This window comes from Actinomyces weissii (genome assembly GCF_016598775.1).
GTDB classification, from domain to species: Bacteria; Actinomycetota; Actinomycetes; order Actinomycetales; family Actinomycetaceae; genus Actinomyces; species Actinomyces weissii.
This window is the reverse complement of record NZ_CP066802.1, coordinates 979,407-1,210,092: the sequence shown is the minus strand read 5'-3', so window position 1 is coordinate 1,210,092 and position 230,686 is coordinate 979,407. Positions and strand designations below refer to the sequence as shown.

The 230,686-nt window shown below is 71.5% G+C and carries 187 protein-coding genes, 7 tRNA genes, 3 rRNA genes, 1 other RNA gene and 1 pseudogene (1 of these 199 running past the window's edge); 45 read left to right on the top strand and 154 right to left on the bottom strand.

Annotated features, from left to right (window positions below):
- From ruvX to JG540_RS05000, 5 genes are all read right to left on the bottom strand, one after another.
- A protein-coding gene (gene ruvX / locus JG540_RS05020) for a Holliday junction resolvase RuvX (RefSeq protein WP_234042919.1) crosses the window boundary here: on the bottom strand, window positions 1–402 show its 5' portion. The gene continues 93 nt to the left of window position 1, outside the view; only the first 402 of its 495 coding nucleotides appear in the window; the start codon lies at window positions 400–402; its stop codon lies off the left edge, out of view.
- Window positions 399–3,107, bottom strand: a complete 2,709-nt coding sequence (alaS, locus tag JG540_RS05015) for an alanine--tRNA ligase (protein WP_200277783.1) — start codon at window positions 3,105–3,107, stop codon at window positions 399–401. The genes ruvX and alaS overlap by 4 nt, the downstream gene beginning before the upstream one ends.
- A 162-nt stretch (window positions 3,108–3,269) precedes the next feature.
- The gene (rpsD, locus tag JG540_RS05010) at window positions 3,270–3,893 is read right to left on the bottom strand and encodes a 30S ribosomal protein S4 (protein ID WP_200277781.1); all 624 of its coding nucleotides are present in this window, start codon (window positions 3,891–3,893) and stop codon (window positions 3,270–3,272) included.
- Window positions 3,894–4,087: 194 nt separating this feature from the next.
- Window positions 4,088–4,927 carry a sulfite exporter TauE/SafE family protein gene (locus JG540_RS05005; protein WP_200277770.1) on the bottom strand — a complete coding sequence of 280 codons (840 nt, stop codon included), beginning with the start codon at window positions 4,925–4,927 and terminating at the stop codon, window positions 4,088–4,090.
- The gene (locus JG540_RS05000) at window positions 4,917–6,365 is read right to left on the bottom strand and encodes a replication-associated recombination protein A (protein WP_200277768.1); all 1,449 of its coding nucleotides are present in this window, start codon (window positions 6,363–6,365) and stop codon (window positions 4,917–4,919) included. The genes JG540_RS05005 and JG540_RS05000 overlap by 11 nt, the downstream gene beginning before the upstream one ends.
- 60 nt (window positions 6,366–6,425) lie before the next feature.
- On the opposite strand from JG540_RS05000, the gene JG540_RS04995 reads away from it, so the two are divergent.
- Window positions 6,426–8,726 (top strand): MMPL family transporter, encoded by a 2,301-nt coding sequence (locus JG540_RS04995; protein WP_200277766.1) that lies wholly within the window; start codon window positions 6,426–6,428, stop codon window positions 8,724–8,726.
- Between the two features lie 308 nt (window positions 8,727–9,034).
- Here JG540_RS04995 and JG540_RS04990 read toward each other — a convergent pair whose 3' ends face one another.
- Complete coding sequence (locus JG540_RS04990; RefSeq protein ID WP_200277764.1) at window positions 9,035–9,652, bottom strand: L-threonylcarbamoyladenylate synthase; 618 nt, start codon at window positions 9,650–9,652, stop codon at window positions 9,035–9,037.
- Window positions 9,653–10,193: 541 nt separating this feature from the next.
- Between JG540_RS04990 and JG540_RS04985 the strand changes: the two genes are divergently transcribed.
- Window positions 10,194–10,514 (top strand): hypothetical protein, encoded by a 321-nt coding sequence (locus JG540_RS04985; RefSeq protein WP_200277760.1) that lies wholly within the window; start codon window positions 10,194–10,196, stop codon window positions 10,512–10,514.
- A gap of 772 nt (window positions 10,515–11,286) precedes the next feature.
- On the opposite strand, the gene aspS is transcribed toward JG540_RS04985, so the two are convergent.
- From aspS to JG540_RS04960, 6 genes are all read right to left on the bottom strand, one after another.
- Complete coding sequence (aspS, locus tag JG540_RS04980; RefSeq protein ID WP_200277758.1) at window positions 11,287–13,071, bottom strand: aspartate--tRNA ligase; 1,785 nt, start codon at window positions 13,069–13,071, stop codon at window positions 11,287–11,289.
- Between the two features lie 104 nt (window positions 13,072–13,175).
- Window positions 13,176–13,850 carry a DNA-directed RNA polymerase II gene (locus tag JG540_RS04975; protein ID WP_200277756.1) on the bottom strand — a complete coding sequence of 225 codons (675 nt, stop codon included), beginning with the start codon at window positions 13,848–13,850 and terminating at the stop codon, window positions 13,176–13,178.
- 75 nt (window positions 13,851–13,925) lie between these two features.
- The gene (locus tag JG540_RS04970) at window positions 13,926–14,678 is read right to left on the bottom strand and encodes a hypothetical protein (RefSeq protein ID WP_200277755.1); all 753 of its coding nucleotides are present in this window, start codon (window positions 14,676–14,678) and stop codon (window positions 13,926–13,928) included.
- Window positions 14,679–15,275: 597 nt separating this feature from the next.
- Window positions 15,276–15,692, bottom strand: a complete 417-nt coding sequence (locus tag JG540_RS04965) for a YbjN domain-containing protein (protein WP_200277753.1) — start codon at window positions 15,690–15,692, stop codon at window positions 15,276–15,278.
- A gap of 118 nt (window positions 15,693–15,810) precedes the next feature.
- A complete protein-coding gene (locus JG540_RS10585) occupies window positions 15,811–15,939 on the bottom strand; it encodes a hypothetical protein (protein ID WP_267977952.1) in 129 nt (42 codons plus the stop codon).
- A 16-nt stretch (window positions 15,940–15,955) separates the two neighbouring features.
- The gene (locus JG540_RS04960) at window positions 15,956–16,282 is read right to left on the bottom strand and encodes a hypothetical protein (protein WP_200277751.1); all 327 of its coding nucleotides are present in this window, start codon (window positions 16,280–16,282) and stop codon (window positions 15,956–15,958) included.
- Between the two features lie 443 nt (window positions 16,283–16,725).
- On the opposite strand from JG540_RS04960, the gene JG540_RS04955 reads away from it, so the two are divergent.
- Window positions 16,726–19,371 carry a DEAD/DEAH box helicase gene (locus JG540_RS04955; RefSeq protein WP_200277749.1) on the top strand — a complete coding sequence of 882 codons (2,646 nt, stop codon included), beginning with the start codon at window positions 16,726–16,728 and terminating at the stop codon, window positions 19,369–19,371.
- Between the two features lie 95 nt (window positions 19,372–19,466).
- On the opposite strand, the gene JG540_RS04950 is transcribed toward JG540_RS04955, so the two are convergent.
- From JG540_RS04950 to JG540_RS04935, 4 genes are all read right to left on the bottom strand, one after another.
- Window positions 19,467–21,197 carry a GTPase gene (locus tag JG540_RS04950; RefSeq protein ID WP_200277747.1) on the bottom strand — a complete coding sequence of 577 codons (1,731 nt, stop codon included), beginning with the start codon at window positions 21,195–21,197 and terminating at the stop codon, window positions 19,467–19,469.
- On the bottom strand, window positions 21,194–22,942 hold the full coding sequence (locus JG540_RS04945; RefSeq protein WP_200277738.1) for a dynamin family protein: 1,749 nt from the start codon (window positions 22,940–22,942) through the stop codon (window positions 21,194–21,196). The genes JG540_RS04950 and JG540_RS04945 overlap by 4 nt, the downstream gene beginning before the upstream one ends.
- A gap of 36 nt (window positions 22,943–22,978) precedes the next feature.
- Window positions 22,979–24,376: a histidine--tRNA ligase gene (gene hisS / locus JG540_RS04940; RefSeq protein WP_200277727.1), complete on the bottom strand. Its 1,398-nt coding sequence runs from the start codon at window positions 24,374–24,376 to the stop codon at window positions 22,979–22,981.
- Between the two features lie 183 nt (window positions 24,377–24,559).
- Entirely contained in the window at window positions 24,560–25,360 is an 801-nt protein-coding gene (locus JG540_RS04935) for an MBL fold metallo-hydrolase (protein WP_200277726.1), read from the bottom strand.
- 105 nt (window positions 25,361–25,465) lie between these two features.
- Between JG540_RS04935 and JG540_RS04930 the strand changes: the two genes are divergently transcribed.
- On the top strand, window positions 25,466–26,086 hold the full coding sequence (locus tag JG540_RS04930) for a class I SAM-dependent methyltransferase (RefSeq protein ID WP_200277724.1): 621 nt from the start codon (window positions 25,466–25,468) through the stop codon (window positions 26,084–26,086).
- A gap of 232 nt (window positions 26,087–26,318) precedes the next feature.
- The gene (locus JG540_RS04925; protein WP_200277722.1) at window positions 26,319–27,977 is read left to right on the top strand and encodes a DUF349 domain-containing protein; all 1,659 of its coding nucleotides are present in this window, start codon (window positions 26,319–26,321) and stop codon (window positions 27,975–27,977) included.
- A gap of 96 nt (window positions 27,978–28,073) precedes the next feature.
- Here the strand turns inward: JG540_RS04925 and JG540_RS04920 are convergent, their stop codons facing one another.
- From JG540_RS04920 to JG540_RS04810, 23 genes are all read right to left on the bottom strand, one after another.
- A complete protein-coding gene (locus JG540_RS04920) occupies window positions 28,074–28,661 on the bottom strand; it encodes a hypothetical protein (protein ID WP_200277720.1) in 588 nt (195 codons plus the stop codon).
- A gap of 49 nt (window positions 28,662–28,710) precedes the next feature.
- Window positions 28,711–31,041, bottom strand: a complete 2,331-nt coding sequence (locus tag JG540_RS04915; protein ID WP_200277718.1) for a RelA/SpoT family protein — start codon at window positions 31,039–31,041, stop codon at window positions 28,711–28,713.
- Between the two features lie 129 nt (window positions 31,042–31,170).
- A complete protein-coding gene (locus JG540_RS04910) occupies window positions 31,171–31,719 on the bottom strand; it encodes an adenine phosphoribosyltransferase (RefSeq protein ID WP_200277716.1) in 549 nt (182 codons plus the stop codon).
- Window positions 31,716–32,819: a protein translocase subunit SecF gene (secF, locus tag JG540_RS04905; protein WP_200277715.1), complete on the bottom strand. Its 1,104-nt coding sequence runs from the start codon at window positions 32,817–32,819 to the stop codon at window positions 31,716–31,718. The genes JG540_RS04910 and secF overlap by 4 nt, the downstream gene beginning before the upstream one ends.
- Window positions 32,816–34,855 carry a protein translocase subunit SecD gene (gene secD / locus JG540_RS04900; RefSeq protein ID WP_200277713.1) on the bottom strand — a complete coding sequence of 680 codons (2,040 nt, stop codon included), beginning with the start codon at window positions 34,853–34,855 and terminating at the stop codon, window positions 32,816–32,818. The genes secF and secD overlap by 4 nt, the downstream gene beginning before the upstream one ends.
- Before the next feature lie 36 nt (window positions 34,856–34,891).
- On the bottom strand, window positions 34,892–35,248 hold the full coding sequence (locus JG540_RS04895) for a preprotein translocase subunit YajC (protein ID WP_325133434.1): 357 nt from the start codon (window positions 35,246–35,248) through the stop codon (window positions 34,892–34,894).
- Between the two features lie 186 nt (window positions 35,249–35,434).
- Window positions 35,435–36,472 carry a Holliday junction branch migration DNA helicase RuvB gene (gene ruvB / locus JG540_RS04890; protein WP_200277711.1) on the bottom strand — a complete coding sequence of 346 codons (1,038 nt, stop codon included), beginning with the start codon at window positions 36,470–36,472 and terminating at the stop codon, window positions 35,435–35,437.
- Window positions 36,465–37,088, bottom strand: a complete 624-nt coding sequence (gene ruvA, locus JG540_RS04885) for a Holliday junction branch migration protein RuvA (RefSeq protein WP_200277709.1) — start codon at window positions 37,086–37,088, stop codon at window positions 36,465–36,467. Before ruvA ends, ruvB begins: the two co-directional genes overlap by 8 nt.
- A gap of 143 nt (window positions 37,089–37,231) precedes the next feature.
- A complete protein-coding gene (locus JG540_RS04880; RefSeq protein ID WP_234042971.1) occupies window positions 37,232–37,810 on the bottom strand; it encodes a crossover junction endodeoxyribonuclease RuvC in 579 nt (192 codons plus the stop codon).
- A 102-nt stretch (window positions 37,811–37,912) separates the two neighbouring features.
- Window positions 37,913–38,677 (bottom strand): YebC/PmpR family DNA-binding transcriptional regulator, encoded by a 765-nt coding sequence (locus JG540_RS04875; protein ID WP_200277707.1) that lies wholly within the window; start codon window positions 38,675–38,677, stop codon window positions 37,913–37,915.
- 166 nt (window positions 38,678–38,843) lie between these two features.
- The gene (locus JG540_RS04870) at window positions 38,844–39,467 is read right to left on the bottom strand and encodes an NUDIX hydrolase (RefSeq protein ID WP_200277705.1); all 624 of its coding nucleotides are present in this window, start codon (window positions 39,465–39,467) and stop codon (window positions 38,844–38,846) included.
- Between the two features lies 1 nt (window position 39,468).
- The gene (locus JG540_RS04865) at window positions 39,469–40,686 is read right to left on the bottom strand and encodes a PrsW family intramembrane metalloprotease (RefSeq protein ID WP_234042918.1); all 1,218 of its coding nucleotides are present in this window, start codon (window positions 40,684–40,686) and stop codon (window positions 39,469–39,471) included.
- Entirely contained in the window at window positions 40,683–41,306 is a 624-nt protein-coding gene (locus JG540_RS04860) for a hypothetical protein (protein WP_200277703.1), read from the bottom strand. Before JG540_RS04860 ends, JG540_RS04865 begins: the two co-directional genes overlap by 4 nt.
- A 5-nt stretch (window positions 41,307–41,311) precedes the next feature.
- A complete protein-coding gene (locus JG540_RS04855; protein WP_200277701.1) occupies window positions 41,312–42,499 on the bottom strand; it encodes a glycosyltransferase family 4 protein in 1,188 nt (395 codons plus the stop codon).
- Complete coding sequence (locus JG540_RS04850) at window positions 42,496–43,545, bottom strand: phosphatidylinositol mannoside acyltransferase (protein ID WP_200277699.1); 1,050 nt, start codon at window positions 43,543–43,545, stop codon at window positions 42,496–42,498. Before JG540_RS04850 ends, JG540_RS04855 begins: the two co-directional genes overlap by 4 nt.
- Window positions 43,542–44,201, bottom strand: coding sequence for a phosphatidylinositol phosphate synthase (pgsA, locus tag JG540_RS04845; RefSeq protein ID WP_200277697.1), 660 nt, complete (start codon window positions 44,199–44,201; stop codon window positions 43,542–43,544). The genes JG540_RS04850 and pgsA overlap by 4 nt, the downstream gene beginning before the upstream one ends.
- Window positions 44,202–44,234: 33 nt before the next feature.
- Window positions 44,235–44,840 (bottom strand): HIT family protein, encoded by a 606-nt coding sequence (locus tag JG540_RS04840; protein WP_200278115.1) that lies wholly within the window; start codon window positions 44,838–44,840, stop codon window positions 44,235–44,237.
- A gap of 19 nt (window positions 44,841–44,859) precedes the next feature.
- Window positions 44,860–46,881 (bottom strand): threonine--tRNA ligase, encoded by a 2,022-nt coding sequence (gene thrS, locus JG540_RS04835; protein ID WP_200277695.1) that lies wholly within the window; start codon window positions 46,879–46,881, stop codon window positions 44,860–44,862.
- A 160-nt stretch (window positions 46,882–47,041) separates the two neighbouring features.
- Entirely contained in the window at window positions 47,042–48,097 is a 1,056-nt protein-coding gene (locus JG540_RS04830) for a lipid II:glycine glycyltransferase FemX (RefSeq protein WP_234042917.1), read from the bottom strand.
- A gap of 101 nt (window positions 48,098–48,198) precedes the next feature.
- A complete protein-coding gene (gene cuyB / locus JG540_RS04825; RefSeq protein WP_200277692.1) occupies window positions 48,199–48,912 on the bottom strand; it encodes a cysteate racemase in 714 nt (237 codons plus the stop codon).
- Window positions 48,909–50,252 (bottom strand): carboxylate--amine ligase, encoded by a 1,344-nt coding sequence (locus tag JG540_RS04820; protein WP_200277691.1) that lies wholly within the window; start codon window positions 50,250–50,252, stop codon window positions 48,909–48,911. The genes cuyB and JG540_RS04820 overlap by 4 nt, the downstream gene beginning before the upstream one ends.
- A gap of 91 nt (window positions 50,253–50,343) precedes the next feature.
- Window positions 50,344–50,418: transfer RNA gene (locus tag JG540_RS04815), tRNA-Val, on the bottom strand.
- A 1-nt stretch (window position 50,419) separates the two neighbouring features.
- Window positions 50,420–50,492: transfer RNA gene (locus tag JG540_RS04810), tRNA-Gly, on the bottom strand.
- Window positions 50,493–50,696: 204 nt separating this feature from the next.
- On the opposite strand from JG540_RS04810, the gene JG540_RS04805 reads away from it, so the two are divergent.
- Together JG540_RS04805 and JG540_RS04800 are read left to right on the top strand one after the other, a co-directional pair.
- The gene (locus JG540_RS04805; protein ID WP_200277690.1) at window positions 50,697–51,296 is read left to right on the top strand and encodes a DUF3000 domain-containing protein; all 600 of its coding nucleotides are present in this window, start codon (window positions 50,697–50,699) and stop codon (window positions 51,294–51,296) included.
- Window positions 51,293–52,570: an HRDC domain-containing protein gene (locus tag JG540_RS04800; protein ID WP_234042916.1), complete on the top strand. Its 1,278-nt coding sequence runs from the start codon at window positions 51,293–51,295 to the stop codon at window positions 52,568–52,570. Before JG540_RS04805 ends, JG540_RS04800 begins: the two co-directional genes overlap by 4 nt.
- Window positions 52,571–52,651: 81 nt before the next feature.
- Here JG540_RS04800 and pflA read toward each other — a convergent pair whose 3' ends face one another.
- The 4 genes from pflA to dxs form a co-directional block, all read right to left on the bottom strand.
- Window positions 52,652–53,530 carry a pyruvate formate-lyase-activating protein gene (pflA, locus tag JG540_RS04795; protein ID WP_200277689.1) on the bottom strand — a complete coding sequence of 293 codons (879 nt, stop codon included), beginning with the start codon at window positions 53,528–53,530 and terminating at the stop codon, window positions 52,652–52,654.
- 23 nt (window positions 53,531–53,553) lie between these two features.
- Window positions 53,554–53,802, bottom strand: a complete 249-nt coding sequence (gene grcA2, locus JG540_RS04790) for an autonomous glycyl radical cofactor GrcA2 (RefSeq protein ID WP_200277688.1) — start codon at window positions 53,800–53,802, stop codon at window positions 53,554–53,556.
- 56 nt (window positions 53,803–53,858) lie between these two features.
- Window positions 53,859–55,982, bottom strand: coding sequence for a pyruvate formate lyase family protein (locus JG540_RS04785; RefSeq protein WP_200277686.1), 2,124 nt, complete (start codon window positions 55,980–55,982; stop codon window positions 53,859–53,861).
- A 225-nt stretch (window positions 55,983–56,207) separates the two neighbouring features.
- A complete protein-coding gene (dxs, locus tag JG540_RS04780) occupies window positions 56,208–58,196 on the bottom strand; it encodes a 1-deoxy-D-xylulose-5-phosphate synthase (protein ID WP_200277684.1) in 1,989 nt (662 codons plus the stop codon).
- A gap of 216 nt (window positions 58,197–58,412) precedes the next feature.
- Here dxs and JG540_RS04775 point away from each other — a divergent pair, with 216 nt between their 5' ends.
- The 5 genes from JG540_RS04775 (at window position 58,413) to JG540_RS04755 (ending at window position 65,213) form a co-directional block, all read left to right on the top strand.
- A complete protein-coding gene (locus JG540_RS04775) occupies window positions 58,413–60,422 on the top strand; it encodes an alpha/beta hydrolase family protein (RefSeq protein WP_200277682.1) in 2,010 nt (669 codons plus the stop codon).
- Window positions 60,419–62,308, top strand: coding sequence for a chloride channel protein (locus tag JG540_RS04770; protein ID WP_200277681.1), 1,890 nt, complete (start codon window positions 60,419–60,421; stop codon window positions 62,306–62,308). Before JG540_RS04775 ends, JG540_RS04770 begins: the two co-directional genes overlap by 4 nt.
- 273 nt (window positions 62,309–62,581) lie before the next feature.
- The gene (locus JG540_RS04765) at window positions 62,582–63,331 is read left to right on the top strand and encodes an ABC transporter ATP-binding protein (protein WP_200277679.1); all 750 of its coding nucleotides are present in this window, start codon (window positions 62,582–62,584) and stop codon (window positions 63,329–63,331) included.
- Between the two features lie 35 nt (window positions 63,332–63,366).
- Window positions 63,367–64,647 (top strand): hypothetical protein, encoded by a 1,281-nt coding sequence (locus JG540_RS04760; RefSeq protein ID WP_200277676.1) that lies wholly within the window; start codon window positions 63,367–63,369, stop codon window positions 64,645–64,647.
- Window positions 64,644–65,213 (top strand): hypothetical protein, encoded by a 570-nt coding sequence (locus JG540_RS04755; protein WP_200277675.1) that lies wholly within the window; start codon window positions 64,644–64,646, stop codon window positions 65,211–65,213. Before JG540_RS04760 ends, JG540_RS04755 begins: the two co-directional genes overlap by 4 nt.
- 100 nt (window positions 65,214–65,313) lie before the next feature.
- On the opposite strand, the gene JG540_RS04750 is transcribed toward JG540_RS04755, so the two are convergent.
- The gene (locus tag JG540_RS04750; protein ID WP_200277673.1) at window positions 65,314–65,817 is read right to left on the bottom strand and encodes a hypothetical protein; all 504 of its coding nucleotides are present in this window, start codon (window positions 65,815–65,817) and stop codon (window positions 65,314–65,316) included.
- Window positions 65,818–65,925: 108 nt separating this feature from the next.
- Between JG540_RS04750 and JG540_RS04745 the strand changes: the two genes are divergently transcribed.
- The 3 genes from JG540_RS04745 (at window position 65,926) to sucB (ending at window position 70,749) form a co-directional block, all read left to right on the top strand.
- A complete protein-coding gene (locus JG540_RS04745; RefSeq protein WP_200277665.1) occupies window positions 65,926–67,512 on the top strand; it encodes a leucyl aminopeptidase in 1,587 nt (528 codons plus the stop codon).
- A 175-nt stretch (window positions 67,513–67,687) separates the two neighbouring features.
- Window positions 67,688–69,061: a dihydrolipoyl dehydrogenase gene (gene lpdA / locus JG540_RS04740; RefSeq protein ID WP_200277663.1), complete on the top strand. Its 1,374-nt coding sequence runs from the start codon at window positions 67,688–67,690 to the stop codon at window positions 69,059–69,061.
- Between the two features lie 32 nt (window positions 69,062–69,093).
- The gene (gene sucB / locus JG540_RS04735) at window positions 69,094–70,749 is read left to right on the top strand and encodes a 2-oxoglutarate dehydrogenase, E2 component, dihydrolipoamide succinyltransferase (protein ID WP_200277661.1); all 1,656 of its coding nucleotides are present in this window, start codon (window positions 69,094–69,096) and stop codon (window positions 70,747–70,749) included.
- 251 nt (window positions 70,750–71,000) lie between these two features.
- Here the strand turns inward: sucB and JG540_RS04730 are convergent, their stop codons facing one another.
- From JG540_RS04730 to JG540_RS04720, 3 genes are read right to left on the bottom strand one after another with little or no spacing between them, the layout of a single operon-like run.
- Window positions 71,001–71,975 (bottom strand): Clp protease N-terminal domain-containing protein, encoded by a 975-nt coding sequence (locus JG540_RS04730; RefSeq protein WP_200277659.1) that lies wholly within the window; start codon window positions 71,973–71,975, stop codon window positions 71,001–71,003.
- A complete protein-coding gene (locus tag JG540_RS04725; protein WP_200277657.1) occupies window positions 71,972–72,220 on the bottom strand; it encodes a hypothetical protein in 249 nt (82 codons plus the stop codon). The genes JG540_RS04730 and JG540_RS04725 overlap by 4 nt, the downstream gene beginning before the upstream one ends.
- Before the next feature lie 45 nt (window positions 72,221–72,265).
- The gene (locus tag JG540_RS04720) at window positions 72,266–74,110 is read right to left on the bottom strand and encodes a protein kinase domain-containing protein (RefSeq protein ID WP_200277655.1); all 1,845 of its coding nucleotides are present in this window, start codon (window positions 74,108–74,110) and stop codon (window positions 72,266–72,268) included.
- An 89-nt stretch (window positions 74,111–74,199) separates the two neighbouring features.
- Here JG540_RS04720 and lipB point away from each other — a divergent pair, with 89 nt between their 5' ends.
- The 7 genes from lipB (at window position 74,200) to JG540_RS04685 (ending at window position 81,436) form a co-directional block, all read left to right on the top strand.
- Window positions 74,200–74,883, top strand: coding sequence for a lipoyl(octanoyl) transferase LipB (gene lipB / locus JG540_RS04715; RefSeq protein ID WP_200277653.1), 684 nt, complete (start codon window positions 74,200–74,202; stop codon window positions 74,881–74,883).
- Window positions 74,884–74,941: 58 nt separating this feature from the next.
- Window positions 74,942–76,024 carry a lipoyl synthase gene (gene lipA, locus JG540_RS04710; protein WP_200278102.1) on the top strand — a complete coding sequence of 361 codons (1,083 nt, stop codon included), beginning with the start codon at window positions 74,942–74,944 and terminating at the stop codon, window positions 76,022–76,024.
- 46 nt (window positions 76,025–76,070) lie between these two features.
- Window positions 76,071–76,793, top strand: coding sequence for a DUF4191 domain-containing protein (locus JG540_RS04705; protein ID WP_200277651.1), 723 nt, complete (start codon window positions 76,071–76,073; stop codon window positions 76,791–76,793).
- 225 nt (window positions 76,794–77,018) lie between these two features.
- Window positions 77,019–78,443: a type I glutamate--ammonia ligase gene (glnA, locus tag JG540_RS04700; protein WP_200277649.1), complete on the top strand. Its 1,425-nt coding sequence runs from the start codon at window positions 77,019–77,021 to the stop codon at window positions 78,441–78,443.
- Between the two features lie 204 nt (window positions 78,444–78,647).
- A complete protein-coding gene (locus JG540_RS04695; RefSeq protein WP_200277647.1) occupies window positions 78,648–79,589 on the top strand; it encodes an ABC transporter substrate-binding protein in 942 nt (313 codons plus the stop codon).
- Window positions 79,590–79,652: 63 nt separating this feature from the next.
- Window positions 79,653–80,630: an amino acid ABC transporter permease gene (locus tag JG540_RS04690; RefSeq protein WP_234042913.1), complete on the top strand. Its 978-nt coding sequence runs from the start codon at window positions 79,653–79,655 to the stop codon at window positions 80,628–80,630.
- On the top strand, window positions 80,627–81,436 hold the full coding sequence (locus JG540_RS04685) for an amino acid ABC transporter ATP-binding protein (RefSeq protein WP_325133415.1): 810 nt from the start codon (window positions 80,627–80,629) through the stop codon (window positions 81,434–81,436). Before JG540_RS04690 ends, JG540_RS04685 begins: the two co-directional genes overlap by 4 nt.
- Window positions 81,437–81,563: 127 nt before the next feature.
- Here JG540_RS04685 and JG540_RS04680 read toward each other — a convergent pair whose 3' ends face one another.
- The 3 genes from JG540_RS04680 to glnA (JG540_RS04670) all read right to left on the bottom strand — a co-directional run bounded on the left by JG540_RS04680 (window position 81,564) and on the right by glnA (JG540_RS04670) (window position 87,250).
- The gene (locus JG540_RS04680; RefSeq protein ID WP_200277646.1) at window positions 81,564–82,217 is read right to left on the bottom strand and encodes a histidine phosphatase family protein; all 654 of its coding nucleotides are present in this window, start codon (window positions 82,215–82,217) and stop codon (window positions 81,564–81,566) included.
- 95 nt (window positions 82,218–82,312) lie between these two features.
- Window positions 82,313–85,918 (bottom strand): bifunctional [glutamine synthetase] adenylyltransferase/[glutamine synthetase]-adenylyl-L-tyrosine phosphorylase, encoded by a 3,606-nt coding sequence (locus tag JG540_RS04675; RefSeq protein WP_200277644.1) that lies wholly within the window; start codon window positions 85,916–85,918, stop codon window positions 82,313–82,315.
- Between the two features lie 9 nt (window positions 85,919–85,927).
- On the bottom strand, window positions 85,928–87,250 hold the full coding sequence (glnA, locus tag JG540_RS04670; protein ID WP_200277643.1) for a type I glutamate--ammonia ligase: 1,323 nt from the start codon (window positions 87,248–87,250) through the stop codon (window positions 85,928–85,930).
- A gap of 205 nt (window positions 87,251–87,455) precedes the next feature.
- Here glnA (JG540_RS04670) and panB point away from each other — a divergent pair, with 205 nt between their 5' ends.
- The 4 genes from panB (at window position 87,456) to JG540_RS10580 (ending at window position 91,235) form a co-directional block, all read left to right on the top strand.
- Window positions 87,456–88,364 (top strand): 3-methyl-2-oxobutanoate hydroxymethyltransferase, encoded by a 909-nt coding sequence (gene panB / locus JG540_RS04665; RefSeq protein ID WP_200277642.1) that lies wholly within the window; start codon window positions 87,456–87,458, stop codon window positions 88,362–88,364.
- A gap of 25 nt (window positions 88,365–88,389) precedes the next feature.
- Complete coding sequence (locus tag JG540_RS04660; protein ID WP_200277641.1) at window positions 88,390–88,875, top strand: hypothetical protein; 486 nt, start codon at window positions 88,390–88,392, stop codon at window positions 88,873–88,875.
- 18 nt (window positions 88,876–88,893) lie between these two features.
- Window positions 88,894–89,784: a type I methionyl aminopeptidase gene (map, locus tag JG540_RS04655; protein ID WP_200277640.1), complete on the top strand. Its 891-nt coding sequence runs from the start codon at window positions 88,894–88,896 to the stop codon at window positions 89,782–89,784.
- A 155-nt stretch (window positions 89,785–89,939) separates the two neighbouring features.
- On the top strand, window positions 89,940–91,235 hold the full coding sequence (locus JG540_RS10580; RefSeq protein ID WP_200277639.1) for a hypothetical protein: 1,296 nt from the start codon (window positions 89,940–89,942) through the stop codon (window positions 91,233–91,235).
- Window positions 91,236–91,351: 116 nt separating this feature from the next.
- Here JG540_RS10580 and rnpB read toward each other — a convergent pair.
- An RNA gene (gene rnpB, locus JG540_RS04645) (RNase P RNA component class A) lies at window positions 91,352–91,731 on the bottom strand.
- 94 nt (window positions 91,732–91,825) lie between these two features.
- Here rnpB and JG540_RS04640 point away from each other — a divergent pair.
- Window positions 91,826–92,620: a YaaA family protein gene (locus JG540_RS04640; protein WP_234042912.1), complete on the top strand. Its 795-nt coding sequence runs from the start codon at window positions 91,826–91,828 to the stop codon at window positions 92,618–92,620.
- Window positions 92,621–92,775: 155 nt separating this feature from the next.
- Here the strand turns inward: JG540_RS04640 and JG540_RS04635 are convergent, their stop codons facing one another.
- From JG540_RS04635 to JG540_RS04620, 4 genes are all read right to left on the bottom strand, one after another.
- Window positions 92,776–93,516 (bottom strand): zinc ribbon domain-containing protein, encoded by a 741-nt coding sequence (locus JG540_RS04635; RefSeq protein ID WP_200277635.1) that lies wholly within the window; start codon window positions 93,514–93,516, stop codon window positions 92,776–92,778.
- A gap of 42 nt (window positions 93,517–93,558) precedes the next feature.
- Window positions 93,559–94,434 carry a Nif3-like dinuclear metal center hexameric protein gene (locus JG540_RS04630; protein WP_200277633.1) on the bottom strand — a complete coding sequence of 292 codons (876 nt, stop codon included), beginning with the start codon at window positions 94,432–94,434 and terminating at the stop codon, window positions 93,559–93,561.
- 78 nt (window positions 94,435–94,512) lie between these two features.
- Window positions 94,513–94,594, bottom strand: a tRNA-Leu gene (locus JG540_RS04625).
- A gap of 23 nt (window positions 94,595–94,617) precedes the next feature.
- Window positions 94,618–94,708, bottom strand: a tRNA-Ile gene (locus JG540_RS04620).
- 224 nt (window positions 94,709–94,932) lie between these two features.
- On the opposite strand from JG540_RS04620, the gene JG540_RS04615 reads away from it, so the two are divergent.
- Entirely contained in the window at window positions 94,933–95,892 is a 960-nt protein-coding gene (locus tag JG540_RS04615) for a DUF5996 family protein (protein WP_200277627.1), read from the top strand.
- A 63-nt stretch (window positions 95,893–95,955) separates the two neighbouring features.
- Here the strand turns inward: JG540_RS04615 and JG540_RS04610 are convergent.
- Both JG540_RS04610 and JG540_RS04605 read right to left on the bottom strand, forming a co-directional pair.
- Window positions 95,956–96,031: transfer RNA gene (locus JG540_RS04610), tRNA-Val, on the bottom strand.
- Window positions 96,032–96,063: 32 nt separating this feature from the next.
- Window positions 96,064–96,177, bottom strand: a pseudogene (locus JG540_RS04605) (DUF3052 family protein); the annotation flags it as partial.
- A 226-nt stretch (window positions 96,178–96,403) separates the two neighbouring features.
- Here JG540_RS04605 and JG540_RS04600 point away from each other — a divergent pair.
- The gene (locus JG540_RS04600; protein WP_325133408.1) at window positions 96,404–97,933 is read left to right on the top strand and encodes a catalase; all 1,530 of its coding nucleotides are present in this window, start codon (window positions 96,404–96,406) and stop codon (window positions 97,931–97,933) included.
- 232 nt (window positions 97,934–98,165) lie between these two features.
- Here the strand turns inward: JG540_RS04600 and JG540_RS04595 are convergent, their stop codons facing one another.
- From JG540_RS04595 to JG540_RS04585, 3 genes are all read right to left on the bottom strand, one after another.
- On the bottom strand, window positions 98,166–98,780 hold the full coding sequence (locus JG540_RS04595) for a hypothetical protein (RefSeq protein ID WP_200277625.1): 615 nt from the start codon (window positions 98,778–98,780) through the stop codon (window positions 98,166–98,168).
- Between the two features lie 80 nt (window positions 98,781–98,860).
- Window positions 98,861–98,933: transfer RNA gene (locus JG540_RS04590), tRNA-Val, on the bottom strand.
- A 32-nt stretch (window positions 98,934–98,965) separates the two neighbouring features.
- A complete protein-coding gene (locus JG540_RS04585; protein ID WP_200277624.1) occupies window positions 98,966–99,370 on the bottom strand; it encodes a DUF3052 domain-containing protein in 405 nt (134 codons plus the stop codon).
- A 296-nt stretch (window positions 99,371–99,666) separates the two neighbouring features.
- On the opposite strand from JG540_RS04585, the gene aceE reads away from it, so the two are divergent.
- The 6 genes from aceE to JG540_RS04555 all read left to right on the top strand — a co-directional run bounded on the left by aceE (window position 99,667) and on the right by JG540_RS04555 (window position 107,331).
- Window positions 99,667–102,420, top strand: a complete 2,754-nt coding sequence (gene aceE / locus JG540_RS04580) for a pyruvate dehydrogenase (acetyl-transferring), homodimeric type (RefSeq protein WP_200277623.1) — start codon at window positions 99,667–99,669, stop codon at window positions 102,418–102,420.
- 264 nt (window positions 102,421–102,684) lie between these two features.
- The gene (locus JG540_RS04575) at window positions 102,685–103,362 is read left to right on the top strand and encodes a hypothetical protein (RefSeq protein ID WP_200277621.1); all 678 of its coding nucleotides are present in this window, start codon (window positions 102,685–102,687) and stop codon (window positions 103,360–103,362) included.
- A gap of 124 nt (window positions 103,363–103,486) precedes the next feature.
- Complete coding sequence (locus JG540_RS04570; protein ID WP_200277619.1) at window positions 103,487–104,671, top strand: PucR family transcriptional regulator; 1,185 nt, start codon at window positions 103,487–103,489, stop codon at window positions 104,669–104,671.
- The gene (locus JG540_RS04565; RefSeq protein WP_200277617.1) at window positions 104,652–105,686 is read left to right on the top strand and encodes an ACP S-malonyltransferase; all 1,035 of its coding nucleotides are present in this window, start codon (window positions 104,652–104,654) and stop codon (window positions 105,684–105,686) included. Before JG540_RS04570 ends, JG540_RS04565 begins: the two co-directional genes overlap by 20 nt.
- Before the next feature lie 159 nt (window positions 105,687–105,845).
- Window positions 105,846–106,094 carry an acyl carrier protein gene (locus JG540_RS04560; RefSeq protein ID WP_200277615.1) on the top strand — a complete coding sequence of 83 codons (249 nt, stop codon included), beginning with the start codon at window positions 105,846–105,848 and terminating at the stop codon, window positions 106,092–106,094.
- A gap of 4 nt (window positions 106,095–106,098) precedes the next feature.
- On the top strand, window positions 106,099–107,331 hold the full coding sequence (locus tag JG540_RS04555) for a beta-ketoacyl-[acyl-carrier-protein] synthase family protein (RefSeq protein ID WP_200277614.1): 1,233 nt from the start codon (window positions 106,099–106,101) through the stop codon (window positions 107,329–107,331).
- A gap of 64 nt (window positions 107,332–107,395) precedes the next feature.
- Here JG540_RS04555 and JG540_RS04550 read toward each other — a convergent pair whose 3' ends face one another.
- From JG540_RS04550 to JG540_RS04535, 4 genes are all read right to left on the bottom strand, one after another.
- Window positions 107,396–108,328 carry a DUF7916 family protein gene (locus JG540_RS04550; protein WP_200277613.1) on the bottom strand — a complete coding sequence of 311 codons (933 nt, stop codon included), beginning with the start codon at window positions 108,326–108,328 and terminating at the stop codon, window positions 107,396–107,398.
- A gap of 36 nt (window positions 108,329–108,364) precedes the next feature.
- Window positions 108,365–108,865, bottom strand: a complete 501-nt coding sequence (locus tag JG540_RS04545; RefSeq protein WP_200277612.1) for a DUF3145 domain-containing protein — start codon at window positions 108,863–108,865, stop codon at window positions 108,365–108,367.
- Between the two features lie 899 nt (window positions 108,866–109,764).
- A tRNA-Asn gene (locus JG540_RS04540) sits at window positions 109,765–109,839 on the bottom strand.
- 91 nt (window positions 109,840–109,930) lie between these two features.
- Window positions 109,931–110,506, bottom strand: coding sequence for a hypothetical protein (locus JG540_RS04535; protein WP_200277611.1), 576 nt, complete (start codon window positions 110,504–110,506; stop codon window positions 109,931–109,933).
- Window positions 110,507–110,570: 64 nt separating this feature from the next.
- Between JG540_RS04535 and def the strand changes: the two genes are divergently transcribed.
- Entirely contained in the window at window positions 110,571–111,062 is a 492-nt protein-coding gene (gene def, locus JG540_RS04530) for a peptide deformylase (RefSeq protein WP_200277610.1), read from the top strand.
- A gap of 266 nt (window positions 111,063–111,328) precedes the next feature.
- On the opposite strand, the gene dnaG is transcribed toward def, so the two are convergent.
- Entirely contained in the window at window positions 111,329–113,359 is a 2,031-nt protein-coding gene (gene dnaG, locus JG540_RS04525; protein ID WP_200277609.1) for a DNA primase, read from the bottom strand.
- 41 nt (window positions 113,360–113,400) lie between these two features.
- Window positions 113,401–114,693 carry a deoxyguanosinetriphosphate triphosphohydrolase gene (locus tag JG540_RS04520; RefSeq protein ID WP_200278092.1) on the bottom strand — a complete coding sequence of 431 codons (1,293 nt, stop codon included), beginning with the start codon at window positions 114,691–114,693 and terminating at the stop codon, window positions 113,401–113,403.
- A 393-nt stretch (window positions 114,694–115,086) separates the two neighbouring features.
- Between JG540_RS04520 and JG540_RS04515 the strand changes: the two genes are divergently transcribed.
- Window positions 115,087–116,100 (top strand): LacI family DNA-binding transcriptional regulator, encoded by a 1,014-nt coding sequence (locus tag JG540_RS04515; protein ID WP_200277608.1) that lies wholly within the window; start codon window positions 115,087–115,089, stop codon window positions 116,098–116,100.
- A 13-nt stretch (window positions 116,101–116,113) separates the two neighbouring features.
- Here JG540_RS04515 and JG540_RS04510 read toward each other — a convergent pair whose 3' ends face one another.
- Together JG540_RS04510 and JG540_RS04505 are read right to left on the bottom strand one after the other, a co-directional pair.
- Complete coding sequence (locus JG540_RS04510) at window positions 116,114–117,340, bottom strand: glycerate kinase (RefSeq protein ID WP_200277606.1); 1,227 nt, start codon at window positions 117,338–117,340, stop codon at window positions 116,114–116,116.
- Window positions 117,337–118,728: a dipeptidase gene (locus JG540_RS04505; RefSeq protein ID WP_200277604.1), complete on the bottom strand. Its 1,392-nt coding sequence runs from the start codon at window positions 118,726–118,728 to the stop codon at window positions 117,337–117,339. The genes JG540_RS04510 and JG540_RS04505 overlap by 4 nt, the downstream gene beginning before the upstream one ends.
- A 40-nt stretch (window positions 118,729–118,768) precedes the next feature.
- Here JG540_RS04505 and JG540_RS04500 point away from each other — a divergent pair, with 40 nt between their 5' ends.
- Window positions 118,769–119,386, top strand: coding sequence for a DUF3043 domain-containing protein (locus JG540_RS04500; protein ID WP_234042911.1), 618 nt, complete (start codon window positions 118,769–118,771; stop codon window positions 119,384–119,386).
- A 64-nt stretch (window positions 119,387–119,450) separates the two neighbouring features.
- Here the strand turns inward: JG540_RS04500 and JG540_RS04495 are convergent, their stop codons facing one another.
- Window positions 119,451–120,497, bottom strand: a complete 1,047-nt coding sequence (locus JG540_RS04495; protein WP_200277602.1) for a quinone-dependent dihydroorotate dehydrogenase — start codon at window positions 120,495–120,497, stop codon at window positions 119,451–119,453.
- A 213-nt stretch (window positions 120,498–120,710) separates the two neighbouring features.
- On the opposite strand from JG540_RS04495, the gene ypfJ reads away from it, so the two are divergent.
- Window positions 120,711–121,616, top strand: a complete 906-nt coding sequence (gene ypfJ / locus JG540_RS04490) for a KPN_02809 family neutral zinc metallopeptidase (RefSeq protein ID WP_200277600.1) — start codon at window positions 120,711–120,713, stop codon at window positions 121,614–121,616.
- Window positions 121,617–121,696: 80 nt separating this feature from the next.
- Here the strand turns inward: ypfJ and JG540_RS04485 are convergent, their stop codons facing one another.
- From JG540_RS04485 to pheS, 42 genes are all read right to left on the bottom strand, one after another.
- Window positions 121,697–123,226, bottom strand: coding sequence for a polyamine aminopropyltransferase (locus tag JG540_RS04485; RefSeq protein ID WP_200277598.1), 1,530 nt, complete (start codon window positions 123,224–123,226; stop codon window positions 121,697–121,699).
- Between the two features lie 53 nt (window positions 123,227–123,279).
- Window positions 123,280–123,543: a DUF350 domain-containing protein gene (locus tag JG540_RS04480; protein WP_234042910.1), complete on the bottom strand. Its 264-nt coding sequence runs from the start codon at window positions 123,541–123,543 to the stop codon at window positions 123,280–123,282.
- A gap of 4 nt (window positions 123,544–123,547) precedes the next feature.
- Complete coding sequence (locus JG540_RS04475; protein ID WP_200277597.1) at window positions 123,548–124,309, bottom strand: hypothetical protein; 762 nt, start codon at window positions 124,307–124,309, stop codon at window positions 123,548–123,550.
- Window positions 124,306–124,650: an adenosylmethionine decarboxylase gene (gene speD, locus JG540_RS04470; protein WP_200277596.1), complete on the bottom strand. Its 345-nt coding sequence runs from the start codon at window positions 124,648–124,650 to the stop codon at window positions 124,306–124,308. The genes JG540_RS04475 and speD overlap by 4 nt, the downstream gene beginning before the upstream one ends.
- Window positions 124,651–124,783: 133 nt before the next feature.
- Entirely contained in the window at window positions 124,784–126,106 is a 1,323-nt protein-coding gene (locus tag JG540_RS04465) for a lysophospholipid acyltransferase family protein (RefSeq protein WP_200277595.1), read from the bottom strand.
- Between the two features lie 17 nt (window positions 126,107–126,123).
- Window positions 126,124–127,035: a phosphatidate cytidylyltransferase gene (locus tag JG540_RS04460; RefSeq protein WP_200277594.1), complete on the bottom strand. Its 912-nt coding sequence runs from the start codon at window positions 127,033–127,035 to the stop codon at window positions 126,124–126,126.
- Between the two features lie 9 nt (window positions 127,036–127,044).
- Entirely contained in the window at window positions 127,045–127,686 is a 642-nt protein-coding gene (locus JG540_RS04455; protein WP_200277593.1) for a CDP-alcohol phosphatidyltransferase family protein, read from the bottom strand.
- Between the two features lie 249 nt (window positions 127,687–127,935).
- Window positions 127,936–128,469 (bottom strand): flavodoxin family protein, encoded by a 534-nt coding sequence (locus JG540_RS04450; protein WP_234042909.1) that lies wholly within the window; start codon window positions 128,467–128,469, stop codon window positions 127,936–127,938.
- Window positions 128,470–128,578: 109 nt separating this feature from the next.
- Entirely contained in the window at window positions 128,579–129,436 is an 858-nt protein-coding gene (locus tag JG540_RS04445; protein WP_200277592.1) for a MerR family transcriptional regulator, read from the bottom strand.
- Window positions 129,437–129,523: 87 nt separating this feature from the next.
- Window positions 129,524–129,922, bottom strand: a complete 399-nt coding sequence (locus JG540_RS04440) for a metal-sulfur cluster assembly factor (RefSeq protein ID WP_200277590.1) — start codon at window positions 129,920–129,922, stop codon at window positions 129,524–129,526.
- Window positions 129,923–130,018: 96 nt separating this feature from the next.
- Window positions 130,019–130,489, bottom strand: coding sequence for a Fe-S cluster assembly sulfur transfer protein SufU (gene sufU / locus JG540_RS04435; protein ID WP_200277588.1), 471 nt, complete (start codon window positions 130,487–130,489; stop codon window positions 130,019–130,021).
- Between the two features lies 1 nt (window position 130,490).
- Window positions 130,491–131,831, bottom strand: a complete 1,341-nt coding sequence (locus tag JG540_RS04430) for an aminotransferase class V-fold PLP-dependent enzyme (protein WP_234042907.1) — start codon at window positions 131,829–131,831, stop codon at window positions 130,491–130,493.
- Window positions 131,832–131,940: 109 nt separating this feature from the next.
- A complete protein-coding gene (sufC, locus tag JG540_RS04425; RefSeq protein ID WP_200277584.1) occupies window positions 131,941–132,690 on the bottom strand; it encodes a Fe-S cluster assembly ATPase SufC in 750 nt (249 codons plus the stop codon).
- Window positions 132,691–132,744: 54 nt separating this feature from the next.
- On the bottom strand, window positions 132,745–134,010 hold the full coding sequence (gene sufD / locus JG540_RS04420; RefSeq protein WP_200277582.1) for a Fe-S cluster assembly protein SufD: 1,266 nt from the start codon (window positions 134,008–134,010) through the stop codon (window positions 132,745–132,747).
- Window positions 134,011–134,091: 81 nt separating this feature from the next.
- The gene (gene sufB / locus JG540_RS04415) at window positions 134,092–135,528 is read right to left on the bottom strand and encodes a Fe-S cluster assembly protein SufB (protein WP_200277580.1); all 1,437 of its coding nucleotides are present in this window, start codon (window positions 135,526–135,528) and stop codon (window positions 134,092–134,094) included.
- Window positions 135,528–136,262: a helix-turn-helix transcriptional regulator gene (locus JG540_RS04410; protein WP_200277578.1), complete on the bottom strand. Its 735-nt coding sequence runs from the start codon at window positions 136,260–136,262 to the stop codon at window positions 135,528–135,530. The genes sufB and JG540_RS04410 overlap by 1 nt, the downstream gene beginning before the upstream one ends.
- 183 nt (window positions 136,263–136,445) lie before the next feature.
- Complete coding sequence (locus JG540_RS04405; protein WP_200277576.1) at window positions 136,446–137,114, bottom strand: NUDIX domain-containing protein; 669 nt, start codon at window positions 137,112–137,114, stop codon at window positions 136,446–136,448.
- 68 nt (window positions 137,115–137,182) lie between these two features.
- Window positions 137,183–138,313 (bottom strand): glycosyltransferase family 4 protein, encoded by a 1,131-nt coding sequence (locus JG540_RS04400; protein ID WP_200277574.1) that lies wholly within the window; start codon window positions 138,311–138,313, stop codon window positions 137,183–137,185.
- Window positions 138,310–139,950 (bottom strand): murein biosynthesis integral membrane protein MurJ, encoded by a 1,641-nt coding sequence (gene murJ, locus JG540_RS04395; protein ID WP_200277572.1) that lies wholly within the window; start codon window positions 139,948–139,950, stop codon window positions 138,310–138,312. The genes JG540_RS04400 and murJ overlap by 4 nt, the downstream gene beginning before the upstream one ends.
- On the bottom strand, window positions 139,947–140,843 hold the full coding sequence (locus JG540_RS04390) for a hypothetical protein (RefSeq protein ID WP_200277570.1): 897 nt from the start codon (window positions 140,841–140,843) through the stop codon (window positions 139,947–139,949). The genes murJ and JG540_RS04390 overlap by 4 nt, the downstream gene beginning before the upstream one ends.
- A 5-nt stretch (window positions 140,844–140,848) precedes the next feature.
- The gene (locus tag JG540_RS04385; protein WP_200277568.1) at window positions 140,849–141,859 is read right to left on the bottom strand and encodes a copper transporter; all 1,011 of its coding nucleotides are present in this window, start codon (window positions 141,857–141,859) and stop codon (window positions 140,849–140,851) included.
- Between the two features lie 43 nt (window positions 141,860–141,902).
- Window positions 141,903–143,105: a putative cytokinetic ring protein SteA gene (gene steA, locus JG540_RS04380; RefSeq protein ID WP_234042966.1), complete on the bottom strand. Its 1,203-nt coding sequence runs from the start codon at window positions 143,103–143,105 to the stop codon at window positions 141,903–141,905.
- A 2-nt stretch (window positions 143,106–143,107) separates the two neighbouring features.
- The gene (gene recN, locus JG540_RS04375; RefSeq protein ID WP_200277566.1) at window positions 143,108–144,886 is read right to left on the bottom strand and encodes a DNA repair protein RecN; all 1,779 of its coding nucleotides are present in this window, start codon (window positions 144,884–144,886) and stop codon (window positions 143,108–143,110) included.
- On the bottom strand, window positions 144,883–145,944 hold the full coding sequence (locus tag JG540_RS04370) for an NAD kinase (RefSeq protein WP_200277564.1): 1,062 nt from the start codon (window positions 145,942–145,944) through the stop codon (window positions 144,883–144,885). The genes recN and JG540_RS04370 overlap by 4 nt, the downstream gene beginning before the upstream one ends.
- Window positions 145,937–146,800, bottom strand: coding sequence for a TlyA family RNA methyltransferase (locus JG540_RS04365; protein WP_200277556.1), 864 nt, complete (start codon window positions 146,798–146,800; stop codon window positions 145,937–145,939). Before JG540_RS04365 ends, JG540_RS04370 begins: the two co-directional genes overlap by 8 nt.
- Window positions 146,801–146,803: 3 nt before the next feature.
- Entirely contained in the window at window positions 146,804–146,926 is a 123-nt protein-coding gene (locus tag JG540_RS10575) for a hypothetical protein (RefSeq protein ID WP_267977951.1), read from the bottom strand.
- Window positions 146,927–147,213: 287 nt separating this feature from the next.
- Entirely contained in the window at window positions 147,214–148,278 is a 1,065-nt protein-coding gene (locus tag JG540_RS04360) for an HAD-IIA family hydrolase (RefSeq protein WP_200277554.1), read from the bottom strand.
- Entirely contained in the window at window positions 148,275–150,029 is a 1,755-nt protein-coding gene (locus JG540_RS10660) for a hypothetical protein (RefSeq protein ID WP_325133391.1), read from the bottom strand. Before JG540_RS10660 ends, JG540_RS04360 begins: the two co-directional genes overlap by 4 nt.
- Window positions 150,030–150,139: 110 nt before the next feature.
- Window positions 150,140–150,256 (bottom strand): 5S ribosomal RNA (rrf, locus tag JG540_RS04350).
- Between the two features lie 121 nt (window positions 150,257–150,377).
- Window positions 150,378–153,523, bottom strand: a 23S ribosomal RNA gene (locus tag JG540_RS04345).
- A gap of 361 nt (window positions 153,524–153,884) precedes the next feature.
- Window positions 153,885–155,417: ribosomal RNA gene (locus tag JG540_RS04340) — 16S ribosomal RNA — on the bottom strand.
- The 16S, 23S and 5S rRNA genes sit together here, the layout of an rRNA operon.
- Before the next feature lie 562 nt (window positions 155,418–155,979).
- A complete protein-coding gene (gene tyrS, locus JG540_RS04335) occupies window positions 155,980–157,242 on the bottom strand; it encodes a tyrosine--tRNA ligase (protein ID WP_200277552.1) in 1,263 nt (420 codons plus the stop codon).
- A 127-nt stretch (window positions 157,243–157,369) separates the two neighbouring features.
- Window positions 157,370–157,663, bottom strand: a complete 294-nt coding sequence (locus tag JG540_RS04330) for a PIN domain-containing protein (RefSeq protein ID WP_200277550.1) — start codon at window positions 157,661–157,663, stop codon at window positions 157,370–157,372.
- Window positions 157,664–157,761: 98 nt separating this feature from the next.
- The gene (locus JG540_RS04325) at window positions 157,762–158,010 is read right to left on the bottom strand and encodes a hypothetical protein (protein ID WP_200277548.1); all 249 of its coding nucleotides are present in this window, start codon (window positions 158,008–158,010) and stop codon (window positions 157,762–157,764) included.
- Window positions 158,011–158,144: 134 nt separating this feature from the next.
- Window positions 158,145–158,801, bottom strand: coding sequence for a DNA-3-methyladenine glycosylase (locus JG540_RS04320; protein WP_200277546.1), 657 nt, complete (start codon window positions 158,799–158,801; stop codon window positions 158,145–158,147).
- 4 nt (window positions 158,802–158,805) lie between these two features.
- On the bottom strand, window positions 158,806–160,335 hold the full coding sequence (gene argH, locus JG540_RS04315) for an argininosuccinate lyase (protein WP_200277544.1): 1,530 nt from the start codon (window positions 160,333–160,335) through the stop codon (window positions 158,806–158,808).
- Window positions 160,336–160,412: 77 nt separating this feature from the next.
- The gene (locus tag JG540_RS04310) at window positions 160,413–161,834 is read right to left on the bottom strand and encodes an O-antigen ligase family protein (RefSeq protein WP_200277542.1); all 1,422 of its coding nucleotides are present in this window, start codon (window positions 161,832–161,834) and stop codon (window positions 160,413–160,415) included.
- A gap of 199 nt (window positions 161,835–162,033) precedes the next feature.
- Window positions 162,034–163,257, bottom strand: a complete 1,224-nt coding sequence (locus JG540_RS04305) for an argininosuccinate synthase (protein ID WP_200277540.1) — start codon at window positions 163,255–163,257, stop codon at window positions 162,034–162,036.
- 56 nt (window positions 163,258–163,313) lie between these two features.
- Window positions 163,314–163,880 (bottom strand): arginine repressor, encoded by a 567-nt coding sequence (locus JG540_RS04300; RefSeq protein WP_200277538.1) that lies wholly within the window; start codon window positions 163,878–163,880, stop codon window positions 163,314–163,316.
- A gap of 331 nt (window positions 163,881–164,211) precedes the next feature.
- Window positions 164,212–164,703 (bottom strand): flavodoxin domain-containing protein, encoded by a 492-nt coding sequence (locus tag JG540_RS04295; protein ID WP_200277536.1) that lies wholly within the window; start codon window positions 164,701–164,703, stop codon window positions 164,212–164,214.
- 248 nt (window positions 164,704–164,951) lie between these two features.
- Window positions 164,952–167,609 (bottom strand): phenylalanine--tRNA ligase subunit beta, encoded by a 2,658-nt coding sequence (gene pheT / locus JG540_RS04290; protein WP_200277534.1) that lies wholly within the window; start codon window positions 167,607–167,609, stop codon window positions 164,952–164,954.
- A 1-nt stretch (window position 167,610) separates the two neighbouring features.
- Complete coding sequence (gene pheS / locus JG540_RS04285; RefSeq protein ID WP_200277532.1) at window positions 167,611–168,696, bottom strand: phenylalanine--tRNA ligase subunit alpha; 1,086 nt, start codon at window positions 168,694–168,696, stop codon at window positions 167,611–167,613.
- 1,068 nt (window positions 168,697–169,764) lie between these two features.
- On the opposite strand from pheS, the gene JG540_RS10655 reads away from it, so the two are divergent.
- On the top strand, window positions 169,765–171,531 hold the full coding sequence (locus JG540_RS10655; RefSeq protein ID WP_200277523.1) for a PTS transporter subunit EIIC: 1,767 nt from the start codon (window positions 169,765–169,767) through the stop codon (window positions 171,529–171,531).
- Window positions 171,532–171,673: 142 nt separating this feature from the next.
- Here JG540_RS10655 and JG540_RS04270 read toward each other — a convergent pair whose 3' ends face one another.
- The 8 genes from JG540_RS04270 to hisH form a co-directional block, all read right to left on the bottom strand.
- Window positions 171,674–172,516, bottom strand: coding sequence for a TrmH family RNA methyltransferase (locus tag JG540_RS04270; protein WP_200277522.1), 843 nt, complete (start codon window positions 172,514–172,516; stop codon window positions 171,674–171,676).
- A gap of 26 nt (window positions 172,517–172,542) precedes the next feature.
- On the bottom strand, window positions 172,543–172,740 hold the full coding sequence (locus JG540_RS04265; protein ID WP_200277521.1) for a hypothetical protein: 198 nt from the start codon (window positions 172,738–172,740) through the stop codon (window positions 172,543–172,545).
- A gap of 111 nt (window positions 172,741–172,851) precedes the next feature.
- A complete protein-coding gene (gene rplT, locus JG540_RS04260) occupies window positions 172,852–173,232 on the bottom strand; it encodes a 50S ribosomal protein L20 (RefSeq protein WP_200277520.1) in 381 nt (126 codons plus the stop codon).
- Window positions 173,233–173,259: 27 nt separating this feature from the next.
- Entirely contained in the window at window positions 173,260–173,454 is a 195-nt protein-coding gene (gene rpmI / locus JG540_RS04255; protein WP_111836873.1) for a 50S ribosomal protein L35, read from the bottom strand.
- A 91-nt stretch (window positions 173,455–173,545) separates the two neighbouring features.
- Window positions 173,546–174,415, bottom strand: coding sequence for a translation initiation factor IF-3 (infC, locus tag JG540_RS10315; RefSeq protein ID WP_267977959.1), 870 nt, complete (start codon window positions 174,413–174,415; stop codon window positions 173,546–173,548).
- A gap of 450 nt (window positions 174,416–174,865) precedes the next feature.
- Window positions 174,866–175,639 (bottom strand): SseB family protein, encoded by a 774-nt coding sequence (locus JG540_RS04245; RefSeq protein WP_200277519.1) that lies wholly within the window; start codon window positions 175,637–175,639, stop codon window positions 174,866–174,868.
- Entirely contained in the window at window positions 175,636–176,382 is a 747-nt protein-coding gene (priA, locus tag JG540_RS04240; RefSeq protein ID WP_200277518.1) for a bifunctional 1-(5-phosphoribosyl)-5-((5-phosphoribosylamino)methylideneamino)imidazole-4-carboxamide isomerase/phosphoribosylanthranilate isomerase PriA, read from the bottom strand. The genes JG540_RS04245 and priA overlap by 4 nt, the downstream gene beginning before the upstream one ends.
- 83 nt (window positions 176,383–176,465) lie before the next feature.
- Window positions 176,466–177,104, bottom strand: coding sequence for an imidazole glycerol phosphate synthase subunit HisH (gene hisH, locus JG540_RS04235; RefSeq protein WP_200277517.1), 639 nt, complete (start codon window positions 177,102–177,104; stop codon window positions 176,466–176,468).
- Between the two features lie 162 nt (window positions 177,105–177,266).
- Here hisH and JG540_RS04230 point away from each other — a divergent pair, with 162 nt between their 5' ends.
- Window positions 177,267–178,223 (top strand): polysaccharide deacetylase family protein, encoded by a 957-nt coding sequence (locus JG540_RS04230; RefSeq protein WP_200277516.1) that lies wholly within the window; start codon window positions 177,267–177,269, stop codon window positions 178,221–178,223.
- Between the two features lie 160 nt (window positions 178,224–178,383).
- Complete coding sequence (locus JG540_RS04225; protein WP_325133377.1) at window positions 178,384–180,051, top strand: serine/threonine-protein kinase; 1,668 nt, start codon at window positions 178,384–178,386, stop codon at window positions 180,049–180,051.
- Window positions 180,052–180,205: 154 nt separating this feature from the next.
- Here the strand turns inward: JG540_RS04225 and JG540_RS04220 are convergent, their stop codons facing one another.
- The 34 genes from JG540_RS04220 to JG540_RS04055 form a co-directional block, all read right to left on the bottom strand.
- Window positions 180,206–181,006 carry a hypothetical protein gene (locus JG540_RS04220; protein WP_200277506.1) on the bottom strand — a complete coding sequence of 267 codons (801 nt, stop codon included), beginning with the start codon at window positions 181,004–181,006 and terminating at the stop codon, window positions 180,206–180,208.
- Window positions 181,006–181,605: an imidazoleglycerol-phosphate dehydratase HisB gene (gene hisB, locus JG540_RS04215; protein WP_200277504.1), complete on the bottom strand. Its 600-nt coding sequence runs from the start codon at window positions 181,603–181,605 to the stop codon at window positions 181,006–181,008. The genes JG540_RS04220 and hisB overlap by 1 nt, the downstream gene beginning before the upstream one ends.
- Complete coding sequence (locus JG540_RS04210; protein ID WP_234042905.1) at window positions 181,602–182,729, bottom strand: histidinol-phosphate transaminase; 1,128 nt, start codon at window positions 182,727–182,729, stop codon at window positions 181,602–181,604. The genes hisB and JG540_RS04210 overlap by 4 nt, the downstream gene beginning before the upstream one ends.
- Before the next feature lie 257 nt (window positions 182,730–182,986).
- The gene (locus tag JG540_RS04205; protein WP_200277500.1) at window positions 182,987–184,765 is read right to left on the bottom strand and encodes a cation:proton antiporter; all 1,779 of its coding nucleotides are present in this window, start codon (window positions 184,763–184,765) and stop codon (window positions 182,987–182,989) included.
- A gap of 139 nt (window positions 184,766–184,904) precedes the next feature.
- The gene (hisD, locus tag JG540_RS04200; RefSeq protein WP_200277490.1) at window positions 184,905–186,260 is read right to left on the bottom strand and encodes a histidinol dehydrogenase; all 1,356 of its coding nucleotides are present in this window, start codon (window positions 186,258–186,260) and stop codon (window positions 184,905–184,907) included.
- Window positions 186,261–186,514: 254 nt separating this feature from the next.
- A complete protein-coding gene (locus tag JG540_RS04195; RefSeq protein WP_234042904.1) occupies window positions 186,515–188,026 on the bottom strand; it encodes a Tat pathway signal sequence in 1,512 nt (503 codons plus the stop codon).
- Window positions 188,027–188,099: 73 nt separating this feature from the next.
- Window positions 188,100–190,076 carry a DUF2334 domain-containing protein gene (locus tag JG540_RS04190; protein WP_234042903.1) on the bottom strand — a complete coding sequence of 659 codons (1,977 nt, stop codon included), beginning with the start codon at window positions 190,074–190,076 and terminating at the stop codon, window positions 188,100–188,102.
- Between the two features lie 2 nt (window positions 190,077–190,078).
- Window positions 190,079–191,272, bottom strand: a complete 1,194-nt coding sequence (gene wecB, locus JG540_RS04185; RefSeq protein WP_234042902.1) for a non-hydrolyzing UDP-N-acetylglucosamine 2-epimerase — start codon at window positions 191,270–191,272, stop codon at window positions 190,079–190,081.
- 20 nt (window positions 191,273–191,292) lie between these two features.
- On the bottom strand, window positions 191,293–191,991 hold the full coding sequence (locus tag JG540_RS04180; RefSeq protein WP_200277489.1) for a hypothetical protein: 699 nt from the start codon (window positions 191,989–191,991) through the stop codon (window positions 191,293–191,295).
- Window positions 191,988–193,370: a glycosyltransferase family 2 protein gene (locus JG540_RS04175; protein ID WP_200277487.1), complete on the bottom strand. Its 1,383-nt coding sequence runs from the start codon at window positions 193,368–193,370 to the stop codon at window positions 191,988–191,990. Before JG540_RS04175 ends, JG540_RS04180 begins: the two co-directional genes overlap by 4 nt.
- The gene (locus tag JG540_RS04170; RefSeq protein WP_200277485.1) at window positions 193,367–195,712 is read right to left on the bottom strand and encodes a right-handed parallel beta-helix repeat-containing protein; all 2,346 of its coding nucleotides are present in this window, start codon (window positions 195,710–195,712) and stop codon (window positions 193,367–193,369) included. The genes JG540_RS04175 and JG540_RS04170 overlap by 4 nt, the downstream gene beginning before the upstream one ends.
- A 163-nt stretch (window positions 195,713–195,875) precedes the next feature.
- Window positions 195,876–199,478 carry a DNA polymerase III subunit alpha gene (gene dnaE / locus JG540_RS04165; protein WP_200277483.1) on the bottom strand — a complete coding sequence of 1,201 codons (3,603 nt, stop codon included), beginning with the start codon at window positions 199,476–199,478 and terminating at the stop codon, window positions 195,876–195,878.
- Between the two features lie 131 nt (window positions 199,479–199,609).
- Window positions 199,610–200,200 (bottom strand): GNAT family N-acetyltransferase, encoded by a 591-nt coding sequence (locus tag JG540_RS04160; RefSeq protein ID WP_200277481.1) that lies wholly within the window; start codon window positions 200,198–200,200, stop codon window positions 199,610–199,612.
- A gap of 212 nt (window positions 200,201–200,412) precedes the next feature.
- Window positions 200,413–201,333: an RluA family pseudouridine synthase gene (locus JG540_RS04155; protein WP_200277479.1), complete on the bottom strand. Its 921-nt coding sequence runs from the start codon at window positions 201,331–201,333 to the stop codon at window positions 200,413–200,415.
- Complete coding sequence (gene lspA / locus JG540_RS04150; RefSeq protein WP_200277477.1) at window positions 201,330–201,998, bottom strand: signal peptidase II; 669 nt, start codon at window positions 201,996–201,998, stop codon at window positions 201,330–201,332. The genes JG540_RS04155 and lspA overlap by 4 nt, the downstream gene beginning before the upstream one ends.
- Before the next feature lie 161 nt (window positions 201,999–202,159).
- On the bottom strand, window positions 202,160–202,768 hold the full coding sequence (locus JG540_RS04145) for a DivIVA domain-containing protein (protein ID WP_200277475.1): 609 nt from the start codon (window positions 202,766–202,768) through the stop codon (window positions 202,160–202,162).
- Window positions 202,769–203,153: 385 nt separating this feature from the next.
- The gene (locus JG540_RS04140; protein WP_200277474.1) at window positions 203,154–203,441 is read right to left on the bottom strand and encodes a YggT family protein; all 288 of its coding nucleotides are present in this window, start codon (window positions 203,439–203,441) and stop codon (window positions 203,154–203,156) included.
- A gap of 19 nt (window positions 203,442–203,460) precedes the next feature.
- Complete coding sequence (locus tag JG540_RS04135; protein ID WP_200277473.1) at window positions 203,461–203,907, bottom strand: cell division protein SepF; 447 nt, start codon at window positions 203,905–203,907, stop codon at window positions 203,461–203,463.
- A 106-nt stretch (window positions 203,908–204,013) separates the two neighbouring features.
- The gene (locus JG540_RS04130; protein ID WP_234042901.1) at window positions 204,014–204,748 is read right to left on the bottom strand and encodes a polyphenol oxidase family protein; all 735 of its coding nucleotides are present in this window, start codon (window positions 204,746–204,748) and stop codon (window positions 204,014–204,016) included.
- 13 nt (window positions 204,749–204,761) lie between these two features.
- A complete protein-coding gene (gene ftsZ / locus JG540_RS04125; RefSeq protein WP_200277471.1) occupies window positions 204,762–206,078 on the bottom strand; it encodes a cell division protein FtsZ in 1,317 nt (438 codons plus the stop codon).
- A 166-nt stretch (window positions 206,079–206,244) separates the two neighbouring features.
- Window positions 206,245–207,153, bottom strand: a complete 909-nt coding sequence (locus JG540_RS04120; RefSeq protein ID WP_200277470.1) for a cell division protein FtsQ/DivIB — start codon at window positions 207,151–207,153, stop codon at window positions 206,245–206,247.
- Complete coding sequence (gene murC / locus JG540_RS04115; RefSeq protein WP_200277469.1) at window positions 207,153–208,697, bottom strand: UDP-N-acetylmuramate--L-alanine ligase; 1,545 nt, start codon at window positions 208,695–208,697, stop codon at window positions 207,153–207,155. Before murC ends, JG540_RS04120 begins: the two co-directional genes overlap by 1 nt.
- 24 nt (window positions 208,698–208,721) lie before the next feature.
- Window positions 208,722–209,948 carry an undecaprenyldiphospho-muramoylpentapeptide beta-N-acetylglucosaminyltransferase gene (gene murG, locus JG540_RS04110; RefSeq protein WP_200277468.1) on the bottom strand — a complete coding sequence of 409 codons (1,227 nt, stop codon included), beginning with the start codon at window positions 209,946–209,948 and terminating at the stop codon, window positions 208,722–208,724.
- A complete protein-coding gene (locus JG540_RS04105) occupies window positions 209,935–211,191 on the bottom strand; it encodes an FtsW/RodA/SpoVE family cell cycle protein (protein ID WP_200277467.1) in 1,257 nt (418 codons plus the stop codon). The genes murG and JG540_RS04105 overlap by 14 nt, the downstream gene beginning before the upstream one ends.
- A gap of 17 nt (window positions 211,192–211,208) precedes the next feature.
- A complete protein-coding gene (gene murD, locus JG540_RS04100) occupies window positions 211,209–212,690 on the bottom strand; it encodes a UDP-N-acetylmuramoyl-L-alanine--D-glutamate ligase (RefSeq protein WP_200277465.1) in 1,482 nt (493 codons plus the stop codon).
- The gene (gene mraY, locus JG540_RS04095; RefSeq protein ID WP_200277464.1) at window positions 212,687–213,775 is read right to left on the bottom strand and encodes a phospho-N-acetylmuramoyl-pentapeptide-transferase; all 1,089 of its coding nucleotides are present in this window, start codon (window positions 213,773–213,775) and stop codon (window positions 212,687–212,689) included. Before mraY ends, murD begins: the two co-directional genes overlap by 4 nt.
- A complete protein-coding gene (locus JG540_RS04090) occupies window positions 213,772–215,235 on the bottom strand; it encodes a UDP-N-acetylmuramoyl-tripeptide--D-alanyl-D-alanine ligase (RefSeq protein ID WP_200277462.1) in 1,464 nt (487 codons plus the stop codon). Before JG540_RS04090 ends, mraY begins: the two co-directional genes overlap by 4 nt.
- Window positions 215,232–216,839 (bottom strand): UDP-N-acetylmuramoyl-L-alanyl-D-glutamate--2,6-diaminopimelate ligase, encoded by a 1,608-nt coding sequence (locus JG540_RS04085; protein ID WP_200277460.1) that lies wholly within the window; start codon window positions 216,837–216,839, stop codon window positions 215,232–215,234. Before JG540_RS04085 ends, JG540_RS04090 begins: the two co-directional genes overlap by 4 nt.
- A 93-nt stretch (window positions 216,840–216,932) precedes the next feature.
- Window positions 216,933–218,720, bottom strand: a complete 1,788-nt coding sequence (locus JG540_RS04080) for a peptidoglycan D,D-transpeptidase FtsI family protein (protein ID WP_200277458.1) — start codon at window positions 218,718–218,720, stop codon at window positions 216,933–216,935.
- The gene (locus JG540_RS04075) at window positions 218,717–219,247 is read right to left on the bottom strand and encodes a hypothetical protein (RefSeq protein WP_200277456.1); all 531 of its coding nucleotides are present in this window, start codon (window positions 219,245–219,247) and stop codon (window positions 218,717–218,719) included. Before JG540_RS04075 ends, JG540_RS04080 begins: the two co-directional genes overlap by 4 nt.
- A complete protein-coding gene (gene rsmH / locus JG540_RS04070; protein WP_200277454.1) occupies window positions 219,244–220,404 on the bottom strand; it encodes a 16S rRNA (cytosine(1402)-N(4))-methyltransferase RsmH in 1,161 nt (386 codons plus the stop codon). Before rsmH ends, JG540_RS04075 begins: the two co-directional genes overlap by 4 nt.
- Before the next feature lie 291 nt (window positions 220,405–220,695).
- Entirely contained in the window at window positions 220,696–221,127 is a 432-nt protein-coding gene (mraZ, locus tag JG540_RS04065) for a division/cell wall cluster transcriptional repressor MraZ (RefSeq protein WP_200277452.1), read from the bottom strand.
- Window positions 221,128–221,716: 589 nt separating this feature from the next.
- A complete protein-coding gene (locus JG540_RS04060; protein WP_200277451.1) occupies window positions 221,717–222,100 on the bottom strand; it encodes a DUF3040 domain-containing protein in 384 nt (127 codons plus the stop codon).
- 279 nt (window positions 222,101–222,379) lie between these two features.
- On the bottom strand, window positions 222,380–223,606 hold the full coding sequence (locus JG540_RS04055; protein ID WP_200277448.1) for a DNA polymerase IV: 1,227 nt from the start codon (window positions 223,604–223,606) through the stop codon (window positions 222,380–222,382).
- A gap of 169 nt (window positions 223,607–223,775) precedes the next feature.
- Here JG540_RS04055 and JG540_RS04050 point away from each other — a divergent pair, with 169 nt between their 5' ends.
- A complete protein-coding gene (locus tag JG540_RS04050; RefSeq protein ID WP_200278073.1) occupies window positions 223,776–224,546 on the top strand; it encodes a spermidine synthase in 771 nt (256 codons plus the stop codon).
- A gap of 70 nt (window positions 224,547–224,616) precedes the next feature.
- Here JG540_RS04050 and JG540_RS04045 read toward each other — a convergent pair whose 3' ends face one another.
- A complete protein-coding gene (locus JG540_RS04045; RefSeq protein WP_200277446.1) occupies window positions 224,617–225,540 on the bottom strand; it encodes a PAC2 family protein in 924 nt (307 codons plus the stop codon).
- Between the two features lie 333 nt (window positions 225,541–225,873).
- On the opposite strand from JG540_RS04045, the gene JG540_RS04040 reads away from it, so the two are divergent.
- A complete protein-coding gene (locus JG540_RS04040; RefSeq protein ID WP_200278071.1) occupies window positions 225,874–228,360 on the top strand; it encodes a HelD family protein in 2,487 nt (828 codons plus the stop codon).
- A 285-nt stretch (window positions 228,361–228,645) separates the two neighbouring features.
- Window positions 228,646–230,571: an AMP-binding protein gene (locus JG540_RS04035; RefSeq protein WP_200278069.1), complete on the top strand. Its 1,926-nt coding sequence runs from the start codon at window positions 228,646–228,648 to the stop codon at window positions 230,569–230,571.
- Window positions 230,572–230,686: the final 115 nt, after the last annotated feature.

Sequence of the window (230,686 nt, the reverse complement as noted above, 5' to 3'; positions counted from 1 at the left end):
CGCCGCAGCCTGGTCGACCACGGAACGGAATGACCTCTCGTCAAGTCCTGCACCGTGCAGCGCCTGGTGGGCGCTCACGGTAGACAGGCGCTCGTCCACAAGCCTCACGGTGACTGGTGCCACCGTGTCCGCCAGGGCCTGGGCCCAGCCTCTTGCGTCCTTGGTAGAGCCTGTGCTTTTTCCCTGAAGGTTGGTTGGGAGTCCAACAACTACTTCTATAGCACGGTACTCCTCCACCAGGTCCGCTGCCTCGTCTACGTCGGCACCGTAACGGTCCCGCTTAATAGTCCGCACAGGTACCGCGAGGATGGCCTCAGCGTCGCAGCGGGCCACACCGACCCGCACCTTACCGACGTCGAAGGCCAGCCGCACCCCCGGCCTGAGACCGGAGCCTGCGCTCACGCGGTGAGCTCCTGGGCGACGGCGGCCAGCGCCTGCGCGACCTTGGTGGGGTCCTGTCCGCCCCCCTGGGCCAGGTCCGGCTTGCCGCCGCCCCCGCCGCCCAGGACCTTGGCGGCCACCCGCACCAGGTCACCAGCCTTGGCGCCGGCCTTGCGGGCGGCGTCGTTGGTGGCCACCACCACCACCGGGCGCCCCCCGGTCACGCCCGCCACCACCACGACGGCAGCCTGGCCCTCACCCAGGCGGGCACGGGCGTCCAGCACCACGGCCCGCAGGGCGTCGGCGTTGGAGACCTCGCCCAGGTTGGCGCTGGCCAGCCGGTAAGCGCCAGCCTGCACGGCCCCGGAGACGATCTCGGCGGTGCGAGCGCCCAGGGCCGCCTGCTCAGCGGCCGCGAGCCTCTTCTCAGCCTCCTTGAGGCGGGCCAGCAGGCCCTCGATGCGCTCCGGCAGCTCGGCGGGGCGGGCCCCCACCATGCTGGACAGCTGCGAGACCAGGGCGTGCTCCTTGTGCTGGAAGCGGTAGGCGCTGTCGGCCACCAGGGCGTCCAGGCGGCGCACCCCCGAGCCGATAGAGCCCTCCCCCAGCAGGGCCACCCGGCCGATGTGCCCGGTGTAGGGCACGTGCGTGCCACCGCAGAGCTCCTTGTCAAAGTTGTCACCGATGGTGACCACGCGCACCTGGGTTCCGTACTTCTCCCCGAACAGGGCGATTGCCCCGGCCTGGCGAGCCTCCTCCAGGCTCATGACCTCGGTGGTCACCGGCAGGTCCTCCGCCAGCTTCTCGTTCACCAGGGACTCGATGCCGTCCACCTGTGAGCCAGTCAGGGCCGAGCCGTGCCGGAAGTCGAAGCGCAGCCGGGCCGGGGAGTTCTCCGAGCCGGCCTGGGTGGCCTCCGGGGAGACGACCTGCCGCAGCCCGGCGTAGACCATGTGGGTGCCGGTGTGCGCCCGGGCGATAGCCAGGCGGCGCACGGAGTCGATCTGGGCGTAGGCGCGGGCGCCCACGGTGGCGGTGCCCTCGGTCAGGGTGCCGCGGTGCACGAACAGGCCCTTGAGGGGCGCCTGCACGTCGTGCACCTCGATCACGGCCCCGTCCGCCAGGCGGATGGTGCCGTGGTCGGCCAGCTGGCCGCCCATCTCGGCGTAGAAGGGGGTGCGGTCCAGGACCACCTCGACCTCTACGGGGGCGGTGACGGCCGGGACAGCCACGCCGTCCACCAGCAGCGCGGCCACGCTGGCGTCGTCCACGGCGTGCTCCGTGTAGCCCAGGAACTCGGAGCCGCCGCCCATCTCCTTGGCGACCTCCTGGAAGACCCGCACGTCGGTGTGCCCGGTCTTCTTGGCGCGGGCGTCGGCGCGGGCGCGCTCCTTCTGCTCGTTCATGAGCGCGATAAAGCCCTGCTCGTCCACGGAGACGCCCTGCTCGGCGGCCATCTCCAGGGTCAGGTCGATCGGGAAGCCGTAGGTGTCGTGCAGGGTGAAGGCGTCCTTGCCGCAGACCACCGCCTGGCTGCCACCCGCCTGCTTGGCCTTGGCGACGGCGGTGTCCAGGATGGTGGTCCCGGCGGCCAGGGTCTTGCGGAAGGCGTCCTCCTCGCCGTAGGCGACGTCGCTGATCTGTGCCCAGCGCTCGTCGAGCTCCGGGTAGGACAGGCGCATGACGTCCTTGGAGGCGGTCAGCAGGGTGGGCAGGGCGGCCTCCTCCACGCCCAGCAGGCGCATGGAGCGCACCGCCCGGCGGATCAGGCGGCGCAGCACGTAGCCACGGCCGTCGTTTCCGGGCCGCACGCCGTCGCCGATCAGCATCAGGGCGCTGCGCACGTGGTCAGCCACCACGCGCATGCGCACGTCGTCCAGGTAGGCGGCCCCGGCGGAGGGACCGGCCGCCCCCAGTCCGTAGGTCTTGCCGCTCATGTCCTGGGCGGCGGCGATGACGGGGAAGACCTCGTCGATCTCGTACATATTGGGCTTGTCCTGCAGCAGGAAGGCGATGCGCTCCAGGCCCGCGCCGGTGTCGATGGCGGTCTGGTCCAGCTTGCCGACCAGCTCGAAGTCGTGGCCCTGGCCCTCACCCCGGATGAACTCGTCGAAGACCAGGTTCCAGATCTCCAGGAAGCGGTCTCCCTGGGTGTCCACGACCGGGCCGCCGTCGGGGCCGTACTGGGGGCCGCGGTCGTAGTGGATCTCGCAGCAGGAGCCTGCCGGGCCCGGCTGCCCGGTGGACCAGGAGATCTCCTCGAAAGGCAGCTTCTGCACGTGGCTGGGGTCCAGGCCGATGTTCCTGGTCAGGTAGTCCCAGGAGACCTGGTCCTGCTCCCAGATGGTCATCCACAGGCGGTCGCCGTCCAGCCCGTAGCCGCCCTGGGACTGGGGGGTGGTGAGCAGCTCCCAGGCGTACTGGATAGCCCCCTCCTTGAAGTAGTCCCCGAAGGAGAAGTTGCCGTTCATCTGGAAGAAGGTCCCGTGCCGGGTGGTCTTGCCGACGTTGTCGATGTCGTTGGTGCGGATGCACTTCTGCACGCTGGCGGCCCGGGGCCAGGGGGCGGGCTCGGTGCCCAGGATGTAGGGGATGAAGGGCACCATCCCGGCCACGGTGAACAGGATAGAGGGCTCTGGGGAGATCAGGGACACGGAGGGGCGGATCTCGTGGTCCTTCGCGGCAAAGAAGTCTAGCCAGCGGGTACGGATCTCTGAGGTGCGCATGTATGTCCTCGGCTTGGGCCCGCTCTTGCGGGGCGGGGGGTGGCTGGTGGTGCCGCGGCGGCGGCTGGGTCCTTCAGGGCTGAGGCTACTACCGCCTCCGGGCGCTGGAACACGTGGCGCCCCGAGCCGGTGACCGGTCGGGGCGCCACGGCGCTTGCTAGGTCAGCGCGAGTAGTACTCGACGACCATCTGCACGTCGCAGGTGACGGGGACCTCAGCCCGCTTAGGACGGCGCACCAGGGTGGCGGTGAGCTTCTCCAGCTCGACCTTCAGGTACTCGGGAACGGGCGGCAGCACGTCACGGTGGGCGCCGGCGGCGGCCACCTGGAAGGGCACCATCACCTGGGAGCGGGGGCGGACCTGGATGGTCTGGCCGGGCTTGACGCGGAAGGAGGGCCGGTCCACGACCTTGCCGTCAACCATGATGTGGCGGTGCACGACGTCCTGGCGGGCCTGGGCGATGGTGCGGGCGAAGCCGGAGCGCAGCACGAGGGCGTCCAGGCGCATCTCCAGCAGCTCGACCAGGGACTCACCGGTCAGGCCCTTCTCGCGGCGGGCCTCCTCGAAGACGCGCTGGAGCTGGGCCTCGCGGATGCCGTACTGGGCGCGCAGGCGCTGCTTCTCCTTGAGACGGATCGCGTAGTCGGACTCGGTGCGGCGGCGGGCGCGGCCGTGCTCACCGGGGCCGTAGGGGCGCTTCTCGAAGTAGCGCACAGCCTTGGGGGTGAGCGGGATGCCGAGGGCGCGGGAGAGGCGGACCGTGCGGCGGGCGCGGGCGTTTGCCATAGCGTTCTTCTTTCCTGTCGGAGTGTTCGCACGCCGCGGGCCTGGTGCACGCGGCGCGGGGTCAGCCTGCTTGGGCCTGGACCCCAGGAGCCACCTGGTCCGGCTGAGCGGGCCCAGGCAACTCGGGAACTGTACCGGCAAGCGTGGTGCCAGGGCGAGCCGCGACGCCCTGGTGTGAGCCGAAACTCACGGCCTCAGGGGGTGGGGACGTGCTGGCTCCGGGCGGCCCGCCGCTCGCGCCGGGCCCGCCGCAGGGTGGAGACGGCCACCCACACCAGGAACAGGCTGAAGAGCCGGCTGCCCTGGACGGGAGTCAGGTAGGTGGCCAGGGCGGTCCCCAGGGGGGCGGTGGCCACCGCGGCAGCCCCTACCAGGACCCCTGCCCGCAGGTCCGCCAGGCCGTGGCGCAGGTTGGTCCAGGTGCCGGTGACCGCGGTGGGGAGCATGACCAGCAGGGAGGTGCCGCGCGACAGCAGGTCGCCCAGGCCCACGGCCAGCTCCAGTCCGGGGACGATGACGCTGCCGCCACCGACCCCCACCAGCCCGGCCATCACGCCCGAGAGCAGCCCCACCCCCACCAGGGCCAGGCCCCGGGGCAGGTCCAGCACCAGGACGGCATCGCGCTCCGGCACGTGCAGCTGCTGGAGCACCACCACGAGCGCCACGAAGCCGATCAGCACCCAGGGCAGCACCCGGCTGCTCAGGCGCCGCAGTAGCCAGGCCCCCGCCTGCGCGCCCAGCAGCGCCCCGGGCACCAGCAGCAGCGCGGAGACCAGGGACACCTGGCCCTGGGCACCGTAGCTGAGGGCGCCGACGGCGGCGGTGACCACGATGGCGGCCAGGGAGGTGGCAGAGGCCCGGCGCTGGTCCATCCGCAGCACGGAGATCAGGGCCGGGACTATCACCAGGCCGCCGCCCACGCCGAAGAGCCCGGAGAGCAGCCCGGCCCCGGCTCCGGTGAGGGCCACCAGCAGGGTGCGCCACCAGCGGGGCCGCCCGGCGTCGTCAGCTGCGGCTACCGTCTCAGCACCCATGAGGCTCGTCCTGGCTGGCGGCGCCCTGACGGGGTTCCTCGGGGCGGGGCGCCGGCCCGCCGGCAGGGGGCGGATCCAGGTGGAGGAGCTCCCGTACCGCCTCCATCCGTTCTGCGAGCCGCCGCTCGTGCCCGTTGCCGCTGGGCTCCCAGTAGCGGGCCCCTTGCAGCCCCTCCGGCAGGTACTCCTGGGCCACGACGCCGTGGGGGTAGTCGTGGGGGTAGAGGTAGCCCACGCCGTGACCCTGCTCCTTGGCGCCGGGGTAGTGGGCGTCGCGCAGGTGCGGGGGCACCGGCCCAGCCTCTCCCGCCTGCACGTGCCGCAGGGCTGCCTCGATGCCCCGGATCACGGAGTTGGACTTGGGTGCCGTGGCCACCGCCAGGGCCGCCTGGGCCAGCACTATGCGGGCCTCGGGCATGCCGATCAGGGCGACGGCCTGCTGGGCGGCCACCGCGGTGCCCAGCACCGTGGGGTCGGCCAGGCCCACGTCCTCGGCGGCCTGGATGGTGATGCGACGGGCCACGAAGCGCGGGTCCTCCCCCGCGGCGAGCATCCGGGCCAGGTAGTGCAAGGTGGCGTCCGGGTCCGAGCCCCGCATGGACTTGATGAAGGCGCTGATGACGTCGTAGTGCTGGTCCCCGGCCCGGTCGTAGCGCACGGCGGCCACGTCCGCGGCCCGCTCCACGTCCTCCAGGGTGACCGGGGCGGGCTCCTGGGACAGCGGGCCCGCGGCCGCCTGAGCGGCCCCGGCGGCCGCCTCCAGGATAGTCAGGGCCTTGCGAGCGTCGGCACCGGCCAGGCGCACGATCTGCTCCCGGACCTGCTCGCCCATACTTACGGCGCCGCCCAGGCCCCGCTCGTCGGCCACGGCCCGCTCCAGGAGGGTACGCACGGCGGCGGGCTCCAGCGGGTGGAGGGTCAGCAGCAGGGAGCGCGACAGCAGGGGCGAGACCACCGAGAAGCTGGGGTTCTCGGTGGTGGCAGCCACCAGGGTCACCCAGCGGTTCTCCACCCCCGGCAGCAGGGAGTCCTGCTGGGTGCGGCTGAAACGGTGCACCTCGTCCACGAACAGGACCGTCTGCTCACCGCTGGACACCAGGCGGCGCCGCGCCTCGGTCACCACCTGCCGGATGTCCTTGACCCCGGCCGTGACCGCGGAGAGCTCCACAAAGCGCCTGCCACTGGCCCGGGCCACCAGGTAGGCCAGGGTCGTCTTGCCGGTGCCGGGAGGGCCCCACAGCACCACGGAGGCGGCTCCGGAGCCAGGCTGCTCGGCGGCGGGCTCCACGAGGCGGCGCAGCGGGGAGCCCGCACCCAGCAGGTGGTCCTGCCCCAGGACCTCCTCCAGGTAGGTGGGCCGCATACGCACCGCCAGAGGGGCGTGCGCGGTACTAGGCACGCCGTGGTCGTCCGTGCCCAGAGACTCAAAAAGGTCCATGCGAGCGAGCCTACCCGGATAGCTGCAACACACCTGTCCAGCAGGTGGGACAATATCCTCATGCTGGCATGGTTGTCGCGTCGTATCGTGAAGGACGCCTGGTACGTCGTCGGGACGTGGGCGGCGGTGACAGCCGTCCTGGCCACCCTCTCCCTGACCGGGGTGGGCGGGGGCGGCCTGTTCGAGCGCCTGCACGCCGGGGACGTGCTGGTCTCCGGCTACTCTAGCGCTGAGGGCCAGCAGGTGCTGGACTCCCTGACCGGCGACGGCGTAGCGGTCACCCTGCTGGTCACCGGGGTGGATATCAGCACCCCGCAGCAGCAGGAGGCGGTGGCCCAGGCCCTGGGTCCCGCCCACAAGGACCTCAAGGAGCTGGTGGGCTCCACGAACGTGCTGGACCCTTTCGTAGTGCCGGGGATGCTGGCCGAGCCGGCGGCGCAGGCGCTGGCCTCCACCGCGCTGGACGGCTTCCTGATCGTGGCCACGGTCAACCCCAACGGGCCGGAGGTGGCCGCGCCGGGTGACCACAAGTACGACAAGGAGGTCGAGCGCCTGGTAGCCAAGGTCTCGGAGCGCCTGAACCAGGTGCCGCAGGACCTGGCCCCGGTGGCCCCGCAGGCCACGGGCACCGTGTCCTACGCCGAGCTGGTGGCCGCTACCTTGAACGAGCAGGTGGAGCAGGACCTGGTGCACGGCGAGGTCGTGTCCCTGCCGCTGGCGCTGCTGGTGATGGTCCTGGTCTTCGGGGGCTTCCTGCTGGCGGGCATGCCCCTGGTGGGGGCGCTGGCCACGATCGGCTGCTCCCTGGGCATCATGCTGTTCCTGAGCCACCCCCTGGACCTCCAGTCCTTCGTGGTCAACATCGTCTCGGTGATCGGACTGGGCCTGTCCATCGACTACAGCCTGCTGATCACCTCACGATTCCGGGAGGAGCTGTGCCGGGAGGAGGGCCCCGGGCAGGCCGGGGCTCCCAGCCCGGGCGGGCCGCGCCGTCGGCGCACGGGCCGCCACGACCCCCGGCTGGCCGCCTGCCTGGAGGCGACCTTGTCCACGGCTGGCCGCACGGTGCTCTTCTCCGCCCTGACCGTGGCGATCTGCCTCCTTGGCCTGCTGCTCCTGCGGCCCCAGGTGCTCCGCTCCATCGGCCTGGCGGGCGTGGCGGTGGTAATGGTCTCGGTGCTGGTGGCCCTGACCCTGGTACCGGCCCTGCTGGCGCTCGCCGGTGACAGGCTGCGGCACCCGAGCCTCCTGTCCCGGGTCCCGGGCCTGGGCGCCTTGCAGCAGCACCTGGGTGACGTGGGTCAGGAGGAGGGGGTCTTCTCCCGGCTGGCGCGGCGGGTGCACACGCACCCGTGGGTGGTACTGGTCAGCTGCCTGGTGCTCCTGGTCCTGATGGCGGCCCCGCTGAGCCACCTGCACCTGCTGTCCTCCAAGGAGGACCTGCTGCCTGCCGGATCCCAGCAGCGCGCCTACCTGGACATCCTGGAGCAGAGCTACCCGGCGGCTCAGCAGCCTGACGCGACCATCGTCCTGGCCGGGGCCGGGGAGAACGTGCTGGCCTTCGTGAACGACTCGCTAGCCTCGGCCCCCGGCGTGACCCGTGTGCTGCAGATCGCTACCGCCGGCAGGTACACGGTGCTCTACCTGGACCTGGAGGGCAGGCCCGGCTCGGTCACTGCGGAGGAGGCGGTGCGCGCGGTGCGCGAGACCACCCCGCCGGTGCAGATGTGGGTCACCGGCCAGGCCGCCAACCAGGTGGACTTCAAGCAGGCCGTGGTCGACGGCGCCCCGCTGGCGATCACCCTGGTGGTCTTGGCCACCTTCCTGCTGCTGTTCTGGATGACGGGATCGCTGCTGGTACCCCTCAAAGCCCTGGTCATCAACGCCATCTCCTTGATGGCCTCCCTGGGCGTGCTCACCTGGGTCTTCCAGGACGGTTACGGTGCCAGCCTGCTGGGCTTCACCCCGATCGGCGGGGTGGAGACCTACGTGGTGGTGACGGCGGTGGCCGTGGGCTTCGGGCTGGCCATGGACTATGAGGTGTTCTTGCTCAGCCGTATCAAGGAGTACTGGGACGCCGGAGCGGACAATGACCAGGCGGTGGAGCTGGGGCTGCAGCGCTCGGGGCGGATCGTGACCTCCGCAGCACTGATCATGGTGCTGGTGTTCGTCGGCTTCGTGTCCGGCGAGCTGCTGGTGGTCAAGCAGATAGGCATGGCTATGGCGATTATCGTGGCCCTGGACGCCACCTTGGTGCGCATGCTGCTGGTGCCCGCGACCATGACCCTGCTGGGCGAGTGGAACTGGTGGGCTCCCGCGCCCCTGCGTGAACTGCACGAGAAGTACGGCCTGAAGCACTGAGCCCAGGGCGCCATCGCCTGGGTTAGGGCGTCCGGGCTATAGGCAGACCACCGCTCAGGCGGGCGTAGCGCAGGCCTCTGCCCCACCTCCCCCACCGGCAGCCGTCCACTGCCCCACGAGCAGCCGCCCGAGCGGGCACGGAACAGGTGTCTGCCTACCCCTCCCCTACCACCGCCCCACGGCCAGCCCTCGGGCAGGTGTGGAGCCAGGGCCTGCAGGCAGGACCTCAGCCAGGGCCAAGCGGCCCGGGGCCTCGGGGCCCGACTGAGGTGTCAGAGCGGCCCGAGGCCTAGGGACTGGCTGTAGGGCTAGAGCAGGCCGACGTCCCCCGCCCCTTGGCGCACGACCTCCGGCAGGTCCGCGGTCAGGTCCACCACGGTCGTGGGCTCGGTGGAGGTCACCGGCCCCTCCACAACGACGTCGATCAGGTGCCCCAGGGAGTCCTCGATCTCCCAGCCGCTGGTCTGCGGCTGCTCGTCGCCAGGGCGCAGGAAGGTGGAGGAGAGGATCGGCCCCCCGAAGCCGGCCAGCAGGGCCTGGCTGATGGTGTGCTGGGGGATGCGCACCCCCAGGGTGTGCTTCTTGGGGTTCAGGCTCATGCGCGGCACCTCCTTGGTGCCCTTGAGGATGAAGGTCCAGGGGCCGGGGGTCAGGCGCTTGATGAGCCGGAAGGCGTTGTTGCCCACGATAGCGATCGGGCCGACCTGCCCGAAGTCCGCGCAGACGTAGGTGAAGTCGTGCTTGTCCGAGAGCTGGCGGATGGCCCGGATACGGTCCAGGCCGGACTTGTTGCCCGGTGCGCAGGCCAGGGCGTAGCCGGAGTCGGTGGGGTAGGCGATCAGTCCGCCGTCGCGCAGGGCGGTCACCACCTTCTCAACAAGACGAGGTTGCGGGTTGTCCGGGTGGATCTCCAGGTAGCGTGACATGCCTCCATTGTGCGCCAGGTCGCAGGCAGTGCGCAGAGATACCGGCCGACGGTTTCTGGCGACCTCCGCGCGTGCGGCCGGTCAGGCACCTGGCCTCGCCGACGGCGCAGCCTCTGGGGCGCCCGCACGGCACCCTCCCCACCCGTGGAGCCCACCTCGGGGCTTGAGGTGATAACGGCTGGTTGCCCCCGCACAGCCCACCTGACGGGCCGGCCCTGCGCCTGGCCCAGCTGGCGGGACGGTTCCACGCCTGCGGTTACCTGCCCCGTCAGGCCACCTCCCGGCGGACACCCAGGTCCCGCGATTCCTGTCCGCGCCGCCAACGCTCCCCGACCGTGGGCCCTGGCCGTGCGCTAGCGCACCAGAGAGCCACAGAACGATTATCAGTTACGTTATCAAATGCATTCGAGAATGATATTCATGCATTCTTCGCAGCACTGAGAAACATTTTCATGTTTGCCAAAAAGTAATACTCGCACCTATTCTTCAAAAGAATCACCTGCCGCCCCGAACTGGGGCAGGAACCCAGAGGAGTGAGCACATGAGCACCACCACGCACCGTCCCGCTGAGGCCCACAGCCACACCCACGGCCCCGACTGCGGGCACCTGGCCGTCATCCACGGCAACCACGTGGACTACATCCACGACGGCCACGCCCACCACGAGGACAACGGCCACTACGACGAGTGCGACACCTGCCAGTGCGCCCACTGCACGGACGCCTGCGCCGTGTGCGACTGCGTGGACTGCAGCTGCCCGACCTGCAACCACAACGTCTGCTCCTGCGAGCACTGCGAGGACAGCTGCTCCTCCTGCAGCTGCGCAGACTGCAGCTGCCAGACCTGCACGCACGCCGCCTGAGTCTCAGCTCCTCTGAGAACCTCCGGGGTCCGGAACCTGCTGGTTCCGGACCCCGTCGTCTTATATGTCTGTCGTCTCTTCCTGCTGGCCCGGTCCGTCCTGGAAGACCACGGGTTATCGGTGTGAATGTGTGTGGTTAGGGTTTGGTAGGGGTTGGTGTGGTCGTGCGGACCGGTGTTGGCTAGGTCGGGTGGGCGGGGGCTGTCCCGGGGGCACTTTGTGGCGCCCGTCTTGGTCTGGTGGGTCTTGTGGTGCCTGGGTGGGCGCGTTTTGTCACTGGTGGAGGCTTAGAGCACTTCCCTGGTTCTGGGGTGGGGGAGCTTTTGGCTTGATTCCGCGGTGGTTGAAGGTTCAGCAGACGATGTCAGGGCTTCTAACCCTCCGCCAGTGACAGCCCCCGCGCTGCCCAGCCCACCAGGGGCGGCCAGGGCCACAGGCCCCGGCGGCGTGTGGGCCGTGATGGGCCCGCCAGGCGGACCAGGCGTTCTAGTGTCGCGTACCGCACAACGCGGCCTGTTAACGCGAGGCAGACTGAACCACATGTCCCAACCCGATAAACTCCGGCCTTCCCCTACTACCTCAACGAAAAAACCCAATCACACACATACACGCCGATAACCCACGACCACGCCGTGGCCGCCAAGCCCCCGCCCCAAGCAGCAGGACCAGCCCGCTGACCCGCGCTATGACTGGTAACGCTGGTGCCCCGGCCCCCCCCTTGCGGGAGTGACCGGGGCACCAGGGGCGCAGCAGGGCTCAGGCCTTGGCGGGCTCAGGCCTGGGCCTTGGTCTCCTCCGGCTTGGCGTCCACACCGGCCTCCTTGCGCTGCTCCGAGGTGATCGGCGCCGGGGCCTCCGTCAGCGGGTCAAAGCCCCCACCGGACTTGGGGAAGGCGATCACGTCGCGGATGGAGTCCGCACGGGTGAGCAGGGAGACGATCCGGTCCCAGCCGAAGGCGATGCCGCCGTGGGGCGGGGCCCCGAACTTGAAGGCGTCCAGCAGGAAGCCGAACTTCTCCTGCGCCTCCTGCTCGCCGATCCCCATGACCTTGAACACCCGCTCCTGCACGTCCCGGCGGTGGATACGTATAGAGCCGCCACCGATCTCGTTGCCGTTGCAGACGATGTCGTAGGCGTAGGCCAGGGCGCTTCCGGGGTCGGTGTCAAAGCTGTCCAGGCACTCCGGCTTGGGCGAGGTGAAGGCGTGGTGCACCGCCGTCCAGGCAGACTTGCCCAGGGCCACGTCGCCGTCGGCCTTGGCCTCCGCCGAGGGCTTGAACAGGGGGGCGTCCACCACCCACACGAAGGACCAGGCGTCCTCGTCAATGAGCCCGCAGCGCTTGCCGATCTCCAGGCGGGCGGCCCCCAGCAGCGCCCGGGAGGCGTCCACGGACCCGGCAGCGAAGAAGATGCAGTCGCCGGGCTGGGCGCCGGCAGCCTGGGCCAGGCCCGCGCGCTCCGCCTCGGTGATGTTCTTGGCCACCGGGCCGCCGAGCTCGCCGTCCTCAGCGACGGTGACGTAGGCCAGGCCCTTGGCACCACGCTGCCTGGCCCACTCCTGCCAGGCATCAAAGGTGCGGCGGGACTGGGAGGCGCCGCCGGGCATGACCACGGCACCCACGTAGGGGTTCTGGAACACCCGGAAGGTGGTGTCCTTGAAGTACTCGGTCAGGTCCACCAGCTGCAGGTCGAAACGCAGGTCGGGCTTGTCGGAGCCGTACCTCTCCATAGCCTCCGCGTAGGTGATGTGCGGGATCGGCGTGTCCAGCTCGTAGCCGATCAGCGCCCACACCTCCTTGAGGACGTCCTCGGCCACCGCGATCACGTCCTCCTGGGTCACGAAGCTCATCTCGATGTCGAGCTGGGTGAACTCAGGCTGCCGGTCGGCACGGAAGTCCTCGTCACGGTAGCAGCGGGCGATCTGGTAGTAGCGCTCCATGCCCGCCACCATGAGCAGCTGCTTGAACAGCTGGGGGCTCTGGGGCAGGGCGTACCAGCAGCCGGGGGCCAGGCGTGCGGGCACCAGGAAGTCACGCGCCCCCTCAGGGGTGGAGCGGGTCAGGGTCGGGGTCTCGATCTCCACGAAGTCGTGCGCACCAAGCACCTTGCGGGCCGCCTGCGAGACCTGGGAGCGCAGCCGGATCGCGTGCTGCATCTTGGAGCGGCGCAGGTCCAGGTAGCGGTACCGCAGGCGCGCCTCCTCCCCCACCTGCCCGGAGTCCTCGGCGTGGTCAGAGACCTGGAAGGGCAAGGGGGCGGCGGTGTTGAGGATCTCCACCTCGGAGACGACGACCTCGATCTCTCCGGTGGGCAGGTTCGGGTTGGCGTTGCCCTCCGGCCGGGCGCAGACCTGGCCCACGACCTTGAGGACGTACTCGGCACGCAGGTCGTGGGCGACCTCCTCCCGGATCACCACCTGGGAGATGCCCGAGGCGTCACGCAGGTCGATGAAGGCGACGCCACCGTGGTCACGACGGCGGTCCACCCAGCCGGTAAGGGTTACTTCCTGGCCGATGTCCGCTGCCCGCAGGGAGCCGGCGGTACGGGTTCGCAGCATGGTGCTGTGTCCTTCCCTTGGGGGCACTGAGCCGGTGCCCGGCGGGGCGCACCGCGAGACGGGCGGGCACCGCAGGCGAGTCTAGCCCGGCGCCGCGCCAGTACTCACCGCTCCCCCGCACCGGGGCTGCGCCCTGACTCAGGACCGGCAGCCGTCCGCCGCCGACGCAGCAGCACGACGGCGAGACCCCCGCCACCGGACAGCAGGACAGCGGCAAGCAGCAGCGCCAGAGGCAGCCCAGGCCCGTGCTCCTCCACCGGCACCGGTGGCGCCGTGGCCGCGTCTGGGAGCCCGCTGGCAGCCGGGCTCCGCTGCCCGGCGGAGGAGCCGATCACGGTGACCTCACCCACCGTGAAGAAAGGAGACTTGTTGCTCACGGGGCCCGCCCCGGGAGGCGCGGTGGAGCTTCCCGGCACCCCTGGCCCAGGCCCCTCCTCCACCGTCCTGGTGCGGAAGCGTAGCCAGTGCGGACCCAGCCCGATCAGCTTGGGCAGCTCCAGGGTGCCGGAGGCGGTGCCGTCCTGGCCGACCACCAGGTTCGTGAGCACCTGCGTGTCGACGTCGTCAAGCAGCACCTCCACCTGTGCCCCGACGGGAAAGCCGCTCAGGGTGTAGCGCAGGGTCCCGCCCCTGGCAACCGTGGAGGGGCTCACGGTGGAGGCTGTGCCCGTGGTGGAGTCCTGCTCCTGGGCCCGGGCTGGCGGCCCCGGCAGGCAGGTGGCCACCACGAGCAGGGAGAACAGGGCGGTCACGGCCAGCGCCGGTAGCCCGCTCGTCATGCGGGCTCGCACAGACGCCCGGTCGAGCCACCTGGGTCCCAGGTGCCGGATGAAGCGCATCGGGCGCAGTTCCCCTCAAAGCCCGCCGACCGCACGCGGGCGGGTGAGGAACACGAAACCACCAGTCCCGGCTACCAGCACCCCGGCGGCGCAAAGCAGCAGCCAGTCACCGCTGCCCATCCCGTTGTCCGGCTCAGCGGCGCCGACCACCGGAGCGAACGCGCCGCCCTCATCTGCCTGGTTCTCCTCGGAGATCTCCAGCTGGGCCCAGCCCAGCAACGCACCAGCGCTGTTGACCACCGCCAGCTTGTAGGAGCCAGCCTCCATGCCGCTGATACTGATGACCACCGAGCGCTCACCGCTGACCTCCAGCCAGCCTGAGTCCTTGGCCTCCGGGTAGGTGAACACGGAGACCCACTCCTTGGGCCTCACCTCGGAGGAGGGGAGGTAGAGAGTAACCTCGTCACCCTGACGCCCCCCAGAGACAGACCCGGCGTTGTCCTTGGTCAGCTGCTCAGCCGAGCTCACTGGGGGCACCGGGGCCTTGGCGGGCCGCCCGTCCGTGCTGGTGGCGGCAGCGGAGGCGCTGGGGCTGCTGCTCGCTGGGTTGCCTGCGCGCACGGGGCGGGAGGCCTCGTCATCGGAGTCGTCCTGCGCCCTAGCCTCCTGCGGTGCAGGCGGTTGCGTCTCGACGGCGACAGGCTGCTGCCCGGAGCCGCTGCCGCCAGGCGCGTCAGCCACGTCCCGGCCGGGGATGACCTGGACGCGCCGGTTACCCGTGGAGCCGGAGGCCGACGGAGCGGAGGGCTCTACAGATGGCGTAGGCACCGGGCCGGTGCCAGGCGGGTCCTGCGGGGCAGGCTCCGTCGTAGCGCCGGGCGTCTCTGAACGACCAGGAGCCTGGCTCTGCGTGGGCGGGGCCGGGTCCTGCGGGACTGCATCACCTTGCTGGACCTCGCTGATCAGCTGCGAAGGCGTATGCGTGTCCTCACCCGCGACCGGATCCAGGTCTCCGGCGAGCACGGTAGCCACAGGGGTGCCAAAGCCATTGGTGGCGTCGGCCGGGGCAGCGACCGCGCCTCCGCTAGCCAGTAGACCAAAAGCGAACAGGCCCACGGCGCCAGCAAGCCGCACCGGACAGCGCAGCCGTCGCGACGGCGTCCGCAGTTCCTCTGTGTAGCTCTGGCCGTTGGGCATATGGGTGACCGTTCTCGTCAGGTACATCTGCCAGATCAGTGTCCGGGAGCGCGTAGCACCGGCACCGTCCTGCGAACATCCTAGCGGCGAAATGCCGTTATGCCCTATCTGTGATGAAACTGATGTCGACCAAGGCATCACCCTGGCAGGTCCCTGGGACCGGGGCCCCGGCCGGAGCGGGCCCGCGCAGGCCCCTACCGGAATGCCCGCACAGTAAGGCCAGCCCTCCTAGGAGTGCAGGCCGAGCCGGTCACGGAAGTCGTTAAATGCCTGGACGCAGTACAGCACGGCGTCCTCAATCTGCAGCTCCAGCTGCTGGTCCGTGACACCTGCCTCCCAGTCCACGGCCAGGTGGGCACCTATTAGGAAGGTCTGCTCAGCGTCCTCGTTGTCCGTCCAGAAGCACTGCGGCCACAGGTGCCCACGGTGCCGCTCGTCGATAGCGAAGCGGGCCTCATCCAGCAGGGACTTGGGGATGGGCTCCATCATCAACCCCGTCACGTTAAGCACCTCGTCCTGCGGTCCACGCAGCATGACGCATATGACGACGTCCTCTTCCACGCGGAACTGGAAGTCTCCGTCGTCATTGTACTGGCCCCGCCAGCCCTCGGAGACGAGCAGCCTAGCCAGACGCTCCCGGCTCAAGGGAGAGGTGCACGGGCCCTGGGGGGGAGCCGGCTGGCAGCGGTCCCCCACCGGCTGCGGGCGTACCAGCCTGCTCAGGGCGGTTACGGCGTGTAAACCAAGACATGATCTGTCCCTTTCAGCGCCCCAGGGCCTGGTCCAGAGAGTCGAAGAGCCCCAGCACCGCCCTTATCACGCTGTCGATCTGATGGAGGATCTGGGTATCCGTGGCGCCGTGCTCATAGTCGACGCCGTGGCTGCCGACCACCCGGATGAGGCCGTTGTCATTTATCCGGTAGAAGCCCTTGTACCAGGGGGAAGCGACGGTTCGAGTCGTCGATGACCTCCCGCACCTTCTCCAGGTGCACCGCGCTCACGGTGCCGGGGTAGTCGGCCCGCACCTCCAGCGCCTCCCGGTCGTCCCCCTGGAGCAGGAAGTAGAAGAACACCCGGTTCCAGTCACCCCCCCCCAGCCGCCTGGCTGAGTCGATGAAGAACACGTCACCGCGCTGCTTGAGCAAGCCCGCGATCCGCTCCACCGACAGCGGCGTGAGCACCTCCGGCCTAGCCGCCGGACCCCCGTCGCCAGTACCAGCCTGATCTTGCCGCATGGCCCTCACCTTCCGCCAAGCAGGCCCAAGTAGCTGTAGGGCCGCCGCAGGCAACCTGGCCGCCAGGCCTAACCGTCAGGACGGGGAGGCCGGGCCTGGGCCCGGTGTCCCGCCACCCGGCGGCCCGGGCCGCCTACTGGCAGGACGGTCCGGGCCTGGGAGACCCATCTCACCTGTGACGCGTTGCGCCAGCGCCCTGCCGCATGCCGCCGTCCCGTAGGCTCCCACCAGGAGCGAACCGCGTCCTAGGAACCCCGTTCGGGTCCCGGCCAGGTCTGTGGCCGGACCCGTGAGTCTGTACGTACAGCCCGCGCACCCACCAAGGTAGCCCGGGCGGGAGTGTGGCGGGGCCGGTGCGGCAAGAGCGGCGGGCGAGAGGCCCGCCCCCACACTCCGCGAGCAGCCCCACCCACGTGCTGGGGCAAGAACGGGAATACCTGAATATGACTAACTCCGCACACGCGTCCGAGCAGGCGGGGCGCCAGGCCGCCGCCCACGACGGCTCCCCCCTGAGCCTGGACGAGCTCTTCAACGCCGAGCTCGGCGCCACCCCCGCCTCCCCCCAGGACTTCAGCACCCCTGAGTCCGCCGACAGCCCCGCCGACCCCGCCGACCTGGAGCACGAGGACGAGGCCGACGACGTCGAGACCAACGCCCCCGAGATGGACCCGGAGGACGAGGACCCGGCCGAGGAGGCCGACGATCTCGACGAGGACACCGACGAGGAGGACGTGGACGGCCACGCCGCCTTCCTGGACGACGGTGAGGAGGACTCCCCCGAGCCCACCCAGCCCGCCGAGCCGACCTTCGCCGACCTGGGCCTGCCCGCCGACCTGCTGCGGGCCGTGACCGACATGGGCTTCACCACCCCCACCCCCATCCAGCGCGAGGCCATCCCGGTGCTCGTCTCCGGCCGTGACGTCGTCGGCGTGGCCCAGACCGGCACCGGCAAGACCGCGGCCTTCGGCCTGCCCCTGCTGGACGCGGTGGAGGCCCGCAACGGTGCCGTGCAGGCCCTGGTGCTCGCCCCCACCCGCGAGCTGGCGCTGCAGAGCGCGGAGGCGATCACGGACATGGCCCAGCGCTCCCGCGGGCTGGACGTGGTGGCCGTCTACGGCGGCGCCCCCTACGGCCCCCAGATCGGGGCCCTGAAGGCTGGTGCCCAGGTGGTCGTGGGCACGCCAGGCCGTGTGATCGACCTGATCGAGAAGGGGGCTCTGAGCCTGGACGAGGTGTGCTTCTTCGTCCTGGACGAGGCCGACGAGATGCTGCGCATGGGATTCGCCGAGGACGTGGAGACCATTGCCGCCTCCCTGCCGCAGGAGCGCCGCACCGCCCTGTTCTCCGCCACCATGCCCCCGGCCATCCAGGCGGTGGCCCGCCAGCACCTGACCGACCCGGTGCACGTGGAGGTCTCCCGCCAGGCCTCCACGGTGGACACCGTCCACCAGACCTATGCCGTGGTGCCCTTCCGTCACAAGATCGGCGCGGTCTCCCGCGTGCTGGCGGTCACGGAGGCCCAGGCCGCGATCGTGTTCGTGCGTACCAAGTCCACCGCTGAGGACGTGGCTATCGAGCTGGCCGGGCGGGGCATCCAGGCCGCGGCCATCTCCGGGGACGTGCCCCAGCGGGAGCGCGAGCGCCTGGTGGAGCGCCTGCGCGCGGGTACGCTGGACGTGCTGGTGGCCACCGACGTGGCCGCCCGCGGCCTGGACGTGGACCGGATCGGCCTGGTGGTCAACTTTGACGTGCCCCGGGAGGCGGAGGCCTACGTGCACCGTATCGGCCGCACGGGCCGGGCGGGCCGCCACGGAGAGGCCGTGACCTTCCTGACCCCCAAGGAGAAGGGCAAGCTCCGCCAGATCGAGCGCCTGACCGGCACCCGGCTGGAGGAGATCACCCTGCCCTCCCCCGCCGACGTCTCCCAGCACCGGGCCCGCAAGCTGCTGGAGCGGGTGACCGCCCGCCTGGAGCGGGGCCGCCTGCAGATGTACACCGAGCTGGTGGCCGCCAAGGCCGAGGAGCTGGAGGTGGAGGTCTCCCAGATCGCCGCCACCCTGCTGGCCCTGGCCGTGGGTGACGAGGGCCCCCGTACCCGGGAGGAGCGCAAGGACGAGCCGCGTCAGCGGGTGCGCCGGGAGGAGACCGTGGACGCGGAGGGGACCTTCGTGTCTGCCTCCTTCGAGGGGGGCCGGGAGCGGCGGGAGCGGCCTGAGGGCAAGCCGGGCGCGGCCCGGGGCGGCCGCCGCCACGAGGACGGCACCGGCACTACCTACCGGGTGGAGGTCGGGCACCGCGACCGGGTGCTGCCGGGCGCGATCGTGGGGGCCATCGCCAACGAGGCGGGTATCTCCGGCTCGGAGATCGGGCGCATCGACATCCTGCAGTCCTTCTCCCTGGTGGAGGTGCACACTCCCTTGAGCCAGGAGCAGCTGGACCGGCTCCGCCACGCCACCTTCGGGGGCCGCGAGCTGCGTATCCGGGTGGACCAGGGTCCGGGTCACGGCGGTGACAACGAGGACAACGCGCCCTCGCAGTTCGCCGGTGAGCGCGCTGGGCGGCCCCGCGGCCAGGGTGGCTTCCGCGGTGAGCGCGACGGCGAGCGCGGCGGCTTCCGCGGCGGCCGCGACGGCGGGCGCGGCAACCGGGGTGACCGGGACTTCGGCGGCGAGCGCGGCGGCCGTGACGGCGGCCGTGACTTTGGTGGCGGCCGGGGTGGTTTCCGCGCTGGTCGCGACGGCGAGCGCGGCGGCTTCCGGGGTGGCCGGGACTTCGGCGGCGCGCGCGATGGTGACCGTGGTGGCTTCCGCGGTGAGCGCGACGGCGGGCGTGGCTTCGGCGGGGATCGTGAGGGCGGCCGGGGCGGCTTCCGCGCTGGTCGCGGCGGCGAGCGCGGCGGCTTCCGCGGCGGCCGTGACGGCGGCGGCGAGCGCGGTGGCTTCCGCGGGAGCCGTGACGGTGGGCGTGACTTTGGTGGCGGCCGGGGCGGCTTCCGTGGCGGTCGTGACGGCGGCCGGGGCTTGCGGGGTGACGGCAAGGGCTTTGGCCGCCCGGGCGGCAACCGGCAGGGCCGCGGCGACCGCTGGTGAGCCGCTCCCCCTGCGCTAAGGGCTAGCAGGCCGTAGCACGCGCGGGCCCCACCTGTTTTCCAAGGTGGGGCCCGCGCCTGTGCCTGCCAGGACTGTCAGCTACGCAGATCCCGGATGGTGCGCACCAGCTCGTCCCAGGCCCGCAGCTCCTCCAGGAGCGGCATGACCACGGTCTGCTCCACGGCCCCGTCCACCGCCTCTCCCAGCCGGGAGCGGATCCGGCGGGACAGGCGCCGTGAGGCCAGCCGGGCCAGCCAGGTGCCGCCCAGGGCCAGTACGGCCCCCAGCAGCAGCCCAGTCCCCAGCAGCAGCGTCGGGTAGGGCAGTCGTCCCAGCACAGGGGGCGCGACCTCGATCAGCAGGTAGCTGCGCACCAGGTGCAGGCCCCCCAGCCAAAGGCCCCCGGTGAGCGCGGTCAGCAGGCAGAGCCACTGCAGGGTGTTGGCCGCTGCCCACCAGCCGGGCCTCCTGCCGCTGTCCAGGTCGGTGCGCACCACGGCGCGGTCCAGGGCGTCAGGCAGCGTCAGGGCCCGCTGGTCGGAACGGGCCACGGCCTCCGCGGCCCAGCTGGCTGGAAGGGGAGCCACCGCTGCGGCGGCGCAGTTGTGGGCGCTGGTACGCAAGGCCCCGGCGGCAGCCGCCGAGGCAGCAGGCAGGGAGGAGCGGCCTACGACGCCGTCGCTCCCCTCCGCCTCTGCGGACCGAGCCGCCCGCAGGTCCGTGAGCAGGTGCAGGGCGCGCAGCGGGTCCTGCCGCAGCCGGGCCAGCCAGCGCAGCGGGATCCAGCCGACCCGGGCCTGGGCGCTGCGGCGGTAGGACCCGCCCACCGCCTGGCTTACCAGGTCCACGGAAGCGGCCACCCGGGCGGCCCGGCGCAGGCTGTCCCACCTGGGGTCGGTGGCCACCTCCGAGGACAGGTCCTGCGGGTTGACCGACACCGTGTCCAGCCCCAGCTCCTGGCTGGTGCGCACCGCCCAGTGGCGCACGTCGGCAGCCAGGCGCTCGTCGCGGGCCTTACGGGCCTGGGACACCTGGGCGATCTGCTCCCGCAGCCGCTCCAGTCCCTCACCGGTGCGGGCACTGACCGCCAGCAGCGGCACCTCGCCCAGGCCCTCGCTGACCAGCAGGCGCCGCAGGTCCGCCAGCACCGGCTCCCGGTCCGCGGGGCTGAGACGGTCCACCTGGTTCAGGACCACCAGGGTGACCCGGGCGTGCTCCCGCAGCTGGGCCAGGAAGCCCTGGTGCACCAGGGCGTCGGCGTACTTCTCGGGGTCCAGCACCCACACCAGCACGTCCACCAGCTGGACCATGCGCTCCACGACGGCCCGGTGCCCGCGGCTGTCTGAGTCCATGTCCGGCATGTCCAGCAGCACCGTGCCCTCCCCCAGGGCGGCGGCGGGCGCGGCGTGGACCTCGGAGCGCTCATGCACCTCCAGCCAGTCCAGCAGGGCGGCAGCCTCCTGCACGGGGATGCCTGAGGTCACCGGCAGGGCGGCCAGGGGCTCGGTGGTGGTGGGCCGGGTGACGGCGGTGCGCGCCACCTGCTGGCCTAGCAGGGCGTTGAGCAGGGAGGACTTGCCGGAACCGGTGGCCCCGAGCAGGGCGGTGACGGTCAGGGACGGGGCCAGGCGCCGACGCTGCCCCGCCCGCTGCGTGATCCTCTGCGCGCCCTCCAGGTGCGGCGCCTCCAGGAGGCCCTGGCCCAGCTCGCTGACGCGGGCCAGCTGCCACAGCGCCCGGTCCAGGCCGGTGGCCGGGGCGGGGAGCGTGGCGCTCTCCGGTCTGGGACGCGCCCCCGAGGGCGACCCCACGGGCAGTACGGTCACGACGCCTCCCAGTCTCTCAGGGCCTCCAGGCCGGCGGTCGCGGCCGCCACGGCCGCGGAGATCTCCTCGCTGCTGGGCGTCACCGGTGGCAGGGCCTCCTGGAACACCGTGCGCTGCTGCTCCAGCAACGTGCTCCAGCGGGCCTGCAGGTCCTTACGTGCCTGCTGCGCCAGGGTACGCATGGCCTGGTCACCGAAGACCGCCTCCAGGACCTTCTGGGCCAGGACCGCGGTACCGCCCGCTATCCCCACCTCCCCGCCGGTGAGCCCACCGGTGTAGGCGAAGACGGTGACCATCAGGGCCACGCCCACGCCGTTGACGCCGTAGGACAGGATCCTCGCGGTCAGGCGCCGCTCAGAGCCCTCTGCACGCACCAAGCCCAGCACGTCGTCCTGCCACTGGCGCACCAGCTCCGCGGCGCTGTCACTGAGGGCCTGCGCACCCGGCAGGCCGGACACGGCCACGGTCAGGGCGTAGGGTGCGGTGGCCTCACGCCGCCAGGCCCGCTCGGTCTCCAGGGCCGCCCGCTGGCACTCCGCCACCACCAGGGCGGCCAGCTGGTCCTCGATGGCGGAGCTGACGGCCTGTGAGGGGGCTGGCCTGCCTCGCAGGGCGTTGCCCAGGCGGTCCCGCAGCCAGCCGACCCGGCTCTCCAGGGCGCGCAGCAGCTCTCCGGTGCCCACGTACTCCTGCCAGCGGGCGAGCACCTCGCCGCGCAGCATAGCGCCGTCGGCCGTGGCAGTCTGCAGCCTCTGGCCCGCCTCCTGGTGGTACTCGGTGGCCAGGTGGGCCAGGTGAGCGGCGGCCCGGTCCTGCTCCGTGACCTGGGCGGCTACCTCCTGGGCGCTGGCCAGGGCGGCGGTAAGCGCCCCCTGGGCGGTGCGCCGGGCCACGGCGTGGCGGGCGGCGGCGTCGGCAGCCAGCTGGTGCAGCCAGCCGCGCAGGGGCGCCACCAGCTGGTCAGGTAGGAAGCCCTGCGTGTCCAGGGTGCTCTCCGCCACCTGGAACACCGGGGCCTGGGCCAGTCCCGCCTCCGCCAGACGACGCCGCAGGTCCGCCTCCACCTCCTGGCCCGCACCGGGCGGCACCCGGTCCAGGACGACGGCCACCAGGATGTCGCGCCGGGCGGCCTCCCGCAGGTGGTCCCAGGGCACGGCGTCGGCGTAGCGGGCGGCGGTGGTCACGAAGACCCACATGTCGGCACTGGCCAGCAGCGTGCCCGCCAGGGCCCGGTTCTCCTCCACCACCGAGTCGACGTCGGGGGCGTCCAGCAGCGCCAGGCCAGCAGGCAGGGCGGAGCAGGGGCGCAGCTCCACCTCCCGGGGCGTGACCTGCCCGGCCGGGGTGGGTGGGGCACCCTCGGGCACGCGGACGCGCGCCAGGGATCCCAGCACCCGGTCGTTGTCGAACCAGGGGGCGTCGTCCGGGGCGTGGAGCAGCAGGGGCCGGCGGGTGGTGGGCCGGATCGCAGAGGAGGCAGCCACGTGCGCGCGTACCAGGGAGGAGACCAGGGTGGACTTGCCTGCCCCGGTGGAACCGCCCACCACCGCCAGCAGGGGGGCGTCCAGGCTGTCCAGGCGGGGCAGCACGTAGTTGGTCAGCTGGTCGGACACGGCCTGGGCACTGGCTCTGGCCTGGGCGGCTGCGGGCAGGGCGTAGGGCAGCCTGGTGGCCGCCAGCAGGTCACGCAGGGCGGCCACCTGTTGGGCGGCGTGGGCTGCCGCCGGAAGCTTCTCAGGGCTCACGTACTATCTCGCTCTTGTCCAGCGCCTCGCGGCGGCTCAGGGGGTCTGGGGACGGGCCCGCAGACGGGGTGCCAGGTCGGTGGGGTCCGCGGGGGTCCAGGTAGCGGCCTCGGCCTCCACCTGCTCGCCGGAGCGGATGTCCTTGACGGAGTCTGCGGCGCCCTCCGGGCCGGGGAACCAGACGAAGGGGATACCACGCTTGTCGGCGAACCTTATCTGCTTACCGAACTTGGCCGCCGTGGGGGCGGTCTCGGCGCTGATCCCCCGGGCGCGCAGCGCGTCGGCCACGGCGTCTGATTGGGAGCGGTGCTCCTCGTCCGTGACGGCCACGAGCACGGCGGTGGGCACCGCGCGGCTCACTTCGACGACGCCGTCGGCGAGCACGCGCGAGAGCAGGCGGGACAGGCCGATGGAGATACCCACGCCCGGGAAGGTGCGTCTGCCGTTGGAGGCCAGGTTGTCGTAGCGGCCCCCGGAGCAGACGCTGCCCAGGTCGTGCGCCCCGGCCATGAAGGACTCGTAGACGGTGCCCGTGTAGTAGTCCAGGCCGCGGGCGATCTTGAGGTCCGCGACCACGGCCCCGGGGCGACGGCGGCCCGCCGTGGCGATCAGGTAGGTGAGCTCGTCCAGCCCGGTGAGGAGCAGCTCGGTGGGCTCGGCACCTTCCAGGGCTGACAGGACGGCGTCACTCACCTGCTGGGGCTCGGTGCCCTGGATGGTGGCCAGGCGCAGGGCGGCGGCTGCCTGCTCCGGGGTGGTGCCCACCGTGTCCACCAGCTCGGCGGTGACGGCCTGGGGGCCAGTCTTGTCCAGCTTGTCCACGGCCCGCAGCACCTCGGCGAGCTGTGCGTCCGGGATCCCGACGGCCTGGTAGAAGCCCTGGGCGACCTTGCGGTTGGACACGTGGATGGTCACAGGCGGCACCGGCAGGGCGCAGAGGGCCTCGTGCATGATGAGCGGCGCCTCCACGTCGTAGTGCAGCGGCAGCCCGCCGTCGCCCACGACGTCGATATCCACCTGGTAGAACTCGCGGAAGCGCCCCTCCTGGGGCCTCTCGCCGCGCCAGACCTTCTGGATCTGGTAGCGCTTGAAGGGGAAGGTGAGTGTGCCGGCGTTGTCCACCACGTAGCGGGTGAAGGGCACGGTCAGGTCGAAGTGCAGGCCCAGCTGCTTGCCCGGGTCGGTCTCGGCGGGCTCGTTCGGGTCGGCCTGCAGGCGGGAGAGCAGGTAGACCTCCTTGGAGGTCTCCCCCTTCTTGGTGAGCTGGCTCAGGGGCTCCACGGCGCGCGTCTCGATCCCGCTGAAGCCGTGCAGCTCGAAGGTGCGGCGCAGGGTGTCAATGAAGTGCTGCTCCACCAGACGGCCTGCGGGGAGCCACTCAGGGAAGCCGGAGAGTGAGGACTGAGCCATGCGTGCCTGTGCCATGTGCCGCATTGTGTCACGTCGGCACGAGCGGGCCACCTGCTGGGAGACAGATCGGGGCGTGCCCCTGGCCACGCTGCCCGCTCCGACCCCACTGCCTGCACTGTTGTCGTTGACTGCTCTGCCGGAGCTGCCCACCCCGCCCCGGTCTCAGCGACGGCGTCGGGCGGCCGCGGCTGCTGGCGGGCCTGCCGCTCAGCCGCGCTCCCCGCCACGCACCTTGGCCTCAGCCAGGTAGGGGTTGCCGTGGTGCTCGTGCTCCATGGTGGTCGCGGCCCCGTGCCCGGGCAGCAGCACCGTGGCCGGGTCCACCACGGAGGCCAGCAGCCGCAGGGTGGCCCACATCTGGTACTGGTCCCCACCGGGCAGGTCGGTGCGGCCCACGCTGCCCTTGAAGAGCACGTCCCCGGACAGGCTCACCAGGTAGTCCCGCTCGGGGACGTTGGCGGGGTCGTCCAGGACCTCGGCCTCGAAGAGCAGGTGGTTGTCCCCCAGGTGGGCGTTGAGGAAGAACATGGTGGAGCCCTCGGAGTGCCCGGGGGCGGCCAGCGCCTGGATGGCCACGCCTGCCACCAGCTCGACCGCCTGCCCGAAGCCCTCCGCCGGGAAGGGGCGCACGTCCTCAGGCCGTAGCCAGGGCGTGCCCGCCATGTCCGCGAAGCCCATGCCGGAGGCGCGGATGCCGGTGGTGGCGTCCGGGTCCTCCAGGCGGTAGAGGTCCGGCTCCGGGATGTACACCGGCACGCGGCTGCTGCCAGGGACCAGGCGGGAGCCGACCGCGACGTCGATGAGGCGCTGGGCGTCCCAGACGTGGTCGGCGTGCCCGTGGGTGAGCAGCACCGCCCCCAGGCTCAGCTGGTTGGAGCGCAGCAGCGCCAGGGCACCGCGGGCCGCCCCGGCACCGGGGTCGACGACGAGGGCAGGCTGGCCGGGCCCGGCGGCCAGGACGTAGCAGTTGGCTCCGAATACGGCGGCGACCGTGCGCTCAAGGATCATGGGGCCAGCCTACCGGTGCCAGCCCGGGCAACGTTTGGGTCACAGGTACCGAACCATGTGTTAACGGCACTGTTCTGGGACCATAACCCTGGTCACGATGGCGGCATGACGATCGCGCTGTCCTCCACCAGAGGCTTCGACCTTCCCTTCGTCGCGCCTGCCAGCCGGGGCCTGAGCCTGCCGGTGCTCAGTCTCAGCCAGGGGCGGCTGCAGCAGTGGGCGCTGGAGGCTGCTGCCGTAGAGCCCACCGACCGGCTGCTGAACCTCGGTTTCGGTGGGGCCGGGGCGGTGCGGCGTATCCTCAGGCTCACCAGCGCCCAGGTCACGGCCTTTGACAGCAGCCCGGCTGCGCGAGAGCTGACCCGGACCCTGAACCGTGCGGCCCTCCGCTCCGGGCGCCTGCGGCTGGCGGAGGGCACGGTGGAGATGCTGCCCTTCCGCTCCCGCAGCTTTGACGTGGTGACGGCCTTCGAGGTCGTCCAGGGCTGGCCCAGCCTGGCCACCGGCCTGCGGGAGGCCCGTAGGGTCCTGGGCAAGGGTGGCCGGCTGGTCATTGCCAACGAGCGCACGCTTGCCACCGGGACGGCCCTGGCGGAGACCGGGCAGGGCCCGCTGCTGCCGGACACTGACGCGCTGATCGCCCTGTGCCAGCGCATCGGCTTCCGCCGGGTGAGCGCTGAGCGCCACGAGCGCAAGGGCTGGCTACGGCTGGTGGCCGTGGGCTGAGGCCCGGGCAGCCTGCCAGCCGACAGCCTGCCCGGACTGCTGCCAGGACCAGGTCACGAGCGGCACTGCCCAGCGAGGACCGGCTGGCTGACGGCTGCCTTGGTGCCGTGTAGCACGTAGACTGACGCCCACCTCCGCCTTCCGGCGGGGGCCACCCACCACCCGGCCAGCAGGCTGGGCGAGAACGGAAAGCGCGTCGGCGCCAACCCCGTCAACCTCGAAGGAGCACACAGTGTCTGAGCAGTCGCAGCACACCCCTGAGGCTCGTACCCTCAATGAGGACGCAGCCAGCACCACCACCCCCACGGACACCCTGACCGAGCAGACCAGCCCGGAGCCCACGGCACAGGCCGCGGAGCCGGTAAGCACCCCAGACGCCGCAGACCAGTCCCCCGCTGGTGAACCCGCCACGGAGCCAGCCGCTGAGGCGCCCGCCCCCGCTCCTTCCGACGCCGCTCCACAGGAGCCTCCCACCGGCCCGACCGCCGTGCAGGAGCCGCTGGCGCCAGAGTCGGCTGACGGCCCCAGCGCCCCGGCTGCCGCAGACGCCGAGGCCGCGCAGCCCGCTGCCCCCGCCGGCGAGAAGGCCCCGGTGCCTACCCCCAGCGCCGTGCCGACCCCGGTGGAGCCCGCCATCGACCCGGAGGAGGCCATGGCGGCCGCCAAGTGGGGCCGGGTGGACGGTGAGGGCAAGGTCTACGTGCAGGACAACGGTGAGGAGCGCGAGGTCGGGCAGTTCCCCGACGCGCCGGTGGCTGAGGCCCTGGCCTTCTACGTGCGCCGCTTCCTGGACCTGAAGGCCACCATCGACCTGTTCGCCACCCGCCTGCCGCAGCTGAGCGTCCGCGAGATCGACACCACGGTGAAGTCCATTGAGGAGTCCCTGGTCGCTCCGGCCGCCGTGGGTGACCTGGACGGCCTGCGCGCCCGTTTCACCGCCCTGCGGGAGGTCGCCGCTGAGCGCCGGGAGGCGGTCTCCGCCGAGCGTGCCGCCGCCAAGGAGCAGGCCCTCAAGGACCGCACCGCTATCGTCGAGCGGGCGGAGGCCATCAGCGAGCAGGACCCGGCCCGCACCCAGTGGAAGACCTCCGGGGCCGAGCTGCGGGACCTGCTGGAGCGCTGGAAGGAGGCCCAGCGTCGTGGACCGCGCCTGGACCGCCCCACTGAGGACGGCCTGTGGAAGCGCTTCTCCCACGCCCGCACCACCTTTGACCGCCACCGCCGCCAGTTCTTCTCCGAGCTGGACTCCAAGCAGGCTCAGGTCAAGGCCGCCAAGGAGGCCCTGATCCGCCGGGCCGAGGAGCTCTCCTCCTCCACCGACTGGGGCACCACCTCCGCCAGGTACCGCGACCTGATGGAGGAGTGGAAGAAGGCCGGACGCGCCTCCCGCAAGGAGGACGACGCCCTGTGGGCCCGCTTCCGGGCGGCCCAGCAGGTGTTCTTCGACGCCCGCCGCGCCAAGGACGAGGCCACCGACGCCGAGTTCGCTGAGAACCTGAAGGTCAAGGAGGCGCTGGTCGCCAAGGCGGAGGCCCTGCTGCCCATCAAGGACGTCAAGGCTGCCAAGAAGGCCATGCGCCCCATCCAGGACGCCTGGGAGGAGGCGGGCCGGGTCCCGCGGGCGGCGGTGCGCCGGATCGAGGGCCGGATGCGGGCCGTCGAGGACGCCATCCGTGAGGCCGAGAACGCCGAGTGGCGCCGCACCGACCCGGAGACCAAGGCCCGGGCGGAGGGGCTGGCCGGACAGCTGGAGGACTCCATCGCCGGCCTGGAGAAGGACCTGGCCGCCGCCCAGGCCGCTGGCAACACCAAGAAGATCGCGGAGGCGGAGGCGGCCCTGACCGCGCGCCGTGCCTGGCTGGAGCAGGTGCGCCAGTCCGCTCGCGCCTGACCCCCCGCCCGCCCCGACCGGCGGGTACGCTGCGCCGTCACCTCACCGGGGTGGCGGCGCAGCGTCTTGCCGCCCCGGTAGCCGAACCGTGGCCCGCTACCGGTACAGCTGGTGCACCAGGTGCTCCACCCGGTCGCGCCCACTCACCTGCGCCCCCACGCAGTGGCTGGCACAGTTGTAAAGCTCCCGCGCCCCCACCCCGGCCGCCTGGGCCGCCAGCAGCGCCGCCACCGCCCGGGCCGGTGGTCCCAGGCGGGCCACGTCCACCGCCGCCCGGGCCAGGGTGCAGCAGGGCACCTTCCCCAGCCGCACGGTATCGCTCTCCGGCAGCCGCCCCTGGTGCACCAGCAGGTCGCGGCGGCGCCCGGTGTGTCCTGGCCAGATGGCCTCCAGGACCTGGGGCGGTGCCTGCCCTGTGTGCACCCACAGGGCGCTGGCGCCGTAGACGGTGGCCCCCGTTGGCAGGCGCGGCCACAGGCAGCGGGCCCGGCCAGCGGGGCTGGACAGCAGGTCCCGGGGCACCATCTTGCCCAGCACCTGGGCGCACAGCCGCTCGTCCAGGCCCCGGCAGCGCAGCAGCGCCAGCTCCTGGTCAGACAGCTGCTCCACCACCGGCTCCAGCGGCCGGGGCTCCAGCCAGGCCAGGGCCGCGCTGGAGAACTGGGGGCGTCGTCGTGTGCTCACCACTACATCGTGGCAGGTGGGCGCGCGCCGTAGGGGGCCTGTGGACAGCTCAGGAACGCTGCTTGCGTGAGGTGGTGGAGGCGCGGTGGGCCTCAAAGACGCCGTCGATACGGCGCAGGTTCGCCAGGGTGTGGTCCAGGTGCCCGGGCTCGGCCAGCTCCACCACGAAACGGCCCACCACCACCCGGTCCCGGCTGGTGCCGATATTGGCACTGACCATGTTCACGTGGTTGTCCGCCATGACCCGGGTGATGTCCGCCAGCAGGCCGCCACGGTCCAGGGCCTCCACCTCGATCTGTACCAGGTAGGCGGCCTGGGCGTGGTCGGCCCAGTGCACGGCGATCATGCGCTCCGGCTCGGCCTGCAGCTGCTCCACGTTCTGGCAGTCGGTGCGGTGCACGGAGATGCCCGAGCCCCGGGTGACGAAGCCGACGATCGGGTCCCCCGGCATAGGGGTGCAGCAGCGGGCCAGCTTTACGTAGAGGTCTCCGGCGTTCATGCCCTCCACCACGACGCCGCTGTCGCCGCTGCGCGCAGCGTGCCGGCTGCTGGGGGTGAAGGTGGGCAGGACCGCCTCCGCCAGGGTCTCCTCGGCCCCGGCCTCGCCACCCATGGTGGCCACCAGGGTCTGAACCACGTGCTGGGCGGAGACGTGCCCCTCCCCCACGGCCGCGTACAGGCCGTCGATATCCCCCTTGTCCAGGGTCTTGGCCACGTTCATCAGGGTCTCGTGGCTCATCAGGCGCTGGATAGGCAGGTCCTTCTTGCGCATGGCACGCGCGATCTGGGCCTTGCCCTCCTCAATGGCCTCCTCCCGCCGCTCCTTGGAGAACCACTGGCGGATCTTGTTGCGGGCCCGCGGGGAGCTGACGAAGGACAGCCAGTCCCGTGAGGGGGCCGCGGACACCGACTTGGAGGTGAAGACCTCCACGGAGTCGCCGGTCTCCAGGTGGGAGTCCAGGGGCACCAGGCGGCCGTTTACCCGCGCCCCCACGGTGCGGTGCCCCACCTCGGTGTGCACGGCGTAGGCGAAGTCCACCGGGGTCGCGCCGGAGGGCAGCACCATGACGTCGCCCTTGGGGGTGAACACGTAGATCTGCGTGCCGGTCATCTCGAAGCGCAGGGACTCCAGGAACTCGGCCGGGTCCTGGGTCTCCCGCTGCCAGTCCACCAGCTGGCGCAGCCAGCCGAGCTCGGCCTTGTCCGCCTTCCCGGTGCCCTGGCCCAGTGGCGAGGGCCCGGAGGCGTTGGGGTCGGCCTTGTACTTCCAGTGGGCGGCTACCCCGTACTCGGCCCGACGGTGCATCTCGTGGGTGCGGATCTGGATCTCCACGGGCTTTCCGCCCGGACCGACCACGGTGGTGTGCAGGGACTGGTACAGGTTGAACTTCGGGACGGCGATGTAGTCCTTGAAGCGTCCGCTCATTGGGGTCCAGCGGGAGTGCAGGGAACCGAGCACGGCGTAGCAGTCCTGGATCGTGTCCACAATGACCCGCACGGCCACCAGGTCGTAGATGTCGTCGAAGTCCTTCCCCCGCACGATCATCTTCTGGTAGATGGAGTAGTAGTGCTTAGGCCGGCCGGTGACCGTGCCCTTGATCTTGTTGACCCGCAGGTCCTCCTCGATCTGCAGGCGCACCTGGCGCAGGTACTCCTCCCGGGCGGGTGCCCGCTCCGCCACCATGTGCTCGATCTCGGCGTAGACGCCGGGGTAGAGCGCCTTGAAGGAGCGGTCCTCCAGCTCCCACTTGATGGTGTTCATGCCCAGGCGGTGGGCCAGAGGGGCGTAGATCTCCAGGGTCTCCTTGGCCTTGCGGGCGGCGTTCTGGGCGGAGACGTACTTCCAGGTGCGGGCATTGTGCAGCCGGTCCCCCAGCTTGATGACCAGCACCCGGATGTCCTTGGACATGGCCACGATCATCTTGCGCACGGTCTCGGCCTGGGCGGCGTCACCGTACTGGAGCTTGTCCAGCTTGGTCACGCCGTCTACCAGCAGGGCGATCTCCTCCCCGAAGTCGGCCCGCAGCCGGTCCAGGGAGTAGCTGGTGTCCTCCACGGTGTCGTGCAGCAGGGCGGCTGCCAGGGTCTGGGAGGTCATGCCCAGCTCGGCCAGGATCGTGGCCACCGCCACCGGGTGGGTGATATAGGGCTCGCCGGACTTGCGCATCTGCCCCTCGTGGGCGGTGCTGGCCACCTCGTAGGCGCGCACGATCAGGCTGGTGTCGGCCTTGGGGTGGTTGGCCCGCACGGCCCGCAGCAGCGGCTCGATAGCCGGAGGCGTGGAGTGCCCGCGGGAGCCGAACCAGGCCAGGCGGCTGCGCACCCTGGACCCAGGAACGACTGTCTCGGCGGTGCCGGTGGTGCTCGTGGAGTCCGTCATTCCCGCATCATATAGCCCGGCCTGCCTGATGTACCCGAGCCGGAACCCACCAGCCGGTGTCTTCCAGGAAAGATGCTGCTCCGGGGCGCAACTCAGGCAGGGCGCCCCGGAGCAGGAGCCGGGCAGGGCTCAGTAGGAGACGACGCAGTCGACCTCTACGTCACCAAGGCGGGCGCGTCCACCGAGCTCCTGGAGCTCCAGCAGCATGCATACTGCAGCCACCTGAGCCCCGGCCTGCTCGATCAGGTCTATGGAGGCGCGGGCGGTGCCCCCGGTGGCCAGCACGTCGTCGATCACCAGCACCCGGGAACCGGGACTGACCGAGTCGGGGCGCAGCTCCATGCGGGCAGTGCCGTACTCCAGGGAGTAGTCCTCACCAATCACCGGGCCCGGCAGCTTACCGCCCTTGCGGATGGTCAGCATGCCGATGCCCAGCCGTACCGCCAGGGGGGCGGCCAGGATGAAGCCGCGCGACTCCAGGCCGGCGACGGCGTCGATACGCCCCTGGTAGCACTCCGCCAGGCCCTCGATCAGGGAGGCGAAGGCCGGGCCGTTGGCCAGCAGCGGGGTGATGTCCCGGAACAGCACCCCCGGCTCGGGGAAGTCGGGGATCTCCCGGATGTTGGCCAGCAACAGCTGGGTCAACCGGGCAGGCAGCCTACGGGGGGCTTGGCTCATGAGCGCTTCTTCTTCCGCTTGGGCTGGGCAGAGACGCCCAGGTGGTGGCCGGGTCGCAGTGGAGCGGCGGCGGGGGCCGCAGCCAGGGCCGCCACAGCCTCCTGGTCGCCGTCCAGCTCGGCAATCCTCCGGGCCCGGGCCCCGGCCACCTGCGCGGCCTGCTCGGTGATGACCTTCTCACGGGAGCGCAGGTCCACCAGCAGCGGGGTGGCCAGGAACACGGAGGACAACGTCCCGGCAATCATACCGATGAACATGGTCAGGGCGATGTCCCGCAGGGTACCCGCCCCCAGGATGATGGCCCCGACGAACAGCAGCGAGGCGACCGGCAGCACACCCACCACGGAGGTGTTGATGGAGCGGACGAAGGTCTGGTTGACCGCCAGGTTGGCCAGCTCTGCGTAGGTGGAGCGGCTCTGGGCCTGGAAGCCAGACGTGTTCTCCCGGATCTTGTCAAAGACCACCACCGTGTCGTACAGCGAGTAGCCCAGGATGGTCAGCACGCCGATTACGGTGGCGGGGGTGACCTCAAAGCCGGAGACCACGTACACGCCCATGGTGATCACCACGTCGTGGCACAGGGCCAGCAGGGCGGCGGCCGCCATCTTCCAGGTGCGGAAGTAGGCCCAGATCAGGCCGCCGACCAGCAGGAAGAAGATCACCAGGCCGCGCACGGCCTTGCTGGTGACGTCCCCTGACCAGGTCGGGCCGATCGTGGTGGCGGAGATCTCGGCGGGGGTGACGCCGTAGGCGGTGGCCAGCTCCTCAGAGAGCTGGTCCAGCTGGGGCTTCTCCAGGGAGCTGGTCTGCACCCGCACCGAGGAGGATCCCATGGTGGTCACGGAGGAGCCAGCCGAGTAGCCGCCCTTGGAGATGACCTGGTTGGCGGGTCCCTCAGAAGGGTTCGCGATGCCGGTGACGGTGACCTCCGAGCCGCCCTTGAAGTCGATACCGGGGTTCAGGCCCACCAGGCCCAGCAGGGCGAAGGAGCCTAGCACCACCAATGAGGCCACGGTGTACCAGATCCGCCTCTTAGCGACGAAGGGGATCGAGGTCTTGCCGGAGTAGAGCTCGTTTCCGAGCGCTGCCAGTGACTTCATGCCTGTGCACCGTCCTTTCCGTTGGCGGAACCGGCCTCTAAGGCGTCGTCCCCTGCCGCGCGCACGGCGGCCCGGCGCTCCTGCGCCTTGCGGCGGGCCAAGGAGCCGGTAACCGCCTCAGCCACGGCCTGGCGGCCCTTGCCGTAGGCCGCAAGGCTGTCCGCCCCCAGGCGCTCCGGGTCCAGGCCGGAGAGGCGGTGCCCCTCCCCGAAGAAGGCGAAGCGCAGGATGAAGACCATCATCGGGTGGGTGAACATGAAGATGACCAGCAGGTCCACCACGGTGGTGACCCCCAGGGTGAAGGCGAAGCCCTGCACCCCACCGACGGCCAGGAAGTACAGCACGACGGCGGCCACCAGGTTGACCGAGTCGGAGACCACGATGGTCTGGCGCGCGTGGCGCCAGCCCTCGTCCACGGAGGCCCGCAGCGTGCGGCCGTGGCGCACCTCGTCACGGATGCGCTCGAAGTAGATGATGAAGGAGTCCATGGTGATACCGATTGACACGATCAGGCCCGCCACGCCCGCCAGGGACAGGCGGTAGCCGATCGACCAGCTCAGCAGCGCGATCACCACGTAGGTGATCAGGGCGGCCACCAGCAAGGAGGCCACGGCCACGACCGCCAGGCCCCGGTACTGCCAGGCCAGGTAGACAATGATCAGCAGGAAGCCGATCAGCCCGGCGATCAGGCCGTTGCGCAGCTGCTCGGTGCCCAGGGTGGCGGAGATCTGCTGCTCCGACTGGACCGTGAAGGTCAGGGGCAGGGAGCCGAAGGACAGCTGGTTGGCCAGGTTGTTGGCCCCGACCTGCTTGAACCCGCCAGAGATCTGCACGCGCCCGTCGGTGATGCCGGTGGTGACCCCCTCGGCGAAGCCGGAGGCCATGATGGTCAGACCGTCCAGGACGATGGCGAACTGGGCCTTCTCACTGCTGTGGCTTGGCGGGACGGCCTGGGGCTGGCCCTGGGCGGACTGGTTCTCGACCTTGGCCTGCTCCCGGAAGGCGACCAACCGCTGGGAGACCTCCGCGAAGGTCTGGGTGCCCTGGTCGTTGAACTCCAGGTTCACGACCCACTTGTTGGTGGTCTGGCCCTGGCTGGTGGTCTCCAGGCCGGACTGGGCGTTCTTGATCTCGGTGCCCGCGATGTCGGCCGGCCCCAGCACGTAGGTGGTGCCGGTGCCCTCCTTGTCGCAGGAGATCACCGCCTTGGTCGGGTCCTGGGTCCCGCCCTTGAGGTTCTCCTCCGCCGTGCAGTCCATCATGTAGGCGTCGTAGAGCAGCTGCTCGGTCAGGGCGGCGTCAGAGGAGCTGTCCTGGCTGGTGGCGGGCAGCGGCGTGTCCGTGACCTGCCCGTCGCCGTCGGCGTCCGCGTACTGGGTGGCGACCTGCTCCGCCGTGAGGGTGGGTACCTCGGTGGGGACGGACGGCGTAGCGGCCGGGTCCACCGCCTGCTCCGTGGCCTGCTCAGCAGGCTGTTCCGTGGCCTCCGCCTCCGCAGCGGCCTCCGGGCTGGCCTCGGACGTGGCCTCCGGGCTGGGAGCCTCGGTGGGCTGAGCGGCACTCTCCGTGGCCGGGGCGCTGGCAGCAGCGGAGGCGGCCTGGGCGGCGAGCTGGTTCTGGGCCTCCGCCACCTGGACGGCCGAGCCGTGCAGGATACGCAGCACGGGGCGGAAGTACAGGACGGCGGAGGTGCGCACCAGCTCCAGGGTCTCCGGGCTCGGCCTGCCGGGCAGGGAGACGACGATGTTCTGCCCGCCCTGCCGGGAGATCTGGGCCTCGGCCACACCGGAGGCGTCCACGCGCTGGCGGATGATGCTGATGGCCTGGTCCACGTCCTTCTCGGAGATCTCCGAGCCGTCGGTGGTGGTGGGCGTCAGGATGATCTGGGTGCCCCCCTCCAGGTCCAGGGCTAGGCCCGGGGTGAAGGAGGTGCGGCTGGTGCTGCTCCCGTAGGCCAGGAGCCCGTAGGCCAGGGCGACCACGATCAGCAGGGCCGTGATCACACGGCCCGGGTACTTCAACTGTTTGGTGGACACGGAGTCCCTTCCTGGTTCTCTTGCGGGCCGGGCCGGTCAGGCCTGCGGCTCGTCGGCCTCAGTGTCTTTGGGGACGTCAGCCTGCTCCAGGCTGCTCGTCTCCTCCTCCTCAGCGGCGGCAAAAGGTGGCTGCTCGGCGCCGAGGAGCGCCCGCTTGTGCCACAGCGTCTCGTCTCCCAAGGGCGTGGCGAGGGTGACGACGTCGCCGTCGACCTCGACCAGCTTGCCGTAGAAGCCGGAGTGGGTGCGCACCCAGGTGCCGGGCACCAGCGCCTCCTGCAGGCGCCGGTCCTGCTCTGCCTGCATCTTCTCCTGCTGGCGCTTGGCCATACGGGTCATGAGGAAGAAACCACCACCCATGACGACTAGCATGACGATAAGCGTGGGATCCATTTTGGGCACACCTCTGGTTGGGAACGTGACGGTTGGAGTCTAGGCCACCTTGGGGCCGCTACTGCTACCACGCCCGTTTTCAGGTGCACACGTAAGGCAAACCACATCCCACCGTGTCCTGGCGCGGCTACCGGCGGGACCGCCCGCAGCGTCTGCACGCACCGGCACAGCGCACCGGGCGGGCGCTCAGCCGAAGAGCATCCCCTCGCGGGGGGCCTCCAGCCCCAGGTGGGCGTAGGCAGCGGGGGAGGCGGCCCGGCCCCGGGGGGTGCGCACCACCAGCCCCTCACGCACCAGGTAGGGCTCAGCCACCGTCTCCACCGTCTCCGGCTCCTCCCCCACGCTCACGGCCAAGGTGGTCAGCCCCACCGGACCACCTCCGAAGCGGGTGCACAGGGCCTCCAGGACCAGCCGGTCCAGCCGGTCCAGCCCCAGGGCGTCCACCTCAAAGACCTCCAGCGCCCCCTGGGTGGCGGCCAGGTCCAGCCTTCCGGGGGCCCCGTGGACCTGTGCCCAGTCCTGGACGCGCCGCAGCAGCCGGTTGGCTATGCGGGGCGTGCCCCGGGAGCGGCGGGCCAGCTCCTGGGCGGCCTGCGGCTCCAGCCCCACCCCCAGCAGCCCGGCCGAGCGGCTCAGGATCCGGGTGAGCTCACCAGGACCGTAGTAGTCCAGGTGGCCGGTGAAGCCGAAGCGGTCGCGCAGCGGTGCAGGCAGCAGGCCCGCCCGGGTGGTTGCCCCCACCACGGTGAAGGGCGGCAGGGTCAGGGGGATAGAGGTGGCGCCCGGTCCCTTACCGACCACGATGTCCACCCGGTAGTCCTCCATGGCCAGGTAGAGCATCTCCTCCGCGGTGCGGGCCAGCCGGTGGATCTCGTCGATGAACAGGACGTCGCCCCCCTCCAGGGAGGAGAGGATGGCGGCCAGGTCCCCGGCGTGCTGGATCGCCGGGCCGCTGGTCAGGCGCAGGGAGCCCTCCACCTCCGCGGCGATGATCATGGCCAGGGTGGTCTTGCCCAGGCCGGGCGGGCCGGACAGCAGCACGTGGTCAGGGGTGGCCCCCCGCGCGATGGCCGCCCGCAGCACCACGGAGAGCTGGCCGCGCACCACCTCCTGGCCGATGAAGTCCTCGAGGCGCTTGGGGCGCAGCGCCGCCTCCGAGGCCCTCTCCGCCTCGTCAGCGCCGGGGCCCACCACCCGCGCCGGAGCCTGCTCCCACTCAGCCACGTCGGCCCCCTCCTAGCAGGCGCAGTGCGGCGCGCAGGAGCTCGGGCACGCCCAGGGTGGAGCCTTCCGCGGTGCCCTCCACCTCAGCCACCGCCTGGGTGGCTGCCGCCTCGCTCCAGCCCAGCTGCACCAGGGCGGCGACGACGTCGGGGTTGGCGCTGCCCGCGGCAGCCTGGTCGGCGGCGGGCACCACCGGGGGCAGCTCGCCGCCACGCACCGCCCCCAGCTTGTCACCGACGTCGATAATCACCCGCTGTGCCCCCTTGGGGCCCAGGCCCGGCACGCGCTTGAGTGCCGCCACGTCCTGGCTGGCGATGATCCGGCGCAGCGAGTCCGGGGTGTGGACCGCCAGCATCGCCAGGGCCAGCTTGGCCCCCACGCCCTTGGCCCCGAGCAGCACCTGGAAGCAGTCACGCTCATCTACCTCAGCGAAGCCGTAGAGGGTCAGGGAGTCCTCCCGGACGATCAGCTCGGTGTAGACCTGGGCCTCCTGCCCCACCTGCAAGCCCGCCAGGGTGGTGGGGGTGGCCAGGACCCGCAGCCCCACACCACCGACCTCGATGACGGCGGCGCTGAGGCTGAGGTCCAGCACCTTGCCACGCAGTGAGGAGATCATGGGTGTCCTTAGCCTTCCAGTTGTGACTGCCAGTGCCTGCCGGTACCTGCGGGCAGGACCCGCCTGGGCCAGCCGCTACTGGGACCGGCGCCAGCCCCACCAGGCACCACCCTAGTCGAACATATGTGCGAACTGTAGCAGGCTCAGGGGCTACGACGGCGGAGACGGCGCGGGTCCACGGCGCCGGTGCGGCGGGCGGCGGCCTGGGCGGCCGCCCACTGCTGCTGGGCGGGGGTGCGGGCGCTCGCGCGCACGGCCCCTCCGGCTGAGACCATCTCCGTGATCCCGTCCGCGCCGGTGCCCCCGCCCCGCCAGCCGTGGCAGATGGCCTGCGCCAGGGCGTCAGCGGCGTCGGCAGGCCGGGGCGGCTCCGTCAGGCCCAGGATCCGCTGGACCATGGCCTGCACCTGGGCCTTGCCCGCGGTGCCGGAGCCGGTCACGGCGGCCTTGGCCTCGGAGGGGGTGTGCTGGGCGACCTCCAGGCCCGCCCGGGCCCCGGCCACCATCACCACGCCCATCACCTGGGCCACGCCGATCACCGAGCGCAGGTTGTCCTGCGCGAAGACCCGCTCCACCGAGACAGCGTTGGGCCCCAGGCGGGCGATCCAGTCCTCCAGGGCCTCGGCCACGGCCAGCAGGCGCAGCTCTGGGCTGGTGTGCGGCGCGGTGCGCACCACCCCGACCTCCACCAGGCGCGCCCGGCGCCGGGAGTCGATGTCCACGCAGCCCAGGCCGCAGCGGGTCAGGCCGGGGTCCACTCCCAGGACCCGCAGCCGGCTCACGGACACACGGCTAGAGGCTGGCACGGCAGCGACCCGGCAGGCTCAGTCCTCCTCGGACTCCAGGGCAGCGGCGACCTCGGCGGAGACTTCCACGGAGGTGAAGACGTTCTGCACGTCGTCCAGGTCCTCCAGGGCGTCGATCAGGCGCATGACCTTCCTGGCGCCCTCCAGGTCCACCTCCACCTTGGTGGCGGCCACGAACTGGGACTCGGCCGACTCGTACTCCATACCGGCCTCGGTGACGGCCTGGCGCACCGCCACCAGGTCCGTGGGCTCGCAGATGACCTCGAAGGACTCCGGGCCCTCCACGACCTCCTCGGCGCCCGCCTCCAGGACCGCCATCAGGATGGTGTCCTCGTCAATGCCCTCCGCCTTGGCGATCTCCACGATGCCCTTGCGGCTGAAGTTGTAGGCCACCGAGCCGGGGTCGGCCAGGTTGCCGCCGGTGCGCGTGAAGGCCACCCGCACGTCAGAGGCCGCCCGGTTGCGGTTGTCGGTCAGGCACTCCACCAGGAAGGCCACCCCGGCTGGCCCGTAGCCCTCGTACATGATGGTCTGCCAGTCGGCGCCACCGGCCTCCTCGCCGGAGCCACGCTTGACGGCACGGGTGATGTTGTCGGCCGGGACGGAGTTCTTCTTGGCCTTCTGGATCGCGTCGAACAGGGTCGGGTTGCCAGCCGGGTCGCCGCCGCCGGTGCGGGCCGCGACCTCGATGTTCTTGATCAGGCGCGCAAAGAGCTTGCCCCGCTTGGCGTCGATCGCGGCCTTCTTGTGCTTGGTGGTGGCCCACTTAGAGTGCCCCGACATATGTCCTCCTGGCTCTAGATCGTCTTGCGCCCGCCCGGGACGCCTCGCTGCCACCGTCGGCCGGGCCCGGCTGACGGAAAACCTCGGCAATCCTAACGCCCGGCTCCGCCCAGGCTAGAACCGCAGCCGCCTGGGCCCCGCCGGGCCGCGAGAGCCTGGACACGTCTCAGTCCTCCTCCACCATCCGGTGCAGCCGCCCGTCCCAGCCCTCCAGCAGCTGGCGGGCCAGGGCAGGCAGGTTCCGGGGGTAGACGGTCAGCCCGGTGGCCACGGCGGCGTCCAGCTCCTCCAGGCTCCACCAGCGCAGGGAGTCCAGCACCTCCCGCTCCTGGGCGGTCCACCCCGAGCGGTCCAGCTGGCCGTCCTCCCCCTGGAGCTCGTCCGCCTGCCGCACGTCCTGGCCCTCCAGGCGCACCAGGTAGTAGAGCTCGTTCTGCCGGCAGGTGACCAGGTTGAACTCGAAGCGTGAGGAGCGCTCCAGCACCGGACCGTGCAGCTGCTCCGGGCGCAGGCCCAGGCCCGTCTCCTCTAACAGCTCCCGGCGGGCCCCTTCCAGGGGGCTCTCTCCGGGCAGCAGGCCCCCACCAGGGGTGAAGGCCCAGCAGTGGGCGGCGTCGCCGAAGTCGTGGCCCTCCACCAGCAGGATCGCGGGCTCCGGGACGGTGCGCAGGGCGATGACCCGGGCGGCCTCCCGCGCGGGCAGGCCCTCATGGTTCAGCCGCCACTCCTGGGGATCCAGGAGCTCGCGCCAGTTGTCGGGCACCCTCCCCGGAACGGCTCCACAGGTCATCTCAGGCCCGTCCCTGGTAGACCTGGCGGGCGTAGACCACCCGGTCCAGCAGGGCGCGCTCTTGTTGCTGGAAGCTGGCCTCAGCGTGTCCCTGCATGGCCCGACGGCGCAGGTTGGCCAGCTCGGAGGCGGCCTTCTGGAAGTCCTGCATCGCCTGCCCCTGGCGTGGCCCCAGCCTGTTGGCCCAGGTGCGGGCCAACCTCCTGCCGCTGAAGGTGGAGAGCATATCGATCTCAGCCGGCACGAACCAGCCAGAGCCGGCGTAGTCCAGCAGGCGCAGCCGCAGGGTCTTGCGCTCCGCGGCGCGCAGGCCCACCACCAGGCCCACGAAGCCGAAGAACAGCGGCACCTCCACGAAGAAGTAGGTGGACAGCGGGTTGGAGGAGACCACCCCGTTCCAGAAGGCGTGCATGCCTATCGCCCCGGCCAGCCCCAGGGGGGTCATCCACACCCAGGCCTGGCGGGAGCGCATGGTGGCGCTAACCCCTAGGGCCAGGCCGGTGCTGGCGGTGAACATGATGTGCGCGAAGGGCGAGGCCACCCCGCGCAGCACGAAGGTCAGCAGGATCGTGTCCTGGTACCTGACGAAGTACAGGATGTTCTCCGCAAAAGCAAAGCCCGCCGCGGTCACCGCCGCGTAGACCACCCCGTCCACCGGGCCGTCAAAGTTGCGCCGCCAGATCAGGAAGATCAGCAGCACCCCCAGGCCCTTGGTGGCCTCCTCGATCACGGGGGCGGAGATCACGGCGGAGAAGGACTGGGCGTCGAAAGGGTCGCCGGTGGCCCCGTAGGCCAAGGCGGAGGCGGTGGTGTTGACCACGATCGAGACCACCGTGCTGACCCCGGCCCCCCACAGGAAGGCGGTCAGCAGCAGCCCGAAGGGCTCCGGCTCCCAGCGGTCCACCCAGATCACGGAGCCCAGCACCACGGCCAGGGGGATCAGGGCCAGCAGGGTGGGCAGCAGCAGCCCCAGCGCCCCACCTGCCTGGGAGGCGATGAGCCACAGCACCCCCAGCAGGCCAGCGCCCCCGAGCAGGGTCAGTCCGTAGCGGGCGTAGTCGCTGCGCCGGGACTGGGCGATGGCCCCGGGCTGTATCCAGGACACTGAGCTCTCGTAGCTGATGCGCTCCGCCTGCGCGGTAGCCAGCCCCAGGGCCTGTCCCTTGGGGGTGTATCCGGGCCGGGGCGCCCAGCCGTCTCCAGGTCTCAACATGCTCATGGTCTCTCCTCAGGCGCAGGGACGCAGCTGGGGGCGGTCTCGTCGTCGACGTCGAAGGTGCCGGGGCTCGGGGCGTGGCCAGCCAGGTGCAGCAGGCGCACGTCCCAGTCCGCGCGGATCCGTATGGTCTCAGACACGTGCGTGTCGTGGAAGCGGCGGGCCAGCATCAGCCGGTAGCAGCTGCGGTCCAGGTTGGCCAGGGCGGCCTCCGCCACCAGGTCCCCGGCCAGCTCGGCGCGGGTCTCGGCGTCCACCACGGTGCGCAGCACCCGGGACAGGTCGGACTCTACCTGGGCCCGGCTGCGGTCCTGGCCCGCGGGGCCGCTGGCGGCGCGCGGCTCCGGGTCCAGCCCGTCGTCGACCACGGGCGCCTCGCAGGACAGCGCCTCGCGGGCGGCCTCCGCCAGCAGCAGGCCGGAGGCCGGGTCCAGGACCCCGGCCCCCACCAGGTCCAGGGCGGCCTGGGCGCGGTGCACCAGCTGGGCCTCCAGGGTGGCCCGGGCCCCCAGGACCTGGCGGTGCAGGCGGTCTACCCGCAGGGCCTTGGCGTACAGCAGCCAGCCCAGCAGGGACAGCGCCAGCACCACGGCGAGGACTACGGCAGCGGTTGTGGAGAGCATGGTGGTCAGTCCTGCCAGGTTTCCCGCAGGCGCCCCAAGGCGGTGCGCTGGCCGGGAGCCAGGCAGACACGGGTGTGGGCGGTGGACAGGGCCATGTCGTAGACGTCCAGCACCGCGTCAGTGACGGCGGACCAGTCGTAGCGTCCCACGACGGCGTCGGCGGCCTCCTTGCGGGCCTGGGAGGCGGGCAGGTCGGTGACGGTCTGGACGATGACGCGCGCCAGGTCGGCGCTGTCCTCGTTGCGGAACAGTGCCCCGTAGCGGCCCTGCCCCAGCACGTCGGAGAAGGCCTTGAGGTCGGAGGCCACCACGAAGGCCCCGGCGGCCATGGCCTCCACCAGCACGATGCCGAAGGACTCTCCCCCGGTCTGGGGGGCCACGTAGCAGGTGGCGGAGGCCAGCAGCGCCGCCTTCTGGGTGTCGGAGACCCCGCCCAGGAAGACCACGTGCTCGCCGTAGCGGGCCAGGGCCTCCCGGCTGCGCTCGGCCTCCCCCCGCCCGGCGATCAGGAAGCGTGCCCCGGGCACCTGCTCCAGGACGGCGGGCACGGCGGCGGCCAGCACGGGCAGGCCCTTGCGCGGCTCGTCCAGGCGGCCTAGGAAGGCGATGGTGGGGGCCTCCGGGCTGCCGGTGAGCGCCGGGTCCACCTGGGCGTCCCGGAAGGGCTGCACGTAGACACCGTTGGGGATGACCACCGCGTCCCCGCCGTGGTACTGGATGAGGGTGCGCCGGGCCTCCTCGGACACGGCGATCCGGGCAGTGAGCTTCTCCATGAGCGGCACGACCGCCGGGGAGAGCAGCTCGCGGGCGTAGGAGCGGTCCATCGCGGCGTGGAAGGTCCCCACCACGGGGCCTACGGCGGCCTGCAGGGCCAGCATCCCGACGCTGGGGATGATGGGCTCGTGTATGTGCAGCAGGTCGAAGTCGCCCTCAGCCAGCCAGCGGCGGGTGGCCCGCATGGCCCGGGTGCCGAAGCTGAGCCGGGCCACGGAGCCGTTGTAGGGGATGGAGACCGAGGCACCGGCGCTGGTGAACCACTGGGGCAGGTCGGCCAGGGCGGACTCGGAGGAGACGGGAGCGAGCACCTGCACCTCGTGCCCACGGCGCCGCAGCTCACCAGCCAGGTCCATGACATGGACCTGCACCCCGCCGGGGGCGTCAAAGGAGTAGGGACAGACGATCCCGATCCTCATACGGCTCCCTCCTGCCGAGGGCCTGCTGCCCCGCTGACGGGGCCAGGGTAGCGGTTGCCGGGGGCCGCCTGCTCCTGGGCGTGGCGGCGGGCCAGCCGCTGCTGGTCCAGGTCGGCGGTGAAGACCGCCTGCAGCATGTGCCAGTCCAGGGGGTGGGCGGCCAGCAGCGGGGACACCACCCGGGCCCAGGCACGGGTGTGGGCAGCCACCTGCTCCCGCCCGCGCAACCCGGCCGGGGCGGGAACTCCCCGGACGGTGAGCACCACGCCCCAAGGGCTGCCCGCCCGCCGACGCCGTTCCCCGGTGAGCCGCTCGTAGTGCATGGTGCCGGTGTACAGGGGCAGGTCCAGCCGCTGGGCCAGGGCAGCGGGTCCGGCGGCACAGCGAGCCGGGTGGCCGCACAGCTCCACCTCCACCCCGGCACTGGACAGGTCGCGGTCAGCGAGCAGGGGGACCACCAGGTGCTCGCCCCGGGAGCGGGCCTGCTGGAGCTCGTGCACCAGCTGGTCGAATACCCGCTGGCCGTGCTGCTGCCCGATGATCCGCACCCCCAGGGACTGCCGGAAGGCCAGGAACTGCGCAAAGAGGTCTGCGGGCTCCAGCTTCTCGGCCACTGTCAGCACGGGGGCGAGCTCCTGGACGGCCCAGGCGGCGGTCAGGTCCCAGTTGCCCGTGTGGGTCAGGGCGACGACGACGCTGCCGCGCCGCAGGTCCTGGCGGAGGTGGGGGTCCAGCTCGGCGCGCAGCCGGTGGCGCAGCTGCTCCGGCTTGAGCGAGGCCAGGGTGAAGGCCTCGTAGAAGTAGCGCAGGTAGGAACGCATGGCGGCCCGTGAGGCGCGGCGCAGGGCGCCGTCGGACTGCGGGGGCATGATGCGTGCCAGGTTGCGTTCCAGCTGGCCCACGCCCGGCTCTCCCCCGCGCAGGCGGTGCAGCGCCCAGGCGGCGTCGGCCCCCAGGTTGAACAGGCCCCGCCCCACGGGCGCGGGCAGCCGCCCCAGGTGCCGCCAGGCCAGGCGGTAGGCGTCCTGGACACCGGGGCGTCTCACCGGGCCGCCTCCTGTGCCGCAGGCGCCTCCGGGGCCTCGCGGGCGTCGAGCTGCCGCTTGGTGGTGGCCACCCGCTGGACCACGGTCACCAGCGAGCCCGCAGCCACCAGGCCCAGGGCGGCGGTAAGCACCCAGCTGGGGGCGCCCAGGCCCACCGCCACCACCCCGACGGCGGCCACGACCAGCCGGTCGGTGCGCTCAGCCACCCCTACCGCGGCGCTGGCCCCCAGGGACTCGGCCTTGGCGCGGGTGTAGGAGACCACCTCGGCGAGCACCACGCTGGCCAGGGCCAGGGCCAGGGTGGTGGTGCGCAGCGGGCCCGCCTCCAGGTGCAGGGCCGCCCAGGCGGCCAGGGAGCCGAAGATGGCGCCGTCGGCTACCCGGTCCATGGTGGAGTCCAGGAAGCCACCGAACACCGAGGTCCTGCCGGTGGCCCGGGCCAGGATCCCGTCAAAGGAGTCCCCCGCCACCGCCAGGGCCAGCAGGCCGGTGCCCAGCAGGAAGCGCCCCTGGGGCAGGGTGGCCACAGCGATCGAGACGGTGAGCACCGTCCCGGTGACCGTGAGCATGTTGGGGGTGACCCCCAGCCGGGCCAGGGCCAGGGCGGGCCGGGTGAACAGGGCCTTGGTGAGGCTGCGTCCGTGCTGTCCGAGCATGTTCTGGGATCACCTTCCTCAGGGGGTGCGGGCTCAGTGGCTGCTGCTGGGAGCCTGGTCCCAGGCCTGGGCGAGCAGCTCGCGCTGCTCCCCCAGCAGCTGGGGCACCGGTTTGGTCCTGCCGATCAACGGCATGAAGTTGGCGTCCCCGGTCCACCGGGGCACGACGTGCTGGTGCAGGTGGGCGGAGATACCCGCCCCGGCCACCTCCCCCTGGTTCATGCCCAGGTTGAAGCCGTGGGGGTGGGCCACGTGCCGCACCACCTCCATGGCCCGGGCGGTCAGCACCCCGATCTCGGCGCGCTCCTGCACGGTGGCCTGGGTCCAGTCCGGGAAGTGCCGGTAGGGGCACACCAGCAGGTGGCCGGTGTTGTAGGGGTAGAGGTTCATCAGCACGTAGGCGCTCTCCCCCCGGTGCACCACCAGGGCCTCCTCGTCGGCCCTACCCGGGGCCGCGCAGAACGGGCACTGGGAGACGGAGGCGTCCTTGGGCTTGTCCTGCCCCCCGATGTAGACCATGCGGTGCGGGGTCCACAGGCGGCCGAAAGGCTCCGGGGCCTGCGGGTGCTGGAAGGGCAGCTCCACCCGCACGCCGTCCACCACGGCCCCCTGGAAAGGGGCCGTACCGGCTGCGGGCACGGCACCGGGTGCGGGCTGCTCAGTCACGGCTGAGCTTCTCCCCCGCCGGGTCGTTGACGCGCTCAGCCACCACCCGGGCGATATGGGCCACCGCCTGCGCCACGGGCACCCCGTTGGCCTGGCTGCCGTCACGGAAGCGGAAGGAGACGGCCCCGGCCTCGACGTCCTCCCCGCCCGCGATCAGGGTGAAGGGCACCTTGTCCTTGGCGGCGTTGCGGATCTTCTTGCCGAAGCGGTCGTCGGAGTGGTCGGTCTCCACGCGCAGGCCCTGGGCACGCAGCTGGGCGGCGACCTCGTCCACGTAGCCGTCGAAGGCCTCCGCCACGGGCACCAGGCGCACCTGCACCGGGGCCAGCCAGGCGGGGAAGGCCCCCGCGTAGTGCTCGGTGAGCACGCCGATAAAGCGCTCCAGGGCCCCGAACTTGGCGGCGTGGATCATGACCGGCCGCTGGTGGCTGCCGTCGGCGGCGGTGTACTCCAGGCCGAAACGCTCGGGCTGGTTGAAGTCGTACTGGACGGTGGACATCTGCCAGGTGCGGCCGATCGCGTCCTTGGCCTGGACCGAGATCTTGGGCCCGTAGAAGGCGGCGCCGCCCGGGTCGGCGACCACCTGCAGCCCGTGCTCGGCCGCACACTGCTGCGCGATCTCCTCCAGGATGCGGGTGGCGCTGTCCCACTGCTCGTCGGTGCCGATGAACTTCTCCTTCTTGCGGCCGTCCTCGTCCCGCGTGGAGACCTCCAGGTAAAAGTCGTCCAGGCCGAAGTCCGCCAGGAGGGTCAGCACAAAGCTCAGCAGGTGGCGCACCTCGTCGGGGGCCTGCTCGGGCGTGCAGTAGGAGTGGGAGTCGTCCTGGGTGATGGAGCGCACCCGGGTCAGGCCCTGCAGCACCCCGGACTTCTCGTTGCGGTAGACGGTGCCGAACTCGAAGAAGCGCAGGGGCAGCTCCCGGTAGGAGCGTCCCCGGCTCTTGAAGATCAGGTTGTGCATGGGGCAGTTCATGGCCTTGAGGTAGTAGGCCTGACCGTCGTCGTCCATGGGCGGGAACATGCCATCGGCGTAGTAGGGCAGGTGCCCGGAGGTGTGGAACAGCCCCTCCCGGGAGATGTGGGGGGTGCCCACGTACAGGAAGCCGTTGTCAACGTGGGCCTGGCGCACGTAGTCCTCCATGACCCGCTTGAGCACACCACCCTTGGGGTGGAAGACGGGCAGGCCCGCCCCCAGCTCCTCGGGGAAGGAGAACAGGTCCAGCTCGGCGCCCAGACGGCGGTGGTCGCGGCGCTCGGCCTCCTTGAGGCGCTCCTGGTAGGCCTTGAGGTCCTCCTTGCTGGCCCAGGCGGTGCCGTAGATGCGCTGCAGGGAGTCGCCGTTCTGGTCACCCTTCCAGTAGGCGGAGGAGAACTTGGTCAGGGCAAAGCCCTGGCCGATGTGCCGGGTGGAGGGCAGGTGGGGGCCGCGGCACAGGTCCTTCCAGGCCACGGTGCCGTCGCGGCGCACGTTGTCGTAGATGGTCAGGCCGCCAGCCCCCACCTCCACGCTGGCGGAGGCCTCTGCGCCCTGCCCCTTGGTGGTGATGAGCTCGAGCTTGTAGGGCTGGTCGGCCAGCTCGGCCCGCCCCTCCTGCTCAGAGATGTCGCGCCGCCGGAAGGTCTGGCCCTCCTTGACGATGCGCTTCATGCGCTTCTCGATCTCGCGCAGCAGCTCGGGGGTGACGGCGTCGATCCCCCCGAAGTCGTAGTAGAAGCCGTCGGTGATGAAGGGGCCGATGCCCAGGTTCACCTCCGGGAAGACCTCCTGGACGGCCTGCGCCATCACGTGGGTGCAGGAGTGGCGCAGGATCTCCAGGCCCGTGGGACTGGACAGGGTGATGGGCTCGACGGCGGCCCCGGCCGGCAGCTGCCGGGACAGGTCCCAGGGCTCGCCGTCCACCCGCATGGCCACGACCTCACGGTCGGTCTCAAAGAGCTCGGTCCCGGTGGTGCCCGGCGTGACCTGGCGCGGGACGCCGTCGAGGGTGATGTTCATGCTGGGCTGCTCAGCCATGCGGGTGCTCCTTGTGCTCTTGACCTCCCGGGGCTGTACGGGTGCCCCGGGTCGGCCTGAGTCTACCCGCCTGCTAGCGCCGTCCTGCTCTGCCGCCTGCCCTACCGGCAGGCAGCCAGAGCGCGCTGGCGCCCCGAGCGGCACCGGCCCGGCCTGCGCCTCAGCGCAGCACGCGCTCTCTGAGCCCACGGGCCAGGTCACGGCCCTTCTTGGCGGCCAGCAGGCCCTGGTACAGGGCCGGGCGCACGGGGACGTCCCAGGCGCCGTCGACCTCAGTGGGGTGCTGGGCGTAGCGGCGCTTGTACTGGCCCACCGTGTAGAGCTCGGGCACGCGGGCCGAGTCCGCCCCCATCAGGTCCATGCCGCGGAAGCCCTCCTGGGCCAGCTGGCAGGCCACCCACCAGTCCAGGGCCTCGGCAGCCCGGAACTTGCGGGACTCGTTGGAGGAGGCTCCGTAGGGCACCACCGCGTCCTTGCCCACGGTGGTCACGATGTCCCAGGCGTGGGGCACGCCGTCCTTGCGCAGCACGAACAGGCGGGCGTGCTCGGGTCCCAGGGCGTTCAGGAAGCTCCAGTAGGTCTGCATGGGGTGGGCGCTGAAGCCGTCCCGGCGGGCGGTCTCGGCCAGCACCTCGTATACCTCCGCGAACTCGGCGCGGCTCAGGCCGGTCTCCTCCGCGATGGTGCAGCCCGCCTCCTGCGCGACCCGCTGGGCGCGGCGCACGCCCCGGCGGCCGTCCCGCGGCATGGCGTCACTGATCGCCTCAGGGGTCTTGCCGCTCAGGTCGATCACGTAGGTGCGGTCGTAGGTGATGGTGCTGGCCAGCTCGTGCAGGTCCGGGGCCTGGTAGCGGGCGTGCATGCGGATAAAGACCACGGAGGGCTCGCGGCGGCGGACCTCCTGGACCAGCAGACGGCGCAGGTGGGCCTCCCGCTGCGGGGACTGCTCCCGGAACCAGGTGGGGCCGTGCTTGGCCCACAGGAAGTGGCTGCCGCCCAGCTTGTAGGGGTACAGGGCGATGGTGGCCACCGCCTTCTCCCCCTCCTCGTAGAGGTAGCGGCCCCACACGGGGCGCCCCTGGCTGCGCTCGAAGCGCTCCCAGGCCTCGGTCTGCTCGATCGCCACCGGCGTGCAGCCGGCCGCGATGCGCATCTGCTTGGCGTCCACGCGGCGCAGGGTCTCGGTCCGGTCCGCGGTCTCAGGGTTGGTCCCCACGTCATCCTCCGATGCCTTGGTTCTGGTTCTGTAAGAGCCTAGCGGGCTCGGGCGGCTCAGGCCTGCTGAAGGCGGAGCGCCCTGGGAATGCTGCGGGCGGGTCAGGCCAGCTCGCAGCCGCACTCCAGCACGGTACGGCGTGCCAGGGCGGCCAGGGAGTCCACCACCTGCCCGGAGTCGGCCCCGTACCGGGAGCACAGCACGGACAGCTCGGTGCAGCCGGTGACGACGGCGTCGGCCCCGGCGCCCAGCAGCACCTCCACGCAGGCCATGAGCTCCTGGCGGGGCACCGGCCGCCCCACCTTGACGCCCTCGTAGATCATGGCCATGACCCGGGCCTGGGTGGTCTCGTCCGGCACGAGCACCTCCAGCCCCGCCTGCGCGGCGGCGTCGTGGTAGACGCGCGAGCTGAGCGTGCCGTCGGTGGCCATGAGCCCGATCCGGCGGGCCTGGGGCAGGCGACGGCGCACCTCAGCCAGGGTCTCCTCGACGATCGAGAGCACGGGGATGCTCACGGCCTGCTCGACCGCGCCCAGGAACCTGGAGGCGGTGTTGCAGGGGATGACGATGAACTCCGCCCCGGCCGCCTCCAGCCGCCGGGCGTCCGCCGCCATGACCGGGGCCGGGGAGGGGCCCCGCCCCAGGATGGCGGCGGTGCGGTCCGGGGTGGAGGAGCGCTGGGTGACCACCAGGTCCGCGTGCTCCTGCTCCACCCGGGCCACCGTGCGGGCGGCCACCATGCTCATGAACTCGATGGTGGCCAGCGGACCGAGGCCGCCCAGGACCCCGGCCGTGCGACGCTGCCTGACGCTCACTGCGCCTCCTTCCGCTCCCGACGCGCCTGCCCCAGGGGGTAGAAGCGGTGGAAGCGCCTGTACTGGTTGAGGGTGGACAGGGTCATGTACCAGGCCCGGGCCAGGTCCTGGCGCCGGGCCCCGGCCCAGACCTTGACCAGGGGGTTGCGGACCTGGCCGCTGAGCAGGGAGGCCAGCATGGCCAGGCGCACGCCGTGCCCGTAGGCCAGGGCCAGCGCCACCGGGACCACCAGGTACAGGCCGCGCCGGTCGGTGCGCAGCTCCAGGTGCTGGCCGCCCTCACCGACCCAGTCCTCCACCAGCAGCTCCACGGGGTTGGTGCCCGAGACGTTCAGGTAGTAGTTGGAGCGCCCCAGCCGGGGGTTGAGCTCGAAGACGTGCCCGGCGCCGTCGCGCGGGTCCACCTTGATGTCGAAGTTCGCGTAGCCCACCCAGTCCAGGCGCTCCAGCAGGCGGCCCACCTGCTGCCCGACCTCCCCCGGCTCCAGCCCGGTGCGGATCACGGCGGGGTTGCCGCGCAGGCGCGGGTCGTGCTCCTCGATCACCGAGTGCCCGTAGGAGCACAGGCGCAGGCGGCCGGCAGTGTCCCGGTAGGAGGTGAGGATGCGCATCTGGTTGTCGGAGCCGGGCACGCGCTCCTGGAAGAGGAACTCGCCGGTGAAGCCACACTCCTCTATACGGCGCAGCAGGTCGTCCACCTGCGCCCTCTCCCGCAGGACGAAGACCTTCTCCAGGCCCTCCATCCCGGCGGCCTCCAGCTCGTCGCCGTCTGCCGGCTTGCCGATCAGCGGGTAGCCCAGGGAGTCGATGTCGGGGACCTGGCCGCTGCCCCCCTTGAGCACCAGGGTGCGCGGGTGGGTCATGCCGACCTCCTGGGCCAGGCGGGAGAACTCCACCTTGTTGACGGCGGTGCTGATCGCCTCCGCCGTCGCGTAGGGCACGACGACGTTGCCAGCCAGCCGCTCCCGGTGGGTGGCCAGCTCCACCACGTACTGGTCGAAGGAGGTGGACACCAGCAGGGTGGTGGGGTCCAGGGCGGCTACCTCGTTGACGACACGCACCAGGCCCTCCGCGGTTCCCAGGCCGTCGTCGTAGCGCAGGTCGAACATGGAGGAGCCGGTGTGGTGGGGCGTCACGGCCCGTGCCACGACCGCCGCGGGCACGCCGTAGGCCTCGTAGAAGGAGCGGGCCTGGGACAGGGCCCCGATGTCCCCACCGAGCAGCAGCAGGCGGAAGGGCCTGCCGGAACGGGTACGGGCCACCCGGCGGCCGAACTGGCTGGGCTCGTCAGGGGTCGTGGGGCGGAGCAGCCGACGTAGTCCGTAGGGTCCAGGGTTCATGCGCACCATCCAATATCTTCTGAGCCATTCCTGCACTACGCAGGATAGACATGAAGAAAGGGCCGGACTACCCGAGTCCCGGCCCTGCCACTGGTGGGCGATACTGGGATCGAACCAGTGACCTCTTCCGTGTCAGGGAAGCGCGCTACCGCTGCGCCAATCGCCCGAGCGGATGACGGGACTCGAACCCGCGACCCTCACCTTGGCAAGGTGATGCTCTACCAACTGAGCCACATCCGCAGGCACCCGCTCAACGGGTGCAGGAGGAAGTTAACAGAGATCGTACAGCAGCACAAACCGCTGTCCACCTGCGTCCCATGGCCTCGCTCACAGCCTCGGCCTTTCTGGGTACGGACGCTTTGGGGAGAACCCCGAAACCACGTCGGTCCTATTTGCGGCGTGTGCGCCCTGCACGAAACAACCTTCCCAGATAGCCTGAGCGTTGTGACCACAATCAACCACCAGGAGACAGGCGTCGGCATGACCGATACGCCGGAACGCTTCCAGGAGGTTCTGTCCTCCCTGCGTCACGCCCCACTCCCCCGCCAGATGCACGTCGAGGAAGTTCCCGGCCCGGCACGCATCGCCCCTTTCTCCGCGGCTATCACGGCCAGCACCTTCCACCAGGTAGACGGGCAGGAGGCGGCCAGCGGCCGTTTCGTGGTGCTGCACGACCCCGCCAGCCAGGCCGCCTGGGACGGTGACCTGCGGGTGGTGGTGCAGGTGCGCACCCGCATTGAGGACTCTATGGCCTCCGACGGCGCCCTGGGCCGGGCGGCCTGGTCCTGGCTGACTGACAGCCTGGAGCAGGCCGGGGCCGGCTACCGGGCCCTGGTCGGCACCGTGACCCGGGTCGTCTCGGACACCTTTGGGGGTCTGGAGCTGTCCAGCGCCTCCGCCCAGGCGGAGGTACGCGCCTCCTGGTCACCCAGCACCACTGACCTGGGCCCCCACCTGACTGCCTGGTACGCGACGGTCCACCTGGCCGCCGGCGACTCCCCTGACCTGGCCCTCCCGCTGACCGAGGCTAGGACGGACAGGTGAGCCCGGCCGAGCCCCCGCTGCCCGTGGAGCCGCCGGGCACCACCGACGACCCCGTGCAGGAGGAGGACATCCTGCCGCTGCACCGCCCCCGCGAGGGCGTGCCCCCGGTGGTCGCAGACCCCAGCTCCCTGGCCACCGCCACCGCCAGGCTGGCCCGCGGCCACGGGCCGGTGGCGGTGGACGCCGAGCGCGCCTCCGGCTTCCGCTACGGCCAGGACGCCTACCTGGTGCAGCTGCGCCGGGAGGGCTGCGGCACTGTTCTCATCGACCCGGTCAGCTGCGGCGCCACGGCGGACCTGGCCCGGGCCCTGGACGGGCCCGAGTGGATCCTGCACGCCGCCGACCAGGACCTGCCCTGCCTGGCGGACCTGGGGCTGGTGCCCGCCCGCCTCTTCGACACCGAGCTGGCCGCGCGTCTGCTGGGCCGCCAGCGCGTGGGCCTGGGGGCGGTGCTGGAGGAGACCCTGGGGCTGCGTCTGGCCAAGGACCATGCGGCTGCCGACTGGTCGGTGCGTCCCCTGCCGGAGTCCTGGCTGGTGTACGCGGCCCTGGACGTGGAGCTCCTGGCGGAGCTGCGTGAGGCCTTGGGCGAGGAGCTGGTGACCGCGGGCAAGGCAGAGTGGGCCGAGCAGGAGTTCGAGCACCTGCGCACGCGCCCGCCGCGCCCGGCCAAGACCGACCCCTGGCGCAAGACCCCCCGCGCAGGCAAAGCGATCCGCTCCCAACGGGGCCTGGCGGTGCTGCGCGAGCTGTGGACCACCCGTGAGCGCATCGCCCAGCAGGAGGACCGCACCCCCTCCAAGGTGCTGCCGCACGCCGCCCTGATCGCCGCCGCCCTGGCCCGCCCCACCTCCCGCAGGAAGCTAGCAGCCTTGCGGGAGTTCTCCTCCCGGCAGGCCCGGCTGCACCAGGAGCAGTGGTGGCAGGCGGTGGAGCGGGCCCTGGCCCTGCCTGACTCCGAGCTGCCCGCCGCGCACGCCCCCCTGGGGCCCGGTGAGCTGCCCCAGCCGCGCAGCTGGAGCCGTAACCACGCCCAGGCGGCAGAGCTGCTGACGCCCGTGCGCCAGGCGGTCAAGGACCGGGCTGAGCAGCTGCGGCTGCCCCAGGAGCTGCTGCTGTCCCCGGATACCCAGCGGCACCTGGCGTGGGACCTGGGCGAGGCGGGGCTCATGCACCCCAGCGCCGCCCAGGTCGAGGAGGTCCTGGTGGCCCACCAGGCCCGCCCCTGGCAGGTGGAGCAGGCCGCGCCGCACCTGGCGCAGGCCCTGGCCTGAGACAGGCTGAGACAGGTCGGTCCGGCACCGCCTTGCTGGTGCCGGACCGCTGTGAGGGCTGCCGCCGGGGCGGAGCCACCGCTAGTGCACGGTGAAGCCGTGGGCGCGGAAGATCGCGCGGGTGGACTCCACGAGCTCCGGCTCTGGGGGCCGGGTCTCGCGCAGCTGGTAGTCCAGGCCCAGGCTGTCCCACTTGTCGGTGCCCATCTGGTGGAAGGGCAAGACCTCCACCCGGGTGACGCTGGAGCGCCAGCGCTCGATGATGCGGGCCACCTGCTCCACGTTCTCGGGATCGTCGGTCAGGCCGGGCACCAGCACGAAACGCGCCCAGATCTCGATCCCCTTGGCGGCCAGGCGGTCGCCGAAGGCGATGGTGGGGGCCAGGTCCCGGCCGGTGACCTGCTTGTAGGTGGTCTCGTTGCCGCTCTTGACGTCCAGCAGCACCAGGTCGATGTCGTCAAGCATCTCATCGGTGCAGCTGGCGCCCAGGAAGCCGGAGGTGTCGATGCAGGTGTGGATCCCCATCTCCTTGGCCCCCCGCAGCAGCCGGGCCGCGAAGGCGGGCTGCATCAGCACCTCGCCGCCGGAGAGGGTGATGCCGCCGCCGGAGGCGCGGAACACGCCCCGGTAGCGCTTCATGCGCCGCAGCAGCTCCTCGGCGGAGACGGGCTCGCCGTCCTTCATGAGGAAGGTGTCCGGGTTGTGGCAGTACAGGCAGCGCAGCGGGCAGCCGTTGAGGAACACGGTCATCCGGGTACCTGGCCCGTCCACCGCGGTCACCAGCTCCCAGGAGTGGATCGAGCCGAGGCTGCCCTCACGCATACGCACCAGGCGCTCGGAGCGCTCAAGGTCCGTGAGCTCCTCCAGCCCGCCTGTGCCGGCCCCGCGCAGGCGGGCGGCCGGGGCCAGGAAGTCCTGGTCCCGGCCGCCCGTCACGTCGGGGGTGATGGTCCCAGTCATCTGAGTCCAAACACCCTTACGGCTCAGGCGCCGGCGTGGAAGGTGCGGTTTAGGACGTCAAGCTGCTGCTCGCGCGTGAGCTTGACGAAGTTGACCGCGTAGCCGGAGACACGGACCGTCAGGTTCGGGTAGTTCTCCGGGTGCTCCATCGCGTCCTCCAGGGTGGTGCGGTCGAGCACGTTGATGTTGGCGTGGTACAGGCCCTTGACGCCGCCGTTGTCCGCGCGCTGCGCCTTCATCGACGCCAGGCGCTCTTCGTAGGTGGTAGCCATGATGGCACCCTTTCTGGTTGTGTGAATCTAGATGTGACAGATGGTCCGTGGAGGACTCAGACGTCGGCGGACTCGTCAGGGACGAAGCCGGCGTCGAGGATGCCCACCAGGTTGGAGACGCGCTCCTCGAGCGTGCGACCCAGCCCCTGGGGGGTGATGGTGTTGGTCAGGGAGATCCCGTCCAGGGCGTCGTTGTAGTCGAGCTTGCCCACGGACAGCATGGAGGCGACCATGCCGTGGGTGTCCATGCCGTTCTCCGGGTTGGCGCCCGGGGAGAAGGGGGTGCCCTTCTGGTGGCCGGAGGGGAAGGAGCCCGTGGCCTTGCCGTAGACGACGTTGGAGGTGATGGTCAGCACCGACTGGGTCGGGATGGCGTCCCGGTAGAAGGGCTGGGCCTTGATCTTGGACATGATGGTGTGCACCACGGTGGCGGCGATCTCGTCGGCGCGGTCGTCGTCGTTGCCGTAGATCGGGAACTCACCCTCAGTGACGTAGTCCACCACCAGGCCGGTCTCGTCCCGCACCGGGGTGACCTTGGCGTACTTGATGGCCGACAGGGAGTCCGCCACGATCGACAGGCCCGCGATACCGCAGCCCATGGTGCGGATGATCTCGGAGTCGTGCAGCGCCATCTCGATGGACTCGTAGGCGTAGCGGTCGTGGCAGTAGTGGATGATGTTGAGCGCCTCGACGTAGGTGCCCACCACCCAGTCCAGCATGTCCTCGTACTTGGCCCAGACCTCGTCGAAGTCCAGGGGGCCGTCGCCCTCGATACCGGGCAGTCCGGTAACCACCTGCTTGCCGGTCATCTCGTCACGGCCGCCGTTGATGGCGTACAGCAGGGCCTTAGCGGAGTTGACGCGAGCCCCGAAGAACTGCATCTGCTTGCCCACGCGCATGGGGGACACGCAGCAGGCGATGGCGGCGTCGTCGCCCCAGTGGTCACGGATCTGCTCGTCGGCCTCGTACTGGATGGAGGAGGTCGTGATGGAGATCAGGGCGCAGAAGTCCTTGTAGCCCTTGGGCAGCTTCTCGTCCCAGAAGATGGTGATGTTCGGCTCCGGGGCGGGTCCCAGGTTGCGCAGGGTCTGCAGCAGGCGGAAGGAGGTCTTGGTGACCAACGAGCGGCCGTCCTCACCGAAGCCCGCGTCGGACCAGGTGGCCCAGTAGGGGTCGCCGGAGAAGATCTGGTCGTAGTCGGTGGTGCGCAGGAAGCGGGTGATGCGCAGCTTCATGACCATGTTGTCGATGAGCTCCTGGGCACGGGTCTCGTCGATGACCCCGGCCTTCAGGTCGCGCTCGAAGTAGATGTCCAGGAAGCCGGACAGGCGGCCGATGGACATGGCGGCACCGTCCTGGGACTTGACCGAGGCCAGGTAGGCGAAGTAGGTCCACTGCACGGCCTCGTGGGCGTCCTTGGCGGGCCCGGAGATGTCGAAGCCGTAGGACTCGGCCATGACCTTGAGCTTCTTGAGGGCCTTGATCTGCTCGGAGTGCTCCTCACGGTAGCGGGCCCAGTGCTCGGAGAAGCCCTGCGCGGCCACGGCGTCCTTGGAGCGCTCCTTCTCGGCGATCAGGAAGTCGACGCCGTACAGGGCCACGCGACGGTAGTCGCCGATGATACGGCCGCGCCCGTAGGCGTCCGGCAGGCCGGTGATGATGTGGGAGGAGCGGGCGGCGCGGATGCGCGGGGTGTAGATGTCGAAGACGGCGTCGTTGTGGGTCTTGCGGTACTTGGTGAAGATCTTCTTGACCTCGGGGTTGACCTCCTTGCCCGCCTCCTTGATCGCCTGCTCCACCATGCGCCAGCCGCCGTTGGGCATCATGGCGCGCTTGAGCGGGGAGTCGGTCTGCAGGCCGACGACCACGTCGTCATCCGGGGAGATGTAGCCCGGCTTGAAGGCGTCGATGTCCGAGGGGGTGTCGGTGTCGACGTCGAGGATGCGGACCTTGCGCTCCTCCTTGAGGTAGTTGTCCTCAAGGGTCTGCCACAGCCCCAGGGTCTTGCTGGTGGCGTCGGCCAGGAAGGAGGCGTCACCGTCGTAGGGGGTGTAGTTGCGCTGGATGAAGTCGCGGACGTCGATGTCCTCGGCCCACGGGCCCTTGACGAAGCCCTCCCAGGCGTCCTCGCGGGTGCTGCTGCGCTCCGCGCTGGCGGAAGCTGTGACCTCAGTGGTCATCCGTGCCCTCCATGTTGTGGGTGGCGATCCGGCCACCCGTTGCCTTGTCGCCCTTGTGGGGCCCACCAGCGCTCCGACGCGCTGACAGCACAAGCCTATGCGGGCCCTTGGTCCGCGTACCGCTAACTGGCCACCCTATCCGGTGTTCTCACTCACAGCCCCTCAAGGGAGCCCCTCCCCTAGGACCAAGGTCCCTACCAGGGTCCCGGACCGTCCAGCAGACGCTCAGCAGGCTGTCCACCGGCGCACAGACTCACGCACCGCCTCCGCCACCCCCGGCACGTCCATGCCCAGCTCCGCCATGAGCCGCCCCCTGGAGGAGGTCTCCAGGAAGCGTCCGGGGACACCCACCCGCCGCAGCACCCGCCGACAGCCGCGGCCCGGCACCGGCTCCAGCCCGTCCAGGGCGTCACGCAGGGCGGAGCCCGCCCCGCCGTCGGCCAGGCCGTCCTCCACGACCACCACCACGTCGTGCTCCGCCGCCAGGTGGAGCAGGGTCTGCGAAACCGGCAGCACCCAGCGCGGGTCGGCCACGGTCACCCGCAGCCCCTCACCCTCCAGCTCACGGGCGGCCTCCAGGGCCACGCAGGCCATGGCCCCCACGCCCACCAGCAGGACCTGGGGCTGGCCCTCCGCCGCCCCGCCCTCCGGCTCCAGGAGCAGGTCCACCCGCTCGAAGGGAGCGGCCCCGGGCCCATCCGCCTCACCGGTCAGCACCCGGCAGGCAGGCAGCGGCTCGGGCAGCGAGCCCTTGGGGTAGCGCACCACCGTGGGCCCGTCCTGCACCGCGAAGGCCTCGCGCAGCTGCTCCCGCATGCTCTGCTCGTCCCGGGGCGCGGCCAGGCGCAGCCCCGGTACCCGCGCCAGCATGGCGATGTCCCACATGCCGTTGTGGCTGGCCCCGTCGGCCCCGGTCAGACCGGCCCGGTCCAGGGCGATCGTGACCCCGGCCCTGTGCAGGGCCACGTCCATCAGCACCTGGTCGAAGGCCCGGTTCAGGAAGGTCGCGTACAGGGCAACCACCGGGTGCAGCCCCGCGAAGGCCATGCCGGCACTGGCCGTCAGGGCGTGCTGCTCAGCGATCCCGACGTCGATCACCCGCCCCGGCAGCGCCTCGGCCATAGGCTGCAGCCCCACCGGCGCCTGCATGGCCGCGGTCACCCCCACCAGGCGCTCGTCAGCCCGGGCCGCGGCGAGCACCTCCTCCGCGAACACCGTCGTCCAGCCGAAACGGGAGGGCACCACCGGCAGCCCGGTCTCCGGGTGGATCCGCCCCACCGCGTGGAAGCGGTCCGCCAGGTCCTCCTCGGCCGGGGTGTAGCCCCGGCCCTTCTGGGTGATCACGTGCACGATCACCGGCTCGGCGTACTCACGCGCCCGGGTCAGGGCGAACTCCAGGGCGGTGATGTCGTGCCCGTCCACCGGGCCGGTGTACTTGATGCCCAGGTCCTCGAAGAAGGCCGAGGGCACCAGCACGTCCTTGAGCCCCCGCTTGAGCCCGTGCAGCGCCTCGAAGGCGGCCTTGCCCGGCGCCCCCTGGGACAGCAGGCGCCGCTTCACCCCCGACAGCACCCGCTCGTAGCCGGGGTTGGTACGCAGCGCGTCCAGGTGGTGGGCCAGTCCCCCGATGGTGGGAGCGTAGGAGCGGCCGTTGTCGTTGACGACGATCACCAGGTGCCTGTCGTCGGAGTCGGCGATATTGTCCAGCGCCTCCCAGGCCATCCCGCCGGTCATGGCGCCGTCGCCGATCACCGCCACCACGTGCTGGTCCTGGCGGCCCAGGACCCGGTTAGCGCGGGCGATGCCGTCAGCCCAGGACAGGGCGGTGGAGGCGTGGGAGTTCTCCACCACGTCGTGCACGGACTCCGCCCGGCTCGGGTAGCCGGACAGTCCGCCGCTCTCCCGCAGGCGGCTGAAGTCGCGCCTGCCGGTAAGCAGCTTGTGCACGTACGCCTGGTGCCCGGTGTCGAAGATGATGGCGTCACGCGGGGACCTGAAGGTGCGGTGCAGCGCGATGGTCAGCTCCACCACCCCCAGGTTCGGGCCCAGGTGCCCGCCGGTGCGGGCCACGGAGTCCACCAGGTAGGCGCGGATCTCAGCGGCCAGGTCAACCAGCTCGGAGCTGGTGAGCCGGGCCAGGTCGCTGGGGCCGTCCACCAGGTCGAGCAGCGGGTGGGCGGTACCGTCCTGGCGTGGGCTGCCCGTCGTCGTCATCGGGTGCTCCTCCGTTCTGCTGGTGAGGCCAGCAGGCTCCCTGGGACTGGCTGGCTGCTGACGGCGCCCCGCAAGCAGGCGCCGGGCAAGCATAGGCTGACTGGCCCCTTCCGTGGGTGGTGAGTGCGGTCGCGCCGGGGCAGGCCGTAGGCTTAGTGACCGAACCCAGCCCGGCGCCCTCCGCGGGCGCCGCCCAGCCCCGCACCAGGAGGAAGCATGACCGTCAAGGCCCCCTACGGAAGCTGGCCCTCCCCCATCACCCCCGGCACGCTCACCAGCCGCACGGTCCGCCTGTCCCAGGTGCGCGTGGACGGGGCGGACACCTACTGGGTGGAGCAGCGCGCCTCACAGGCCGGCCGCCAGGTGCTGCTGCGCCGTGACGGGGCGGGCCAGGTGGGTGAGGTGCTGCCGCTGACCCCCTCCGACGAGCTGGTGGACACCCGCACCCGGGTGCACGAGTACGGTGGGCGGGCCTACGCGGTGGACAGCGGCATCATCGTCACCTCCCACGCCGGCGACTCCCGGCTGTACCGCTACGACGTGGCCCACCGCATGCGCGGCCTGGTGCCCCTGACGGTCTTCGGGGACGTGCGCCACGGGGACCTGGAGATCGACACCGCGCGCGGCTTCGTCTACGCCGTGCGGGAGGACCACCGGGGCCCAGGAGAGCCGGTGAGCTCCCTGGTGGCTATCCCCCTGGACGGCTCCGCGGCACGTGACGACGACGCCGTGGTCACCATCGCCTCAGGGACTGACTTCGTCTCCTCCCCCACCCTGTCCCCCGACGGCGAGCACCTGGCCTGGATCACCTGGGACCACCCCGCCATGCCCTGGACCTCCACCCGCCTGCACGTGGCCGACCTCAGCCGGGAGGGGGTGCTGGGCGAGCAGGTGGTGGTGGCCGGGGGCGAGGGCGTCTCCGTGGCCGAGCCCCGCTGGACCGAGGAGTGCGAGCTGGTGCACGTCTCCAACGAGTCCGGCTTCTGGAACCTCTACCGCACCGAGGGCTTCCCCCGGCGCGGCACCAACCGGGAGGGCTGGACCTCCCGCCTGCGCACCCGCCCGCTGCACCCTAAGCAGGCCACCTTCTCCACCCCGGCCTGGAACCTGGGCCCCCACTCCTACGACGTGCTGGACGGGGAGCACCTGATCGCCTCCTGGGCCGCCGACGCCGTCTGGCACCTGGGCACCGTGCGCCTGGCCAACGGCGAGCTGGAGGAGTGGCCCACCGCCTGGCAGCCGATCGGGAACGTGGCCTCCTCCTCTACCGGGCGCGTGGTGATGCTGGCAGGCTCGGAGGTCTGCCTGCCCGCCATCGTGGAGGTCCAGGACGGCCAGGTGGAGGTGCTGCGGGGCTCGGGCGAGTTCCACCCTGAGCACACCGGGGTCTCCTTCCCGGAGCCCATGGAGTGGCCCACCTCCGACGGGCATAAGGCCTACGGCTTCTTCTACCCGCCAGCCTCCTGCACGCACGAGGGCCCGGAGGGCGAGCTGCCCCCGCTGGTGGTCAACGTTCACGGCGGCCCCACCGCAAACGCCCGGCCCGGCTACGACCTGGTGATCCAGTACTGGACCAGCCGGGGCTTCGCCGTCCTGGACGTGAACTACCGGGGCTCCACCGGCTACGGCTCCGACTACCGCCGGGCGCTGGACGGGCGCTGGGGCGTGGTCGACGCCGACGACTGCGCCGACGGGGCCCGCCACCTGATCTCCCTGGGGCTGGTGGACCCGGCACGCGTCGCCATCCGTGGCTCCTCCGCCGGGGGCCTGACGGTGCTGTCCGCCCTGGCCCGCACGGACCTGTTCTCGGCGGCCACCTCCCGCTACGGCGTCACCGACCTGGCACTGCTGGCCCGCACCACCCACAAGTTCGAGTCCCGCTACGTGCAGACCCTGGTAGGGGCCCAGGACCTGGACGACCCGGTGCTGGCCGAACGCAGCCCCATCAACCACGTGGACCAGATCCACGCCCCGCTGCTGCTGCTGCAGGGCAGCGAGGACCCCATCGTCCCCCAGCAGCAGGCCACGGCCATGCTGGAGGCCCTGCGGGCCAAGGGCCTGCCGGTGGCGATCGAGGTCTTCCACGGCGAGGGCCACGGCTTCCGCCTGGCAGCCAACATCCGCCGGGCCATGGAGGCTGAGCTGAGCTTCTACTGCCAGGTCTGGGGCATCACCCCGGCTGACGAGGACCTGACCCCCGTCACCGTGGAGAACCTGCACCCATGAGTCGGGCGGGGACGGCGCTGCTGGCACTGTTCCGGCACCACCGCTCCGGCCTGACTCTCCTGGCCGTGGTGGTCGGCCTGCTCTCCGGCCTGGCCGCGGTGGCCTTCCGGTGGGCTATAGACACCTGGAGCGAGCTGCTGACCGGGGCGGAGGACTACACCCTGTCCCTGGGGCCCTCAGTAGGTCTGCTCAGCCCCTTCGGCAACTGGTTCGTGGTACCCGGGCTGCTGGCCTCGGCGCTGCTGGTGGGTGCTCTGATGCGCTGGTTCGGGGCCACCGGCACCGGCCACGGGGTCAGCGGGGTGATGTGGTCCTCCCGCCACGGGGACGGCACCATGCGCCTGGCCCCCGCCCTGGCCGTGACCGGCTCCTCGGCGCTGAGCATCGGGGCGGGCGGCTCGGTGGGGCCGGAGGGCCCGATCGCCGAGCTGGGGGCCGCCGTGGGCTCAAAGGTGGGCGGCTTGGTAGGGGTGCCGCACCACTGGGTGCGGGTCCTGGCGGCTGCGGGCACGGCGGCGGGTATCGCCTCGGCCTTTGACGCGCCCCTGGCCGGAGCCTTCTTCGCCATGGAGGTCATACTGCTGGACTTCACGGCGGAGACCTTCGGCTACGTGGTGGTGGCCTGCGTGTCCTCCACGGTGCTCTCCCACCACCTGCTGGGCACCTCGCTGTCACTGTCCCTGCCCTACCTGGACCTCAGCGACGACCTGCAGCTGGTCTGGGTGGTGGTGCTGGGCCTGCTGGGCGGCCTGGTGGGCACCTTGTTCACGCGCGCGACCGTGTTGGCTCGCGAGCTGGTCCACCGCCTGTGGCGGGGTCCCCGGTGGCTGCTGCCGGTGGTCGGCGCCCTGCCCCTGGCCGGGCTGCTGCTGGTGGTGCCGGAGATGTACGGGGAGTCGGGCGCCGTGCTGGACCGGGCCCTGGACGCCCGGTACACGGCGACGGCGCTGCTGGGGCTGATGCTGGTCAAGGTCCTGGCCACCTCCTCCACGCTGGCCCTGGGCTTCCAGGGCGGGGTGTTCGCGCCCTCCCTGTTCATCGGGGGGATGCTGGGGGCCTGGCTGGGGACGCTGGTCGCCCCGGGAGAGGCCACCACCGTGGCCGCCTTCGGGGTGCTGGGCATGGGCGCCGTCTTCACGGGCTCGGCCCGTGCGCCGATCACCGGGGTGGTGCTGATCGTGGAGATGACCCGCCAGTACAGCCTGCTGCTGCCCCTGATGCTGGTGATCGCCCTGGCCACCGCCATGAGCCGTTTCCTGACCCGTACCACGATCTACACCGAGGAGCTGCGCAAGCGGGGCGACGACGTGGAGGACCCGGTCTCCGCCACGCTCATGGGCCGCACCCGCGCCTGGCAGCTGATGACGCAGCCGCCCGCCGTGCTCGATGAGCTCACCAGCCTGCAGGAGGCGGTACGCACCGTCTCACGCACGGGGGCCAGCAGCCTGCCGGTGGTGGCAGGCGAGGCGCGGCACCCTCTGGCGCCCTCCCCCAGCGGCGGCGGCGACCTGGACCGCCCGCAGGACGTCCCCGAGATCGGGGTGCTGCTGGGGACGGTCTCTGCCGCTGGCCTGGCCCAGGCGGCCCTGGGTGGAGGCGCTGAGCGTCCGGTGGCCTCCGTGCTGCTGGCCAGCGACCACGTGGACTACCTGGCGGGTTCTGCCGAGGTACTGGCCACCATGGTGGAGGCCCGGCTGGACGGGCTGCCGGTGACCCGCACCAGGCCTGGCGGCGAGCTGGAGCTGGTCGGCTGGATCACGGAGGACTCACTGGTGCGCCGCGTCTACCGCCAGCAGCGCCGGGCCCTGCAGGAGGCGCAGGCCCGCAGCTCCTTTGGCTCGCGTGCCCGCAAGTGGTGGACGCAACGTGGCCAGGTCCGCCCCTGAGGCTATCCGGCCAGCACCAGGACTAAATCTAATAACACTAGCCTCTGCGACCCACACATTACTATTACAGTTAACCCACCCTTAGTGTGCACTATTTTTCGCATAGCACGCAATATAGGCAACAAAGGAGCCGAGAATGAGAACACGAGGATGTATTCATTCTGACTATGTTGGAAATTGGTCATGGCTGTCTAGGGGAGCGTCGCGCCGCTTCGACTACGGTGAGGCCCGCTTCGGGGTATCGAGCAACAACAGCTGGGTGGCGTACCGGGGATGAGTAGTCAGCTGAGGCAGGAGCCGGTGCTGCGCCTGGAGGAGGTCTCCAGACGCTATGGCCGGGCACAAGCGCTTGCGCCCCTATCGCTAGAACTGCGTGCCGGTGAGGTACTCGGACTGGTGGGCCCCAACGGTGCAGGCAAAAGCACCTTGATGGACATCATGGGGTGTACCGCCCCGCCTAGTGCCGGGACGGTGACGGTAGAGGGGCACCGCGTCACCGATCTGCGCTCCGCCCGCCAGGCCCGGCGCGGCATCGGCTACCTGCCTCAGCACTCCGCCCTGCTCACCCGGTTCACCGCCCGGGAGACCCTGGAGTATGCGGCCTGGCTAGGCGAGGTCCCCCGCGACCAGCGGCGGTCCCGCGCCCAGGCCTGCCTGGAGACCGTCTCCTTGGCAGACCGGGCTGATACACCGGTGCGTAAGCTGTCCGGCGGCATGGCCCAACGTCTCAGCCTGGCCACCGCGCTGGTCAGGCGCCCACGCCTGCTGCTGCTGGACGAGCCCACCGTGGGGCTGGACCCGGTGGAACGAGACCGCTTCCGTAAGCTGCTGCGCTCCTCGGCGCAGATGGCGGTGGTCATCTCCTCCCACCTCATAGAGGACATCGCCGCCGTGGCCACTCGCCTGCTGCTGCTGGACCAGGGGCGGGTGCGTCTGGAGGCGGAGACCGCCGCCCTCGTTCGCAGCCCCAGCACGGCCTCAGCCGATCTGGAAGCCGCCTACCTAGAGGTTATGGGCAGCTGATGACTGTTGCGCTGACCGTTCTCAGGCGCACACCGATGCGTTGGTTCGCCCTGCTCATGGCCTCTATCCAGGTAGCCATGATGCTGACCGACTTCCACTCCTGGCGCCTGGTGCTCTCCCAGGCCTCAGCAGCGGTGACCACACCGTGGCTGTTCCTGGCCCCCTTGGCCGCAGCGGGCGCCGCCTGGACCACCCGGCACCTCCTCCCTAAAGGCGACCAAGACACCTTCTCTGGCCTCACCCCATGGCACCGCAGCCTGTACCTTCAGTGCCTGCTCACCAACGGCCTGCTGTCCTGCGGCGTGGTGCTGCTAGGGGCCCTGACCGCCCGTACAGGCTGCTTGCTTGGTGGGGCCCCGGCCGGGCCGCTGTGGTGGTCCTACCTGTTCATGGCCATCAGCATCGCCTGGTCCGCCGCTGCCTTCGGCACGCTCCTGTCCCTGCTGGGTTCAACTAGCTGGTTCTCCGCCTTGCTCGCCGCGCTGCTGGTGTTCGGGCGCCTGTTCTGGATCAGCGAGACAAGTGCGCTGACGCGCTCCTTCCTGGACGGGTCCCCAGACAGTCAGCTCAGCTCAGCGGGTCTGGCCTCTGCTGCGGCAGAGATGATCGGCATGACTGTGCTCGCGCTGGGCCTACCTGCTCTCCTGCGCCGTCTGCGCCCTGGGGGGACCGCACTGTGGCCTCAAGGCACCGGCTCGCGGCTCCGGCTGCTGGCCGCCAGTACCGGCGCACTGTCCTTGCTGATTACTGCCAGCCTGCTCGGCCCCGTTACCACCGCCAGGCCTGCCCCCACCCAGCCGCTTTGCGTCGGCAGCCAGGTAAGCGTGTGCCTGTGGCCGGAGGAGTCGGCTTACCTGGCGGAAGTCTCCGCCCTGTCCAGCAGTGCCGCCCAGGTGGCTCAGGAGCACGGCATAACCGATGACCTGGTCCTCTATGAGGTGGGTCTGGAAGGAGTGCCCAGGCTTGGGGACTTCCAGCTGGTGAATGGTTCCACCCGTTTCCTGGCCGCAGATATCTCCACAGCTCTGGCCGTAAGGCTCTTCACTCACTTCCCCGACAGCTGCCTGAGCTCTGATGACAGGCTCCACCAGGAGGCACAGCAGCAGCACTTCCTCCTGCTGAGTGAGGTTGCGGCCGCCCTCGAGCTGGCAGTCACCGGCGAGCCCCGCCCCGCAGGCATGCATGACACCACGGGGGTGGACTGGGAGCAGGTCGTGCACAGTCTTGGCTCAGCCACCACCGCTGAGCGGATCGACTGGGTTGAGCAGCGCCGGACCCAGGCGCAGGAGCTCATCCACCGGACCTGTGCCCCATGAGCCTGTACCTGCGCAGCCGCAGAGTCCTGTGGACGCTCCTGGCCCTGGTGACGCTGGCGCTGGTGCACACCCTGGCTGGAGAGGGACGGCTGCTGCTGTCCGTCACTGGCACGGTGGTGCTGCCCTACCGCTACGTGCTCGTCGTCTTCGGCAGTGCCGTGGCGGTGGCCTCAACCGCTTCCCCCACTCCTCGGCTCGACGCGACCGACTGCGGCCCGCTGGCCCGGGCCCGGGCCCTGCACCTGCTAGCTGGTGCCTGCCTGGGCGCCGCCTGCTTCGCCCTGGGGACCGCCTTGACGGGCGGGGCGGTACTCGTGACCCTGCGCTCCTTCACCTGCTGGTTCTGCCTGTGCGTGGTATCCGCCAGCCTGCTGGGGCGCCAGCTGGCCTGGGTGGTCCCCCTGCTGGTCCTGGTGCCGCTGGTCAGGTGGGGAAGCAGGGAGCAGGTCCTAGCGGCCTGGAACTGGTCCGAGGCCCCAGGCACCTCCCCGCAGTCCGCAGCCCTCACGCTCTGCCTGCTGGTGGCAGCGGGCCTGGCACTGCTGCGGCTCCGCCGCCAGCCCTGAGGCCCAAGGCGACCTGCACCAGGAGGCTACGCAGGCATACAGCTCCTAGGGACGCGCCCAGCAGGGGTGGGGCACCGGCACAGCTGAGCGCACAGCCGCCCTAGTCGCGGCGCCCCTTGGTGCGACGCTCCGCCAGGCTGTCAGACAGGTCCGTCATCCGTTCCGCGTTGACCACGATCCGGCGCGGGTCACTGAGCCACATCCACACCACCGCCACCACCGGCAGCAGCAGTGGCAGGAAGCCACGCGGCTTACCGCCCACAGCCCACACGCTGTCGCCGAGCTCAGGTGAGGTACCCGTCACGGTCAGCAGGCCAATGAGCAGCGCCGCAGTCAGCAGGGCGGAGAGCGTCATCCAGCCGATCATCCGCATGCGGCGCCCGTTGTGCGCTAGGCAGACCGCGAGCAGCAGGTAGAGCAGGCCGCCGGTCAGCTCAAGCGCCCCCACGACGGAGGAGTGTCCCGGGGAGCGGATCAGCGAGACCAGGGCGGGGCCCGTCAGAACCAGCCCGAAGACCGCGTAGACCCCTATGAGAATGCGGCTCCATCCGCGCGCAGGGCGACGGTTGTCCGCCACCGTCGAGACCTTTGGTCCCTCTGTCATGCTCTGGTGCCTCCGGGTACGTGCTCACGCTGGGCAGGTGAGGATCAGGACCTGCCTTGGCGAAGGCCAGGGCAGAACCGGACAGCCGCCGAGGCTACCATTCGTCGGGTGACTGTAGCTGCACTGACCTCCGAACAGAACTCCGTACCTTCCGCAGAAGTGATCGTCCTGGGGGCGGCACCTGCCAGCGGTCCAGAAGGCACACCCACGCTGCTGCTGCCTGAGGGCGGCTTGCAGGGTCTTGACGCTGCCGCCGCGGGCACGCTGCTGCAAGGCCTTGGCTTTGCGGCCGGTACTGATGAGCTGGTGCGCCTGCCTGCCGCCTCCGTGCTGGCCGAAAGCCACCGGGAGGACGCTTCCGTGCTGGTGGTTGGCACCGGTGCCGACTGGGACCGGGCCCAGGACCAGCGTCGGGACGTGGCCGCCCTGGGAACCACGCGGGACCAGGTGCTGCGTCGCCTGGCGGGGCGTGCGGTCCGCGCCCTGGCTGGCTGCCAGGACGCCTGCCTGGCGCTGCCTGCTGAGTCCACGAGCGCGCTCAGCGCCGTGCTTGAGGGCGCTCTGATCGGTGGCTATACCTGGACCGCCGCCTCCAAGGCACCGAAGGCGCCTTTGGCCAGGGTCACGGTGCTGAGTCCTCTCGCGGGAACCGCGCATGCGCAGCGGCTGGCCCGGCGCGCTCAGGTAGTGGCCGACGCCGTGGCCCTGACCCGCGACCTGGTCAACGAGCCCCCGAACCGCCTGAACCCGGCGACCTTCGCGCAGCGGGCGGAGGAGATCGGACAGGCCGATGGCCTAAAGGTCCTGGTGCGGGACGAGGCCCAGCTGGCCGCCGAGGGCTTCGGCGGGATCCTGGGGGTAGGCCAGGGCTCCCCCACCCCGCCGCGACTGGTGCGCGTGGCCTGGGAGCCTGCCGACGCTGGCACGGACACGCCCCACGTGGCACTGATAGGCAAGGGCATCACCTTTGACTCCGGTGGCCTGTCTCTCAAGCCCCCAGCCGCCATGCCGGAGATGAAGTCAGACATGGCGGGGGCCGCCACCGTGCTGGCGGTGGTGCGAGCAGCCGCACACCTTGCCCTGTCAGTCAAGGTAACTGCATGGCTGGCCTTGGCGGAGAACATGCCGGGTTCGAGCGCCCAGCGCCCCAGCGACGTCGTCACCATGGTCAACGGCACCACCGTGGAGATCACCAACACCGACGCCGAGGGCCGCCTGGTGATGGCCGACGCGCTGGCGCAGGCAGTCACCGAGGAGCCGAGCCTGGTGCTCGACGTCGCCACCCTCACCGGCGCGCAGCTGGTGGCGCTAGGTGAGCGGGTCACCGCAGTGATGGGCACGCCGTCGTTGCGGGACCGCGTAGTGGCCTGCGCGCAGGCTGCTGGTGAGGCAGCCTGGCCGATGCCCCTGCCTGAGGAGCTCCGCTCCAAGCTGGAGTCTCCCTACGCCGACCTGCGCAACTCCGCCGTGGGCTCACGCTGGGGCGGGATGCTGGTGGCAGGCCTGTTCCTGCGAGAGTTCGTGGGCGAGACGGACTGGGCGCACCTGGACATCGCAGGCCCGGCCTTCAACGACGGCTCCCCCTGGGGCCTGACCACCACCGGCGGGACCGGAGCCGGCGTGGCCACGCTGCTGAGTCTGCTGGAGCGCTGCACGGAGCCGGGTGCCCTGCCCGACCAGCAAGACAACCTATAGGCACCACCAATCAGATAAGCCACCCCTAACTTCGTGTCCCATATCACAGACGATCAGGGACTGTAGTCCCTCTGCTCTGCGCAGATCAGCCCCGACGTCTGGGTGCGAGTGAAACAATGACCCCGTGCTGAGCCGACCCGCCAGGGGCCGGAGATCTACACCCAAGGAGTATTCAGTGACTGAACCCGTGTACGACATGGTCATCCTGGGAGCAGGGTCCGGCGGCTACGCCGCGGCCCTGCGCGGCGCCCAGCTCGGACTAAAGGTCGCCCTGGTGGAGAGCGACAAGGTGGGAGGCACCTGCCTGCACCGCGGCTGCGTGCCCACCAAGGCCCTCCTGCACGCCGCCGAGACCGCCGACGCCGTCCGCGAGGCCTCCGCCCTAGGCATCAAGGCCGCCTTCGAGGGGATCGACATGCCCGCCGTCCAGGCCTACAAGGACGGCATCATCTCCCGCATGTACAAGGGCCTGCAGGGCCTGGTCTCCTCGCGCGGCATCGAGCTGGTCCAGGGTTGGGGCAGGCTGGTGGCCAAGGACACCGTGGAGGTGGACGGCCGCCGCCTGACCGGCCGCCACGTCGTGCTGGCCTCCGGCTCCTACTCCAAGACCATCGGCCAGGAGGTCTCCGGGCCCGTCATGACCAGCGAGCAGGCCCTGGAGCTGGACCACGTGCCCGGCTCGGCCGTGATCCTGGGCGGTGGCGTGATCGGCGTGGAGTTCGCCTCCGCCTGGGCCTCCATGGGCTGCCAGGTCACCATCGTGGAGGGCCTGCCCCACCTGGTGCCCAACGAGGACGAGGCCGTCTCCAAGCACCTGGAGCGCGTGTTCCGCAAGCGCAAGATCGCCTTCAAGACCAACACCATGTTCGACCACGTGGACCGCCACGACGGCGGCGTCACCGTCCACACCAAGGACGGCGGCGTCCTGGAGGCCGAGGTCCTGCTCATCGCCGTCGGCCGCGGACCGGCGACCGCCAACCTCGGCTACGAGGAGGTGGGCGTGGCCATGGACCGGGGCTTCGTCCTGGCTGACGAGTACGGCCGCACGAACGTCGAGGGCGTGTGGGCCGTGGGCGACATCGTCCCCGGCGTCCAGCTGGCCCACCGCGGCTTCGCCCAGGGCATCGTGGTGGCCGAGAAGATCGCCGGGCTGGACCCCACCCCGGTGGACGACGTCCTGGTGCCCAAGGTGACCTTCTGCGAGCCGGAGATCGCCTCCGTGGGCCTGAGCGAGGCCAAGGCCAAGGAGGTCCACGGCGCCGAGAACGTCACCACCGCCGAGTTCAACGTCGCGGGCAACGCCAAGAGCCAGATCCTGGGCACCACCGGCTTCGTGAAGCTGGTATCCCTCAAGGACGGGCCGATCGTCGGCTTCCACGCCATCGGCACCCGCATGGGCGAGCAGGTCGGCGAGGGGCAGCTGATGGTCTCCTGGGAGGCTGACGCGAACGACCTGGCCTCCCTGGTGCACGCCCACCCCACCCAGAACGAGACCCTCGGTGAGGCCGCCCTGGCCCTTGCCGGCAAGCCGCTGCACAACCACGGCTGACCCAGACCCACGAGTAGAGAAAGCGCTGTTTCATGTCTGAGAACGTGTTGATGCCCGCCCTGGGCGAGTCCGTGACCGAGGGCACCGTCTCCTCCTGGCTCAAGTCCGTGGGCGACACCGTCACCGCCGACGAGCCCCTGCTGGAGGTCGCCACCGACAAGGTGGACACCGAGGTCCCCTCCCCCGCCTCCGGCACCATCCTGGAGATCCGCGTGGCCGAGGACGAGACCGTGGCCGTGGGCACCGTACTGGCAGTCATCGGCGACCCCTCCGAGGCTGGCGCGGCCCCGGCGGCCCCGGCCGCCGCCCCTGAGGCCGCCCCCGCTGCCGAGGCCCCGGCCCCGGCCCCGGAGGCCTCCGCCCCGGCACCTGCTTCCGCTACTGGCACCGAGGTGACCATGCCCGCCCTGGGCGAGTCCGTGACCGAGGGCACCGTCTCCTCCTGGCTCAAGTCCGTGGGCGACACCGTCACCGCCGACGAGCCCCTGCTGGAGGTCGCCACCGACAAGGTGGACACCGAGGTCCCCTCCCCCGCCTCCGGCACCATCCTGGAGATCCGCGTGGCCGAGGACGAGACCGTGGCCGTGGGCACCGTGCTCGCGATCATCGGCGACGCCGCCGCGGTGCCTGCCGCCCCGGCTGCCGCGCCCGCAGCTCCAGCGCCCGCCCCCGCGCCTGCGACCCCGGCCCCGGAGGCACCCGCCCCGGCCCCCGCGCCTGCGGCTCCGGCGGCGCCGTCCGCGGCTGCGGTGGCTGCCGCCGCCTACGTCACCCCGATCGTGCGCAAGCTGGCCCGGGACAAGGGCGTGGACCTGACCACGGTCAAGGGAACCGGCGTGGGCGGACGGATCCGCAAGCAGGACGTGGAGGCGGCAGCCGCCGCCCTGGAGGCTGCCAAGGCCGCTGCGCCCACCCCGGCCGCTGCGGCTCCGGCCGCCCCGGCCAAGGCCGCCGTCGCGGTGGACACCGAGCTGCGCGGCACCACGCAGAAGATGAGCCGCCTGCGCCAGGTCATCTCCGAGCGCATGATCGACTCGCTGCAGACCTCCGCCCAGCTCACGACCGTGGTGGAGGTGGACGTCACCCGGGTGGCGGCCCTGCGGGCCCGCGCCAAGGACGCCTTCGCGGCCAAGAACGGCACCAAGCTGACCTTCCTGCCCTTCTTCGTGCAGGCGGCGACCGAGGCTCTCAAGGCCCACCCGAAGATCAACGCCTCCATCAACGGCAAGGAGGTCACCTACCACGACGTCGAGCACGTGGGTATCGCGGTGGACACGCCGCGCGGCCTTCTGGTGCCGGTGGTCAAGGACGCCGGGGACCTGAACATCCCCGGCCTGGCCAAGCGCATCAACGACCTGGCGGCCCGCACCCGCGACAACAAGGTGAACCCCGACGAGCTGTCCGGCTCGACCTTCACCATCACCAACACCGGCTCCGGTGGCGCCCTGTTCGACACGCCGATCATCAACCAGCCTGAGGTGGCCATCCTCGGCCTGGGGGCGATCGTCAAGCAGCCCCGCGTGGTTAAGGACGCCGACGGCAACGAGGTAATCGCCATCCGCTCGGTGTGCTACCTGGCGCTGTCCTACGACCACCGCCTGGTGGACGGCGCGGACGCCGCCCGCTACCTCATGACCGTCAAGAAGCGGCTGGAGGACGGCGACTTCGCGGGTGAGCTCGGCCTGTGAGGCGCTAGCACCTGACCAGTATCCGGCTGGAGGTGAGGGGTCCCGCCCACTTGGGCGGGACCCCTCACCTTGTCTGCGGCTGCTGTCTGCGGCTGCGTCCCTGGCAGACCCACCTGCGTCGTCTGTAAGTCCAGCCTATCTGGGCCGCCTGGCCGCCCAGCCTGCCCGCACCCCAGGTAGGCTGACCGCCGCGGGCTGCGCACCCCAACCACCCGTTACGGGCCTGACGGCGCAGCCCGGCCCGGCCGCCTCTAGCCCTGCTGCTCGTCCGCAGCCAGGGCGGCCAGCATGGTCAGCTGGTTGCACGCCGCCAGGCGGGTCAGGCGGTGGAGTACAGGTGCCACCAGCCAGCCCAGCCGTCCGAAGCCCCGGGTCACCCGGGTGAGCTCCACCAGGGTCCCGCCCGGCGCCGGAGCCAGCCGCAGGCTGTGCGCAGCGACCAGCGCTCCGCGGTAGCGGCCACCGCGCGCGTGCTGCTCCCAGGTCAGCACCTCCGGCTGCTCCTGGCGCAGCCGCAGCTCCAGCTGGCCCCGCGACCGGCCCCGCCGTCCGAAGAGGCTGACGACCAGCCGCCCCTCTCCCGCCTCGCTGACCTGGCTGTCTCCCAGGAACCACTGGGGCAGCACCTCCGGCCGGGACACCAGCTCCCGCAGCAGCTGCGGCGGGGCGGAGACGAAGCGGCGGCAACGCAGGGCCCGCTGCAGGCCCTGCTCCTGGTAGGCCTGCGGCACCGGCAGGTCCTGCACCACCTGGTCCTGGCGCTGAGGCGGCTGCTCCAGCGCCGCCAGCAGCTCCGCGGCCGGCACCCCCAGGTGCTCCAGCAGCCGGGCAGTGGCGGAGCTAGGCGGGTTCAGCAGGCTCCGCAGCACCATCCTCTCGGAGCGGACCTGGCCCTGGCGCTCGAAGACGATCTGCGCAGCGGCCTCCGACAGGTCCAGGTCCACCTCCTGCCCGGCGACGGCCGCGGCCCCGCGCAGGCGGGCGGGCCGCAGCCCCGGCGCCACCTTGATGCCGACGGCGGCCAGGTCGGCGTCGTCGAGCTCGGCGGCGGCCTGCCGGGCCCGGGCCAGGCTGACACCGTGGGCCCCTAGCACCTGGGCGATCTCCCCGCCCTGGGCGAGCAGGCCCAGGAAGAGGTCAAGCTCCTCGATCTGCAGGTGGCGGGCCAGCAGCGCCTCGCTGCGGGCGGCTGCCAGCCAGGTCACGACGTGGGGGTAGAAGCTCATGGGTTCCTCCTGCTGCGGGGGGTAGCCGGGTGCGGGACGCGCTTGGCGTACTTCTTGTGGACGGCCTGGCGGGTCACGCCGAGCTGCTGAGCGATCTGCGCCCAGCCCAGGCCGGCCTGCAGCGCCGCCTCCACCTGGGCCAGCTCCAGGGAGTCTGTCAGGCGGCGCAGGGCCGCTACGGCCCTTAGCCCGGCCTGGGGGTCGGCGGTGTCAGCCGCGGCGGCGGCGATGGTGACGGCGTCCATAGGAGCAACTATGGTTGACACACACAGGTTTGTCAACCAAGGTTGCTAGATCTCGTCCTCCACCTCCAGGACCTCCAGCACCCGCCAGGGCTCCGGCACCAGCACGAGCACCACCTGACGCGGGCGCTGCACCGGCACGGTCCAGTCACCCGCGTCTGCGTGCCGCTGGTGGGACGCCTGGCTCAAGGTGGCCCGCACCGCCCGCGCCCCGGCCGGGGCAGGCGCGCTCAGCGGCAGGCCCGCCACCGGCACCTCCACCACCCCCTGAAGATCGGTGCGCAGCCCCGTCACCGTCTGGCCACTGCCCTGCAGGGACTCCAGCAGCCGCTGGTCGGCGCTGGCGGCGCCCGAGCCCGGGACCGTGGTGCTGGCCAGCGCCTGCGCGTCCCCCGCCTCCAGGGCCGCGTCACGCGACCGCGCCAGGCTGACCACCGCTCCTAGCAGGTCGTCATCAGCTGGCCCGGCAGAGGCCGGGGCACCGGCTCCCGCAGCCGACGGCGTCGGGGGCCGCGCTGCTCCCGGCTCCGGCCCCGCCGTCGCCCCGGATGCGGCCCCGGTAGTGGCGGTAGCTGCTGCCGGACTGGTCCCTCCGGCCGCCTGGACACCGCCTCCGCCGCCGTCCCCGGTGGCCCACAGCCGGGCGGCTGGGCTCCAGGCGGGCGTCAGCAGCGGCACCAGCACCGCTATCAGTGCCAGCAGCAGGCCCAGCTCGACGGGCGCCCCCGCCCAGGGCCACCCCCGGCGCCGCCGTCTAGCAGCACCGCCCAGGCCAGCACCGGCCTGGGCAGAGTCCTGCCACCCCCCTGCCCGGCCTTGCCGTCGGCTGTGCCGCCCAGCCTGTCGGGGACGAACAGCCTGCCGCAGGCTCCCAGGCCGTCTCAGAGCCAGCCCCTCGCTCTCCGCCGACGCCACCGCGGCAGGCTCCTTGCGCACCAGAGCCTCCAGGTCGGCCCGCCCGGCCGCCGCCAGCCGTACGCCCCCACGCCCCTCAGAGCCGCTCCCCCAACCCCGGAAACGGCGCTCTCGGCTTCGCCGGAGTCTACGGTCACGGCCACCGCCACGGCGTCGCCACCAGGGCCGCGGGGCCCTCCTGGTGGGCACCTGGGCGCAGGCGCGCAGCATCCCGGCCGCCAGCCCGGCGGACTGCGGCAGGCTGACCGGCACCGGCGCGGCCAGACGCTGCGCCCGTTCCGCCAGCTCCCGGGCCGTGGGCCGCGCGCCCGGGTCCTCACTGAGGGCGTCCGCCAGCAGCGCCAGCCCACCCGCCGCCGTCTGGCTGGCCGCCACCGCCTGCTCCACCAGGGCCGCGAGCGCGTAAACGTCCGCGGCCGCGCTGGGCTCCTCACCCTGGAGCCGCTCGGGAGCCGCCACCCCGGGGGTCCCCAGCTCCCCGGCACCCCCCAGCAGATCGATCAGCACCGCGTGCCCCTCCGGCGTGATGACCGTGTTGGCGGCGGACACGTCCCCGTGCACCAGGCCCTGCTCGTGCAGGTGGGCCAGGGCCTGCCCCAGGTCGGCCAGCAGCTGGGCGGCCTCGTCGCGGCGTAGCCGCCCCCGGGCCCCCAGCACCACCGCCAGGTCGGCGCCCTCCACGAACTGGCAGGCGGCAGCCAGCACCCCGCCGGGCAGCTCGTGCAGGGCCTCCAGCCGGGCCAGGCCCGGGTGGCGCAACCGTCGCAGCTCGTTCAGGCGCTGAAGCCTCCTGGCGCGCTGCGTCCCGGTGGGCAGCTCCAGCAGCCGGAGCCGCACCGGCTGGCCCGCCGGGTCCAGGGCCTGCCAGCAGCCTCCCTCCAGGTCCTCCGTCTCATCCAGCAGGTAGCCGAGGTCCTCCAGGACACTCAGCTGCTCCGGGCTCAGGGGGTCGGGCTGGGGCTGGCTGTGTACGCGCATGGCTACATGGTTGTGCCTGGGCCCCCGGTCTGGGGGGCCGGGCCGGTTCCTGTGGATAACTCGGGCCGTGGGGGGCCTATGGTGGGAGGGTGGAGCACCTTCTGTACGACCTGGGGCGCGCCCTGGTCCCCTACACCCAGGGCCGCGAGCTGCAGGCGCAGGTGCACGAGCAGGTGGCCCAGGGCCAGCGCCCCGCCACCCTGATCGCCTTGGAGCACGAGCCGGTGTACACGGTAGGGCGGCGGGCCCGTTCCTGGGAGCGCCCATCTGGCGAGTTCGTGGAGCCGGGGCACGTGCCGGTGGTGGCGGTGGACCGGGGCGGCAAGACCACCTGGCACGGGCCGGGCCAGCTGACCGTCTACCCGGTACTGCGTCTGCGGCCCCCGCTTGACGTGATCGCCTACGTGCGCGCCCTGGAGGAGGCGGTGATAGGGCTGTGCACGGAGCTGGGCCTGGAGACCGTGCGGGTCCCGGGGCGTTCCGGGGTGTGGGTGCCTGCGGGTGCGGGCCGGGGCGGCGCCGTGGAGCGGAAGGTCTGCGCCCTGGGGGTGCGGGTGGCCCGGGGGGTCACCATGCACGGCATCGGCCTGAACGTGTGCCCTGACCTGTCGGCCTTCTGCCTGGACCGGATCATCCCCTGCGGGATCGACGACGCCGGGGTCACCTCCTTGGTCGCGGAGACCGGAGCGGCGCTGTCCGTGGCAGGTGTGGCGCCGACGCTGCTGGAGCACCTGGAGCGGCAGCTGGCCCCGATGGTGGCTGACGCCACTTGACCGCAGCCAGTTCTTCTGGGCCTTCAGTCCCACCCGGCTGCTGCGTCGTCCTAGAATCATCCAGAGCGCCGCGCGGGAGGCTGTCCGTGCGGGGCCTGATCTTGAAGGGATGAACGTGGCTAGCACCGTCACACCGGAAGGCCGTCGTCTGCTGCGGGTGGAGGCCCGCAACGCCGAGACCCCTATCGAGTCCAAGCCCGCCTGGCTCAGGACCCGGGCCGTGGTCACCGACACCTACGAGCAGGTGCGGGGGCTGGTGCGGCAGAAGAAGCTCCACACGGTCTGCGCAGAGGCCAACTGCCCCAATATCTACGAGTGCTGGAACGACCGGGAGGCCTCCTTCCTGATCGCCGGGGAGATCTGCACGCGCCGCTGCGACTTCTGTGACATCGCCACCGGCCGCCCCACCGACTTCGACCAGGACGAGCCCCGGCGGGTGGCGGCCTCCATCGCCCAGATGCAGCTGCGCTACGCCACGGTCACCGGGGTGGCGCGGGACGACCTGCCCGACGGCGGCGCCTGGCTGTACGCGGAGACCGCCCGGCAGGTGCACCTGCAGGCTCCCGGCTGCGGCATCGAGCTGCTGGTGCCGGACTTCAAGGGTGACCCGCAGGCCATTGACGAGGTCGTCTCCGCGGCCCCGGAGGTCTACGCCCACAACCTGGAGACGGTGCCCCGGATCTTCAGGAAGATCCGCCCGGCCTTCTCCTACGAGCGCTCCCTGGGCGTGCTGCGGCGGGTCTCCGACGCCGGGGTGCTGACCAAGTCGAACCTGATCCTGGGCATGGGCGAGACCCGCCAGGAGGTGGAGACCGCCATCAAGGACCTGGTCAGTGCGGGCTGCGACATCCTGACCATCACCCAGTACATGCGCCCCTCCAAGCTGCACCACCCGATCGACCGCTGGGTCAAGCCCGAGGAGTTCGTCGAGCTGGCCGCCCTGGCGGAGGAGGCGGGTGTGCCCGCGGTCATGAGCGGGCCCCTGGTGCGCTCCTCCTACCGCTCCGGGATGCTCTGGGGGCGGGCCCTGCGCGCCAAGGGACGCCCGGTGCCAGCCGGGATGGAGGAGGCGGCGGCCCCGGCCACGGCCCGCCAGGAGGCCTCCTCGCTGCTGGTCCCCCAGACGGCAGGGCAGAGCTGAGGGTGACGGCGCAGCGTGCGGTGGTGCGTCGTCTATCCTGGGGCCTGTGAGCAAGACTGAGGCCCCCGCCCCCAAGAAGAAGAACCGGGTCGTGCAGCTGGCGTCCAACCTGAAGGACTCCTACACGATCTCCAAGCGCACCTACCCCTGGATCGGCTGGGCCCTCCTGGGGGTCTTCGCCGCTGCTACGGCCTTGGCCGTGCTGCTCTCCTTGGTCACCGGGCAGCCCCTTTGGTACTGGCTGCTGCTGGTGGTGATGGTCGCGCTGGTGGCTGACCTGGCGCTGCTGTCCTGGGCGGTGCGCCGCGCCTCCTACTCCCAGATCGAGGGCACCCCCGGTGCCGCCAAGGCGGTCCTGGACCAGATCCGCCGCGGCTGGAGCGTTGAGCAGAACCCGGTCTTCCTGGACCCCAAGACCCATGACCTGGTGTGGCGGGCCGTGGGGCGGCCCGGCGTCGTGCTGATCGTGGAGGGGCCCCTGGGGCGCACGCGCCGCACCGCCGAGGACGAGGCGCACCGGATCAACCGGATCCTGCGCAACGTGCCGGTGCACAAGATCTTCGTGGGCTCCGGGGAGGGCCAGACCCCGCTGCTGGAGCTGGAACGCACCATGCGCAAGCTGCCCACCAAGCCTACGGCCCTGACCGACGCCGAGGTCGCGGAGGTCGCCAAGCGGCTGCGCTCCCTGGGCGCCAAGGGGCTGCCGGTCCCCAAGGGCATCGACCCGTCCAAGGTGCGTCCTGACCGGCGGGCCCTGCGCGGCCGCTGAGCCGACAGACCTCGGCGGGCAGCCTGCAGGCAGGCTCCGTAGGCACAGAAGCGCGGCACCCAGAAAGACCGGGGTACCGCGCTTCCTGCTACCTGCCGGGAAACAATGCCGACACACCCCCGGCACCACGGTGTCACGCCTATGCCACTAGCCTTGGTCCTGCCGCCAGCCGGCCCCAGATCACCGCAGACAGGCACCAGACCGTGCCACGGAGGACAAGCACCGATGTTCAAGGACGCAGACGAGGCGCTGGAGTTCATCGACCGGGAGGGGGTCCAGCTGATCGACGTGCGCTTCTGCGACCTGCCGGGCGTCATGCAGCACTTCTCGATCCCGGTGACCGCCTTCCGGGAGGACGCCCTGACCGAGGGGCTCATGTTCGACGGCTCCTCCATCCGGGGCTTCACCGCGATCCACGAGTCGGACATGAAGCTGGTGCCGGACGTCTCCACCGCCTACCTGGACCCTTTCCGCGTGGAGAAGACCCTGATCATCAACTTCTCGATCGTGGACCCCTTCACTGACGAGGTCTTCTCCCGAGACCCGCGCTCGATCGCCACCAAGGCGGAGGCCTACCTGCGCTCCACCGGGATCGCCGACACCTGCTACATCGGCGCGGAGGCGGAGTTCTACCTCTTTGACTCCATCGAGTACGAGACCACACCGTCCTGCACGCGCTACGCCATCGACTCGGTGGAGGCCGCCTGGAACACCGGACGCCGGGAGGAGGGCGGCAACAAGGGCTACAAGACCTCCTTCCAGGGCGGCTACTTCCCGGTGTCCCCCAACGACCAGATGGCGGACATCCGTGACGCCATGGTGCGCACCTGCCTGGAGTCCGGGCTGCAGATCGAGCGCGCCCACCACGAGGTCGGCACCGGCGGGCAGCAGGAGATCAACTACCGCTTCGCCTCCCTGCTGGCCGCGGGCGACGACATGATGAAGTTCAAGTACATCGTCAAGAACGAGGCCTGGCGGCACGGCAAGACCGCTACCTTCATGCCCAAGCCGATCTTCGGGGAGGCCGGCTCGGGCATGCACACCCACCACTCCCTGTGGAAGGACGGCAGGCCGCTGTTCTTCGACGAGCGGGGCTACGGCCAGCTCTCGGACCTGGCCCGCTGGTACATCGGCGGCATCCTGGCCCACGCCCCCAGCCTGCTGGCCTTCACCAACCCCTCCGTGAACTCCTACCGCCGCCTGGTGCCGGGCTTCGAGGCCCCGGTGAACCTCGTGTACTCGGCGCGCAACCGCTCGGCCTGCATCCGCATCCCGGTGACAGGCTCCTCGGCCAGGGCCAAGCGGGTGGAGTACCGGGTACCGGACCCCTCCTCCAACCCCTACCTGGCCTTCTCCGCCGTGCTGATGGCAGGTATTGACGGCATCCGCAACCGGATCGAGCCGCGCGAGCCGATCGACAAGGACCTCTACGAGCTGGCCCCGGAGGAGTTCCACGACATCGAGAAGCTGCCCACCAGCCTGGAGGCGGCGCTGGACTGCCTGGAGGCGGACCACGACTACCTCACGGAGGGTGGGGTCTTCACCGCGGACCTGATCCGCACCTGGGTCCGGTACAAGCGGGACAATGAGGTGGTGCCGATGCGCCTGCGTCCCCATCCCTACGAGTTCGAGATGTACTACGACATGTGACACCCGGCCAAGGCTTGTCGCTACATACCTCAGGACCCTGCGTGCAGGCAGACGGCCCCGGCAGCCTCAGTGGCTCCGGGGCCGCTGTGTCCGGCGCAACACTCACACACCACCCCCAACTTGCATACTTATGCACTCAATTGACTATTGTTCCTACCAGGGCTGGCCGACCAGACGGTCAGCAGCAGTCACCAGGAGCACACCATGAAGCGCACCCCCATCGCCTTGGCCAGCGTCGTCACCGCCGCACTGGCCCTGTCCGCCTGTACCTCGGCCGCGGACCTGGAGGCCAAGAACGGCTCCAGCCAGGGCCCCGGCACCGGGGCCGTCACCATCCCCGTCTACGACAGCTCCAAGATCACCGAGCAGCCGGAGATATCCGCACTGCTGCCAGACTCCGTGAAGGCTGACGGCAAGCTCACCATCGGCGCCTCCACCGACTACGCCCCCGCCGAGTTCCTGGACCCGGCAGGCAACGCCGTAGGCTACGACGTGGACCTGGCCAAGGCCCTGGGCAAGGTGCTGGGCCTGGAGGTAGAGGTCACCACCGCCCAGTTCGACTCGATCATCCCCGCCGTGGGCACCAAGTACGACCTGGGCATCTCCTCCTTCACCATCACCAAGGAGCGGCAGGAGTCCGCGACCCTGATCTCCTACATCAACGTCGGCTCCCAGTTCAACGTGCCCAAGGGCAACCCCAAGCAGCTCGACGTCTCCAGCAGCGTGAACCTGTGCGGCCTGACCATCGGCGTACAGACCGGCACCGCCCAGGAGGAGACGCTTAACGGCTACAGCCAAGGCTGCCAGTCCACCGGCCACAAGCCCATCCAGGTCAAGTCCTACGCCGCCCACTCCGACGCCGCCACCGCCCTGGCCGGAGGAGCCCTGGACGCCACCTTCTCCGACTCCACCGTCGCCGGCTACGCCCAGCTGCAGACCGGCGGCCAGGTGGAGACCGCTGGCGAGGTCGTGGACTCCGCGCCTCAGGGCGTGGTGGTCTCCGCCGACGACCCCGCCACCGCCGAGGCTGTCCAGAAGGCCCTGCAGTACCTCATGGACGAAGGCATGTGGTCGGAAATCCTCACGACCTGGGGGATCGACGAGTCCCAGGCCCTCAACATCGCCGAGATCAACCCCGTCGTCTGAGCCGCGGCTGGGGCACCAGGTGCCCGCCTGGTGCCCCAGCGCCGTCAGCGTTAAGGAAGGCCCATGTCCAAGCAAGCACACCCCGCCCCGGACCCCGCAGCCGGGATCGAGCTCAACCACCTGCGCCCGGTACCCCACCCCGGCCGGTGGATCTCCGCGGCCGTCGTCGCGGTGCTGGCCGCCATGCTCCTGCACGGCCTGGTCACCAACGAGAAGCTGCGCTGGGACCTGGTGGTCTTCTACCTGCGCTACGACCTGATCGTCGGCGCCGTGGGCTGGACCCTGGCCCTGACGGTCGCAGCCATGCTGATCGGCATCACCCTGGCGGTGCTCACCGCCGTCATGCGCCAGAGCGAGAACCCCATCCTGCGCGGGGTCGCCTACGCCTACGTCTGGTTCTTCCGGGGCACCCCGATCTACACCCAGCTGGTCTTCTGGGGGCTGCTACCAGCGCTCTACACCCACCTGAGCCTGGGGGTGCCCTTCGGGCCCGAGCTGCTGGTCTTCGAGACCAGGACGGTGTTCACCGGGGCGGTCTGCGCGATCGTGGGCCTGGGCCTGAACGAAGGTGCCTACCTATCCGAGATCGTCCGCTCCGGCCTGAACTCGGTGGACCCCGGACAGCGTGAGGCGGCCAGCGCCCTGGGCATGAGCAACCAGCAGATCCTGCGGCGCGTGGTCATGCCCCAGGCCATGCGGGTGATCGTGCCGCCCACCGGCAACGAGACCATCTCCATGCTCAAGACCACCTCCCTGGTCACCGCCGTGCCCGTCTCCCTGGAGCTGACCTTCGTGGCCAGCCAGGAGGGCTCCCGCCTCTTCCAGCCGATCCCCCTGCTGATCGTGGCCTCCCTGTGGTACCTGCTGATCACCACCGTCCTGATGGTGGGCCAGCACTACCTGGAGCGCTACTACGGGCGCGGCTTCTCCAGCGACAGCGCCCAGCCCAACCGGCCCCGGCGGGGCATGTCCCGCCGTCAGCAGGCGATCCTGGCTGCCGGAACCACCAAGGACGACCCGATGATCGAGTACACCCCATGAACGCACAGAACCAGCCCACCAGCTCCCCCAGGCCCCCGATGGTCAGTATCCAGGGGGTGCACAAGCTCTTCGGCCACCTGCACGTCCTCAAGGGCGTGGACCTGGAGATCTCCCCCGGCGAGGTCTGCTGCGTGATCGGCCCCTCCGGCTCCGGCAAGTCCACCCTGCTGCGCTGCGTCAATGAGCTGGAGACGGTCTCCGCAGGCCGCGTCTACGTGGACGGCGAGCTCATGGGTATGCGCGAGGAGGTCAAGGCCGACGGAAAGGTGGTGCTCCACGACCTGCCCAACAAGGTCAAGGCCCGTCAGCGCAGCCGCATCGGCATGGTCTTCCAGCGCTTCAACCTGTTCCCCCACATGACCGCCCTGGGCAACGTGATGGAGGCCCAGGTCCAGGTCCTGGGCCGCTCCAAGGAGCAGGCCCGCCAGGTCGCCGTCGAGCAGCTCACCCGGGTGGGGCTGGCCGACCGCCTGGACCACTACCCCTCCCAGCTCTCCGGCGGCCAGCAGCAGCGGGTGGCGATCGCCCGCGCCCTGGCCATGGACCCGGAGATCATGCTCTTTGACGAGCCCACCTCCGCCCTGGACCCGGAGCTGGTCGGAGAGGTGCTGCAGGTCATGAAGGACCTGGCGGCGGCGGGCATGACCATGCTGGTGGTGACCCACGAGATCGGTTTCGCCCGGGACGTGGCCGACACGGTGGTCTTTATGGACCAGGGCGTGGTCTGTGAGATGGGGCCGCCCTCCCAGGTGCTGGAGAACCCCGAGCAGGAGCGCACCCGCGCCTTCCTGTCCTCGGTGCGCTGAGGCCCGGGAACCGGCCGGGGCGGACTCCAGCGGTGTCCGGCGCTCCTGGCCGGTAGGGCCGCGCGGCCGGGCCCTGGGCACGTCCGGCTGCAGGTGGCGCCGACGACGCAGGGGCTACCGGCCTCCGCTAGGGCCGCGGCACCCACTCGCCGTCGTTCCAGCCCGCCAGGAACCACCCCTCCTGGGGACTGCCCTCGACGCCGCTCAGCGCCGTGTTGCCCATCGGGTGCTCCGCGATCCAGGCGGAGGTGGCGCCCGTGGCCGCGGCGGCCCGCTGCGCGGTCCACAGCCGCAGCACCGTGCCGTGGGCCAGCAGCAGCGCGGTGCCGCCCGGGTCCTGGGCCGCCGTCTTCTGCCAGATCTCCTCGACCACGGCGTCGAAGCGTGCCAGGGTCTGGGCCCCGTCCTCCGGGGAGCCGGGCAGGCGGCAGCGGGTGCGGCCCACCATCCAGGAACGGGTGGTGTCCGTCCAGCAGCCTATAGCGGCCGGGTCCTGGGCCATCTCCAGGTCACCGGCCCGCACCTCCCGCAGCCCCTCACGGACCTGGGCCTGCTGGCCCAGCGCCTGCTCCAGCGGGGCGATGCTCTGGCGGGCCCGCAACAGCGGGGAGACCCACAAGGAGCTGATGGTCTCCAGGAGGCCCTGCTCCCCCAGGGTGCTTACGAGCGCCTGGGCCTGGACCTGCCCGGTCTCGTCCAGGGGCGCCCCCGGGAAGGCGGTGTCCAGGGCTGACAGGGTGTTGGACGAGGTGTGTCCGTGGCGCACTAGCAGGAGTCTCACGGAGGACAGTCTGCCAGTCCCACAGGACGCGGCGGCACGTCAAAGGTGCTGTGGTGAGGCGGGCCCCGGCCGAGTGGGAAGGGGCGGCCGGGCCCTCAGCTCCAGGGGTAGGGGCCGGTGCCGAGCCCGGGCCGCCGTCTGCCGGGAGGCGAGGCCGTCCACTGTGGTCCCGCCGCCGCTGCACCAGTCCCAGGCCGCCGGTCCGCCCCGTCCCGTCCTGGCGACGGCGCAGGGGTGCCGGTGGACCTGGTTGTCCCGACGGAGCTGGCGGACCCGGTGGAGCTGGCGGGCGCGGTGGGCTGGCTGCCGGGGCACGGCTCCCCAGAACCCCCCTGGGGCTCCTCCTGCGCTCCTGGGCCTGCCGGGCGCCCGGCGTCGCCGTTGCGCAGCACCTTCTCCACCACGGCCCGGGCCCGCCGGGCCGCCCGCAGGTAGCGGTCCTCACAGGCCTGCGGGTCAGGCGCCCCCAGCAGGGCGGCCACCATCCGGGCCTCGCGCAGGTTGGCGGGGAACACGTCCAGGCGGCCACCGGTGGTGCGGCCGGTTCCCAGCACCAGGGCGGAACGGATCTGGCCTGCCAGCGTCCAGGAGGTCTCCAGGCGCTCCGCCTCCTGGGCGGTGAGCAGGCCGCATTCGGTGGCGGCCTCCAAGGCCCGCAGGGTGGAGGGGCTGCGCAGCTGCGGGACCTGGCCCGCGTGGGCCAGCTGGAGCACCTGCACGGTCCACTCCACGTCACTCAGCCCCCCGGGCCCCAGCTTGAGGTGGTGGGCTGGGCGCACCCCCTGGGGCAGGCGCTCAGTCTCCATGCGGGCCTTCAGACGGCGGATCTCCCGCAGCTCGGCCCGGCTGAGCCCCTGCGGGCGCCAGCGCACCGAGTCGATCAGCTCCATGAGCTCCCGACCCAGGCCCGGGTCCCCGGCGGCCAGCCGTGCCCGCACCAGGGCCTGGCGCTCCCACACCGCGGCCCACTGGGCGTAGTACTCCCGGTAGGAGTCCAAGGAGCGGGACAGGACCCCCTGCCTGCCCTCGGGGCGCAGGTCCGGGTCCACCACCAGCGGGTGCGGCTGGGCCTGCGCGAGCAGGCGGATGGTGTGGCGGGCCACCGACTCCGCCTCCCGGGCGGCGGCAGCTGGGTCCGCCCCCGCCCTGGGCCGGTGGGCGAACAGCACGTCGGCGTCGGAGACGTAGCTGGTCTCCGCCCCGCCCAGGCGCCCCAGGGCCACCACCACGTGCTCCGCCAGGGGCTCCAGCCCGGTCACGCCAGGTCCGCCAGCATGACCGTCCGCCTCCCCCGGCGGCTCGTCCCCCACCGGGCCGCCGCTCCCGGCGGTCTCCAGGCGCTCACGCACGGCCAGCACGGTGGCCACCTCCAGGGCGGCCCCCAGCACCGCGTCCACGGCGTCGCTCAGGACCCGGCCCGTGCGGGCCACGTCCACGCCGTTGATGGCGTCCGCCAGGGCCGCCCGCACCAGCTCGCGGTGGCGCACCCCCATCACCGCCTGGACGGCCTCCGCCGCGGCCTGCTCCAGCCGCTCCCCCGCCAGGGCGCGCAGGGGACGGCGGCTGAGCACCCGCCTGACCTCGTCGGCCACAGCCCCCGGCGGGCGGGGCCGTAGCTCGGCGTCATCGTCCAGCCAGGCGATGGTCTCCGGCATCTCACGCAGCAGCTCGGTGGTCCAGCGGGAGCCGGACAGGACCCGGGCCAGACGGCGGGCGGCCACCGGGGAGTCACGCAGCATGCCCAGGTACCAGTGGGTGCGCCCAGCCGTCTCGGAGAGCAGCCGGAAGGACAGCAGCCCCAGGTCCGGGTCGGGCCCGTCCCCGATCCAGCCGATCATCACCGGCAGCAGCTGGCGCTGGATCGCGGCCGCCCGGGAGACCCCCTCCGTCAGGGCCTGCAGGTGGCGCAGGGCGCCGTCCGGGTCCAGGTAGCCGCTGGCCGCCAGGCGCTCCCGGGCCGCCTGGGGGCTCAGCCGCATCTCCTCCGTGGACAGGTCCGCCACCGCCCCCAGCAGCGGACGGTAGTAGATCTCCTCGTGCAGGGCCCGCACCCGACGGCGGACCGCGGTAAAGGCCCGCTTGACCTCCTCCGGGTCACTCTGGCCGCGCCCCAGCCCCCGGGCCAGGCGCCGCAGGTCGCGGTCCCGGGTGGGCAGCGTGTGGGTGCGGCGCAGGCGGAACAGCTGGCTGCGGTGCTCCAGCAGCCGCAGCTCCCGGTAGCCTGCCGCGAGCGCGGCGGCGTCCTCCCGCCCCACGTAGCCGCCAGCGGTAAGGGCCTCCAGGGCCTCCAGGGTGCCGCGCCCGCGCAGGCTCTCGTCGCTGCGCCCGTGGACCAGCTGCAGCAGCTGGACGGTGAACTCCACGTCCCGCAGCCCTCCTGGGCCGAGTTTGAGGCGCAGGTCCTCGCCGGGGCGCTGCGAGTCGTGCTCCACCCGGCGGCGCATGTCCCGGGCGTCCTGCACGAAGTGCTCCCGCCCGGCGGCGTTCCACACCAGGGGTGCGATGGCCTGCTCGTAGGCGGCGCCGAGCTCACGGTCCCCGGCGCAGGTGCGGGCCTTGAGCAGGGCCTGGAACTCCCAGGAGGCGGCCCAGCGCTCGTAGTAGTTCAGGTGGGAGGAGACGGTGCGCACCAGGGCCCCGTCCTTGCCCTCGGGGCGCAGGGCGGTGTCCAGGGGCCACAGGGCGGGCTCGTCCGCAGGCCCGGCCACCACACGGGCCAGCTCGGCGGCCAGGACCGTGCCCTGGGCGACCAGCTGCTCCTCGGGCACGGGGGGCCTGCCCGGGGCCGGTCCGACCACGTGCACGACGTCGACGTCGGAGACGTAGTTGAGCTCGCGAGCGCCGCACTTGCCCAGCGCGATGACTGCCAGGGACACGTCTGGGCAGTGCTGGCCGTGCACCTGCTGGGCCAGCAGCAGGGCGGCCTGGAGGGCGGCGTCGGCCAGGTCCGTCAGGCGCCGCCAGGCCACGCTGACGTGCGCCTGGGGGTCGGGGCTGAGCAGATCGTCAGCGGCCAGGACGAGCAGCCGCTGGTAGTAGGCCCGCCGTAGGGCGTTGACGGCGGCGCGCCGCCGGGTCCCGGGCTCCGGCCCACCGTCTGCCAGCGCCGCCTGCACCGCCTCCGTGAGGACCTGGGTGGCGGGCGGCTGGCCGGGGGCGTCCCAGGCACGGGCGGGGGCGAGCTCCTCCAGGTGCTCGGGATGGGCCACCAGGAAGTCCCCCAGGGCCTGGGAGGCGCCCAGTACCGCGAAGAGCCGCGCCCGGTGGGCCTGTGCCTGCGCGTGAGGCGGCTGCCCAGCGGGGGCGCTGAGCAGCTCCTGGAGCCGGGTGGCGGCTGCCGGGGCCGCCTGCTGGCCCGGCGGGGAGGGCTGGGCGGGTGAGGCGTCAAGGCTGGCCTGGGCCAGGCGGGTCAGGCAGAGCAGGGCCAGGTCAGGGTCGGCGGTCTCCCCCAGGTCCTGGGCCAGGGCCAGGAGCGCGGCGGGCGGCTCCGGCTCCTGCTCCTGGGCCGGGGCGGGCAGGCCGTCGAGCTGTTGGGGGCGGATGGGCTGGCGCCAGCCGGTCAGGCCCAGGAGCTGGTTGAGCAGCGGGTCGGCGAGCAGCCGCAGGGCCCGGCCGGTGTCCACGAAGCCTGCGCGCAGCAGCCGCGCGCGGGGGCTGACCCGGCCCAGGCGCGGCGGCTCGGTGCTCTCAGGGGCGGCCATGGCCGGGGCTCACAGGCGCGGGAAGAACTGCTGGAGCTCGAAGTCGGTGACCTGGGCGTCGTAGGCCTCGTACTCGCGCTGCTTGTTGGAGCGGAAGAACTCGAAGGCCCCCTCCCCCAGGGTCTCAGCCACCAGCTCGGAGTCCTTCATGGCCCGGATGGCGCTCTTCAAGGAGCTGGGTAGCTCGGTGATGCCCAGGGCGGAGCGCTCCACCTCGGTGAGGGACCAGACGTCGTCCTCAGCCTCCGGGGGCAGCTCGTAGCCCTCCTCAATGCCTTTCATCCCGGCTGCCAGCACGACGGCGTAGGCCAGGTAGGGGTTGGCGGAGGAGTCTATGCCCCGGTACTCCACGCGCACGGACTGGGCCTTGCCAGGCTTGTGCATGGGCACGCGCACCAGGGCCGAGCGGTTGTTGCGCCCCCAGCAGACGTAGCTGGGGGCCTCGTCCCCGCCCCACAGGCGCTTGTAGGAGTTGACGTGCTGGTTGGTGACGGCGGTGATCTCGGCGGCGTGGCGCAGCAGCCCGGCAATGAAGGAGCGGCCGGTGGCGGAGAGCTGGTACTGCCCGGCCGGGTCGAAGAAGGCGTTGCGCTCCCCCTCGAACAGGGAGAAGTGGGTGTGCATGCCGGAGCCGGGGTGCCCCACGAAGGGCTTGGGCATGAAGGTGGCGTGGCTGCCCTCCTGCAGGGCGACCTCCTGGACCACGGCCCGGAAGGTCATGATGTTGTCCGCCATGGACAGGGCGTCGGCGAAGCGCAGGTCGATCTCGTTCTGGCCGGGGCCGCCCTCGTGGTGGGAGAACTCCACGGAGACGCCCATCTGCTCCAGCATGAGGATCGCGCGGCGACGGAAGTCGTGGGCGGTGCCGCCGGGCACGTGGTCGAAGTACCCGGCGTGGTCGGTGGGGTGCACCGAGCCGTCAGGCCGGTGGTCCACCAGGTAGAACTCGATCTCCGGGTGCACGTAGCAGGTGAAGCCGGCATCGGCCACGCGGGCCAGCTGCCGCTCCAGGACGGCGCGCGGGTCGGTGCGGGCGGGCAGGCCGTCGGGGGTGAGGATGTCGCAGAACATGCGGGCCACGCCTTCACGCCAGGGCAGCATCTGGAAGCTGGCCGGGTCGGGGGCCAGGAGCATGTCGGACTCGTAGACGCGGGTCAGGCCCTCCACGGCGGAGCCGTCAAAGCCGATCCCCTCCTCGAAGGCGCCCTCGATCTCGGCGGGGGCCACGGCCACCGACTTGAGCTGGCCCAGCACGTCGGTGAACCACAGGCGCACGAAGCGGATGTCGCGCTCCTCGATCGTGCGCAGTACGAACTCCTGCTGCTTGTCCACCGCGGTGCTCCCTCCTGCCCCGCCGAGGGGGCGACGTCGCCAGGCTGTGCCCCAGCCCGGGCCATTGTGCCCTGCCTGAGGCCTGGGTTGAAGCGCCCGCACCGTCGTCGGGCGACGGCGGGGCGGGCCGCCGTCGACCTGGCCATCGACCGGCTGCCTGGGTGGCTGCGGGCCGGGCGACGGCGGGGCTGGGTAGGCTGTGGGCATGAGTGAGCGCGTAAGCAACCACGCCAGTCCCCTGCCGGGCGACGCCGCCGCGACCCGCGGGAAGGGGGGCCCGACCGCCCCTGCGGCAGGCGCTGCCAGCCAGTCCCCCCGCAAGCCCTTCCGGGTGCAGCACATAGCCCAGGCCAAGGAGCGGGGCGAGAAGCTGGTGATGCTCACCGCCTACGACGCCGTCACCTCCCGCCTCCTGGACGAGGCAGGCTGCGACATGCTGCTGGTGGGCGACTCGGTGGGCAACGTGATGCTCGGCCTGGACTCCACCCTGCCGGTGGAGCTTGACGAGATGGTGGTGTGCACCCGCTCGGTGGCCCGGGGCCGCCAGTACGCGATGGTGGTGGCGGACCTGCCTTTCGGCTCCTATGAGGCGGGACCCAAGCAGGCGCTGGCCAGTGCGGCCCGCCTGATGAAGGCGGGGGCGAACGCCGTCAAGCTGGAGGGCGGGCGTCCCCGCGCCAAGTCGGTGCGGGCCCTGACCCAGGCGGGCGTCCCGGTGGTGGGCCACCTGGGCTTCACCCCCCAGTCCGTGAACATGCTCGGCGGCTTTAGGGTCCAGGGCCGGGGTGAGCAGGCTGCCGAGACGCTGCTGCGGGACGCCCTGGCGCTGGCTGAGGCCGGGGCGGTGGCGGTGGTGCTGGAGATGGTGCCCGAGCCGGTGGCGGCCCGGGTGACACAGGAGTGCCCGGTGGCCACGATCGGTATCGGCGCCGGGGCCCGCTGTGACGGCCAGGTGCTCGTGTGGACGGACATGGCGGGCATGACCGGCTGGAAGCCGCGTTTCGCCAAGCAGTTCGGACAGGTCGGGGCGGCGCTGACGCAGGCGGCCACCGACTACGCCCAGGCGGTGCGCACCGGGGCCTTCCCCACCGCCGAGCACTGGTTCGAGGCCTGAGACGGCACGGTCGCAGGAGGTGAGCATGGCAGGCAAGAGGCTGGTGAGCCTGCGCAGCGGGCTGGGTGCCCTAGTGGCTGGCCTGGTGGTGGATGCACTGCGCGACCCGGAGAACGTCACCCGGCTGCTGGCCGTGGTGGAGCGGCTGGGCCTGCCGGAACGGGCCCGACGCCTGGGCCCCCGGCTGCCGCGCCCCGGCGCCTCCCGCTCCCCGGCCGTCCTGGCGCAGCGTCTGGCTGCCCTGGAGCTGCTGCTGGAGCAGCGTGGGGACCTGTTCCCGCCCCAGGCCCCGGTGGCGCGCTGGCGCCTGTCGGTCTCCCGCCTGGGCTCCGCCCTGGAGCTGGTCTCGGCGGGTGGCAGCAGGCAACGGCGAGCCCGGCTAAAGGAGCTGGTAGGGCTCGTGAACTCCCTGCAGGACGAGGTGCTGGCGGCCATGCTCGACCAGGCGCAGGAGCAGCCCCCGGAGCCTGGTCCCGCACGCCCCGCAGCCGGTGGCGGCGAGACCGCCTGACGCTCCTATGCTGGCACCATGAGCATCCCCACCACCGCGCTGGCAGACCGCGCTCCCCGAGGCACCCTGACCAAGGGCCGGCTGAGCCCGGAGCGCCATGTGCCCAGCAGCATCGCCCGCCCGGAGTACCTGTTCCACGACGGCCCTGAGCGCGTGACCGCCTCAGACGTCAAGGACCCGGAGACCGTGGAGCGCATCCGGGCTGCCGGGCGCTTGGCGGCCCGGGCCCTGGAGCAGGCCGCCCAGGCGATCGTGCCCGGGGTGACCACGGACAGGCTGGACCAGATCGCGCACGAGTACCTGTGCGACCACGGCGCCTACCCCTCCTGCCTGGGGTACATGGGCTTCCCCAAGTCGATCTGCACCTCGGTCAACGAGGTCATCTGCCACGGCATCCCGGACTCCACGGTCCTGCAGGAGGGCGACCTGGTCAACCTGGACGTCACCGCCTACCTGGACGGCGTGCACGGTGATACCAACGCCACCTACGCCGTCGGGCAGGTGGACCCGCAGACGGAGCTGCTGATCGAGCGCACCCGTGAGGCTATGGAGCGGGGCATCAAGGCGGTGCGCCCGGGCCGGGAGGTCAACGTGATCGGCCGGGTGATCGAGCGGTACGCCAAGCGCTTCAGCTACGGGGTGGTGCGGGACTACACGGGCCACGGGGTGGGTGAGGCCTTCCACTCCGGGCTCATCATCCCCCACTACGACGCCGCCCCGCTGCACGCCGAGCTCATGGAGGTGGGGATGGTCTTCACCATCGAGCCGATGCTGACCCTGGGCACTGAGGAGTGGGAGCAGTGGGAGGACGGCTGGACGGTGGTCACCCGGGACCGTGCCCGCACCGCGCAGTTCGAGCACACCCTGGTGGTCACTGAGGACGGCGCCGATATACTCACCCTGCCCTGACCCCACAGGTACCCCGCAGACCCGCGCACGAGCCGGCAACAGGGGACTCCTCCCCTGTACCAGCCGTTCCCGGGGCCAGCCCGGCCAGCACCCTGGCGTGTAGATTGGGGTTACCGGTACAAACTTAGACACCCCACCCTAGACGGAGGTTCTTCATGGCCCTGCGCTTTAACCCGCCACCTAACTGGCCCGCCCCGCCGGAGGGGTTCGTGCCACCGGCTGGATGGCAGCCAGACCCCGCCTGGGGGCCAGCCCCTGAGGGCTGGCAGCTCTGGGTCGACGACTCCATCCCAGAGGGCGACGGCACCGGCCTGGCGCCTACCCAGGTCGTCTCCACGGGCTCCCCCGTGGTGAACCCGTCTTCTCCCTCTATCGGCTCCGCCCCTGGCTTCGGCGCCCCGGACCCGACGACGGGTGCGGCCCCCGCCTTCGGCGCCCCGGACCCGACGACGGGTGCGGCCCCCGCCTTCGGCTCCCCGGAGCCCGTGGTCGGCTCGGCCCCCGCCTTCGGCGCCTCCGCCCCCTCAGTGGGTTCCGCCCCGGCCCCTGGTTCCACCACCCCCATGCCTGCCATGGCGTCCTCGGTCGGCTCTGCCCCCTCCGCCAGCCCCTACGCCGCTAACCTGGACTACGCCCAGGCACCGACCCCTTACCACTCCTCCCCGTCCCAGCCTGCTGGCTGGCAGCCGGTGGACGTGGCCGGCGCCGCCCCGGCGAGCAGCACCCCGGTCACCAAGCAGTGGTGGTTCTGGGCGATCATCGTCGCCGTCGTAGTGGCCCTCATCGCGGTGATCGCCTTGGCGCTGTCCCTGAGCGGCGACGACAAGGAGACCTCTGAGCCCGCAGCCGCCGCCACCTCGGCTACCACCGAGGACCCCAAGCCTGAGCCCACCGGCTCGGACGGCTCCGCGGACACGACGAAGCCTAAGCCGCAGCCGACTGGTGGCGCTGCTGCTCCTTCTGCCCCCTCCTCGAAGAAGGCTGAGGGTGAGGCAGGGACCACCCGCAGCAACCCGATCGACCCGGCGTCCAACAGCCTGACCTTCAAGGCTGACAAGTTCGCCAATGACCCCGACGCCTCCATTGACGTGACCTTCGGGGCGGTGAAGTGGAACGCCAACGACGAGCTCAAGGAAGCCGCGAAGTTCTCCTACAAGGACCCCGGTGCGGACAAGGTCTACATCCGGCTGCCTGTGACGGTCACCTACCACGGCAAGGGGCAGATGCGCTACTTCGACGTCCGTGTCGACTACGTGGCAGATAACGGCTCCAGCTACGAGAAGGAGTTCGTGTTCGCCAAGGACGAGTTCGACAGCGTCGACATGCCTCGTGACGGCGGTACCGCGACTGGCTACTTCACTTTCGTGATCCCGACCTCCGAGGTCAACAAGGGCGTGTTCGCCGTCAAGGGCTTCCACAACCCCGACGAGGTCTACGTCCAGGCCAAGTGAGCTAGGCCTGTAAACGGCGCAAGGGCCCCACCGGGACGATCCTGGTGGGGCCCTTACCTTGTAGCTACGGCTGGGTGCGCAGGCTGACGCTGGTGCGTCAGTGGTGTGCTGGTGGGCGGACGAGCCGACCTGTACGCCGGGTTCTGTTACCGCCGGGCCTCACGACCTGGCGGCGGCGACCATCCATCTTGGACCACCGTTGCCGGTGGCCTCACGCGACCTACCCGCAGGCTCGGGCGAGCAGCCCTCGGACGTCTGCTGTGCGGTCTTGCTCCGGGCGGGGTTTACCTAGCCGCCGCAGTCACCTGCAGCGCTGGTGGGCTCTTACCCCACCGTTTCACCCTTACCATCGGCAGGCCGACGGCGGTCTGTTCTCTGTGGCACTGTCCCGCGGGTCACCCCGGGTGGCCGTTAGCCACCGCCCTGCTCTGTGGAGCCCGGACGTTCCTCAGCCCCCCGGCCTGGCCGGAGGTACCGCGGCCGCCCGGTCGGCTCGTCCGCGCCCGCGAGTATACCGGCCCGCTCCACCGCAGCGGGCTCCAGGGCGCGCTGGGGGCTGAGGCGCCGTCGTCCTCCCTATGATTGCTGACGTGCCGATACTCCTGCCGCCCTCAGAGGGCAAGACGACGCCCCAGGAGGGGCCTGTCCTGGACCTGTCCGCCCTGGCCTTCGCCGCGGAGCTGACTGCCGCCAGGCAGACGGTTATGGCCGAGCTGGCGCAGGTGAGCGCCACCGACCAGGCTGCCCAGGTACTGGGACTGGGCCCCCGGTCCGCGGCGGACGCCGCCTTGAACACGGTGCTGCCCACTGCCCCCTGCGCCCCCGCCTACCGGCTGTACACGGGGGTTCTCTTTGAGGCCGCTGGCTTGGCGCAGCACTTTGCCTCCGCCCTCACGGCGCAGGTCGCCAACCGCGAGGTGCTGGTGCTCTCCGGGCTGTGGGGGGTGCTGCGGTCGGGTGACCTGGTGCCGGACCACCGGGCCGCCATGGGGGTCCGGCTGCCGCGGCTGGGCCGCCTGGCGGGCTTCTGGCGCCCGCAGCTGGCCGGGCTGCTGGACCGGCACTGTGCTGACCAGGTGGTGGTGGACTGCCGCTCAGCCGACTATGCCGCCGCCTGGCAGCCCTCCCAAGGGGTCTGCGAGCTGCTGCGGGTGCGGGTGGTCACGGAGCAGGACGGGAGGCGCAAGGTGGTCTCGCACCACGCCAAGCACAGCCGCGGCCTGCTGGCGGGGGCGCTGCTGACGGCCCTGGAGCGGGGCGAGGGCGCCCTGGACAGCCCCCAGGCGGTAGCCCAGGTGGCGACGGGCCTGGAGGCTGTAAGCGGGGTGGAGCTGGGGCGGCCGGACCGGCAGGGTCGGCAGGACCTGACCCTGGTGCTGGCTTAGCGGGCTGAGTGCCGCTGGCCTAACAGGCTGCCTTGGCTGGAGCTGACCCGGCTGGCTGCTGCTTAGCTGCTTACCCGACCGCTGGGGCCGTCCAGGCGGCCGGGCCCAGGTGATTGAGGGACCGGGCGCAGCTGCACGGCTGGGCCCAGCGGGGCTCAGGCCTGGGGGTCCTCCATGCGCACGATGATGACGTCGTTCTCCTCAGCGTGCAGCAGCTGGTCCGCAGGCGCCGCCAGGATGCGGGCCAGCTCCTGGGGGCTGATCTCCAGGGCCGCCTCCAGGCGCTTGCCGTAGAGGGCCACGGCCCCCAGCCCGCCGGTGCGGGACCGCACCCGCTCGTACTCGGCGAGCAGCCCACCGTCCAGGTCTGCGGCCAGGTCCGCGCGCCGCTGCTCCAGGTCGGCGCGCTCGGCGTCGATCCGCGCCATCTCCTTGTCCCGCACGGCGGTGAAGCCCCGGCCCTGCTCACGGATGCGCTGCTCGGCGGCGTCCAGCTCTGCGAGCGCGGCCTGGATCTGCTCCACCGCCTCCAAGGCCGTCAGCTGGCGTTCCTCCAGGTCTGCCTGGCGGCGTCCGAGCTGGTCGATCTCGCTCTGCAGGGCAGGCAGGTCCCGCGCGCCCGCCGCCCCGGAGTGCAGGCGCTCCCGCAGGGTGCTGGCGCGCCTGGTGACCTGGGTCAGCTCGTCCTCCAGGCGGGTGAGCTCGTGCTTGGCGTCCGCGAGCGCCCCCTGGGAGACTACGGCGTCGCGGCGGTTGGCCTTCAGGGAGGCCACGGTCCTGGCGATGGACTCCAGTACGGGCAGGTGGGAGCGCTCGTGGGCCAGGCGGGCCAGGCTGGAGTCGAGCTCCTGGAGCTCGATGAGGCGGCGCTGCTGGGCTATGGGGGCGCTCGTCACGGTGTCTCTCCTGTGGTGCTGCGTTTGCGTGTGCGTTCTGCCTCAGCCGCGGGGGCCGGTCGGCAGGCGGACCGCCCAGGGGTCGGTGACGGCCTGGGAGACGGTCACGCTAAGCCTATGCCCCTGCTTGCTGGCCAGCTCCTCAAGACGGCGGGCCAGGGGCGGCAGCCCCACCCACTCGGTGGCCCAGTGGGTGCCGCACAGCAGGAAGGGGCGGCCCGCCTCCAGGTGCTCGCTGGCCGGGTGGTGGCGCAGGTCGGCGGTGAGGAAGACGTCGGCCCCGGCCTGGCGGGCCAGGCCCAGCAGGGAGTCCCCGGAGCCGCCGGAGACGGCGACGCGGGTGACCTGAGCGTCCAGGTCGCCTCCGACCAGCAGCCCGGGGGCGGAGTCGGGTAGGGCCGCGGCCGCCTTCTGGGCGAGCTCGCGCAGGGTGGTGGGCTCCTCCAGGTCGGCTACCCGGCCGATGCCCTGCTGGGGATCCGCCGTGGAGGGGCTGAGCACGCGGGCGCCGGTCAGGCCCACCGCCCGTGCCAGGGCGTCCGCCACGCCACCGTGGGCGGAGTCGAGGCTGGTGTGGGCGTTGGCCAGGGCCACTCCGGCCCGGATGAGGCGGTGGACCAGGCGCCCCTTGGGGTCTGCCGCGCTGACCTGGTCGGTACCGCGCAGGTAGAGGGGGTGGTGGGTGATGAGCATCTGCACGCCGCGTTCCAGGGCCTCGTCGACGACGGCCGCCACCGGGTCCACGGCCAGCAGCACGGAGCTGACGGGTTCTGCGGGGTCGCCGCAGATGAGCCGGTTGGAGTCCCAGGACTCGGCCAGGTCGTTGGGGGCGACCTGGCGCAGCAGCTCCTCCACCTGGCCGACTGTCAGCGGGGTGCTGGGGGCGGGGCGGGGACTGGCGGGCGCGGTGCTGGTCATGGCCCCAGGCTAGCGGCAGGGCCCGGGCCGGGGATGCGCTGGGGCGGGTGGACCGCGCTGGTTGCTGTGCCTGACCGGTGCCCCCGACGGGGCTCGAACCCGTACGCCTTGCGGCAGCGGCTTTTAAGGCCGCGGTGTCTACCAGTTCCACCACAGGGGCTGTGCCCGGCTATCCGGGCGCGGTACCCCCGCTGGGATTCGAACCCAGGACCATGTGCTTATCAGGCACTCACGAGGTATAAGCTCGCTGCTCTAACCGCTGAGCTACGGGGGCAGGCTGCCACGCGGCGGGGCGGGGCAGCAGCGCACACAGAGTACAGTTCCTCGCGGCTGTGCGCACACCGCAGCCCCAGCTCCTGCTCTCCGGCTCCCCCAGGCTGTGGACGCACTAGGATGGTGCCGCGAGACGGAGGGGCAAGTCCTGTCTGACGCGGCTTCCCTGCCGACCTAGTGCCAGCCCTGGCCAACTAGCAGACCTCACCTCAGCAAGGAGACTCCATGACGCCAAGCACCAGCAGCCAGTGGCCCGCGCTCCGGGTGGACGACTGGACCGACACCCGTGACACGCTCCACATGTGGCTCCAGATCATCGGCAAGATCCGCATGAGCTACGCCCCCCTGGTAAACCACTGGTGGCAGGTGACCACCTACGTCAGCCCCCGGGGCCTGTGCACCTCGGCCATCCCCTTCGAAGGCGGCATCTTCGACATAGAGCTGGACTTCCACGACCACCAGATCCGGTTCTGCCGCTCCAACGGCATGCGCGCCTCCTTCCCCCTAGAGGCGATGAGCGTCGCGGACTTCTACAACCGCACTCGCAGCGCCCTGGAGTCCATTGGTGTACCCATGGAGATCAACGACACGCCTAACGAGGTCGACCCGGCGATCCCCTTCCCCCAGGACACCACACACCACTCCTACGACAAGCAGGCCGCCAACCTGTTCTGGCGGCAGCTGACCAAGGCCCACCTCGCCATCGAGGAGTTCCGCTCGGAGTTCATGGGCAAGGTCAGCCCGGTGCACTTCTTCTGGGGCTCGATGGACCTGGCCTGCACCCGCTTCTCGGGCAGGCTGGCCCCGCGCCACCCCGGGGGCGCGCCCAACTGCGGCGACTGGGTGATGGTCGAGGGCTACTCCCACCAGCTCTCCAGCTGCGGCTTCTGGGCCGGTGGCGGCGAGGAGGGCGCGTTCTACTCCTACACCTACCCTGTGCCTGAGGGGTTCTCAGCGGCTCGGATCGAGCCGGCTGAGGCCTTCTACAGCGAGGAGTACCAGCAGTTCCTACTGCCCTACGAGGCGGTACGGCAGGCGGAGAACCCGGAGGAGAAGGTACGCCAGTTCCTGCAGAGCACCTACGCGGCCGCCGCCGACCTGGGCGGCTGGGACCGTAAGGCCCTGGAGTCCACTCCCCACGAGCGCCTGGCCAGCTACCAGGCAGGGGAGGCTCCTGGGTTCTGAGCCGACGCGAGGACCTCACGCAGGGCAGGGGCCGCAGCCACGACAGGCTGCGGCCCCTGCGTCTGGTGGACCCGGCCGGGCTCGAACCGACGACCTACGCGGTGTAAACGCGTTGCTCTACCAGCTGAGCTACAGGTCCCCGAGGGCGGCGCACGGCCACCGGCACAGATACTAGCGCCCCCGGCTGGTGACCCGGATACCGCTCCAGCGCTCTCCCACCGAGGCGGCCGAGGTGGCGTGCATGCCAGCGGTGCTCACGGCCTCCTCGACGTCGGAGGCAGGCACCTACCTTGGCCGTCCCGGCGTGTAGCCCAGCACCAGGCGCCGCCTGCAGCCGACCGGCCGGGACCTGCCTTGCCGGGTCCCACCGCAGCCCGCCGTGCCACCGTGCCAGCATGACGCAGAACACCGTCATCTCTTGCGGTTCCTGGCCCGTCTAGTAGATGACACGTGGTCACCTCTCAGGTACACTAATTACACACCCCAATCGGACCTGAATCGGAGATAACTTATGCCTAACGAACCCATGGGCTGCCCCGTCAGCCACCTGACGACCGACTTCGGCGCCCCGGTGACCACCAACCGCCACAGCCTGACTGCCGGCCCGCGCGGCCCCCTGCTCGCCCAGGACGTCTGGCTGAATGAGAAGCTCGCCTCCTTCGTCCGCGAGGTCATCCCCGAGCGACGCATGCACGCCAAGGGATCAGGCGCCTACGGCACCTTCACCGTCACCCACGACATCACCAGGTACACGCGCGCCAAGATCTTCTCCGAGGTCGGCAAGAAGACTGAGATGTTCGCCCGCTTCACCACCGTGGCCGGTGAGCGCGGCGCGGCCGACGCCGAGCGCGACATCCGCGGCTTCGCCCTGAAGTTCTACACGGAGGAGGGCAACTGGGACATGGTGGGGAACAACACCCCCGTGTTCTTCATCCGTGACCCCCGCCAGTTCCCGGACCTGAACAAGGCCGTCAAGCGCGACCCGCACACCAACATGCGCTCCGCCACCAACAACTGGGACTACTGGACCCTGCTGCCGGAGGCCCTGCACCAGGTCACCGTCGTCATGTCCGATCGGGGCATCCCGGCCTCCTACCGGCACATGCACGGCTTCGGCTCCCACACCTACTCCTTCTGGAACGCCGAGGGTGAGCGCTTCTGGGTCAAGTTCCACTTCCGCACCCAGCAGGGCATCAAGAACCTGACCGACGAGGAGGCCGAGGCCCTCGTAGGCAAGGACCGCGAGTCACACCAGCGCGACCTGTTCGAGGCCATCAACCGGGGCGACTTCCCCAAGTGGACCATGTACATCCAGGTCATGCCGGAGGAGGAGGCCGAGAAGGTCCCCTACCACCCCTTCGACCTGACCAAGGTCTGGCCGCACGCCGACTACCCGCTGATCGAGGTCGGCGAGTTCGAGCTCAACCGCAACCCGGAGAACTTCTTCGCCGAGGTGGAGCAGTCCGCCTTCGCCCCCTCCAACCTGGTTCCCGGTATCGGCGTCAGCCCGGACAAGATGCTCCAGGCCCGCCTGGTGAACTACGCCGACGCCCAGCGCTACCGCCTGGGTGGCAACTACCACCAGATCCCGGTCAACGCCGCTAAGTGCCCGGTGAGCTCCAACCACCGCGACGGCTACGGTCGCGTGGACGGCAACTACGGCGCCGCGCCCCACTACGAGCCCAACAGCTTCGGCCAGTGGGCCGCCCAGCCGGAGTTCATGGAGCCGCCGCTGCGCATCAACGGTGACGCCGCCTTCTGGGACATGCACGCCGACGACGCGAACTACTTCGAGCAGCCCGGCAATCTCTTCCGCCTGCTGCCCTCGGACGAGAAGGAGCGGCTCTTCGCCAACACCGCCCGCGCCATGGGCGACGCGCCGCAGTTCGTGAAGTTCCGTCACATCCGTAACTGCAACGCCGCCGACCCGGCCTACGGTGCCGGGGTGGCCAAGGCCCTGGGTCTGGACCTGGAGGAGGCCCTGGCCTCCAAGGAGGCCGACCCGATGTTCGGCAACCCGCTGGTCGCGCTGCCTGTCTAACCCATTAGCAGGTAGCAGCGGTGGGGCGCCGGAGCTATCCGGCGCCCCACCGTCCTCCTGGGCGGGCTTCAGGCACGGGGCAGATTTCAGTAACAGGGCTTTCTGCAGCAGGACAGCCGACGACGCCGCGCCGCCCCTGACGCTTCGTAGCCAGGCCGCCCCGGCCGTTATGCGCCCGGCAGGGACCCGGCCCCCTGAGGCAGCAGAGAGGCAGGCCCAGTCCGGGCTCGTCTCAGTCGGCCAGGCTGCGGCTCAGCAGGCCGTCGGTGGCGGTGAAGCCCTGCTGCTCGAAGTAGCGCTGGTCCTGCACCGCGCTGGCAGCCACCACCAGCTGGCGCACCCCGCCCTCCCGGATCGAATGGTCCGCGTAGAGGGCCCGCCCGGGCTTGAGGTCACGGAAACGGTCGGTGACGTAGTCCAGGAGCACGTGCCCCACGCTGCCGCGCTGCTCGTAGGCGAACAGGCCCACCACCTCGTCGCCGCACAGGGTCAGGAAGCTGCGCGCCCCCGCCAGGGACTCGGGATCGAAACCCGGGAAGGCCTGGCTGATACCGGCCCCGTGCCGCTGCACGAAGCGTCCCACCAGGGCAAAGCCAGGCTCCGCCGGGCACACCGCGTAGACCTGCTGCTCGCCTCCCCGGCGCAGCCGCAGCAGCCAGTAGGCGTCGATCAGGGTGATGGCGGCGTTCATGGCGGCGTAGGGCCAGATCGCGAAGACCAGGTTGTAGACGGTGGCTATCAGGCTGCCACTAAGGTTCAGCACCCGGAAGCGCCACACGCTGGGCACCACCAGGGAGAGCACTACCAGCGCCGAGCCGGTCCATCCCAGGACCTCCCACCAGGACATCACAGTTCTCCTACCTGAGCCCTCACGGCCCCTGCTCGCGAGCGCGCGCCTTTGCCAGCACGCCTGGCAGCGATGATGAGTGGACCCGGCCGGGCTCGAACCGACGACCTACGCGGTGTAAACGCGTTGCTCTACCAGCTGAGCTACAGGTCCCTGAGGGCGGCGCACGGCCACCGGCACAGATACTAGCGCCCCCGGCTGGTGACCCGGATACCGCTCCAGCGCTCTCCCACCGAGGCGGCCGAGGTGGCGTGCATGCCAGCGGTGCTCACGGCCTCCTCGACGTCGGAGGCGGGCACGGCGCCCTTGGTGCGTGCCTTGGGCGTAAGCACCCAGATCACGCCCGCGCCGTCCAGGTTGGCCTGGGCGTCCACCAGCAGGTCTGTGAGATCATCCACATCACCGTCGTCCGCGCGCCACCACACGACGGCGCCGTCGGCCACGTCCCCGTAGTCCTCGTCCACGAGCTCGGTGCCCGTGGCCGCCTCAACCGCTGCGCGCAGGGCCTCGTCTACGTCCTCGTCCCAGCAGAACTCCTGGACGACCTGCCCCGAGGTGAAGCCCAAAGCCGCACCTGCCGTGCTAGCCACTGCCCGCACCATCCTTCCGAGCCCACCGGCTCCAACTGGGCGGGCGCTGACCGGTTGTTGCCCGCATAGGACAAGCCCACCGCATCAGGTGCCGCACGCGCAAGTGCCTCAGCCGCTCCCGTAGGCGCCATCTGCTGCCCTCCAGCAAGGCTCCGTGAGTCAGAACACACGTGAGGTAGGACCTTCTTCCTGACGACTTCTCCACACTCCCCCAGCACAGGCCGTAGATTTGGCCCTGTCATAGCCAGCGCCCCAGCCGGGCCATCCACCGCACCGACGCGAGGAACGAGGAACCCGTGAGCCCCACCAGTGACTCCACTCCGCTTATTGACGGCCTCCTGAGCAAGGTCACCGACAACGACCCCGAGGAGACCAAGGAGTGGCGCGACTCGCTAGACGCCCTGATCAAGGAGAAGGGCGCCCCCCGCGCCCGCTTCATCCTGCTGTCCATGCTGGCTGACGCGCGCCGCAAGAACGTCGCCGTCCCGGCCCAGACCGCCACCCCCTACGTCAACACCATCAGCGTGGAGGACGAGCCCTACTTCCCCGGTGACGAGGCCACCGAGCGCACCTACCGCCGCTGGCTGCGCTGGAACGCGGCCGTGATGGTCACCCGCGCCCAGCGCCCCGGCGTCGCCGTGGGCGGGCACATCTCCTCCTACGCCTCCACCGCCACCCTCTACGAGGTGGGCATGAACCACTTCTTCCGGGGCAAGGACCACCCCGGCGGCGGTGACCACGTGTTCTTCCAGGGCCACGCCTCCCCCGGCAACTACGCCCGCGCCTTCCTGGAGGGGCGGCTGACCGAGGCGGACCTGGACGGCTTCCGCCAGGAGTACTCCCACCCCAAGGAGGGTCGGGGCCTGCCCTCCTACCCGCACCCGCGCCGCATGGAGGACTTCTGGGAGTTCCCCACCGTCTCCATGGGCCTGGGCCCGGCGGAGGCCATCTACCAGGCCTGGTTCGACAAGTACCTGCAGGGCGCTGGTATCAAGGACACCTCCCAGCAGCACACCTGGGCCTTCCTGGGCGACGGCGAGATGGACGAGCCCGAGTCCCGCGGCATGATCCAGCTGGCCGCCAACCAGCAGCTGGACAACCTGACCTTCGTGGTCAACTGCAACCTGCAGCGCCTCGACGGCCCCGTGCGCGGCAACGGCAAGATCGTCCAGGAGCTGGAGGCCCAGTTCAAGGGCGCGGGCTGGAACGTCATCAAGGTCCTGTGGGGCCGCGGCTGGGACCAGCTCCTGGCGGCTGACAAGGACCATGCCCTGGAGCACCTGATGATGGAGACCCTGGACGGCGACTACCAGGCCTTCAAGGCCAATGACGGCGCCTACGTGCGTGAGCACTTCTTCGGGCGCGACCCCCGCACCGCGGCCCTGGTCAAGGACTGGACCGACGAGGAGATCTGGGCCCTGCAGCGTGGCGGCAACGACTACCGCAAGGTCTACGCCGCCTACAAGGCGGCCATGGAGCACAAGGGCCAGCCCACCCTGATCCTGGCCCACACGGTCAAGGGCTACATGCTGGGCACGCACTTCGCGGGGCGCAACGCCACCCACCAGATGAAGAAGCTCACCCTGGAGGACCTCAAGGGCCTGCGCGACCGGCTGCACATCCCGGTCACGGACGAGCAGCTGGAGGCCAACCCCAAGATGCCGCCCTACTACCGTCCGGCAGCCGACGACCCGGCGCTGCTGTACATGCTGGAGCGGCGTCGCCAGCTCGGTGGCTTCGTACCCGAGCGCCGCGACCACGGCAAGGAGCTGGAGCTGCCCGGAGACAAGGCCTACGACATCCTCAAGTCCGGCTCCGGCAAGCAGGAGGTCGCCACCACCATGGCCTTCGTGCGCCTGCTCAAGGAGCTGCTCAAGGAGAAGGGCGTCGGACGGCGCATCGTGCCGATCATCCCGGACGAGTCGCGGACCTTCGGCATGGAGTCGCTGTTCCCCACCAAGAAGATCTACAACACCCTGGGGCAGAACTACACGCCGGTGGACGCCGACATGATGCTGTCCTACCGGGAGTCCACCTCCGGCCAGCTCATGCACACCGGCATCAACGAGGCGGGCTCCGCGGCCCTGTTCCAGGTGGTTGGCACCAGCTACGCCACCCACGGCGAGCCGATGATCCCCGTGTACATCTTCTACTCGATGTTCGGCTTCCAGCGCACCGCGGACCAGTTCTGGGCCGCCGGTGACCAGCTGGCCCGCGGCTTCATCATGGGCGCCACCGCCGGGCGCACCACGCTGGCCGGTGAGGGCACCCAGCACATGGACGGCCACTCGCCGCTCATCTCCGGGACCAACGAGGCCGTGGTCACCTACGACCCCGCCTACGCCTACGAGATCCGGCACATCGTGCGTGACGCCCTGGAGCGCTGGTACGGACCCGACTCGGGCCGCAACCGCGACATCATGTACTACCTGACCGTCTACAACGAGCCCATCGTCCAGCCCGCCGAGCCGGAGGGCGTGGACGTGGAGGGCATCATCAAGGGCCTGTACAAGCTCGACGACGCCCCCGCCGGTGAGGGCCCAGAGGTCACCCTGCTGGCCTCCGGCGTGGGTGTGCCGTGGATCCGTGAGGCCCGCGACATCCTGCTGCAGGACTGGGGCGTGCGCGCCTCCACCTGGTCCGTGACCAGCTGGAACGAGCTGCGCCGTGAGGCCCTGGCCGCTGAGAAGGCCAACTTCCTCTCTGGTGACACCGCCGGGCAGGTCCCCTACCTGACCCGCAGGCTCTCGGAGGTGCAGGGGCCCTACATCGCCACGAGCGACTTCGACCACCTGGTGCAGGACCAGATCCGTGCCTGGGTGCCGGGCGACTTCCACACCCTGGGTGCGGACGGCTTCGGCTTCTCCGACACGCGTGCCGCAGCCCGCCGCTTCTTCCTGATCGACGCGCACTCGGTGGTGGTCAAGGCCCTGCAGGCGCTGGTGCGTCAGGGCAGGCTGGACCGTTCGGTGCTGGACCAGGCGCTGAGCCTCTACGAGCTGGAGAACGTACACGCGGGCACCTCCGGCTCAACCGGTGGTGAGGCCTGAGCAGCAGCCAGGCACGGGCGCTCCTGAAGGGAGCCGCCCGCCCCGCAGGCCCGGGTCGGCTGCCGTCACTGACGGTACCGGCACCGGGCCTGCGGGCTGCCCGGCCACGGGCAGGCCCTCTGCTGGCAGCCGCGGTACCTGGTGGCAGCCAGGGCTTTTCTGCCGCGGGCCTGCCCCCAGGCCCGTGCCCTGCTCGCAGGCCCGCCCCCCGACAGGACCTCGGCCTGCCTGCCCCGGAAGAAGAGCTGCCTATAGGATTCAGACGTGCTTACCCTGACACCTCTGCCCCCGGCCCGCCGCGCCCTGGCCACGGCCCTGGTTCTGGTCCTGCCCCTGCTCGGCGCCTGTACCCCTGGCCGCCCCGCGCAGACGCCCGCCGTCGACGCCGTGCCCACCCCCGCCAGCGGTGACGGCGCACAGGCAGGGGGCCAGGAAGCCGAGCCGGAGGCACCTGAGGACCCCGCAGCCCCAGAGGACCTGGACGGCGCCGCCCCGGCAGAGCAGCAGGTGGAACGCGGCCCCCACTGCACGGCGGCGGACCTCAGGCAGCCCGTCTCCCCGGAAGACCTCTCCCCCGAGACCAGCCGGGAGCTGGCCCTGAGCATGGTCGGCAAGACCGTCCCGGCCGCCCCGCACACCACGGTTGAGGACAGCTTTGACAACACCAGCGCCTACATAGTGCGGGTGGAGGCCGGTGCACAGACGGTCGAGGTCAACGCGGGCGGCACCGTCGTCATCGTCGAGGGAGACATTGACACCCTGATCGTCAACGGCCTGGCTACCACCGTCTGGGTGGACAACGTGGACCACGTCAGGCTCGGCCCGCAGGCCGCCGGCAGCTACGTCCTGTGGACGGGCACCAAGCCCGACCTGCAGGACCAGGGCCTGGGCAACACGGTGGCCCGCGCCGAGTACGCCGTCCACGTCCACAACTACTGCTGAGCCGCCGCGGAGGCGGGCAGGCACGTACGCCGCAGGCGGCGCAGCTGACCCCAGCGGCGTCGTGACAACACCCCGCTTCCTGACACTTTGGGTATTCCTACAAGCCGCCGCGTACCATCGGCTCATGGCCGACCTCAGCGCCCCCGTAGTAGCCGCCTTGCGCAAGGCGCAGCACCAGATCGTCGAGCACTCCCTGGACCGTGTCAGCGCGGTCCACCCCTGGTACCGCACCCTGCCGGAGACCTCCCGCCGCCAGATCGAGGCGGTCTCCCGGATGGGCGTGACCATGTTCGTGGACTCCGTGGAGGACCCGGAGAACGCCACCAAGCCCTCTCAGATCTTCTCCGTGGCCCCGGCTGCCCTGACCGGCACGATCTCCCTGGAGCAGACCCTGTCCCTGGTGCGCACCGTGGTCAGCGTGGTGGAGGAGGAGTTCCCCGAGGTCGTGCCCGCCCAGGACCGGGACTCCGTGCGCATCCTGGTGCTGCGCTTCGGCCGGGACATCGGCTTCGCCGCCGCCCAGGTGTACGCCCGGGCCGCAGAGGCGCGCGGGGCCTGGGACGCGCGGCTGGAGTCGGTGGCGGTGGACGCCATGCTGCACGACTCCCCCCAGGACGCTGAGACCCGGGCCGGGACCGCGGGCTGGCACGGGACCGGCCCCGCCGTCGGGATCGCCGCCCGCACCGCCCTGGACGCCCTGGCCGTGTCCCACCTGCGCCGCCAGTGCCGTGTGCTGGCCGAGGACTGCCTGGTCTCCGTGCGCGGCGACTCGGTGCTGGTGGTGCTGGGCGGCCCCAGGTCGGCCACCGACGCCGCCCGCACCGACCTGAGCCTGGAGGCCCACCTGGACCAGGCCGCTGTGGCCCTGGGTGCTGAGCTCGGGCAGACAGCGGTGGTCGGGCCGGTGGTCGCCGGGGTGGCGGCGGCCGGGGTGTCGCTGCGCTCGGCCATGGCCGGGCTGCGGGCCCTGCCGGGCTGGCCGGAGGCCAGCTGCCCGCTGCGGGCCGACGAGCTGCTGCCGGAGCGGCTGCTGTCCGGTGACCCCCTGGCCCCCGCCCAGCTGCTGGCACTGGTGCATGCCCCGCTGCGTGAGATGGGGGAGCCTTTTGAGGAGACAGTAGCCACCTACCTGTCCCACGGGCGCAGCCTGGAGGCCACCGCCCGCGCCCTGTTCGTGCACGCCAACACGGTGCGCTACCGGCTGGGGCGGGTCACGGAGCAGGTCGGCTGGGACCCCACCGACCCCCGGGACGGGCTGCTGCTGCACGTGGCGATCATCATCGGGCGTCTTGACGCCGCCGGGAGCTGAGGTGCTGGCGCTGCTGTGCCCCGGGCAGGGCTCCCAGAAGCCGGGGATGCTCTCCCCCTGGCTGGGCACCGGAGAGCCGGGGCCGGGCGAGCAGGTGCTGGCGCTGGCCCGGGCGGCCAGCGAGGCCACCGGCCTGGACCTGCTGCGCCTGGGCACCCAGGCCCCCGCTGAGGAGATCCGTGACACCGCTGTGGCCCAGCCCCTGATCGTGCTGGTCTCCCTGGCCAGCGCCCTGCACCACGACCTGCTGGCTGCGCCAGACCCAGCCGGGAGCGGTGACGGAAACGGCGTGGTTGGTGGTGCTGCCGTGGGGGCTGGCACCGCCGTAGTGGGTGGTGGTGCTGCTGTAAGGCCTGGCGGGCACAGCGAGGTGGTGGCCGGGCACTCCCTGGGGGCCCTGACCGCCCTGGCCCTGGCCGGGGCCCTGAGCCCGCTGGAGGCGGTGCGGCTGGCCGCCGTCCGCGGCCAGGCCATGGCCCGGTGCTGCCAGGACCCGGCCGAGGAGCCCAGCGGGATGACCGCCCTGCTGGGGGGCGAGCGGGAGGCCGTGGTGGCCGCCGCCCAGACGGCGGGGCTGTGCCTGGCCAACGTCAACTGCTCCACCCAGGCGGTGGTGGCTGGCCCCCTCAGCGCCCTCAGGTCCCTGAAGCTGCCTGCGGGCACCCGGGCGGTGACCCTGGAGGTGGCCGGGGCCTTCCACACCCCCCTGATGGCCCCCGCAGCACCTGCACTGGCCCAGGCCGTCTCCGAGCTGCCCGACCGGCCCCTGCAACGCGCGGTGGTGGACGAGGCCACCGGCGCCCTGCACCCGGCAGGCGGGTCCAGCGCCCGCCTGCTCACCGATCTGGTGGCGCACCTGACCGCGCCGGTGCGCTGGGACCTGGTGCAGCAGCGGCTGGCCGACCTGGAGGTGACCCAGGCTGTGGAGCTGGCACCGGCCGGGACGCTGGCTGGGTTCGCCCGCCGCGACCTGCCGCAGGTCGCCGTCACGCGCCTGCGGGCCCCCGCCGCCTGAGGAACGGCCCTACGGCGAAGCAGCCCCCTTACCAGAGGCAGGCCCGCCCCAGGCGACCAGCAGCACCAGCTCGCCAGGTGCTCGAGGCCGGGCGCGGATGAGGGACAATGCTCCCGTGCCCGCCGGGCACCACCGCAGCCACCCACCCAAGGAGCCCCCATGCCTGCCGACCCCACCGAGGTCCTGACCGTCGTCACCGAGATCCTGGCGGAGGAGGCTGGCGTGGAGGCCTCAACCATCACCCGGGACACTGACCTGGCCCAGGACCTGGACATCGACTCCCTGGGGCTGCTGACCGTGGCCACCCAGATCGAGGAGCGCTACCCGATCACCCTGGAGGACTCCCTGCTCACCAAGCTGGGCACGGTCGGCCAGCTGGTCGACCTGGTCTGCGACGCCCAGGCCTGAGCCCGTGGCAGCCGCCGAGGTCGTCGTCACCGGGCTGGGCACCGTCAACCCCCTGGGGGCGGACGTACCCAGCACCTGGCAGGCCCTGCGGGAGGGGCGCTGCGCCGTGCGGCCCCTGGACGCTGCCTGGGTCCAGGAGCACGCCCTGCCGGTACAGCTGGGAGCCCCCCTGGCCCGTGACCCGGCTGAGCTGCTGAGCGCCAAGGAGCTGCGCCGTCTGGACCGCTCCAGCCAGTGCGCCCTGCTCGCCGCCCGCCAGGCCTGGGCGCAGGCCGGTGCCCCCGCGGTTGACGGCCAGCGCCTGGCGGTCAGCGTCTCTCCCGGCATGGGGCCGGTACTCAGCGTGATGCAGGCCTGGGACGCCCTGCGGGACAGGGGGCCCCGGCGGGTGCTGCCCACCGCGGTGCCCGCCCTCATGCCCAACGCGCCCGCGGTGGCCGTCAGCCTGGAGCTGGGCGCGCGCGGCGGCTGCCACGCCCCCGTCTCAGCCTGCGCCTCCGGAGGGGAGGCCATCGCCTACGCGGCGGACCTGATCGCCCTGGGCCGGGCTGACGTGGTGGTGGCCGGGGGCACCGACGCCGCCCTGCACCCCATGAGCATCGCCGCCTTCGCCGCCATGCGGGCGCTGTCCACCCGCCAGGAGCAGCCCTGCACCGCCTCCCGGCCCTTCGCCCCCGACCGGGACGGCTTCGTCATGGGTGAGGGTGCCGGGGTGCTGGTGCTGGAGTCCGCCGAGCACGCGGCTGCCCGGGGCGCCACCGTGCTGGCCCGCCTGGCCGGAGCGGCCGTGACCGCGGACGGCTACGACGTCGCCCGCCCCGACCCGCAGGGCCACGAGCAGGAGCGGGCCCTGCGACTGGCCCTGGAGCGCGGCGGCCTGGAGCCCCGGCAGGTGGGGCACGTCAACGCCCACGCGACCTCCACCCCGGCGGGCGACATCGTGGAGGCGCAGGTGCTGGCCCGTACCGTGCCCGGTGCCGCCGTCAGCGCCACCAAGTCCGCCACCGGGCACCTGCTGGGTGGGGCGGGCGGCCTGGAGGCGGTCCTAACGGTCATGGCCCTGCAGGAGGGCTGGCTGCCGCCCACCCTGCTGCCCGGCGGGATCGACCCGCAGGTGCTGGCCACCGGCCTGGACGTCGTCGGCCCAGGAGGCCGGGAGGCGCCGGGGCTGCAGGCGGCCGTAAGCACCTCCTTCGGCTTCGGTGGGCACAACGTGGCCCTGGCCTTCAGTCGTTGAGGTGGCCCGGCGCCAGCCTGACCGCCTGCTGGTGCCTGCCGAGGTGAACGGGCTGGCTGGGCCGTCAGCGCTCCTGGGTGCGGGCCATGCGGTGCCAGGTGTGGCGCCGCCCCCGGATCGCCAGGGAGTAGGCGTAGATGTTCTCCGGCGGGGCGATCCCGAAGTAGCCCGAGTCCCCGATGTGGTGCACGTCCGCGCCCGAGGCCTTGGAGTCCATGCCGATGCGCTCGATGACGCCCCGGCTGGCGCCCTCCTGGGAGGTGCCGATGGAGTTCCACACCAGCAGGCCACGGGCCTGAGCGAGCTCCACCCGCTCCGTGGTGGCTTGCATGGAGGAGCCGGGAGTGGTGCCGGGGGCTGGCTGGAGCACGCCGTGGGCGCCGGCGTCAGCCAGGCGCCGGACGTGGTCGGCGGTCATAACGGCCTCACCGGCGCCCGCCGCGTGCATGCGCCCGGCGAAGAGCACCAGACGGTCGCCGGTGGCGGACCGGATCTGGGAGGTGGCCTGCACGATCGCGTCCATGGTCACGCCGGTGCCAGGGTTGCCGGTGATCACGGCCACCGCCCCACCCTGTTCGGCCAGGGCCAGGGCGTTGTCCACGGTCGCGCGCCTGCCCGCCGGGAAGCTGGCGCGGGCCGGGTCCACCGGTTCCAGGTTGACGGCCACGACCCGTCCGGTGCGGCGGGCGACGTCGCCTGCGGTGCGGCCTCTGCCAGCAGGGAACCCCCCAAAATCGGTGGGGGCGGCCGCCGGCGTGCCAGCGTCGGGCAGGCCCCAGACCTGCGGGCTGGTGACGTCGTAGAGGTTCAGGCAGATGATGTCCGCGCCGAAGGCCGCCGCAAGCTCGGGGTTGGAGCAGCCGTCCTGGAGGGGCGGCACGGCGGTGATGGTCTCGGCGGCGACGGTGCGGCCCTCAGCCTGGCGGACGGCGTCCACCAGCTCCGTGCCGCGCAGGGCGGCCAGGGTGGCCGGGCCCAGGTCCAGGATGCGTGTCATAGCCGCGGCGTCTTTCTGCGGTTGGGCCGACGCGCGTCAGCCGACGCGGTGGAGCCAGCGCACCGGGGCGCCGGAGCCGGCGTAGCGGAAGGGCTCCAGCTCGTCGTCCCAGGCCTGCCCCAGGGCCAGGTCCAGGGCGCGACGCATGGCGAGCATGTCGGTGCCGTGCTCCAGGGCGGCCCGCACCCGGTCCTCAGGAACGACGACGTTGCCGTGGGCGTCCGTCTGGGCGTGGAAGATGCCCAGGTCAGGGGTGTGGGACCAGCGGCTGCCGTCGACACCCTGGCTGGCCTCCTCCGTGACCTCGTAGCGGAGGTTCGCCCAGCCGCGCAGGGCGGAGGCAAGCTTGGAGCCGGTGCCGACGCGCCCCACCCAGGAGCACTCGCCGCGCAGCATGCCCGGGGCGGCAGGCTGGTCGATCCAGTCCAGGTGGACACGACTGCCTAGCACCTCCGCAGCAGCCCACTCGACATGCGGGCAAAGCGCGGGAGGTGCTGAGTGCACGAAAAGTACACCGCGGGTGTAGGCACCGTTCATGAAGATCGCCTCCTGGTCGGTTTGAGGGTCGTCTTCCCCAACGTCCTCATTACCGGCTGGGCTGCCTGCATGACGCTCGCGGCGTGCAGGGACATTGTGCCTGCCATTCCCCCACAGGTCCAGCACCCCCTCCCCTAACACCCCCCTCCTTTACCGCGAGACCGGGACATATGTACCGCGAGACCGGTAAGGGGACCCTAAGTTAGGACCACCGGCGCCGTCGTCAAGCTTGAGCCTGGGCCACCAGCTGCCCTACGGGAAGCTCCTATAACCAGCCCACCGCCTACTTCCTGCGCCTGCCACCCCCTTTTACCCTCCCGGGCAGGCAGGCCCCAGATCAGGAGCCCCTGCCCCCAAAAGCTCTACTCGCGCCGGAGGCCAGCAAAGCCCCACTTGCACTCACGAGGCCCCGCACCCCAACATCCGCCAGAGACTTTCCCTTGCAATTACAGGTTTCCAGGCACGACACCCTTCTTCCCGACAAACACTCAGGCCCCCGTTAGACCTGCAACGGCGCCCCCGGCGCACACAGGGCGCCGCCATCGCCAGCACCATGAATCCAGAACCGTTGGAGCTCCAACGTCCCGCACGCTAGCCAGCACTCTCGTGCGCGCAACACGCGACTACCAGGACGCGAAGGCCACTACGCGGCCGCGCACACCACAGCTCTCAGCACATCTGCAACAGCCAAGGCACGAAGGTTTCGCGCCCACAACCCGCACCACCTGGCCACGAGCCCGCACTCCACCTAAGCAAGGCAACCCTTACCGATCTCGTGAGCCATATGTCCCGGTCTCGCGGTATATATGTCCCGGTCTCGCGGTACATATGTCCCGGTCTCGCGAATAAAGGAGGGAAAGAAAAGACCAGAGCCCCGGCGGGCGGGCCGGGGCTCTGGGTGGCTCCCGCGAGTGGACTCGAACCACTAACCGTCCGATTAACAGTCGGATGCTCTGCCATTGAGCTACGCGGGAATGCGTCTTGGCGCGGGTTGAACTCTAGCAAGCCCGCCGCCCGCCGTCGAATCGCGCACAGCCAAGAAAACACCGTGTTCGCAACGCAAAGTCACTCTGTGGGCAGGCCCACACCGTCGCGGACCCGCCTTTCGAGCTCCTCAAGCACCTTCCGGTCGGCCTCGGAGAGGCTCTCCGCACGCACCCCGCTGACCGCCGTGAGCAGCTCCCCGTCCCGGCCGCGCCGCACGCTGACGCTCACCACCCCCACACCCGGCAGCTCGCCGCTGACCCGGTGCACCACCACGGACTCCACCCGCTCCCGCAGCACCCGGGCAAATGGGTTGGGGTCGACGTCGACCTGCTCCCCCGAAAGCTCCAGCACCTCTGGCACCACCAGGACCAGCTCCGCCTGCTCCGGGTCCAGCCAGCGCAGGGTGAAGGCGCGTTCCGTCCCCTCCCACTTGGCCCGGTCCACCTGGTGCCAGTCCCAGGCTTGCAGGCGCTCCCCCTCCACCAGCGCCAGCGAGCCGGTCAGGGCCAGCGCCCAGCGCGTCCTGTCGGGGGACACCGGCACGGCGGCCAGCACCTTCTGACCGGCCTCAACCAGCGCCAGGACCTCGGCGGGTACACGGGCCTGACGACGACGGGGGCCCCGGCGTCGGGGAAGCAAGGAGGAAAGTGGCACGGCTCAACGCTATCTGCTGCGCCACCGGACGCAAGAGCCGCCGCGGGCGTGAAAGGATGTGACCATGGCTTACCGCGAGATCCGCATCATCGGCGACCCAGTTCTGCGTACCCCCTGCGAGTGGGTGAAGGATATCGACGACACCGTCAAGTCCCTGGTCGAGGACCTGCTGGAGACCGTGGACGAGGACGGCCGCGCCGGCCTGGCCGCCAACCAGATCGGGGTGGGTCTGCGAGCCTTCTCCTGGAACATCGACGGCGAGATCGGCTACGTCATCAACCCCCGCCTGGTGGAGGTCTCCCAGGACGAGTACCAGGACGGCGACGAGGGCTGCCTGTCAGTGCCCGGACTCTGGTTCCCCACCGAGCGCGCCTGGTACGCGCGCGCTGAGGGCATAGACCTGGACGGCAAGCCGGTCGTCCTGGAGGGCGAGGAGCTGATGGCCCGCTGCATCCAGCACGAGTGCGACCACCTGGAGGGACACCTCTACCTGGACCGCCTGGACCGCAAGAACCGCGCCAAGGCCATGAAGGAGCTGCGCGCCCAGGGCCTCTGAGCGCCAGGGTCAGCCTCACCCTAGCCAGGCGTTCCTGACGACGGCAGACGACGCCGCTGGCAGGAGCGCCCCAGGTCTAGCCACCCCAGCGACGCCGAAGGCGGTCGGCAGCCAGCCCGGTCCGTACCTCCCGGGTGCGGTGGGCTGAAGTGGGGGCCGCAGGCGTGGCGGGGCTGGCGGGAGCGCGGTGCGGAACGAACGGTGCGGATGGTAGCCAAGGACCCCACCCCGGCCCGCCACCTCCCGTTAGACAACCGCCAGCGCCGTCAGTCCCGCTCTGAGAGGGCGGCCCGCTGCGCCTCCAGGGCCACGACCCGTTCAAAGATCTCCCGGTTGCGCTCGCTGCCCGGGTCGGTGCGCCGCTGCTCGCTGCGCAGGGCCGCCAGCGCCCGGGTGACGCTGACTCGCTGGAAGGAGCGCACCACGCCGCGGGCGTAGGCCTCCTCCGCCCCCCGGTCCGCCTCCAGCAGGGCCGGGTTGGTCCTGGAGGGGCGCGCCGCGATAGGCAGGGCCACCACGGCCAGCTCGGTGACCGCCTGGTCCACCTCACCGACGGCCCCGGCCCGGATGGTCTTGAGCCAGTGGTTGATGACCGTCATGGTCAGCCGCTCCTTGGGCACCCCGGCCTCCTGGGCCTGGGCGGTGAGCAGGCGGACCTGGCTGACTCCCCCGGCGGCGAGGACGGCCTCGAACACGGCCCGGTGGACCGGCTGGGTGAAGCCCTCCGGGTCCAGGTCGTCCGCACCAGCGTCCTCGGCGTGCCCTGGCATCTGCAGCATGACCGCCAGCACGTCGCGCTCCATGCGGATCACGGGGTCGGCGGCGTCGGGCAGCACCGAGCCGCGCGGGACCTCCCCGGGCTCCGGGGCCCCCCGCTGCTGCTCCCCGATCCGCCCTCCGCCAGCCCGGGCCCCGGGCCGCCCAGCGTGCTGCTGGGCGTAACGCACCTCCATGACGACGTCGCGCTCGGGCATCCCCAGCCAGCCTGCCAGGGCGCGCGTGTACTCACGGCGCAGGGCGAAGTCACGGATGCCCGCCACCACGGGAGCGGCGGCGTGCAGGCCCCGGACCCGCCCCTCGGGGGTGGAGAGGTTCAGGTCGGCCAGGGCGGTACGGATCACGAACTCGAACAGGGGCTGGCGGGACTCGATGAGGGCGGGGATAGCCTCCTCCCCGTGGGCCAGGCGCAGGTCACAGGGGTCCATCCCCGACTCGGCCACCGCCACGAAGGTCTGGGTGGCGAAGTTCTGGTCCTCCGCGAATGCCCGCATGGCGGCCTTCTGCCCGGCCGCGTCGCCGTCGAAGGTGAAGATGACCTCCCCGCCGCGCGCCCGGGCCCCGGTGAGGATGACCCCGGCAGCCGGGTCGGCGCTGTCCCCCAGCAGACGGCGGACGATGCGCGTGTGCCCCTCCCCAAAGGCCGTGCCGCAGGTGGCCACGGCCGTGGTGACCCCGGAGGCGTGGGCGGCCATGACGTCGGTGTAGCCCTCCACCACCACCACCCGGTGCTGCTCGGCGATCGCGTGCCTGGCCAGGTCGAGCCCGTAGAGCACCTGGCCCTTGTGGAAGATCGGGGTCTCCGGGGTGTTGAGGTACTTGGGCCCCTGGTCATCCTCGGACATGCGCCGGGCCCCGAAGCCCACGGTGGCACCCGTGATGTCCCGGATCGGCCAGATGAGGCGGTCGCGGAAGCGGTCGTAGACGCGGTTGGCGCTGCGCCCGGTGCTGGCCAGGCCGGAGTCCACCAGCTCGGCCTCCGTGTAGCCCTTGGAGCGCAGGAAGCTGCACAGCTGGTCCCAGCCGGGTGGGGCGTAGCCCAGGCGGTAGCGGGCGGCGTGGGACTGGGTGAAGCCCCGGGAGGTCAGGAAGTCGCGTCCGGCCTGGCCGGCCGGGCTGGCCAGCTGCTCGTGGAACCAGGCCTCGGCGAGCCGGTTGGCGTCCAGCAGGCGCTGGCGGGTGCCCGGCTCGATGCCTCTGGTGACCTGCCCGCCCTCCTCGTAGCGCAGCTGGACGCCGGTGCGGCCCGCCAGCAGCTCCACGGCCTCGGAGAAGGACAGGTGGTTGACGCGCTGCACGAAGTCGATGACGTCCCCGCCCTCGCCGCAGCCGAAGCAGTGCCACAGGCCCAGCTGGGGGCGGACGTTGAAGGAGGGGGTGCGCTCGTCGTGGAAGGGGCACAGGCCCTTGAGGGAGCCGACGCCCGCGCTCTTGAGCGTCAGGTGCTCCCCGACGACGTCCTCGATGCGCGCGCGCTCGCGGACCGCCTCGATGTCCTCCCGCTTGATCCTTCCGGCCACGGGCCCATACTAGGCGAGGCGCCGGCGCCGCCCGGCCGGAGTCAGACCTGGGAGAAGAGCCCGCACAGGCGGGCGTGCCACTGCTGGGCAGAGGTGTCGGTCAGGGAGGCGATCTGGTCGATGACGGCGCGGCGCCGCCCGGCCTCGCCGTCGGCCTGCTCCCACAGCTCGCGGAACACCGGGTCCAGGTCGCGGCCGCGGTTGTCCATGAGGGCGTCGGCCAGGTCGAAGAGCAGGGTGCGTTGGCGCAGGTAGGTGGGCTCGTGCTCACGGGGCGCCATGACATAGCGCACGGCCGCGCCCTTGAGCACCAGGATCTCGGCGGCGGTCTGCTCCGGGACCACCAGCTCGGCCTCGTAGCGGGTCAGGGGGCCCTGCCCGTAGGCCTGCCGGGTGGCGGCGGCGACGGCGGAGACGAAGCGCCCGATGACCTGGCTGGTGAGGTTCTTGAGGCGGGCCTGGTCCGCCAGGGAGCCGTCAAAGCTGCTGATCCAGGCGGGGTCCGCCATGAGCCGCTGCCAGGCAGCCCCCAGCTCGTCGCGGCTGGTGCAGGGCTTGTACCAACCTTGCAGGTCGTCCAGCAGGGCCTCGACCTCAGCGTCCCGGGTCAGGGCGGCGGGGTCCATGCGCCCCAGGGCGATGGCGTCCTCCACGTCGTGCACGGAGTAGCCGACGTCGTCGGAGAAGTCCATGATCTGGGCCTCCACGCAGGCGCGGCCCCAGGGGGCTCCCTGCCGCATCCAGGTGAAGACCTCGGCGTCGGCGTCGTAGACGGAGTACTTGCGGGCGCTCTTGCCCTGGGGCCCGCCTGGCCCCTGGCCCTGCCGCCAGGGGTACTTGCAGGTCGCGTCCAGGCTCGCGCGGGTCAGGTTCAGCCCCACGGAGCGACCCTGGGGGTCCAGGGTCTTGGGCTCCAGGCGGGTGAGCAGGCGGAAGGTCTGGGCGTTGCCCTCGAAGCCGCCGATGTCCTGGCTCAGGGCGTCCAGCGCCTTCTCCCCGTTGTGGCCGAAGGGCGGGTGGCCCAGGTCGTGGGAGAGGCAGGCGGCGTCGACGACGTCCGGGTCGCAGCCCAGGGCGTGCCCCAGGGCCCGTCCCACCTGGGCCACCTCCAGGGAGTGGGTCAGTCGGGTGCGCACGAAGTCGTCGGCCCCGGGCCCTAGCACCTGGGTCTTGGCGCCGAGCCTGCGCAGGGCCGAGGAGTACAGGACACGGGCCCGGTCCCGCTCGAAGGGGGTGCGGCTGACGGACTTGGGGGGCTCGGGCTGGAAGCGGGCCACGTCGGCGGGGCCGTAGCCGCGCAGGGAGTCAGCGGGCTCGTTAGCCAGCTCGTCCATGGGCCCGGTGGGGTACAGCCCGGCTGGTGGGCAGGTCTCCGGCATGGGCTCACCGTACCGCAGGCAGCGGCCTGCACCGGTTTCACCACGGGCCCGCAAGACACGTCAGGATCTTGCATCTCACCGTGCCGCCCTGCAAACAGCTCTGAGCACCCCGCTATCTCCTCACAAGCAGGACAAGCCTTTCTGGCGCTACCGCCCTCCCCGGAGCCGCCGTCGTTAACAACGACTGCAAACACCACCCCATTTCTTTGCAGGCTTTGCAGGAGCGCGTTACATTAAAAGGTATAAGCACCCGTGGGAGGCGTGCCGTGCGCTAACCGTTCACGGCACCTGGCAGAGCGGCTACCGCCCGCGCGCCGCCGGTGCCGCTTCTGGGAGGAGAACTTAAGGATGCCGCAGCGGATCACGCTCTCTGACATCGCGGCGCAGGCAGGCGTCTCCACCGCCACCGTCTCCCGCGTGCTCAATGGCAAGTCCAACGTCGCCTACGCCACCCGCCAGCAGGTGTTCGTGGCCCTGGACCTGCTGGGCTACGAGCGGCCCGCCAGCCTGCAGGACACCTCCCGCGGCCTGGTGGGCCTGATAATCCCGGAGCTGTCCAACCCGATCTTCCCGATCTTCGCCCAACGGATCGAGCAGATCCTGGCCGCCGACGGGCACACCCCCCTGCTGTGCACCCAGCACCCGGGAGCCACCAGCGAGGACGAGTACATAGCCATGCTCATGGAGCGGTCGGTCGCCGGGATCATCTTCGTCTCCGGACGCCACGCGGACACCACTGCCGACCTGACCCGCTACGAGCGCCTGCGCGAGCGAGGCATCCCGATCGTCACCGTCAACGGCAACACCGCCGGCCTGCGCTCCCCCGGCTTCACCACTGACGACGCCGCCGCCGCGAGCATGGGGGTGCGCCACCTGTTCTCCCTGGGGCACCGGCGTATCGGCCTGGCCATGGGGGCCAACCGGATGGTCCCGGCCAAGCGCAAGCTGGAGGGATACACGCGCACCATGTGCGAGCTGCTCCCCGACGAGCCGCTGCGTACCGTGGAGAGCCTGTTCACCTACGAGTCAGGGGTCAGTGCCGCCCAGCAGCTGCTGGACGCGGGCTGCACCGGCATAATCTGCGGCTCGGACGTACTGGCCCTGGGCATCATCCAGGGGGCCCGCTCCCGGGGACTGTCCGTGCCGGAGGACGTCTCCGTGATCGGCTACGACGACTCCCCGCTGATCCCGATGATGAACCCGCCCCTGACCACGGTGCGCCAGCCGGTGGACGCGATCTCCCGGGCCGCCGTCGCCTGCCTGATGGCGCAGGTCAGCGGGGAGAAGGTGGAGGAAACCGAGCTGTTCTTCCAACCTGACCTGGTGGTGCGCGGCTCCACCACGGTCGCCCCCAAGGACTGAGGGACGGCGCGCCTCAGCGCGACCAGCTGCGGGCCAGGCGCCCACCCAGCTGCTGCAGACGCTGCTCCAGCACCCCTGTGCCCAGACGCTCCCACGGGACCGGCGGCTGCAGCCCCGGCAGGGACTCCAGCTCGTAGACGCTGACGACGCCGCCCTCGGCCAGCTCGGTGCGGGGTACCCGGCAGCGGCCCGCCACCAGCACCAACGGCAGCGCCTGCTGCTGGGCCAGCTGCCCCAGCAGCACCGTGGTAGGGCTGGAACCCAGGGTGTACAGGCTGCCGGTAGCCGCCAGGCACAGGTCCTGGTTCTCGACGGCGGCCCCCAGTCCGCACAGCCGGCCCAGTACCTGGGCCCCGGGCGCCGCACTGGCACCGGCCAGGCGCAGGGCCAGGGCCGCGCCCCCGGCAGCCCCCGTGCCCCAGCTGGTGGCGGACAGCGGCTGCGGGCGCTGCCCGGCCACCGGCAGCAGGCGGCCGGGCTGCTGGTCCTGCTGGCGGCACAGGGCCCGGGCCAGGGCCCCGCAGCGCCGGTCCAGCTCCTGGGCCTGCGCCTGGTCCAGGTCGGTGACCTGCGGGAGGCTGGCCCCCGCCCCGGACAGGCCCCCCAGGGGCAGCTCGTCGCCCAGGGCCAGGACCACGTGGCAGCGCCGCAGATGCTCCCGGGCCTGTGGCAGGCCGCCCAGGGCCTCCAGCAGGCCGGCACCGCCGTCGTGCAGGGCCGTGCGGGTCAGCCCCACCACCAGGGTGGCACCGGAACCGGCCTGCTCCAGGGCCTGCAGCAGCAGTTCCCCCAGCCCCCGGCTGCTGCCCTGGCGGGCATGGCGCCCTGCCAGGGACCGGTCGGCGGGCAGGGCCGTGAGGCTGGCGGCGTCCAGGAACCACACCGGGGCCTGGGCCCCGCCGTAGCGGTGGACCGGCAGCCCAGGGCCGACCGGCAGCCCGGCACCTGCCGGGCCGGGGGCCCGCAGACGCAGCAGGGAGACCTCCTGCGCCCGCCCCAACGGGTCGGCCGCCCGCAGCCACAGACGGTCCTCCACCAGGTTGGCGGGCAGGGTGGCGGCGCTGCCGGGGCCGCCGTCACCCAGGGGCAGGAGGGTGAGCTCGTCAGCCGGGCGGGCCTCATGCCAGCCTACGGCCAGCGCCTGCGCTACCGCTGGCGCCGCCAGTCCCGGCACCGCGCCCACCAGCGGGGTCCCGCCCGGCTCGGGCCACAGCGGCCCCGGGGCCAGCAGGACCCTCACTGGGCCGGGACAGCGCCACCCAGGCGGGCCAGCAGCAGGGTCTCGCCGACAACCACCCGCTCCAGGTCCCCCAGGTGCATGGACTCGTCCTCGCTGTGGGCACGGGTGTCAGGGTCCTCCATACCGGTCACCAGCACCTCGGCGTGGGGGAAGACCTCCTGGAGGGTAGAGATGAAGGGGATGGAACCACCCTGGCCGATCTCCACGCAGCCGGTGCCGAAGGCCTCGCTCAGCGCCCAGTGGGCGGCCTGGCCGGCCGGGCCGCTGGCGGAGCCGTCAAAGGCAGGTCCGGCCTCCCCCTCGCTGACGGTGATACGGGCCCCGAAGGGCACGTGGGCCTCCAGGTGGCGGGTCAGGGCCTCCAGGGCGGCGCGCGGGTCCTGCCCCGGGGCGACCCTCATGGACAGGCGCGCGGTGCAGCTGGGGGCCAGCACGTTGCCCGCCAGGCTCAAAGGGGTCACGTCCATGCCGATCACGGTCAGCGTGGGCTTGGTCCACAGGCGGGCGGTGAGGTCACCGGTGCCCACCAGCTCCACGCCGTCCAGCACCCCGGCATCGGCCCGGAAGTCAGCCTCCGGGTACTCCGGGAAGTCCGCACTGGCCTGCGGGCGGGACACCAGGCCGGGTACGGTGACGTCCCCGGCCTCGTCATGGAGGGTGGCCACCAGGCGGCACATGGAGGTCACGGCGTCCAGCACGGGGCCGCCGTACTGGCCCGAGTGCAGGGCGTGGTCCAGCACGTCCAGGCGCACGTCCACCTGCACCACGCCGCGCAGGGAGGTGGTCAGGGCGGGCACCCCCACCTTCCAGTTGGAGGAGTCAGCCACGATGATGACGTCGCAGTCCAGGCGCTCCCGGTAGGTGTGCAGGAAGCTCTCGAAGGAGGGGGAGCCGACCTCCTCCTCCCCCTCAATGAACACGGTCACGGAGCAGGGCAGCTCGCCCTCGCCCAGCTCGTCCAGCAGCCGCAGGGCGTGCACGTGGGTGATGACTCCCGCGCCGTCGTCCGAGACACCGCGCCCGAACAGGCGCTCACCGCGCTGCACGGCGGTGAAGGGGTCAGGCTGGCGCCACTTGCCGGGGTCACCCACCGGCTGGACGTCGTGGTGCGCGTACAGCAGCACGCGGGGGGCGCCTGCGGGACCCTCCCGGTGGGCCAGGACCGCCGGGCGTCCAGGGACACCGTCCGGGCCGGGGACGCTGAGCACCTCCGCCTCCAGGCCGGAGTCACGCAGCAGGGCGGCCACGTGCTCGGCGGAGCGGGCCACCTCAGCCTGGTCGTGGCTGGCGGCGGACACGGAGGGGATGGCCACCAGCTCGGTCAGGTCAGCGACGATGCTGGGAAAACGGTCTTGGACGGCGGCACGCACGCTCTGCACGGTGATCATGGTTTTCAGGGTAGCGCGCCCGGCCCCTTACACTCACCCCGTGAGCTGGTTGAAGCGCGATTCCTCCAAAGGCACTGAAGACACTGCCGCCCCCGCCCCTGAGCAGGCCCCCGTCAAGGGTGGCCGCAAGGGCCGTCCCACGCCCAAGCGCCGCGACGCCGAGGCCGCCCGCCTGCGTCCCGTGGTGCCCGCCGACCGCAAGGCCGCCAAGCAGGCCGCCCGGGCCAAGCGGGACGAGGCCTGGCGCCGCCAGCAGGACGCCCTGGCCACCGGCGACGAGCGCTACTACCCGCTCAAGGACCGCGGCCCGGTCAAGCGCTACATGCGAGACTACATCGACGCCCGCTACTCGATCGGGGAGATATTCGTGCCCGCCTCCTTCCTGCTGCTGACCTTCAGCCTGGCGCTGTCCTTCGTGCGGCAGGCCGCGGTGGCCAACGCCGTCGTGCTGGTGGCGATCTACGTGGTCTTCCTGTCCTCGATCATCGACGCGGTGGTCTGCTCCCTGCGCCTGCGCCGCAGGCTGGAGGCCAAGTTCGGCAAGGACAAGGTGCGGGCTGAGGGCTCCGTGTTCTGGTACAGCTTCATGCGCTGCTTCAACCTGCGCCGGTGGCGCTCCCCCAAGGCCATGGTCGCGCGGGGCGAGTACCCGAAGTGAGCCTGCCCAGGCTCCTGGACCCCCCGCCTAGACAGGGCCCCGGCCTAGGGCCGCCGCCATCCGCCTAGGGCCGGCGGCGCACCCGCGACAGGGCCCGGTTCAGGCGCCCCGGCCAGGCCGGGCCGTTGTAGATGAAGGCGGTGTAGGCCTGCAGCAGGTCCGCGCCCGCGTCCAGCATCAGCTCGGCGTCCAGGATCGAAGAGATCCCGCCCACACCGATGATCGTGGGCCACTCCCCCAGGCGGTTGCGCAGGCGGCGCACCACCTCCAGGGAGCGGGGCAGCAGCGGCGCCCCGGACAGGCCCCCCTCCCCCAGGTCGTGGTCAATGGTGGTGTTGGTGGCCACCACCCCGTCCAGGCCCAGGTCCAGTACCAGGTCGGCGACGGCGTCCACGTCCTGGTCGCTCAGGTCGGGGGAGATCTTCACCAGCAGCGGGACGTGACGGCGGGCGGCGCGGTCCGCGGCGGCCCGCACCGCCAGCAGGATCGGACGCAGGGTCTCCACCGCCTGCAGGCTGCGCAGGCCCGGGGTGTTGGGGCTGGAGACATTGACCACCAGGTAGTCCACCCAGCGGGCCACCTGGGCGGCGGAGTACTCGTAGTCCGCCACCGCCTCGGTCAGCGGGGTCACCTTGGTCTTGCCGATGTTGGCGCCCACCACGATGGACCGGCCCCGCCTGGTGGAGCGCAGGGCGCGCAGGCGGGCAGCGGCGGCGTCCGCCCCGGAGTTGTTGAAGCCCATGCGGTTGCGGATGGCCCGGGTGCGCGGGTAGCGCCACATGCGGGGCCTGTCGTTGCCGGGCTGGGGGCGGGCCGTGAAGGTACCCACCTCCACGAAGCCGAAGCCCAGCATGTCCAGGCCCTCGATGGCGCGCCCTTCCTTGTCCACACCCGCGGCCAGGCCCAGGACGCCGGGCACCGGCCGGGCGAAGGGCCCGCCCTGGTTCTCGGAGGGCACCGGGATCGAGGGACGGCGCCCCACGGCCTGGCGCACCACGTCCCGCAGGAGGGGCACCTTGGCGCTGTACTCGATCACGCCCATGGCCAGGTCGTGGATGAGCTCGGGGTCCAGGCGGGTGAAGACGGTCTTGTACACCAGGTCGTAGATCACGGGGCACACGGTACCTGCCTGGCCTGTCGGCTGCGCGCCCTGTCTGCGGCTAGTCTGGTGCCCAGGCCCTGTCCGCCGCAGGCCCTGCCGCGCCACGGCCTGCTGACCACGACCACCTGACCTGCCCGCCTGAGCGTGATCACCTGAATAAGGCCTCCTGGCCGAAGACCCGGCCCCAGGCTCCTCCTGCACCACAGACACCCAGAGGTTCCAATGTCCTTCAACAACCGAGTCCAGCTCGACCCTGACCGGGTGCGTACCCGCTCCACCGGGGGCCGTGGCGCCGCCATCGGGGGCGGCTCCGTGCTGATGCTGATCGCCGCCATGGTCCTGTCCCAGATGACCGGCGTGGACCTGACCGGCCTGGTGTCCGGTCCCACCCAGCAGGGAGCCCAGCAGACCACCTCCGGGATCGACACCTCCATGTGCACCACGGGGGCCTCGGCCAACAAGTACACCCAGTGCCGCATGATCGCCGCCGCCGAGTCCCTGGACGCCGTCTGGCGCACGCAGCTGCCCGCGCAGGCGGGCACCGCCTACCAGCAGCCCGACTTCGTGCTGTGGGACGGCTCCCACGTGAGCAGCGCCTGCGGCAACGCCTCCGCGGCGGTGGGCCCCTTCTACTGCCCGGCCGACTCCACGGTCTACCTGGACATGAGCTTCTTCTCCCAGATGGAAGGCACCCTGGGAGCCAAGGACTCGCCGCTGGCTGAGGAGTACATCGTGGCCCACGAGTTCGGCCACCACATCCAGAACCAGCTCGGGGTCATGAGCCGCACCAACCGCTCCCGCAGCGGCGCAGACTCCGACTCGGTGCGCACCGAGCTGCAGGCGGACTGCTACGCCGGGGTGTGGGTGCACTACGCCTCCTCCACCCCGGACGCAGAGACCGGTGAGCCCTTCCTGGTCAAGCCCAACCAGCAGGAGATCCAGACCGCCCTGGACGCGGCGGCCGCCGTCGGTGACGACCACATCCAGAAGCGCTCCACCGGACGGATCGACGCCGACTCCTGGACCCACGGCTCCTCCGAGCAGCGGGTGCGCTGGTTCACCCAGGGCATGGAGCACGGCGACCTGCTCCAGTGCGACACCTTCTCGGTGGATGCCCGCGACCTGTGAGCCGGGCCCCCGCGAGCTGAGCTGATCCAGCCGCCCCAGCCAGCGCCCGCTGCCCAGAGCCCTACGGCGGCCTCAGGCGCTCAGTAGTAGCGCCACTGGCGCATGTCCTCGTTGTAGACCTGCACCACCCGGGGACGCAGCAGGGTCGAGGGCTCGGCCGGCGGCAGCACCGGGGGCCTGTCCAGCATCTCCAGGCGCAGCCGCTCCAGGGTCTGGTAGCGCTGCCCCTGCGGCAGGCTGTGGCTGAGCACCTGCCCCCGGTCCCGGGTGGCCAGCACGAAGCCCCACTCACCGAAGGAGGGCACGTTCACCGTGAAGGGCAGGACGGAGGCGTCGGGCATGGCGGCGGCCACGCTGGAGGCGACCACCGCGAAGGCGTTGGGGGAGAAGAAGGAGGAGGTCGCCTGGGTGACCAGCACTCCCCCGGGCCGCAGCAGACGGTCCACCTGCTGGTACATCTCCACCGAGTAGAGCTTGGCCAGGCGCTCGTTGGAGGGGTCCACCAGGTCGATCAGCACCACGTCGTAGGCCTGCGCGCCCTGCGCCGTCATGGTGAAGGCGTCCTCGTTGCGCACCTGCACCCGGGGGTCGTCCAGGGAGCCCCCGTTGAGCTCACGCACCGGCGGGCTGGAGCGGGCCAGCTGGGTGACCGCCGGGTCTATGTCCACCACGGTCACCGTCTCCACCTCCGGCCAGCGCAGCAGCTCGCGCGCCAGCAGGCCGTCCCCGCCGCCGAGGACCAGCACGTCCCGGGGACGGGCCACGGAGGACAGGGCCGCACCGGCCAGGGTCTCGTGGTAGCGGGCCTCGTCCAGGCTGGAGAACTGGAGCTGGCCGTTGAGGTACAGGCGCAGGTCCTGGTGGTAGCGGGTCAGCACGATCTGCTGGTAGGCGCTCTGCTGGTAGTGGATCACCGGGTCCTGGTAGGCCATGGAGCCGACCTGCCGCTCCAGCTGGGAGGCCCCGGTGAACAGTCCCACCAGCAGGGCCGCCGCCAGCGCCGCAGCCACCAGCACCCGACGTCGGGCCCGCACCTGCGCCAGCACCACCAGGGCCACGACGACGTTTACCGCCCCCACCAGGTAGGTGCCGCGTACCAGACCCAGTTCCGGCAGCAGCACCAGGGGGAAGACCAGCGCGGCCACCAGCGCGCCAAAGTAGTCCAGAGCCAGCACCTGGCTGAGGAGCCTCACGCTGGAAGGGCGGCCCAGCTGGTCGAAGGTGCGCAGCAGCAGGGGGATCTCCAGCCCGATCAGCACCCCTATCACCAGGCTGACCGCCCCGAACACCAGCCAGTAGGACTGCGGGCGGGCGTAGGCCACGTAGAGCAGCAGCACGCAGTTTCCGCCGAGCAGGCCCAGCAGGATCTCGTTGACGGCGAAGGCCGTTGCGGGCTCCCACCGCAGGCGCGGCGCCAGCAAGGAACCCAGGCCCATGCCGAACAGGGTGATGCCGGTGGCCAGGGAGAAGCTCAGCACGGAGTCTCCCACCAGGTAGGAGGCGGCCGTGCCCAGGACCAGCTCGTAGACCAGGCCGCCTACCGCTGCCAGCAGGGCGGCCGTGAACAGGGCCGCGTTCTCCCGCCGCTTGGAGATCTGGGCCCTAGGCACAGGCCCTCACCCCCGGCACCCGGTGTGCCAGGGGGACCGCGTACGGCACGTCCTCAGCCGACAATCGTGGCGGCGATAATGATGGCGATGGCCACCGCCACCCCGGCGAAGGCGGTGCCCAGGCCCGGGTTGTTCTCCTCCACCAGCTCGCGGCGCAGGTCCAGGCGCAGCAGCACCGAGGCCAGCACCGCGAAGACCAGCAGCAGCACCATGCCCAGCACGGCGTAGACCACCGTCGCCAGGATGGTGGTGGCGTCCAGTCCTCCGCCTGCGCTAGCAGACATAACCATGTTCAGCATCAGCTCGGCTCCCTTCACAGCCTTACTTTCCTACTCCTCGGCCGCCACCGCCGTAGACCGGACGCGGGCGGTAGCTCGTTCCTCCGCTGCCGCTGCCGCTGCCAGTGCCGGAGCTGGTGCTGGAGCCTGAGGGGGGCCTCCTCGGCCCGGAGAAGAGCCTCCGCAGCAGCGCAGGCACCACATGCAGCGTAAGAAAGAGAACCAGCACGATGATGAAGCCCGTACGGTTCACCTTGAGCCTCCCGGACCGGGGACGGCGGATGACCTGGCCCAGCAGCGCCTTCTGCTCCGCCGCGCCCAGCCGCCGCCTGCGGTAGACCACCGTGTCGGCCAGGCGGTGGCTGTCAACCGTGGCCTTGAAGCTCTTGCCGTCAGCGGTGCGCACCTTCACCTCGGCGTAGCCCATGGTCTCGCCTGGACGCAGGCTGCAGGTGGTCTGCCCCTGTGACTCCACCAGGACCCCCTGGCTCATGGACTTCACCTTGAGCGAGACCGGCCCGGTGGGTGAGCTGAGCTCAAAGACCCGGCCGGGGGCCATGATGGCCGGGTTAAGTCCGGGTGCTAGCGGCAACGGCTCGTAGAGGACGACGTCACCGCTGTAGTGGTCGAGCTCCAGCCACAGCTCGTTGCCTGCGGCCCCCTGGAGCTGCCACTCCTCCCACATGTAGAAGCGTTCGTCCTCCTGGTCCCACTCCTTGAACAGGAGGTAGCCGCGCACGTGCAGGGGGCCTTGCTCGCCCTCGACGACGCTGCCGACCTGCAGCTTGGCCTTGACCCCGCTCACAGACGCACCTGCTCCGTGCGCACCCGGCCGCCCAGGGCCGCCGTCACCAGGCTCTCGACCGTGCTGACCGCCTCTGCCCCGAGCGGGCCGCAGGTGGTCAGGGTCAGGTAGGCGCCAGCCTCCTCCGGCCAGGTGTGCACCGCCACGTGGGACTCCGCGAGCAGCAGCACGGCGCTGAGACCCTGCGGCGTGAAACGGTGGCTCGTGCTGGCCACCACGTGCAGCCCTACCGCCTGCGCGATCTCCAGGAGCAGACGCTCAACCAGCTCGGCGTCGTCCAGGGAGGCGGGGTCTGCCTGCTCCAGGTGGAGCACCAGGGTACTGACAGACAAGTTGCTCACGGCCAGAGCATAACAGCGCCGCGTAGAAGCCCCGGTAGGCCCTCGGCCTGCCTCCGCAGGCCCGGGCCGGGGCCCCGGCGGGCGGTGGCTGCCTGCCCTCCGGTCCAGCGCCAGCCCGCCCTGGTCCAGCACCTCAACGCTCCCAGTGGCGCACGACCTGGCGCAGCAGCACCCCGAACAGCAGCCCGCTGCCCACCAGGTAGGCCCCGAAGTGCTGGCGTACCAGGTTCCCCAGGGGCTTTTCCGCCACCACCAGGACGGCGGTGGAGGCGGCCATGCGGGCGGCCCGCTCCCCCGCCGCGTGGGCCAGCACCGGGCCCAGCGGCAGCCCGCGCCGACCCGACTCGGCAGCAAAGAGCTTGACGGGGACGCCGGTCAGGGCCTGCTGCCAGTAGCCGCGCGGCCCGTCCGCCAGGTAGCGGCTGACCGCCTGGCGCATGGCGGGGGTGGTCCAGGGGGCGGGCAGCCGCACCCCGCCGGCTGCCAGCAGGTGCCCCAGTGCCACCCCGGTGACAGAGCCCGCCACCACGGCCGCCCCACGCCGCCACAGCAGGCGCGGCTGGGTCACCCCCAGCCAGACCTGGCTCATCTCCGCCATCACCGGGAAGGACAGCGCCTCCGCCAGGCCCCAGGTGAACATGACGGCGTCGCCGCGCCAGCCCGCCAGGGCCTGGGCGGCCACGGTGTGCACGTCCGAGACCGGGAAGGGACGGCGGGGCCGGTCCAGCAGGGCCTGTACCTGCGCCTGGGCCGCCTGGGTCACTGCCTCCACGTCGGCGTCCGGGGCGATCGGCTCGCCCACCCGTACCTCCACCGGCGAGTAGCGGGGCAGGCTGCCTTTCTTGGGCAGAAGCTCCCGGCTGCCCACCAGGGCCACCGGCAGCACCGGGATCCCGAAGTCCCGGGCCAGGCGGGCCGCGCCCGTGTGGAAGCGGCCCAGCTGCCCGTCGCGGCTGCGGGTGCCCTCAGGGAAGATCAGCACGCTCATGGACTCGGCCACCCGGTTGGCCAGCTCCCCGCGCAGCTCCTCGTAGGCCCCCTCGCCGTCGCGGCGCACCGGGTAGGCACCTAGTAGGCCCCGGGCCACCAGGCGGCGCGAGCGGCGGGTGAACCAGTAGTCCTGGGCGGCCACCGTCACCACCCGCATGATGGTGGGCGAGGCGCTCATCATGGCGATCGTGTCCGCGTGCGAGCCGTGGTTGGCCACCACCACGTAGGGCCCGGCGTCGTCGAACTCCCCCTCCACGCGCACCCCGCCGAAGGGCCAGATCACGGCGGACCAGATCCACTGGCGGGCCACCGCCCGCCAGGTCACCTTGGCGGGCGTGCGCACCACCGAGCGCAGCGCCCGCCCTGCCCGGCCCAGCTCGCTGCTGAGGGTGCCGACCAGTCCCCCTGGTGCAGGGCCTGCCTGCGCCGCCGGTCCGGCCTCAGTGTCCACGGTCCTGTCACCCATCTGGTCTCCTATGTTTCTCAGCCCAGCACAGCGGCTAGGGGCAGTACGAGCAGCAGTGAGTCGATACGGTCCAGCAGCCCCCCGAAGCCCGGCAGCCAGCTGCCTGCGTCCTTGACCCCGCTAGTGCGCTTGACCAGCGACTCCAGCAGGTCGCCCAGCACCCCGCCCAAGGCCACCGCGACGGCGTAGCCGGGGCTCAGGTGCCCGAGCAGCAGCAGCACCGCCATCCCGCCGACAACCGCCCCCACCAGGCCCCCTACGGTCTTGTTCGGGGACAGGGGGGACAGCGGCCGCCGGGCCCAGGAGAAACGGCGCAGGCCGGTGCCGCCGCACCAGGCCGCCACGTCCGCGGCGGAGGCGGCGAAGGCGATCAGGAAGGCGTCCTGCCACAGCACCACCAGGTGCGACAGGGACCAGGCGATCCACACCGAGGCGAAGCCGGTCAGGCTGGCCCGCCGCAGGCCGTCGGCCACGTCCCCGGCCAGAACGGCTGGCAGGGCGCAGACCAGCACCAGCACGGGGGCCAGGGACAGCAGGCCAGGCCGCAGCCAGGCAGCCAGCGGGTAGGCCACCGCCAGGAGGTAGAGCAGCAGGGTCTCGGGCCGCGGCAGGCGGACCATGGCCGCCAGCTCCCGCACCGCCTGCAGCGCCAGCAGGGCCGCCAGCACCGCCGTCGTGCCCCTGCCTACCCAGATGGGTATGCCGACGGCGGGGATGATGACCGCCCAGGTGGTCCAGCGCCGTCGCAGCTCGGTGCTGCCGGAGGCGGCCACGCCGATGCCCGCCAGGAGCAGCACGGCCAGGGCCACCGCCGCCAGGAACACCGCCCGCCCGGTCAGCACCAGGTCCAGCACGGGCAGGCGCAGGGTCCAGTCCCGCTGCCCGGAGAGCAGCCAGTCCAGCAGTCCGGCAGGCACAACGGCAGTCACGGTCTCTCCTCAGCGGGCTGCGGGGGCGGTCCCGGCCGGGGTGGCCTGAGGGCTGGCGCCGCCCGGGGCGGCCAGGGCCGCCCGGGTGCGCAGCAGGCGCACGGTGGCGGTCAGCAGGGAGCCGACGATAATCACCCAGCCGATCACCAGCAGCCAGGCGGGCTGGGCCGCGGCCAACACGGCCAGCAGGCAGCGCTCGGTCTTGCCCACCGGCCCGCCGTTCAGGCGCGGGGCCCCGGCCCCGGCGGCGCTGAGGGACACGAAGGTGGGCAGGGTGGCGGCCACCGTAGCCACCAGCAGCAGCACCGGGGAACCGGCGGGGCCGGAGCGCCAGGCCAGGCACACCAGGCCCGCCATCATCAGCAGGTCCGAGAGGCGGTCACCGAGCTCGTTGAGCACGAAGCCGAAGGGGCGGGAGACGCCCCGGGCGCGGGCCACGGCGCCGTCGAGGTTCGCCCCGCCCAGGCGGGCAGCCAGCAGGACGAAGGCGGCGGGCCACCAGCCCAGGGCCACGGCCCCGGCCCCCAGCGCCCCGGCGGCCACCCCGACGACCGTCCACAGGTCCGGGCTGATCCCACGGCGCACGGAGGCCTGCACCAGGAAGCCGAGACGGCGCGTGTACCAGTGCTTCAAGCCATAGAGCGAGCGCATAGGACCACGCTAGCAACGGCCCGTAAGCACAGACTCAGATTCAGGGGGGCAGTGCTGACCATCCGCGGTACCGCAAGGCCGCAAGACGGCCGCCACTGCCGGTCCCGGGGGTGGAGGGCACGGCGGTCAAGGGGGGTGGAAGGGGTGGCCTGGGAGGCGGCCCGCAGCCGCCAGCCGGTCCTGGGGGTCAGTGGGCCGGTCCCGCCGCAGGCCTCCTGCGCGCCCCGCGCCCAGCCCGAACGCACCCGTCTAGGTGCCCGTCGCCAGCTGCCGCCCCCAGGCACGGGCCTCCTGGGCCTGACCGCTGGCAGGCCCCTGGGGGCTGACCAGGAAGCTGCGGGTGGCGGCGGCAGGACCAGCGCCCTTGCGGGACAGGGCCTTAGCCACCCGCTGGGCCGCTGAGCCAGCGAACCAGCTGCGCCCAGAGATGGTGTCGAAGGCGACGACCGGCGTCCCCGAGGGAAGCGTCACCGCCTCCAGCCACTCACGGATGCCACGCTGGACGGCCCGACCGCCCCTGCTCACCGCCTGCTGGCGGGATGCGGGCGTGGACAGGCCCCGGTTGTGGGTGGGGGCGCCCAGGACCAGCAGCTGCAGCCCCGGGGGCAGGCTGGTGGGGGCCTCATCGCTGTCCTCCAGCGCCACGGCCGCCCCCTCCTGCTGCAGCCCGGCGGCGACCTGCTCAGCCAGGGCGCGAGTGCCCCCGAAGCAGGACTCGACGATCACCAGTGCTGTCATCTGTGCCTTCGTCATCTCCGTGACCTCCTTCTCCCCCGTGCTCATACCTCGATGCTCCGGTGTGACGTGGCGTCACACGCAAGCCAGGTGCGCCACGGCCCGCCGCCCCGAGGGCGGAACGGGACCGACCGGGACGCCTCCACGCGCCGAGTGCTCAGGCCGACCGCCAGCGCCTGATCGCGTCCAGCAGCGCGGCCTCCATAGCCCGGGCCAGGCGTGCGTCGAAAGGCTGCAGCACATCAGTCAGCCGGAAGAAGGAGCGCACGGCCTCCTCGTCGACACTACGGGCCAGCTCGGTCAGCCGCCTGGCCCCCAGCTGCTTCTCCAGGCGCGCCACGTTGCTCCGCGCCTGGGCCCTGACCTGCTCGTCGGTCAGCTCCTGGGGCTGGCTGCCGTAGGCCCTCAGGACCTCCTGCAGGTCCTGCTCGTCAAGGTCACCGAAAAGGGCCTCCGCCTCCGGGGGGATCTGCCCGCGGTAGCAGGCCAGGTCGACGACGTCGCGCTCGCGGCGCACCGCCGCCCGCGTCCGCTCGTCGGTGGCCGCCTGCTCCAGGCGGTCGAAGAAGGCCGCCATGGTGGTGGGCATGGGCGAGACCGTACAGCCCTGCTCGGCCCGGGCCAGCAGCGCGCGCAGCCTGTCCCGCTGGGCGGTGACCTCAGCCAGGTGCTCCTCGGCCGCCCCCAGGGCAGCGGTCAGGTCCGCTACAACAGTGGCTGCTCCCGGCGGCGGCGCGTCGTCGTCCAGCTGGCTGCGGCGTGCAGCCACCTGGGACTGGTCAGGGGTTACCTGGCTGGCGGGAGCGCTCGCCCCGTCCAGGACGCGGGCCACCGCGCTCAGGGGCAGCCCGGCACGCACCAGCCAGCGGATACGTGAGAGGCGGGCGACGTGCGCCAGCTCGTAGTCGCGCCACCCTCCCCGCTCCGCAGGCACAGGCAGCAGCCCCAGGGAGTGGTAGTAGCGGACGGTGCGGACGGTCGTCCCGGTCAGCGCCGCGATCTCGGAGGCACGCACAGCCCGCAGTGTGGCACAACCGGGCGCGTGGAGCGGCAGGTGGCGGGACGGTGGCTGCGGCGGACGGGACCGCAGCACGCGGCAGGCTCAGACGTTGAAGCCCAGGGCCCGCAGCTGCTCGCGGCCCTCCGGGGTGATCTTGTCCGGGCCCCACGGCGGCAGCCAGACCCACTGGACCCGCACGTCGTGGGAGAAGGCGGCCAGCGCCTGCTGGGCCTGCTCCTCGATCACGTCGGTCAGCGGGCAGGCGGCGGTGGTCAGGGTCATGTCCAGCACGATGGCGCCGTCGGGCTCGATGTTGACGCCGTACAGCAGGCCCAGGTCCACCACGTTGATGCCGAGCTCAGGGTCGATCACGTCCCGCAGGGCCTCCTCCACCTCGGCGACGTCGACGGCGGTGGCGGCGGCCCCGGTGGCGGGCAGGTGCTGGGCGGCCATAGGGTTGACGGCCTCCCCCTCGGCGGGCGGCTGCGGGTTCTGGCTCATGCTTCTCCTTGTGTCGGTGCGGTCAGGCAGTGGCACGGCGGCAGGCCCAGGTTAGCGCCTGCCGGGTGCGGTACCGGGGTCTTACGCCCCAGGCCGTCAGTCCTGTTCCTGGGCCGGGGGCAGGGCGATCCCTGCCTTGGCCAGGGCGTCCTTCAGGGCCATCCAGCCCAGCAGGGCGCACTTGACCCGGTTCGGGTACTTTGACACGCCCTCAAAGGCGGCGGCGTCCTCCAGCTCGTCCAGGACCCTGTCCTCCACCCCGCGTCCGCGCGAGTGCATGAGGGTGTGGAAGTCCCGCTCCAGACGGGCGATGGTGGCCAGGTCGGCGCCGTCGACCAGGTCGTGCATCACGGAGACGGAGGCCTGGGAGATGGAGCAGCCCTGCCCCTGCCAGCCCACGGCCACCAGCCTGCCGTCCTGCACCTGCACGGCCAGGTCGACCTCGTCCCCGCAGGTGGGGTTGACCTGGTGGCTGGATCCCTGGGGGGAGTCAGGCAGGCCCTCGCCGTGCCGCTCCCGGGAGTGGTCCAGGATCACCTGCTGGTAGAGCTGGTCGAGGTCGTTCATCTCATCTCCTGAAGTAGTCGCGCACGCCTGAGACCGCCTCCAGGAAGCGCTCCACCTCCACGGTGGTGGTGCAGGGCCCGAAGGACACCCGGGAGGAGGCGTGGACCCCGAAGTACCGGTGCAGGGGCTGGGCGCAGTGGTGGCCGGTGCGTACCGCCACCCCGGCGGCGTCAAGCACCTGTCCTACGTCGTGAGGGTGCACGCCGTCAATGGTGAAGGCCGCCACGCCCAGGCGGTCGGTGGTCTCCGCCGGGCCCAGCAGGCGCAGGCCGGGAACCTGGGCCATCCCGTCCAGGAGCCGCCCCAGCAGCAGGTGCTCAGTGGCCTGCAGCCGCTCCAGCCCCACCCCGGTGAGCCAGTCGACGGCGGCGTGCCAGGCCACGGCCTGCGCCAGGGCCTGGGTCCCGGCCTCGAAGCGGGCCGGGCCGCTCATGTAGGTGGAGGACTCCATGGTTACCACCTCGATCATGGAGCCACCGGTAAGCACCGGCGGCATGGCCTCCAGCAGCGCGGTGGTGGCCACCAGGGCGCCGATGCCGCTGGGCCCGCACATCTTGTGGGCCGACAGCACCAGGGCGTCCACCCCGGCCAGGCTTAGGGCCTGGAAGTCCAGGGGCATGTGCGCGCTGGACTGGCAGGTGTCCAGCACCACCAGGGCGCCCGCCTCCCGGGCGCGGGGCAGGAAGGCCTCCAGGGGGGTGACGGCCCCGGTGACGTTGGAGGCGTGGGTCAGGGCCAGCACCCGGCAGCGCTCCGTGATGACCGTGGCGGTGCCGGGGTCCAGGCGTCCGTCCGGGGTCAGGTCCAGCCAGCGCAGGCGGGCACCGGTGCGGGCCGCCAGCTCCTGCCAGGGCACCAGGTTGGCGTGGTGCTCGGCCCGGGTGACCACGATCTCGTCCCCGGGGGCCAGACGCAGGCGCTCGGCCGGGTCCGTGCGGTCCCCGGCCGAACGGCTGGCGCCCCCGTGGCTGGCGGGGCGCCCCAGGCTGGCGTGGCCGACGGCCAGGGCCACCAGGTTCAGGGCCTCGGTGGCGTTCTTGGTGAGCACCAGGTTCTCGGCACGCGCCCCCACGAAGGCGGCGACGGCGTCGCGAGCGTCCTCCAGGGCCTGGGTGGAGTCGTCAGCGAGCTGGTAGGTGGAGCGTCCGGCGGCACCGTAGTGCAGGCGGTAGAAGGTCTCCTCCGCAGCTATCACGCTGGCGGGCTTCTGGGCGGTGGCCGCCCAGTCCAGGTAGGTGACCTGGCTGCCGTCGCGGGCTGGCCGCTGCAGGTAGGGGAAGTCGGCGCGCAGGTCCTGCACCTCGGCCTCACTGAGCGGCTGGGCGTTGCTGCGCGGGCTCATCCTCATCCTCCTGCTGTCCTGCGGTCCGCTGGTCCTTGTACGGTCACGGCCCGGGGCGGGCCGCCTGGGCCGGGCGGGCGGGGTCGTGGGCCACCCGCCCGCCGCGGGCTCAGGCCAGGAAGCGGTCGTAGCCCTCCTCCTCCAGGCGCTCGGCCAGGTCCGGGCCGCCCTGCTCGGCCACGCGCCCGTCCACGAACACGTGCACGTGGCTGGGCCTGATGTAGCGCAGGATGCGCGTGTAGTGGGTGATGAGCAGGAAGCCGGCGTCGGTCTCCGCGTGCAGGCGGTTGACGCCCTCGGAGACGATGCGCAGGGCGTCCACGTCCAGGCCGGAGTCGGTCTCGTCAAGCACCGCGAAACGGGGCTTGAGCAGCTCCATCTGCAGGATCTCGAAGCGCTTCTTCTCGCCGCCGGAGAAGCCGGTGTTGACGTCGCGCTGGTTGAACTCGGGGGCCATGCGCAGCCTCTCCATGGCGGAGTTGACCTCCCCCACCCACTGGCGGACCTTGGGGGCCTGGCCGTCGATGGCGGTCTTGGCGGTGCGCAGGAAGTTGGCCACGGACACGCCCGGGACCTCCACGGGGTACTGCATGGCCAGGAACAGTCCCGCACGGGCGCGCTCGTCCACGCTCATCTCCAGCAGGTTGACGCCGTCCAGCAGGACCTCGCCCTCGGTGACCTCGTAGTCGGGGTGACCGGCGATCGAGTAGGCCAGGGTGGACTTGCCGGAGCCGTTGGGGCCCATGACGGCGTGGACCTCGCCGGAGGCGATGGTCAGGTCCACGCCCTTGAGGATGGGCTTGGGGCCGTCGTTGGTGGCGACCTCTACGTGAAGGTTCTTGATCTCAAGAGTGCTCATTGGGTTTCTTTCCGCGTCTTGCTCTGTGTGTGTCTGTAAGGGGCCCGGGTCGGCTCAGGCCTGGGGCTGCTCGCTGCCGGTCTGCGGCTCGGTGCGGGCGGAGACCAGGCCGGTCAGGGCCAGCTCGCGCTCGATGGCCGCCATGAGGGTCTCCTCGACCTCGGCCACCCCGATCTCGGCGACGATCTCGTTGAAGAAGCCCAGCACCACCAGGCGGCGGGCCTCCGTCTCGGTGATGCCGCGGGAGCGCAGGTAGAACAGCTGGGAGTCGTCGAAGCGGCCGGTGGCGCTGGCGTGCCCGGCCCCCTCGATGTTGCCGTTCTCGATCTCCAGGTTGGGCACCGAGTCGGCCTTGGCCCCCTCGGTCAGCACCAGGTTGCGGTTGAGCTCGTAGGTGTCGGTGCCGCGGGCGGCAGCGCCGATCAGGCAGTCCCCTACCCAGACGGCGTGGGCGCCGTCGCCCTGCAGCGCCCCCTTGTAGGTGACGCGGGAGTAGCAGTGCGGCTCGGTGTGGGCCACATAGGGGCGGTGCTCCTGGTGCTGCCCGGCGTCGGTGAAGTAGACGCCGTAGGAGTCCACGCGCCCGCCCTCCCCGGAGTAGCCGAAGTCGGAGCAGATGCGCACGTCCCCGCCCAGGGAGACCACCACGTGCTTGAGGCTGCCGCGGCCCTCCACCCGCACCCGGTGGTTGGAGGCGTGCACGGAAGGGGCCTGCCAGTCCTGGACCGTGACCAGGGTCAGCTCAGCGCCCTCCGCGACGACGACCTCCACGGTCTGGGTCAGGGCCGCGGTGCCACGGTGCTCCAGCAGCACGGTGCCCTTGGAGCCCTTCTCGGCGCGCACCAGCAGGTGCTGGGCGGTGGGGGCCGACCAGGTGCCTTCCGTGAGGCTGTCACCGCCGGTTACGCCTACCCGCAGGGCCTGCGCCAGCTGGGCACCAGGCTCCAGGGTGATTACGGTGGCCTCCTGGCAGGCGGCCCAGGCGACGACGCCGGTGCGGTCCCCGGGGGCCCCGACCGTGCCCACCTGCTGGTCGTCACGGGGGCAGGTACGTACGGTGGCTCCGGCCACGGGGGAGGCGCTCAGCGTCAGGGCGCCGCCCTGGGCGGTGGCGGCCTGCACGGCCTCCAGGTTGAACAGGGGGGCGAAGCGCCGCATGGGCGTGAAGCGCCACTCCTCCTCGCGGCCACCGGGCACGGGGATGTCCTGGGGGTCGAAGGAGGTGGGACGGTCGGCGCGGGAGGAGACGTAGGCGCGCTGGCCGTGGGAGTGGGCGCCGCTGAGCGCCGCCTCCGAGTGGTCGGTCTTGAGTTCAGGCATGGGTGCTCCTGTGCCGGGTCTCCGGCTCTGGTTGGGTAGGTGGTCTAGTTGCGCGGGCCCGGGCGGGCGGCGGCGCAGGGCTCAGCCGACGGAGTTCTCCATCTGCAGCTCGATCAGGCGGTTGAGCTCCAGGGCGTACTCCATGGGCAGCTCGCGGGCGATCGGCTCCACGAAGCCGCGCACGATGGTGGCCATGGCCTCGGTCTCGGTGAGCCCCCGCTGCATGAGGTAGAAGAGCTGGTCGGCGCTTACCTTGGAGACGGTGGCCTCGTGGCCCATCTCCACGTCGTCGGTGCGCACGTCCACGTAGGGGTAGGTGTCGGAGCGGGAGATCTCGTCCACCAGCAGCGCGTCGCACAGCACGTTGGACTTGGAGTGGCGGGCATTCTTCATGACCTGCACCAGACCCCGGTAGCCGGAGCGGCCCCCGTGGCGGGCGATCGACTTGGAGACGATGTGGCTGGAGGTGTGGGGCGCCATGTGGACCATCTTGGCGCCGGTGTCCTGGTGCTGCCCGGCCCCGGCGAAGGCGATCGACAGCGCCTCCCCACGGGCGTGGGGGCCCATGAGGAAGACCGCCGGGTACTTCATGTTGCGCTTGGAGCCGATGTTCCCGTCGATCCACTCCATCGTGGCGCCCTCCTCGCAGGTGGCGCGCTGGGTGACCAGGTTGTAGACGTTGTTGGACCAGTTCTGGATCGTGGTGTAACGGACGCGGGCGTTCTTCTTGATGACGATCTCCACGATGGCCGAGTGCAGGGAGTCGGAGGAGTAGATGGGGGCGGTGCAGCCCTCGACGTAGTGCACGTAGGAGCCCTCGTCGGCGATGATCAGGGTGCGCTCGAACTGCCCCATGTTCTCCGTGTTGATGCGGAAGTAGGCCTGCAGCGGGATCTCCACGTGCACGCCCTTGGGGACGTAGATGAAGGAGCCTCCGGACCAGACGGCGGTGTTGAGGGCCGCGAACTTGTTGTCCCCGGCGGGCACCACGGAGCCGAAGTACTCGCGCATGAGCTCGGGCTGCTCCTTGAGCGCGGTGTCGGTGTCCAGGAAGATGACGCCCTGCTCCGCCAGGTCCTCCCGGATCTGGTGGTAGACCACCTCGGACTCGTACTGGGCAGCGACCCCGGCCACCAGGCGCTCCCGCTCGGCCTCGGGGATACCGATCCGGTCGTAGGTGGCCTTGATGTCCTCCGGCAGGTCGTCCCAGGAGCTGGCGGGCCGGTCGGTGGCCCGCACGTAGTACTTGACGGCGTCCATGTCGAGCTGGGAGAGGTCCACGCCCCAGCTGGGCATGGGCTTGCGCTCGAAGATCTCGTAGGCCTTGAGCCGCTTGGCGAGCATCCACTCGGGCTCACCCTTGATGGCGGAGATCTCCCTGACGACGCTCTCGTCCAGTCCGCGCCTGGCCTTGGAGCCGGCCTCGTCAGAGTCGTGCCAGCCGAAGTCGTAGGTGGCCGAGATCGACTCGATGATCTCGTCGTCGCTGCGCGCGGCCTCTGTCGTGGGTGAGGTCATCAGTTTCCTTCCGTTCTGGGGGCCCGGGCGGCCCTGTTCTCGGCCACGACCCTGGCAGCACGCTTGCGCAGCCGGGGCATGGCGATAGGTACGTGGGTGGTGCAGACGTGCTCCCCTCCGGCCAGGGTGGCCAGGCGCTGCACGGGGACGCCCAGCAGCCGGGAGAAGGCCCCGGTCTCGGCGTCGCAGAGCTCGTGGAACTGGCCCGCGACCTCCCGCACCGGACAGTGCCCCTGGCAGAGCTGGATAGCGAAGGTCCCGTCGCCGACGTCACGGATGGTGGCGGCGTAGCCGTCCAGGCTCAGGGCGTCAGCCAGGGCCCGGGCCCGGTCCGCCGGGTGCGGCCCGGCGGCCTCCACGATGGCGGTGTAGCGGCGCTCCAGGTCCCGGCCCCGCGCGGCGGCGAAGGAGTCCACGGCCTTCTCCCCCGCCACCTGGGACAGGTAGGCCAGGGCCCGGTTGGCGAGCTCGGAGTACCCCTCCCCCAGGTTGGTACGGGCCGCGGAGGTGGCCACGTAGTGCCGGGCCGGGCGGCCGCGGCCACGCTTGCCGCCAGCGGCGCTCTGGTGGACCTGGATCTCACCGCCGCCCTCCAGCGCCGTGATGTGACGGCGCACGGCAGCCGGGGTCAGGGAGAGGACCTTGGCAAGCTGGGCAGCAGAGACGGGCCCCTTCTCGACAATGAGCTCCAGCACCCTGGCGCGGGTAGAGGCCTCGTCGGCAGCACTCGTCACTGCTCCCCCTTCCCTCGCTGGGCCAGGTGCCGCCTGCGGGCACAGCAGGCCGGTCACACAGAGGTCACTTTAGCGAAGATTGCCGTGCCGTATTAGTGGCGCGCAGCCCCAAGTCGCCTAGCGGCGCGTGTTGTAGCGCACGCAACACATATATTCAAGGCACTTATCTAGGTTAGCCTACACTTAGTTCCTGAAGGCTACAGGTGAGGTGAGCCACGGCGAGTCCGCCTCCCGCAGCCCTTCCCACCCACGGCTGCGGCACCTCTCCGCGGCCAGGATCCCCGCTACCGTGGAGCAGTTGTGCAGCTGTCCGGCCAGGGCCGCCTGCACGGCCTGCTCCAGCGGCACCCAGGTAGGCACGAGCTCAGCCTCCTCCGCCTCCCGGACGACCCGCTGATCCAGGGGCAGCTCGTAGACCTCCCGGGCCAGGAACACGCGCACGGCCTCCGTGCAGAAGCCGGGCGAGGCGTACACGTCCACCAGCACGTCCCACCGGCGGGCTCCCAGGTCGGTCTCCTCCGCCAGCTCCCGGCGCGCGGCCTCCACCGCGGGCTCCCCCACCACGTCCTGCAGGCCCGCCGGAACCTCCCACAGGCAGGCACGCACGGGGTGGCGGTACTGGCGGATCATCAGCACCTCAGGGGCGCCCCCGGGCTGCGAGGACCCGGCTCCCTCACGCAGGGCCACCACGGCCACCGCGTTGTCGTGCGCCACCACCTGGCGGGCCACTGGCTGGGAGCGGGGGTCCAGGCGCACCAGGTCGGCGTCGACGGCGAAGACCGGGCCGCTCCAGACCCGCTCGGTGCCGGTGACCTCCCGGCTGAGGTCCTGCTGGTCACGCAACTCACCCATCAAGCACGCCGCCTCTCTAGGCGGGGCCCCTCCCCACCCTGCCTGAACCCTAAGGGACGAGCAGCCTGTCAGCCCAGGGACAGGGCCGTCACCAGCTGCTGGCGCAGCTGCTCCTCCCCCGGCAGTCCGGCTGCCGCCTGCTGGGCCCGCTGCCGCAGGGTGTCTAGGGCCTGCGGGTCGCGCAGCAGGCCGCTGGCCCGCTCAGCCAGCTCTGGGGCCTGTGGCGGGGCCAGCAGCGCCGCCCCCCGGGCGGTGTAGGCGGTGCCGCCGACGTCGGTGGCCAGCACGGCGGCCCCGGCCCGCAGCGCCTCCTGGACAGTCAGCGGCTGCCCCTCCCACAGGCTGGTCTGCACCACCAGATCAGCCTGGCGCATGAGGGTGTCGGTGTCCTCGCGGCGTCCTAGCAGCCGCACCGGCAGCCCCTCGGCCTGGATGCGCTCCTGAGCCCCCTGCCTGCCAGGCCCCTCCCCGGCCACCAACCACAGCAGGGGCGGCAGACGCCGGGCCGCCACCTCCTGCGACAGCAGCGCCGCCGTGTCCAGCAACAGGTCCAGCCCCTTCTGCGGAGCCAGGCGGGCCACCGTCAGCAACCTGCCGACCCCCTGGGGCCAGGGGGTCGCAGCGGCATCGGGGTCCGGGCCGGGGGACCGCTGCGGGGAGGGCACCACCGCCAGCTCCACCTGGGGGCAGCCCGCCTGCCGGGCCCGCTCAGCCAGGTCGGGGCTCACGGCCAGCACCAGGTCGGCGTGGGTGCACACTACGGCGTGCAGGCGCTCCCCGACCCACCTGGTCAGGCGGCCCCCCACGGGCAGGTTGTGGAGCGTGACCACCAACCGGGCCCGGCCCGCGCGCCTGCGTCCCAGCGCCAGGGCCGCCGCCGCGCCTGCCCGCAGGCCGTGGGCGTGGACCACGGCTGCCTCCCGCCCCAGGCGGTGGAGGCGGGCCAGCACCAGCAGGTCGCCGGGGCCGGGCCGGTCCCCCAGCTCCAGGGCCTCGGCGCGGGCGCCCCCCAGGTCCAGGCCCTCCAGCAGCCGGGCGGGGGCCTCCACGATGACGTCGTGCCCCGCCTGGGCCAGCAGCCGGGCGCACTGCCCCAGGTGGGCGCGCACCCCGCCGGCGGCGGAGCCGGATACCTCCAGCACCCGACGGCGCCCGCCTGCGGGCGCGTCCTGCGGCTCCCGTTCCTGTGCCTCGCTCATGCTTCTTCTCCTGTCTTCTGGACCGACTGGCCCTCACGGGGTCCTCCCCCAGGGGCCAGCACCGCCAGCAGCCCCGGCTGGGTCAGGTGCCCGGCCCCCAGCACCAGGGCGGCGGCCAGCAGGGCCCCTGCCGCCGAGAGCAGGACCTGCCCCCAGCCGCCCCCCGCCTGCAGGGCCAGCAGCCGCAGCAGCAGGCCGCTGCCAGCCGCCACAGGCACGCACACCAGCAGGCAGCGCCCTACCGGCCGCAGCGCCCGGGCGCCGGTGTAGCTGCCCAGGAGCGCGAGCAGCGCCGCGGCCGCCACCAGCATCCCGGCGCTCTGCCCCAGGGACAGGGCCAGGAGGGTGGCTGCTCCCTGCCCGCCCCCGGGGGCCAGCCGGTGCACCGCCAGCACCGTGGCCAGACTGACCACCAGCCAGCCCAGGCTGGTGGCCAGGGCTGCAGAACGGGAACGGTCCGCCGCCAGCAGCACCCGGCTCACCTGGTAGAGCAGGCTCATGCCCAGCACCGCCGGGGCCAGGGCCACCAGGGCCCGCTCCATGCCCGCCACCTGTGTGAGCCGGGTGAAGAAGGCCTCCGCACCTGGGGCGGCAGCCACCAGCAGGCCGGCCCCGGCGCAGGCCACCACCGTCACCAGGGCGGTCGAGCGCGCCGCCAGCGCGGCGGCCTCGGCCTGTGCCCGGTGGCCGCCCCCGGCGCAGGCCGCCGCCACCCGGGGGTAGAGGACCGTGGCCACCGGCACCGCCAGCACCGCGTAAGGCAGCAGGAAGACCGCCTGGGTGTACTGGTAGACCGCCACCGTCCCGGCCTCCCCGCCTGCGCGGGCCAGGGCCAGTACCACCAGCACGCTGGCCTGCTGCGCCAGCAGGCTCCAGGTGCCGGCCCCCGCCAGGCGCAGCGCCCGGCGGCGCTCCGGGCGAGGCAGCCCCAGTGCGGGCCGCAGCCGTACCCCCAGGCGCCGCACCGGCAGGAGCAGGGGCAGGCTCAGGGCCGCCACCCCGGCGGTCGTCCCCCAACCGAGCACCAGCAACGCCGTCTGCGGCTCCGTATCCCGCAGCAGGGCGTAGCAGCCGTAGGTCACCATCACCACCAGGCTGGAGAGCACCGGGGCCAGGGCGGGCCAGGTGAAGGAGCCGTGAGCCTGCAGCACCCCGCTAAGCACCACCCCTAGCCCGTACAGAGGTACCTGGACCGCAAACATCCGCAGGAAGGAGGCCACCAGCTGGCGCTGCAGCCCCGGGTCGGTGCCTGCCGAGACCGGCAGGAGGCTGGCCAAGGGCTCCGCCGCCACGGCCAGCAGGGCGGACGCCGGGACCAGCACCAGCAGCACGGCGCCCAGCAGCCCGGAGGCCAGACGGCCGCTGCGCTCGACGTCGGCCCCCCGGGCGGAGGAGGCCAGCAGGGGCACCACGGTGGCGGCCAGGGCCCCACCCACCACCACCTCGTAGAGGACGTTGGGGACCTGGTTGGCGGTGGCGTAGGCCCCGGCCACGGTCCCCGCCCCCACCGTGGTGGCCTGCACCACCCAGCGCAGGAAGCCCAGGAGGCGGGAGACCAGGGTCAGTCCGGCCACCGCCCCCGCGGCCGAGCCACCCGGCACCACCAGCCGGTGCAGCCGACCCCGCCTTCCGCTCATGCTGGCAGGCGGCCCAGCTGGTCCAGGGCGGACAGCCAGCGGTTGGTGGCTATCACCTGGCTGAAGGAGACCTTCTCGCTGGCCAGCACCAGCCCCACCCCGGTGGCGCAGGCGGTGGCCCGCAGCGCCGGGCAGGGGTGGGCGGCCAGGCTGGCCCCCAGCAGGGCTCCCAGCGCGTTCGCGCCGGTGTCACCGAGCATGGTGCGCTCCGCCAGGTCCCCTGGCAGGCTGACGGCGGCCACGGCCAGCACCCCGGTGGACAGCAGCCGGGAGGGAGCCGCACCTGCACCGCCCGCGGCGGCCACCCCCAGGGCGACCAGGCCACAGGCCTTGAGCGCCCGCCCCGGACGCAGGTCCAGCAGGTTGGCCAGGTTGGCCCAGGACGCGATCAGGGTGGTCCGGCCGGCGGCGTCGACCAGGAGCGGCAGCCGGTTCCGGCCCGGCCCACTGTGGCTGGCGGCCTGCAGGGCCAGCGCGCTGCCCGCCACCAGGGCGCCCCCACCGATCACTACGATCTTGAGGACCCCGGTGGTCACCTGCCCGCACGCCAGGGCGCCCAGGTGCCCGTGCAGCCCCTTGGCGGGAGCCTGCCCGTCATGGCTGCCCGCGTCCAGGTCGTCCACCAGTCCGGCGGCGGTGGCGCACAGGACGGCGGTGGCTGCGGCTGCCGCGGGCCCGCCCGGCTTCTGCTGACGGCGCAGGGCCCGGCCCGCCGCCAGGCTGGCGGCCAGGGCACCCAGGCCCGCGCCCACGCCGCCACGCAGGCTGACCTCCCGGTCGTGGAAGTTATGTCTAAGCAGGCTGCTGGCTCCCGTCAAGGAGGTGGCTCCCAGCCAGCTGCAGGCCGCAGACGCGGCAGCCACCTCCACGGCTGGGCGCAGGTACCTGGTCATCTGGCTCAGCCCTCGGTCTGGGCGTCTGCGGGCTGGGTGCCGGCGCCAGGGTCCTCACCGGGAGAGGCAGGCACGGCGGGGACAAGCGGGACAGGCACCGGCGGCACCTCCGGCATCACCGAGTCCGCTCCCTTGTCGAAGCCGTAGTGCTGCACGCTGCCACGGGACACGGCCGCCAGGGCCAGCGCCGTGGACACGGAGGCGGAGACCTGCCCCACGGAGTCCACAGTGCTCACCGGCGTCTGCTCCTTGCGCAGCAGGCTGACCAGGCCCGTGGGGGTGGCCGCCTCCCCCAGGACCACGGCGGGCGCCTTGGTGGACAGGCCGTGCACCGCCAGCACCCACTGTCCGGGGTCGTTGCCAGGGGTGGCCGGGGCCGTCGGGGCCACAGGCTGCTCCTGCGCCCGTGGCCCCAGCACCACCACCATGGTGGCCGGGGAAGCGGGCTGGGTCTCCACCGTGACCAGCGGCTCCTTGGTGGCGGTGAGCAGGTCCATAAGGGTGCTCGCCTCCTCCCCCTGGCTGGTCAGGGCCTTGCCCAGGGCCGCCCCCAGCACGGAGTTGCCGCTGCTCAAGGACAGCCCCGGCAGGTAGGCGGCGAGCTGCCCGGCGTAGGTGGAGCGGTAGGAGTCCTTACCCGGGTCGGTCCAGGCCGTCGTCAGGGCCACCTGCCCCACGACCTCGGCCCCGGCGTCGCCCAGCTGCTTGCTCAGCGAGTCGACGTCCTGGTCGTCAACCTCCGGCAGACGGACCAGGGCCACCTTCTGCCCGCTCAGGGTGCCCGGCAGCATGGCGGCCGCGGCCTGCGCTATGTAGGAGTCCCGTTCGTTGACGGCCTGGTCAATGGTCTCCAGGCGGGTCTGCATGGCCTGGCGGTCCTGGCGCAGCTGGGTGACCTGGTCGTTGAGCGCCGTCCCCAGGGAGTTCTGCAAGGGCCCGGCCCCCAGCACCACCCCCACGGCGAGGGCCAGGAACACGGAGATGAGGGAGACCAGGTGGTAACGGAAGTCGATCATGAGATGGGTTCCTTGCTGCTTGCTGGGCTCGGGAGGGTACCGCTCAGACCGAGGGCGGTGCGGGGGCCAGGCCCACCAGGCCCCGCAGGAAGTTGACCAGGTCGTCCCACACAGCCCCGGACAGACCCAGGAAGGTCTGTCCCGCCGGGGTGGAGGCTAGCGCCACCCACAGCGCCACCAGGCCGGAGAGCGCCAGCAGCGCCAGCTGCCAGCTGGAGATGCGGGTCTTGTACAGGTGGGAAACGCCTTTGGCGTCCACGAGCTTGGAGCCGACCTTCAGGCGGGTCAGGAAGGTGGAGCTCATACCAGCGCGCCCCTTGTCCAGGAACTCCAGGAGGGTCACGTGGGTGCCCACGGCCACGATCAGCCGGGCGCCCGCCTCGTCCGCCATCAGCATGGCGATGTCCTCGCTGGTGCCGGTGGCGGAGAAGACCAGGTGCTCCACCCCCAGGGCCTCCACCCGCTCCCGGCCCGGTGCCCGCCCGTCCCGGTAGGCGTGCACCACGATCTCAGCGCCGCAGGCCAGGGCCTTGTCGGAGACGGAGTCCATGTCCCCCACGATCATGTCCGGCTTGGCGCCCAGCTCCAGCAGGGCGTCCGCGCCGCCGTCCACCCCGATCAGCACGGGCTTGTAGTCGCGGATGTAGGGCCTTAGGACCTTGAGGTCCTCCTTGTAGGAGTAGCCGCGCACCACCACCAGCACGTGCCGCCCCGCCATCTGGGTCCTTATCTGCGGCATCCCGACGCCGTTGAGCAGCAGGTCGCGCTCGGCACGCATGTACTCCATGGTGTTGGTGGTGAAGGCCTCCAGCTGGGTGGCCAGGCCCTTGCGGGCCTCCTCCATGAGCCGCTCCACGCTGTCGTGGTCCTGGAGCTCGCCCTCGGCCAGCAGCCGGGTGCCGTCAGCCGAGCGCACCTCCGCACCGCGTACCTGCACCTCCTGACCGTCCTTGAGGCGCATCACGTCCGGGCCCAGGTCGTCCAGCAGGGGGATGCCCGCCTCCACCAGGATGCCCGGCCCCAGGTTGGGGTAGCGGCCGGACACGGAGGGGGCCGCGTTGAGGACGGCCAGCGGCTGGCGCTCCACCAGAGCCTCCGCGGCCACCCGGTCCAGGTCGCTGTGGTCAATGACGGCGATGTCCCCGGGGCGCAGACGCTTGGTCAGCCGCTTGGTGCGCGCGTCCACCCGCACCGGGCCAGTGAGCGGCCCTGTCTCAGCGGTGTCTGGGCGGCGGCGTAAAGAGATCCTCACGCCTGGGATTGTGCCATGCTAGCTTCGGCCAAGAGCTCAGCGGCATGTCGTCTGGCGGCCTGGGAGTCCTCGTGCCCGGAGAGCATGCGGGCGAGCTCGCGCTCCCGCTCCTGGCCCGTTACGGCGTGCACCTGGGTGCGGGCCCCCACCACCTGCTGGCCCCGGCCTGCCAGTACCTCCTCCTTGCGCACCACCAGGTGGGTGTCGGCCCAGGCGGCGACCTGGGCCAGGTGGGTGACCACGATGACCTGGTGGCTGCGGGCCAGGCGGGCCAGACGGCGGCCGATCTCGCGGGCGGCCCGACCGCCTACGCCGGCGTCGATCTCGTCAAAGACCAGGGTGCGGGCGTGGTCCCGCCCGGCTGCGGCGGCGGCACCACGGGCTCCGGCCAGCACCACCTCCAGGGCCAGCATCACCCGGGACAGCTCTCCCCCGGAGGCCCCTTTGCCCAGGGGCAGGGCGGGGGCGCCCGGGTGGGAGACCAGCAGCAGCCCCACGCCCTCGGCCCCGGTGGGGCCGGGCTCCTCCAGCGGGCTGAGCTCGACCACCAGCTGGGAGCCTTTCATCTCCAAGCCAGTCAGCTCGTCGGTGACCCGCTGCTGCAGGGTGTCGGCCAGCTGGCGGCGCGCCGCGCTGAGCTGCTGGGCAAGCTGGGTGAGCTGTGCCTGGGACGCCTGCAGCTCCTCCTCCAGGTCCGCCTGGGTTCCTTCAGGCCCGTCGATCTCCGCCAGGCGGGCAGCGGCCTGGGCGCCCCAGGCCAGCAGGGCGTCAACGTCCGCCAGCACGGTGGTGGCCCCGCCGGTCTCCTGGCAGGCACGGGCCAGCCGGGCGCGCCGGTCCTGGACGGCAGACAGGCGGGCCGGGTCCGCGTCCACCCGGGCCAGGTGGTCGCCCAGCTCGGCGGCCGCGTCCGCCGCCAGGTAGCTGAGCTCCTGCAGGCGGGTAGCGAGCCCTTGGAGGACCGGGTCGATACCGGTCACGGGCTCCAGCGCCCGCAGGGCGGCGGCCAGCAGGCTGGTGACGTCAGCCTCCTCCATGCCTGCTCCCGCCTCCTCGTCGGCGACCAGGGCGTTGCGGGCCCCCAGGGCCGCCCGCCGCAGGTCCTCAGCGTAGTCCAGGCGCTGGGCCTCAGCCACCAGGGCGTGGTCCTCCCCCGGCTGCGGGTCCAGCTCCTCCAGCTGCCCCAGCCAGTGGCGCAGGGACTCCGCCTCCTCGGCCCGCTGCTGGGTGCCCGCCTCCCAGGCGGCCAGGGCCTGGGAGGCCTGCTGGTGACGCCGGTAGGCGCTGGCGTACTCCCGGCACAGGGCGGCGTGGCGGCTCCCGCCCAGGGAGTCCAGGGCGGCGCGCTGGGCGGCGGCTGAGCGCAGCCGCAGCTGGTCAGCCTGCCCGTGCACGGACACCAGTGAGCTGCCGACGTCGGCCAGCACCGCCGAGGGCACCGAGGCCCCGCCCAGGTGGGCGCGGGAGCGCCCCTGGGCGGGCACCGTGCGCCGGGCGATCAGCAGGTCCTCGTCCAGCACCGCCCCGGCGTCGCCCGCCCGCTGAGCGGCCCGGGACCCGGGGGCCAGCAGCCAGGCCCCTTCCACCCGGGCGGCGGCGGCGCCGCTGCGGACCACCGAGGTCTCCGCCCGCTGCCCCAGCAGCAGCCCCAGGGAGGTCAGGACCATGGTCTTCCCGGCCCCGGTCTCGCCGGTCAGCGCGGTCAGGCCGGGGCCGAACACCAGCTCGGCCTGCTCGATCACCCCCAGGTCTCTGATCTGCAGTGACTCGATCATGCCGGGGCCTCGGCCGTGGAGCAGCTGGGGCTGACGGCGGGCACGCCGGTGCGCCAGCCCTCAACCGGCAGCTTGAGCTTGGCCACGAGCCGCTGGGAGAAGGGCGCGTCATTGAGCCGGGCCAGCCGCACCGGCTGCACGGCAGGGGTCACCCGCAGGCGGGATCCGGGCGGGACCGTCAGGTGGCGGCGCCCGTCGCACCAGACCTCCGCGCCGTCGCGGCCCGCATGCTGCACCACGATCTCCAGGCAGGAGCCGGGGCCGACCACCAGGGGGCGGGTGAACAGGGCGTGCGCGGCTATGGGCACCAGCAGCATGGCGGAGACGTCCGGCCACACGATCGGGCCCCCGCCGGAGAAGGCGTAGGCGGTGGAGCCGGTGGGGGTGGACACGACCAGGCCGTCACAGCCGAAGGAGGACACCGCCTGCCCGTCCACACCGATAGCGACCTCCAGCATCCGAGCCCGGTCAGCCTTCTCCAAGGCGGCCTCGTTCAGGGCCCAGGAGCGCTGCAGGCTGCCGTCGGGGCGCTGCACCTCGACGTCCACGACCATGCGGGTCTCCACGGTGTAGTCCCCGGCTACCACCCTTTCCACCACGGTCTCCACGGCCTCCGGGTCAGCCTCCGCCAGGAAGCCGACGTGCCCGGTGTTCACGCCGATCAGGGGGACGTCGTACTGGCGGGCTATCTCCAGGGCCCGCAGGATCGTGCCGTCCCCGCCGATAACCAGCACGAAGTCGATCGGCTCGGCCCCGGCCCCGGCCTGCACCTGGGTCTGCCCGGTCTCGTCCACCTGCAGGGGCAGGTCGTCCAGGCCAATGGCCTCTACCCTCTGGGCGGCCAGGAGCCGCCGTACCCGCTCAGCCGTGGCGGTGGTGGGGGTGGCGGCGCGGGCGTGCGGCGCCTCCCCCTCCACGCCTTCCTCCCGGCCTACCACCAGGACGCGCCGGACGCCTAGGCCGGGCCGGGCCGGGCCGGGGCGCTGCTGGCCACAGCTTGCGCTGCCGCCCCGGTCCTGGGCGGGCGGGTCCAGCGGCAGCGGGGACGTCTCAGGCATGGTCTCTCCTTCCCTGGCCGCAGCCAGCGGGTCCCTCCTGGACGGCGCGGCGCACCTCTGCGCGCAGGGACTCGCCGTCAAGGTCCGTGGGCCCACCGGCCTGGCCAGCGTGCATGGACAGGAAGTACTCGACGTTCCCGGCGGGGCCGGGCAGGGGTGAGGCGGTGACGGCGTCGATGCCCAGCCCCAGGGCGTGGGCCTGGGCCGCTACCGCCAGCACGCAGTCCTCGTGCAGCCGGGGGTCACGCACCACCCCGCCGTGGCCGAGCCGCTCCTTACCCACCTCGAACTGCGGCTTGACCATGAGCAGCAGGTCGGCCTGCGGGGCGGCGGCAGCCACCAGCGCAGGCAGCACCAGCCCCAGGGAGATGAAGGAGAGGTCGCCCACCACCAGCTCGGGGGCGGGTGCTACCGCCGCCGGGTCCAGCGTGCGCACGTTGGTGCGGTCCATGACGGTGACACGGGGGTCTGACTGCAGGGACCAGGCCAGCTGGCCGTAGCCGACGTCCACGGCCACCACGTGGGCGGCCCCCCGGCGCAGCAGCACGTCGGTGAAGCCCCCGGTGGAGGCCCCTGCGTCCAGGCAGCGGCGACCCGTGACCTGCGGGGCCAGGCCCCGCTCCTCCAGGGCGTCCAGGGCCCCGGCCAGCTTGTGCGCGCCCCGGGAGACGTAGTCCTGCCCGGCGGGGGTGATGACCTCGATGGCCTGGGCGGGGTTGACCTGCCGGGCAGCCTTGGTGGCGGTCATCCCGTCCAGGGTGACGTGTCCCTGGCTGATGAGCTCGGCGGCGTGGGCGCGGGAGCGGGCCAGGCCGCGACGCACCAGCTCGGAGTCCAGGCGGATCAGGCGGGCCACGGCTCAGCCCTCCGCCTCACGCAGGATGCGGGACAGCTCCGCGTGGACGCTGGCCAGCACCTCGCCGTGCTCCTCCAAGGGCAGCTGGGGCAGCTGCTCCAGGGAGGCGGTGTGGTCCGTGAGCACGGCCGGGGCCTGCCCTCGAGGGGCGGTGGGGACCGGGTGTGCCGGCGTGCTGCCGGGCACCGGGCCACCGGGCTGGCCCGCAGGCATAGCAGCAGGCAGAGACGAGGGAGTCCCTGCCGCGCGTCTCGTCGCGGCCAGGGCCTCCTGGACCGTATGAGGCTGGTGTGGCTGTGAGGGAGGCTGGGACTGGTTCCTAGCAGCCGTGCTGGCCAAGGTTGCAGGCGAGGGGACGGCAGGCGCCTTAGACACCTGGTCCTGGGACTCACGCTGCCGCCGTCGCTTCCTGCTCACGGGGCCACCACGGTGAGCTCAGGGACCTGCAAGGGCACGCTGCCGCCTGTGTCGGCGTGGGCCCAGGCGGCGCTGGCCAGGGCCCGGTAGGCGTCCAGGCTGATGCGGGCGGGAGCGCGCAGGGGGCCGACGCCGTCGAGCACCAGGTGGTCGCCCTCGGTGCGGGCACGGGCCTGCCCCACCACCCAGGCGCCGTCTGCCTGCACCTGGGGCTCAGGCTGGGGCTCCAGCAGGCCGCGCAGGTCCGTGTGCAGGTAGGCGGGCCGCTCGTCCGGCGGCGCCAGCACGACGTCCCGAGCAGTGTTCACGCCGGTGAGCACGTGCAGGCCGGGGATGCCAGCTTCCCGGGCCCCGACGTGGTCCGTGTTGAGCCGGTCCCCCACGGCCAGGGGGGCCTGCGCCCCACCGGCCTTGGCCAGGGCCCGCTGGTAGATGCCCGGGAAGGGCTTACCGCCTGCCAGGGGCCGGGAGCCGGTGGCGTGTGACAGGGCCTGTACCAGGGAGCCGTTGCCCAGGGCGAAGCCCCGCTCGGTAGGCAGGGTGGCGTCCAGGTTGGTGGCCACGTGCAGGGCCCCGGCGGCGATCGCGTAGGCACCCTCAGACAGCAGGGCCCAGTCGACGGCGGGGTCCCAGCCCTGCAGGACCGCTGCGGGTTGGTCGGTGGCGGTGCTGGTGACCCGGAAGCCCTCGTCCAGCAGGGCCTGGCGCAGGCCGTCACCGCCGACCACCAGCACGAGCGCCCCCGGCTCCAGGTGCTCCCGCAGCAGGGCGGCGCCGTCCATGGCGGCGGTGAACACCTCCTGGGCGACGGCGTCGATACCGTTGGCCGCCAGCTTGTCGACAACGGCCTGGGGCGCCCGGGAGGCGTTGTTGGTGACGAAGCAGGGACGCAGGCCCTGCTGGCGCGCCTGGTTCAGGGACTGGGCCGCGTGGGCTACCGGCGCCGCCCCGGAGAAGCAGACGCCGTCCAGGTCCACCAGGGCGACGTCGTGCGCGGTGGCCAGGGGCTGGGGGCAGCCACGCAGCCCGGCAGGCAGGGGGACCGGCTGGGGCGGGGTCACTGGTCCTGCTCCGGGCCAGACTCAGGGGCCGGGGCGTCGGCGGTGCCGCTGCGGGGGTCGATGCCCGCCTCCGCCAGGATCTCGTTGAGCTCGTCCTCGACCCGCTGCGCAAAGCCGGGCCTGCTGCTGGGGTCGGGGCCATCCTGCGGCTGCACCAGGGCGCCGGGCCCTGAGGGGCTGGGCTCGGGCGTGCTGGCGGCCTGGGGCTCAAGGTCCGCGGGGGCGGCGGCTCCGGGCTCCGGCTCCTCCTGCTCCCGGTGGTCCAGGCCCTTAGGGGAAGGGGCGGTGTCAGGCTCGTGCCCGTGCGTCTCGGGCTCCGGGTGCTCCAGGGTCGGTGCGGGGGTCTCCGCCGCGGTCTCGACACCTGCCTCCTGGCCTTCTGTCTGGCTGCTGGCTGCCGGAGCGGTGGCCTGGGACCGTGCCTGGTCCGACTGCGGCTGCTGCTCCTGCTCGGGCTCGTAGTCCTCCTCCAGGTCGTAGGCGACGATCTCCTCCTCGGGCTCGGGAGCCTCCTCGTCCTCTCCCTCCGGGGTAATGCCTATGCGGGCGCGGATCCTGTCCGCCTCCTGCTCCCGGCCCAGCTCCGTGAGGCGGTCCGCACGCACGGAGTGCATACGCCGCAGGGTCTCTCGGTCTCCGCGGAACAGGCGGATAGCGTCCTCGATCACCACCAGGCCGAGCTCAGGCTGGCCCTTCTCCGCACGCACGCCGGAGACGACCATGGCGATCTCGGCCTCCTCCAGGTCGTCCAGCTGCTTGGCGCTGGCGGCGGCAGCGACCTTGAGCGCCTGGTCCAGCCGGCCCAGGGCCCGCTCACAGTCCGCCTCGATGGCGTGGTGCAGGTCCAGCCCGGACAGGCGCCGTGCGGCCCGGATGTGGCTCAGGGCCTCCTGGTAGTGCCCGGCCAGGTAGGCGGCGATACCGGCGGACTCGCGTACCACCGCGACCCGCCCCGCGTGGGAGGAGGCGTAGCGGGCATGCTGGTAGGCCTGCTCCGGGTCGGACTCCAGCAGGCGCTGGAGCATGACCAGGTGGCGGGCAACGTTCTCGGCGTTGGCCCGGCCCAGGGCCCGCAGCTCGCGGCGGGCGGAGGCCTCCAGCATGGAAGGCTCGACGTCCTGGGGCACGCGGGGCTCGGGGATCCGCGCGTGCTGCGGGGCGCGGCTGGGGCGCCTGCCGTCCCGGTCGAAGCGTCCGCCACGGCCACCGCTCCGCTGCCGGTCCGTGGGGCGGCCACCACGTGCCGGGCGCTCGCGCCGGTCATAGCGGTCACCGCCGTCCCGCTGGCTGCGGGAGTGGTAGCCGTCCTCACGACGGGGGCGGTCCTGGCCGCCCTGGTAGCCCTCACGCTCCCGCCAGCTGCGACGCTGCCCGCGGGGGGCCCAGTCGCCCTGGTCCTGACGGTCATCCTCGCGGGGGCCGCTGTCCCGGAAACCGCGGGGCTGGTAGCCGTCCTCGCGACGGGGGCGGTCCTGGCCGCCCTGGTAGCCCTCACGCTCCCGCCAGCTGCGCCGCTGCCCGCGGGGGGCCCAATCACGCTGCTGCTGACGGCCATCCTCGCGGGGGCCGCGGGGCTGGTAGCCGTCCTCGCGGCGGGGGCGGTCCTGGCCGCCCTGGTAGCCCTCGCGCTCCCGCCAGCTGCGCCGCTGCCCGTTACCACCCTGGCCACCTGAGGAACCACGAGCGGAGAAACCGTGCCGGTTGCCAGCGCGGCGGGAGCCGCCTTGGTCGTTGTGCCGTTGGTAAGGCATCGTCTGTTCCTCTTTATCGCTCTGGTGGCTGTGTGCTGGTGCCAGGGTAGCGTGTCTGGGGTGGCCGTAGGCCCCCAGCCTGTTGGTTGGGGGCCTGCGGTGTGGTTTGTGCTCGGCGGTGTCCTACTCTCCCACACCCTGGCGGGTGCAGTACCATTGGCGCTGGGAGTCTTAGCTTCCGGGTTCGGAATGGGGCCGGGCGTTGCCTTCCCGCTGTGACCACCGAGACGTTGTGTGGGGTGTTTGTGGTGCTCGTGGTTGGTGCTTGTGGGTTGGTTGGTTGTGGGCCGTATAGTGGACGCTTGCGTTGGTGTTCCTGCCCCCCTTGGTGTGTTGTTGGGGGTTGTGTGTTGTTTGTGTTGGCCTATTAGTACCGGTCGGCTGCGGCCCTTGCGGGTCTTGCACCTCCGGCCTATCTACCCAGTGGTCTGCTGGGGGCCTTCCACCCGTGTGGGTGTGGATACCTTGTCTTGAAGGTGGTTTCCCGCTTAGATGCTTTCAGCGGTTACCCTTTCCGAACGTGGCTAACCAGCCGTGCCCCGGGCGGGACAACTGGCACACTAGAGGTTCGTCCGTCCCGGTCCTCTCGTACTAGGGACAGGTCTTCTCAAGTATCCTGCGCGCGCAGAGGATAGGGACCGAACTGTCTCACGACGTTCTAAACCCAGCTCGCGTACCGCTTTAATGGGCGAACAGCCCAACCCTTGGGACCTGCTCCAGCCCCAGGATGCGACGAGCCGACATCGAGGTGCCAAACCATGCCGTCGATATGGACTCTTGGGCAGGATCAGCCTGTTATCCCCGGGGTACCTTTTATCCGTTGAGCGACGACCCACCCACTCGGGATCGCCGGATCACTAGTTCCTGCTTTCGCACCTGCTTGACCTGTCGGTCTCGCAGTCAAGCCCCCTTGTGCACTTGCACTCGACACCTGGTTGCCGACCAGGCTGAGGGGACCTTTGAGCGCCTCCGTTACTTTTTAGGAGGCAACCGCCCCAGTTAAACTACCCACCAGGCACTGTCCCTGGCCCGGGTCACGGGCCGAGGTTCAGGCGCACGCCATGGCCAGAGTGGTATTTCAACGACGACTCCACCACCACTGGCGTGGCGGTTTCACGGTCTCCCACCTATCCTGCACAAGCCAGGGCGGGCGCCAATACCAAGCTGTAGTAAAGGTCCCGGGGTCTTTCCGTCCTTCTGCGCGTAACGAGCATCTTTACTCGTAGTGCAATTTCGCCGAGCTCATGGTGGAGACAGTAGAGAAGTCGTTACGCCATTCGTGCAGGTCGGAACTTACCCGACAAGGAATTTCGCTACCTTAGGATGGTTATAGTTACCACCGCCGTTTACTGGGGCTTGAATTCACCGCTTCACCCCGGTAGGGGGTTGACGGTTCCTCTTAACCTTCCAGCACCGGGCAGGCGTCAGTCCGTATACATCGCGTTGCGGCTTCGCACGGACCTGTGTTTTTAGTAAACAGTCGCTTCTCCCTGGTCTCTGCGGCCCTCACCCCTAGCCCGCGTGGGGCTTCAGGGCCTGGGCCCCCCTTCTCCCTAGGTTACGGGGGCATTTTGCCGAGTTCCTTCACCATGATTATCTCGTGCGCCTAGGCATACTCTGCCCGACCACCTGTGTCGGTTTAGGGTACGGGCGGCTGGCACCATCGCGTCGAGGCTTTTCTTGGCACCACAGGATCACCTTGCTTCCCCCACCCCTTGGGTGGGTTCCCCATCACGCCTGGCCTGTGCCGTTGAGGGCAGGTACCCGGATTTGCCTGGGTACCAGGCTGCGCGCTTAGACGGGCCAAGCCATTAGGCCCGCGAGGCTACCACTGTGCGTCACCCCTGTTAATACGCTTGCCTACCTGCGCGGAGGGTCCCCAGACCCCGTGGCACCAGTCCAGAGCCTACCGAAGCAGGCTGCCGGGCTGATTGTGCTACAGGGCGTGGGTCAGCACCCGCGCGTCAGCATGGGCGGTGCTTCGCCGGTACGGGAATATCGACCCGTTGTCCATCGACTACGCCTGTCGGCCTCGCCTTAGGTCCCGACTCACCCAGGGCGGACTAGCCTGGCCCTGGAACCCTTGGTCATTCGGCGCCAGGGTTTCTCACCCTGGTATCGCTACTCATGCCTGCATTCTCACTCCCGCACCGTCCACCCCTGGGTCACCCCGAGGCTTCTGCCGGTGCGGGACGCTCCCCTACCACCTGCCACCCCTGCCAAGGGGGGTCAAGCCCCCCGGAAGGAACACGTGGCAGGCCCGCGGCTTCGGCGGTGTGCTTGAGCCCCGCTACATTGTCGGCGCACGATCACTTGACCAGTGAGCTATTACGCACTCTTTCAAGGGTGGCTGCTTCTAAGCCAACCTCCTGGTTGTCTGCGCGACCGCACATCCTTTCCCACTTAGCACACGCTTAGGGGCCTTAGCCGGCGATCTGGGCTGTTTCCCTCTCGACCACGGAGCTTATCCCCCGCGGTCTCACTGCCCCGCTGCACCCGACGGCATTCGGAGTTTGGCTGACGTCAGTAACCCTGTGGGGCCCATCAGCCACCCAGTAGCTCTACCTCCGCCGGGCAGCACGGGACGCTGCACCTAAATGCATTTCGGGGAGAACCAGCTATCACGGAGTTTGATTGGCCTTTCACCCCTACCCACAGCTCATCCCTCCATTTTCAACTGAAGTGGGTTCGGTCCTCCACACGCTCTTACACGTGCTTCAACCTGGCCATGGGTAGATCACCCCGCTTCGGGTCCAGACCGTGCCACTCATAGGCGCCCTTTCGGACTCGCTTTCGCTACGGCTCCCCCTACCAGGTTAACCTCGCGACACGGCACTGACTCGCAGGCTCATTCTTCAAAAGGCACGCCATCACCCCTCAAGGCTCTGACGGCTTGTAAGCGCCCGGTTTCAGGTACTGTTTCACTCCCCTCCCGGGGTACTTTTCACCATTCCCTCACGGTACTGATCCGCTATCGGTCATCAGGAAGTATTCAGGCAGCCAAGTGGTCTTGGCAGATTCAACAGGATTCCACGGGCCCCGTGCTACTCGGGGTCGTGCCCGCACGGCCCGGCCAGTTTAGCCTACGGGGCTCTCACCCTCTACGGCCCCCCTTCCCAGAGGGTTCGGCTACCAGCCAGGTTTGTCACCGCGCCCACCACCGGCAGATGGCAGAAGAACACCCCACAACCCCACGACCGCAACCCCTGCCGGGTATCACACGACCGTGGTTTAACCATCATCCGCGTTCGCTCGCCACTACTAACGGAATATCTTCTCCTGCGGGTACTGAGATGTTTCACTTCCCGCGTCACCCCCCGCACCCTATGAATTCAGGTACGGGTGACACGACATGACTCGTGCCGGGTCCCCCCATTCGGACACCCTCGGATCACAGCCCGTCAGCCGGCTCCCCGAGGCTTATCGCAGGCCACCACGTCCTTCATCGGCCCCTGATGCCAAGGCATCCACCGAACGCTCATAAAAACAAACAAAACACAAGACCACCAGCACCAACAGTGCTAGCAGCCCACAAAGAACAAAGATGCTCGCGTCCACTATACAGTTCACAACCAACCCACCCACACCCCCAGACCCACCCCCCACCAGGAGGACAGGCCCAAGGGCCAGGCACCGAGGCGAGCTGCCCCAGGCCCCGACAGCGTGCCACGCCCCCACAGGCAGGAACCCGCAGGGGCCGCCCCCGCACGACAACGCGCAGGAGACGGCTTCCTATGCCACAGCGTCCCGAGTAAGGACGCACCCAAACCCTGTAGCCGGGCCCCCCGCCCCCAGGACGGGGACGGTACATCAGGCACCCGGCGGGCGGGCGCACAACAACATGTTGCTCCTTAGAAAGGAGGTGATCCAGCCGCACCTTCCGGTACGGCTACCTTGTTACGACTTCGTCCCAATCACCAGCCCCACCTTCGACCGCTCCCCGTAAGGCCACGGGCTTCGGGTGTTGCCAGCTTTCATGACGTGACGGGCGGTGTGTACAAGGCCCGAGAACGTATTCACCGCAGCGTTGCTGATCTGCGATTACTAGCGACTCCAACTTCACGGTGTCGAGTTGCAGACACCGATCCGAACTGAGACCGGCTTTAAGGGATTCGCTCCACCTCACGGTATCGCAGCCCTCTGTACCGGCCATTGTAGCATGCGTGAAGCCCAAGACATAAGGGGCATGATGATTTGACGTCATCCCCACCTTCCTCCGAGTTGACCCCGGCAGTCTCCCGCGAGTCCCACCACTACGTGCTGGCAACACGGGACAAGGGTTGCGCTCGTTGCGGGACTTAACCCAACATCTCACGACACGAGCTGACGACAACCATGCACCACCTGTGAGGGCGCCCCGAAGGGAAGGACCGTCTCCGGCCCCGCCACCCCCATGTCAAGCCTTGGTAAGGTTCTTCGCGTTGCATCGAATTAATCCGCATGCTCCGCCGCTTGTGCGGGCCCCCGTCAATTCCTTTGAGTTTTAGCCTTGCGGCCGTACTCCCCAGGCGGGGCACTTAATGCGTTAGCTACGGCGCGGAGACCCCGGAAAGAGCCCCCACACCTAGTGCCCAACGTTTACGGCGTGGACTACCAGGGTATCTAATCCTGTTCGCTCCCCACGCTTTCGCTCCTCAGCGTCAGTAACGGCCCAGAGACCCGCCTTCGCCACCGGTGTTCCTCCTGATATCTGCGCATTCCACCGCTACCAGGAATTCCAGTCTCCCCTACCGCACTCAAGCCGGCCCGTACCCACCGCAAGCCCCCGGTTAAGCCAGAGGATTTCACGACAGACGCGACCAGCCGCCTACGAGCTCTTTACGCCCAATAATTCCGGACAACGCTCGCGCCCTACGTATTACCGCGGCTGCTGGCACGTAGTTAGCCGGCGCTTCTTATCCAGCTACCGTCAACCACCCCCCAAGGAGGCGGCCTGCTTCACTGGCGAAAGAGGTTCACAACCCGAAGGCCTACATCCCTCACGCGGCGTCGCTGCATCAGGCTTGCGCCCATTGTGCAATATTCCCCACTGCTGCCTCCCGTAGGAGTCTGGGCCGTGTCTCAGTCCCAGTGTGGCCGTCCACCCTCTCAGGCCGGCTACCCGTCAAAGCCTTGGTAGGCCATCACCCCACCAACAAGCTGATAGGCCGCGAGCCCATCCCCCACCAGAAACAAACCTTTCCAGACCCACCCATGCGAGCAGGCCAGAATATCCCGTATTAGCCACCCTTTCAGGCGGTTATCCAGAAGAAGGGGGCAGGTTACTCACGTGTTACTCACCCGTTCGCCACTCATCCACCCAGCAAAAGCCAGGCATCACCGTTCGACTTGCATGTGTTAAGCACGCCGCCAGCGTTCGTCCTGAGCCAGGATCAAACTCTCCAAAAAAATCATCCAACCCATAAACCAGCCAACACCCCCAGACCCACACAGAGCCCAGAACCACCAACCAGCAAACAAGCCAAGACAACCAAACAGAGAAAAAACTCCAGGCCCAACCCACCCCCAACAAAAGAAAGGGGCAAGCAAAACCAAAACAAAACAAGACAACCAACCCCCAGAACCACAAAAGATCCCAAGAACCAGCCATCCCACTATGGCATAAAAAACATGACACACTATCGAGTTCTCAAACAACACACCCATTCGGATCCTACGGAACCTTGCGTTCCCGCCACCCCCGAAGGCGCCTGAGAAACTTTAAGGAATCATTTTCCAGATCTCAAATCCGTGGCCCATGAGCCCGCTCTCAACCTGCTTGATCCTCTTTAGTTCTCATTCCCTTGACGGCTCGGATCTCTCCGGTCCGTCTCGGGCCGGGAGGAACATTACGCAGACCTCCAGCCGAGGGTCAAACGAAATGGCGGTGACGGTGCACACAAAGCACCGTCACCGCCATAACCTCCTGCAAACAGGCCGTTCCAGGCCCCGGCTGCGCTGCCGCAGGCCCTCAGGCCTGCCGGGCCACCGCCAGGTTCCGGCGCCCCTTGCGCACCAGCACCACGCCCCCCGCCAGCAGCTGCTCCGCCGTCACCGGCGCCGCCTCGTCCAGCACCTTCACGTTGTTCAGGTAGGCGCCGCCCCCGGCCACGGTCTTACGGGCCGCGTTGCGTCCCTTCTCCAGGCCGGTGGACACCAGCAGGTCCACGATGGTCGACTCCCCCACCACCAGCTCCCCAGCAGGCAGGTCCGCGGTGGCGGAGGCCAGCGTGGGCTCGTCCAGCTCTGTCAGGTCCCCCTTGCCCCACAGGGCGGCGGTAGCGGCCTGCGCCTGGGCCACCGCCTCGGGCCCGTGGACCCAGGTGGTCACCTCCCGGGCCAGTACCTGCTGGGCCTCACGGGCCTTGGGGTTGGCCGCCGTCGCCGCCTCCAGGCGCTCGATCTCCGCCCGGTCCAGGAAGGTGAAGACCTTCAGGAAGCGCACCACGTCGGCGTCGTCGACCTGCAGCCAGAACTGGTAGAAGCCGTAGGGGCTGAGCATCTGGGGATTCAGCCAGATGGCCCCACCCTCGGTCTTGCCGAACTTGGTGCCGTCCGCCTTGGTGATCAAGGGGTTGGTCAGCACGTGCACGGAGGCGCCCTCAACCTTGTGAATCAGGTCCATTCCGCCCACGAGGTTGCCCCACTGGTCGTTGCCCCCAACCTCCAGGGTGCAGCCGTAGCGGCGGTACAGCTCCAGGTAGTCGTTGGCCTGCAGCACCTGATAGCTGAACTCGGTGTAGGAGATCCCCTCGTCGCTGGCCAGACGGCGCGCCACGATGTCCTTGGCGAGCATGGTGCCCATGCGGAAGTGCTTGCCCAGGTCCCGCAGGAAGTCCACCGCGCTCATGGAGGCGGTCCAGTCCAGGTTGTTGACGATCCGTGCCGGGTTGCTGCCCTCGAAGTCCAGCAGGTGCTCCAGCTGGGCCTGCAGGCTCTTGGCCCAGCCCGCCACCACCTCCTTGGTGTTGAGGGTCCGCTCTCCCTTGGCCCGCGGGTCACCGATCAGCCCGGTGGCACCACCCACCAGGGCCAGCGGGTGGTGTCCCGCCAGCTGCAGGTGCCGCATCACCTTCACGGCCACCAGGTGCCCGTGGTGCAGGGAGGGGGCGGTGGGGTCAAAGCCGCAGTAGAAGGTGAGCTGGTCCTCAGTGAGCGCCTGGCGCAGCGCGTCGATATCGGTGTGCTGGGCGATAAGGCCACGCCACTGCAGCTCGTCCAGGATGTCGGTCACGGTCCTGTGCCTCCCATAGCTCCTCCCGGCGTCTGGCGCCTGGGGCCGGAACGGCCTCCGGCGCCGCTAGTCTGCCACGACGGCGGCCCGGCGCCACTCCCCCTGGAGGCGGGCGCCACGGCCTCCCCTAGTCCCGCCTGGAGGGGGACAGGACCGTAAGGCCCATGCCCCGGGCCGTCTCAGCCAGCCGCGGGTCGTAGGTCAGCACACAGGTGGCTCCGCACCTCAGGGCGGCGACGACGTGCAGGGCGTCCACCAGCCGCACCGCCGCCCCACCCACCAGGCCGGCCTCCACGAACACCGAACGGGGCATCTCGTACAAAGGCACGCCCTCCAGGAAGGCGGTCACGGCAGCCTGCGTGAGCACCTCGCTGCGGCTGGCCGCCAGCCGCAGCTCCGTCTCCAGCAGGACCGTGCCCACAAGCTACGGCCTCTGCTTGACCACCAGCTCCACGAGCGCGGCAGACTCCGGCTCGTCCAGCAGCAGCCGCAGGGCGGCGGAGGTGTCCAGGTACCACCTCATCGCTCCTCCCGCAGGGCCTCCAGCAGGTCCTGGCTGCTGCGGGCCGCCTTGGGCCGCTGCCACGAGGCCGCCCGCAGCTCTTGCAAGGCGGGCTTGACGCAGCGCAGGTCGCCGTCATGAAAGTGTCTGTGCCCCGCGATCAGTGGCTGGCACCCCAGCCACAGGCTCTCCTCCTGCTCCGCCCGGAGCGGCGCTACCTGCAGGTCAGGCCACGGCTCACGCGGCGCGGCTGAGGCGGTAGACATGCCGTAAAACTAGCATTTTCCCGCACGAAACGGCGGTTTCCGGGGTTCGGGGAGCCGCCTTGCGGACTACCTGCGGTGGTCCCACTTTCCGTACCGGCAGACGCCACTGACCGGCCCGCCGGCGCCCAGCGCCCTCAGCGCTCCCGACGCCGTCGCCCGGTGGCCGCCTTGTAGGGGGAGACCGTCGGGTCGCCGTCGATCCAGAAGCGCCACGGGAAGGCGGTGCCGTCCCCGCCGGGACCGGACACGCCGGTGCGGGGGCCGGTACGTATCCGCCCCGCCGCCACCGGCACCGCGGGCAGCTCCAGGCGCATCCGGCCCCCGGCCTCCCCCAGGCGGGCGCCGTCGTCGGCCCGGGTCAAGGCCAGCGCCTGGCACAGACGCCCCGGACCGCTGGCCAGCTGTACGTCCTGCCGGGACTGGGGACGACGGCTACGAGCCAGCTCCAGGCCCGCCACCACCTCACCGGCGCGCAGCAGCACCGCCCGGCTGAGCCCTGGCGGCCCGCAGACGATGTTCGCGCAGTGGTGCATCCCGTAGGTCAGGTACACGTACACGGCGCCGGCCGCCGCGAACATGGTGGCGTTGCGCCTGGTCTGGCCCTTGAAGGCGTGCGAGCCCGGGTCCTCCTCGCCCCGGTAGGCCTCCACCTCCGTTATCCGCAGAGCCACCTCCCCCTGGTCGCTGCCCACCCGCAGCACCGCGCCGAGCAGGCGGGGGCAGACCTCCAGGGGGTCGGCCGCCAGCAGTGCCAGCACCGGGTCCGTGGCCGCCTGCTCCCCCGCCGCCACCGTCTCAGTCCTCCAGGTCAGGGTAGGGCTCGCCCGCGGCGGGATCGACGCCCTCCGGGCCGGTGGGGCCGTCCAGCAGCGAGCCCTCCCAGGCGAAGACCCGCAGCCGGGCGCTGGCCGCGACCGCCCGGGCCAGCTGCTCGACCACCCGCACCGGGGCGGTGCCGCCGTGCCCGCAGCGGGCCGCCACGGAGCCCTCCGCCGAAAGCACCTCCCGCACCCCTGGCTCCAGGCGCGGGTCCAGGCGCTGGAAGTCGGCGTCACTGAGCTCCCACAGCTCAATGCCGCGGCTCTCGCACTCGCGCACGCAGGCCCCGGAGACCTCGTGCGCCTCCCGGAAGGGCACTCCCTGCTTGACCAGCCACTCAGCCAGGTCTGTGGCCAGGGAGAAGCCCTGGGGCGCGAGCTCCGCCATGCGTTCATAGTGCAGGACCATGGTGGAGACCATGCCTGAGACGGCCGGGAGCAGCACCGCCAGGGTGTCCACGGCGTCGAATACCGGCTCCTTGTCCTCCTGCAGGTCACGGTTGTAGGCCAGCGGCAGGGCCTTGAGGGTGGCCAGCAGCCCCGTGAGGTCACCGATCAGGCGCCCCGCCTTGCCCCGGGCCAGCTCGGCCACGTCCGGGTTCTTCTTCTGCGGCATGATCGAGGAGCCGGTGGAGAAGGCGTCGTCCAGGGTCACGAAGCCGAGCTCCTTGGTGTTCCAGATGATGACCTCCTCGCTCAGGCGCGAGACGTCAACCGCCACCAGCGCCAGCACGAAGCTGAGCTCCGCCACCACGTCACGGGAGGCGGTGCCGTCGATGGAGTTCTCGACGGCGGCCTCAAAGCCCAGCTCGCCAGCCACCGTACAGGGGTCCAGTCCCAGCGTGTTGCCTGCCAGGGCGCCGGAGCCGTAGGGGCTGACGGCGGCCCGGGCGTCCCAGTCCACCAGGCGCTCGACGTCGCGCAGCAGCGGCCAGGCGTGGGCCAGCAGGTGGTGGGCCACGAGCACCGGCTGGGCGTGCTGCATATGGGTGCGCCCCGGCATGATCCGCTCCCCCGCCACGGCGGCCTGGTCGATCAGCGCGTCCACGAGGTCCAGGACGAGCCCGGCCAGGTGGCGGGACTGGTCGCGCAGGTACATGCGGATCAGGGTGGCGATCTGGTCGTTGCGGGAGCGTCCGGCGCGCAGGCGGCCTCCCAGCTCCGCTCCCGCGCGCTCCATGAGCCCCCGCTCCAGGGCGGTGTGGACGTCCTCGTCCGCCGGTGCCGGGGTGAAGGCGCCGGAGACGACGTCGTCCTCCAGGCGGTCCAGGGCCGCCAGCATGCCAGCCAGCTGGGTGGCGTCCAGCAGCCCCGCGCGGGCCAGGGCGCGGGCGTGGGCCCGGGACCCGGTGATGTCGTAGCGGGCCAGCCGCCAGTCGAAGTGGGTGGACACGCTCAGGGCCTCCAGGGCCTGCGCGGGACCGCCGCTGAAGCGTCCGCCCCACAGGCTGATGCCTGCCGGGGTGTGGCTGCTGGGGGTGGCTTCGTGGTGGCTGTGGCTGCTCATGGGCCCATCATGGCCTATGGGCCGGGGCTCCGCGGACACCCGCCTGCCCCACCACTGCCGGCGGGCTGTCTCCCGGCTCAGTCCTGGCTGGGCTGCGGGGTCTTCTCCAGGTTGCGCAGCCGTGTGAGGCTGAAGCGGCTGCGCCGGGCCGGGCGGGCCGGGGTCAGGGCGTGGTCGGCCCCGGGGGCCTGGCTCTGCTCCACCAGGCGGTGCAGCCCCAGCCAGGTACCCAGGGCGCAGAGCACCACCCAGTTGCCCTCACTGAGCAGGCGGGACTCCGTGAAGGACTGGGACACCAGCGCCGTCATGAGCAGCGCGGGCAGCACCACGGAGGCGTCAGAGTTCAGGTGCCGTCCCGCCAGGCGGAAGGAGCGGTGCACCAGCACGCAGACGATCACCACCAACAGCGCCCCACCGACCACACCGGTCTGGAACAGCGCCTCGATGTAGGCGTTGTGGGCGTTCATGGTGGGGGTGCCGTCGGGACGGATGAGGATCGTGGAGAACACGGGGATCCAGGGCACCCAGTACATGATCCAGCCCCAACCCAGGATGGTGTGCTCCTGCCACAGGGTGAGCACCGCCTTCCAGATCTCCCAGCGCACGCTCATGGACTCGCTGCGGCCCAGCAGGTCGATCAGCTGGTTGTACCAGCCCAGGCAGGCGGCAGCCAGGGCCACCACCACCCCCACGGCCCCGGAGACCACGTAGGGGCGCGCCGCCACCGGCACGTGGCGCATGAGCCACAGGTAGCCCATGACCGCCACGCACACCACCGTGGAGACCCAGACGGTCACGGAGCTGGTGAGCACCAGCACCAGCACGGACAAGGAGGTCCACACCACCACCCCCAGCGGCCGCACCCGCCGGTCGGCCCAGCGCACCGCCAGGCACAGGAGGGTCAGCAGGGCGATGAAGGCCAGCGGGTTGCGGTTACCGACGATCCCCTGGATGGGACCGCCGTTGAAGAGGTCGCCGTTGACCCAGTAGTAGGAGGTGGGCACGTGGTCCCAGCCCCGCATGTACAGGGGCGCCAGGGGGTGCTTGAGCACGAGGGCCACGTAGAGCTCCAGCAGCAGGCTGAGGACCAGCACCGCCTCCAGGGAGCGGCTCAGGGCGTCGGTCATCTGCCGCAGGGACATGCCGCAGGCCAGCAGCACCCCGACGGCGGTGGTGGCGACCATGAGCATGGTGGCCAGTGCCGTCTCCGCCGGGTAGGCGGACCACAGGATGGACAGGGCGCACAGCACCACGTACAGGCCGATCACGGTGGGCACGGCCCGCCACTTGATCCGGTGCCCCTCCCGCAGGAAGACCAGCAGCAGCAGGATCCCGCTGACGGCGGCGATCAGCCCGAAGGCCTTCCAGCCAACCAGGTTGCGCACGGACTGCCCGGCGAAGGTCAGGAAGAAGGCCCAGGTGCTCATAGCGGGCATCAGCTGGAGACGGGGCGGCGACTTGGGTACCAGACGCCGCAGAGGCCCAAGGGTCTCACTCATAAGCTCAAGTTAGCACCGCGGGGGCAGCCTGTTTCCGGCTCCCACCCAGCCTTGCGACACCGCACGGAAACACGGCGGTACGCAAGCGGCACGCAAGAGCCAGGGGTGGTGACGGGGACCGCAGCAGCCGGTCCCGGCGGTCCACCACCCCTGGCTCAGCCAGCAGGCAGCCAGTAGGCAGCCAGCGTCCGCACCCGGCTCAGTAGCCCGTGCTCAGGCCCAGGCGGATGTCGCGGGCCGCCGCCAGCTTGGACTGCATGCCGTAGATCTCGATGAACCCGCGAGAGGAGGACTGGTCGAAGGTGTCCCCGGTCTCGTAGGTGGCCAAGTTGAAGTCGTACAGGCCGGTGTCGGTCCTGCGGCCGTTGACCGTGGCGCGCCCGCCGTGCAGCACCATCCGGATGTCGCCGGTGACCAGGCGCTGGGTGTCCTCGATAAAGGCGTCCATGGACCTCTTCAGGGGCGAGTACCACTGGGCCTCGTAGACCAGCTCCGCCCAGGTCTGCTCCATCTGGCGCTTGTAGCGGCGCTGCATCCGCTCCAGGCACACCGCCTCCAGCGCCTGGTGGGCCTCAATCAGGGCGACCGCCCCGGGGGCCTCGTAGATCTCCCGCGACTTGATGCCAACCAGCCGGTCCTCTACGACGTCGATCCGCCCCACGCCCTGGGCCCCGGCTCGCCGGTTGAGCTCCTGGACGGCCTGCAGGGGGGTGACGTCCTTGCCGTCGATCCTGGTGGGGACACCGGCCTCGAAGTGGATGACGACCTCGTCAGGCAGGGGCGGGTAGGTGGGGTCGTCGGTGTAGGTGTAGACGTCCTTGGTGGGGGCGTTCCACAGGTCCTCCAGGAAGCCGGTCTCGATGGCCCGGCCCCACACGTTCTGGTCGATCGAGAAGGGGTTGTGCTTGGTGGTCTCGATCGGCAGGCTGTGCTTCTCGGCGTACTCGATGGCGACGTCGCGGGTCAGGGCCAGGTCGCGCACCGGCGAGAGGCAGTCCATGTCCGGGGCCATGGAGGTGATGGCCACCTCGAAGCGCACCTGGTCGTTACCCTTGCCGGTGCAGCCGTGGGCGACGGTGCTGGCCCCGAACTCCCGGGCAGCCTTGACCAGGTGCTTGGCGATCACCGGCCGGGACAGGGCGGATACCAGCGGGTAGCGGCCCTCGTACAGGGCGTTGGCCTTCAGCGCGGGCATGCAGTAGTCCTGCGCGAACTCGTCGCGCGCGTCCGCCACGTACGCCTCCACGGCGCCGCAGTCCAGGGCCCGCTGGCGGATGACCTCCAGGTCCTCGCCCCCCTGACCGACGTCGACCGCCACCGTGACGACCTCACGGCCGGTCTGCTCACCGATCCAGCCGATAGCCACGGAGGTGTCCAGACCACCGGAGTAGGCCAGTACGACGCGGTCCTTGTGCTTGCTCATCTGTTCTCTTTTCCTTTTTGGGTGTGTGCGCCGGGGACTGGGGACTCCCCGTCGCCTTACTGGCGGTTGTGGTCTGCCAGGGCCAGGAGCTTGTCGGCTACCTCGGTAGCGACCTCCCCGGAGCGGGTGACGACCAGTACGGTGTCGTCCCCGGCGATACAGCCGAGCACCCCGGGCAGCATGGAGTCGTCCAGGGCCCCGGCCAGCAGCTGGGCCGCACCGGCTGGGGTCCGCAGGATCACCTGGTTGCCCGCCCACTCGGCGGTCACCAGCAGGTCGGCGCACCAGCGGGCCAGCCGGGGGGTCACGTGCTGGGACAGGGGGACGTCGTCCTCGACCGGCGCGGAGGCGCCCTGCACCTGCCCAGGGGCGCCGGCCTGGGGCACGGCGTAGACCTGGCCGCCGCTCGCGGAGCGGACCTTGGTGGCCCGCAGCTCCACCAGGTCTCGGGAGAGCGTGGCCTGGGTGGTCTGCAGACCCCGTTCCGCCAGTGCCTGGCGCAGCTCGGCCTGGGAGCGGATGCGCTCCTTGCCCAGGACCTGGGCTATCAGGGCGTGCCGTGCCGCCTTGGTGGCAGGCACGCTGGCGCTGCCTTCAGGCGCGTTCGGGGCGCTGGCGGTCATGAGTCTGCTCCTGGATCTCGTGGGACGAGCGCGACGGCCAGGACCGCTTCCAGGACCTGTGAGGCAGCACCCCGGTGGCACTGCCCGCCAGGCCCGTGACCGGCTCCAACGGCGGTCGCGAGATCGTCATTCACGCACACAACATACAGCCGACTGCATAGAGATACGAAATGTGTCGTGTCACGACGGCGCAGCCTCGCTCAGGCAGCCACCCCGGCTGCTGCGGCCCTAGGCACAGGCAGGGCCAGCAGGCCAGGGCGCAGGCTGGGCTGATAGGCCGGTAGCAGCGCCACCAGTCCGGACGCGAACCTGCGCGGCCCGCCAGAGCCGCTCAGGAGGCGCTGAGCGCCGCCAGGATGGACCGGGCCCAGGTGCGGACCTCGTCCCAGTCACGGAAGTCACCCTCGGAGGCGCCCCCGACCTTGGCGATGGTCCGCTCCCGCAGGCTCAGCCTGCTGGGGTCGAAACGCCCCGCGAAGGTCACGTGCTCCTCCGGGTCCAGGGACAGCAGCACCGGCCCCACCCGCCGGGGGTCCGTGACCTTGCCGTGAGGCAGGCCGGACAGGCCCACCGAGAAGGCCCACACCGGCTTGCTGGCCAGCGCGTCCCGGAAGCGGCGCGTGAAGTCCACCGCCTCCTCGGTCCAGCTGGTCATGTACACCGCGGAGCCGACCACGAAGGCGTCATACCCCTCCACCGAGGAGACCTCCTGGGGGCGCACCACCTCCAGGTCGTGCCCGCCCTGACGGAGCTCAGTGGCGATCACGTCGGCGACCTCCTCCGTGGAGCCGTGCCGGGACGAGGCCGTAAGCAGGATCTTCATGGGGGCAAGTATGGTCCAAGGGAAAAACCGAGGCGGATAGTCCTGACAACTGTAGCCACGCTCACAGGCCAGGCCTGCCGCTGCTGGGCCCCCTGCCCCGGAGCTCCCCCGCGTTCCAGTCCTGGCAGGCCGTCACCGCCAGCAGACGGCGCCCGCCCCGGCAGGGGTACAGCCGGGGCGGGTTGCTGCTACGGCCGCCGCCCCGCGCCCGCCACCAGGCAGGGCGGGAGGGCGGGGCGGAAACGGGTTCAGGCCCGCAGCTCGGCCCCCAGCAGCTTGGCGGCCTGCTTGACGACACGCTTACGCACCTCCGCCGTCTCCTGGGCCGTGAGCGTGCGGTCAGCCGCCCGCAGACGCAGCGAGAAGGCCAGGGACTTGCGCCCCTGCCCCAGCTGCGGACCCCGGAACACGTCAAAGAGCCGCACCTCCTCCAGCAGGGCCCCGGCGCCACGCCGCAGCACCTGCTCCACCTGGGCGGCCGTGACCTGCTCGTCCACCACGAAGGCCAGGTCCTCCTTGGCGGCCGGGAAGGTGGACACCGCCTGGACCTGCAGCACCCCGGCGGCCTCCACGGCGTCCAGCAGCGGCTCCAGGTCCATCTCGACGGCGCAGGCGCGCTCCGGCAGCCCCAGGGCGCGGCACACGCGCGGGTGCAGCTCACCGGCGTGCGCCACCAGGGCGCCCGCCACCAGCTCCTTGCCCCGCCTCACGGAGGCCAGGCGCAGCTCGGCGGTGCGGCCCGGGTGCCAGGGGGCCACCGGCTCCGCGGGGGCGCCTACCTCCACCGCCACGCCCAGGGCCGCGGCCACCTGCCGCACCACCTGCACGGCGTCGGCCCAGTCCCAGGGCTGGGCGGCCCCGAGCACGCCAGCGCGCTGCCGCTCCCCCACCAGCACCACGCCCACGTGGGTGGGCTGGGCGGGGATACCGGCCTCCAGGGCGGCGACCTGCTCGTCAGTGGGGCGGCGGTCCACGCCCACGATGGGGGCGGGCACGGTCCCGGCCGGGTGAGTGACCGCACCGACCTCAAAGACGGCCACGTCAGGCAGCCCGCGGGACACGTTGCGGCGGGCCACCTCCACCAGGGAGTCCAGCACACTGGTGCGCAGCGCCGGGGCGTCCTCGGCCAGGGGGTTGGCCAGGCGCACGGCCTGACGGCGGGGGTCGTCCTCGGGCAGGCCCAGCAGGTCGTGCACCTCCCCGATGAAGGGGTAGGAGAGCACCTGGGTGAGCCCGGCGGCGACCAGGGCGCGCACGGCCTCGCGGCGGGCCTGCTGGCGCGCCGTCAGGCCGGTGCCGGCCGGGGCGGTGGGCAGCACCACGGGGATGTTGTCGTAGCCGTCCAGGCGGGCGACCTCCTCCGCGAAGTGCGCGGGCCCCACCAGGTCAGGCCGCCAGGTGGGGGCGGTGACACGCAGCAGCTCCTGGCCCTGCTCGTCACGGCCCGCCGGCTCCACGGTGCAGCCGATGGCCTCCAGCAGCTCGGTGACGCGCGCGGTGCCGTAGGGCACGCCCGTGAGGCGCTCGGCGGCGTCGGCGCGCAGCAGCTGCGGCTGGGGGGCGGTGGTGCGGTCCAGGTCGGTGGCCACAGGGTCGGCGGTGCCGCCGCCGTACTCGACCAGCAGGTCCACGGCCCGCTGGGCGGCCACGGGCGCCAGCCGGGTGTCCACGCCGCGCTCATTGCGCTTGGAGGACTCGGTGGGCAGCTTGTGGCGGCGGGCGGAGCGGGCCACGGAGACGGCGTCGAAGTGCGCGGCCTCGATCAGCAGGTCGGTGGTGCGCTCGTCCACCTCGGTCTCGGCCCCGCCGAACACCCCTGCCAGCACCAGGGGCCGGGAGCCCTCCCCAGCCGGTGAGTCGGAGATGACCAGGTCCTCGGGGTCCAGGGTGCGGGTGACCTCGTCCAGGAAGGTCAGCTGCTCCCCGGCCTGGGCGCGGCGCACCACCACGGGGGCGTGCAGCTTGCCCAGGTCGAAGGCGTGCAGCGGCTGGCCCAGGTCCAGCATCACGTAGTTGGTGACGTCCACGGCCAGGCTGATGGGGCGCATCCCGGCGGCGGTGAGGCGGTCGCGCATCCACTTGGGGGTGGGGGCGGTGGGGTCCAGGCCGCGCACCACCCGGGCCACGTAGCGGTCGCAGCCGGGGCGGCCGTGCACGGGGGCGGGGTCGGCGGCGATCTTGACGGCGTAGCCGCCGTCTCCTGCCGGGGCCAGCCCGTGGGGGTACAGGCCCGCGTTGGTGGCGTCGGCCGGGTCGGTGAACTGGGCGCCGGTGGCGTGGGAGTACTCGCGGGCCACTCCCCGCATGGAGAAGCAGTAGCCGCGGTCAGGGGTGATGTTGATCTCCAGCACCTCCTCCCCCAGTCCCAGCAGGGGCAGGGCGTTGGTGCCGGGGGCGGGCAGCTCCTCGCCCTCGTGCCCGTGGGCGGCCAGCCACTGGTCCAGCACGATGATGCCGTCGTGATCCTCCCCCAGGCCCAGCTCGCGGGCGGAGCAGATCATGCCGTCGGAGACGTGCCCGTAGGTCTTGCGGGCGGCGATAGCGAAGCCACCAGGCAGGACGGCACCGGGCAGGCTGACCACGACGCTGTCTCCGGCGTCGAAGTTGCGCGCCCCGCAGACGATGCCGCGGCTGGGCAGCTCGGAGGGCTCCTTGCCGCTGCCGGGGGCGTCGTTGTGCTCGGGGCCCACGTCCACCCGGCAGTAGCTGATGACCTTGCCGTTGGACTGCTCCTTGGCCTCACGGGTGAGGACCTTGCCGACCACCAGGGGGCCGGTGACGGCGGGGGGGACGATCCGCTCCTCCTCCAGGCCCACCCGCACCAGGTCCTGGGCGAGCTGGGCGGCGGTGGTGCCGGTGGGTACCGAGACGTGCTCGCGCAGCCACTCAAGGGGTACGTATGGCATGTCAGTGGCCCTTTCCGGTGGTGCCGAACTGCTGGGAGAAGCGGATGTCGCCCTCGACGATGTCGTGCATGTCAGCGATGCCGTGGCGCAGCATGAGGGTGCGCTCCAGGCCCATGCCGAAGGCGAAGCCGGTGTAGACCTGCGGGTCGATGCCGCAGGCGGTCAGGACCTTGGGGTTGACCATGCCGCAGCCGCCCCACTCGATCCAGCCGGGGCCACCCTTCTTCTGAGGGAACCACAGGTCCATCTCGGCGCTGGGCTCGGTGAAGGGGAAGAAGGAGGGGCGCAGGCGGGTGCGGGCCTCGGGGCCGAACATGGCGCGGGCGAAGTGGTCCAGGACCCCCTTGAGGTGCGCCATGGTCAGGCCCTTGTCCACGGCCAGGCCCTCCACCTGGTGGAAGACGGGGGTGTGGGTGGCGTCCAGCTCGTCGGAGCGGAAGACCTTGCCGGGGCAGGCGATGTAGATCGGGGGCTGGCTCTCCAGCATCACGTGGGCCTGCACCGGGGAGGTGTGGGTGCGCATGACCAGGTTGGCGGCCTGCCCGGGGGCGGCCCCCACGGAGGCGCCGTCGATGTAGAAGGTGTCCTGCATCTGGCGGGCGGGGTGGTCGGCGTCGAAGTTCAGGGCATCGAAGTCGAACCACTCGTGCTCCACCTCCGGGCCCTCGGCCACGGACCAGCCCATGGAGGTGAAGAAGTCGCTGACCTCGTCCACCAGGACGTCCAGGGGGTGGCGGGCGCCGGTGGTGGTGCGGGCGGTGGGCACGGTGACGTCCACGGCCTCGTTGGCGAGCATGGCGGCCTCCGCCTGGGCCTCCAGCAGGGCCTGGCGCTCGGCCAGGGCCTTGCTGACACGAGCGCGCGCGGCCCCCAGGAGCCTGCCCGCGGTGGGCTTGTCCGCCTTGTCCAGCCTGCCGATGGCCCGGTTGGCCAGGGCGAGCGCAGAGGTGTCACCGGTGTAGGCCAGGCGTGCCTCCTTGAGTGCGGCCAGGCCCTTGGTGGCGCCGATGGCGGCCACGGCCTCCTCCACGAGGGCCTTGAGCCCGCCCTCGTCCAGCGGCGACAGCGCGCCGGGTGCGTCAGTCATCTGCGAACCTTCCGTGCTAGGTGCTCCAGGCACAGGTTAGTCCGCCCGGCGCGGCCTTCCTAAATCATTCCTGGATCCGGCTGACGTGCAGGCGCGTGCCTGTCAGCCCCTCAAGCGGCCCGGTCAGGGGCCAGGGGCCACCTGGGCCAGCGGTGGTCCGTATGTTGGTTTGCCCCTGTCTAATCTGAATGATCCGGGGGGTCACCTGGCTCGGCGGCGGTCGGAATGATGCCTTACCCCTGTCTGACTGAATGATCCGGGGAGTCATCGACCGCCGCGCGGCGACGGGTGGGCACTGATAAAGGGAACGGCCCGCTTGAGGTCTCTCGCACACGTGGGGGGTGAGCGCTACTCAAGGCAACACCCCGGGCGAGCACACCTCCCTCGCCTCCACCGGTGCATTTCGGCGCGAGTGGTGCGGTTTTCCGGCACCACTCGCGCCGAAATGCACAAGTCGGGATGGGGTGGGCACAGGTCAGGGTGGGGTGGGCACGCCCTGCCACACCCAGGCCACCCCAGTGCCGGACCCCTTCCACGCAATCCACCTGGCAGGTGATGCACTGGAGCGGTGCCGACGCCGCGTCCAGCAGCAGCCGCACGGCCACCAGGCCTAGCCAGTGAACCGCTTTACCAGGAGCGACGCCTGCTGCGTAACGGCACTTACCGCTCACCGGCCGCCAGCGCGTCCGCCTCCAGGCCCTGTTCGCCGGTGACGACCGCGTGGACGTGGAAGCACCTGGGGTATCTACCCCAAAATGGTCGCCGCCCACCGCCAGCCCGCCCCCGGACACGGCAAGGCCATGATTAGGCAGGCCATCACGGCTATCAGCAGTGGCCGACCAAGGCACTTCCCGAACTGGGAGCGCCCGGCCGGGGGACGTGGCACCAGCACAGGGCCGCGGGCCGGGCGCGTTGGCGTCCGGAGCCCAGGCAGCAGAATGTACCCTAGGTCACAGTGGGTCCTGTTGCCGGGCAGCGCCGCCCGGGGTCCACCTGGCTACGCCGTCGCCAGCTGACTGCCTGCGCAGCCGCCCACCGCTCCTGCCCCCTGAACAGGAAGGTCCGCCCATGTCCGCTACCGCCAGCACCAGCCCAGCCGCCAGCGCACCGGTAACAGGTACGGCCACCGACAGGCCCACCAGCACTGCCACCGCCCCCGCCCGCCGCGGCTCCGGCTCCACCTTCAAGCTCCTGCAGCGGCTCGGCAAGGCCTTCATTCTGCCTATCGCGATCCTGCCTGCCGCGGGCCTGCTGCTTGGCATCGGGGGTGCCCTGTCCACCCCCGCCACCGTGGCCGCCTACCCCGCCCTGGACAACCGCCTCCTGCAAGGGGTGTTCATCGTCATGGCCCAGGCGGGCGCCGCCGTCTTCGCCAACCTGGCCATGCTGCTGTCCATCGGCCTGTGCATCGGCCTGGCCAAGCGCGACAAGGGCACCGCCGCCCTGGCCGGGATCGTCGGCTACCTGGTCATGGTGGCCACCATCAAGGGCCTGATCGAGGTCTTCTACCCCGGCAACCCGGACATGAGCATCGACACCGGCGTCGTGGGCTCCCTGGTGGTCGGCGGCGTGGCCGTGTGGCTGCACAACCGCTACCACAGCATCCGCCTGCCCCAGGTGCTGGGGTTCTTCGGCGGCTCACGCTTCGTGCCGATCGTGACCTCCTTCGCCGCGATCCTGGTCGGGGCCGTGTTCTTCCTGGTCTGGCCTACCTTCCAGGGCTGGCTCACCCAGGCGGGCAACAGCATCGCCTCCCTGGGGGTGGTGGGAACCTTCCTGTACGGCCTGGTCATGCGGCTGTCCGGGGCCGTGGGCCTGCACCACATCATCTACCCGATGTTCTGGTACACCGAGCTCGGCGGCACCGAGGTAGTGGCCGGTGAGAGCGTGGTGGGTGCCCAGAGGATCTTCTTCGCCCAGCTGGCCGACCCGGGCCACACCGGCCTGTACACCCACGGCACCCGCTTCTTCGCCGGGCGCTTCGACACCATGATCTTTGGTCTGCCCGGCGCTGCGCTGGCCATGTACCACTCGGTGCCCAGGGCCCGCCGCAAGGCCTACCTGGGCCTGTTCCTGGGTGTGTCCCTGACCTCGATCCTCACCGGCATCACCGAGCCGCTGGAGTACATGTTCCTGTTCGTGGCCCCCGAGCTCTACGTGATCCACTGCGTCTACGACGGGCTGTCCTTCCTGGTGGCGGACCTGCTGAGCGTGCGCATCGGCAACACCTTCTCCGGCGGGCTGATCGACTTCACCCTCTTTGGGATCCTCCAGGGCAACGACTCCACCAACTGGGTGCGGGTCATCCCGGTGGGGATCCTCTGGTTCGGCCTGTACTACGTGACCTTCCGCCTGTGGATCTCCTTCCGCGACGTGATGACGCCGGGGCGCGGCGAGGACTCCGAGTCCCCCGGCGCCGACATCGCCGCCAGCCTGCGCGAGCCCGCCCTGGCGACGGCGTCGGCTGGTGCTGGGGCCCCGGACGGTGCAGGGGCTGGTCCGGGGGCCCGGACCGGTGCGGAGGCTGCGGCCACCAGTTCCCTGCAGGCTGGGGCGGGGCACAGCGACGGCGCGCAGCGGCACGCCCTGGAGCTCAACGCCCTGGACATCATCGAGGCCCTGGGCGGGGCACAGAACATTGAGGACGTGGACGCCTGTATCACCCGCCTGCGCGTGTCAGTGCTGGACCCGGCCAAGGTGGACAAGGATGCCTTCACCCTGCGCCTGGGGGCCACCGCGGTCTTCTCCGTGCAGGGCGGCGTGCAGGCCGTCTACGGCGGCGACGCCATCATCTACAAGGGCATCATCAACGAGCACCTGGGCCTGGACGACTGAGGCGTCGGAGGCCTGGACGGCCAAGCAGCCGGGGCCTGGAACATCCGCACGCCGTCGGCCTGCTGGCCTGGTACCGCCGGGTGCGGGTCCTGGCACCTGGACCCGCACGTCTGCGCCCGGTGGTGGTGCCCCGTGCAGCCCCTCAGTTCTGGGCGCCCAGGCGCTGGGCGCGGGCGGAGGCGTAGAGGCAGACGGTCGCGGCAGCCGCCACGTTCAACGACTCTGCCTGCCCGTAGATCGGGATGGCGACGACGGCGTCGGCGGCGGCCACCGCCTGCCCGCTCAGGCCGTGCGCCTCGTTGCCCAGCAGCCAGGCCGCCGGGCCGCTGAGCATTGCCTCAGCGTCGAAGAGCGGCACGCTCCCTCGCCCGTCAGCAGCCAGCACGGCCAGCCCGGCGGCGCGCAGGGCGGCGGTGGTCTCCTCCAGGCTCACCCCGGTGACCACCGGCAGGTGGAACAGGGAGCCTGCCGTGGAGCGCACCACCTTGGGGCTGGTCGCCTCCACGCTGCCCTTGACCAGCACCACGGCGTCGGCACCGGCGGCGTCGGCCACCCTGATGATCGTGCCCGCGTTGCCCGGGTCCTGTGCCTCCGTGAGCACCGCCACGAGCCGGGCCCCCGCCAGGGCTTCGGCCAGCGCCTGCGGCCCCCGCAGCCGTGGCAGGTCCGCCACCGCCAGGACCCCCTGGGCGTCGGTGCTCATGACCGCCATGACCTCCTCGGAGACCAGGTGCCGGTACAGGCCCCGCTCCCCCGCCTCCTGCCAGATCTCCGGGTGGCGCTGGGCGGCCGCCGGGGTCAGGTAGAGGTCGCGCACGGCGTCGCTCGCGTGGCGGACCGCCTCACGCACCCCCTGCGGCCCCTCCACCAGGAAGCGTCCGTACTTGGCGCGGGCCTGACGGCGGGCCAGGGCGGCCACCCGGCTCACCCGCTCCGCACCAGGGTTGGTCAGGGTGGGCTCCAGGTCGGGCTGTGGCAGCGTCATGCCTGGCAGCCTACGGCAGGGGCGGCTCAGGCCTCCATCTCGTGCCTGCGGGCCACGTAACGGGCGCAACCGGCTACGGTGAAGGCCACCTGCCCGCGCTGGGGCGCGTAGACGAGCCCCATGCTCATCAGGTTGGCCCGCGCCGGTCCTAGCGAGTCCAGGGGCTTGCCCAGGTGCGCGGCCACCACCGTGGAGGAGCAGGCTTCCTCCCCCGGGGCGGCCATGAGAGACCACTTTGCTCGCTGCTTGGCTGGCCGCAGGCAGACGACGACGCCGCCCCCGGGGCGGGAGGCGGCGTCGTCACGGTGCTAGGCGCTCGGCCCAGCAGCAGCTGTTCAGGCCTTGGGCGCGTTGACGTCCTCGGGGAGGGCCTTCTTGGCGACCTCCACCACGGCCTTGAAGCTCGCGGGCTCGTTGACGGCCAGCTCAGCCAGCATACGGCGGTCGATCTCCACCCCGGCCAGGACCAGGCCCTGGACGAAGCGGTTGTAGGTCAGGCCCTCGGCGCGGGCGGCGGCGTTGATGCGCTGGATCCACAGACGGCGCATCTCACCCTTGCGGGCGCGGCGGTCACGGAAGGCGTAGACGCCGGAGTGGGTGACCTGCTCCTTGGCCTTGCGGTACAGGCGCGAGCGCTGGCCGCGGTAGCCGGAGGCCTGCTCGAGGACGGAACGACGCTTCTTGTGGGCGTTGACAGCCCGCTTCACACGTGCCATGTGATGACTCCTTGGTGGTTTGGGCGGTCAGCGACCGAGCAGCTTCTTGACCTGACGCTGGTCAGCCTTGTCGACCAGCTGGTCCTGGGACAGCTTGCGCTTGCGGCGCGAGGACTTGACCTCCAGCAGGTGGCGCTTGTTGGCCTGCTCACGCATGAGCTTGCCGCTGCCGGTGACCCGGAAGCGCTTCTTGGCACCAGAGTGCGTCTTGTTCTTCGGCATCTTGTTTCCTCTTAGTCGGCCCGTGACCGGGTAGCCCGGGCTGCTTACCCCGCAGACGGTGGCCAGGGGGTGGGGTCTGGGTGGATAAGGCTCAGGCCTTCTCCTTGCTAGGGGCCGCCGGCTTGGCGGGCTTGGCCGCCGCGGCCTTGGCAGGAGCCGCGGGCTTGGCCGCCTTGCTGGCCGTCGGCTTGGCCGGGGCGGCCTTGCTCGCAGCGGGCTTGGGCGCAGCCGCGGGCTTGGGCGCAGCCGCGGGCTTGGCCGGAGCCTCGGTCTTGGGGGCCGGAGCCTTTGGGGACTCGGTCCGGGGTGCCTCCGCCTTGGGGGCCTCCACGGCAGCGGGCGCGGCCGGGGGCTCAGCGGGCGCCGGGGGCTGCTTGGGGCTCTTCTCCGCAGCCTCCACCTTGCCCTGGCGGCGGGCCGCCCGGGCCTCCTCACGACGACGGCGCTGGTCGGACTTGACCTCCGCCTTGCGGCGGGTGGGGGCCAGCACCATCACCATGTTGCGGCCGTCCTGGCGCGGGTGGGACTCGATGGTGGCGAGCTCACCGACCTGCTCAGCCACACGCTGCAGCAGGCGGATGCCCAGCTCAGGGCGGGACTGCTCCCGCCCTCGGAAGCGGACGATGCACTTGACCTTGTCGCCACCCTCCAGGAAGCGCTTCACGTGCCCCATCTTGGTGGTGTAGTCGTGCTCGTCGATCTTGGGCCGGAACTGGATCTCCTTGAGCTGCGTGTTCGCCTGGTTGCGCCGGGCGTCACGCGCCTTCATGGCCGACTCGTACTTGAACTTGCCATAGTCCATGAGCTTGCACACCGGGGGGCGTGCGTCAGGCGCGACCTCAACCAGGTCAAGGTCCGCCTCCTCGGCGAGACGCAGGGCGTCCTCCACCCGGACGACACCGACCTGCTCGCCGCTAGGTCCGACGAGGCGCACCTCGGGGACGCGGATCCGTTCGTTGATACGGGGCTCGCTGATGGCTGTTCCTCACTCTGAGAGATCTCACTGACGGAACAGGGAAGGCCCCCGTTCCTGCACGCGGTACGGAGGCCTCACAGACATGCTTCCCCGGCCGACGCCAGGCGCCGTCCAGAGTAACCAGGGCACTGCCCTGACGCACTACCCGGCCCCCGGTACAGGGACCCAGGTGGGATTCCTCCGCTTGCGTACCGGGGACGTGCCCCGGTCGGTCGCCAAGCATGCTATCAGAGGCCGGGCCGTAACAGTCTGGTGCGCACCAGCACCTCAGGGTGTTCCTCCTCACCCGCCCCTCCTTGCGCGATCACCCGGGCAGCCAGCCCCGACAGCCCTCCTGCCGTTCTCCACCCAGCCGCCTCGCACGGGTCCCGGCAGCGTCTCTGCCTGCCTCACCGGCGCCTCCTTCCCCGCAGGCCGCTGCCCCGGGCCCCGCCGTCAGGCTGGCAGCGGGCACAGCTCCACGGTGTCGATCAGCTCACCCCAGGCCGGGTTCACCATCACGTGCTGGCAGGCCTCCAGGGCCTGCGCCACCGCCGGCATGCCCCCGCTGGCGTCCAGGCGCAGGAAGACGCGCAGCTCCGCCTGCTCCCCCGGGGCGAAGGCGACGGCGCTGACGCCCTCCACCTGCTCCAGCTGCGAGGCCACCTCCTCCTGCACGGCCTGGTTGCGCCAGGAGGGCACCCAGTCCTCCCCGCCCGCGAAGGCCACCACCGCGGGGCGCGGCAGCCGCAGGTCCAGGCTGCCGGGGTCCAGCACCCACAACTGGTCCGTGGCGGTGCAGGCCACCTGGGCGGCCTGCTGGCAGTCCACCGGCACCGGGCGCACGTCCTGGCGCCAGGCCCGCATCGCCGCCACCGAGGTGAACACCGGCAGGGCGCGGTGCCCGTCAGGCAGATGCACCGCCAGGGTGGCGGCGTCCTCGCAGGCGGTGGCCGTGTGCGGCTCGTGGGAGGACTGCCCGGGCAGGGCGTGGGCGGCCACCGGAACCAGCACGCGCGAGCCCCGCAAGGCGGCCAGCAGTCCGTCCAGGTACTCGTGCCGGGGCAGGTGTCGCGCCGCCAAGGCCGCAGTGACGGCAGGGGCGGCGGCGCCGTCGTCGCCTGCGAAGGGGGTGGGGGCGGCCAGCAGGCGCTCCAGCTTGGCACGGGCAGCCAGGGCCCGGGCCACCTGCGGGTCCTGGTCGCCCGCCGGGTCCGCGGCCTGGCTCATGCCTCCAGTCCCCGGTGCGCGTCCTGCCCGCTGGTCACCGCCAGGGCCTGCTCCAGGGTGAAGGCCCCGGAGTACAGGGCCTTGCCGATCACCACGGAGTCCAGCCCCAGGGGCTCCAGCTCGGCCAGCTCCCGCAGGTCGTCCAGGTGGGAGATTCCCCCGGAGGCCGTCACCGGGGCCGTGGTGGCCTGGCAGACCTGCCGCAGCAGCTGCGTGTTGGGTCCCGAGAGCGTGCCGTCCTTGGTGACGTCCGTGACCACGTAGCGCGCGCAGCCCGCCGCGTCCAGGCGCTCCAGGGTCTCCCACAGGTCCCCGGCGTCCTTGGTCCAGCCGTGGGCAGCCAGGGTGCTGCCGCGCACGTCCAGGCCCACGGCGATCTTCTCCCCGTGCTCGGCGATCACCCGCTCGGTCCACCGGGGGTCCTCCAGGGCGGCTGTGCCCAGGTTGACCCGGGCGGCCCCGGCGTCCAGCGCCCGCTGCAGGGAGGCGTCGTCACGGATACCGCCCGACAGCTCTACCTGCACCCCCAGCTCCCCCACGATCCGGGCCAGCAGGGGCGCGTTGGAGCCCCGACCGAAGGCGGCGTCCAGGTCCACCAGGTGGATCCACTGCGCCCCGGCCCGCACCCAGTCCCGGGCAGCGTCCACCGGGCAGCCGTAGTCGGTCTCGCTGCCCGCCTCCCCCCGCAGCAGGCGGACGGCTTTACCGCCCGCGACGTCAACGGCTGGCAGAAGCGTGAGCATAGGGTCTCCTACAGGTAGGTGGGGTGGTTGGCGGTCACCGCAGCGACGGCGAGGTACGGGGCCCGGAGGTAGTTAAGCGGGGCTCAGAGGGTGGCGAGCCAGTTGCGCAGGAGCTGTATGCCTGCCTCCCCGGACTTCTCCGGGTGGAATTGGGTGGCGGACAGGGCCCCGTTCTCCACCGCGGCCAGGAAGTCGACGCCGTGGGTGGCCCAGGTAGCCAGGGGCGGGGTGGTGGGCCCCGGCCCCAGCAGCTCAGCCGGGTCGCGCAGGGCCGCGTAGGAGTGGACGAAGTAGAAGCGCTGCCCGGCCAGGCCGTCAAAGAGTACGCTGCCCGCCGGGACCCGGACCTTAGACCAGCCCATGTGCGGTACCACCGGGGCCTGCAGGCGCTCCACGCTCCCGGGCCACTGCCCCAGGCCCGACTCAGTGGTGCCGTGCTCCGTGGAGGACTCGAACATGACCTGCATGCCCACGCAGACCCCCAGCACCGGTCTGCCCCCGGCCAGGCGCCGGTCGATCAGGCGAGGCGCCCCCACGGCCCGCAGCTGCTGCATAACCGCCCCGAAGGCGCCCACGCCCGGCACCAGCAGGCCGTCCGCCTCCTCCACCGCGGTGGGCTCAGCCGTGAGCTCCACCGCCGCCCCGGCCCGCTCCAGGGCACGGACGGCGGAGTGGACGTTCCCGCTCCCGTATGACAGGACGACGACGCGCGGCTGGCTCATCGCGCCAGGTTACCGGTTCCTGCCTGCCACAGCGCCACCTGTGGACAGCCCGGGCCTTAGCGGCTCGTCCCGAGCGGTGACGGCGGCCGTGACACCGGCCTGGGGACGCCCACCCCCTGGGCATCTTTCGAACCACCGACCCAGAAGGGTCACAATAGGCTTGTGAGAAGCTCCCGGCGCGCCCTGCTGGGTGCAGGCCTGCTCGCGGCCGCGAGCGCCTGCACCCCCTCCTCCCCTACCTCCTCCGCCACCGGCGGCGGGTCTGCCTCCGCCGCCCCCGGGGCGCAGTCTGCCATCACGGGCAGTGCCGCAGGCAGCACCCAGGTCCCCCCGCCCAGCGCTCCGGCACTAAGCCCTACCGCGAGCGCCGCCCCCTCCCCCAGCCCCACGCCTGGACCGGCGGCGGTGCCGGACCGGGAGCAGGTGTCCAGCCGCTACACCGGCCGCGCCCCGGCCTGGTTCGCCCTGGAAGGTGAGGGGATCGTCTCCAGCACCGCGGCCGAGGGCGTGTGCCTGACCTTTGACGCCTGCGGCGGGCCGGGCGGCTCTGGGGTCGACGCCGCCCTGCTGGACTTCCTGCTGGACCAGCAGGTGCCTTTCACGGCCTTTCTCAACGCCCGCTGGATCGAGGCGAACCCCCGTGACACGCAGCGGCTGGCCCAGGCGGCGGCCGCGGGGCGGGTGGAGCTGGGCAACCACGGCACCGCGCACCGGCCCCTGTCGGTGACCGGCCAGTCCGCCTACCAGATTCCCGGCACCGCCAGCCCCGCTGAGGTCTACGACGAGATCATGGGCTGCCAGCAGCTCCTGGAGCAGGTGGCTGGGACCCGCGCCCGCTGGTTCCGTCCTGGCACGGCCCACTGGGACGACGTCGCCGTCGCTATTGCCGCTGACCTAGGGCTGCGGGCCGCAGGCTTCAGCCTGAACGCCGACGGCGGGGCCACCTTCAGCCGCCGGGCCGTGGCCCAGGCGGTGGGGGGCGTGCAGAACGGGGACGTGGTGATAGCCCACCTGAACCAGCCGACGGCTGCCACCGGGGCGGGGATGCTGGAGGCGCTTCCGCCCCTGCTTGCTGCCGGGACCCGCTTCCTGACCTTGAGCGCCGCCGCCGGGGCCTGAGCCAGGCGGCGCAGCGCCCGTAGGACCCGGAGCCGGTCCGCGCCACCTGCACCACCTAAGCCAGCCTGCGCCGCTCCCGGGACCGGGCCGGTACGGCTGCTGTACCGCTGCACCGCCCTGTTGCTGGCACCACCTCCCGGGAACGGGTGATGATGTGCCCGTGAGCAGCGTCCCTACCGGCTTCCCTTCCCCTGCCGAGCCTCCCTACCAGCCTCAGGGTCCGGCCAGCCCCACCACCATGCCCGCTATCCCTGGCGTGCGCCTGGAGGAGGTGATCGGCCGCGGGGGCTTTGCCACGGTCTACGGCGGCGTGCAGGAGTCCGTGCAGCGGCCCGTGGCGGTGAAGGTGGACTCCCGCCCCCTGGACGAGGAGCGCAACCGCCGCCGCTACCTGCGCGAGGTCCAGGCCACGGGCCGGATCAGCGGCCACCCGCACGTGGTCTCCCTGGTGGACACCGGGGTGCTGCGTGACGGCCGCCCCTACATCGTCATGGAACGCTGCGACGGCGGCTCCCTGGACAACCTGGCGGCTCTGGGCCCGCTGCCCGCCCCGGACGCGGTGCGCCTGGTGCTGGCGGCGGCATCCGCCCTGGGGGCCGCCCACGCCGCCGGGATCCTGCACCGGGACGTCAAGCCCGCCAACATCCTCCTGGACTCCTACGGCTCACCGCGCCTGACCGACTTCGGTATCGCCGCGGTGGTGCGCGAGCAGCAGGACCCGACGGTCACCCTGGAGTGCCTGACCCCGGACTTCGCACCCCCGGAGGCCTTTGAGCTCCAGCCCCCGACGCCTGCCGGGGACGTGTGGTCCATGGGGGCCACGCTCTTCTACCTGCTCACGGGCCGGGGGCCGCGGCGGGGGCCCGAGGGCCAGCCCCTGTCCCTGCCACAGATCGTGCGGGAGCTCGACACGCCAGTGGACCTGTCGGCAGCCACCATCCCCCAGGAGCTGCGGCCCCTGCTGTCCCAGGCGATGCACCGCGACCCGCGCCAGCGCTTCCCCGACGGCACCGCCCTGTCCGAGGCCCTGGCGCAGGTCGCCCCGCTGCTAGGTGACGGCGGCCTGACGGTGGCGGGCCCCGGGGTGGCGGTGCGCCTGGCGCAGGCCGGGTGGGAGCACGGGGCCTTCAACGCCCCGCCCGGCTCAGCCCGGTTCGGGCAGGTGCCTGCCGCCCGGCGGCCTGCGGCCAAGGGCGTGGTAGCGGCCGCGGCTGCCGTGGGCCTGCTGGCGGGCCTGTCCCTGGGCTCCGGCGGCACCCTGGCCCTGAGCCGTTTCGTGGGTAGCGCCTGGGCCTCCGGGAAGGCCCCGGCCACTGCCCCCGCCAGCACCCCAGCCAGCGCCCCGGGAGCGGTGGCTCCCACCGGGGCGGCCACAGTTGGTCCGGCCGACCAGCAGCCCGGCAGCCCGGCAGGCGGCGCAGCTGGTAGCAGCCCGGCGCCCACCACGGAGGCGGTGGCGGCCCCTCAGGCCGACGCCGGAGCTGACGCCCCCTTCCAGGTCGGCACCTGTCTCAACGGGCTGGTGTCCATCTCCGGCGTGACCACGACGCGGGAGCTTCCCTGCTCAGAGCACCACTCCTGGGAAGTGTTCGCCACGGGCACCCTCAGCGACAAGACCACCAGATTCCATCCGGACATGCTGAACGACGACCCACAGGTTGACGCCGTGTGCTCCCTGGAAGCGGCCATGGCCTACGGTGAGCCCTCCCCCAGCATCAAAGTGCTCGGTCCCAACGAGGACGAGTGGAACGCCGGGGTGCGTGGCTTCTCCTGCGTCGTGTCCCCCACGCTGGGCGGGGGCCGCGTCGGCTCCTACGCGGACGGCTGAGGCGGTGGCGCTCCGCGGGGCGCGCCCTAGCCCCGGCTGGCGGCGAGCCGCACAGGCCGGTCCTCACAAAGCAAGACGCACAGGCCAGACCGCACAAGCCGGGACGCCGGGCCGCGCCGACCAGACCACACAGGCCGGTCTCACAAAGCAGGTCTCACATGGGGGCCGGGCCCTTGCCCATCCCCATGCCCCGGCCCATCCAGCGGCCCAGGGGTCCAAGCTTGACCTCCTTGGAACGCAGTACCCCCGGCAGGTCCTCGGGCTTGCTGACCCCCAGCAGCAGGTCCTCCACCACCGGGTCCACGGAGGCGAGCACCAGACCGGCGGACATGTCCGGGCCGCCCTCGCCGCGCTCGTAACCGCGCGCGGTGACGCTGCCTGACAGCCCCTTTTCGATCCCGACGTCGGTAGCCAGGTCGGCGGTGAGCAGGATGGTGCCCCCGCGGGCCAGGTGGGACAGGCGCCCCGCCAGCTCAGCGGCCTCAGCGGGCTCGGTCTCCACCCCGCCGAGCAACTCAGACACGTCCCACTCGCTGTGGGCGGAGACGAACTCCTTAACGGCGACGGCACCGGTGCGGGTGGGCAGCACCAGGCAGTCCAGCCCGCTCATGGCGCACAGCTGGGCCAGGGCCTCGGCATTGGCCAGGGGGGTGAGCACCACGGCGATCTTCACGGCCTGCGGCAACTCGGTCTGCCCCGGCTGCTCCGTCTTGCCCGGCTGGTCCTGGGAGCGGGTGGGAAGGGAGAGCGCCGGTGGGGCGTCCAGGGTGTCGTCGTCGGGACGGCCGTGGTGGGAGCCGCCAGCACCAGCGGGACCGTCCCCCGCGGCGGCGGCGTCCAGCGCCTCCAGGTCCGCACGCGTGTCCTCGGGGACCTCCAGACCCTCCATCATGGCGGCGAAGGCGGCGTCCAGGTCGTCGTGGTCGGCGGCGCTGCTGCTGTGCTTGTCACTCATTACAGGGATCCCTTCGTGGAGGGGACGCCGTCCACCCGGGGGTCCGGCTCCAAGGCGGTCCGCAGGGCACGGGCCAGCGCCTTGAACTCAGCCTCCGCAATATGGTGGGGGTCCCGGCCCGAGACTACCCGCATGTGCAGGCAGATTCCGGCGTGGTAGGACAGCGACTCCAGGACGTGGCGCACCATGGAGCCGGTGAAGTGCCCGCCAATCAGGTGGTGCACGAACTGCTCGGACTCCCCCTCGTGCACCAGGTAGGGGCGGCCTGACAGGTCCACCACCGCCTGGGCCAGGGCCTCGTCCAAGGGCACGAGGGCGTCACCAAAACGACGGATACCGCGCTTGTCCCCCAGGGCCTGCCGCAGGGCCTGCCCCAGGCAGATCGCGGTGTCCTCCACGGTGTGGTGCACGTCAATATGCGTGTCCCCGCTGGCCTGGACCCGCAGGTCCACCAGCGAGTGCTTGCCCAGGGCGGTGAGCAGGTGGTCGTAGAAGGGCACGGTGGTAGAGACCTCGGTCCTGCCGCTGCCGTCAAGGTCGATCTCGACGACGACGCTGGACTCGCTGGTGGTCCGCTCGATCCGGGCGGTGCGGCTCATCCTTGCTCCTTGGTGGTGGCTGACAGGGCGTCGCGGAACTGCTTCATCTCGTCGGGGGTGCCGACACTGACTCGAAGGTACCCGTCGGGGCCCACCACCCGAATCAGGACACCCCGCTCCAGCAGGGCCTGCCAGGTGGCCTCCCGGTCCGGGAAGGGCCCAAAGAGCACGAAGTTGGCGTCAGAGTCCCAGGCCGTGTACCCCGCCTGCCGCAGCCAGGCCACCAGCTGGTCGCGCTCAGAGCGCAGGGAGGCCACCTGGCTCATCAGCTCCTCGCGGTGGGACAGGGCGGCCAGGGCGGCCGCCTGGGTCAGGGCCGAGAGGTGGTAGGGCAGGCGCACCACGCGCAGCGCGTCCACCAGCTCCGGGCTGGCCGCCAGGTAGCCCAGGCGCAGCCCGGCCATCCCGAAGGCCTTGCTCATGGTGCGGCACACGGCCAGGTTGGGGTGCTCCGCCAGCAGCTCCAGGGCGCTGGGCACGCCGGGGCGGCGGAACTCACCGTAGGCCTCGTCCACCACCACCACGGCGTCAGTGGGCTGGCCACCGGTGGTGGCGGGGCCGTGCCCGCGGGCGGCCTCCAGCAGGAGCCGCACCTGTTCCAGGGGCAAGGCGGTGCCGGTGGGGTTGTTGGGGCTGGCCAGCACGACCACGGCCGGGTGCTCCTGCCTGATGGCCTCCACGGCGGCCGTCGTGTCCAGGGTGAAGTCCGGGCGACGCGGCAGGGTGCGGTACCCGGTCAGGGTGTCGCGCGCGTACTCGGGGTACATGGAGTAGGTGGGGGTGAAGGACAGGCAGGTGCGGCCCGGCCCCCCGAAGGCCTGCAGCAGGTGCAGCATGACCTCGTTGGAGCCGTTGGCCGCCCAGAGCTGCTCCTTGGCCAGGCGCACCCCGGACTCCACTGCCAGGTAGTCCGCCAGGGCCTGACGCAGGGCGGGGAAGTCGCGGTCCGGGTAGCGGTTGAGCCCGCTGGCCGCCTGGGCCACCGCCTGCGCGATGTCGGCGACGACGTCGCTGGCCGGCGGATAGGGGTTCTCGTTGACGTTCAGGCGCACCGGCACGTCCAGCTCGGGGGCGCCGTAGGGCACCTCGTGCTCAATACCGGCACGTAACGGAAGCTTGCTCACGCCTGAGATTCTACGGGCCGTGCGAGCACACCTCCCTCGCCTCCACTTGTGCATTTCGGCGCGAGTGGTGCGGTATTCCGGCACCACTCGCGCCGAAATGCACAAGTCAGGGCGGGACGGGCACAAGTCAGGGTGGGGGCGGGCACAAGTCAGGGCGGGGCGGGCACAAGTCAGGGCGGGGCGGGCACAAGTCAGGGCGGGGCGGGCACAAGTCAGGGCGGGGCGGGCACGCCTCGCCGTCGGGTGGGGCCAGCCGCTCAGTGGTGTGCGGCCAGCATGACCTCCTCGGCGTCCAGCCGGTCCAGGGCGTACTGCAGGGTGGTGGAGGAGAACACGCCCTCGTCACGGGCCTCCAGCAGGGCCTCCCGCTGGGCGTGGATCGCCTCCACGGCCAGGTAGCGCAGCTGGGAGGGGCTCAGGCCGTGGGGCAGGCTACCGGGTGAGTTGGCCGCCAGGGCCCTACCCACTGTGGAGAAGGACCTGGTCAGGCCCCGGGTGTCGTCCAGCCCCTGGTCCCGCAGGGCCTCAGCCAGGGCGGACTCCTTGACGGCGTTGCGCATGACCTTCAGCACCCGCCGCTTCTCCTCCTCGTCCTCCCCCTCAACCGCCATAAGCGGCTTGACCAGCCGGATCACCAGGGACAGGGTCAGTCCCTGGACCACCAGTGAGCCCACCGCCACCAGCAGGGCCACCAGCAGCAGCAGCGGTCGCAGGGGGGCGCTGAGCGGCAGGGTCTGGGCCGCTGCCAGGGTCACCGCCCCCCGCATACCTGCCCACACGATCACGGTCCCCTCGCGGGGCCCCAGGGTGGCGGCAGTGAAGTAGGCCATGTCATTGGTGGCCCGCTTCTGGCGGCGGCGTCCCTTGTCCAGCCGGGAGTGCCAGCGGTTAAGTGCCTTCAGCCAGTCCTCTGGGCTCAGGTCCCGGGAGGCCAGCAGCTCCTCGTCCACGTCGCAGGCGTGCGAGAGGCGCTCCTCGAACCTGGCGATGCGCTCGGCCTGGGCGCTTAGTCGGCGGTGGTTACGCCGTCTCGCCGAGCGCAGCCACCACAGGATCGCCGCCACGAACACCGCCCGCACCACCATCACCAAGGCTCCTGAGAGCACGGCCAGCAGAACGGCGTGGCCCACGGTGGGGGTGCTGGGGTCCAGGCGCAGCTCGTTGACGATGCCGTAGGCCTGGATCCCCACCACCAGGAACACGGCCCCCTCCAGCACCAGCTCCAGCGTGCGCCAGTTGGCGTGGGCGGCCCGGCGGTTGCCGGGGGGCAGCATCTGCGGGCCGTGGAAGGACACCACGAGTCCTGCGACCACCGCCGCGACCAGGCCGGAGCCACCCAGGTACTCGGTGGGGATAGAGGCCAGGAACGGCACGGTGAAGGAGATTACGGTGTCCACGGCGGAGTCGGTGACCCGCGAGCGCACCCGGATGGTGGCCTCACCCACCAGCCAGCCGACCACCACCGCCACCGCCAGGGCCATGACGAAGCCGGTTGCCAGGCTCATGGGCCGTAGGGCCCCGGCGTCCGTGTTCAGGCCTGCGGCTACCGCGGCGGACAGCAGCACCAGGGCGGAGGCGTCGTTGAGCAGGCCCTCCCCCTCCAGCACGGTGATGATGCGGTGGTTGACCCCCTGCCCGCGGGCGATCGCCACGGCGACGGCGTCGGTGGGGCTGAGCACGGCGCCCAGGGCCACCGCCCAGGGCAGGGAGACCGCAGGCAGCAGCAGGTGGATCATCAGGCCCAGCAGCAGGGCGGAGGCCACCACCAGGCCGATAGCCAGGGCCGCCACGCTGCGCAGCTCCCGGCGGAAGTCCATGACGGGCATAGCCACGGCGGTAGCGAAGAGCAGCGGAGGCAGGACGCCCTCCAGGATCAGCTCGGGAGCCACCTCCACCCCCTGGACCCACGGCAGCAGGCCCACGCCGATGCCCAGGGTCAGCAGGACCAGGGGTGAGGCCAGCCCCACCTTGGGGGCCAGCTGGTTGCCTGCGGCGATGACCAGCAGGGCGAGTACCGCGATTGCCAGTGGATCCATGTGCACAGGTTAAGCGCTGGGCGGCGCGGTGCCCGCAGCCGTCCCACCGGGAGGCTGCCAGGGGCTCAGCCTGGTAGGGCACGGTCCGCGTACGGACATGGGCGGTGTCACGGCCACGGGCCGCAACGGGGCGCCAGGCTCAGCCCAGGCGGGCGCGGGCCGCCTCCCCGTGGGCGGGCAGGTCCTCCGCCTCCGCCAGGGCGGTCAGGGCGGGGGTCAGGGCGGCCAGGGCCGCGGCGTCGTACTCGATGACCTGCACCGGCTTGATGTAGGCCATGACTGACAGCCCGGCGGCGAAGCGGGCGGTGCCGCCGGTGGGCAGCACGTGGTTGGAGCCGGCCAGGTAGTCGCCCAGCGGCACCGGGCTGTAGGGGCCCACGAATACCGCCCCGGCGTTGCGCACACGGCGGGCGACGGCGGGGGCCTGCGCGGTGAGCACCTCCAGGTGCTCGGCGGCGTAGGCGTTGGCCACGGCGATCCCCTGCTCCAGGTCACGCACCAGCACGGTGCCGGACTGGGGGCCGCTCAGGGCGGTGGTGGCCCGCTGGGCGTGCCTGGTGGCCGCCAGGCGCCGGGCCAGGGCAGCGTCGACGGCGTCTGCCAGGCTGGTGGAGTCGGTGATCAGCACGCTGCCCGCGTGGGGGTCGTGCTCGGCCTGGGAGAGCAGGTCCGCGGCCACCAGCTCGGGGTCGGCGGTGCCGCCAGCCAGCACCGCGATCTCGGTGGGTCCTGCCTCGGCGTCGATACCCACCACGGCCCGCACCGCCCGCTTGGCGGCCGCCACGTAGACGTTGCCGGGACCGGTGATGACGTCAACCGGCTCGCACAGCTGCTCCCCGCTGAGCCCGGCGGCCGCCAGGTCGGCCCGGTCGGTGTCGTCCTCCACCTGGGCGCCGTAGGCGAGCATGGCTACGGCCTGGGCCCCACCGACGGCGTAGACCTCGGTGACGCCCAGCAGGGCGCAGGCCGCCAGGATGGTGGGGTGGGGCAGGCCCCCGAAGTCCTTCTGGGGCGGGGAGGCCAGGGCGATCTGCTCCACGCCCGCAACCTGGGCCGCCACCGTGTTCATGACCACGGAGCTGGGGTAGACGGCCAGGCCGCCGGGCACGTACAGGCCCACCCTGCGCACCGGCACCCAGCGCTGGGTGACACGGCCCCCGGGGACGATCTCGGTCTCCTTCTCCACCGGCAGCTGGGCCTGGTGCCCGGCCCGGTTGTGGGCCGCGCACAGCTCCAGGGCCTGGCGCACCTGGGGGTCCAGCTGCTCCAGGGCCTCCTGGAGGGCGGACTGGGGCACCCGCAGGTGCTGGGGGCGTACCTGGTCGAAGCGCTGGGCGGCGTCCCGCAGGGCGGCGGCCCCCCGGGCCCGCACGTCCGCGATCACAGGGGCGACGGCGTCCAGGGCCGCGGTGACGTCCAGCACGGCGCGGGGCATGACCTCGGCCAGCTGCCGGGTGGTGAGCTGGGTACCTCGCAGGTCCAGGCGTCTGAGCATGTGGGAAGCCTACCCAGGCGCAGCGGCGGGCGCCCGCCGCGACCACGGGGTGGCCGTGGTGGGGGTATGCGCCTGGGAGAGGGCCGTGCGCGCCCGCAGCGACCACGCTCTGCGCCCGCCCGGCCCGAGCAGGCCCTGGCGGCTAGCACCGGCTGGCACCGGCTGGTCCGCAGGGGAGCCAGCACGCCCAGGCCCACGGTCAGCTCCCCCTGCCCAGGGCCCGCCGTTCGCGCCCCTGGCCGGGCGGGGGCGGCTCAGCGGCTCGCCTCCGCCACGGAGCGCAGCACCGAGGACACCGGGCCGCCAGGGGCCCCAGGTAGCTCGTCCTCCAGGTAGTACCACCAGAAGGGGGCGCCCCAGGCATCTGCCCGCCCCAGGGCGACGCTGGTCAGGTGGGCGGCCACGGTCGAGCGGGCCCGGACCAGGTCGGTCGGCGAGCCGAACCACCAGGGCCCGGCGGACAGGTCCTGCGCCCCGTACCCCAGCTCGGTGACCGCCAACCGCTTGCCCGGGAAGGCGGTGGCCAGGGCGTCCAGCACCCGGTTGGCGGATACCCCCAGGGGGTGCCACTGGGGGTAGACGGACAGGCCCACGACGTCGGTCAGGGCGCGCAGCTCCGCACCGACCTGCGTGCGGGCCCAGCTGATGACTGAGCGCTCCGCCGTGTCCTGGCCGAGCTGGTAGTAGAGGGTCAGGACCCGGGTGGCCTGGGAGGTGTGGGACTGGGTGCTCAGGAGCCGGGCCGTCTCCAGGGCGCGCTGGACCGCCTGCGGCCCCGCCCAGTCGCCGCCCAGCTCGTTGCCGGTCTCCCAGGCGTCGGCCGCCCCCAGCTCCTGGACCAGGACCTGCAGACGACGCCGCCAGGCCCGGTCGTCCAGCCCGGCGACCGTCTGGGAGTCACAGACCTGTACCAGGGCGCTCGCCCCGGCCTGCTGCAGCTCGGAGATGACCTCCCGCCACCGGGATACCTCCTGGGCGTCCTCGTGGTCCTCCACCACCAGGCGGGCGGCGAGCCGGCGGGACTGGGACAGGGCGCTGAGCGCCGTCATCTCCGCAGGGGTGGGCGGACGGGTCAGGGTGACCCCCAGGTAGGCGTCAGCGGGGGTGAGCACCGTGCAGGCCCCGTCCAGCTCCAGCTGGGCCTGGGCGGCAGCCTCCAGGGCCGCGTTGCCCAGCCGGGCGCGCGCCGCGGGCCCCGCGGCGACGGCGCAGGCCTCCAGGGCGGCACCGGTGGTCTGGCGCAGTGCCTGGACGTTGGCAGCCTCCTGCGCTGCCGCCTGCTCCAGCTCGTTCAGGCGCTCCTCCTGGCGGTGGTGCAGGCCCAGGGCCGCCAGCTCCGTCAGGCTGTAGCGGCCCGGGCCGGGCAGGTCCGCCAGCAGGGTGGAGTAGCCGTGGCTGGTGGGCCAGGACAGGGACAGGGTGCAGGCGCGGCCTGCCGGAAGCCGGAGAGCGGCGGTCGCCCCGGCAGGCCCCTCGTCCGCATGCAGGGGGGCGTGCGCCACCACCTCCAGGGTGCGGGCGTCCAGGAGCTGGTCGTCCAGCCCCTGCTCCCCCGCACCGTTGGACTGCAGGGCACGCATCTGTGACAGGTCCAGCAGCCGACCGGAGGCGTCGGCGACGTCAAGCAGCACCTGCCCCCCTGGCTGTCCGGAGTCGCGCGAGCAGCTGCTGAGCAGGCCGGGCAGGAGCAGCGCTCCCGCAGCGGCGGCCAGGGCCTGGCGCCGGGGCAGCGGCTCCCGCCGTGCCAGCGCCTGCAGGGTGCTCACCCTAGCCCCTTCCGCCCGGGGGCGCTCCCGCCACCAGTGGTGCGGTCCCGCCCCCGGGCACGACGCAGGACGGTCACCTGAGCTGGGTGGCCGGTACGAAGGTGTAGCCCTCCGCCTTGATACCGTCAATGATCTCGGCCAGCACGGCTGCGTCGTAGTAGGGGTGGAAGAAGAAGCTCGCGTTGGCGTGCGTGACGACCTTGTTGGCCCGGGCGGCCGCGATGATGTCCGCAGGCATCCGCGCCGGGTGCTGGCTGAAGGTCTCGGGCTCGTAGTTGCCCAGGTTCTCTGGCAGCACGTAGGTGCCGTAGGGGTCGGTCACGGTGTAGGGGAAGAACTGGCCGATGTAGTCTCGGTCCCCGCCCTGCCGTCCGGTCAGCAGGCCCGCGTGGAACAGGCCCCGCTCGTAACGGGTGCCGTAGTGCTGGGCCATGCCGCGGTAGGAGGCGTCAGAGGCCGCGTAGTGCGGCGTCTCGAAGACGGTCGGCACCGGCAGCCCGACCTCGGCGATGATCTGGCGCCCCTCGGCGACCCGCTGGGCCGCCCACTCCTGCGAGTCCTCCGGCAGGCGGCCGCCGATCTGCACGAAGGTGTCCTTGGTGCAGGCGACCTGCGGGGCCTTGGGGTCAGGTACGGCGGTGCACCAGGAGCGGATGAACTCGAAGTCGTCAGTGCTGGTACCCGAGTACGGGTTGGTCAGCTGCCCGTACTGGTGGGTGGTGCCGTGCTGGATGAGCGTGCCCCCGTGGTCCACCGCGTACTTGAGCACCTCCACCAGGCGGGGGGTGTCGGCCAGGGTAAGGCGCCGGGGCTGGCCGTCGTTGTAGTAGCCGTTGGGGTCGGTGTACACCGGCACCAGGGCGATCTGGAAGGGCACTCCCCGGGAGACCATGACGTCGATGCTCGCCTGGAGCTCGTCCGGGTCCGTGTCGGGGCTGACGTCCTCCAGGCGCACCGCGGCGGTGCGGGAGGTCTGGGCCTGTGGGTCCACCAGCTCCAGCACCAGGTCCGCCAGGGCCAGGTAGCGGTCCTTCTCCCCCATGTAGGCCAGGGGGATCTCCCCGATGTAGGTCAGGTTGCCGGAGCGCACCGCCCAGGGGAAGGTGCTGCCGGTGGTCTGGGCGATGGGGGCGCAGTCCTGCGCCACGCCCTCGCTGGAGGAGCACTGGGCGGTGCCCAGCACCTGCACGGTCTCAGGCTTGACGACGTGCGGCGCCACTATCCCGGCCTTGTTCAGCTTGTGGCGGGCCAGGTCCTGGCCCTCGTAGCGCACGGTGGTTACGGTGTCGGCGGAGTCGATGTAGGAGGTGGCGGCGTCCCAGCCGTAGCGGCCGGTGAAGGCGGCGCGGTCAGTGTCGGTGGCGGCGAGCCTCCAGATGTTGAAGCCGATCCACAGCACCGGGACGTTGCCGGTGAGCACGTCGTCGACGAAGGCGCGCGGCAGCGGCTCGTCATAGGTGGAACCGGTGTATATCACGCCGGTGTAGGAGCCTGCCAGGCCAGCCACGTACTTGGAGACGGGCATGACGGTCACCCGTCCGCTGTGGGAGGCGAGTACCCCCATCTCGGTGGCGTAGTACTCGCTCAGGAACTGGTAGGGGGACTCCTGCGGGGTGTCGTAGAGGACCAGCGTGGAGGCGCTGCCCCCCTCCTTCCCGAAGGTGACGGCCTCGGCAGGCAGGGCTGCGGGCTGGGCAGCGGCCGGCGCGGCCAGGTCGCGCACCTGCGGTTCCGCTGGTGCCTGCCGTAGGGCCTCCTCCGCGGGGACGTCCAGGTCCACGGCCGCGCCGCCTTCCAGCGCCAGGGGCAGGGCCTGGGCCTTGGCGGCCTCCGGCTCGGGCACGCCCAGGACCTGGTCCGTCTGCAGGTCCGCGGCCTCCAGCCGCAGCTCGTTGCCCGGAGGCGCTGGCAGGGGGCTGGGCTCCTCGGCAGTGGCTGAGGCGGCGCTGGCTGGCGCGACCGCCAGGGCTACGAGAGCCAGGCTGGTGAGGATGCCGCGTGACGTCCTACGTAGTGGGTGGTACCGGTTCTGGCCCGCTGCTGTTCTCACTGTTACTCCTTCGGTTGGGCGGTGTAGTTAAAGTCGGGCAGCCGCTGGCCGCGGTCGAAGGTGGCCGCCAGGGCCGCCAGGATCCGCTCGCAGGCCCGCCCGTCCCCGTAGGGGTTGGTGGCGCGGGCCATGCGGTGGTAGGCCTCCGGGTCGTCCAGGAGGGTGGAGACACTGCGGACTATGCGCTCCTCGTCCGTGCCCACCAGCTGGGCCACCCCAGCGGCCACGGCCTCGGGACGCTCGGTGTTCTCCCGCATTACGAGCACCGGCTTGGACAGGGCGGGGGCCTCCTCCTGGACGCCACCGGAGTCCGTGAGAACCAGGTCCGCGCGGTTCATGAGGGCGCAGAACTGGGCGTACTCCAGCGGCTCGGTGACGACGACGTTGGGCAGGTCCTGCACCTGGGGCAGCAGCGCCTCCCGGACGACGGGGTTGCGGTGGGCGGGCAGGACGAAGGTGGTGCCGGGCCGGTCGCTGGCCAGCCGGGCCACGGCCCGGCCCACGCGGCGCATGGGCTCCCCCCAGGACTCGCGACGGTGGGCGGTCACCAGCACCACGCGCGGCCCCGGGTCCTGGACCAGTCGCTCCAGGGCCGGGTCCGTCAGGTGCACCGGGCGGGAGACGGTCTCCAGGAGCGCGTCGATCACGGTGTTGCCGGTGACCACGAGGCTGTGCGGGTCGAAGCCGTCCCGCAGCAGGTTGTCCCGGCTGGAGGCGGTCGGACACAGGTTGATGCTGGCGACCTGGCCGATGAGCCGCCGGTTGCCCTCCTCCGGGAAGGGGGAGGCGATGGTGCCGCTGCGCAGCCCCGCCTCCACGTGCGCCACCGGCACCTGGTGGTAGAAGGCCGCCAGGGCGCCCGCGAAGGCGGAGGTGGTGTCCCCCTGCACGACGACGACGTCGGGGCGGTGGGCGGCGATCTGCTCCCCCGCCCCCGCCAGGACCTTGGTGGTCACCTCGGTCAGGGTCTGTCCGGGGCGGTGCACGTCCAGGTCACAGTCCGGGGTGATGCCGAAGAAGGTGTTGACCTGGTCGAGCATCTCGCGGTGCTGGCCGGTGACCACCACCACCGGTGTGAAGCGGCTGTCCGCCTCCAGGGCCCGCACCAGCGGGGCGAGCTTGATGGCTTCCGGCCTGGTCCCGTAGACCAGCATGACCTTGACGGGCGGCTTGGATGACGGGCTCGGTTCGTGCATGTCTCCTCGATCCTGTTGTCTTACTGGGTCTGGTCGGGGGTCTGGGGCGCTGGCACTCTGGTAAGGGGCCCGAAGGTCGCGTCCGCGTCCTCGCTGTAGGCCGCGACCTGCCCGGAGGGATAGGGGTCCTGGTCGTCGGTGGCGGTGACCAGCGGCTGCCCGTCGACGCTGACGCTCATCTGCGTGGCGCCTGGCTGGGAGACCACGGTGACCTCCACCTGGTAGCTGGTACCGGTGGGGAAGGTGGGCTCGCTGGAGCTGGCCAGGAAGCGCTGGGCTCCCGGGTAGGCCGGGTCCTCCTTGGACAGCTCCCAGCCGTTGGGCTTGAGTACCAGGGCGTAGAAGTGGAGGTCGTCGGTGTAGCACCACAGCAGCCAGGCCACCTCCCAGGGGTTGGGGTCGGAGCCGCGCCGCAGCTGGGAGGTGGTCAGCACGCTCGTGCTGAAGGAGGTGGTGCCACCTTCCTGGACGACGACGCCGGTGTGGATGGCCAGCGCCGCGTGGGTCTCCTCCGGGACGGAGGGGGCCTGGGGCACCAGGCGCACCTGCTCGGCCGCGCAGGTGACCGCGCCGTAGCCGTCGTGGACGGTGGTCCAGGCACAGTCCTCCACCCGGTACCTGGCCAGCAGGCCCCCGGCCGCCACGAGGATCGTCGTGGCCGCCCCCGCGGCCACGAACTCCCTCCTCCTGGCGCTCCAGGACAGGCCCGGCTCGGTCACGCGACCGCCTTCTGGTCCAGGGTGACGTCAGCGCTGCCCGAGGGCACGGCTAGCGGTGGGGAGCCGACTGCCCGGGGCCCCTCCGCCTCGCGGGCGGTCTTGGCCCAGCCTGTGCGGCCTATCAGCGCCCGTCCCAGGGCCCGCCAGCCGATTATGCAGGGCATCAGCCCGTAGACCACGAACAGGTGGGCGTAGAGCAGCGAGCGCCACAGGCGCAGCCCCTCAGCGCGTTCCACCTTCCAGTAGATGACGCCGAAGACCAGGGCAGGCCCGGCCGCCAGGAGGTAGGCGCCCAGCAGCCAGGCCCAGGACTGGGGCTCACCGCGCACCGCCGCGACCCCGGCCTCAACCAGGCTCAGGAAGAACGACAGCACCAGGAAGGTACCGGCCAGGAGCGTGTAGGGCGTGAGGACCTGCCAGATGCTGTCCAGCCGTGACAGGCCCCGGCCGGTGCGGGCGATCCGGGTCAGCAGGTTGCTCGCCTGCAGGTTGCCCTGGAACCAGCGGGTGCGCTGCCGCACCAGCCGCTTGAGGCTGGTGACGCCTTGCTGGTGCACGGCCGCCGCACCGTCGTACTCGTTGCGCCAGGCGGTGGTGTTAAGCCGCAGCCCCAGGTCGAAGTCCTCGGTCAGGGAGCGGGTCCAGGGACGGGGCCCTAAGGCGTTGAGGGCCGACAGCCGGGTGAACTGGGCGTTGCCGCCCATGCCCACGCTGCCCAGGTAGCGCCGTCCCTCCTGGAACACCGAGGTGAAGATGACGAACTCCATGTCCTGCATACGCGCCAGCAAGGAGCGGAAGCGGTTGTTGATACGCACCCCCAGCTGCAGGGCACCCACCTGGGGGTCGGAGAAGACCGCCCGCACCCGCTCCACCGCCCAGGGGTCCAGGCGCCCGTCCGCGTCGATGATGCCCACCACCACCTGTGAGTCGGGCAGGCGGGCGGAGGCGCGCCGCACCCGGTCGAGCGCGTCGTTCAGGGCCTCCCCCTTGCCCTTGCGGGCGTTGGGCAGACGGCGGCGCAGCACGTGCAGACGGCGGTCACGGATACCCACCAGCGACCTGGTGGTCCCGTCGTCGCTGCCGTCGTCGATGACGATGACGTGCAGCCCCCGGTCGGGGATGCTCAGAAGGCGGTTGACCGAGGCGCGGATAACCTTGGCCTCGTTGAGGCAGGGCATGAGGATGATGACCTGCAGGTCCGGGTCCGCCGCTGCGGGCCCAGGCAGCGGGCGCCGTCTGCTACGGGACAGGACCACCAGCAGGAAGGTGTAGGCCAGGACCAGCAGGACCATAGCCAGGGCCGCACCCGCCGTCACCTGGTCCGCTGCGACGAACACCGGAGGGATCTGGTCTAGCACCAGGGAGCGTGCGGAACTCATGATGACCTCTTGTCCTGGACGCCCCCGGCGCGCCCGGGTGGCTGCTTGTCTGCCTGCGGGGCTGGTCGCGCGGGCTGGAACAGCCGGCCCAGCAGGACCAGGAGCACCAGCAGGACCAGGATGGAGATAAAAAGAGCCCCTGCCATATCGAGCAGCAGTCTCGAGGCAGGGGCGGCGCCCAGGGCTTTGCGGGGCTGGCGGTCGATAGCAGTACCTGCCGTCTCGGCCCGGCCTGAGGACTGGCTGAGCCCAGCGGCTGCTCCTGCGTCCGCCGCCCCGCTGGCCGTGGCCTGCTCCGCACCGGTCTGCTCCGGTGCGCCCGCGGCAGTGGCACCGGTCGCCGACGCAGCGGCCCCCTCCTGGCGGTCCGCCTGCCAGGAGGCGGTCCCCCAGGCCACGTTGAACAGGGCGCCCCGGTCGACCACCGTGCGCTCCTCCAGGCCCAGGGCCTTGGCGGTGTCCCCGAAGACCGCCTTGCCCGTCCCCCGGGCCGGGGAGTCCTCCCGCAGGCGGAAGTCGGAGGCGGCGTAGTCACGGGGATTGCGGGACTCCCGGACCACCAGCGGGTTGGCCCCGCGCGGGCCCAGCAGCTCCCAGCCGTTCTGCTCCCGCTCGTTGGCGGTCACAGCCGGGTCGTTGGTCAGCCCCTCCAGGGTCTGCGGCGTGATGCTGCGGCCCTGGTCCACCTGCCACAGGACGGCGAAGCTCGGCTGGTCCTCCGCGGCCGGCTGGCGGTAGTAGACGTTGTAGTCCATGCCTAGGACCATGTCGTTGGCCCCGACCGCGGTGCCGTCCCAGTTGCCGCCCGCGAGCACGCCCGCGTGCCAGGAGAAGCGCCAGGGGTCCTGCGGCAGCCGGGCGGTCTGCTTGGAGGTGAATATGTTGTTGAAGACCTCCGTGTCGGTCTGGTCCCAGGTCAGCTCGTGCTGCACGGACCAGGGCTCCTCCTCCACGCAGGTGCCGTCCTGGGTACGGGCGTTGCAGCCGTCGGTGCGCGCGTCCTCCCGGATCACCAGCGGCTCGAGGGCGTAGGCCACCGTGTTGTTCCAGATGCGGGCACGCTCCGAGCCGGAGCTGAGGATCCCCGTGCCCGCGCCGTTGATGACGTTCGAGGCGATCACCGTGTTCAGGGAGATCTCGTTGAACACCGCTACCGGCGTGTTCACGAAGTAGTTGCCCACCACCGTCGAGTTCGCCACGCCCTCGTCCAGCCAGACCCCAACCTGCCGGTTGGTGCTGTAGAGCAGGGGGTCGGCGGCGTCAGCCTCCCGGTCCGCGTAGTCCAAGGTATTGAGCTCGAAGCGCAGCCCTGCGGAGTGGGTGATCTTGAAGTCCGCCAGGTAGCAGTAGGCGCCGCAGGTCTCCGCGCTGTCGAAGCCGTTGGCGTTGTTGCCGGTGAAGTAGCTGCGGGACACCAGCAGGTTGTAGGTCTCGTTGGCCATCATCCCGGCCCCCGCGTTGTCCATGACCTTGGAGGAGGTAAGCGACTGCCCGGAGCCGTTGGTGAAGTGCAGGGCGCTGCCGGAGGTGGCCTGGCGCAGGACGGTGGACTCGATGCTCACGTCGTCACCCATGACCAGCACCATGGTCCCGGAACCCTGGGTGCCGATCTGCGGGTCCTGCAGGCCCCACATCTGCGTGGGCGCGTACTTCTCGATGGTCAGGTTGGCCACCGCCGCGCCGTTGCCCGCCACCGTCAGGGCCCGGGCGTGCTGCACCACCTCCACCTGGTGCCCGCTGGGGTCCGAGCCCAGCAGGTAGTGGGCGGTCCGGGAACCGGTCACCCGGCCGATCCGGTCGATCCCGCCCCCTTCGAACTCCACCGGCAGGCGGTCAACGAAGAAGGTCCCCTCCACGACCTCCTCCCGGCTGGCCACCTGCCGCAGCGCCACCCCGTCCAGGTAGACCTGCTCGGGGTAGCCTCGCACGCCGTCGTAGCCCGGATCCGGGTTGAAGGTGCACTCCTGGCAGAAACGGACCAGCTCGTCGCGGGAGCGCCACACGCTGCCCTCAGCCACCCAGTCCTGCACCACCTGCGCCCCGGAGAGAACCACCTTCTCCCCACGGCCCGCCTCCAGCCGCACCCGGTTAGGCATGATCAGCTCACCCTCCCGGTAGGTGCCGGCGGCCAGGCGCACCGTGTCGCCGTCCACGGCGAGGTCCAGGGCGCGGTGGACCGTGGCCAGCGGGGCCGCGGAGCTGCCGGAGGCGGTGTCGTCACCAGTGGGCGACACGTGGATGACCCGGCCGCCCCCGCCTCGGCTGAGAACGCAGATCAGCACCAGCAGACCAGCCACCACAGTGGTCAGCACCAGGGTAAAGACCACGCGGCGACGTGTCACGGTAAGGCCTCCAGGGAGAAGCTGTTGTGAGGACACAGGGATCCTCAGCGGTCCTTTCGACCATAACCTTTGACCCGGATAAATTCCAGAAGGTTAATAGTTTCTCCAACAACGGTATAGAGCCGTTGCGGATACCTAGACGAACAGGCGGGGATGTGGTACCTCAGCGCCGGGCCAGGCAGCCCGGCCCCAGCAGGGCCTTGATGTCCGAGTAGAAGGCCGGGGTCGGATCGACCCGCAAGGCCGCCTCCAGCTGGGTGCGCACCTCCCGGCCCGGGCTGGTCAGGGTCAGGCGCACCTCGCTGACGCCCGGGTGCTTCATGAGCACGGAACGCAGCCGCTCCACCAGCGCCGTCGTGCAGCGGCTGGCCGGTAGGGCCAGGTGCACCGACTCGTGAGCGGCGTTGGACACGTCCGGCAGGCTCAGCTCCTGCGCGTACAAAGCCACCTGGCCGTCACGCCGGTTCAGCCGCCCCCGCACCGTGACCACCGTGTCCGGGGCGAGCATGGTGGAGACCGTCTGGTAGGTGGCGGGGAAGAACAGCGCCTCCACGCTGCCCCCCAGGTCCTCGATCTGGGCGATGGCCCACAGGTTGCCCTGCTTGGTGGTCTTGCGGGTGAGGCTGGTGATCAGTCCGGCGATAGTCACCATGGTGCCGTCCTCCCGCTCCTCGTTGGCCACCAGCTCGGCGATCTCCGTGTCCGCCAGCTTTCCCAGCACCCCCTCCAGGCCCAGCAGCGGGTGGTCGGAGACGTACAGGCCCAGCATCTCCCGCTCATAGGCCAGCTTCATCTTCTTGTCCCACTCCGGCAGGTCAGGCACCTCCGAGGAGAAGACGGGGCCCTTGGCGAAGGCGGAGTCCTCCCCCTCCAGCGACCCGCCCATGAGGGAGCCAAACAGGTCGAACTGGCCCGCCGCCTCGTTGCGCTTGACCCCGATCACCTCGTCCACGAAGTCCTCGTGGCAGGCCTGCAGGGAGCGGCGGGTCCGGCCCAGGGTGTCAAAGGCCCCCGCCTTGATCAGCGAGTCGATCGTGCGCTTGTTGCACACCACCGCCGGCACCTTGTCCAGGAAGTCCTCGAAGCTGGTGAACTCCCCCTTGTCCTCGCGCGCCTGCTCAATGGCCTCAACCACGTTCAGGCCCACGTTGCGCACCGCCGCCAGGCCGAAGCGGATGTCCTCCCCTACCGCGGAGAACTGGGCACGGGAGGCGTTCACGTCCGGGGGCAGCACCCGGATGCCCAGGTGGCGGCACTCCCCCAGGTAGACCGCCAGCTTGTCCTTGTTGTCCTTCTGGCTGGTGAGCAGCGCCGCCATGTACTCGGTGGGGTAGTGGCACTTGAGGTAGGCGGTCCAGTAGGAGACCACCCCGTAGGCCGCCGAGTGGGCCTTGTTGAAGGCGTAGGCGGAGAAGGGAACCACGATGTCCCACAGGGTCTGGATCGACTCCTCCGAGTAGCCGTTCCTGAGCATCCCATCCTTGAAGCCCACGAACTCCTTGGCCAGGATCTCGGGCTTCTTCTTGCCCATGGCCTTGCGGAGCTTGTCGGCCTTGCCCAGGGAGAAGCCCGCCAGCTCCTGGGCGATCTTCATGACCTGCTCCTGGTAGACGATCAGGCCGTAGGTGGTGCCCAGGATCGGCTCCAGCACCTCCTTGAGCTCGGGGTGGATCGGCACGATCTCCTGCACCCCGTTCTTGCGCAGGGCGTAGTTGGTGTGGGAGTCCGCCCCCATGGGGCCGGGCCGGTAGAGCGCGCCGACGGCGGAGATGTCCTCGAAGTTGTCCGGCTTCATCAGGCGCAGCAGGGTGCGCATACCGCCGCCGTCCAGCTGGAAGACCCCCAGTGTCTCGCCCCGGGAGAGCATCTCGTAGGTGGCGGCGTCGTCCAGCGGCGTGTTGTCGATGTCCAGGGCGGGCTTGCCGTTGGCGACGATGTTCTCCTGCGCGTCAGAGATGACGGTCAGGTTGCGCAGGCCCAGGAAGTCCATCTTGAGCAGCCCCAGGTGCTCGCAGGTGGGGTAGTCGAACTGGGTGATGCTGGCCCCGTCCTGCAGGCGCTGCATCATGGGGATGACCTCGGTCAGGGCTTTGGAGGACATGATGACGGCGCAGGCGTGCACGCCCCACTGCCGGGTCATGCCCTCCAGGCCCTTGGCCAGCTCCACGATCTTCTGGGCGTCGGGGTCCTCCGCGTGCAGCTTGCGGAACTCCTCCGCCTCCCCGTAGCGCTTGTCCGTGGGGTCGAACATGCCCTTGATGGTGATGTCCTTGCCCTGCACCGTAGGCGGCATGGCCTTGGTGAGCCTGTCCCCCACGGCGTAGGGGTAGCCCATCACCCGGCTGGAGTCCTTCAGGGACTGCTTGGCCTTGATGACGCCGTAGGTGACCACCTGGCTGACCTTGTCGGAGCCGTACTTCTCCCGGACGTACTCGATCACCTCGTCGCGGCGGCGCTCGTCGAAGTCGACGTCGATATCCGGCATGGAGATGCGCTCCGGGTTCAGGAAGCGCTCGAAGATCAGCCCGTGGGCCAGCGGGTTCAGCTCGGTGATGCCCATGGCGTAGGCGACGATGCTGCCCGCCCCGGAGCCGCGTCCGGGCCCCACGCGGATGCCGTGCTCCTTGGCCCAGTTGATGTAGTCGGCCACCACCAGGAAGTACCCGGGGAAGCCCATCTGCACGATCACGTCGATCTCGTACTCGGCCTGCTTGCGGCAGTCCTCGGGGATGTCCCCGTGGAAGCGGCGCTCCATGCCGCGCCAGCACTCCTTGACGAACCAGCTGTCCATGGTCTCCCCCTCAGGTACGGGGAAGACCGGCATGAAGGAGGCGCCCTCGTCGACGGTCTGGAAGGAGACCTCGCACTGCTCGGCCACCAGCAGGGTGTTGTCGCAGGCCTCCGGCAGCTCCTTGAACAGCGAACGCATCTCCGCGCCGGGGCGCAGGTAGTAGGTGTCGCCGTCAAACTTGAAACGGTCCGGGTCTGTTAGCACGGAGCCGGAGTTGATGCACAGCATCGCGTCCTGGACGGTACGGTCCTCGGGGCGGACGTAGTGGGAGTCGTTGGTGGCCAGCAGCGGCGCGTCCAGGGTCTTTGACAGGCGCAGGAGGTCCTGGGTGACACGCCGCTCGATCTCCAGGCCGTGGTCCATCAGCTCCACGTAGAAGAAGTCCTTGCCGAAGATGTCCTGCAGCTCCCCGGCCGCCCGCAGCGCCTCGTCCCACTGGCCCAGGCGCAGGCGGGTCTGTACCTCGGAGGAGGGGCAGCCGGTGGAGGAGATCAGGCCGTTCGCGTAGCGGGAGATCAACTCGCGGTCCATGCGCGGGGCCTTGCCCCACTGGCCCTCCAGGGAGGCGTAGGAGTCCAGGCGCATGAGGTTGTGCAGGCCCTCGTTGTTGCGGGAGAGCAGGGTCATGTGGGTGTAGGAGCCGCGGGCGGAGACGTCGTCGCTGCGCTGGGACTCGTCGCCCCAGAACACGCGGGTCTTGTCAAAGCGGGAGGTGCCGGGAGTCAGGTATGCCTCTACCCCGATGATCGGCTTGACGCCGGCCTTTACGCACTCGGCGTAGAACTCGTAGGCGCCGAACATGTAGCCGTGGTCGGTGATGGCCAGGGCCCGCTGGCCCAGCCGCTTGGCCTCCGCGACGTAGTCCTTGATCTTCCCGGCACCGTCCAGCATGGAGTAGTCGGTGTGGACGTGCAGGTGCACGAAGTCGTCGTAGGGGCCCTCGTCCGGGCTGACCGCGCTGCTGGTTTCCGCCATGGGCCCATCCTAGGGCCGTGGCGCACGGCCAGGAGAAGACCGGTACGCCACGGAGCAGGCACCCCAGGCGCTTAGGTCGACCTTGCCGGTCTCGCGGTACGTATGTCCCAGCCTGCGGGGGACGGTGCGGGTCAGGCCGGGCACAGCAGCCGGGCCATGTCCTGGTGCCAGATACCGGCGTCCAGGTAGCGGCGCCCGCTCACTGTCTGGTAGCCGCAGCGCTCATAGAAGCCCAGCGCCTGCTCCTGGGCGGAGAGCAGCACCACGACGCCGTAGGTACCTGCTGGTACCCCGCCCCAGGCTGCGGCCTGTGGTCCCAGCCGGGCCGTGGCGCGGGCCAGCGCCTCCTGCTCCACGGCCGTGACCAGGCGGGCTCCCAGACCGGTACCACGGGCGTGCCGCCGCACGGCCAGGCGGCCCAGGTGGACCTGGCCGGGGTGCTCGGGCTCCAGCAGCAGGCGGGCGGCACCAAGTGGCTCTCCACCTTGCCCACGAACCAGCAGGTGGATGGTGGTGGGCTGGTCGTCGCGGGCGTCCATCTCCAGGCTCAGGGGCACCTGCTGCTCCTGGACGAAGACCTCCAGGCGCACGGTGGCCACTGCCTGGCGCACCTGGTCGGCCCGGGTGCCGCGCTCGTCCCCACGCACGCTCTCCCAGCCCGGCGCCTTCGGCGGCCGGGGCCTGCCTGCCTGCTGCGGGCCTGCTGCGCCGGTTCCACCCATCTGCTGCTCCTTGCTGCTTGCGGCACGGGAAGGCTCCCAGCCTAGGTGCGGGAGCGCCACCGGGAGGCCTGCCGCTGCCAGGACTTGCCGCTGCTGTGCTGAGGAGGTCCGCTGGCAGGAGGCCGCTTGGCCTCGGCAAAGATATCCACAGGCTTAGGGTGACCTAACCGAACTCGCGGTACATATGTCCCGGTCTCGCGGAAGAGGGGTGGTTAGGAGAGGCGCAGCACGTCCAGGGCGTGGCTCAGGTCGGCGGGGTAGCTGGAGGTGAAGGTCATCCACTCCCCCGTCACCGGGTGGGCCAGGCCCAGCTCTACCGCGTGGAGCCACTGGCGGCGCAGACCGGTGCGCTCGGTCAGGCGCGGGTCCGCCCCGTAGGTCTCGTCCCCCACGCAGGGGTGGCCGACGGCGGCCATGTGCACGCGGATCTGGTGGGTGCGCCCGGTCTCCAGGTCCACCTGCGCCAGGCAGGCCGCGGGCATGACCTCAATGACGTCGTAGTGCGTCACGGACTCCCGCCCGCCGTCGATAATCGCCATCTTCCACTCACGGCTGGGGTGGCGGCCGATGGGCGCGTCGATGGTGCCGCGCAGCGGGTCCAGGTGCCCTTGGACCAGGGCGTGGTAGGTCTTGGAGACGGCGTGCTCCCGGAAGGCGCGCTTGAGCACCGAGTAGGCCCGCTCCCCCTTAGCCACCACCATGGCGCCGGAGGTGCCTACGTCCAGGCGGGAGACGATGCCCTGGCGCTCAGCCGCCCCGGAGGTGGCTACCTGAACCTGCATGGCCTTGAGGGCACCCAGCACGTCCGGGCCGTCCCAGCCCATGGAGGGGTGCGCGGCCACCCCCGCAGGCTTGTCTACCACCACGATGTCGGCGTCCTCGTAGAGCAGCTCCAGGCCCTCCACCGGCGTGGCCACGGGCCCTGAGGGCCGCGGGTCGGGCAGGTCCACCTCCAGCAGCTGCCCGGCCTGCAGGCGGTCGGACTTGCCCAGGGCTCGGCCCTCCAGCCGCACCGCCCCGGCGGCGCAGAGCTCACCAGCCCGGGAGCGGCTCAGCCCGGTCATGCGGGCCAGGGCGGCGTCGACGCGCTCCCCCACCAGGCCGTCAGGGACCGGCAGGACCCGCAGGCTCATGCCTGGCGCCCCTGCTTCAGGGCCCCTCGTGCCTGTGCCTCCTGCGCCTGCGTACCTGACGTCCCGCTCTCCCGGGCCTCCGCCCGGGCCTGGCCGGGAGCCTCGCCCGCGGCCTCGCGGCCCGTCCCTGCCGCCGAGGCTGCCGCCTCACCCTCCAGCTCCCGGCCGGTCACGGACAGCCACATGATCAGGGCTGCCGCCACCACGATGGCGATGTCGGCAACGTTGCCCACGAACACCCCGTAGTCGATAAAGTCGACGACGTGCCCGCGCCCCACCCCGGGGGCCCGCAGCAGCCGGTCCACCAGGTTGCCCGACGCACCCCCCAGCACCAGGGCCAGGGCCACCGTCCAGGCCCGCGAGCCCAGCCTGCGGGAGACACGCAGCACGAAGACCACCACCGCCAGCGCGACCACGGTGAGCAGCCAGGTCTGGCTGTTGGCGAAGGAGAAGGCGGCACCGGGGTTGAAGACCAGGCGCAGGCCCAGCACTGATCCCAGCAGTGCCCGCCTGGTGCCGTCGGCCAGCGCCTCCAGCGCCCAGACCTTAGTGAGCTGGTCAAGGAGCAGCACCGCCGCAGCCAGTACCCACAGCAGCCGCAGGTACCGTCCTCTGCCTGGCTGCAGGCGACGGCCGGTAGGAGCCGCGGAGGTCTGGGCGCTCATGTTCCTGTCCTTGTCATGCGGGTGCACGGCCCGGAGTCTCTCACTGCCTCAGGTGCTTTGGGAAACCAGCAGGGGTACAGGACCCCATGAACATGAGGGCGACGACCGGAAAGGTCGTCGCCCTCAGGCTCAGCGCCATGGCTGCGTGGACACGGTGAGGCTCAGAGGTTGACGCCCTCGACAGAGGTGCCGCCGCCGTCAACCGTGTTGAGCAGGCCGGACAGGAAGCTCTTGAGGCGGGTACGGTAGTCGGACTCGAAGCGACGTAGCTCGTCGATCTTGTGCTCCAGGCCGGAGCGCTCCTTCTCCAGCTGGGCCAGGGTGCGGTTGCGCTGGTCCTCAGCCTCGCGGATGATCGACTCACCGGTGGTGCGGGCCTCCGTGATGATCCGCTCACCCTCAGCCTTGCCGTTGGCGACGTGCTCGTCGTGGAGCTTCTGGGCCAGCTCCAGCATGCCCTTGGCAGCGGCCGGCTCCTGCTCGGTTCCAGCGGCAGCGGGCACCGGGGCCGCCACGGGAGCCGCCTCGGCTATAGCCGGAGCGGGCGCCGGGGCCTCCGCCCGCTGGGAGCCACCCTGGCTCAGCGAGGCGATCCGTGCGTTGGCGGCCTCAAGCTTGGCCTTCAGGTCGGCGTTCTCAGCCTCCAGCTGCCGCATGGCCTCAACGACGTCGTCGAGGAACTCGTCAACCTCGTCCTGCTCGTAGCCCTCGCGGAACTTCGTCGCCTGGAACTTCTTGTTGAGGACGTCGTCTGCGGAGAGCAGCGTCATGGTCGTCACCTCAATGTCGTACGGATCTGATAAGAGCACCATAATCGGCACCCAGGTGCGAACACATTACCCGAAGCAGCTTCGGACCAACGTTGCGGCACCGAATGTGATGACCAAGATACCAGCATCCACTGAGCCGCACCCCGCATGCGGAACCGCTATCACCTGCACAAAGTCCCCAAGAGCCTGCCCAGATCCCGCACGAAGAGCCCCCTGCCCCTCAGTAGAACGTTGGGATACCAGTCAAAGATCCGGATCAGCGGCATTCAGGAAACAATTCGGGCAAGCACCCGCGCCTCCTGTGCGCGCGGGGCGCAGACCACTCTTGAGCAGGTGAGACGGCAAATCCGGATACCATGACACGCCTGCACAAGGCGACTCGCCCTTAGCGTAAGAAAGCCAGCAGGGTCTGCAGCAGGACGATCCCCAGCCACAGGACCAGGACGCTCAGGTCGAGGCCGACCCCACCCACCTGCAAGGCAGGAACCCGTTCACGGATCATCCGCAGCGGGGGGTCCGTGAGCCCGTAGACAGCGTTGGCGACCACCAGCACCACGCCGGTTGGTCGCCAGCTACGGGAGAACTGCTCAAGCAGGTCGAGGACCACGCGCAGCAGCAGCACGAGGACGTACAGGGAGAGAAGAGACTGAAGGATCGAGATGACCGCGGACACGCCTCTACTCTAGAGGACTTCAGCCCTGGTTGAAGAAACGCTCGCCCGCCTCAGCCGCCTCACCGGAGTCGATCGCCACCGAGGCCGGGGTGAGCAGGAAGACCCGCGGAGTGACCCGCTCGATGGCCCCGCGCAGCCCGAAGACCAGCCCGGCGGAGAAGTCCACCATGCGGCGGGCGTCGGACTCGCTCATCCCGGTCAGGTTGATGATGACCGGCAGGCCGTCACGGAAGGCCTCACCGATCACCCGGGCCTCGTTGTAGGTGCTGGGGTGCACCGTGACGATACGGCGCAGGTCCGCCTCCACCGGCTCCGCGACCTCCATGTAGCCGGTAGCCGAGGTGTAGTCGTCCTCATAGCCCCCTGCGTACTCAGACACAACGGACTCCTCGTGCGCCTCGTAGTCCTCCTCGGTCTCATAGTCCTGGGAACCGAGCAGGTTGGTCATGCTGCGCAGTGCTCGCATCTGAGTGCTCCTTCAAGAATCCGGGTGCTGGTCCTCCCGCTACTGAAAACGCTAACGGCTCCACCGCCCGCCCCCAGGCAGACACGCCGGGGACCGGCCGCAGGGCTCAGCCCAGGCTGACCACGCCTGCGAACCTGCCCGTACGCCCCTCACGGCGGTAGGAGAAGAAGCGCTGGTCCTCAAAGGTGCACCAGGCGGGCGTGTCCACCAGCCCCACCCCCAGGCGCCCGAGCTGGGCGCGCACCCCCGCGGCGACGTCTATCGCGGGCGTGCCCCAGCTGGTGGTGGAGGCGCAGGCAGGCTCGACCGCTGCGGCCTGGTCCCGCATCTGCGCGGGCACCTCGTAGCAGGAGCCGCAGATGGAAGGCCCCACCGCCGCCCGCAGGTCCTGGGCGCCCAGGCGGCGCAGCTCGGCCACCGCCGCGGGCACGACCCCCGCCAGCATCCCCTGGCGTCCCGCGTGCACGGCGGCTACCAGCGGCAGGCTCCCGTCCGCCAGCAGCACCGGCACGCAGTCGGCCACCAGCACGCCAGCTGCCCGGGCCGGGTCGCGCCGTCCGTCCACCACCAGGGCGTCCGCCGTCGGCTCAGGGCCGGGGCCGGGATGGGCGACCGTGGCCGAGTGGACCTGCTGCATCCAGGCCACCTGCCCTGGTTCCAGGCCGATGGCCTGCACCAGCTCGGCCCGGTTGCGCTCGACCCGCAGCGCCTGGTCACCCACGTGCCCGGCCAGGTTCAGGCCGGCGTAGGCCGGGTCGGCCACGGCAGGGGCCCCGCCCTCGCGGGTGGTGAACCACCCACGGGCGACGGGGCCCAGCTCTACCTCCAGCAGGAGCGCCACTGCCGCAGGGTCCTCAGCGCAGGAAGTCCGGCAGGTCGATGTCGGTGACGCCCTCGTCGTTGATGACCGGCGGCACCACCAGCTGCGGCGGCAGCGTCGGCTGCGGGCCGCTGGCGCGGAGCCGCTCATCGACAGGCGCCCCGCCCTCCCCGGCCTCAGGCAGCACCGACAGGTCCGCGGTGGCCGCGGTGGGCGCGTTGGCGGGAGCCGTGGTCGTGCGCGGCGTGGCGCCGGTGTCCAGGCGGTGCGCCCCGCGCGCGCCGGTGGCACTGTGCTGCGGGTAGGAGGACAGGCTGGGGTACTGCCCCTGCTCCGGCGCACGGTTGGCAGGCTGGCCGTAGCCGGGGGCAACCTGCTGGGGAACACGAGGAGCGGAGACCACGGGCACCTCGTCGAAGCCCGCCGCGATCACGGTCACCCGGACCTCGTCACCCAGGGCGCCGTCCACGACGTTGCCGACGATGATGTTGGCCTCTGGGTGCACGGCCTCCCGCACCAGCTCCGCCGCCTTGCTCATCTCCAGCAGGCCCAGGTCCGCGCCGCCCTGGAAGAAGAGCAGCACGCCGTGGGCGCCGTCGATCGAGGTCTCCAGCAGCGGTGAGGAGATCGCCATCTCGGTGGCCGCCACGGCCCGGTCCTCGCCGGAGGAGAAGCCGATACCCATAAGGGCGGAGCCGGCCCCCTGCATGACGGACTTGACGTCGTTGAAGTCGACGTTGATCAGGCCGGGGGTGGTGATCAGCTCGGTGATGCCCTGGACGCCCTGGAGGAGCACCTGGTCCGCCTGCTTGAAGGCGTCGACCACGGAGATGTTGGGGTCGGCGATGTCCAGGAGGCGGTCGTTGGGGATGACGATCAGGGTGTCCACCTGCTCGCGCAGGTTCGCGATGCCCTCCTCGGCCTGGGCGGAGCGGCGACGCCCCTCGAAGGCGAAGGGCCGGGTGACCACGCCGATGGTCAGGGCCCCGATCTCCCGGGAGATCTTGGCGACGACGGGGGCCCCGCCGGTGCCGGTGCCGCCGCCCTCCCCCGCGGTCACGAAGACCATGTCCGCACCGGTGATCGCGGCCCGTATGTCCTCGATGTGGTCCTCAGCGGCCTTGCGCCCGATGGAGGGGTCGGCGCCCGCGCCCAGGCCACGGGTCAGGTCGCGGCCGACGTCGAGCTTGACGTCGGCGTCGGTCATGAGCAGGGCCTGCGCGTCAGTGTTTACGGCGATGAACTCCACGCCCCGCAGGTCGGCCTCGATCATGCGGTTCACGGCGTTGACGCCACCGCCGCCGACGCCCACCACCTTGATGACTGCCTGGTAGTGCTGAGATTCCGTCACAGTAGCCCTCCACTTGACTCCGGCTCCGAAAACCGTCAACCTCAGGTTGAGGTTTATACTTATGTCATTTTCGGCTGATGAGGAAAACGCTACGTGCCCCCGTCCCGACCTGCACGCATTTAGACCGGTGTGTCCGCCGTGTCGTGGCCACCTTCCCCAGCCATCCTCAGGAAGTGCTCGGGAAGCGGGGCGAGGACACGTCATAGACCTGGGCCGGGGTGCCCAGCAGCACCCGCAGGACCTGCGCCTTGAGCTCCGGCTGGGAGGAGTCCCCCCACACCACATTGGCCCCGCCCTGCAGGCTCAGGCGCACCTGCCCCGCCACCGAGGCCGTGCCTGAGACCACCTGGGAGCGGGTCTGCGGGTCCAGGGCCCCCACCGCGGCAACCACGGCCGAGACCATCTCCGCGCTGAGCTCCTCCCCCTCCGGGGCCTGCACCCAGGCCAGTCCGGCGGGCAGGCTGGCAGCCGTCTCCAGCACCACCGCCTGGGCGTCCAGCACCTCGAAGCCGCCCTCCACCTGCCGGGCCGCTACCGGCTCGCGCATGCTCAGGTGCACACGCAGCCCGTTGGGCCAGCGGCGGCTGACCTGCACGTCCCGCACCCGCACCAGCTCCTGGGAGGTGGCCGCGGCCAGCTCTCCCGTGTCCAGGCGCAGCAGCGAGCGCCCCTCCAGACCGGCATAGACCTCACGCACCTGCTCCACGCTCACCGAGCCGTCCGAGCCGGTGACCTCCACCTGCTCCAGCCGCAGGCCCAGCAAGGGCGAGCCCAGCACCCCCCAGCCCAGCCCAGCCAGCACCACCAGCACCGCCGCAGCCACCAGCAGGCGGCGACGGCGCAGCCGCCGCAGGGAGTCACGCCGCTCCTGGAGCCGCTGCGCCAGGCCGGTGGAGACCACCCGGTCGTGGCGGTCGGCGCGCAGGTCCAGGGAGCTAGGAGTCTGCTGGCGCACCACCGGCAGGCTCTGGGTGTGCTCCTCCGGGAGCCGGGACGTGGGCAGCCTGCCGCCCCGGGCCCCCGCCTGCGGGGCGGGCTCCTCCGTCCCGGGACGCGGCACCGAGGGCTTGCGCATCAGGCACCCGCCTGCGGCCGGTCGGCCGGGTCCGGCTCCGCCCGGACCGCCAAGTCACTCCGGCCCGCCAGGTCGCTCCGGTCAGCCAGCTCAGCCAGGACCACCGGCCCCAGCTCGGTCACGTCCCCGGCACCGATGGTCAGCAGCAGGTCCCCCGGCCGGGCCAGGGCCGCGACCTGGCGCGCGGCCTCCTGGCGCCCGGGAACGAAGACGCCCCGCCCAGCAGGCAGGTGAGCCACCACCGTAGCGCCGTCGACGCCGGGGAAGTCCTCCGCCCGCTCCCGGGCTGGGTAGACGTCCGTGACCACCACCAGGTCCGCCTGGGCCAGGGCCGCCCCGAAACGCTCCGCGAAGCCCTGGGTGCGAGAGAACAGGTGCGGCTGGAACAGGGCCAGGACCCGCCCGCCCCGGGCCGTGGCCACCGCCCGGGCGGTGCGCATCAGGGCCTCGATCTCGGTGGGGTGGTGGGCGTAGTCGTCCACCACGCGCACCCCCGCCACCTCACCCCGGTCCTCGAAACGCCGCTTGGTGCCCCCGAAGACCCCCAGGCAACGGGCCATCTGCTCCGGCTCGACCCCCAGCTCCAGGCCTGCCGCCCAGGCCCCGGCGGCGTCCAGGGCCACGTGGGTGCCGGGCACGGACAGCTCCAGGTCCACCGGGCCGGTCAGGGCGTCTCCCAGCTGCAGCAGCAGCTGGGCGCTGGTGCCGTCGTCACGGCTGCCCAGGACCGTGAGCAGCACGTGCCCCTCCCCCACCGGGCCGCCCGGCAGCTGCTCGGCCGGGACGGTGCCGAAGGTCTGCACGCGGGTGCCGGTAGCGGCAGCCGCCCGCGCCAGGCGCAGGGCACCCGGGTCGTCCGCGCAGGCCACCAGCAGCCCCCCGGGCACCAGCCGCCCGGCGAAGTCCCGGAAAGCCCCCTCAAAGTCCTCTGTGCTGGCGTAGTTGTCCAGGTGGTCCGGCTCCACGTTGGTGACCACCTCCACCCGCGGGCGGTAGTTCAGGAAGGAGCGGTCAGACTCGTCCGCCTCCGCCACGAAGGCCCGGCCCGCCCCCAGGTGGGCACCGGTGCCCAGGGCCGAGACCACGCCCCCGATCGCGAATGAGGGGTCCGCCCCGGCGTGCAGTAGCGCCTCCGCCAGCATGCCGGAGGTGGTGGTCTTGCCGTGGGCCCCGGCCACCGCCACGAAGTCACGGCCCTCCGCGGCCAGGGCCAGGGCCTGGGAGCGGTGGAGCACCTGCTGCCCGCGGGCGCGCGCCACCGCCAGCTCCGGGTTGGACTCCTTGATGGCGGTGGAGACCACCACCACCGCCGCAGGCGGCACGGCGGCGGCGTCGTGCCCCACGTGTACCGCCACCCCGGCGGCGCTCAGGCGCTCCACGGCCTGCGAGGCGTGGGCGTCAGAGCCGGTCACGGCGGCCCCGCGGGCGGCCAGCAGCTCGGCCACCACGCTCATGCCCGCACCCCCCACACCGATCAGGTGGAAGTGCTGGCCCGCCAGGGGCCGGGGCTGCTCACGGTCGTCCATCAGGTTCTCCTTGGTCATGCTCTGCGACGGATACGTCGTGGCTCATACCCGCTGGGCGGCGCGGGCCACCGCCCCGACCAGCTCGGCCAGGCGCTGGGCGCCGTCGCGCACCCCCACGCCCCGGGCCGCCTGCGCCATGGGCTCCAGCCGGGCGGCGTCGGCCACCAGCTCCATGAAACCGGTGACGTGCTGGGACCGCAGGGCGGCGTCCTCCACCAGCCTGCCCCCGCCCGCGGCGACGACGTCCGCCGCGTTCAGGCGCTGCTCCCCGTTGCCGACCGGCAGCGGCACGTACAGCGCCGGCAGCCCCAGTGCGCTCAGCTCCGCCACGGTCCCGGCCCCGGAGCGGCAGACCACGGCGTCCGCGCAGGCGTAGGCGTGCTCCATGCCGTTGAGGTAGTCCAGCACGTGGTAGCGCTCTGCCAGGTCGGTGGCCCCGGCGGCCACCGCCTGCTCCAGGGCGGCGCGCACGGGCAGGTCCTTGCCCCGGCCGGTCAGGTGCAGCACCTGTACCCCGGCGGGTACGGCAGGCATGCTCTGGCACAGGACCTCGTTGAGGTGCTGTGCGCCCAGGGAGCCGCCGGTGACCAGCAGGGTGGGCAGCGCCGGGTCCAGGCCCAGGGCCTGGGCCCCCCGGGCACGGGCCGCGGCCCTCCCTGCCTCCTGGGCCTGCTCCTCCACCAGGGCGGAAACCTGAGGCCGCAGCGGCAGGCCCGTGGTACGGGTGATCCCGGAGCGGGCCTGCAGCGGGGTGGAGGCGAAGGTCAGGGCCACCGCCTGGGCCCAGCGGGCCCCCAGTCTGTTGGCCAGCCCGGGGCGGGCGTTCTGCTCGTGGATCACCACCGGCACCCCGGCCCGGCGGGCCGCCAGGTAGGCGGGGGTGGAGACGTAGCCGCCGAAGCCGACCACGACGTCGGCGTCGAGCCGCTTGATGGCGGCCCGGGCGCCGTCCACCGCCGCCCGCATCCGGGCGGGCAGACGCAGCAGGTCCAGGCTGGGACGGCGGGGCAGCGGCACCCGGGGGATCGTGACCATCTCCAGCCCGGCGGCTGGCACCAGGTCCTTCTCCAGGCCGGTGGCGGTGCCCAGCACCAGCAGCTCGGTGCCCGGGAAGGCCTGGCGCAGGGCCGCCGCCGTCGCCAGCAGCGGGTTGACGTGACCGGCGGTGCCCCCACCCGCGAGCAGCACCCGCAGACCGGTCGGGGCCGAGGCCGCAGCAGCCCTACCGAAGGGGTCGGCCTCTGGTCTGACAGCCTCATGAGCGGTCATGCTTCCTCCTTCGTGGGGTGATGACGGCCAGGGTACGGCGTACCGCCTGGCTCCTCACATCCAGGGCCTCCTGGGCACCCGGCTCGTGGCGGGCCAGGCACAGCAGCACCCCCACCGCCAGCAGGACGGCGATGAGCGAGGAGCCTCCCCGGGAGATCAGGGGCAGAGGAACTCCCAGCACCGGCAGCACCCGCACCACCACCGCCATGTTGATCAGCGCCTGTCCGACCACCCAGCAGGCGATCGCCCCCACGGTGACGGTGGTGAAAAGGTCCTGGCTGCGGCGCATGATGCGCATGCAGAAGTAGCCGAAGGCCAGGAACAGCAGCAGCACCAGCAGCCCGCCGAGCAGCCCCAGCTCCTCGCAGACGATGGCGAAGATGTAGTCGCTCTCCGACTGGGTCAGGTACCCCCACTTCTGCCGGGAGGAGCCCAGCCCCACCCCGGTCCAGCCGCCGGTGGCGATCGCGCTGAGCGCGTTGCGCGGCTGGTAGCCGACCCCCTGGTAGTCATGAATGCCTACGCCCAGCCAGTCCAGGATCCGGCTGCGGCGGCTGTAGGTGGACATGGAGCCTGCGACGAAACCGACGAAGGCCAGGGAGCCTGCTACCAGGAGCGGCTTCCAGGACAGCCCCCCGAGCCACAGCGCCCCCGCCACTATCAGGGCCATGACGATCACCGTGCCCAGGTCCGCCCCGCCTAGGACCAGCCCCAGGGCGAGCAGCACCGGCACCCCGATCCAGCCCAGGAGCACCTTGGCGCTGTTGAGGCGGTCATGGAAGCGCACCACCAGGCTGCCCAGCAGCAGCACCAGGCCGACCTTCAGGAACTCGCCGGGCTGCACCAGGCCGATTCCGGGCAGGCGCAGCCAGCTCCGGTTGCCGTTGACGTCCTGCCCCAGGCCCGTCAGGGTCAGGGCCTGGGCCAACAGGGCCAGGGGGAAGAACAGCACCCACAGGCGCCGCAGCACGGACAGCGGCAGCAGGGAGACCATCAGGGCCAGCAGGACCCCCACCACCGGGAAGAACGCGTAGTGGTACATCTCCCTGGCTCTGGAGTCCTCCCCGGTGGCCAGGCCCACCGAGAGCACGGAGAAGACCATGACCAGGCCGATGACCAGCAGCAGCAGAGTGGTCAGCCCCAGGCCGTAGTAGCTGAGCAGGGCGAACTCCCCCGGGCGTGGGCCGTCCGCCTCCTGGCTACGGCCCCGCCTGAGCCAGCGGCGCTCACCCGGTTCGGCCATAGGGTCCCTCCTCAGTCCTAGGAGGCAACCATGTCACGTGCTGCTCGCGCGAAGAGGTCGCCGCGCTGGGCGTAGGAAGTGAACTGGTCCCAGGAGGCGCAGGCCGGGGCGAGCATGACGGTGTCACCGGGCCGGGCCAGGCTGGCTGCGGCCCGCACCGCCTCGGTCATCACCTGCTCGGGGGCACCGTCGGCGACGCGCACCAGCGGCAGCTCCGGGGCCTGGCTCCCCAGGGCGGCGAGGACCTGGCTCTGGTCCTTGCCGATCACCACGGCGGCCCGCAGCACCGGGGCGATCTTGGCCACCAGCTCATGGAGGCTGGCGCCCTTGGTGTCACCGCCGACGATCCACACCCCCGTGCCTGCGGGCAGCGCGCTGAGGGCGGCCTCGGCGGCGTGCGGGTTGGTGGCCTTGGAGTCGTCCACCCAGGTCACCCCCCCGCCTAGGGCCACGGTCACGATGCGGTGCGCCCCGGGGCTGAAGGCGCGCAGGCCGGCGGCCACCGACTCGGCCTCCACGCCTGCGGCGCGCGCCAGGCTGGCCGCTGCCAGGGCGTCCTCGACTATGTGGGCGGGCAGCCGCTCCGCCTGGCCGCCCGGGGCCAGATGGGCCAGGTCCGCGACCGTGGCCAGGGGCACCGCCTCCCGGTGGCGCTCCTGGTGGAAGGCCCGGTCCACCAGCAGGTCCTCCACCCGGCCCACCTGCCCCAGACCCGGCGCCCCGAGGGTGAAGCCCACGGCCCGGCAGCCGGCGACGACGTCGGCGTCGCGGACCATCTGCTCAGTGAAGGGATCGGCCAGGTTGTAGACGGCAGCGGCCTGGGCCTGGTGGTAGACGCGGGCCTTGTCAGCCGCGTAGGCCTCCTGGGAGCCGTGCCAGTCCAGGTGGTCGGCGGCCACGTTCAGGCAGACGGCGGCCAGCGGCGACATGCTGCTGGTGGCGTGCAGCTGGAAGCTGGAGAGCTCGACGGCCAGCGCCTGGGCCTGTCCCTGGGCCACCGCCTGGATCACCGGGGTGCCCACGTTGCCTACCGCCGGAGCCTGCAGCCCGGCGGCGGCCAGGATGCTGGCGAGCATGCTGACGGTGGTGGTCTTGCCGTCGGTGCCGGTGATCGCCAGCCAGGGTACCTGCGGGTGGGGGCCCTCCGCCTGCAGGCGCCAGGCCAGCTCCACCTCCGAGACGACCTCACGGCCCAGGGCCTGGGCACGGCGAATGACCGGGGCGTGCGGGGGCACCCCCGGGGAGACCACCACCAGGGGGGCGGCAGCCTCCTCCAGGGCCTGGGCCAGGGCCTCGTCGTCCGCAGCCGTGCGCAGCCGCAGGCTGCCGCCGGAGGACTGGGGGCCCTCCCGGTGCTGCGCGCGCAGGGTGGCAACAGCCTGCTCGGAGGCGTCCAGTGCCTCCACGTGCGCCCCCAGGGCCAGGGCCACCTCGACCACCGCGCGACCGGTGCCGCCCAGACCTACTACCGCCACCCGCGCGCCTGCGAGGACGCTCATGCCAGCAGCCACTCCGCGTAGAAGACCCCCAGTCCCAGGGCCACGAACAGTCCGGCGATCAGCCAGAAGCGGATGACCACGGTCACCTCCGCCCAGCCCAGGAGCTCGAAGTGGTGGTGGATCGGGGCCATGCGGAACACCCGGCGGCGGGTCATCTTGAAGAATCCCACCTGAATCACGTCAGAGACGACCTCCATGACGAAGAGCCCGCCGATCAGCACCGCCAGGAACTCGGTGCGGGTCAGGATCGACAGCCCGGCCACGGCCCCGCCCAGGGCCAGGGAGCCGGTGTCCCCCATGAAGATCTGGGCCGGTGAGGCGTTCCACCACAGGAAGCCGAAGCAGGCGCCCATCAGCGCGGCTGCCACCATGGCCAGGTCCCGGGGGTCACGCACCTGGTAGCAGAGCGTGGCCACCGACTCGGCGGGCACGAAGCTGCAGGCCTGGTTGGTCTGCCACACCCCGATCAGCGTGTAGGCCGCGAAGACCATGGCGGAGGAGCCGGCGGCCAGCCCGTCCAGGCCGTCGGTGAGGTTCACGGCGTTGGACCAGGCGGTGATCAGGAAGTTCGCCCACAGGATGAACAGGAACACGCCCAGCCCGATGCCCAGGAAGGCCAGGTCCAGGTTGGTGTCCCGGCTGAAGGACAGGCGGGTGGAGCCCGGCGTCAGGCCGTTCTCGTTGGCGAAGGCCAGCGCCCCCACTGAGAAGATGATGCCGATCAGGGCCTGGCCGAAGATCTTCTGCCAGGGCTTGAGGCCGAGCGAGCGCTCCTTGGCGATCTTGGCGAAGTCGTCCATGAAGCCGATCAGCCCCAGCCCCACCACCAGGAACAGCAGCAGCGTGGCGGAGGCGCGGGGGGCGCGCAGCTCTGACAGGCAGGCGGCGGCGTAGCCGATCACGGTGGACACCAGGATGACCAGGCCACCCATGGTGGGGGTGCCACGCTTGGTGAAGTGGCCCTGGGGGCCGTCCTCCCGGATGAACTGGCCGTACTGCTTGCGGTGCAGGAAGCGGATCAGTGCCGGGGTGCCCATGAAGGTGAGCAGCAGCGAGACCGCAGCCGAGATAAGAATCGCCCTCATGCTGCCAGGACCTCCTTGAGGTGGTCGGCCAGGCGCCAGGCGCCTGAGCCATTGGATCCTTTGACCAGTACAGCGTCCCCGTCGCGCAGCAGGCCCTCCACCTGCGCGACGGCGGCGGCTGCGTCCGGGAAGTGGGCGGTGGCGAGGCCGGGGCTGGCGGCCTGGGCGGCGGCTCGCAGCGGGGCGGTGCCCGCGCCGATGGTGATGAGCAGCGCGGCCCCGGCCTGCGCGGCCAGCTCACCGGTGCGGGCGTGGTCCTGCTCGGAGGTCTCCCCCAGCTCCAGCATCTCTGAGATGACGACGACGCGGCGGCGGTCCCCGGCCAGGGCTGGCAGGGCGGCCAGGGAGGCGGTCATGGAGTCGATGTTGGCGTTGTAGGCGTCGTCGATCAGCAGGACGTCACGGGCCAGGGTGCTGATGTCCATCCGGTGCGGGCTCTCCAGGTGGGCCTGCCCCAGGGCCTGGGCCACCAGCGTGGCAGGGGCCCCGGCTGCCAGGGCCAGGCTGGCGGCGGCCAGGGCGTTGGCGACGTTGTGGGCTCCAGCCAGGCCCAGGCGGGTGGGCACGGGCGCCTCCAGCCCCGGCAGGTGCAGGTTGAAGCTGGCACGGGCCTGCTCCCCCACCTCCAGGTCGGTGGCCCGCACCTGGGCGCTGGGGTCACCGGTGGCAGAGAAGCGCAGCACCGGTCCGGGGGCCAGCGGGGCCATGGCGGCGCAGTGGGGGTCGTCCGCGTTGAGGACCGCGGTGCCGGTGGGCAGCAGGCCGGTGATGATCTCGCTCTTGGCGGCGGCCACGCCCTCCACCGAGCCGAAGCCGCCCATGTGGGCGTGGCCGATCATCAGCACCGCGGCGGCGTCCAGGGGGGCGATGGCGGTGAGGTAGTCGATGTGGCCGACTCCTGAGGCGCCCATCTCCAGCACCAGGTAGCGGGTGGACAGGTCAGTCTCCAGGACGGTCAGGGGCAGGCCGACCTCGTTGTTGAAGCTCTGGCGGGGAGCGATCGTAGGGCCGCAGGCGGCCAGGAGCTGGCGGGTGAGGTCCTTGGTGGTGGTCTTGCCCACCGAGCCGGTCATGGCCACCACGGTCAGCGCCTGGCCCTGCTCACGGGCGTGCTGGCGCATCTGGGCCAGGTGCGCGCGGGCCAGGTCCCCCAAGGCAGCCACGGTGTCCGGCACCTCGATTAGGGCGAGGGCCTGGCTGTCCAGCCCGGCCTCCTGCAGGGAGTCCTGGGCGGCCTGCAGGTCACTGACCAGGGCGGCGCTGGCCCCGGCCCCGGCCACCTGCCCGATGAAGCCGTGCCCGTCGACGCGCTCGCCGGGGATGGCCACGAAGAGCGCACCGGGGCCGGCCTGGCGGGAGTCGGTCACCACCTGCGTGACGGCCTGGGGCGCGGCTGGCGCGGGGGTGACGAGGCGGCCCTGGGTGTGGCTGACGAGCTCGTCGATGGTGCGGGAGATCATGCGGGAGATCCTTCTTTTCGGCGCAGCGCCTCGGCGGCGGCAACGCGGTCGTCCAGGCTGATGTCCTCACCGGCCACGTCCTGGACGGTCTCGTGCCCGCGCCCGGCGATCAGGACGGTGTCCTCGGGGCGGGCCAGCTCCACGGCCTTCCAGATGGCGGCCTCGCGCGGGGCGACCTCCTCCAGCTCCGTGCCACCGGGCCGGGCGGACTGCGCCACGGCCATGAGCTCGGCACGGATCGCGGCCGGGTCCTCGTCGTGGGGGTCGTCGTCAGTGATGATGACGAGGTCCGCGCCCTCGACGGCGATCCGGGCCATCTGTGGGCGCTTGCCGGTGTCCCGGTTACCGGTGGCCCCGAAGACGAGCACCAGACGCCCCTGGACGGTGGGGCGCAGGGAGCGCAGCACCGCCTCCAGGGCCCCCGGGTTGTGGGCGAAGTCGACCAGCACCCGGGGGCCGCTGGTGCCGCTGCCCACGGCCTCCACCCGGCCCGGAACCACCGGGCTCACCCCGGCCTCGCCCAGGGCCTGGCCGATCTCCTCCAGGGGGGTCCCGGCGGCGTGCACCATGAGGACCGCCAGGGCGGCGTTGGCCACGTTGAAGTCCCCCGGCAGGCTGGTGGCGGTCTCCAGCCTCTGGTCCTGGGGCCCCCGCAGCGTGAAGCTGGTGCGGGCGGGCTCGTGGTGCACCGCCTCGATGCTCCAGGTGGCGGGGAAGGCCTGGCCCTCCGGGTCGGCCAGCGGGGTGCGCAGGGTGGTGAGCCGGGCCTGCGGGCTGCTGGCCAGGCGCTGGGCCAGCCGCCGCCCCCAGGGGTCGTCCACGCAGACCACCTGGTGGCGGGAGTGCTGGGGGGTGAAGAGCAGGGCCTTGGCCTCGAAGTACTCCTCCAGGGTGGTGTGGTAGTCCAGGTGGTCCTGGGTGAGGTTGGTGAACCCGGCCACGGTGAAGACCACGGGCTCGGTGCGGTGCATGGCCAGGGCGTGGGAGGAGACCTCCATCACCAGGTCGGTGCCCCCGGCCTCCCGCAGGCAGGTCAGGAAGCGCTGCAGGTCGGCGGGCTGCGGGGTGGTGAGCACGGCTGGGCGGCTGGCCCCGGCCAGGGTGACCTCCACGGTGCCGATCAGTCCCGTCACCTTGCCCAGCTTGCGCAGCACGTGGTCGATCATGGTGGCGGTGGTGGTCTTGCCGTTGGTGCCGGTGACCGCTGCGGTGGTCAGGCCTCCGGCGGGCTGGCCGTAGACCTCCGCTGCCAGGTGCCCCACCACACCGGGCAACTGGGTGCTGGTGAGCACCGGCACCTGGAGGTCCTCCTGGGCCAGCAGGGCGGCGCCGTCGAGATCAGTGAGAACAGCCACAGCCCCGGCCTGGACGGCCTGGCGGGCGTACTGGGCGCCGTGCGCGCGGGCCCCTGGCAGGGCCACGAAGAGGTCCCCGGGGCCCACCTCCGTGGAGCCCTGCGCCACCCCGGTCACCCGGGTCTGCCCCAGCGGCAGGCTGGCGCTGGCGGGCTGCAGCCCAAAGCGTTGAGCCAGGTGCTTGAGGTCTACTGGCTGTACGCGGTGCGGGCGCAGAGGCTCAGCGGACGAGGGGGCGTTCAGGCTCATGGTTCCTCAATCTATCGCGCCAGGTCCCGCTGGCGCGCGTCGGCAGGGCCGTGCCGCAGTCCTCAGGGCAAGGTAGCGGTGCGTGTGACCAGCCTACTGGGAGGCGGGCGGGGCGGTCGATGCGACGACTGACGGATCAGGCTTGACACCGAGCACGTGCATGGTGGCCAGGGCCACCTCCCGGAACAGGGGTCCGGCCACCACCCCGCCGTACACCCCGTGGGCGGGCTTGTGCACCACTACCGACACGGCTGCGGCCGGGGCCGCGGCGGGCAGGAAGCCCACGAAGGAGGCGACCGTGCCGATCTCCTTGCCGCCCTCCAGGATCTGGGTGGTGCCGGTCTTGCCCGCCACCTGGTAGCCGTCCACCGCCGCGGTGGCTGCGGTGCCGCCCGGCTGGGTGACCCCCACCAGCATCTGCGTGAGGGTCTCGGCGGTCTGCTCACTGACCACGCGCACGCCCTGCGGCCGCGGCTGCTCGGTCACTGTGCCCTGGGAGTCGACCCAGGCGTCGATCAGCCGCAGCGGCACCCGCACCCCGCCGTTGGCGACGGCAGCCAGGGTCTGCACCGCCTGGATCGGGGTGCAGGCCACCCCCTGCCCGAACATGGTGGTGTAGCGGGTGCGCCCGTCCCAGTCCTCCGGCGCGGAGAGGATGCCCTTCACCTCCCCGGGCAGCTCGATGCCGGTCAGCTGCCCCCAGCCGAAACGGCGCATGTAGTCGTGGCGCACCGAGTCCTCCAGCAGGTCACCGATAATGACGGTGCCCACGTTCGAGGAGTCCACCAGCACCTGGGTGGCGGTGATGGTGGTGGTCTCGTGGGGGTGGGAGTCCTCAAAGACCTGGCCGTTGGGGGCCGCCCAGGTGTCCGGCACCGTCCAGGTGCTGTCGGCCTTGATCTTGCCCTCCTCCAGGGCGGCGGCGAAGGTCACCACCTTGCCGACGCTGCCGGGCTCGTAGACCACCTCCACGGACCTGGCACCCGTGTTCCCCTCCGTGCTCTGCTCCGGCCGGGTCGGGTCGAAGGAGTTGGAGTCCACCATGGCCAGGACCTTGCCGGTGGCCGGCTCGGTGACCACCACGGAGACCCACTCCGGCTGCCAGGTGCTCATGGCCTGGGCGACGGCGTCCTGGATGACCTTCTGCAGGTCGGCGTCCAGGGTGGTGCGCACGGTGGAGCCCTGCACGGCGGGCACCGTCACCTCCGGCACGGAGGGGATGATCAGCTGCCCGCTGCTGGATCGCTCGTACTGCCGGGACCCGTCCGTCCCGGTCAGCTGCTGGTCCTGGGTGAGCTCCAGACCGGTCTCGGCCTTCATGTAGCGCTGGCGGGTGACCTCGTCCCGGTCGTCGTGGGCGAAGCCGATGATGTTGCCCGCCACGTTGCCCGCCGGGTAGAGGCGCTTGACCCGCTGGTCCCGCTCGATGCCGTGGATGTTCAGGGCGTCCACCCGCCGCCAGACCACCTCGTCGATGGCGGGGGCGATCACCACGTAGGGGCTGTCCCCGATCATCTGGGCGGCAAGCTCGCGAGCGTCCACCCCCAGCAGCGGGGCCAGCTGGGCCGCAGCCTCGATGGCCCCGTGCCCGACCACGTGCTCGTTGTCGGCGGCGTCGTAGATCTTGTGCTCGTACTGGGAGATGAGGGTCTGGTTCACGGCGACGTCGTAGACCACCATGGAGGAGGCCAGCACTATCCCTTTACGGTCCTGTATCTCTCCGCGCAGCGAGCGCAGAGGGGTGCTGCCCTGGCGGACGCGCCGAGCCTGCGCGGCGGCCTCGGAGGCCGAGAAGGCTTCAAAGTACGCCAGGCGGAGGGTGACGGCCGAGAACCCGAGCAGGCCCAGGGCCTGCAGGGCGGAGCGGCGGGACAGGTTCACTGCGCCTGCCCGGGAGTGGGGGCCGGGGACTGGTCGGTGGGCGCCGGGGCCTCTGCGGCCGGGGCGGCCGACTCGGGCTTGCGAGCCCCGAAGAGCCGGGGGTCAGGGGCCTTGGGCGCCTGGGCGGGCTTGCCGCCCGAGACACTGCCAGTGCCCAGGTCCACCAGGCCAGGCATATCCGCCGGGACCATGCCCAGGCTCCGGGCCCGGTCGGACAGGGCGGCGGAGGAGCTGCGCTGGTCCAGCTGGGCCTGAAGCACCACGGAGGCCTCCCGCGCCTCGGCGGCGGCCTCCCGGGTGCGCTGCAGGTCTCCGGCGGTGCGGGCCATGAGGGCGTTGAGCAGCAGGGCCACCCCCAACGCCGTCAGGAGCAGGCTGATGACCAGCCCGAGGAAGGGCAGGGTGGAGCGTGAGGGGGTCAGTGCGTGCACCACGGACAGGGTGGGGCGCGCCTGGGCGGCGGGACGCTGGGCGGAAGCGGCCCCAGCGCCTCGGGGGCGCAGGACACGGGCGGCCTGGGCAGTCATCGACGGCTCCTTCCTCTGGTGCTGCGGTCACGGTTACTAACGGGCTTGCTGCTGGGGACTCTTCTGGCGGCCTGCTGACTGCCTGCCGCCCGGCCTTGCGCCGACGCCTGGGCAGCGGGCCGGGTGCGGACGGCGGCGCGCAGGCGGACGGGGGCGGACCTGGGGTTGCGGGCCACCTCGGCCTCGTCAGCCTGCTCCGCGCCGTGGACCAGCAGCTCCAGGTAGGGGAGGTCGGTCTCTGGCACCACGGGCAGGCCCTCGGGGGCGCGGGAGCGTGCCCCTCGCCCCAGCTCGGACTTGACCAGCCGGTCCTCCAGCGACTGGTAGGACTCGACCACCAGCCTGCCGCCTACGCGCAAGGAGTCCAGGGCCCGGGGCAGGGCCCGGGCCAGCACGTCCAGCTCGCTGTTCACCGCCACCCGTAGGGCCTGGAAGGTCCGCTTGGCGGGGTTCCCCCCGGTGCGGCGGGCAGCGGCCGGGACGCACTCGCGCACCACCTCCACCAGGGCGTCGGTGGTGAGCACGGGCTGTCCCGCCTCCCGACGGCGGACGATGGCAGCCGCTATACGAGGGGCGAAACGCTCCTCGCCGTAGTCGCGCAGGATACGGGTGATCTCCCCGGTGGTAGCCGTGGCCAGCAGCTCGGCGGCGCTGCGGCCCCGGCTCTGGTCCATGCGCATGTCCAGCGGTGCGGGCCTGGCGTAGGAGAAGCCCCGGGGGGCGTCGTCGAGCTGCAGGGAGGAGACCCCCAGGTCCATCAGCACGCCGTCAACCAGCCCGCCCATATCAGCCTGGGCGTGCTCGGCTGCTACCTGGAGGACGTCGTCGTAGGTGGTACGCACCGCCTTGAAGCGCTCCCCGAAGGGTGCCAGGCGCTGGCTGGCCAGGGCGACAGCCTGCGGGTCCCGGTCTATGCCGATGACGGTAAGGCGGTCGAAGCGCTGCAAGGCGGCCTCAGTGTGCCCGCCCATACCCAGGGTGCAATCGATGAGTACAGGACCGGCCTGGGAGGGGCTGGACTCCAGGGCCGGGGCCAGCAGGTCCAGGCAGCGCTCAAGCAGCACGGGTGTGTGCCGCTGTGCCGCGGGCCGACCGCCGGGCTGGTCACTGGTGCCGGGCTGGTCGCCGGCGTCCGGCTGGGTGCTGGTGCTGGACACTGGTCCTCTCCTCTCCTGTCTGCTGTTGGTGGGCTGTCTGCTGGTGGCTACAGGTGTGCTGCAGATTCCAGCTGGCTGCCTGCCACTGCTGGGCTGCGCCGGTTCCTTCTCCTTGCAGCGTCTGGAGCCTGTCCCTATGGGCTTGTCTGGCTCTGTACGCCCGTCCTGCCAGGACTCCCTCCGCTGGGTCCGGCGCCGGGGAAGTGACGTCGGAGCGTGCGGTTGGAGACCTCACGGGACGGGCTCAGGGACGAGGCACCACGGCTGGTGCGACGGCGTCCAGGGCGCCGCTCAGAAGAAACCAGGCAGGACCTCCTCAGCCGTGTCGGCGAAGACCTGTTCCTGCTCAGCCAGGTAGGCCTCCCAGGTCTTGGCGTCCCAGATCTCCACCCGGGAGCCGGAGCCGACCACTGCCAGGTCGCGCTCCAGCCCCGCGTAGGCGCGCAGGTTCTGGGGCAGGGTGATGCGGCCCTGCTTGTCGGGTATCTGCTGGTCAGCGCCCGAGAGCATCACGCGGACGTAGTCCCGGGCCTGCTTCTGGGCCAGGGGGGCCGCGCGCAGCTGGGCGTACATCTGCTCGAACTCCTTGATCGGGAAGGCGTACAGGCAGTGGTCCTGTCCGCGGGTGATGACCACGCCCCCAGCCAGCTCGTCACGAAACTTCGCGGGAAGGATCAGGCGGCCTTTCTCGTCGAGGCGAGGCGCGTGCGTACCCATGAACATGACGGCACGCTCCTCCCACTCGCCGAATCACTTGCTACCACCATACTCCACTTTCCTCCACATCACTCCCCCCTTCACCCGGAAGAGCCCTCCCGCAGATCAAACTGATACACAAGAACCGCATGAACAAGCCGTTTCTGCCTGGGGAGCGGCGGTGGAGGGTTTTGCCACGCCGGAGGCTGATCACCCTGCGCAGCCCGGCCCAGCAGCCTGGTGACGGCCCCCGTTCCCACTAGGGGCACAGCAGCCCCAGGAGGCCACATAAGACTGCAAATACAGCACTTTCCAGGGACGGGCACCAAGCGCGCCCCGCTGCGCCACCGCTGCGACCAGGTAGCCGGTAAGCATGAGGTGGAGGAAAGTGGAGGACCAGCGGCCCGGGTGGCGGCGTAGCGGCCCGGGTGGAGGCACGCCGGAGCCGTTGCGTACGCCGTCGACGTAGACAGGCCCGGAGCGGCGGCACCGGCGTGGCGCGGCTGCGGCAGGGCTGGACCGACGCGCCCGGTAGAACGGCTAGTGCCCCTGCCACAGATTCAGGGCAGGGGCACTAGCAGGTACCTGTTGCTCCGCAGAGCCACCGGGGGGCGGACTAGCGCTCAGTCTGCCGACGGCGCTCCCAGCGCTCCTCCTGGCGGGACATGAAGGAGCCCTTGCCCGCTCCTGGGCCGGCAGGGCGGTGCTGCGCACGGGGGTCCGGCTCGTGGCTCAGCGCCCGCTGGATACCAAGCACGGCCAGCGCGAATCCCGTAAGTCCGAGCAGCACCCCCAGGACGGCGTGGCGCACCGTGACACCAGCCACCAGGGAAACCAGCCCCAGCAGGACCAGGGCGACGCCCAGGCCGACGCGGCGCGGGGACAGGCGTGAACGGCTCGGGTGGGAGCTGGTCATGGTCTGGACCAGCTCGGGGTCCTCAGCGCTGAACTGGCGCTCCATCTCCCGCAGCATCCGCTCGTCGCGTTCCGACAGGGCCATCATCCACCTCGGTTCCCTGGTCCTACTGTGGTCGCCCGTGACCACCTGACAGCTTTCAACCAAAGAATATGCGGTCTGCCCCGGGAACGGAAACGCGGGCCCGGGGCCTTCCCCAGGGCCGCTCCGGCAGCCCCGCGCCCCCGGCCCCGCAGCCCTTGCTCCACCGCGCCCCAGCCACCCGGCGACGGCCCGGAGAGCCGCAGGCACGAGCAGGCCCCGCCGTCAGGCCTACCGGCGACACGACGCCGGACATACCGGCCCCGGGGCACGACCAGGGGCTCAGCCTCTGTGATCCGTCTGACGCAGGAGGCTCGCGGGCAGCAGCGCACCCCGGCCCCAGCGGCGGTTGACGGCGTCCACCGCACGCTCGGCCTGCCCGGCCCGCGGGTCCTCGTCCAGGAGCAGCTGGACGCCCTCGCCCACACGCTCCAGCCCCTCGGCCCGCACCCCCAGGAGCCGGTAGCCACCGCCCGGGACCGGGACCGAGCGCAGCAGGGCCTCCACCGTGGGCCACATCTGTGCCGCCAGGTCTGTGGAGGCGGGCAGGGTGCGGGAGCGGGTCAGGGTCCTGAAGTCGGCGCCCCGGACCTTGACCGCCACCGTCCGGGCCCGTAGCCCGCCGGCCCGCAGCCGCGCCGCCACCTGGTGGCACTGGTCCAGGACCACCAGGCGGGCGTGCTCCGGGTCGGTGACGGTCTGGTAGAAGGTGCTCTCGGTGCCCACGGACTTCTCCTCCCGCGTGGGCCGTACCGGCCGGGGGTCGATCCCCCGGGAGAGCTGCCACAGGTGCCGCCCGGCCGCCCTCCCCAGGATCTTCTCCAGGCGCTCAGGCTCGGTGCGCGCCAGGGTGCGCACGTCCTCGATGCCCCAGCGGGCCAGCACCTGCGCGGACCTCTCCCCCACCCCCCACAGGGCCCCGACCGGCAGCAGGTCCAGGAACTCCCGCGTGGCGGGCTCAGGCACCAGCAGCAGCCCGTCGGGCTTGGCGTGGGAGGAGGCGGTCTTGGCCAGGAACTTGGTGGCGGCCACCCCCACCGAGGCGGGCAGCCCCGTGCGCTCGCGCACCTGGGCGCGGATCCACTGGGCGATCTGCACCGGCGAGCCCATACGCCTACGGGCCCCGGACACGTCCAGGAAGGCCTCGTCCACGCTGAGCTGCTCCACCAGGGGTGTCACCTCCCCCAGCACCGCCATGACCCGCCGGGAGAACGCGGAGTACAGGGAGTGGCGCACCGGCAGCACCACCGCCTGCGGGCACAGCCGCAGGGCCCGCCCCATCGGCATGGCCGAGCTGACGCCGTAGGCGCGGGCCTCGTAGGAGGCGGCGCAGACCACCCCGTGCCCGTCCTGCCCGCCCACCACCACGGGCCGCCCTACCAGCTCGGGGTGCTCCAGCAGCTCCACGGAGGCGAAGAAGGCGTCCATGTCCACGTGCAGGATCGGTGTGGCGGAGTCGTCGTCCCCCCAGGAGCGGCGAGCCTGGGCGCTGCGTGGCGCTCTGCTCATAAACCCTCCCTCCACCGGTTGCGCGTCCCGGCCCGGCCCCGCGGCGCCGGGCCGTCAGCCTGTACCCTCACGCTCAGGCTAGCGTGAGCCTGTGACACGCAGCCCCGCCCGCAGCACCCGCCCACCCGCGCGCGGGGGCACGAGCCTGGCGGCCCTGCCGGTGGGACCGGTGCAGACCTCCCTGGCCACCGCCGAGCTGGTGCGCCGGGACTCCGGCGTACTGCTCCTGCTAGACGGCACCGAGTCCTCCTTCATCGACCTGGCTGACCCCCAGCACCTCGCCTTCGAGTACCAGCAGCAGATGGACGCCGCCCTGCGGGTGCTGCTGGCAGAGCCCACACCGGTGCGGGCTGTGCACCTGGGTGGGGCCGCCTGCGCCCTGGCGCGGGCCTGGGACTGCACCCGCCCCGGCTCCACCCAGCTGGCGGTGGAGCTGGACCAGCTGCTGGCCGAGCAGGTGCGCCAGTGGTTCAACCTGCCCCGCTCCCCCCGGCTACGCATCCGGGTGGGCGACGCCGCCCAGGTGGCACAGACCCTGCGCCCCTCCCAGTGGGACGTGGTGGTGCGGGACGTCTTCGCGGGCGCGGTGGTGCCGGAGACGGTGCGCACCCTGGACTTCACCTGGGCCTGCGCCCGGGCCCTGGCCCCCGGCGGGGTCTACCTGGCCAATATCTCCTCCCTGCCCCGCCCCCGGGCGGCGGCCGAGCTGGAGGTGGCCCGGCAGGTCTTCGCCACCACCGCCCTGGTGGCGGACAACGCGGTGGCCCGCGGCAGGCGCCGGGGGAACATGGTGCTGGTGGCCTCAACCTCGCCGTGGACGCCCGGGCAGCGCGAGGAGCTGGAGCGGGCTATGCGGCGGCTGCCGCTGCCAGCCCGCACCTGGGAACTGTCAGACCAGGCCCTGCCGCAGGTGGGCGCGGGCGGCGGCGCCGTCGTCTGAGAGCCTGCCTGGGACAGGAAACAGACCTGCCACAGAACGCAGGCCCACCCAGCCTGAAGACCGCCGGTCCTCAGCGCCCGGCGGAGCCCAGACTGGCATCGTCCGGACCCGCCGCCTCCTTGGCCTCCAGGAAAGCCTCCAGCCGGGCCCCGATCTCGTCGGCGCTGGGCAGGTCCAGAGCACTGCTCGCCTCCGCCTCAACGGCGGGCACGAAGGAGTCGTACTGGGCCTCCAGCGCGGCCACGACCGCCCCGACCTCCGCCTGCGCGGCGGCCTCGGCGTCGATCTCCGCCCGGTTCAGGGTGGCGGCCGCCTCCAGGTCCCCCACCGGCAGGGCCAGGCCGGTGCTCTCCGCCACGGTCCGCAGCAAGGCCGAGGCCCCCTGGGGGAAGTCGTCCCGGGCCACGTAGTGGGGCACCGAGGCGCTGACGCCACGGGAGTCCAGCCCCACCTGCCCCAGGCGCAGCTCCAGGAAGCCGCTCATGGTGCCGGGCAGCTCCACCCGGCCAAAGAGCTCCGGCTGCTCCGGCAGCCTCTCCGGGTGGTTGCCGTGGTGCAGGATGTAGGTGGGGCGCGTGTGCGGGGTGGCCATGGGGATACCGGTCATACCGATGGCCAGCTCCACCCCCAGGCTCTGCACCAGGTGGCTCACGGAGGCCGTGAACTCCTCCCAGCGGTAGTCCGGCTCCGGCCCGTGCAGCAGCAGGAAGGCCTCACCACGGTCGTCATGCACCAGGTCCAGGGCCAGCTCCGGCAGGCTCACGGACTGAAAGCTGCGCTTGTCAAAGACCATCGCCGGACGGCGGGCCCGGTAGTCCACCAGGGCGTCGATGTCGAAGGTGGCGAAACGCTGGTTGGGCAGCGTCATCAGCAACTGCTCCACCGCCAGCGAGCCTGCCCGCCCGGCGTCCATGGCACCGTCAAAGTGGTGCAGCAGGACGCGCGGCGACACCGGCTCACCCTGCGGGTGGTCGATAGTCAGCATCGGCGTCATTCCTGCTCCTCTCCAGAAGGTGTACCAGCCAGTGCAACAAGCCCCAGGGCGCTCCTGTTCCCGACTGCCCCGGGGCAGCCAGCAGCCGCGCTTCGCCTACAGGTGAAGACTGCTGCAAGCCCCTAGCAAGGAGAATAATGGATCGGCCTGAACCAGGCGTCCGCACCAGCCGCCGCTGGCGCCCATGAGAGGAATCCTGTGACCTACTCCGACTTCCGGCCAGACGGTGCTGACCGCGAGGTCCCCCCTGCGCCCACCGGCCCCGCCCCGACAGGTAACGACGTCGCCCCGGGCCCGGCCACCGCTGCGCCTGCCAGCGCCCGCGAGCGCGAGATGGCCGGTGAGCAGCGCCTGGTGGACCGCGCCTACCACGAGCTGGACCGGCAGCTGGCCCAGGCCCGGGAGTCCCTGGCGCGCACGGAGGCGGCCGGGGCGCACGGCACCCACCAGGCGCGCGGTGAGCGGGACGCCTACGCCGCCCACTACAGCGCCCAGGTCAGCGCCCTGGAGGGGGTGGAGGACCGGCTGGTCTTCGGGCGCATGGACATGCTCCCTGACAGCGCCCCGGGCACCGCCTCCGCCCCGGCGGATGGACCCGGACGCCACTACGTGGGCCGATTGGGCCTGCAGGACGAGCGCCGTCGGGAGGTGGTGCTGGACTGGCGGGCCCCCTTGGCCCGGGCCTTCTACCAGGCCACCGCCTCCCGCCCCATGGGGCTGCTGCGCCGACGGCATATCGACACCCGGGGGCGGCGGGTCGTCTCCCTGGAGGACGAGCTCATCAGCGTGGACGCGCTGGCGGCGCCGGAGGGCGCTAAGGGCCAGAAGGTGGCGGCGGAGGGGCTGCAGGGCGAGGGGGCGCTGATCGCCGCCATGTCCACGGCCCGGGACGGGCGCATGGGTGACATCGTGGCCACCATCCAGGCCGAGCAGGACCGGGTGGTGACCTCCAGCGGGCGGGGCGTGCTGGTGGTCCAGGGCGGGCCCGGCACCGGCAAGACGGCGGTGGCCCTGCACCGGGTGGCCTACCTGTTCTACGCGGAGCGGGAGCGCCTGGAGCGCACCGGCGTGCTCCTGGTGGGCCCCTCCCGGACCTTCCTGCGCTACGTGGAGCAGGTGCTGCCCTCCCTGGGCGAGACGGGTGTGGTGTCCACCACCATCGGCGACCTGGTTCCCGGGCTGCACGCGCACGGCACCGAGCCCACCCAGGTGGCTGAGGTCAAGGGCCGGGCCCTGTGGGCGCAGGTGCTGCGCCGGGCGGTGCGCAACCTCCAGCGGGTGCCGCAGGAGCCCCGCCCGATCCGGGTGCAGGGCACCACGGTGCACCTGCTGCCGCGGGACGTACGTGAGGCCATGGCGCGGGCCCGCCGCTCCGGCAAGCCCCACAACCTGGCCCGGGAGACCTTCGTGCTCTTCCTCCTGGACTGCCTGACCGAGCAGTACGCCGCCGCCACCCGGCAGGACGCCTCCGACCCGGACACCAAGGCCTGGATCCGGGAGGACATCCGCACCGCCCGGGACGCCCGCCGGGAGATCAACCTGTGCTGGATGCCGACGGCGCCGGTGGGCCTGCTGGAGCGGCTCTGGGCCCGCCCGCAGCTGCTGGCGCAGCTGGCCCCTGAGCTCAGCGCGGCGGAGCGGGCGCTGCTGGAGCGGCCCCTGGGCTCTCCCCTGTGCCCCGCCGACGTCCCCCTGGTGGACGAGCTGGCCGAGCTGCTGGGGCCCAGCGAGGACGCCGAGGCGCGCCGGGCCCGGCAGGAGGCCCGCCGTCGTGAGGCGGAGGTGGCTTACGCCGCCCAGGCGATCGAGTCGCAGGACCTGGGCGGGGGCATGGTCACCGCCGAGATGCTGGCGGACCGTTTCGCTGACCGGGGCCCGAGCCTGACCCTGGCGGAGCGGGCGCGGGCGGACCGTTCCTGGACCTACGGGCACGTGGTGGTGGACGAGGCCCAGGAGCTGGGGGCGATGGCGTGGCGGGCCCTGGCCCGGCGCTGCCCGGTGCGCTCCTTCACCGTGGTGGGTGACCTGGCCCAGTACTCGGGGGCGCAGGCACCTGCCTCCTGGGAGGAGGTCCTGGCGGCTCTGGGCACGAGCGCAGCCCGGTCCGCCGGGGGGCGGGAGCCGGAGCCGCGAGCGGTGCAGGACACGCAGAGGCGTACGGACCCCGCGCGGGCCAGGTCTGTGCATGATGAGCGGGACCGGACCCGGGAGGCTCGGAGCAGCCGGGGCACGGGCGGCTCCACCCCTTTGACCCAGGAGGTGCTGACCGTCTGCTACCGCACCCCGGCCTCGATCATGCGGGCTGCCGAGCAGGTGGCTGAGGGCCTGGGGCACCCGGCGGTGTACCCGGTCCGCTCGGTGCGGGACCTGCCGGAGTGCCTGCAGGTGGATGACCTGACGGCGCTGGCTGATGACGTTCCCGCCTGGGAGCAGACGCTGCGGGAGGCGGTGGAGGGTGAGCTCAGCCGCCTGGACGCTGAGGTGGGGGCCGGGGCGGGGCGGCTAGCCGTTATCAGTGCCCGGCCCCAGCAGGTCCTGGAGGCCCTGGTGGCCAGCCCCCGGCTGCAGAAGGCCCTGCAGGCTCCCGACGACGACGTGCTGCGCTCCCGGGCGGCTGTTATGGGACCGGTGGCCTCCAAGGGGCTGGAGTTCGACGTGGTGGTCCTGGTGGACCCGGCGCAGGTCGGGGCGGCGAGCCCCGGTGACCTCTACGTGGCCATGACGCGCCCCACCCGCCGTCTGCGGGTGCTCAGCCGCCTGCCACTGCCCCACGGGCTGGACCAGGGCGGGCTGGACCAGGGCGGGCTGGACCAGGCCTGAGCCGGCGCCGGGCACCGCCAGGCCCCGGCTCCGAGAGGGGCAGTACTGCGGCGCGCTGACCGGGTCGCGCCCGTGGCTGCAGCCTGGCCTGCAACCAGCCCCCCCCACCCGCAAGCGCGCCTGTGCACAGACCTACCAGGACCCTTGCCGGAGACCGGAGCCGGGCACCGCCAGGCCCCTGGGCCGCTGGCCGCACCCGGCCCCGTAGGCTACGGTTACGTAGGTTCTATCTGGCAGGCCGTCAACCTCTGGCTGACGCGCCCCTACTCCGGCAAGGGAGTCAACGTGAGCAGTGCCGACGACCCCACCCCCGCCCCGGCTCCCGCGGGTCGACCGAAGCCTGCCAGCCCGGAGGGCACTGCCGTCGCGGGCGGTGCTGCGCTCCCGGACGGCACTGCCAACCAGTACCAGCGCCCCCACTACGCCCCCGGGGTCCCGGCGGTGATAGCCCCGGTGACCCAGCCGCTCACGGAGGTGCTGGAGCGGGCCTGCCGGGGCTACCCCGAGCGTGTGGCTATCGACTTCATGGGGGCTGGCACCACCTACGCCGAGCTGGCCCAGCAGGTGGCCTGCACCGCTGAGGCGCTACGCCGGGCCGGGGTCGGCAAGGGCGACGTGGTGGCGGTGATCCTGCCCAACTGCCCCCAGCACGTGGTGCTGGCTTACGCGGCCTGGCGGATCGGCGCGATCGTGGCGGAGCACAACCCCTTGGCCCCAGCCGCCCAGCTGCGGGAGCAGATCGAGCTGCACCGGGGTCGGGTGGTGATCGCCTGGGAGAAGACCCTGGACAAGCTCACCCGGGCCACCGGCTCGCTGGGGGCCGCAGGTCTAGGGGGCCTGGCGGTCTACGCCGTCGACCTGTCGCGGGGGCTGCCCTGGTCCAGCCGCCTGGCGCTGCGCCTGCCGCTGGCGGCGGCCCGCGCCCACCGTGACGAGCTGCGCGGCCAGGTGCCTGCCGGGGTGGCCTCCTGGGACGACCTGGTGGCCGCCTGCCCGCCGTTGGCCACCTCCCACCCGCAGCCTGGGGTCGACGACGTGGCGGTGCTGCTGCACACCGGCGGCACCACCGGCACCCCCAAGGCCGTCAAGCTCACCCACGCGAACCTGCGTTCCAACGCCGAGATGAGCCTGGCCTGGGCCAGCCAGGCCACTGAGAGGGGGCAGGAGACCTTCTACTCGGTGCTGCCCTTCTTCCACGCCTTCGGACTGTCTCTGTGCCTGCTGTGCGCGGTGGGCCTGGCAGCCACGCAGGTGATCCTGCCGAAGTTCAGTGCGGACCTGGTGCTGTCGGCCTGGCGACGGCGGGGCTGCACCTTCTTCCCCGGGGTGCCGGTCATGTTCGAGCGGATAGCCTCCAAGGCAGCGGCCACCGGCGCGGACCTGTCATCCTGCAAGGTGGCGGTCTGCGGGGCCGCCGCCACCCCGGCGCAGGTGGCCTCCGCCTGGGAGCAGCTGACCGGCGGCGTGATTATCGAGGGCTACGGGATGACCGAGGCCTCCCCGATCCTCCTGGGCAACCCGATCTCCCCGGAGCGGCGCCCCGGCGCCCTGGGGGTGCCCTTCCCGTCCACGGACGTGCGCCTGGTGGACCCGGAGAACCCGGAGCAGGAGGTCGCGGCGGGTGAGATCGGTGAGCTGGTGGCGCGCGGGCCGCAGGTCTTTGCGGGCTACTGGGACAACCCTGAGGAGACGGAGGCGGTCATGCTGCCCGGCGGCTGGCTGCGCACCGGCGACCTGGCCCGCCAGGAGCCCGACGGCTTCTACGTGATGGCTGACCGCCGCAAGGAGCTGATTATCTCCGGCGGCTTCAACGTGTACCCCACCGAGGTGGAGAAGGCCCTGCGCTCCATGCCCCAGGTCGCGGACGTGGCGGTGGTGGGGCTGCCGGCGTCCACCGGGGACGAGTCCGTGGTGGCGGCAATCGTGCCCCACGAGGGGCAGACGGTCACCCTGGAGCAGGTGCGCGCCTGGGCGGAGAAGACCATCTCCCACTACGCCCTGCCCCGGCAGGTCACGATCCTTACCGAGCTGCCACGCTCCCAGATCGGCAAGGTCATGCGGCGCGTGGTCCGCGAGGAGCTGCTGGCGAAGGTCTCCCAGACCCTGGGCAAGGTGGAGGACCTGGCCTCCGGCTCCACCCCCAAGGACCATCTCGCGAGACCGGGACATATGGACCGCGAGACCGGGACATATGGCTCACGAGACCGGTAAGGTTCACCTTAGTCTGCGGATAACTCCTTAGCCGCGGCGCTGCTCTGACCCGCAGCGGCGCGCGGCAGGTCGCAGAGGCACGGCGCCCACAGCCCGGCCCGCGCAGGCAGGGACC

Excerpts from the sequence above, each read along its gene's own strand:
- JG540_RS04660 (WP_200277641.1), top strand. The coding sequence starts at position 88,390 with ATGGCAGGCAAGAGGCTGGTGAGCCTGCGCAGCGGGCTGGGTGCCCTA.
- pheT (WP_200277534.1), bottom strand. The coding sequence starts at position 167,609 with ATGCCATACGTACCCCTTGAGTGGCTGCGCGAGCACGTCTCGGTACCC.
- glnA (WP_200277649.1), top strand. The coding sequence starts at position 77,019 with ATGTTCAAGGACGCAGACGAGGCGCTGGAGTTCATCGACCGGGAGGGG.
- JG540_RS04630 (WP_200277633.1), bottom strand. The coding sequence starts at position 94,434 with ATGACCAGCACCGCGCCCGCCAGTCCCCGCCCCGCCCCCAGCACCCCG.
- panB (WP_200277642.1), top strand. The coding sequence starts at position 87,456 with ATGAGTGAGCGCGTAAGCAACCACGCCAGTCCCCTGCCGGGCGACGCC.
- rpmI (WP_111836873.1), bottom strand. The coding sequence starts at position 173,454 with ATGCCGAAGAACAAGACGCACTCTGGTGCCAAGAAGCGCTTCCGGGTC.
- JG540_RS04220 (WP_200277506.1), bottom strand. The coding sequence starts at position 181,006 with ATGAGTGACAAGCACAGCAGCAGCGCCGCCGACCACGACGACCTGGAC.
- JG540_RS04725 (WP_200277657.1), bottom strand. The coding sequence starts at position 72,220 with ATGGACGCCGTCACCATCGCCGCCGCCGCGGCTGACACCGCCGACCCC.
- rpsD (WP_200277781.1), bottom strand. The coding sequence starts at position 3,893 with ATGGCAAACGCCCGCGCCCGCCGCACGGTCCGCCTCTCCCGCGCCCTC.
- JG540_RS04090 (WP_200277462.1), bottom strand. The coding sequence starts at position 215,235 with ATGATCTCCCGCACCATCGACGAGCTCGTCAGCCACACCCAGGGCCGC.
- JG540_RS05005 (WP_200277770.1), bottom strand. The coding sequence starts at position 4,927 with ATGGGTGCTGAGACGGTAGCCGCAGCTGACGACGCCGGGCGGCCCCGC.
- JG540_RS04370 (WP_200277564.1), bottom strand. The coding sequence starts at position 145,944 with ATGCCTGAGACGTCCCCGCTGCCGCTGGACCCGCCCGCCCAGGACCGG.
- JG540_RS04385 (WP_200277568.1), bottom strand. The coding sequence starts at position 141,859 with ATGATCGACTTCCGTTACCACCTGGTCTCCCTCATCTCCGTGTTCCTG.
- JG540_RS04550 (WP_200277613.1), bottom strand. The coding sequence starts at position 108,328 with ATGACACGCATCCTGGACCTGGGCCCGGCCACCCTGGCCGCCCTGCGC.
- sufU (WP_200277588.1), bottom strand. The coding sequence starts at position 130,489 with ATGAACGACCTCGACCAGCTCTACCAGCAGGTGATCCTGGACCACTCC.
- JG540_RS04570 (WP_200277619.1), top strand. The coding sequence starts at position 103,487 with ATGGCCGACCTCAGCGCCCCCGTAGTAGCCGCCTTGCGCAAGGCGCAG.
- lspA (WP_200277477.1), bottom strand. The coding sequence starts at position 201,998 with ATGAGCGCCCAGACCTCCGCGGCTCCTACCGGCCGTCGCCTGCAGCCA.
- JG540_RS04145 (WP_200277475.1), bottom strand. The coding sequence starts at position 202,768 with ATGACGCTGCTCTCCGCAGACGACGTCCTCAACAAGAAGTTCCAGGCG.
- ruvA (WP_200277709.1), bottom strand. The coding sequence starts at position 37,088 with ATGATCTCCTCACTGCGTGGCAAGGTGCTGGACCTCAGCCTCAGCGCC.
- JG540_RS04175 (WP_200277487.1), bottom strand. The coding sequence starts at position 193,370 with ATGAGTTCCGCACGCTCCCTGGTGCTAGACCAGATCCCTCCGGTGTTC.
- JG540_RS04750 (WP_200277673.1), bottom strand. The coding sequence starts at position 65,817 with ATGACAGAGGGACCAAAGGTCTCGACGGTGGCGGACAACCGTCGCCCT.
- JG540_RS04120 (WP_200277470.1), bottom strand. The coding sequence starts at position 207,153 with ATGCGCAAGCCCTCGGTGCCGCGTCCCGGGACGGAGGAGCCCGCCCCG.
- JG540_RS04155 (WP_200277479.1), bottom strand. The coding sequence starts at position 201,333 with ATGAGCCTGCGGGTCCTGCCGGTCCCTGACGGCCTGGTGGGGGAGCGC.
- JG540_RS04860 (WP_200277703.1), bottom strand. The coding sequence starts at position 41,306 with ATGCTCTCCACAACCGCTGCCGTAGTCCTCGCCGTGGTGCTGGCGCTG.
- JG540_RS04450 (WP_234042909.1), bottom strand. The coding sequence starts at position 128,469 with ATGAGCACGGGGGAGAAGGAGGTCACGGAGATGACGAAGGCACAGATG.
- aspS (WP_200277758.1), bottom strand. The coding sequence starts at position 13,071 with ATGCTGCGAACCCGTACCGCCGGCTCCCTGCGGGCAGCGGACATCGGC.
- JG540_RS04310 (WP_200277542.1), bottom strand. The coding sequence starts at position 161,834 with ATGAGTGAGACCCTTGGGCCTCTGCGGCGTCTGGTACCCAAGTCGCCG.
- JG540_RS04770 (WP_200277681.1), top strand. The coding sequence starts at position 60,419 with ATGAGTCGGGCGGGGACGGCGCTGCTGGCACTGTTCCGGCACCACCGC.
- JG540_RS04685 (WP_325133415.1), top strand. The coding sequence starts at position 80,627 with ATGAACGCACAGAACCAGCCCACCAGCTCCCCCAGGCCCCCGATGGTC.
- def (WP_200277610.1), top strand. The coding sequence starts at position 110,571 with ATGGCTTACCGCGAGATCCGCATCATCGGCGACCCAGTTCTGCGTACC.
- JG540_RS10580 (WP_200277639.1), top strand. The coding sequence starts at position 89,940 with ATGGCCCTGCGCTTTAACCCGCCACCTAACTGGCCCGCCCCGCCGGAG.
- secF (WP_200277715.1), bottom strand. The coding sequence starts at position 32,819 with ATGAAGTCACTGGCAGCGCTCGGAAACGAGCTCTACTCCGGCAAGACC.
- JG540_RS04465 (WP_200277595.1), bottom strand. The coding sequence starts at position 126,106 with ATGGGTGACAGGACCGTGGACACTGAGGCCGGACCGGCGGCGCAGGCA.
- JG540_RS04515 (WP_200277608.1), top strand. The coding sequence starts at position 115,087 with ATGCCGCAGCGGATCACGCTCTCTGACATCGCGGCGCAGGCAGGCGTC.
- JG540_RS10660 (WP_325133391.1), bottom strand. The coding sequence starts at position 150,029 with ATGCCTTACCAACGGCACAACGACCAAGGCGGCTCCCGCCGCGCTGGC.
- argH (WP_200277544.1), bottom strand. The coding sequence starts at position 160,335 with ATGAGCAGCCACAGCCACCACGAAGCCACCCCCAGCAGCCACACCCCG.
- JG540_RS04060 (WP_200277451.1), bottom strand. The coding sequence starts at position 222,100 with ATGGCCCTGTCGGAACGCGACGAGCGGATGCTGCGGGAGATGGAGCGC.
- JG540_RS04855 (WP_200277701.1), bottom strand. The coding sequence starts at position 42,499 with ATGAGGATCGGGATCGTCTGTCCCTACTCCTTTGACGCCCCCGGCGGG.
- JG540_RS04520 (WP_200278092.1), bottom strand. The coding sequence starts at position 114,693 with ATGGACGAGCTGGCTAACGAGCCCGCTGACTCCCTGCGCGGCTACGGC.
- JG540_RS04390 (WP_200277570.1), bottom strand. The coding sequence starts at position 140,843 with ATGACCAGGTACCTGCGCCCAGCCGTGGAGGTGGCTGCCGCGTCTGCG.
- murC (WP_200277469.1), bottom strand. The coding sequence starts at position 208,697 with ATGACCAAGGAGAACCTGATGGACGACCGTGAGCAGCCCCGGCCCCTG.
- hisD (WP_200277490.1), bottom strand. The coding sequence starts at position 186,260 with ATGCTCAGACGCCTGGACCTGCGAGGTACCCAGCTCACCACCCGGCAG.
- JG540_RS04135 (WP_200277473.1), bottom strand. The coding sequence starts at position 203,907 with ATGCGAGCACTGCGCAGCATGACCAACCTGCTCGGTTCCCAGGACTAT.
- murG (WP_200277468.1), bottom strand. The coding sequence starts at position 209,948 with ATGACCGCTCATGAGGCTGTCAGACCAGAGGCCGACCCCTTCGGTAGG.
- JG540_RS04295 (WP_200277536.1), bottom strand. The coding sequence starts at position 164,703 with ATGAAGATCCTGCTTACGGCCTCGTCCCGGCACGGCTCCACGGAGGAG.
- JG540_RS04775 (WP_200277682.1), top strand. The coding sequence starts at position 58,413 with ATGACCGTCAAGGCCCCCTACGGAAGCTGGCCCTCCCCCATCACCCCC.
- JG540_RS04785 (WP_200277686.1), bottom strand. The coding sequence starts at position 55,982 with ATGACCACTGAGGTCACAGCTTCCGCCAGCGCGGAGCGCAGCAGCACC.
- JG540_RS04765 (WP_200277679.1), top strand. The coding sequence starts at position 62,582 with ATGAGTAGTCAGCTGAGGCAGGAGCCGGTGCTGCGCCTGGAGGAGGTC.
- JG540_RS04160 (WP_200277481.1), bottom strand. The coding sequence starts at position 200,200 with ATGGGTGGAACCGGCGCAGCAGGCCCGCAGCAGGCAGGCAGGCCCCGG.
- JG540_RS04085 (WP_200277460.1), bottom strand. The coding sequence starts at position 216,839 with ATGAGCCTGAACGCCCCCTCGTCCGCTGAGCCTCTGCGCCCGCACCGC.
- JG540_RS04505 (WP_200277604.1), bottom strand. The coding sequence starts at position 118,728 with ATGATCACCGTGCAGAGCGTGCGTGCCGCCGTCCAAGACCGTTTTCCC.
- JG540_RS04730 (WP_200277659.1), bottom strand. The coding sequence starts at position 71,975 with ATGAGCTTCTACCCCCACGTCGTGACCTGGCTGGCAGCCGCCCGCAGC.
- hisS (WP_200277727.1), bottom strand. The coding sequence starts at position 24,376 with ATGCGGCACATGGCACAGGCACGCATGGCTCAGTCCTCACTCTCCGGC.
- mraY (WP_200277464.1), bottom strand. The coding sequence starts at position 213,775 with ATGAGGGCGATTCTTATCTCGGCTGCGGTCTCGCTGCTGCTCACCTTC.
- JG540_RS04300 (WP_200277538.1), bottom strand. The coding sequence starts at position 163,880 with ATGACCGCCAGCGCCCCGAACGCGCCTGAAGGCAGCGCCAGCGTGCCT.
- JG540_RS04600 (WP_325133408.1), top strand. The coding sequence starts at position 96,404 with ATGCCTAACGAACCCATGGGCTGCCCCGTCAGCCACCTGACGACCGAC.
- JG540_RS04400 (WP_200277574.1), bottom strand. The coding sequence starts at position 138,313 with ATGAGCGAGGCACAGGAACGGGAGCCGCAGGACGCGCCCGCAGGCGGG.
- JG540_RS04955 (WP_200277749.1), top strand. The coding sequence starts at position 16,726 with ATGACTAACTCCGCACACGCGTCCGAGCAGGCGGGGCGCCAGGCCGCC.
- dnaE (WP_200277483.1), bottom strand. The coding sequence starts at position 199,478 with ATGGCGGAAACCAGCAGCGCGGTCAGCCCGGACGAGGGCCCCTACGAC.
- sufD (WP_200277582.1), bottom strand. The coding sequence starts at position 134,010 with ATGCCTGAACTCAAGACCGACCACTCGGAGGCGGCGCTCAGCGGCGCC.
- JG540_RS04595 (WP_200277625.1), bottom strand. The coding sequence starts at position 98,780 with ATGTCCTGGTGGGAGGTCCTGGGATGGACCGGCTCGGCGCTGGTAGTG.
- sucB (WP_200277661.1), top strand. The coding sequence starts at position 69,094 with ATGTCTGAGAACGTGTTGATGCCCGCCCTGGGCGAGTCCGTGACCGAG.
- pgsA (WP_200277697.1), bottom strand. The coding sequence starts at position 44,201 with ATGCTCGGACAGCACGGACGCAGCCTCACCAAGGCCCTGTTCACCCGG.
- JG540_RS05000 (WP_200277768.1), bottom strand. The coding sequence starts at position 6,365 with ATGGACCTTTTTGAGTCTCTGGGCACGGACGACCACGGCGTGCCTAGT.
- JG540_RS04975 (WP_200277756.1), bottom strand. The coding sequence starts at position 13,850 with ATGACGAGCGGGCTACCGGCGCTGGCCGTGACCGCCCTGTTCTCCCTG.
- priA (WP_200277518.1), bottom strand. The coding sequence starts at position 176,382 with ATGCTCACGCTTCTGCCAGCCGTTGACGTCGCGGGCGGTAAAGCCGTC.
- JG540_RS04270 (WP_200277522.1), bottom strand. The coding sequence starts at position 172,516 with ATGACGCTGCCACAGCCCGACCTGGAGCCCACCCTGACCAACCCTGGT.
- sufB (WP_200277580.1), bottom strand. The coding sequence starts at position 135,528 with ATGACCTCACCCACGACAGAGGCCGCGCGCAGCGACGACGAGATCATC.
- ypfJ (WP_200277600.1), top strand. The coding sequence starts at position 120,711 with ATGTCCTTCAACAACCGAGTCCAGCTCGACCCTGACCGGGTGCGTACC.
- JG540_RS04045 (WP_200277446.1), bottom strand. The coding sequence starts at position 225,540 with ATGACGCCGATGCTGACTATCGACCACCCGCAGGGTGAGCCGGTGTCG.
- JG540_RS04545 (WP_200277612.1), bottom strand. The coding sequence starts at position 108,865 with ATGAACGGTGCCTACACCCGCGGTGTACTTTTCGTGCACTCAGCACCT.
- JG540_RS04895 (WP_325133434.1), bottom strand. The coding sequence starts at position 35,248 with ATGGATCCCACGCTTATCGTCATGCTAGTCGTCATGGGTGGTGGTTTC.
- hisH (WP_200277517.1), bottom strand. The coding sequence starts at position 177,104 with ATGAGCCAGCCGCGCGTCGTCGTCCTGTCATACGGGAGCGGGAACGTC.
- JG540_RS04455 (WP_200277593.1), bottom strand. The coding sequence starts at position 127,686 with ATGCGCTCGCTCTATGGCTTGAAGCACTGGTACACGCGCCGTCTCGGC.
- JG540_RS04325 (WP_200277548.1), bottom strand. The coding sequence starts at position 158,010 with ATGTCTACCGCCTCAGCCGCGCCGCGTGAGCCGTGGCCTGACCTGCAG.
- mraZ (WP_200277452.1), bottom strand. The coding sequence starts at position 221,127 with ATGTTCATGGGTACGCACGCGCCTCGCCTCGACGAGAAAGGCCGCCTG.
- JG540_RS04910 (WP_200277716.1), bottom strand. The coding sequence starts at position 31,719 with ATGAGCCAAGCCCCCCGTAGGCTGCCTGCCCGGTTGACCCAGCTGTTG.
- JG540_RS04935 (WP_200277726.1), bottom strand. The coding sequence starts at position 25,360 with ATGATCCTTGAGCGCACGGTCGCCGCCGTATTCGGAGCCAACTGCTAC.
- murD (WP_200277465.1), bottom strand. The coding sequence starts at position 212,690 with ATGAGCGTCCTCGCAGGCGCGCGGGTGGCGGTAGTAGGTCTGGGCGGC.
- pflA (WP_200277689.1), bottom strand. The coding sequence starts at position 53,530 with ATGACTGGGACCATCACCCCCGACGTGACGGGCGGCCGGGACCAGGAC.
- JG540_RS04915 (WP_200277718.1), bottom strand. The coding sequence starts at position 31,041 with ATGACGGACTCCACGAGCACCACCGGCACCGCCGAGACAGTCGTTCCT.
- JG540_RS04430 (WP_234042907.1), bottom strand. The coding sequence starts at position 131,831 with ATGAGCCCGCGCAGCAACGCCCAGCCGCTCAGTGAGGCCGAGGTGCAG.
- JG540_RS04760 (WP_200277676.1), top strand. The coding sequence starts at position 63,367 with ATGCGTTGGTTCGCCCTGCTCATGGCCTCTATCCAGGTAGCCATGATG.
- murJ (WP_200277572.1), bottom strand. The coding sequence starts at position 139,950 with ATGAGCGGAAGGCGGGGTCGGCTGCACCGGCTGGTGGTGCCGGGTGGC.
- JG540_RS04995 (WP_200277766.1), top strand. The coding sequence starts at position 6,426 with ATGCTGGCATGGTTGTCGCGTCGTATCGTGAAGGACGCCTGGTACGTC.
- JG540_RS04820 (WP_200277691.1), bottom strand. The coding sequence starts at position 50,252 with ATGAACCCTGGACCCTACGGACTACGTCGGCTGCTCCGCCCCACGACC.
- JG540_RS04105 (WP_200277467.1), bottom strand. The coding sequence starts at position 211,191 with ATGGCCGAACCGGGTGAGCGCCGCTGGCTCAGGCGGGGCCGTAGCCAG.
- grcA2 (WP_200277688.1), bottom strand. The coding sequence starts at position 53,802 with ATGGCTACCACCTACGAAGAGCGCCTGGCGTCGATGAAGGCGCAGCGC.
- JG540_RS04690 (WP_234042913.1), top strand. The coding sequence starts at position 79,653 with ATGTCCAAGCAAGCACACCCCGCCCCGGACCCCGCAGCCGGGATCGAG.
- JG540_RS04695 (WP_200277647.1), top strand. The coding sequence starts at position 78,648 with ATGAAGCGCACCCCCATCGCCTTGGCCAGCGTCGTCACCGCCGCACTG.
- JG540_RS04875 (WP_200277707.1), bottom strand. The coding sequence starts at position 38,677 with ATGTCGGGGCACTCTAAGTGGGCCACCACCAAGCACAAGAAGGCCGCG.
- JG540_RS04055 (WP_200277448.1), bottom strand. The coding sequence starts at position 223,606 with ATGAGCAGAGCGCCACGCAGCGCCCAGGCTCGCCGCTCCTGGGGGGAC.
- wecB (WP_234042902.1), bottom strand. The coding sequence starts at position 191,272 with ATGCACGAACCGAGCCCGTCATCCAAGCCGCCCGTCAAGGTCATGCTG.
- JG540_RS04560 (WP_200277615.1), top strand. The coding sequence starts at position 105,846 with ATGCCTGCCGACCCCACCGAGGTCCTGACCGTCGTCACCGAGATCCTG.
- JG540_RS04405 (WP_200277576.1), bottom strand. The coding sequence starts at position 137,114 with ATGGGTGAGTTGCGTGACCAGCAGGACCTCAGCCGGGAGGTCACCGGC.
- JG540_RS04305 (WP_200277540.1), bottom strand. The coding sequence starts at position 163,257 with ATGAGCAAGCACAAGGACCGCGTCGTACTGGCCTACTCCGGTGGTCTG.
- map (WP_200277640.1), top strand. The coding sequence starts at position 88,894 with ATGAGCATCCCCACCACCGCGCTGGCAGACCGCGCTCCCCGAGGCACC.
- JG540_RS04720 (WP_200277655.1), bottom strand. The coding sequence starts at position 74,110 with ATGCGCGTACACAGCCAGCCCCAGCCCGACCCCCTGAGCCCGGAGCAG.
- JG540_RS04960 (WP_200277751.1), bottom strand. The coding sequence starts at position 16,282 with ATGCGGCAAGATCAGGCTGGTACTGGCGACGGGGGTCCGGCGGCTAGG.
- JG540_RS04440 (WP_200277590.1), bottom strand. The coding sequence starts at position 129,922 with ATGAGCCAGAACCCGCAGCCGCCCGCCGAGGGGGAGGCCGTCAACCCT.
- JG540_RS04990 (WP_200277764.1), bottom strand. The coding sequence starts at position 9,652 with ATGTCACGCTACCTGGAGATCCACCCGGACAACCCGCAACCTCGTCTT.
- JG540_RS04870 (WP_200277705.1), bottom strand. The coding sequence starts at position 39,467 with ATGACCTGTGGAGCCGTTCCGGGGAGGGTGCCCGACAACTGGCGCGAG.
- recN (WP_200277566.1), bottom strand. The coding sequence starts at position 144,886 with ATGATCGAGTCACTGCAGATCAGAGACCTGGGGGTGATCGAGCAGGCC.
- rplT (WP_200277520.1), bottom strand. The coding sequence starts at position 173,232 with ATGGCACGTGTGAAGCGGGCTGTCAACGCCCACAAGAAGCGTCGTTCC.
- JG540_RS04865 (WP_234042918.1), bottom strand. The coding sequence starts at position 40,686 with ATGAGCATGTTGAGACCTGGAGACGGCTGGGCGCCCCGGCCCGGATAC.
- JG540_RS04205 (WP_200277500.1), bottom strand. The coding sequence starts at position 184,765 with ATGGATCCACTGGCAATCGCGGTACTCGCCCTGCTGGTCATCGCCGCA.
- JG540_RS10655 (WP_200277523.1), top strand. The coding sequence starts at position 169,765 with ATGTCCGCTACCGCCAGCACCAGCCCAGCCGCCAGCGCACCGGTAACA.
- JG540_RS04245 (WP_200277519.1), bottom strand. The coding sequence starts at position 175,639 with ATGAGCCAGGCCGCGGACCCGGCGGGCGACCAGGACCCGCAGGTGGCC.
- JG540_RS04930 (WP_200277724.1), top strand. The coding sequence starts at position 25,466 with ATGACGATCGCGCTGTCCTCCACCAGAGGCTTCGACCTTCCCTTCGTC.
- thrS (WP_200277695.1), bottom strand. The coding sequence starts at position 46,881 with ATGGCTGAGCAGCCCAGCATGAACATCACCCTCGACGGCGTCCCGCGC.
- pheS (WP_200277532.1), bottom strand. The coding sequence starts at position 168,696 with ATGACTGACGCACCCGGCGCGCTGTCGCCGCTGGACGAGGGCGGGCTC.
- JG540_RS04040 (WP_200278071.1), top strand. The coding sequence starts at position 225,874 with ATGGCCGGTGAGCAGCGCCTGGTGGACCGCGCCTACCACGAGCTGGAC.
- JG540_RS04755 (WP_200277675.1), top strand. The coding sequence starts at position 64,644 with ATGAGCCTGTACCTGCGCAGCCGCAGAGTCCTGTGGACGCTCCTGGCC.
- JG540_RS04985 (WP_200277760.1), top strand. The coding sequence starts at position 10,194 with ATGAGCACCACCACGCACCGTCCCGCTGAGGCCCACAGCCACACCCAC.
- hisB (WP_200277504.1), bottom strand. The coding sequence starts at position 181,605 with ATGAGCCGCACCGCCCGGATCGAGCGGACCACCAGCGAGTCCAGCGTC.
- sufC (WP_200277584.1), bottom strand. The coding sequence starts at position 132,690 with ATGAGCACTCTTGAGATCAAGAACCTTCACGTAGAGGTCGCCACCAAC.
- JG540_RS04675 (WP_200277644.1), bottom strand. The coding sequence starts at position 85,918 with ATGGCCGCCCCTGAGAGCACCGAGCCGCCGCGCCTGGGCCGGGTCAGC.
- dxs (WP_200277684.1), bottom strand. The coding sequence starts at position 58,196 with ATGACGACGACGGGCAGCCCACGCCAGGACGGTACCGCCCACCCGCTG.
- JG540_RS04075 (WP_200277456.1), bottom strand. The coding sequence starts at position 219,247 with ATGACTGCCCAGGCCGCCCGTGTCCTGCGCCCCCGAGGCGCTGGGGCC.
- alaS (WP_200277783.1), bottom strand. The coding sequence starts at position 3,107 with ATGCGCACCTCAGAGATCCGTACCCGCTGGCTAGACTTCTTTGCCGCG.
- JG540_RS04615 (WP_200277627.1), top strand. The coding sequence starts at position 94,933 with ATGACGCCAAGCACCAGCAGCCAGTGGCCCGCGCTCCGGGTGGACGAC.
- JG540_RS04265 (WP_200277521.1), bottom strand. The coding sequence starts at position 172,740 with ATGGCCGCCCCGGGGGAGGAAGCCTGCTCCTCCACGGTGGTGGCCGCG.